The sequence below is a fragment of the Roseobacter sp. AzwK-3b genome (assembly GCF_000170875.1).
Lineage (GTDB): Bacteria > Pseudomonadota > Alphaproteobacteria > Rhodobacterales > Rhodobacteraceae > Roseovarius > Roseovarius litoreus.
In genome coordinates this window covers 564,094-793,109 of record NZ_ABCR01000001.1, presented here as the reverse complement: position 1 = coordinate 793,109, position 229,016 = coordinate 564,094, and the positions used below count along the sequence as shown (strand labels likewise).

At 62.4% G+C, this 229,016-nt stretch carries 207 protein-coding genes, 2 tRNA genes and 4 pseudogenes (2 of these 213 only partly in view); 80 read left to right on the top strand and 133 right to left on the bottom strand.

What is annotated here, in order from left to right:
* The 4 genes from RAZWK3B_RS03620 to RAZWK3B_RS03610 form a co-directional block, all read right to left on the bottom strand.
* Positions 1-295 carry the 5' end (the start) of a helix-turn-helix transcriptional regulator gene (locus RAZWK3B_RS03620; protein ID WP_007812290.1) on the bottom strand. Its footprint begins 434 nt before the window's first position, so the window shows 295 of its 729 coding nt (coding positions 1-295); the start codon lies at positions 293-295; the stop codon falls past the left edge of the window.
* Positions 234-443 carry a hypothetical protein gene (locus tag RAZWK3B_RS21005; protein WP_157132119.1) on the bottom strand — a complete coding sequence of 70 codons (210 nt, stop codon included), beginning with the start codon at positions 441-443 and terminating at the stop codon, positions 234-236. Before RAZWK3B_RS21005 ends, RAZWK3B_RS03620 begins: the two co-directional genes overlap by 62 nt.
* A 226-nt stretch (positions 444-669) precedes the next feature.
* The gene (ccrA, locus tag RAZWK3B_RS03615; protein WP_007812288.1) at positions 670-1,956 is read right to left on the bottom strand and encodes a crotonyl-CoA carboxylase/reductase; all 1,287 of its coding nucleotides are present in this window, start codon (positions 1,954-1,956) and stop codon (positions 670-672) included.
* 143 nt (positions 1,957-2,099) lie between these two features.
* Positions 2,100-3,467, bottom strand: coding sequence for a 1-acyl-sn-glycerol-3-phosphate acyltransferase (locus RAZWK3B_RS03610; protein WP_007812287.1), 1,368 nt, complete (start codon positions 3,465-3,467; stop codon positions 2,100-2,102).
* Between the two features lie 137 nt (positions 3,468-3,604).
* Here RAZWK3B_RS03610 and RAZWK3B_RS03605 point away from each other — a divergent pair, with 137 nt between their 5' ends.
* Positions 3,605-5,578, top strand: a complete 1,974-nt coding sequence (locus tag RAZWK3B_RS03605; protein WP_007812286.1) for an ethylmalonyl-CoA mutase — start codon at positions 3,605-3,607, stop codon at positions 5,576-5,578.
* A 98-nt stretch (positions 5,579-5,676) separates the two neighbouring features.
* On the opposite strand, the gene RAZWK3B_RS03600 is transcribed toward RAZWK3B_RS03605, so the two are convergent.
* The gene (locus RAZWK3B_RS03600; RefSeq protein WP_157132118.1) at positions 5,677-6,054 is read right to left on the bottom strand and encodes a DUF4168 domain-containing protein; all 378 of its coding nucleotides are present in this window, start codon (positions 6,052-6,054) and stop codon (positions 5,677-5,679) included.
* Between the two features lie 184 nt (positions 6,055-6,238).
* On the opposite strand from RAZWK3B_RS03600, the gene RAZWK3B_RS03595 reads away from it, so the two are divergent.
* On the top strand, positions 6,239-6,679 hold the full coding sequence (locus RAZWK3B_RS03595; RefSeq protein ID WP_007812282.1) for a GNAT family N-acetyltransferase: 441 nt from the start codon (positions 6,239-6,241) through the stop codon (positions 6,677-6,679).
* A 5-nt stretch (positions 6,680-6,684) separates the two neighbouring features.
* Positions 6,685-7,392, top strand: coding sequence for a purine-nucleoside phosphorylase (deoD, locus tag RAZWK3B_RS03590; protein WP_007812280.1), 708 nt, complete (start codon positions 6,685-6,687; stop codon positions 7,390-7,392).
* A gap of 100 nt (positions 7,393-7,492) precedes the next feature.
* Here deoD and RAZWK3B_RS03585 read toward each other — a convergent pair whose 3' ends face one another.
* The 8 genes from RAZWK3B_RS03585 to RAZWK3B_RS03550 form a co-directional block, all read right to left on the bottom strand.
* The gene (locus tag RAZWK3B_RS03585) at positions 7,493-8,713 is read right to left on the bottom strand and encodes a phenylacetate--CoA ligase family protein (protein WP_007812278.1); all 1,221 of its coding nucleotides are present in this window, start codon (positions 8,711-8,713) and stop codon (positions 7,493-7,495) included.
* A 59-nt stretch (positions 8,714-8,772) separates the two neighbouring features.
* A complete protein-coding gene (locus RAZWK3B_RS03580; RefSeq protein WP_007812276.1) occupies positions 8,773-9,597 on the bottom strand; it encodes an ABC transporter ATP-binding protein in 825 nt (274 codons plus the stop codon).
* 94 nt (positions 9,598-9,691) lie between these two features.
* Complete coding sequence (locus RAZWK3B_RS03575) at positions 9,692-10,975, bottom strand: ABC transporter substrate-binding protein (RefSeq protein WP_037295014.1); 1,284 nt, start codon at positions 10,973-10,975, stop codon at positions 9,692-9,694.
* A gap of 84 nt (positions 10,976-11,059) precedes the next feature.
* Entirely contained in the window at positions 11,060-12,136 is a 1,077-nt protein-coding gene (locus RAZWK3B_RS03570) for a branched-chain amino acid ABC transporter permease (RefSeq protein ID WP_007812273.1), read from the bottom strand.
* Positions 12,136-12,390: a hypothetical protein gene (locus RAZWK3B_RS03565; protein ID WP_007812271.1), complete on the bottom strand. Its 255-nt coding sequence runs from the start codon at positions 12,388-12,390 to the stop codon at positions 12,136-12,138. The genes RAZWK3B_RS03570 and RAZWK3B_RS03565 overlap by 1 nt, the downstream gene beginning before the upstream one ends.
* Positions 12,391-12,392: 2 nt before the next feature.
* Positions 12,393-13,379 carry a branched-chain amino acid ABC transporter permease gene (locus RAZWK3B_RS03560; RefSeq protein WP_007812269.1) on the bottom strand — a complete coding sequence of 329 codons (987 nt, stop codon included), beginning with the start codon at positions 13,377-13,379 and terminating at the stop codon, positions 12,393-12,395.
* Positions 13,380-13,423: 44 nt separating this feature from the next.
* Positions 13,424-14,245 (bottom strand): ABC transporter ATP-binding protein, encoded by an 822-nt coding sequence (locus RAZWK3B_RS03555; protein WP_007812267.1) that lies wholly within the window; start codon positions 14,243-14,245, stop codon positions 13,424-13,426.
* On the bottom strand, positions 14,242-16,218 hold the full coding sequence (locus RAZWK3B_RS03550) for an AMP-binding protein (RefSeq protein ID WP_007812266.1): 1,977 nt from the start codon (positions 16,216-16,218) through the stop codon (positions 14,242-14,244). Before RAZWK3B_RS03550 ends, RAZWK3B_RS03555 begins: the two co-directional genes overlap by 4 nt.
* Before the next feature lie 198 nt (positions 16,219-16,416).
* On the opposite strand from RAZWK3B_RS03550, the gene RAZWK3B_RS03545 reads away from it, so the two are divergent.
* Together RAZWK3B_RS03545 and RAZWK3B_RS03540 are read left to right on the top strand one after the other, a co-directional pair.
* Complete coding sequence (locus tag RAZWK3B_RS03545) at positions 16,417-18,324, top strand: hybrid sensor histidine kinase/response regulator (RefSeq protein ID WP_007812264.1); 1,908 nt, start codon at positions 16,417-16,419, stop codon at positions 18,322-18,324.
* Positions 18,321-19,022: a response regulator transcription factor gene (locus tag RAZWK3B_RS03540; RefSeq protein WP_007812263.1), complete on the top strand. Its 702-nt coding sequence runs from the start codon at positions 18,321-18,323 to the stop codon at positions 19,020-19,022. The genes RAZWK3B_RS03545 and RAZWK3B_RS03540 overlap by 4 nt, the downstream gene beginning before the upstream one ends.
* Positions 19,023-19,166: 144 nt before the next feature.
* Here the strand turns inward: RAZWK3B_RS03540 and fdhF are convergent, their stop codons facing one another.
* Positions 19,167-21,950, bottom strand: a complete 2,784-nt coding sequence (fdhF, locus tag RAZWK3B_RS03535; protein WP_007812261.1) for a formate dehydrogenase subunit alpha — start codon at positions 21,948-21,950, stop codon at positions 19,167-19,169.
* A 215-nt stretch (positions 21,951-22,165) separates the two neighbouring features.
* Between fdhF and RAZWK3B_RS03530 the strand changes: the two genes are divergently transcribed.
* The 4 genes from RAZWK3B_RS03530 to RAZWK3B_RS03515 are packed head-to-tail and all read left to right on the top strand — an operon-like array spanning position 22,166 to position 25,666.
* Positions 22,166-22,816 carry a histidine phosphatase family protein gene (locus tag RAZWK3B_RS03530; RefSeq protein WP_007812260.1) on the top strand — a complete coding sequence of 217 codons (651 nt, stop codon included), beginning with the start codon at positions 22,166-22,168 and terminating at the stop codon, positions 22,814-22,816.
* Positions 22,817-22,833: 17 nt separating this feature from the next.
* Positions 22,834-23,451 carry a glutathione S-transferase family protein gene (locus RAZWK3B_RS03525; RefSeq protein WP_007812258.1) on the top strand — a complete coding sequence of 206 codons (618 nt, stop codon included), beginning with the start codon at positions 22,834-22,836 and terminating at the stop codon, positions 23,449-23,451.
* A gap of 14 nt (positions 23,452-23,465) precedes the next feature.
* Complete coding sequence (locus RAZWK3B_RS03520; RefSeq protein ID WP_007812257.1) at positions 23,466-24,527, top strand: saccharopine dehydrogenase; 1,062 nt, start codon at positions 23,466-23,468, stop codon at positions 24,525-24,527.
* A complete protein-coding gene (locus tag RAZWK3B_RS03515; protein ID WP_007812255.1) occupies positions 24,524-25,666 on the top strand; it encodes a saccharopine dehydrogenase family protein in 1,143 nt (380 codons plus the stop codon). The genes RAZWK3B_RS03520 and RAZWK3B_RS03515 overlap by 4 nt, the downstream gene beginning before the upstream one ends.
* Before the next feature lie 134 nt (positions 25,667-25,800).
* Here RAZWK3B_RS03515 and RAZWK3B_RS03510 read toward each other — a convergent pair whose 3' ends face one another.
* The 7 genes from RAZWK3B_RS03510 to RAZWK3B_RS03480 all read right to left on the bottom strand — a co-directional run bounded on the left by RAZWK3B_RS03510 (position 25,801) and on the right by RAZWK3B_RS03480 (position 32,358).
* The gene (locus RAZWK3B_RS03510; RefSeq protein ID WP_037294843.1) at positions 25,801-27,120 is read right to left on the bottom strand and encodes a glycine cleavage T C-terminal barrel domain-containing protein; all 1,320 of its coding nucleotides are present in this window, start codon (positions 27,118-27,120) and stop codon (positions 25,801-25,803) included.
* 256 nt (positions 27,121-27,376) lie between these two features.
* Positions 27,377-27,703 carry a DUF3775 domain-containing protein gene (locus tag RAZWK3B_RS03505; RefSeq protein WP_007812252.1) on the bottom strand — a complete coding sequence of 109 codons (327 nt, stop codon included), beginning with the start codon at positions 27,701-27,703 and terminating at the stop codon, positions 27,377-27,379.
* Between the two features lie 64 nt (positions 27,704-27,767).
* Positions 27,768-28,502 (bottom strand): SDR family NAD(P)-dependent oxidoreductase, encoded by a 735-nt coding sequence (locus RAZWK3B_RS03500; protein ID WP_037294840.1) that lies wholly within the window; start codon positions 28,500-28,502, stop codon positions 27,768-27,770.
* Positions 28,499-29,062 carry a DUF3833 domain-containing protein gene (locus tag RAZWK3B_RS03495; RefSeq protein WP_007812248.1) on the bottom strand — a complete coding sequence of 188 codons (564 nt, stop codon included), beginning with the start codon at positions 29,060-29,062 and terminating at the stop codon, positions 28,499-28,501. The genes RAZWK3B_RS03500 and RAZWK3B_RS03495 overlap by 4 nt, the downstream gene beginning before the upstream one ends.
* 4 nt (positions 29,063-29,066) lie before the next feature.
* The gene (locus tag RAZWK3B_RS03490; protein ID WP_007812245.1) at positions 29,067-30,302 is read right to left on the bottom strand and encodes an MFS transporter; all 1,236 of its coding nucleotides are present in this window, start codon (positions 30,300-30,302) and stop codon (positions 29,067-29,069) included.
* The gene (locus RAZWK3B_RS03485) at positions 30,302-31,057 is read right to left on the bottom strand and encodes a DUF1365 domain-containing protein (protein ID WP_007812243.1); all 756 of its coding nucleotides are present in this window, start codon (positions 31,055-31,057) and stop codon (positions 30,302-30,304) included. The genes RAZWK3B_RS03490 and RAZWK3B_RS03485 overlap by 1 nt, the downstream gene beginning before the upstream one ends.
* Positions 31,054-32,358 carry an NAD(P)/FAD-dependent oxidoreductase gene (locus RAZWK3B_RS03480; RefSeq protein WP_037295012.1) on the bottom strand — a complete coding sequence of 435 codons (1,305 nt, stop codon included), beginning with the start codon at positions 32,356-32,358 and terminating at the stop codon, positions 31,054-31,056. Before RAZWK3B_RS03480 ends, RAZWK3B_RS03485 begins: the two co-directional genes overlap by 4 nt.
* Before the next feature lie 233 nt (positions 32,359-32,591).
* Between RAZWK3B_RS03480 and RAZWK3B_RS03475 the strand changes: the two genes are divergently transcribed.
* Positions 32,592-33,143, top strand: coding sequence for a sigma-70 family RNA polymerase sigma factor (locus RAZWK3B_RS03475; RefSeq protein ID WP_007812239.1), 552 nt, complete (start codon positions 32,592-32,594; stop codon positions 33,141-33,143).
* Between the two features lie 7 nt (positions 33,144-33,150).
* A complete protein-coding gene (locus RAZWK3B_RS03470; protein ID WP_007812237.1) occupies positions 33,151-33,804 on the top strand; it encodes a ChrR family anti-sigma-E factor in 654 nt (217 codons plus the stop codon).
* 6 nt (positions 33,805-33,810) lie between these two features.
* Here RAZWK3B_RS03470 and RAZWK3B_RS03465 read toward each other — a convergent pair whose 3' ends face one another.
* The 14 genes from RAZWK3B_RS03465 to RAZWK3B_RS03395 form a co-directional block, all read right to left on the bottom strand.
* Entirely contained in the window at positions 33,811-34,656 is an 846-nt protein-coding gene (locus RAZWK3B_RS03465) for an urea carboxylase-associated family protein (RefSeq protein ID WP_007812235.1), read from the bottom strand.
* 229 nt (positions 34,657-34,885) lie between these two features.
* Complete coding sequence (locus RAZWK3B_RS03455; RefSeq protein ID WP_007812232.1) at positions 34,886-35,080, bottom strand: hypothetical protein; 195 nt, start codon at positions 35,078-35,080, stop codon at positions 34,886-34,888.
* 126 nt (positions 35,081-35,206) lie between these two features.
* The gene (locus tag RAZWK3B_RS03450; protein ID WP_037294837.1) at positions 35,207-35,989 is read right to left on the bottom strand and encodes a succinate dehydrogenase iron-sulfur subunit; all 783 of its coding nucleotides are present in this window, start codon (positions 35,987-35,989) and stop codon (positions 35,207-35,209) included.
* Positions 35,990-36,001: 12 nt separating this feature from the next.
* Complete coding sequence (locus RAZWK3B_RS03445) at positions 36,002-36,322, bottom strand: hypothetical protein (RefSeq protein WP_007812227.1); 321 nt, start codon at positions 36,320-36,322, stop codon at positions 36,002-36,004.
* Entirely contained in the window at positions 36,322-38,127 is a 1,806-nt protein-coding gene (gene sdhA / locus RAZWK3B_RS03440; RefSeq protein ID WP_007812224.1) for a succinate dehydrogenase flavoprotein subunit, read from the bottom strand. Before sdhA ends, RAZWK3B_RS03445 begins: the two co-directional genes overlap by 1 nt.
* Positions 38,128-38,145: 18 nt before the next feature.
* Positions 38,146-38,517, bottom strand: coding sequence for a succinate dehydrogenase, hydrophobic membrane anchor protein (gene sdhD, locus RAZWK3B_RS03435; RefSeq protein WP_007812222.1), 372 nt, complete (start codon positions 38,515-38,517; stop codon positions 38,146-38,148).
* Between the two features lie 13 nt (positions 38,518-38,530).
* Positions 38,531-38,914 (bottom strand): succinate dehydrogenase, cytochrome b556 subunit, encoded by a 384-nt coding sequence (sdhC, locus tag RAZWK3B_RS03430; RefSeq protein WP_007812221.1) that lies wholly within the window; start codon positions 38,912-38,914, stop codon positions 38,531-38,533.
* A gap of 295 nt (positions 38,915-39,209) precedes the next feature.
* Complete coding sequence (locus RAZWK3B_RS03425) at positions 39,210-42,410, bottom strand: efflux RND transporter permease subunit (RefSeq protein WP_007812219.1); 3,201 nt, start codon at positions 42,408-42,410, stop codon at positions 39,210-39,212.
* Positions 42,403-43,332 (bottom strand): efflux RND transporter periplasmic adaptor subunit, encoded by a 930-nt coding sequence (locus tag RAZWK3B_RS03420; protein ID WP_198133241.1) that lies wholly within the window; start codon positions 43,330-43,332, stop codon positions 42,403-42,405. Before RAZWK3B_RS03420 ends, RAZWK3B_RS03425 begins: the two co-directional genes overlap by 8 nt.
* Before the next feature lie 172 nt (positions 43,333-43,504).
* Positions 43,505-44,536, bottom strand: a complete 1,032-nt coding sequence (locus RAZWK3B_RS03415; protein WP_007812215.1) for a MaoC family dehydratase — start codon at positions 44,534-44,536, stop codon at positions 43,505-43,507.
* Positions 44,537-44,538: 2 nt separating this feature from the next.
* A complete protein-coding gene (locus RAZWK3B_RS03410; RefSeq protein ID WP_007812213.1) occupies positions 44,539-44,742 on the bottom strand; it encodes a DUF1737 domain-containing protein in 204 nt (67 codons plus the stop codon).
* A 6-nt stretch (positions 44,743-44,748) separates the two neighbouring features.
* The gene (locus tag RAZWK3B_RS03405; protein WP_007812211.1) at positions 44,749-45,294 is read right to left on the bottom strand and encodes an NnrU family protein; all 546 of its coding nucleotides are present in this window, start codon (positions 45,292-45,294) and stop codon (positions 44,749-44,751) included.
* Between the two features lie 6 nt (positions 45,295-45,300).
* Positions 45,301-46,164, bottom strand: coding sequence for an HpcH/HpaI aldolase/citrate lyase family protein (locus tag RAZWK3B_RS03400; RefSeq protein ID WP_007812209.1), 864 nt, complete (start codon positions 46,162-46,164; stop codon positions 45,301-45,303).
* Positions 46,165-46,272: 108 nt separating this feature from the next.
* Complete coding sequence (locus RAZWK3B_RS03395; RefSeq protein WP_007812208.1) at positions 46,273-47,028, bottom strand: sulfite exporter TauE/SafE family protein; 756 nt, start codon at positions 47,026-47,028, stop codon at positions 46,273-46,275.
* 160 nt (positions 47,029-47,188) lie between these two features.
* Between RAZWK3B_RS03395 and mdh the strand changes: the two genes are divergently transcribed.
* The 7 genes from mdh to lpdA all read left to right on the top strand — a co-directional run bounded on the left by mdh (position 47,189) and on the right by lpdA (position 57,190).
* On the top strand, positions 47,189-48,151 hold the full coding sequence (mdh, locus tag RAZWK3B_RS03390) for a malate dehydrogenase (protein ID WP_007812205.1): 963 nt from the start codon (positions 47,189-47,191) through the stop codon (positions 48,149-48,151).
* Between the two features lie 307 nt (positions 48,152-48,458).
* Positions 48,459-49,652, top strand: coding sequence for an ADP-forming succinate--CoA ligase subunit beta (sucC, locus tag RAZWK3B_RS03385; RefSeq protein WP_007812203.1), 1,194 nt, complete (start codon positions 48,459-48,461; stop codon positions 49,650-49,652).
* 61 nt (positions 49,653-49,713) lie between these two features.
* Positions 49,714-50,598, top strand: a complete 885-nt coding sequence (gene sucD / locus RAZWK3B_RS03380; RefSeq protein ID WP_007812200.1) for a succinate--CoA ligase subunit alpha — start codon at positions 49,714-49,716, stop codon at positions 50,596-50,598.
* A gap of 136 nt (positions 50,599-50,734) precedes the next feature.
* Entirely contained in the window at positions 50,735-53,695 is a 2,961-nt protein-coding gene (locus RAZWK3B_RS03375) for a 2-oxoglutarate dehydrogenase E1 component (RefSeq protein ID WP_007812199.1), read from the top strand.
* Between the two features lie 3 nt (positions 53,696-53,698).
* Positions 53,699-55,252, top strand: a complete 1,554-nt coding sequence (gene odhB, locus RAZWK3B_RS03370; RefSeq protein WP_007812197.1) for a 2-oxoglutarate dehydrogenase complex dihydrolipoyllysine-residue succinyltransferase — start codon at positions 53,699-53,701, stop codon at positions 55,250-55,252.
* Between the two features lie 60 nt (positions 55,253-55,312).
* Complete coding sequence (locus RAZWK3B_RS03365) at positions 55,313-55,708, top strand: MAPEG family protein (RefSeq protein WP_007812196.1); 396 nt, start codon at positions 55,313-55,315, stop codon at positions 55,706-55,708.
* A 93-nt stretch (positions 55,709-55,801) separates the two neighbouring features.
* Positions 55,802-57,190, top strand: coding sequence for a dihydrolipoyl dehydrogenase (gene lpdA, locus RAZWK3B_RS03360; protein WP_007812194.1), 1,389 nt, complete (start codon positions 55,802-55,804; stop codon positions 57,188-57,190).
* Between the two features lie 97 nt (positions 57,191-57,287).
* Here the strand turns inward: lpdA and RAZWK3B_RS03355 are convergent, their stop codons facing one another.
* The 3 genes from RAZWK3B_RS03355 to RAZWK3B_RS03345 are packed head-to-tail and all read right to left on the bottom strand — an operon-like array spanning position 57,288 to position 59,613.
* Positions 57,288-58,037 carry a lysophospholipid acyltransferase family protein gene (locus RAZWK3B_RS03355; protein WP_007812193.1) on the bottom strand — a complete coding sequence of 250 codons (750 nt, stop codon included), beginning with the start codon at positions 58,035-58,037 and terminating at the stop codon, positions 57,288-57,290.
* Entirely contained in the window at positions 58,034-58,909 is an 876-nt protein-coding gene (locus RAZWK3B_RS03350) for a cell division protein FtsX (protein WP_037294832.1), read from the bottom strand. The genes RAZWK3B_RS03355 and RAZWK3B_RS03350 overlap by 4 nt, the downstream gene beginning before the upstream one ends.
* Before the next feature lie 26 nt (positions 58,910-58,935).
* A complete protein-coding gene (locus RAZWK3B_RS03345; RefSeq protein ID WP_007812189.1) occupies positions 58,936-59,613 on the bottom strand; it encodes a cell division ATP-binding protein FtsE in 678 nt (225 codons plus the stop codon).
* A 162-nt stretch (positions 59,614-59,775) separates the two neighbouring features.
* Between RAZWK3B_RS03345 and RAZWK3B_RS03340 the strand changes: the two genes are divergently transcribed.
* Positions 59,776-60,615 (top strand): zinc-ribbon domain-containing protein, encoded by an 840-nt coding sequence (locus RAZWK3B_RS03340; RefSeq protein WP_007812188.1) that lies wholly within the window; start codon positions 59,776-59,778, stop codon positions 60,613-60,615.
* 54 nt (positions 60,616-60,669) lie between these two features.
* Here RAZWK3B_RS03340 and RAZWK3B_RS03335 read toward each other — a convergent pair whose 3' ends face one another.
* The 6 genes from RAZWK3B_RS03335 to argH all read right to left on the bottom strand — a co-directional run bounded on the left by RAZWK3B_RS03335 (position 60,670) and on the right by argH (position 67,942).
* Positions 60,670-63,294 (bottom strand): TIGR02302 family protein, encoded by a 2,625-nt coding sequence (locus tag RAZWK3B_RS03335; protein ID WP_007812186.1) that lies wholly within the window; start codon positions 63,292-63,294, stop codon positions 60,670-60,672.
* 37 nt (positions 63,295-63,331) lie between these two features.
* On the bottom strand, positions 63,332-64,597 hold the full coding sequence (gene lysA / locus RAZWK3B_RS03330; RefSeq protein ID WP_007812184.1) for a diaminopimelate decarboxylase: 1,266 nt from the start codon (positions 64,595-64,597) through the stop codon (positions 63,332-63,334).
* 88 nt (positions 64,598-64,685) lie between these two features.
* On the bottom strand, positions 64,686-65,876 hold the full coding sequence (locus tag RAZWK3B_RS03325) for a sugar-transfer associated ATP-grasp domain-containing protein (RefSeq protein WP_007812183.1): 1,191 nt from the start codon (positions 65,874-65,876) through the stop codon (positions 64,686-64,688).
* Between the two features lie 187 nt (positions 65,877-66,063).
* Positions 66,064-66,369: a DUF2834 domain-containing protein gene (locus RAZWK3B_RS03320; RefSeq protein WP_007812182.1), complete on the bottom strand. Its 306-nt coding sequence runs from the start codon at positions 66,367-66,369 to the stop codon at positions 66,064-66,066.
* On the bottom strand, positions 66,366-66,554 hold the full coding sequence (locus RAZWK3B_RS03315) for a hypothetical protein (protein WP_007812180.1): 189 nt from the start codon (positions 66,552-66,554) through the stop codon (positions 66,366-66,368). The genes RAZWK3B_RS03320 and RAZWK3B_RS03315 overlap by 4 nt, the downstream gene beginning before the upstream one ends.
* The gene (gene argH / locus RAZWK3B_RS03310; protein WP_007812177.1) at positions 66,551-67,942 is read right to left on the bottom strand and encodes an argininosuccinate lyase; all 1,392 of its coding nucleotides are present in this window, start codon (positions 67,940-67,942) and stop codon (positions 66,551-66,553) included. The genes RAZWK3B_RS03315 and argH overlap by 4 nt, the downstream gene beginning before the upstream one ends.
* A 22-nt stretch (positions 67,943-67,964) precedes the next feature.
* Between argH and RAZWK3B_RS03305 the strand changes: the two genes are divergently transcribed.
* The 10 genes from RAZWK3B_RS03305 to RAZWK3B_RS03260 all read left to right on the top strand — a co-directional run bounded on the left by RAZWK3B_RS03305 (position 67,965) and on the right by RAZWK3B_RS03260 (position 77,486).
* On the top strand, positions 67,965-68,543 hold the full coding sequence (locus tag RAZWK3B_RS03305; protein ID WP_037294830.1) for a TlpA family protein disulfide reductase: 579 nt from the start codon (positions 67,965-67,967) through the stop codon (positions 68,541-68,543).
* Between the two features lie 128 nt (positions 68,544-68,671).
* Positions 68,672-70,054 (top strand): cytochrome ubiquinol oxidase subunit I, encoded by a 1,383-nt coding sequence (locus RAZWK3B_RS03300; RefSeq protein ID WP_007812174.1) that lies wholly within the window; start codon positions 68,672-68,674, stop codon positions 70,052-70,054.
* 4 nt (positions 70,055-70,058) lie between these two features.
* Positions 70,059-71,060: a cytochrome d ubiquinol oxidase subunit II gene (locus RAZWK3B_RS03295; RefSeq protein WP_007812172.1), complete on the top strand. Its 1,002-nt coding sequence runs from the start codon at positions 70,059-70,061 to the stop codon at positions 71,058-71,060.
* Positions 71,061-71,219: 159 nt separating this feature from the next.
* Positions 71,220-72,089 (top strand): tRNA 2-thiocytidine(32) synthetase TtcA, encoded by an 870-nt coding sequence (gene ttcA / locus RAZWK3B_RS03290; protein ID WP_007812170.1) that lies wholly within the window; start codon positions 71,220-71,222, stop codon positions 72,087-72,089.
* Positions 72,090-72,209: 120 nt separating this feature from the next.
* Complete coding sequence (gene yidC / locus RAZWK3B_RS03285) at positions 72,210-74,024, top strand: membrane protein insertase YidC (protein WP_007812168.1); 1,815 nt, start codon at positions 72,210-72,212, stop codon at positions 74,022-74,024.
* Complete coding sequence (locus tag RAZWK3B_RS03280) at positions 74,021-74,767, top strand: MOSC domain-containing protein (protein WP_007812165.1); 747 nt, start codon at positions 74,021-74,023, stop codon at positions 74,765-74,767. The genes yidC and RAZWK3B_RS03280 overlap by 4 nt, the downstream gene beginning before the upstream one ends.
* Complete coding sequence (gene yihA / locus RAZWK3B_RS03275) at positions 74,767-75,417, top strand: ribosome biogenesis GTP-binding protein YihA/YsxC (protein ID WP_007812162.1); 651 nt, start codon at positions 74,767-74,769, stop codon at positions 75,415-75,417. The genes RAZWK3B_RS03280 and yihA overlap by 1 nt, the downstream gene beginning before the upstream one ends.
* 72 nt (positions 75,418-75,489) lie before the next feature.
* Complete coding sequence (gene argB, locus RAZWK3B_RS03270) at positions 75,490-76,353, top strand: acetylglutamate kinase (protein ID WP_037295010.1); 864 nt, start codon at positions 75,490-75,492, stop codon at positions 76,351-76,353.
* Positions 76,354-76,365: 12 nt separating this feature from the next.
* Positions 76,366-76,995 (top strand): hypothetical protein, encoded by a 630-nt coding sequence (locus tag RAZWK3B_RS03265; RefSeq protein WP_007812159.1) that lies wholly within the window; start codon positions 76,366-76,368, stop codon positions 76,993-76,995.
* Positions 76,992-77,486, top strand: a complete 495-nt coding sequence (locus RAZWK3B_RS03260; RefSeq protein WP_007812157.1) for a SixA phosphatase family protein — start codon at positions 76,992-76,994, stop codon at positions 77,484-77,486. The genes RAZWK3B_RS03265 and RAZWK3B_RS03260 overlap by 4 nt, the downstream gene beginning before the upstream one ends.
* Positions 77,487-77,636: 150 nt before the next feature.
* Here RAZWK3B_RS03260 and RAZWK3B_RS03255 read toward each other — a convergent pair whose 3' ends face one another.
* The 8 genes from RAZWK3B_RS03255 to crcB form a co-directional block, all read right to left on the bottom strand.
* Positions 77,637-78,407, bottom strand: coding sequence for an amino acid ABC transporter ATP-binding protein (locus RAZWK3B_RS03255; RefSeq protein WP_007812155.1), 771 nt, complete (start codon positions 78,405-78,407; stop codon positions 77,637-77,639).
* Positions 78,408-78,422: 15 nt separating this feature from the next.
* Positions 78,423-79,709, bottom strand: coding sequence for an amino acid ABC transporter permease (locus RAZWK3B_RS03250; RefSeq protein ID WP_007812153.1), 1,287 nt, complete (start codon positions 79,707-79,709; stop codon positions 78,423-78,425).
* A 1-nt stretch (position 79,710) separates the two neighbouring features.
* The gene (locus tag RAZWK3B_RS03245; protein WP_007812151.1) at positions 79,711-80,925 is read right to left on the bottom strand and encodes an amino acid ABC transporter permease; all 1,215 of its coding nucleotides are present in this window, start codon (positions 80,923-80,925) and stop codon (positions 79,711-79,713) included.
* Positions 80,926-81,081: 156 nt separating this feature from the next.
* Complete coding sequence (locus tag RAZWK3B_RS03240) at positions 81,082-82,098, bottom strand: amino acid ABC transporter substrate-binding protein (protein ID WP_007812149.1); 1,017 nt, start codon at positions 82,096-82,098, stop codon at positions 81,082-81,084.
* A 183-nt stretch (positions 82,099-82,281) separates the two neighbouring features.
* The gene (locus RAZWK3B_RS03235) at positions 82,282-83,013 is read right to left on the bottom strand and encodes an ATP12 family chaperone protein (protein ID WP_007812148.1); all 732 of its coding nucleotides are present in this window, start codon (positions 83,011-83,013) and stop codon (positions 82,282-82,284) included.
* Entirely contained in the window at positions 83,010-83,696 is a 687-nt protein-coding gene (locus RAZWK3B_RS03230; RefSeq protein ID WP_007812144.1) for an HAD-IA family hydrolase, read from the bottom strand. Before RAZWK3B_RS03230 ends, RAZWK3B_RS03235 begins: the two co-directional genes overlap by 4 nt.
* Entirely contained in the window at positions 83,693-84,739 is a 1,047-nt protein-coding gene (locus RAZWK3B_RS03225) for an RluA family pseudouridine synthase (protein WP_007812142.1), read from the bottom strand. The genes RAZWK3B_RS03230 and RAZWK3B_RS03225 overlap by 4 nt, the downstream gene beginning before the upstream one ends.
* On the bottom strand, positions 84,736-85,113 hold the full coding sequence (gene crcB / locus RAZWK3B_RS03220) for a fluoride efflux transporter CrcB (protein WP_007812140.1): 378 nt from the start codon (positions 85,111-85,113) through the stop codon (positions 84,736-84,738). The genes RAZWK3B_RS03225 and crcB overlap by 4 nt, the downstream gene beginning before the upstream one ends.
* Before the next feature lie 179 nt (positions 85,114-85,292).
* Between crcB and RAZWK3B_RS03215 the strand changes: the two genes are divergently transcribed.
* Positions 85,293-86,555, top strand: coding sequence for a glycerate kinase type-2 family protein (locus tag RAZWK3B_RS03215; protein WP_007812138.1), 1,263 nt, complete (start codon positions 85,293-85,295; stop codon positions 86,553-86,555).
* 4 nt (positions 86,556-86,559) lie between these two features.
* A complete protein-coding gene (locus RAZWK3B_RS03210; protein WP_007812136.1) occupies positions 86,560-87,723 on the top strand; it encodes an amidohydrolase in 1,164 nt (387 codons plus the stop codon).
* Here the strand turns inward: RAZWK3B_RS03210 and RAZWK3B_RS03205 are convergent, their stop codons facing one another.
* Complete coding sequence (locus tag RAZWK3B_RS03205) at positions 87,724-89,070, bottom strand: UDP-glucose dehydrogenase family protein (protein WP_007812134.1); 1,347 nt, start codon at positions 89,068-89,070, stop codon at positions 87,724-87,726.
* 221 nt (positions 89,071-89,291) lie between these two features.
* On the opposite strand from RAZWK3B_RS03205, the gene glmM reads away from it, so the two are divergent.
* Together glmM and RAZWK3B_RS03195 are read left to right on the top strand one after the other, a co-directional pair.
* The gene (glmM, locus tag RAZWK3B_RS03200; RefSeq protein WP_007812132.1) at positions 89,292-90,632 is read left to right on the top strand and encodes a phosphoglucosamine mutase; all 1,341 of its coding nucleotides are present in this window, start codon (positions 89,292-89,294) and stop codon (positions 90,630-90,632) included.
* 96 nt (positions 90,633-90,728) lie between these two features.
* Positions 90,729-92,174 carry a mannose-1-phosphate guanylyltransferase/mannose-6-phosphate isomerase gene (locus RAZWK3B_RS03195; RefSeq protein ID WP_037294828.1) on the top strand — a complete coding sequence of 482 codons (1,446 nt, stop codon included), beginning with the start codon at positions 90,729-90,731 and terminating at the stop codon, positions 92,172-92,174.
* A gap of 4 nt (positions 92,175-92,178) precedes the next feature.
* Here the strand turns inward: RAZWK3B_RS03195 and hutC are convergent, their stop codons facing one another.
* Positions 92,179-92,904 carry a histidine utilization transcriptional repressor HutC gene (gene hutC, locus RAZWK3B_RS03190; RefSeq protein WP_007812129.1) on the bottom strand — a complete coding sequence of 242 codons (726 nt, stop codon included), beginning with the start codon at positions 92,902-92,904 and terminating at the stop codon, positions 92,179-92,181.
* A complete protein-coding gene (locus RAZWK3B_RS03185) occupies positions 92,901-94,277 on the bottom strand; it encodes a formimidoylglutamate deiminase (RefSeq protein ID WP_007812127.1) in 1,377 nt (458 codons plus the stop codon). The genes hutC and RAZWK3B_RS03185 overlap by 4 nt, the downstream gene beginning before the upstream one ends.
* An 80-nt stretch (positions 94,278-94,357) precedes the next feature.
* On the opposite strand from RAZWK3B_RS03185, the gene hutI reads away from it, so the two are divergent.
* The 4 genes from hutI to hutU all read left to right on the top strand — a co-directional run bounded on the left by hutI (position 94,358) and on the right by hutU (position 99,633).
* A complete protein-coding gene (gene hutI / locus RAZWK3B_RS03180; protein ID WP_007812126.1) occupies positions 94,358-95,548 on the top strand; it encodes an imidazolonepropionase in 1,191 nt (396 codons plus the stop codon).
* On the top strand, positions 95,545-97,071 hold the full coding sequence (gene hutH / locus RAZWK3B_RS03175) for a histidine ammonia-lyase (protein WP_007812124.1): 1,527 nt from the start codon (positions 95,545-95,547) through the stop codon (positions 97,069-97,071). The genes hutI and hutH overlap by 4 nt, the downstream gene beginning before the upstream one ends.
* Before the next feature lie 103 nt (positions 97,072-97,174).
* A complete protein-coding gene (gene hutG / locus RAZWK3B_RS03170; protein ID WP_007812122.1) occupies positions 97,175-97,969 on the top strand; it encodes an N-formylglutamate deformylase in 795 nt (264 codons plus the stop codon).
* Positions 97,966-99,633, top strand: a complete 1,668-nt coding sequence (gene hutU, locus RAZWK3B_RS03165) for a urocanate hydratase (protein WP_007812120.1) — start codon at positions 97,966-97,968, stop codon at positions 99,631-99,633. The genes hutG and hutU overlap by 4 nt, the downstream gene beginning before the upstream one ends.
* 85 nt (positions 99,634-99,718) lie before the next feature.
* On the opposite strand, the gene RAZWK3B_RS03160 is transcribed toward hutU, so the two are convergent.
* The 3 genes from RAZWK3B_RS03160 to RAZWK3B_RS03150 all read right to left on the bottom strand — a co-directional run bounded on the left by RAZWK3B_RS03160 (position 99,719) and on the right by RAZWK3B_RS03150 (position 103,447).
* Positions 99,719-101,005 carry an ABC transporter substrate-binding protein gene (locus tag RAZWK3B_RS03160; protein ID WP_007812119.1) on the bottom strand — a complete coding sequence of 429 codons (1,287 nt, stop codon included), beginning with the start codon at positions 101,003-101,005 and terminating at the stop codon, positions 99,719-99,721.
* A gap of 95 nt (positions 101,006-101,100) precedes the next feature.
* Positions 101,101-102,486 carry a hypothetical protein gene (locus RAZWK3B_RS03155; RefSeq protein WP_007812117.1) on the bottom strand — a complete coding sequence of 462 codons (1,386 nt, stop codon included), beginning with the start codon at positions 102,484-102,486 and terminating at the stop codon, positions 101,101-101,103.
* 100 nt (positions 102,487-102,586) lie between these two features.
* The gene (locus RAZWK3B_RS03150; protein WP_007812115.1) at positions 102,587-103,447 is read right to left on the bottom strand and encodes an SDR family oxidoreductase; all 861 of its coding nucleotides are present in this window, start codon (positions 103,445-103,447) and stop codon (positions 102,587-102,589) included.
* A gap of 133 nt (positions 103,448-103,580) precedes the next feature.
* Between RAZWK3B_RS03150 and RAZWK3B_RS03145 the strand changes: the two genes are divergently transcribed.
* A complete protein-coding gene (locus tag RAZWK3B_RS03145; protein ID WP_037294826.1) occupies positions 103,581-104,066 on the top strand; it encodes a lytic transglycosylase domain-containing protein in 486 nt (161 codons plus the stop codon).
* Here RAZWK3B_RS03145 and RAZWK3B_RS03140 read toward each other — a convergent pair.
* On the bottom strand, positions 104,063-104,821 hold the full coding sequence (locus RAZWK3B_RS03140; RefSeq protein ID WP_007812112.1) for a class II aldolase and adducin N-terminal domain-containing protein: 759 nt from the start codon (positions 104,819-104,821) through the stop codon (positions 104,063-104,065). The two genes, RAZWK3B_RS03145 and RAZWK3B_RS03140, sit on opposite strands and share 4 nt — an antisense overlap.
* Complete coding sequence (locus RAZWK3B_RS03135; protein WP_007812110.1) at positions 104,818-105,264, bottom strand: VOC family protein; 447 nt, start codon at positions 105,262-105,264, stop codon at positions 104,818-104,820. Before RAZWK3B_RS03135 ends, RAZWK3B_RS03140 begins: the two co-directional genes overlap by 4 nt.
* A 97-nt stretch (positions 105,265-105,361) precedes the next feature.
* Here RAZWK3B_RS03135 and RAZWK3B_RS03130 point away from each other — a divergent pair.
* The 3 genes and pseudogenes from RAZWK3B_RS03130 to RAZWK3B_RS03120 all read left to right on the top strand — a co-directional run bounded on the left by RAZWK3B_RS03130 (position 105,362) and on the right by RAZWK3B_RS03120 (position 108,210).
* Positions 105,362-106,843, top strand: a pseudogene (locus RAZWK3B_RS03130) (AMP nucleosidase).
* A 130-nt stretch (positions 106,844-106,973) separates the two neighbouring features.
* A complete protein-coding gene (locus RAZWK3B_RS03125; RefSeq protein WP_007812104.1) occupies positions 106,974-107,261 on the top strand; it encodes an HU family DNA-binding protein in 288 nt (95 codons plus the stop codon).
* A 73-nt stretch (positions 107,262-107,334) separates the two neighbouring features.
* Entirely contained in the window at positions 107,335-108,210 is an 876-nt protein-coding gene (locus RAZWK3B_RS03120; protein ID WP_007812102.1) for a DMT family transporter, read from the top strand.
* A 79-nt stretch (positions 108,211-108,289) separates the two neighbouring features.
* On the opposite strand, the gene aroC is transcribed toward RAZWK3B_RS03120, so the two are convergent.
* The gene (gene aroC, locus RAZWK3B_RS03115) at positions 108,290-109,393 is read right to left on the bottom strand and encodes a chorismate synthase (protein ID WP_007812099.1); all 1,104 of its coding nucleotides are present in this window, start codon (positions 109,391-109,393) and stop codon (positions 108,290-108,292) included.
* A 117-nt stretch (positions 109,394-109,510) separates the two neighbouring features.
* Entirely contained in the window at positions 109,511-110,629 is a 1,119-nt protein-coding gene (ald, locus tag RAZWK3B_RS03110) for an alanine dehydrogenase (protein ID WP_007812097.1), read from the bottom strand.
* Positions 110,630-110,767: 138 nt separating this feature from the next.
* On the opposite strand from ald, the gene RAZWK3B_RS03105 reads away from it, so the two are divergent.
* Positions 110,768-111,226 carry an Lrp/AsnC family transcriptional regulator gene (locus RAZWK3B_RS03105; RefSeq protein ID WP_007812095.1) on the top strand — a complete coding sequence of 153 codons (459 nt, stop codon included), beginning with the start codon at positions 110,768-110,770 and terminating at the stop codon, positions 111,224-111,226.
* A gap of 57 nt (positions 111,227-111,283) precedes the next feature.
* Complete coding sequence (locus RAZWK3B_RS03100) at positions 111,284-112,870, top strand: GMC family oxidoreductase (RefSeq protein ID WP_007812094.1); 1,587 nt, start codon at positions 111,284-111,286, stop codon at positions 112,868-112,870.
* Between the two features lie 277 nt (positions 112,871-113,147).
* Here the strand turns inward: RAZWK3B_RS03100 and pnp are convergent, their stop codons facing one another.
* The 12 genes from pnp to RAZWK3B_RS03040 form a co-directional block, all read right to left on the bottom strand.
* Positions 113,148-115,283, bottom strand: coding sequence for a polyribonucleotide nucleotidyltransferase (pnp, locus tag RAZWK3B_RS03095; RefSeq protein ID WP_037295007.1), 2,136 nt, complete (start codon positions 115,281-115,283; stop codon positions 113,148-113,150).
* 309 nt (positions 115,284-115,592) lie between these two features.
* On the bottom strand, positions 115,593-116,591 hold the full coding sequence (locus RAZWK3B_RS03090) for an NAD(P)H-binding protein (protein WP_007812089.1): 999 nt from the start codon (positions 116,589-116,591) through the stop codon (positions 115,593-115,595).
* Between the two features lie 100 nt (positions 116,592-116,691).
* Positions 116,692-116,961 (bottom strand): 30S ribosomal protein S15, encoded by a 270-nt coding sequence (gene rpsO / locus RAZWK3B_RS03085; RefSeq protein WP_007812086.1) that lies wholly within the window; start codon positions 116,959-116,961, stop codon positions 116,692-116,694.
* A 164-nt stretch (positions 116,962-117,125) separates the two neighbouring features.
* Positions 117,126-118,175, bottom strand: a complete 1,050-nt coding sequence (locus RAZWK3B_RS03080) for a calcium-binding protein (protein WP_007812084.1) — start codon at positions 118,173-118,175, stop codon at positions 117,126-117,128.
* Between the two features lie 87 nt (positions 118,176-118,262).
* Complete coding sequence (locus tag RAZWK3B_RS03075) at positions 118,263-119,216, bottom strand: NAD(P)-dependent oxidoreductase (protein ID WP_007812082.1); 954 nt, start codon at positions 119,214-119,216, stop codon at positions 118,263-118,265.
* Between the two features lie 75 nt (positions 119,217-119,291).
* Positions 119,292-119,633 (bottom strand): RidA family protein, encoded by a 342-nt coding sequence (locus RAZWK3B_RS03070; RefSeq protein WP_083798981.1) that lies wholly within the window; start codon positions 119,631-119,633, stop codon positions 119,292-119,294.
* A 14-nt stretch (positions 119,634-119,647) separates the two neighbouring features.
* Complete coding sequence (locus tag RAZWK3B_RS03065; protein ID WP_007812078.1) at positions 119,648-121,045, bottom strand: FAD/NAD(P)-dependent oxidoreductase; 1,398 nt, start codon at positions 121,043-121,045, stop codon at positions 119,648-119,650.
* Entirely contained in the window at positions 121,042-121,344 is a 303-nt protein-coding gene (locus tag RAZWK3B_RS03060) for a 2Fe-2S iron-sulfur cluster-binding protein (RefSeq protein WP_007812076.1), read from the bottom strand. Before RAZWK3B_RS03060 ends, RAZWK3B_RS03065 begins: the two co-directional genes overlap by 4 nt.
* On the bottom strand, positions 121,319-122,419 hold the full coding sequence (locus tag RAZWK3B_RS03055) for an NAD(P)/FAD-dependent oxidoreductase (RefSeq protein WP_007812073.1): 1,101 nt from the start codon (positions 122,417-122,419) through the stop codon (positions 121,319-121,321). The genes RAZWK3B_RS03060 and RAZWK3B_RS03055 overlap by 26 nt, the downstream gene beginning before the upstream one ends.
* Positions 122,420-122,582: 163 nt before the next feature.
* On the bottom strand, positions 122,583-123,575 hold the full coding sequence (dctP, locus tag RAZWK3B_RS03050; RefSeq protein WP_007812070.1) for a TRAP transporter substrate-binding protein DctP: 993 nt from the start codon (positions 123,573-123,575) through the stop codon (positions 122,583-122,585).
* Between the two features lie 51 nt (positions 123,576-123,626).
* Positions 123,627-124,925 carry a TRAP transporter large permease gene (locus tag RAZWK3B_RS03045; RefSeq protein ID WP_007812067.1) on the bottom strand — a complete coding sequence of 433 codons (1,299 nt, stop codon included), beginning with the start codon at positions 124,923-124,925 and terminating at the stop codon, positions 123,627-123,629.
* Positions 124,922-125,395, bottom strand: coding sequence for a TRAP transporter small permease (locus RAZWK3B_RS03040; protein ID WP_007812065.1), 474 nt, complete (start codon positions 125,393-125,395; stop codon positions 124,922-124,924). The genes RAZWK3B_RS03045 and RAZWK3B_RS03040 overlap by 4 nt, the downstream gene beginning before the upstream one ends.
* A gap of 109 nt (positions 125,396-125,504) precedes the next feature.
* On the opposite strand from RAZWK3B_RS03040, the gene RAZWK3B_RS03035 reads away from it, so the two are divergent.
* The gene (locus RAZWK3B_RS03035) at positions 125,505-126,443 is read left to right on the top strand and encodes a LysR substrate-binding domain-containing protein (RefSeq protein WP_007812062.1); all 939 of its coding nucleotides are present in this window, start codon (positions 125,505-125,507) and stop codon (positions 126,441-126,443) included.
* A gap of 201 nt (positions 126,444-126,644) precedes the next feature.
* Here RAZWK3B_RS03035 and RAZWK3B_RS03030 read toward each other — a convergent pair whose 3' ends face one another.
* From RAZWK3B_RS03030 to RAZWK3B_RS03015, 4 genes are read right to left on the bottom strand one after another with little or no spacing between them, the layout of a single operon-like run.
* Positions 126,645-127,508, bottom strand: a complete 864-nt coding sequence (locus RAZWK3B_RS03030) for a DUF296 domain-containing protein (protein WP_157132117.1) — start codon at positions 127,506-127,508, stop codon at positions 126,645-126,647.
* Positions 127,509-127,513: 5 nt separating this feature from the next.
* A complete protein-coding gene (locus RAZWK3B_RS03025; RefSeq protein ID WP_007812060.1) occupies positions 127,514-129,097 on the bottom strand; it encodes an acyl-CoA synthetase in 1,584 nt (527 codons plus the stop codon).
* 2 nt (positions 129,098-129,099) lie between these two features.
* Entirely contained in the window at positions 129,100-130,269 is a 1,170-nt protein-coding gene (locus RAZWK3B_RS03020; protein WP_007812058.1) for an acetyl-CoA acetyltransferase, read from the bottom strand.
* Positions 130,266-131,102 carry an IclR family transcriptional regulator gene (locus RAZWK3B_RS03015; protein ID WP_037295003.1) on the bottom strand — a complete coding sequence of 279 codons (837 nt, stop codon included), beginning with the start codon at positions 131,100-131,102 and terminating at the stop codon, positions 130,266-130,268. Before RAZWK3B_RS03015 ends, RAZWK3B_RS03020 begins: the two co-directional genes overlap by 4 nt.
* Positions 131,103-131,288: 186 nt before the next feature.
* On the opposite strand from RAZWK3B_RS03015, the gene RAZWK3B_RS03010 reads away from it, so the two are divergent.
* The 4 genes from RAZWK3B_RS03010 to RAZWK3B_RS02995 all read left to right on the top strand — a co-directional run bounded on the left by RAZWK3B_RS03010 (position 131,289) and on the right by RAZWK3B_RS02995 (position 134,986).
* Positions 131,289-132,293 carry a DctP family TRAP transporter solute-binding subunit gene (locus tag RAZWK3B_RS03010; RefSeq protein ID WP_007812052.1) on the top strand — a complete coding sequence of 335 codons (1,005 nt, stop codon included), beginning with the start codon at positions 131,289-131,291 and terminating at the stop codon, positions 132,291-132,293.
* A gap of 66 nt (positions 132,294-132,359) precedes the next feature.
* Positions 132,360-132,860: a TRAP transporter small permease gene (locus tag RAZWK3B_RS03005; protein ID WP_007812050.1), complete on the top strand. Its 501-nt coding sequence runs from the start codon at positions 132,360-132,362 to the stop codon at positions 132,858-132,860.
* Positions 132,853-134,202 carry a TRAP transporter large permease gene (locus RAZWK3B_RS03000; RefSeq protein ID WP_007812048.1) on the top strand — a complete coding sequence of 450 codons (1,350 nt, stop codon included), beginning with the start codon at positions 132,853-132,855 and terminating at the stop codon, positions 134,200-134,202. The genes RAZWK3B_RS03005 and RAZWK3B_RS03000 overlap by 8 nt, the downstream gene beginning before the upstream one ends.
* Positions 134,203-134,227: 25 nt before the next feature.
* Positions 134,228-134,986, top strand: a complete 759-nt coding sequence (locus RAZWK3B_RS02995; protein ID WP_007812045.1) for an SDR family NAD(P)-dependent oxidoreductase — start codon at positions 134,228-134,230, stop codon at positions 134,984-134,986.
* A gap of 164 nt (positions 134,987-135,150) precedes the next feature.
* Here the strand turns inward: RAZWK3B_RS02995 and RAZWK3B_RS02990 are convergent.
* Positions 135,151-135,227: transfer RNA gene (locus tag RAZWK3B_RS02990), tRNA-Pro, on the bottom strand.
* A gap of 112 nt (positions 135,228-135,339) precedes the next feature.
* On the opposite strand from RAZWK3B_RS02990, the gene RAZWK3B_RS02985 reads away from it, so the two are divergent.
* Positions 135,340-136,932 (top strand): Na/Pi cotransporter family protein, encoded by a 1,593-nt coding sequence (locus tag RAZWK3B_RS02985; RefSeq protein ID WP_050774162.1) that lies wholly within the window; start codon positions 135,340-135,342, stop codon positions 136,930-136,932.
* Between the two features lie 18 nt (positions 136,933-136,950).
* Here RAZWK3B_RS02985 and leuB read toward each other — a convergent pair whose 3' ends face one another.
* The 7 genes from leuB to RAZWK3B_RS02950 form a co-directional block, all read right to left on the bottom strand.
* Positions 136,951-138,057 (bottom strand): 3-isopropylmalate dehydrogenase, encoded by a 1,107-nt coding sequence (gene leuB / locus RAZWK3B_RS02980; RefSeq protein WP_007812043.1) that lies wholly within the window; start codon positions 138,055-138,057, stop codon positions 136,951-136,953.
* A gap of 88 nt (positions 138,058-138,145) precedes the next feature.
* On the bottom strand, positions 138,146-139,171 hold the full coding sequence (locus RAZWK3B_RS02975; RefSeq protein WP_007812041.1) for an endonuclease/exonuclease/phosphatase family protein: 1,026 nt from the start codon (positions 139,169-139,171) through the stop codon (positions 138,146-138,148).
* 35 nt (positions 139,172-139,206) lie between these two features.
* On the bottom strand, positions 139,207-140,046 hold the full coding sequence (locus RAZWK3B_RS02970; RefSeq protein WP_007812038.1) for a hypothetical protein: 840 nt from the start codon (positions 140,044-140,046) through the stop codon (positions 139,207-139,209).
* Between the two features lie 373 nt (positions 140,047-140,419).
* Positions 140,420-141,025 carry a 3-isopropylmalate dehydratase small subunit gene (gene leuD / locus RAZWK3B_RS02965; protein ID WP_007812036.1) on the bottom strand — a complete coding sequence of 202 codons (606 nt, stop codon included), beginning with the start codon at positions 141,023-141,025 and terminating at the stop codon, positions 140,420-140,422.
* Positions 141,025-142,428, bottom strand: a complete 1,404-nt coding sequence (gene leuC, locus RAZWK3B_RS02960) for a 3-isopropylmalate dehydratase large subunit (RefSeq protein WP_007812034.1) — start codon at positions 142,426-142,428, stop codon at positions 141,025-141,027. Before leuC ends, leuD begins: the two co-directional genes overlap by 1 nt.
* A 301-nt stretch (positions 142,429-142,729) precedes the next feature.
* Positions 142,730-143,431 (bottom strand): response regulator, encoded by a 702-nt coding sequence (locus tag RAZWK3B_RS02955; RefSeq protein WP_007812033.1) that lies wholly within the window; start codon positions 143,429-143,431, stop codon positions 142,730-142,732.
* The gene (locus RAZWK3B_RS02950; protein ID WP_007812032.1) at positions 143,428-143,925 is read right to left on the bottom strand and encodes a MarR family winged helix-turn-helix transcriptional regulator; all 498 of its coding nucleotides are present in this window, start codon (positions 143,923-143,925) and stop codon (positions 143,428-143,430) included. The genes RAZWK3B_RS02955 and RAZWK3B_RS02950 overlap by 4 nt, the downstream gene beginning before the upstream one ends.
* A gap of 168 nt (positions 143,926-144,093) precedes the next feature.
* Between RAZWK3B_RS02950 and RAZWK3B_RS02945 the strand changes: the two genes are divergently transcribed.
* On the top strand, positions 144,094-144,960 hold the full coding sequence (locus RAZWK3B_RS02945) for a branched-chain amino acid aminotransferase (protein WP_007812031.1): 867 nt from the start codon (positions 144,094-144,096) through the stop codon (positions 144,958-144,960).
* Positions 144,961-145,045: 85 nt separating this feature from the next.
* On the opposite strand, the gene RAZWK3B_RS02940 is transcribed toward RAZWK3B_RS02945, so the two are convergent.
* From RAZWK3B_RS02940 to eutB, 9 genes are all read right to left on the bottom strand, one after another.
* Entirely contained in the window at positions 145,046-146,221 is a 1,176-nt protein-coding gene (locus RAZWK3B_RS02940) for an ABC transporter permease (RefSeq protein WP_007812030.1), read from the bottom strand.
* A 5-nt stretch (positions 146,222-146,226) separates the two neighbouring features.
* Complete coding sequence (locus RAZWK3B_RS02935; protein ID WP_007812029.1) at positions 146,227-147,894, bottom strand: ABC transporter permease; 1,668 nt, start codon at positions 147,892-147,894, stop codon at positions 146,227-146,229.
* A 76-nt stretch (positions 147,895-147,970) separates the two neighbouring features.
* Entirely contained in the window at positions 147,971-149,083 is a 1,113-nt protein-coding gene (locus RAZWK3B_RS02930; protein ID WP_007812028.1) for an ABC transporter substrate-binding protein, read from the bottom strand.
* Between the two features lie 113 nt (positions 149,084-149,196).
* Positions 149,197-150,300: an ABC transporter ATP-binding protein gene (locus tag RAZWK3B_RS02925; RefSeq protein ID WP_007812027.1), complete on the bottom strand. Its 1,104-nt coding sequence runs from the start codon at positions 150,298-150,300 to the stop codon at positions 149,197-149,199.
* A 230-nt stretch (positions 150,301-150,530) separates the two neighbouring features.
* Positions 150,531-151,901, bottom strand: a complete 1,371-nt coding sequence (locus tag RAZWK3B_RS02920) for an aspartate aminotransferase family protein (protein WP_007812026.1) — start codon at positions 151,899-151,901, stop codon at positions 150,531-150,533.
* 76 nt (positions 151,902-151,977) lie between these two features.
* Positions 151,978-153,453 carry an NAD-dependent succinate-semialdehyde dehydrogenase gene (locus RAZWK3B_RS02915; RefSeq protein WP_007812025.1) on the bottom strand — a complete coding sequence of 492 codons (1,476 nt, stop codon included), beginning with the start codon at positions 153,451-153,453 and terminating at the stop codon, positions 151,978-151,980.
* 170 nt (positions 153,454-153,623) lie between these two features.
* Positions 153,624-154,106, bottom strand: a complete 483-nt coding sequence (locus RAZWK3B_RS02910; RefSeq protein ID WP_007812024.1) for an Lrp/AsnC family transcriptional regulator — start codon at positions 154,104-154,106, stop codon at positions 153,624-153,626.
* Positions 154,103-155,095, bottom strand: coding sequence for a cyclodeaminase (locus RAZWK3B_RS02905; protein ID WP_007812023.1), 993 nt, complete (start codon positions 155,093-155,095; stop codon positions 154,103-154,105). The genes RAZWK3B_RS02910 and RAZWK3B_RS02905 overlap by 4 nt, the downstream gene beginning before the upstream one ends.
* Entirely contained in the window at positions 155,085-156,086 is a 1,002-nt protein-coding gene (gene eutB / locus RAZWK3B_RS02900; RefSeq protein ID WP_037294996.1) for a hydroxyectoine utilization dehydratase EutB, read from the bottom strand. Before eutB ends, RAZWK3B_RS02905 begins: the two co-directional genes overlap by 11 nt.
* Positions 156,087-156,264: 178 nt before the next feature.
* Between eutB and doeA the strand changes: the two genes are divergently transcribed.
* From doeA to rfbA, 5 genes are all read left to right on the top strand, one after another.
* The gene (gene doeA, locus RAZWK3B_RS02895) at positions 156,265-157,449 is read left to right on the top strand and encodes an ectoine hydrolase DoeA (RefSeq protein ID WP_007812021.1); all 1,185 of its coding nucleotides are present in this window, start codon (positions 156,265-156,267) and stop codon (positions 157,447-157,449) included.
* A gap of 194 nt (positions 157,450-157,643) precedes the next feature.
* Entirely contained in the window at positions 157,644-158,210 is a 567-nt protein-coding gene (rfbC, locus tag RAZWK3B_RS02890; protein WP_007812020.1) for a dTDP-4-dehydrorhamnose 3,5-epimerase, read from the top strand.
* Positions 158,207-159,247: a dTDP-glucose 4,6-dehydratase gene (rfbB, locus tag RAZWK3B_RS02885; RefSeq protein WP_007812018.1), complete on the top strand. Its 1,041-nt coding sequence runs from the start codon at positions 158,207-158,209 to the stop codon at positions 159,245-159,247. Before rfbC ends, rfbB begins: the two co-directional genes overlap by 4 nt.
* Positions 159,244-160,101: a dTDP-4-dehydrorhamnose reductase gene (rfbD, locus tag RAZWK3B_RS02880; RefSeq protein WP_007812016.1), complete on the top strand. Its 858-nt coding sequence runs from the start codon at positions 159,244-159,246 to the stop codon at positions 160,099-160,101. Before rfbB ends, rfbD begins: the two co-directional genes overlap by 4 nt.
* Positions 160,098-160,970 carry a glucose-1-phosphate thymidylyltransferase RfbA gene (gene rfbA / locus RAZWK3B_RS02875; RefSeq protein WP_007812014.1) on the top strand — a complete coding sequence of 291 codons (873 nt, stop codon included), beginning with the start codon at positions 160,098-160,100 and terminating at the stop codon, positions 160,968-160,970. The genes rfbD and rfbA overlap by 4 nt, the downstream gene beginning before the upstream one ends.
* Before the next feature lie 55 nt (positions 160,971-161,025).
* Here the strand turns inward: rfbA and RAZWK3B_RS02870 are convergent, their stop codons facing one another.
* Complete coding sequence (locus tag RAZWK3B_RS02870) at positions 161,026-162,423, bottom strand: aspartate aminotransferase family protein (protein WP_007812012.1); 1,398 nt, start codon at positions 162,421-162,423, stop codon at positions 161,026-161,028.
* Positions 162,424-162,516: 93 nt separating this feature from the next.
* Positions 162,517-163,212, bottom strand: a complete 696-nt coding sequence (locus tag RAZWK3B_RS02865; protein WP_007812011.1) for a GntR family transcriptional regulator — start codon at positions 163,210-163,212, stop codon at positions 162,517-162,519.
* Positions 163,213-163,359: 147 nt separating this feature from the next.
* Here RAZWK3B_RS02865 and RAZWK3B_RS02860 point away from each other — a divergent pair, with 147 nt between their 5' ends.
* Genes RAZWK3B_RS02860 through RAZWK3B_RS02840 form a run of 5 tightly spaced genes read left to right on the top strand, consistent with a single transcriptional unit; the run spans position 163,360 to position 168,658 of the window.
* Entirely contained in the window at positions 163,360-164,445 is a 1,086-nt protein-coding gene (locus RAZWK3B_RS02860) for a polyamine ABC transporter substrate-binding protein (RefSeq protein ID WP_007812010.1), read from the top strand.
* Positions 164,446-164,505: 60 nt separating this feature from the next.
* Positions 164,506-165,630: an ABC transporter ATP-binding protein gene (locus RAZWK3B_RS02855; protein ID WP_007812008.1), complete on the top strand. Its 1,125-nt coding sequence runs from the start codon at positions 164,506-164,508 to the stop codon at positions 165,628-165,630.
* 3 nt (positions 165,631-165,633) lie between these two features.
* Complete coding sequence (locus tag RAZWK3B_RS02850; RefSeq protein ID WP_007812006.1) at positions 165,634-166,524, top strand: ABC transporter permease subunit; 891 nt, start codon at positions 165,634-165,636, stop codon at positions 166,522-166,524.
* A complete protein-coding gene (locus RAZWK3B_RS02845) occupies positions 166,521-167,336 on the top strand; it encodes an ABC transporter permease (RefSeq protein ID WP_007812004.1) in 816 nt (271 codons plus the stop codon). The genes RAZWK3B_RS02850 and RAZWK3B_RS02845 overlap by 4 nt, the downstream gene beginning before the upstream one ends.
* Entirely contained in the window at positions 167,333-168,658 is a 1,326-nt protein-coding gene (locus RAZWK3B_RS02840; protein WP_007812001.1) for an NAD(P)/FAD-dependent oxidoreductase, read from the top strand. Before RAZWK3B_RS02845 ends, RAZWK3B_RS02840 begins: the two co-directional genes overlap by 4 nt.
* A gap of 7 nt (positions 168,659-168,665) precedes the next feature.
* Here RAZWK3B_RS02840 and RAZWK3B_RS02835 read toward each other — a convergent pair whose 3' ends face one another.
* From RAZWK3B_RS02835 to RAZWK3B_RS02790, 10 genes are all read right to left on the bottom strand, one after another.
* Positions 168,666-169,589 (bottom strand): DMT family transporter, encoded by a 924-nt coding sequence (locus tag RAZWK3B_RS02835; protein WP_007811999.1) that lies wholly within the window; start codon positions 169,587-169,589, stop codon positions 168,666-168,668.
* 136 nt (positions 169,590-169,725) lie between these two features.
* Positions 169,726-170,238, bottom strand: a complete 513-nt coding sequence (msrA, locus tag RAZWK3B_RS02830; RefSeq protein ID WP_007811997.1) for a peptide-methionine (S)-S-oxide reductase MsrA — start codon at positions 170,236-170,238, stop codon at positions 169,726-169,728.
* A complete protein-coding gene (msrB, locus tag RAZWK3B_RS02825; protein WP_007811995.1) occupies positions 170,235-170,684 on the bottom strand; it encodes a peptide-methionine (R)-S-oxide reductase MsrB in 450 nt (149 codons plus the stop codon). The genes msrA and msrB overlap by 4 nt, the downstream gene beginning before the upstream one ends.
* A gap of 157 nt (positions 170,685-170,841) precedes the next feature.
* On the bottom strand, positions 170,842-172,842 hold the full coding sequence (locus RAZWK3B_RS02820) for a hydantoinase/oxoprolinase N-terminal domain-containing protein (RefSeq protein ID WP_007811993.1): 2,001 nt from the start codon (positions 172,840-172,842) through the stop codon (positions 170,842-170,844).
* A gap of 48 nt (positions 172,843-172,890) precedes the next feature.
* Positions 172,891-173,940: a tRNA epoxyqueuosine(34) reductase QueG gene (queG, locus tag RAZWK3B_RS02815; protein WP_007811991.1), complete on the bottom strand. Its 1,050-nt coding sequence runs from the start codon at positions 173,938-173,940 to the stop codon at positions 172,891-172,893.
* Between the two features lie 63 nt (positions 173,941-174,003).
* Positions 174,004-174,669 carry an FtsZ-binding protein FzlA gene (gene fzlA, locus RAZWK3B_RS02810; protein WP_007811990.1) on the bottom strand — a complete coding sequence of 222 codons (666 nt, stop codon included), beginning with the start codon at positions 174,667-174,669 and terminating at the stop codon, positions 174,004-174,006.
* A 61-nt stretch (positions 174,670-174,730) separates the two neighbouring features.
* Positions 174,731-175,453, bottom strand: a complete 723-nt coding sequence (mtgA, locus tag RAZWK3B_RS02805; protein ID WP_007811988.1) for a monofunctional biosynthetic peptidoglycan transglycosylase — start codon at positions 175,451-175,453, stop codon at positions 174,731-174,733.
* Between the two features lie 70 nt (positions 175,454-175,523).
* The gene (locus tag RAZWK3B_RS02800; RefSeq protein ID WP_007811986.1) at positions 175,524-176,612 is read right to left on the bottom strand and encodes an AGE family epimerase/isomerase; all 1,089 of its coding nucleotides are present in this window, start codon (positions 176,610-176,612) and stop codon (positions 175,524-175,526) included.
* Complete coding sequence (locus RAZWK3B_RS02795) at positions 176,609-177,409, bottom strand: hypothetical protein (RefSeq protein WP_007811984.1); 801 nt, start codon at positions 177,407-177,409, stop codon at positions 176,609-176,611. Before RAZWK3B_RS02795 ends, RAZWK3B_RS02800 begins: the two co-directional genes overlap by 4 nt.
* Positions 177,406-178,599, bottom strand: coding sequence for an acylneuraminate cytidylyltransferase (locus RAZWK3B_RS02790; RefSeq protein ID WP_007811982.1), 1,194 nt, complete (start codon positions 178,597-178,599; stop codon positions 177,406-177,408). Before RAZWK3B_RS02790 ends, RAZWK3B_RS02795 begins: the two co-directional genes overlap by 4 nt.
* A 101-nt stretch (positions 178,600-178,700) precedes the next feature.
* Between RAZWK3B_RS02790 and RAZWK3B_RS21000 the strand changes: the two genes are divergently transcribed.
* The 5 genes from RAZWK3B_RS21000 (at position 178,701) to RAZWK3B_RS02770 (ending at position 183,410) form a co-directional block, all read left to right on the top strand.
* A complete protein-coding gene (locus RAZWK3B_RS21000; RefSeq protein ID WP_157132115.1) occupies positions 178,701-178,913 on the top strand; it encodes a hypothetical protein in 213 nt (70 codons plus the stop codon).
* A complete protein-coding gene (locus tag RAZWK3B_RS02785) occupies positions 178,910-180,016 on the top strand; it encodes a DUF6716 putative glycosyltransferase (protein ID WP_007811981.1) in 1,107 nt (368 codons plus the stop codon). Before RAZWK3B_RS21000 ends, RAZWK3B_RS02785 begins: the two co-directional genes overlap by 4 nt.
* Positions 180,017-180,157: 141 nt before the next feature.
* Positions 180,158-181,168, top strand: a complete 1,011-nt coding sequence (pseB, locus tag RAZWK3B_RS02780) for a UDP-N-acetylglucosamine 4,6-dehydratase (inverting) (protein ID WP_007811979.1) — start codon at positions 180,158-180,160, stop codon at positions 181,166-181,168.
* Positions 181,165-182,343 (top strand): UDP-4-amino-4,6-dideoxy-N-acetyl-beta-L-altrosamine transaminase, encoded by a 1,179-nt coding sequence (pseC, locus tag RAZWK3B_RS02775; RefSeq protein WP_007811978.1) that lies wholly within the window; start codon positions 181,165-181,167, stop codon positions 182,341-182,343. Before pseB ends, pseC begins: the two co-directional genes overlap by 4 nt.
* 98 nt (positions 182,344-182,441) lie before the next feature.
* Positions 182,442-183,410, top strand: coding sequence for a DUF2793 domain-containing protein (locus RAZWK3B_RS02770; protein ID WP_007811976.1), 969 nt, complete (start codon positions 182,442-182,444; stop codon positions 183,408-183,410).
* A 138-nt stretch (positions 183,411-183,548) separates the two neighbouring features.
* Here RAZWK3B_RS02770 and RAZWK3B_RS02765 read toward each other — a convergent pair whose 3' ends face one another.
* The 11 genes from RAZWK3B_RS02765 to RAZWK3B_RS02715 all read right to left on the bottom strand — a co-directional run bounded on the left by RAZWK3B_RS02765 (position 183,549) and on the right by RAZWK3B_RS02715 (position 197,799).
* Entirely contained in the window at positions 183,549-186,671 is a 3,123-nt protein-coding gene (locus tag RAZWK3B_RS02765) for a hypothetical protein (RefSeq protein ID WP_007811974.1), read from the bottom strand.
* Positions 186,672-186,714: 43 nt separating this feature from the next.
* Positions 186,715-187,782 carry a pseudaminic acid synthase gene (gene pseI, locus RAZWK3B_RS02760; RefSeq protein ID WP_007811972.1) on the bottom strand — a complete coding sequence of 356 codons (1,068 nt, stop codon included), beginning with the start codon at positions 187,780-187,782 and terminating at the stop codon, positions 186,715-186,717.
* Entirely contained in the window at positions 187,770-188,717 is a 948-nt protein-coding gene (locus RAZWK3B_RS02755; RefSeq protein WP_007811970.1) for an NAD-dependent epimerase/dehydratase family protein, read from the bottom strand. Before RAZWK3B_RS02755 ends, pseI begins: the two co-directional genes overlap by 13 nt.
* On the bottom strand, positions 188,714-189,859 hold the full coding sequence (locus tag RAZWK3B_RS02750) for an ATP-grasp domain-containing protein (RefSeq protein ID WP_007811968.1): 1,146 nt from the start codon (positions 189,857-189,859) through the stop codon (positions 188,714-188,716). Before RAZWK3B_RS02750 ends, RAZWK3B_RS02755 begins: the two co-directional genes overlap by 4 nt.
* Positions 189,856-190,905, bottom strand: coding sequence for a PseG/SpsG family protein (locus RAZWK3B_RS02745; RefSeq protein WP_007811966.1), 1,050 nt, complete (start codon positions 190,903-190,905; stop codon positions 189,856-189,858). The genes RAZWK3B_RS02750 and RAZWK3B_RS02745 overlap by 4 nt, the downstream gene beginning before the upstream one ends.
* Positions 190,902-191,624, bottom strand: a complete 723-nt coding sequence (gene pseF / locus RAZWK3B_RS02740; protein ID WP_007811965.1) for a pseudaminic acid cytidylyltransferase — start codon at positions 191,622-191,624, stop codon at positions 190,902-190,904. The genes RAZWK3B_RS02745 and pseF overlap by 4 nt, the downstream gene beginning before the upstream one ends.
* Before the next feature lie 106 nt (positions 191,625-191,730).
* On the bottom strand, positions 191,731-192,456 hold the full coding sequence (locus RAZWK3B_RS20100) for a sulfotransferase family protein (RefSeq protein WP_007811963.1): 726 nt from the start codon (positions 192,454-192,456) through the stop codon (positions 191,731-191,733).
* Entirely contained in the window at positions 192,453-193,262 is an 810-nt protein-coding gene (locus tag RAZWK3B_RS02730; protein ID WP_157132114.1) for a glycosyltransferase, read from the bottom strand. Before RAZWK3B_RS02730 ends, RAZWK3B_RS20100 begins: the two co-directional genes overlap by 4 nt.
* A 101-nt stretch (positions 193,263-193,363) precedes the next feature.
* Positions 193,364-195,805 carry a calcium-binding protein gene (locus RAZWK3B_RS21785; RefSeq protein ID WP_007811960.1) on the bottom strand — a complete coding sequence of 814 codons (2,442 nt, stop codon included), beginning with the start codon at positions 195,803-195,805 and terminating at the stop codon, positions 193,364-193,366.
* A gap of 125 nt (positions 195,806-195,930) precedes the next feature.
* Positions 195,931-196,593 (bottom strand): ABC transporter ATP-binding protein, encoded by a 663-nt coding sequence (locus RAZWK3B_RS02720; RefSeq protein ID WP_007811958.1) that lies wholly within the window; start codon positions 196,591-196,593, stop codon positions 195,931-195,933.
* A 12-nt stretch (positions 196,594-196,605) separates the two neighbouring features.
* Complete coding sequence (locus RAZWK3B_RS02715; RefSeq protein ID WP_007811956.1) at positions 196,606-197,799, bottom strand: KpsE/RkpR family capsule polysaccharide export protein; 1,194 nt, start codon at positions 197,797-197,799, stop codon at positions 196,606-196,608.
* A gap of 64 nt (positions 197,800-197,863) precedes the next feature.
* Between RAZWK3B_RS02715 and RAZWK3B_RS02710 the strand changes: the two genes are divergently transcribed.
* Positions 197,864-198,673 (top strand): ABC transporter permease, encoded by an 810-nt coding sequence (locus RAZWK3B_RS02710; protein WP_007811954.1) that lies wholly within the window; start codon positions 197,864-197,866, stop codon positions 198,671-198,673.
* A gap of 13 nt (positions 198,674-198,686) precedes the next feature.
* Here RAZWK3B_RS02710 and RAZWK3B_RS02705 read toward each other — a convergent pair whose 3' ends face one another.
* Positions 198,687-199,607 carry an N-acetylneuraminate synthase family protein gene (locus tag RAZWK3B_RS02705; RefSeq protein ID WP_037294815.1) on the bottom strand — a complete coding sequence of 307 codons (921 nt, stop codon included), beginning with the start codon at positions 199,605-199,607 and terminating at the stop codon, positions 198,687-198,689.
* A gap of 91 nt (positions 199,608-199,698) precedes the next feature.
* Here RAZWK3B_RS02705 and RAZWK3B_RS02700 point away from each other — a divergent pair, with 91 nt between their 5' ends.
* Positions 199,699-200,439, top strand: coding sequence for a glycosyltransferase family 2 protein (locus tag RAZWK3B_RS02700; protein WP_007811950.1), 741 nt, complete (start codon positions 199,699-199,701; stop codon positions 200,437-200,439).
* A 61-nt stretch (positions 200,440-200,500) separates the two neighbouring features.
* Positions 200,501-201,277: a class I SAM-dependent methyltransferase gene (locus RAZWK3B_RS02695; RefSeq protein WP_007811948.1), complete on the top strand. Its 777-nt coding sequence runs from the start codon at positions 200,501-200,503 to the stop codon at positions 201,275-201,277.
* A gap of 386 nt (positions 201,278-201,663) precedes the next feature.
* Here the strand turns inward: RAZWK3B_RS02695 and RAZWK3B_RS20995 are convergent, their stop codons facing one another.
* Complete coding sequence (locus RAZWK3B_RS20995; RefSeq protein WP_157132113.1) at positions 201,664-202,068, bottom strand: hypothetical protein; 405 nt, start codon at positions 202,066-202,068, stop codon at positions 201,664-201,666.
* A gap of 94 nt (positions 202,069-202,162) precedes the next feature.
* Between RAZWK3B_RS20995 and tnpA the strand changes: the two genes are divergently transcribed.
* Genes tnpA through tnpC form a run of 3 tightly spaced genes read left to right on the top strand, consistent with a single transcriptional unit; the run spans position 202,163 to position 204,558 of the window.
* A complete protein-coding gene (gene tnpA, locus RAZWK3B_RS02690) occupies positions 202,163-202,594 on the top strand; it encodes an IS66-like element accessory protein TnpA (RefSeq protein ID WP_007811945.1) in 432 nt (143 codons plus the stop codon).
* Complete coding sequence (gene tnpB / locus RAZWK3B_RS02685) at positions 202,591-202,944, top strand: IS66 family insertion sequence element accessory protein TnpB (protein WP_007811941.1); 354 nt, start codon at positions 202,591-202,593, stop codon at positions 202,942-202,944. The genes tnpA and tnpB overlap by 4 nt, the downstream gene beginning before the upstream one ends.
* A 54-nt stretch (positions 202,945-202,998) precedes the next feature.
* Complete coding sequence (gene tnpC / locus RAZWK3B_RS02680; RefSeq protein ID WP_007811937.1) at positions 202,999-204,558, top strand: IS66 family transposase; 1,560 nt, start codon at positions 202,999-203,001, stop codon at positions 204,556-204,558.
* 285 nt (positions 204,559-204,843) lie between these two features.
* On the opposite strand, the gene gltB is transcribed toward tnpC, so the two are convergent.
* Together gltB and RAZWK3B_RS02670 are read right to left on the bottom strand one after the other, a co-directional pair.
* Positions 204,844-209,376, bottom strand: a complete 4,533-nt coding sequence (gltB, locus tag RAZWK3B_RS02675) for a glutamate synthase large subunit (RefSeq protein WP_007811936.1) — start codon at positions 209,374-209,376, stop codon at positions 204,844-204,846.
* A 175-nt stretch (positions 209,377-209,551) separates the two neighbouring features.
* Positions 209,552-210,985: an NAD(P)-dependent oxidoreductase gene (locus tag RAZWK3B_RS02670; RefSeq protein WP_007811935.1), complete on the bottom strand. Its 1,434-nt coding sequence runs from the start codon at positions 210,983-210,985 to the stop codon at positions 209,552-209,554.
* Positions 210,986-211,203: 218 nt separating this feature from the next.
* Between RAZWK3B_RS02670 and RAZWK3B_RS02665 the strand changes: the two genes are divergently transcribed.
* Entirely contained in the window at positions 211,204-212,007 is an 804-nt protein-coding gene (locus RAZWK3B_RS02665) for an undecaprenyl-diphosphate phosphatase (RefSeq protein ID WP_007811934.1), read from the top strand.
* Between the two features lie 24 nt (positions 212,008-212,031).
* Here the strand turns inward: RAZWK3B_RS02665 and RAZWK3B_RS02660 are convergent, their stop codons facing one another.
* On the bottom strand, positions 212,032-213,015 hold the full coding sequence (locus RAZWK3B_RS02660; protein WP_007811933.1) for a complex I NDUFA9 subunit family protein: 984 nt from the start codon (positions 213,013-213,015) through the stop codon (positions 212,032-212,034).
* A 143-nt stretch (positions 213,016-213,158) separates the two neighbouring features.
* On the opposite strand from RAZWK3B_RS02660, the gene RAZWK3B_RS02655 reads away from it, so the two are divergent.
* Positions 213,159-213,244, top strand: a tRNA-Leu gene (locus tag RAZWK3B_RS02655).
* A gap of 376 nt (positions 213,245-213,620) precedes the next feature.
* The gene (locus tag RAZWK3B_RS20410; protein ID WP_353611280.1) at positions 213,621-214,364 is read left to right on the top strand and encodes a transposase; all 744 of its coding nucleotides are present in this window, start codon (positions 213,621-213,623) and stop codon (positions 214,362-214,364) included.
* A gap of 150 nt (positions 214,365-214,514) precedes the next feature.
* Here RAZWK3B_RS20410 and RAZWK3B_RS20085 read toward each other — a convergent pair whose 3' ends face one another.
* Complete coding sequence (locus tag RAZWK3B_RS20085) at positions 214,515-215,480, bottom strand: LysR family transcriptional regulator (protein WP_198133234.1); 966 nt, start codon at positions 215,478-215,480, stop codon at positions 214,515-214,517.
* Positions 215,481-215,694: 214 nt separating this feature from the next.
* Between RAZWK3B_RS20085 and RAZWK3B_RS02640 the strand changes: the two genes are divergently transcribed.
* The 6 genes and pseudogenes from RAZWK3B_RS02640 to RAZWK3B_RS21535 all read left to right on the top strand — a co-directional run.
* Positions 215,695-215,988 (top strand): hypothetical protein, encoded by a 294-nt coding sequence (locus tag RAZWK3B_RS02640; protein ID WP_007811930.1) that lies wholly within the window; start codon positions 215,695-215,697, stop codon positions 215,986-215,988.
* 109 nt (positions 215,989-216,097) lie between these two features.
* Positions 216,098-216,499 (top strand): annotated as a pseudogene (locus RAZWK3B_RS02635) (transposase); the annotation flags it as partial.
* Between the two features lie 137 nt (positions 216,500-216,636).
* Positions 216,637-218,655, top strand: coding sequence for a PAS domain-containing hybrid sensor histidine kinase/response regulator (locus RAZWK3B_RS02630; protein WP_198133233.1), 2,019 nt, complete (start codon positions 216,637-216,639; stop codon positions 218,653-218,655).
* A gap of 500 nt (positions 218,656-219,155) precedes the next feature.
* Complete coding sequence (locus tag RAZWK3B_RS21545; RefSeq protein ID WP_007811925.1) at positions 219,156-219,347, top strand: IS3 family transposase; 192 nt, start codon at positions 219,156-219,158, stop codon at positions 219,345-219,347.
* Between the two features lie 762 nt (positions 219,348-220,109).
* Positions 220,110-220,403 carry a phage portal protein gene (locus RAZWK3B_RS21910; protein ID WP_083798950.1) on the top strand — a complete coding sequence of 98 codons (294 nt, stop codon included), beginning with the start codon at positions 220,110-220,112 and terminating at the stop codon, positions 220,401-220,403.
* Positions 220,404-220,988: 585 nt separating this feature from the next.
* A pseudogene (locus tag RAZWK3B_RS21535) lies at positions 220,989-221,446 on the top strand (transposase); the annotation flags it as partial.
* A 586-nt stretch (positions 221,447-222,032) separates the two neighbouring features.
* Here RAZWK3B_RS21535 and RAZWK3B_RS02610 read toward each other — a convergent pair.
* From RAZWK3B_RS02610 to RAZWK3B_RS02585, 9 genes and pseudogenes are all read right to left on the bottom strand, one after another.
* Positions 222,033-222,314, bottom strand: a complete 282-nt coding sequence (locus RAZWK3B_RS02610; RefSeq protein WP_007811917.1) for a hypothetical protein — start codon at positions 222,312-222,314, stop codon at positions 222,033-222,035.
* A gap of 434 nt (positions 222,315-222,748) precedes the next feature.
* The gene (locus tag RAZWK3B_RS02605; RefSeq protein WP_007811916.1) at positions 222,749-224,152 is read right to left on the bottom strand and encodes a terminase large subunit domain-containing protein; all 1,404 of its coding nucleotides are present in this window, start codon (positions 224,150-224,152) and stop codon (positions 222,749-222,751) included.
* Positions 224,136-224,777: a terminase small subunit gene (locus RAZWK3B_RS02600; RefSeq protein ID WP_007811915.1), complete on the bottom strand. Its 642-nt coding sequence runs from the start codon at positions 224,775-224,777 to the stop codon at positions 224,136-224,138. Before RAZWK3B_RS02600 ends, RAZWK3B_RS02605 begins: the two co-directional genes overlap by 17 nt.
* A gap of 334 nt (positions 224,778-225,111) precedes the next feature.
* Positions 225,112-225,276 (bottom strand): hypothetical protein, encoded by a 165-nt coding sequence (locus tag RAZWK3B_RS20985; RefSeq protein WP_007811914.1) that lies wholly within the window; start codon positions 225,274-225,276, stop codon positions 225,112-225,114.
* Between the two features lie 232 nt (positions 225,277-225,508).
* Positions 225,509-226,240: a hypothetical protein gene (locus tag RAZWK3B_RS20980; protein ID WP_157132109.1), complete on the bottom strand. Its 732-nt coding sequence runs from the start codon at positions 226,238-226,240 to the stop codon at positions 225,509-225,511.
* Complete coding sequence (locus RAZWK3B_RS02595; protein WP_007811912.1) at positions 226,237-227,712, bottom strand: YfjI family protein; 1,476 nt, start codon at positions 227,710-227,712, stop codon at positions 226,237-226,239. The genes RAZWK3B_RS20980 and RAZWK3B_RS02595 overlap by 4 nt, the downstream gene beginning before the upstream one ends.
* A complete protein-coding gene (locus tag RAZWK3B_RS02590) occupies positions 227,709-228,533 on the bottom strand; it encodes a DUF7146 domain-containing protein (RefSeq protein ID WP_007811911.1) in 825 nt (274 codons plus the stop codon). The genes RAZWK3B_RS02595 and RAZWK3B_RS02590 overlap by 4 nt, the downstream gene beginning before the upstream one ends.
* 39 nt (positions 228,534-228,572) lie before the next feature.
* Positions 228,573-228,917, bottom strand: a pseudogene (locus RAZWK3B_RS21980) (winged helix domain-containing protein); the annotation flags it as partial.
* 3 nt (positions 228,918-228,920) lie between these two features.
* Positions 228,921-229,016, bottom strand: partial view of a helix-turn-helix transcriptional regulator gene (locus RAZWK3B_RS02585; RefSeq protein WP_232279468.1) — the final stretch only. It continues 120 nt past the right edge of the window; only the last 96 of its 216 coding nucleotides appear in the window; the start codon falls outside the window, past its right edge; its stop codon occupies positions 228,921-228,923.

Sequence of the window (229,016 nt, the reverse complement as noted above, 5' to 3'; positions counted from 1 at the left end):
CGCGGCTTGACCAGTCGAGGCGCTTCCAGTCGACAGGATGAAACGTCTGATAGCAGCCCTGAACCACCGGATCGATGCGCAGGTAATCCTTGGCCACGTAGAGCTGCACCCATGCCGCGGGATATGTGCCACAGCCATATTGCTCGCCGCCGGAACTGACCCAGTGGTAGACGACATGATCGACCCCAATCTCATCCCTGAGCCGCTCGATCAGCCTTTGAAGGTCATCGATGTCAGATGCGCCTTCCAACGCCTCCAGAAAGCTGTCCAGCCGGTACGCGGGGCCTGCGATCATCCGCTTGCGTTCCTTCGCTATCCCGTGCCAGCTCCAGCGCCGCCAGAAGGCGCGTGTCGTCCAGCTGGTCGGCCAAGGCGAAGAGACCGTTCTGCCGGGCAAACGCCTGAAGATCCACTAGCACGTCGAGTATCCATTCGTTTTGCATCTTCAGGCTCCGATCAGGACGTTAACGAAAGATTAATACAACCATAGCATGAGGGGAATTTATTAATAATTCGCTTATTTCACCCCCCCAGAAATGGTGAGGCGTGGCAAACCAAGCCTCTGAAACCATTGAAAAGGGCTCTCGGCCCCTGCCGAAAAAGAAATCGCCCGCGACCGGCATGACCGATTCGCGGGCGCCTCTCCTCCTCCGGAGAAACCTGAAGGCGTTACTTGCCGGCTTCCAGCACGTCCTCGAACGTGCGCAGGCCGGGCTTGGGCGCCTGAACCAGAACGGACATATTGCCGGGCTTGTGTTCGTTGCGCAGCATCTGCATATGCGCTGCGGGGATCTGATCCCACGGGAACACTTCGGACATGCACGGATCGAGACGCCGCTCGATCATCAGGCGGTTGGCCGATGCGGCCTGCTTGAGATGCGCGAAATGCGAGCCTTGCAGGCGCTTTTGGTGCATCCACATGTAGCGCACGTCGAACGTGCAGTTGAAGCCGCTGGTGCCGGCGCAGATCACAATCATGCCGCCCTTCTTGCAGACCAGCGTCGATACCGGGAACGTCGCCTCGCCGGGATGTTCGAACACCATGTCGACATTGACGCCCTTGCCGGTGATGTCCCAGATCGCCTTGCCGAATTTCCGGGCTTCCTTCAGCCAGTCATTGTATTCCGCTGTCCCCACCTTGGGCAGCTGGCCCCAGCAGTTGAATTCCTTGCGGTTGATGACGCCGCGCGCGCCCTGATCCATCACGAACTGACGCTTGGATTCGTCGCTGATGACGCCGATCGCGTTGGCGCCCACGGTATTGGCCAGCTGGATCGCATAAGACCCAAGCCCACCCGAGGCGCCCCAGACCAGCACATTCTGACCCGGCTTCAATTCATGCGGCGCATGTCCGAACAGCATCCGATAGGCGGTGGCCAGCGTCAGCGTGTAGCAGGCCGATTCCTCCCATGTCAGGTGCTTGGGCCGCGGCATGAGCTGTTGGGCCTGCACGCGGGTGAACTGGGAAAACGCTCCGTCCGGGGTCTCATAGCCCCAGATGCGCTGCGTGGGGGACATCATCGGGTCGCCGCCGTTGCAATCCTCGTCGTTGCCGTCGTCCTGATTGCAGTGGATCACCACTTCATCGCCGACTTTCCAGGTTTTCACGGCCGAGCCGACCTTCCACACGATGCCTGCGGCATCTGAACCGGCGATATGGTAAGGCTCTCCGTGGCCATCGAAGGGGCTGATCGGTTCACCAAGACCGGCCCAAACGCCATTATAGTTGACGCCCGCCGCCATCACGAGAACCAGCACCTCGTTGCTGTCGATCTCCCATGTGTCGACCACCTCGACCTTGAAAGACGTGTCGGGTTCGCCATGCCGGTCGCGGCGGATCGCCCATGCATACATCTGCTTGGGCACGTGGCCCAGCGGAGGCATTTCACCGATCTCGTAGAGATCTTTTTCGGGCGCGTCATAGGGAGCGATGCCTATATCGGTATCCAGAGCCATGTTCAGCCTCCTTGTGGTGTCCAGTCTTGCCGCAATGCAGAATCACAGCGTTCGAAGCTGGATATAACCCAACGCGCAATAATGCAATCCTGTGATGTCACTTTTTGTAATTTTATGACCCTGCAACTGCAGCAATATCTGGGCTACGTGCTGCACCCGCGAAAAAGATGCGCGATGGACTTCGCGTAAAAGGCAAGGATCGGCCTTTGGTCCTCGATGATGGAATACCGGCCAGCCCGGTCCGAGACGATGCCGCGCCCAACCAGCATGCGCAGACCCGCCTCGACGCAATAGGCCATGTCCATACAGGGCAGATGCATCTCTGCTTGTGGCACATGCGCGACCATGTCGCTCAACGTCTTCTCCAGCGCGGTCCGTGTCATCGCGCCATTCTCCAGCAAGGCATGCGCCACAAGTGGGACCGGCAGTATAGGAATCTCCTGGCCGATCCTTTCCATCAGCAATTCGCCCAGCTCTTCGACCTTTGCGCCCGGGCGCTCGGCCCGGAACTCGGTCAGCGACAGGGGCGCGCCGAAACTCACCGCCGCATAGCCGTGCCGATGATAGCGCCCGCGCACCCACAACCAGAGTTGATGAAGGATAAACCGCGCCACCACGCTGATCCGCGCCCGAAAGCGGCGCTGGCCCTTCTGATCGGCGGCAACAAGAATGCGGTCCTCAAAGACGCGATCGTAATTCAACGCAACCGGAACAAAGACCACATCCCGCGTCGTGGCGTCCCGGCCTTCGACGATATATTTGAGAATACCCAGCTTGGGCAGCGCCAGCCCGCCATCAAGGCTCAGCCCGCCTTCGGGGAATACCGCCTGCGTTACCCCGCCATCGGTGGCCATCTGCACATAGCGCGCCAGCACCCGCCGATACAGCTCGTTGCGCGATTTGCGCCGGATGAAATACGCCCCCATCGCCTTGATGAGCCGCGACAATGGCCAGACGCGCGCCCATTCCCCTACCGCATAGGACAATGCCGAGCGTTCGGCGGCCAGCCATGTGACCAGCATGTAATCCATGTTCGAGCGGTGGTTCATCACGAACACAACCGTCGCACCCCGGTCCACTTTGGCCAACGTGGCGTCGTCGAAATGGCACAGCCGCACCCGGTAGAGCGCCTTGGACAGCCATTTCGCCACCCGAATCGCCACACTGAAATACGCAACGGCGGAAAATCCCGGCACGATTTCGCGGGCGTATCGCTTGGCCTTCTCGAAGGCGACGTTTTCGGGGACCCCTTCGGACTTTGCATGATCGGCAATCGCCCGGCTGACATCCGGATCATAGATCAGCCGCTGGATCATGTCGTGCCGCCGCGCCAGCTTGAACGGCTCGATCGGACGCTCCAGACGCGCATTCAACCTTGCGACCGCGCGCTCCATCCTGCGCCTGAAAAACCAGCGAACCGATGGGAACAGGAAATGCGATGCAAAGGTCACCGCCGCGAAGGCGACCAGAAGCATCAGCACCCATAACGGCATTTCGATCATGTTGCCCATACGCCAAGCAATACAGGGTTTCATCGCGTGGTAAATGCCCCCATGCCGCATCGCAGCGAATTGACAGCGCCACATTATTCCAGATACATATTCCAGAACGTAAGAAAATTGCGCACTTTGACACACGAGGCCCGCTCATGTCCCAGACCGACACGACCCGCGATCGTCCTTGGCTGATCCGCACCTATGCCGGCCACTCCACGGCCAAGGCATCGAACGCGCTGTACCGCTCGAATCTTGCGCGCGGCCAGACGGGCCTCTCGGTCGCTTTCGACCTGCCCACCCAGACAGGCTATGACAGCGATCACGTTCTGGCGCGCGGCGAAGTGGGCAAGGTCGGCGTGCCGGTATGCCATCTGGGGGACATGCGCGCGCTGTTCGACCAGATCCCCCTCGATCAGATGAACACCTCGATGACGATCAACGCCACGGCCCCCTGGCTTCTGGCGCTTTACGTTGCCGTGGCCGAGGAACAAGGCGCCGATGTCACCCAATTGCAGGGCACCGTGCAGAATGACCTGATCAAGGAATATCTCAGCCGTGGCACCTATATCTGCCCACCAAAACCGTCGCTCAAGCTGATCGGGGACGTGGCCGAATACTGCTACACGAACATCCCCAAATGGAACCCGATGAACGTGTGTTCCTATCACCTGCAAGAGGCCGGCGCCACGCCAGAGCAGGAACTGGCCTTCGCGCTGGCCACCGCCACCGCCGTTCTGGACGAACTCAAGCCGCGCGTCCCCCCCGAAGATTTCCCGATGCTGGTGGGGCGGATCAGCTTTTTCGTGAACGCCGGCATCCGCTTTGTCACCGAGATGTGCAAGATGCGCGCCTTCGTCGATCTGTGGGACGAAATCTGCCGTGACCGCTATGGCGTCGAGGATGCCAAGTATCGCCGCTTCCGTTATGGCGTGCAGGTCAATTCGCTTGGCCTGACCGAACAGCAGCCGGAAAACAACGTCTACCGCATCCTGATCGAGATGCTGGCCGTGACCCTTTCGAAAAAGGCACGCGCCCGCGCCGTGCAGCTGCCCGCCTGGAACGAGGCGCTTGGCCTGCCGCGTCCCTGGGATCAGCAATGGTCGATGCGCATGCAGCAGATCCTTGCCTACGAGACAGATCTTCTGGAATTCGACGACCTGTTCGAAGGCAACCCGGCGGTCGATGCCAAGGTCGAGGTGCTCAAGGAAGGCGCGCGCCACGAGCTGGCCAATATCGATAGCATGGGCGGCGCCGTGTCGGCGATAGAATACATGAAATCCCGCCTCGTCGACAGCAACGCCGACCGCCTCAACCGGATCGAGCGCAACGAGACCGTCGTTGTCGGCGTCAACAAATGGACCGAGGGCGAGCCCAGCCCCCTGATGGGGGAGGATGGCGGCATCATGGTCGTCGACCCGGCGGTTGAGGCCGATCAGGTGGAGCGCCTCAATACATGGCGCGCCGAGCGCGACGCCGCCGCCGTCAAGGCAGCCTTGGCCAATCTGCGCGCCGCCGCTCAGGAAGGGCGCAACATCATGCCCGCCTCGATCGACGCGGCCCGTGCCGGGGTCACCACCGGGGAGTGGGCCGCGCAGATGCGCGCCGTGCACGGCGAATATCGCGGCCCCACCGGTGTCTCGGGCAGCCCCTCGAACAAAACCGAAGGTCTGGATGACATCCGGGATGCGGTCAACGCCGTCTCTGACAAGCTGGGCCGCCGACTGAAATTCCTTGTGGGCAAGCCCGGCCTTGACGGACATTCCAACGGCGCAGAACAGATCGTCTTCCGCGCCCGTGACTGCGGCATGGACATCAGCTATGACGGCATCCGCCTCACCCCCGAAGAAATCGTGCGCTCGGCACTCGAGGATGAGGCCCATGTTGTGGGCCTGTCGATCCTGTCGGGCTCGCATATCCCGCTGGTCGAGGATCTGATGGCCCGCATGCAGGATGCAGGCCTTGGCCATGTGCCCGTGATCGTCGGCGGCATCATCCCCGAAGAGGACGCAAGGCGGCTCAGGGCGATGGGTGTCGCGCGCGTCTATACCCCCAAGGATTTCGAGCTCAATGCGATCATGATGGATATCGTGGCACTGGCCGATCCACAGGCCGTCGCGGCCGAATAGGGATCGCACTCAACCGATCCAAGAAACGGGCCCGCGCGTCACCGCCGGGCCCGTTTTCATGTCATTCACATTCAAGACGCCATGACGTCGGGCTGTGGTTATTCGGTGCGCACGGCCTCGAGACGGGCCATGATGCGCGCATTCAGGTCTTCGTCCTGCCGCGCCGCCTGTCCGATGGCCACGTAATCCTCGGGCGACATGTTCTCGACATCGGCCACCGCCTCGATCGCGGCGGTATTGGCTTCCTCGATCAGCGCCTTCTGCCCGGCCTCATCGGCCTGTTCCTGGATCTTCGGCAGATAATCCGCCCGCACCGCCTCGATCGCGATCAGCGCTTCGACGAAGGCATCGAGCTTTGCGTCGTTCAACGTCTCTGCGGTGATGTCCGCTGCCTCATTGTCCTGCGCCGCCAGAGGGCTGGCCAGAGCCGTCGCAACAGCAAGCATGATGGGGGCGATCTTGTTTCTGAAGGTCAAATCCAAACTCCATTTGCGTCGATGATACCCGGCTCCAAAGTCCGGGGCTGTCGTGCACATGGGCCATCACACCGACCGGGGCAAACGCCTCAGCGGAAAAATGCCGGCGGGCCTCGGCAACTCGCCTCTGGCCCTTTGCATCGGTTTCGGGTCAGACTGGGGCAAAGTTCGAAGGATATATCGCATGACCATCACAATCCGCCCTCTTTGCCCCGACGATAGATCCGACTGGCAAAGACTTTGGACAGCCTATCTCGACTTCTACGAAACGACCCTGCCCGACGCAGTTTATGACACAACCTTCGCACGCCTGCTCGACCCCGACCGCCCGGCCCAGAACGCCCTGCCGGCGATTCACGATGAGCGCGCGGTCGGTCTCGTGCATTACATCTACCACCCGCATAACTGGCGGATCGAGGATGTGTGCTACCTACAGGACCTCTATACCGATCCCTCGATACGGGGCCAGGGCGCCGGGCGCGCCCTGATCGAAGCGGTCTATGCGGCGGCTGACGCCAACGGCACCCCCGTTGTCTACTGGCTGACGCAGGATTTCAACACCGAGGCCCGTCATCTCTATGACCGGATTGGCAAACTCACCCCCTTCATCAAGTACCAAAGGTAACCCCGATGACGATCCATATCGGCGCCGAACCGGGCGACATCGCCAAAACCGTCCTGATGCCCGGCGACCCCATGCGTGCGCAATGGGCCGCCCGGACCTTTCTCGACAGCCCCCGCCAGATCAACGCGGTGCGCGGAATGCTGGGCTATACCGGCACATGGCGCGGACAACCGGTCACGATCCACGGCAGCGGCATGGGCATGCCGAGCCTGTCGATCTATGCCAATGAGCTTTTGCGCGATTTCGGGGTCACAACGCTCATGCGCATCGGCTCCTGCGGGGGCATGCAACCCCATGTCGGACTGCGCGACGTGATCCTCGCGATGACCGCCAGTTCGATCAGCACCCCGTCCTCGTCCCTCATGCGCGAGCTGCGCTTCGCACCATGCGCCGATTGGGGCCTGCTGCGCGCCGCGGCCCACGCCGCCGAGACCCGGGGCATCACCCCTCATATCGGCGGCATCTATTCCTCCGATACCTTCTACGACGAACGTCCCGACCTGAACGACCAGATGACCCGCCACGGCACCCTCGCCGTCGAAATGGAAACCGCCGAGCTTTACACCCTCGCCTCCCGCTACGGCGCGCGTGCCTTGTCGGTGCTCACGGTCAGCGACCATCTCCTGACCGGCGACGCGGTATCCAGCGCAGACCGCGAAACCGGCTTTTCCGCCATGGTCGAGATCGCCCTCGCCGCCGCTTTCCCGAACTGACGCGCCCCCTTAGCGCATCCCGCCCCGAACACACCGCGCATCGCGACTTTCATCGTTCCCCAAATACTCCCGCCGGAGGCACCCTTGGCCCAAGGCAGCCTCAGTCGTAGCTGCGCTGATCCTCGATTACCTTGCCGTCATTGGGCAGACTGCCCCGGGCCACGATCTCCACCCGGCCATTCAGCTTGAGCGCCTCGGCAACCGATCCGGCATAGATCTCCGGATCGCCGCCATCGGCCTCGATCTGAACGGTCATCACATCCATCTCGCCCTCGCGGCTGGCGATGACCCGGGCGCGGGCGATCTCGTCATGGCGCGCGACCAAAGCCGCCACCTGTTCGGGACGCACGAACATGCCCTTGATCTTGGTGGTCTGGTCAGCCCGACCCATCCAGCCCTTGATGCGCATGTTGGTCCGTCCACAGGGGCTTTCACCTTCCATCACCGCACTCAGATCGCCAGTCGCAAAGCGGATCAGCGGATAATCGGGATTGAGCGTGGTCACCACCACCTCGCCCACATCGCCGGGCCGCACCGGATCACCAGTGCCGGGCGTCACGATCTCGACAAGCACGCCCTCATCCACGATCAACCCCTCCTGAGCGGGGGACTCGTAGGCGATATTGCCAAGATCGGCGGTGGCATAGCACTGCAGACAGGCAATGCCGCGATCCACATATTCCTGCCGCAGCGACGGAAACAGCGCGCCGCCGCCCACGGCGGCCTTGGCAATCTTCAGCTCCAGCCCCATCTCGGCTGCCTTGTCGAGTATCACCTTCAGATAATCCGGCGTGCCGGCATAGGCTGTGACGCCGATGTCATGCGCCGCGCGGGCCTGCAACTCGGTCTGTCCCGTCCCGGCGGGCAGCACGGCAGCGCCGACCGCGCGCGCCCCATTCTCAAAGATCATCCCGGCCGGGGTCAGGTGATAGCCGAAACAATTCTGCACGATATCGCCTTTGCCCACGCCGCAGGCATGAAGAAATCGCCCCATCCGCCACCAATCGTGGCTGTCGCCACCCGGCTCATAGATCGGGCCGGGGCTCTGGAAGATATGGGCAAACTGGTTGGCGTTGCGGGACGTCAATCCGCCGAACGGCGCCGCGGCGGCCTGTGCCCGTCCCAGATCGGACTTGCGCAGAACCGGCAGCCGCGCAAGGTCGGCGATACTGCGGATCGTCTGGGCCTCGACACCGCTCAATGCGCCATCATAGCCCGCCAGGGCCTGCGCGCGCGCGATCTGTTCGGGCAGGGCGCAGGCAACCGCCGCTTGCCGCGCATCCGCACTGCGCGTTTCCAGATCGTCGAAATACTCGGACATCCCATGTTCCCCTGATTGCCGCGCGGGCGCTGACGTGCCGTGCATGGTCGTGGTCTCCCTCAGCTCAGCCACCGCTTGCGGCGGCGATAGCTGCGCACATCGCGAAAGCTTTTGCGCCCTTCATCGGACATGCCCAGATAGAATTCCTTGACGTCCGGGTTCTCGCGCAGATCGGCGGCGGGGCCGTCCATGACCACGCGCCCGGATTCCAGAATATAGCCGTAATGCGCAAAGCGCAGCGCGACATTGGTGTTCTGCTCGGCCAGCAGGAAGGTATAGCCCTCTTCCTCGTTGAGCGTTTTGACGATGTTGAAAATCTGTTCCACGAGCTGCGGGGCAAGCCCCATGCTCGGCTCGTCCAGAAGGATCGTCTCGGGCCGGGACATCAGCGCACGGCCGATGGCGACCATCTGCTGCTCACCGCCCGACGTATAGCCTGCCTGGCTCTTGCGGCGCTCTTTGAGGCGGGGAAAATATTCGTAGACCATGTTCAGATCGGCATCGATCTCGCCCTTGGAGGCGCCGCGCGTATAGGCGCCGGTCAACAGGTTTTCCTCGACCGTCAGATGTTCGAAACAATGGCGGCCTTCCATCACCTGGATCACGCCCATCTTCACCAGATCGGAGGGCAGAAGATCCTGCACACGCTCTCCGCGATAGCGGATGCTGCCCTTGGTGACCTCGCCGCGTTCGGACTTGAGCAGATTGGAAATCGCCTTGAGCGTGGTGGTCTTGCCCGCGCCATTGCCACCCAGAAGCGCGGTGATCCCGCCCTTGGGCACCGACAGGCTGACGCCTTTCAGCACAAGGATCACATGGTTGTAGATCACCTCGATATTGTTGACCTCGAGAAGCGTCTCTTCGGTGCGTCCTGCGTCCAGCATCTGTGTCTCCGTCATGCCCTTTGGGCCAAGGATGAAGGTCCGGGGGAGGGCGCGGCAAACTGTCTGCCGCGCCCGGTGTCATGTCGCGCCCGCCTTACTGGCAGCGCATCTCGATGCTGTTCTCGGCGGCGAAGGCCTGCGAATCCTCGGCGACAAGCGCCTGGATGACCTCCTGATCGGACTGGTAGTAGTCGGTGATCAGCACGAATTCGCCGGCGTCCGCGTTCCACTGCGACACGGCACCAAAGCCATTACCGCCGTGGTTTTCGCAGCTCACGTCGAATTCCGGACCGAAGTTCGGCAGGCCAAGCGCGGCCATCTTCTCTTCGGTGATCGACAGGTTCTCCATGCCGTCGCGCATCATCGCGGGGGTGATCGCGGATGTGCCATGGATTTCCTGTGCGGTCTTGATCGCCTCGGCGGCCAGCATCGCGGCATACATGCCCCGGTTATAGAGCACCGTGCCGACCTGATCGCCCGCACCCGCGGCCTTGCCCGCATCCACCACGTATTTCTGGATGTCTGCGTAGATCGGATAGTCCGAGCCGAGGTTGTGGAAGGTCAACGCCTTGTAGCCATTGGCCCGATCGCCCGCCGCTTTCACGTCGTTTTCCGAACCGGACCACCAGATCCCGATGAAATTCTCCATCGGATAGCGGATGTTCACCGCTTCCTGGATCGCCACCTGGTTCATAACGCCCCAGCCCCACATGATCACGTTGTCAGGCTGTTCGCGGCGGATCTGCAGCCACTGGGATTTCTGCTCCTGACCGGGGTGGTCCACCGGCAGAAGGGTCAGGTTGAAGCCATGCTTCTTGCTCAGCTCCTCCAGCGTGCGGATCGGCTCCTTGCCATAGGCCGAGTTGTGATAGACCAACGCGATGGTCTTGCCGCTGATATCCCCGTTATTCTCGTTCAGGATATGGGTGACAGCGTGGCTGGCGCCGTCCCAGTAGTTCGCAGGATAGTTGAACACCCATTCGAACACCTTGCCGTTCTTGGCCGAGGTCCGACCATATCCCATCGTATGAAGCGGGATACCGTCAGCCGTGGCCTTGGGGATCAGCTGATAGGTGATACCTGTCGACAGCGGCTGATAAACCAGCGAGTCGTCCCCTTTGGTGGCCTCATAGCATTCGACCCCCTTCTCGGTGTTGTAGCCGGTTTCGCACTCGACGAGATTGACCATCTCGCCACCGATACCGCCATCGCGTTCGTTCAGCAGGGTGAAGTAATCCTGGTAGCCATCCGAGAACGGAATGCCGTTCGCGGCATAGGGGCCGGTCCGATAGCTGGTATCGACGACTTTCAAATCCGCCAGAGCCGGGCCAGCCGCTATCACGGCCGCCATGGCTGCGCCAAAAAGTTTCATCTTCATCGGTTCATGTCCTCCCTTGGTGTTGTTCCGATGCACATCAGGCCGCGGGTTGAAGCCCACGATCTTTCCTCCTCGAGCCCCGCCCTAATGCGGGAAGGGCCAAAGCCTCAGTTTTTCCTTGGCCACGCGCCAGAGCTGCGCAAGGCCATGCGGTTCGGCGATCAGGAAAAGCACGATCAGCCCGCCCACGATCATGAACTCCAGATGTGCCGCCAGATCGGTGGGCCAGCCCAGACCGCCCACCAGCGTGTTCTTCAGCAGAACCGGCAGCAGCACCAGAAACGCCGCCCCGGCAAAGCTTCCGAAGATCGAGCCAAGCCCCCCGATAATCACCATGAACAGCACCAGAAACGATTTCTGGATGCCAAAGGCTTCGCCCACCTCGACCGCGCCAAGATAGACCGCAAAGAACAGCGCCCCGGCGATGCCGACAAAAAACCCCGAGATGGCAAAGGCGCTCAACTTGGCTTTCAGCGGATTGACCCCGATAATCTCGGCGGCGATGTCCATGTCGCGGATCGCCATCCATTTGCGCCCCGCCATGCCCCGCGTCAGGTTCCGCGCCAGCAGCGCACAGGCCACGCAGAACACCAGGCAAAACAGGTAAGCCGCCCACGGCTCGGTCTGCGGACCCGTCACGGCCACGCCCAGAACCTGCGTTTCGGGCGCAGTGATCTGCCCCGAGGCCGAATAGTTGTAGAACCACGACACCCGGTTGAACATCCAGACCAGAAAGAACTGCGCCGCCAGTGTCGCCACCGCCAGGTAAAAGCCCTTGATCCGCAACGACGGCAGCCCGAACAGCAGGCATACACCCGCCGTGACGCCCCCTGAAAGAATGATGTGTATCAGGATGCTGACTTCGGGAAAGCCGGTCATCAGCTTGTAGCAGGCATAGGCGCCCACCGCCATGAAGCCACCCGTGCCCAGACTGACCTGACCGCAATATCCCACAAGGATGTTCAGCCCGATCGCCGCGATTGAATAGATCAGGAACGGCAGGAACACCGCGTTGACCCAATAATCGTTGATGACAAAAGGCACCACCGCGAAAGCCGCGATCAGCACCAGGTAATAGCGCATCCTGTCGAACTTGATCGGGAAGGTCTGGCTGTCGTCCTTGTAGGAGGTTTTGAAATCCCCCGCCTCACGATAGAACATTAGAGAACCTCCCCGTGAATTTCATCATCGTCGCGCTTTTCCGCGCGGTTGGCGGGCTTGGCATAGCCGGTGGCTTCGGCATGGCGTGCCAGCCACAGAAAGGCCAGCAGGCCCACGGCCCCGCCCAGTCCCGCAAGGATTGCCGCGGTGACCATCTGGCCCGGTTGGTTCGTGCCAGCGGTCAGCGCCAGATAGCCGAAGGCCCAGAAGCCCGACCACGCGATGACATTGGCAATGGCGATCGCTTTGTGCATGGCTACACCCTCTCGATGATCTTCTCGCCGAACAGGCCCTGCGGCCTGAAGACGAGGAACAGAAGCGCCAGAACATAGGCGAACCAGTTTTCGGTCGCACCGCCTATGGCCGATCCGATGGCAAACTCGAACAGCTTTTCGCCCATGCCGATCAGCAACCCGCCGACGATCGCGCCGGGGATTGAGGTGAACCCGCCCAGCATCAGCACCGGCAGCGCCTTGAGCGCAATCAGGCTCAGCGAGAACTGCACACCTGACTTGGTGCCCCACATGATCCCCGCCACCAGCGCCACGAACCCGGCCAGCGACCAGACCATCACCCAGATGAAATTGAGACTGATGCCGACACTCAGCGCCGCCTGGTGGTCATCGGCCACCGCACGCATGGCCCGGCCCTGCTTGGTGTATTGCGCGAACACGATCAGCGTGAAGACCAGCGCCGCGGCAATCGCCGTAGCGAACAGATCGAGATTGTCGATGAAGAACCCATAGCCGAAGACCTGATAGGTCGCCTCGTCGATGACGCCATTGATGCCCTGCGGCAGCCCCACATCAAGCTTCTTGATGTCGCTGCCCCACATGATGTCTCCGAACCCTTCGAGGAAATAGGCAAGGCCGATGGTCGCCATGAAAAGGATGATCGGCTCCTGGTTGACCAGATGTTTGAACACGATCTTGTTGACCGCCCAGGCCAGTGCCACCATCACCACCATCGTCAGCAGGATCGCGAGGAACGCCGGCACATGCCAGCCGAAATGGTGGATCTCCGTGCCGAAGATCGAGTTGATCAGATGCGCGAACGGCACCTGCCCTTCCATGATCCCAACCAGCGTGAGCGCCGCGAACAGCGCCATCACGCCTTGCGCAAAGTTGAAGATGCCGCTGGCCTTGTAGATCAACACGAACCCAAGCGCGACCAGCGCATAAAGAACCCCGGCCATCAGGCCGTTCAACAAGACCTCAAGTCCCCAGATGAACTGCTCAGGCATGGCGCGGACCTCCCTTTGCTCGAACGTCAGCGATTGTTGCGAACTCAGTCATGGGCCACCCCCAGATAGGCGTCGATCACCGCCTGATTGTTGCGCACCTCGTCAGGCGTGCCGTCACCGATCTTCTTGCCGTAATCCATCACGACCACCCGATCGCTCAGGTCCATCACAACGCCCATGTCATGCTCGATCAGAACGATCGTGGTGCCGAACTCGTCATTCACATCCAGAATGAACCGGCTCATGTCTTCCTTTTCCTCGACGTTCATGCCGGCCATCGGCTCGTCGAGCAGCAGGATCGACGGCTCCGCCGCCAGCGCACGGGCCAGCTCGACCCGCTTTTTCAGACCATAGGGCAGACGGCCAACAGGCGTTTTGCGAATGTGCTGGATTTCAAGGAAGTCGATGATCTTCTCTACCGCCTCGCGGTTCTCGGTCTCTTCGCGTTCGGCCTTGCCCTTCCAGATCGCCTGCGCCAGCAAGCCCGCATTCATCTGCCGAATGCGGCCTGTCATCACGTTGTCCAGAACGGTCATGCCCTCGAACAGCGCGATGTTCTGAAACGTCCGGGCGATGCCCTGACGGGCCACCTCATAGGGTTTCATCGGGGGGCGTTTCTGACCCTTGTAGATCACCTCGCCTTCCTGCGGGTTGTAGAAGCCCGAAATCACGTTGAGCATGCTGGACTTGCCCGCGCCATTGGGGCCGATGATCGCACGGATCTCGCCTTCATGGATGTCGAACGAGATATTGCTGATCGCCATCACGCCACCGAAGCGCAGCGTGATGTTCTTCATCTCCATCACCACGCCACCGATCTTGCGGCCATCCGCGGTGGTATAGCCCTGAGTGTCCATATCCTTCATTCCGCCGCCACCTTTCTGTGGTCGCCCACCGGCACCACCGCCGCGTCGCGGATCTGCAGCGTGGCGCTGATCGAGCCTTTGCGACCGTCCTCATAAGTCACTTCGGTCGTGGTGAAGATCTCGCTGGAGCCGTCATAGAGCGCGCCCAGAAGATCCTCGAACTTCTCGCCGATCACGCCCCGGCGCACCTTGCGCGTGCGGGTCATCTCGCCGTCATCGGCATCCAGTTCCTTGTGCAGCACAAGGAACCGATGCACCTGGCAATGCGCCAGCATCGGATCGTCGGCCAGACTGCGGTTGACCTCTTCGACATGGCTCTGGATCATCTCCAGCACCTTGGGATTGCCCGCCAGCTCCTGGTACGAGGCATAACCGATATTGTTGCGCTCGGCCCAGTTGCCCACCGCGTTGAGGTCGATATTGATGAAGGCCGCGCATTCCTTCCGACCATTTCCGAACACCACCGCCTCGAGGATGTTGGGGAAGAACTTCAGCTTGTTCTCGACATATTTGGGCGCGAACATCTTGCCATCGGCCATCTTGCCCACATCCTTGGCACGGTCGATGATACGCAGATGCCCCGAGCCTTCCTCGAAAAACCCGGCATCGCCCGTGGCGACCCAGCCCTCGGGATCCTTGGTGCTCCGGGTGCTTTCCTCGTTCTTGTAGTAATACTCGAACGTGCCCGGTCCCCGGTAATAGACCTCTCCATTCTCGGCGATGCGAATCTCGACACCCGGCGCCGCAACGCCCACCGTGTCCGAGCGCACCTCTCCATCGGGCTGCAGGGTGATGAACACGCTGGCTTCGGTCTGACCGTACAGCTGCTTCAGGTTGATCCCCAGACTGCGGTAGAAATCGAAGATTTCCGGCCCGATCGCCTCGCCCGCGGTATAGCCCACGCGCACCCGCCCAAAGCCAAGCGTATCCTTGAGCGGCCCATAAATCAGCACATTGCCCAAGCCATATGTCATGCGGTCCCATGCGCTGACCGGCTTGCCGTCAAGGATCGCCGGACCGACCCTGCGGGCATGCGCCATGAAGCGGTCGAACAGCCATTTCTTGATCCGCCCGGCATCTTCCATCCGGATCATCACATTGGTCAGCTGCGTCTCGAACACGCGCGGCGGCGCGAAATAATAGGTCGGCCCGATCTCGCGCAGGTCGGTCTGCATGGTCTCTGCCGATTCCGGACAGTTGACGCAGAACCCGCACCAATAGGCCTGACCGATCGAAAAGATGAAATCGCCCACCCAAGCCATCGGCAGATAGGCCAACACCTCTTCGTCGCGGCTCAGCTTGTCGAACTCCGCGGACGAACGCGACGCCTCGATGATATTGCGGTTGGACAGCACCACGCCCTTGGGCTTGCCGGTGGTGCCGCTGGTATAAAGCATCACGCAGATACTGTCGTAATCCAGCTTCTCGCGCCGGGCCTTCAGATCGGTGATGAATTCGTCATGCGCCGCGCGGCCCTGCGCCTGCACATGGCTGAACTGATGCAGCTTGTGATGATCGTATTTGCGCAACCCCCTCGGATCGACATAGATCATATGCTCGAACTGGGTCAGCCGATCCTGCACGTCGATCACCTTGTCGACCTGCTCCTGATCCTGAACGATGGCAAAGCGCGCGCCGCAATGGTCCATCACATAGGCCATCTCTTCGGCCGCCGCGTCCTGATAGAGTGGCACAGGGATCGCCCCCACCGATTGCGCCGCCACCATCGACCAATAGAAATGCGGCCGGTTGCGCCCGATGATCGCGACGAAATCACCCTCGTTCACACCAAGGTTCAAAAGGCCAAGCGCCAGCGCCTCGATCTCTTTCTCGGCCTCCGCCCAGGTCCAGCATTGCCAGATGCCGAACTCCTTTTCGCGATAGGCGGGCCTGTCCGCGAACTGTTTGGCGTTACGTTGAAGCAGCGCCGGAACGGACCCAAGCCCCTCCGCCGCCTGTGACGACTGTGCCAAATTTTTCTCCTCCCGAATGTCCGCTTTGCGAACCGATCGCCTTGTCCCGGCGATTCCTCCAATCCCAAAGGGTGCGAATTTCAAGCTCGCGGTCAACTTTTTCGTGAGCATTTCGCAATCCTTTCGAATTGTAACAACCGCACGAACAACCTTTGCCCCTGCCGGTTCCGGTGCTAGCCATTGGCAAAAGGGCGCCCGATGAGAGTGACACGCACCGATACCAACGCCATGACAATGGCAGGCCTGAACCTGATCCAGCAGGCGCTGTCGATCTATGACGCCGATTTGCGGCTGGTGGTGTGCAACCAACGCCTGCAGGAAATGTTCGACCTGCCCGACCGCCTCGTGACACCCGGCGCCGCCTTTGCCGACACGATCCGCTTTCTGGCCGAGCGGGGCGACTACGGCAATGTCGGAGATACCGCCGAATTCGTGCTCACCCGTGTCGAACAGGCCCGCACCTTCGAGCCGCATTACATGGAGCGCACCCGCGCCAACGGCACCACCATCAGCGTCGAGGGCACCCCGCTGCCGCAGGGTGGCTGGGTCACCGTCTATACCGACATCACCCGCATCAAGCATCAGGAACGCCTGCTGCGCACCCGATCCGAGGAACTCTCGGACCAGCTGCTCAGCTATTCCGAGGATCTCTCGGCCGCCAACCGCAAGCTTTCGGCCACCATCACCGCTCTGGAAGAGGCCAAACGCCAGTTGACCGCCTCCGAGGCCCGCACCCGGCTGACCACCGAAATGATGCCGGCCCATATCGCCCATGTCGGCCCGGACCGCCGCTATACCTACTCCAATCGCCGCCTCAGCGCGGTGATGCCCGGCAGCCGCTCCGAGATCATCGGCCTGCCGATCGACGAGGCGCTTGGCCCCAGCGCCTATGCCGCCATCCGCCCAAGGCTGGACGAGGCGTTTCTCGGGCGGGCCTCGGTCTTCGAATTCACCCACGATCCCAGCTCCCGCCGGATTCGCGTGGCGTTCACGCCGGATGACACCCAGGGCGGGGTCTATATCCTGTCGATGGACATCACCGAGGAATCCCAGACCCGCGCCGCCCTGCAACAGACCCGCCGCCGCGAAATGGCGGCCCAGCTCACCAGCGGCCTTGCCCATGATTTCTCCAACCTGCTGACGATCATCCTCGGGATGCAGTCCCGGCTTCAGCGCATGGAGCTCGGGCCAGAAGCGGATGAGTTGATCACCGCGACACTCTCGGCGGCGCGCCGGGGCGGTGGCCTGCTGAACCGGATCGCCGACATGACCGGTCCCCGCGAACATGCCCCCGTGCCGACCGATCTGAGCAGCTTCCTTCGCGATCTCGAAACACTGGCCCGCTCGACCCTGCCCGATGCAGTCGACCTCACCGTCAACAACCTCGCAGGCGCGGGCGCCTTCCTGCTCGATCCGGGAATGCTGCAGGATTCGCTGCTGAACCTCGTGCTCAATGCCCGTGACGCCTGCGGCAGCCGGGGCCGGATCGAGCTGCAGACCAATTGCCTGCAGAACACTTGGCTGGAATTCATCGTCCGCGACACGGGCCCCGGTTTCACCGAACAGGCCCTCGCCCATGCCCTTGATCCCTTCTTCACCACCAAGGGCGGCGAAGGCTCGGGACTGGGTCTCTCGATGGTCTATGACATGACCAAGCTGGCTGGCGGCCGCGTGACGCTGGCCAATACCGGCAGCGGCGGGCAGGTCACGTTGCGCCTGCCGCTGCGCGTGGCCGCCAGCACCAGCGCCCCCGGCCTGATTCTTCTGGTCGAGGACAGCCCGGACCTGCGCGGCGCCGTGCGCGACATGCTGCGCGACGCGGGCCATGCGGTGATCGAAGCGGCCTCTGCCGACGAAGCCCTGAAACTTCTGTCCGATGTGCCGCAGATCTCGGCGCTTTTGTCCGACATCTCGCTGGAAGGCGACAAGACCGGCCTCGATCTGCTGCGTGCCCTGCCCGATGCGCAGCGCCCCGCCTACCTGATGACATCGCTGCCGCCCGACGATCCTCTGCACCGGGCCGCCCTGGCCTGCGCGCCGGTGCTGCGCAAACCCTTCACCGCGGCGCAGCTCCACGGTTTTCTCAAACAGGACCCGACACCATGACCGCGCCCCTTGTCACCATCCTGGACGACGAACCGGCAATCCGCACGATGCTGTCCGACGCCCTTCAGGACGCGGGCTTTCGCACCATGACCTTCGCGCGCGCCACCGAATTCGAAGCCGCCCTGCGCACCGCGCGGCCCGATGTCTGCCTCGTGGACCTGTCGCTGCCCGATCGCGACGGGCTGACCCTGGTGCACAGGCTGGCGCTGGAACAGGGCGCCACGGTGATCATCATCTCGGGCCGGGCGCAGGTGCAGGACAAGGTCACGGGACTGGAACTGGGCGCTGACGACTACATCATCAAACCCTTCGATCCCGCCGAGGTGGTGGCCCGGATCCGTGCGCGGCTGCGCCGCGACACCGCCACGCCCCAGACCGGCGACACCGCCCGCTTCAATGGCTGGGTCGCGCATTTCGATCGCTACGTCCTCGAAGACGACGCGGGCCGCGAAACCCCCTTCTCCCATGCCGAGGGCGAGGTGCTGCGCCTGTTTCTCGAACGCCCCAAACGCCTGATTTCCCGGCAGGCGATGCAAGAGGCACTTGGCGGCGCCGCCGGCGACAGCTTCGACCGCGCGATGGATGTGCGCATCTCGCGGCTGCGCACCAAGCTGCGCGAAGATCCCCGCAACCCGCGACTGATCAAGACGATCTACGGCGCCGGCTATATTTTTCTGGACGATGTGACCTGGGGCTGAGGGCGGCGGGGGCCAGCCCCCGTCGCGTCTTCGCCGCGACTCCCCCGGGATATTTCCGGCCAGAAGAAGCCGCGGCGGACCCCCTGGTTTCTTCTGGCCTCAAATATCCCCGCCGGAGGCATCCGACAAACGCCCCACGCGCCGTCATTCGGCGGCGACAGCATCCTCGTTTACCGCTTCGACCCGCACCGCCGAGAATTTGAACTCGGGGATCTTGCCATAGGGATCGAGCGCCGGGTTGGTCAGGATGTTGGCCGCCGCCTCGACATAGGCGAAGGGCAGGAACACCATGTCGGGCGCCACGGCACGGTCGGCCCGCGCCATCACCTCGACCGAACCGCGCTTGGTGGTCAGCCGTACCATGCCGCCCGGCTCCACGCCGAGGCGGCGCAGGGTCGAGGGATGCAGCGAACAATTGGCCTCGGGCTCCACCGCATCCAGAACCGTGGCCCGGCGTGTCATCGAGCCGGTATGCCAATGCTCGAGCTGCCGCCCGGTGGTCAGGATCATCGGATACTCCGCATCCGGCAGATCGTCGGGGGGAATGACGCTGGCCGGGGTGAAGCGCGCCCGGCCTTCGGGGCGCGGGAAGCCGTCGCCGAACACCACCGCCTCACCCGGACCATCGGGATCGTGACAGGGATAGGTCACCGCGTTCTCCCGCTCGAGCCGCTCCCAGGTGATGTTGTTGAGCGAGCGCATGTTCTGCTTCATCTCGGCGAAGACATCGGCCGGGCTGTCATAGTGCCACGCAAGCCCCATCCGATTGGCCAGCGCCACCGTGATCGCCCAATCCTCGCGCGCCTCGCCCGGCGGTGTGACGGCGGGGCGGCCCATCTGGACCTGGCGGTTGGTATTGGTCACCGTGCCCGACTTTTCGTAGAAGGCCGAAGCCGGCAGGATCACGTCAGCGTAATTCGCCGTCTCGGTGATGAAGATATCCTGCACCACCAGATGATCGAGCTTGGCCAGCGCGTCACGCGCATGTTCCACATCCGGGTCCGACATCGCCGGGTTTTCACCCAGGATATACATGCCGCGGATCTTGCCGTCATGCACCGCATCCATGATCTCGGTCACCGTCAGGCCCTTCTCGTTCGAGAAATCCCCCGACTGCCAGACCTCGGTAAAGGCGCGCCGCACGCCATCGTCGGTCACGCTCTGGTAATCGGGCAGGAACATCGGCACCAGCCCCGCATCCGACGCGCCTTGCACGTTGTTCTGTCCCCGCAAGGGATGCAGCCCGGTGCCGGGCCGCCCCACATGACCGCACATCAGCGCCAGCGAGATCAGGCAGCGTGAATTGTCGGTGCCGTGGATATGCTGGCTGATCCCCATCCCCCAGAAGATCATCCCCGCCTTGGCCGTCGCGAAATCGCGGGCCACGGCGCGCAGCGTCTCGGCGGGAATGCCGCAGAGCACTTCCATCTTCTCGGGCGGGAATTGCGCCAGATGGGCTTTCTCGGCCTCCCAGTTTTCGGTGAAGGCCTCGATATATTGCTGGTCGTAGAGCCCTTCTTCCACGATCACATGCATGATCGCGTTCAGCATCGAGACATCCGCCCCCGGCTTGAACTGCAGCATATGCGTCGCAAACCGGCGCAGGCCCACGCCGCGCGGGTCCATCACGATCAGCTTGCCACCACGCTTGGTGAACTGCTTGAAATAGGTCGCCGCGACCGGATGGTTCTCGATCGGGTTGGCGCCGATCACGATCGCCACATCGGCGTTTTCGATCTCGTTGAAGGTGGCGGTGACCGCCCCCGATCCCACGTTTTCGATCAGCGCCGCCACCGACGAGGCATGGCACAGCCGCGTGCAGTGATCCACGTTGTTATGGCCAAAGCCCTGTCGGATGAATTTCTGGAACAGATAGGCCTCTTCGTTGGTGCATTTGGCGCTGCCGAACCCGGCCACCGCGGCACCGCCGTGCGCGTCCTTGAGCCGCTTCATGCCGCCCGCCGCGACATCCAGCGCCTCGTCCCACTCGGCCTCGCGAAAGAACGCGCGCCAATTGCCCGGATCCACGTTCAGCCCCTTGGGCGGCGCATCCTCGCGCCGGATCAGCGGCTTGGTCAGTCGGTGATCGTGATGGATATAGTCGAACCCGAACCGCCCCTTGACACACAGCCGCCCCTCATTGGCCGGGCCGTTGAGGCCCTCGACATATTTCACCTTGTTGTCCTTGACCTTCAGGCTGACCTGACAGCCGACGCCACAGAACGGGCAGATGCTTGCGACTTCACTGTCGTAATCGGCGCTATCGCCGGTCTCCGCGTCGTCCAGCACCGTGGCAGGCATCAGCGCGCCGGTGGGGCAGGCCTGCACGCATTCCCCGCAGGCCACACAGGTGCTTTCGCCCATCGGATCGGCGAAATCGAACACCGGATAGGCGTCATGCCCACGCCCGGCCATGCCGATCACGTCATTGACCTGCACATCGCGGCAGGCGCGCACACACAGGTTGCACTGGATGCAGGCGTCCAGATTGACGCGCATCGCCACATGGCTGTCATCCAGCAGCGGGATGCGCTCTTTTTCCAGCTTGGGAAAGCGGCTGGTCTCGACCCCGTTGAGCCGCGCCATATCCCACAGATGCGAGGACTTGTCGTGCGAGACATCCTGTTCGGGCTGATCAGCCAGCAGAAGCTCCATCACCATCTTGCGCGATGTCTCGGCGCGCGCGGTGTCGGTCTTGACCACCATGCCCTCGGCCACTTCGCGGATGCACGACGCGACAAGCGTGCGCTCGCCTTCGACCTCGACCATGCAGGCCCGGCAATTGCCGTCGGGCTTGTAGCCCGGCGCGGGCTTGTGACACAGATGCGGGATCTTAAGGCCACGGCCATGGGCCACGTCCCAGATGGTCTGGCCCTTTTCGGCTTCAACCTCACGGCCGTTCAGCGTGAACTTGATGGTATCGGACATGGCGCGCCTCCTTGGTTAGGAGATGGTAAACCATGCGCCGCGCGAACGGAGTCTCACAATCCCGACACCTCGCCGCAATTTTGCGGCCTTGGCGACGCCGGGGTTTCCGATAGGCAACAGGATGTCGCGTGAAATAAATCCGCGCGCCCACCTTCCACCCTGCCGCATGCGGCGCTAACGTGCCGCCGATACGCCAATAGCAGGACGACAGAACAGTGTCCGAGATCATCCTCGTGCGGCACGGCCAGGCCAACAGCCACGCCACCGACGAAGCCGGCTATGACCGGCTGTCCGATCTGGGCCGCGCGCAGGCGGGCTGGCTTGGCGCTCATCTGCGCGCGACCAATCCGCATTTCGACCGGGTGCTGACCGGCACGCTGATCCGGCAGGCCGACACCGCGCGCGCCATGGGCTATGACATCACCACGCAGGATCCGCGCCTGAACGAGCTGAGCTATTTCGCTCTGGCCCATGCGCTCGAGGCACAGCACGGCATCCCGGCCCCGCGTGACGCCACCGAATTCGCCACCCATCTGCCGCAGGTGATCGACCATTGGACGCGCGACCGGCTCGAAGATATCCCTGAACGCTTCACCGATTTCGCCGACCGCATCACCGCCGCCATCGACGAGATCTGCCACACGCCGGGCCGCACCCTCGTGGTCACTTCGGGCGGAGTCATCGGCATGGCGCTGCGCCATGCGCTCGGGCTGGAAAACGGCGGCATGGCCAAGATCATGCTGCAAATCATGAACAGCTCTGTGCATCGGCTGGAATTCGTCCATGACATGCTGATGGTGGGCGCGTTCAACGCCACACCGCATCTTGATCTGCCCGACCGGGCCCATGCCCGGACATTTGTCTGAAGAGGAGACCAGACATCATGAAGTTCTATTATGCCCCCGGCACCGTGTCCGTCGCTGCCGCCTATCTGCTTGAAGACACCGGGCTGTCCTATGATCCGCAGCTGGTCGATTTCAAATCCTCTGCGCAAACCAGCCCCGATTATCTGGCGATCAATCCCAAGGCCCGTGTGCCGGCTCTGGTGACCGATGCGGGCATCCTGACCGAAACCGGCGCCATCCTCGAATATGTGGCAAGCCGCGTGCCCGACCGCGCGCTGGTGCCTGCCGATGCCTGGCAGGCGGCGCAGATGCGCAGCGTGATGTATTACCTGGCCAGCACCGTTCATGTGAACCACGCCCACAAGCATCGTGGCCACCGGTGGGCGACGCAGCAATCCTCGTTCGACGACATGACCGCCAAGGTGCCCGAAACCATGGCCGCCGCCTGCCGCTTCATGGAGGACAACTGGCCGCTTTCGCCCTTCGTTCTGGGCAATGAGATGAGCCTGGCCGATCCCTATCTCTTCACGATCTGCACGTGGCTGGAAGGCGATGGGGTCGCCATTGCCGACTATCCCAAACTGGCGGCGCATTTCGCGATGATGAGCGCGCGCCCCGCCGCCGCCGCCCTGCGCGACAAGGGCATCACCCGCTGAGACAGGGAAGCGCAATGACCCATCTGTGGCTCCGCGCCGAGCAGCGCGCCAACGAAGACCGCACCGGCCTCACCCCCGAGGGGGCTGCCGCCCTGATCGCCCGCGGTCTCACCGTCACCGTCGAAGACAGCCGCACCCGCATCCTGCCGATCGAGGCTTACCGCGCGGCTGGCTGTGCGATCGCGCCTGAAAACGCGTGGCCCGACGCGCCCCGCGATGCAATCATCTTCGGTCTCAAGGAACTGCCCGATGACGGCACGCCGCTGCCGCATCGCCACATCATGTTCGGCCATGCCTTCAAGGGCCAACATGCGGGCCGCCGCCTGCTCGAACGGTTCAAGGCCGGGGGCGGCACGCTGTATGATCTGGAATATCTCGTGGATCCCGAGGGCCGCCGCGTCGCGGCCTTCGGCTATTGGGCAGGCTATGCCGGGGCGGCGATCAGCCTGATGGCCTGGGCCGCGCAACGACAGGGCGGCCTCTGCCCGCCCGTCTCGGCCTTTGCCGACAAGGACGCGCTGCTGGCAGATCTGGGCGCGCGGCTCGACGCCACCGGAACCAAGCGCCCAAGTGCCATCGTCATCGGCGCCCTTGGCCGGGTCGGCACCGGCGCGGCCGATCTGTGCACCGCGATGGGCATCACCCCGACACGGTGGGACATGGCCGAAACCGCCCATGGCGGCCCCTTCCCCGAAATCCTCGCCCATGACATCTTTCTTAACTGCATCTTCGCGCGCCCCGGCACACCTGTCTTCGTGCCGCGCGAGGCCCTGACCCAAGACCGCCACCTGACCGTGATCGGCGATGTCGCCTGCGACCCCGACAGCGATTACAACCCGGTTCCGGTCTATGCGTCGGCAACCACATGGGACGCGCCGGTTACGCGCGTGCATGACACCCCGCCGCTCGATGTCATGGCGATCGACAATCTGCCCTCGCTCCTGCCGCTCGAATCCTCGCTGGATTACGCGGCCCAGCTTCTGCCCTCGCTTCTGACGCTCGATGCGCTCGACGCTGGCGTCTGGGGCCGGGCCAAAGCCACATTCGACCAACACATGAAGGAGGTCCGAGCATGACAATTCACTGGTGCGGAACCGGCCTGTCGGCCATCCCCGGCCTGCGCCGCCTGATCGAGGCGGGCCATGAGATCACCGTCTGGAACCGCACGACCGACAAGGCCCGTGCCGCCGTCGGCGACCTGACCGACGACATTCACGCCTTCGACATCGACCGGCTCGCCGGGATGCTGCGCAAGGGCGATCTGGTGGTCTCGATGCTACCGGGCGACTGGCATGTGCCCCTCGCCAAACTCTGCATCTCGCATCAGGCGCATTTCGTCAGCTCGTCCTATATCGCCCCCGAAATGCGGGCGCTCGACGACGACGCCCGCGCCGCCGGTGTGGCCTGCGTCAACGAGATCGGCCTCGATCCCGGCATCGACCACCTGATGGCGCATCACCTCGTGGCCGATTACACCGCCTCTCCGGCTTTCGACGCGGGCAATGATCTCAGCTTCATCTCCTATTGCGGCGGCATCCCCAAACACCCCAACCCCTTCCGCTACAAGTTCAGCTGGTCACCGCTTGGCGTGCTCAAGGCGCTGCGCTCGCCGTCCCGGTCGATCCGCAACTACGCCGAGCTGAACGTCGCGCGCCCCTGGGACGCGATCAGCAGCTATACCGCCCCCTTGCCGCAGCCCGAAACATTCGAGGTCTATCCCAACCGCGATTCCCTGCCCTTCATCGCCGATTACCGCTTCGATCCCGACTGGCGGATCAAGGATTTCGTGCGGGGCACCTTGCGCCTCAATGGCTGGTCCGACGCATGGGCCGATGTCTTCGCCGAGATCGAAACTCTCGAAGGGGCCTCCGGCGACGCCCGCCTCAAGGAGATGTCGGATCAGTTCTGGGCCGAAAACGCCTATGACGAAGACGAACCTGACCGCGTGGTTCTGTGCGTCTCGCTCAAGGCCGAACGCGATGGCAAAACCGTCTGGCACAAGACCTATGTGATGGATGCCTGGGGCGATGCGCGCGGCACCGCCATGGCGCGTCTGGTGTCGATCCCGGTCTCGCTGGCGGTCGAGGCGGTTCTCAACCGTGAAATCCCCGCAGGCGTCAGCCCCGCACCGCATGACCCCAAACTGGTTTCGCGCTTTTTGGGCGAAGTCGGCAAGCTGGCACAGCACTTGCAAGTTGTGGATCATATGGCCTGATACTGTCCCTCCCTCCCCTGGCCAGGCCCCGGAGCACGGGCTACGAACAGGGGATCAGGCCATGTGTCAAGTGTGTCCCCACGCAGGCCCGGCACGATCGGATGATCCAACGCCGGGCCTGTTTTCCTGTCTCCTCACCCGGCCCAATCCCGGCCTGACGCCTGCGCCTGTTCCCGGGCACCGGCATGCGCCGACGGCCGGAACGGCACCTCGACCACCTCGGCGGCCACCGGCTGGCCCGACATCTCGGCCAGCGTTTCGGGCAATTGCACCCGAAGTTCGGTGCCGATGCCGGTCATCTCGGGCGGCACATGCGCGAGCCCGATATTGCAGCCCAGCTCGGGCGACCACCACGGCGAGGTGACATAGCCCACACGCGCGCCCTCGGGCGTAGTCACCAGCCAGAAATCCGGCGCATAATCCGTGATCGGCGCACCGCCCATACGCAAACCGGCCAGCTTCAGCTTGAACGGATACCGCCCTGCATCGATCTCGGCCCGCTGCGCCTCGAGCGCGGCGCGCCCGATGTAATCAGCGTCCTTGCGGCGCGGCACCTGATAGTCCAGATTGACCTGAAAGGGCGATGTCTCGGCGTCCATGTCCTGCCCCCATGACAGGATGCCCGCCGCAATCCGGCGGTGATGCGCCGGTGCGATGACCCGCAACCCGAAACGCGCCCCACGTCCCAGCACCGCATACCACAGCGCCTCTGCATGCAGCGTGGCATCGCGCAGGTAAATCTCATAGCCCTTCTCGCCGGAAAATCCGGTTTGGCTGATGACCACTGGACAGCCCGATATCTCGGCCTCCATCAACTCGTAATACTCCAGCTTGCGGACGTCCTCGCCGAACAGATCCTCCATCAGCTCTTCGGACAACGGCCCCTGTATCTGCACCGTGGCCACGTCCAGCTCGGCAATCTCCACGTCATGGCCAAGCCCGACATTCACGCCTTCCAGCCACAATTGCAGATCGCTATCCGAGATCGAGAACCAGAACTCGTCCCGATCCAGCCGCAACAGCACCGGATCATTGAGGATACCGCCCTTCTCGTTGCACAGGATCGTGTATTTGCCCCGCATCGGTGCGATCTTTGTGGCGTCGCGGGTGATGACCCGGTTCACGAAGGCTTCGGCATCCGGCCCCCGCACCCGGATCTGGCGCTCGACCGCGACGTTCCACATGGTCACGCGATTGACCAGCGCGTCATACTCGGCCATCGCGCCACCATGCTCGGGCTTCACATAGCCGCGCGGGTGATACATCCGGTTATAGACCGTCGCGCGCCAACAGCCCGCCTCGATAGAAAGGTGCCAGAACGGAGATTTGCGGACCCTCGTGGAAATCAGCATTTCCACCGGGGTCGATCCCGATTGCCTCAGATTGCACGGCACCATCCTGTCGGATTGGTCCACACTCGGAACATTTGGGGGAAACCTGTCGTTTGCCGTCATCACGGACCTCCCTTGGTCGGGGTGGAGTCGTGCTCAGTGTGCCAGACCGGCAGGCTGAGTCGAAATGACATACGACAAGACCCTCGATCACGGTCTGGTGAGTGGCGCGCGCTTGGGCCGCAACGCGCGCCCCGTTAAGGCGTGATCGTGTGGTGCCCCGCACCGAAACGATACCGACGCGATACCGACGTAATACCAACGCGATACCGAACGGGATTTTTCAATGAATTCTGTGGATTAACCTGAGTCTCGGCTCTCAGCCGCCGCGCAGCAGATCATCCTCGTCATCGACCAGCGAAATCCCCAGCTCGTCCATCCCGTTCTCCAGATGATCCGACAGATGCGGCGTGCCCAGCAGGTAATTCGCCGTCGGTGTCGTCGCCTCGGCCATCGCCGTGCGCTTGGCCTCTTCCAGCTCATCCGCGCCAAAGCTCTCTCGCCCGATCCACATCAGGGCGACAAGGCTGGCCTGTTCCTCTTCGGTCAGCCGGTCGATGAAGGCCCGCAACTCAGGTTCCGCACGACCCAATTCCCGTGCCATTAGAACGACTTGCGCGACCTTGTATGTGCTTATGTCCAACATTTTGCCTCTCCTGTTCGCCAGTGATGCAACAGGATGGCCCAGCGGTTCTCCGGCGTCTTTGATCCTACGCAAACAGCCGATAATAGAGCCAGTTCGGCAAGAACCGCGACAGCCGGAAAACAAGGCTGAACAGCCCCGGAAAGCTCCGGTCAAAAGCCGCCTTGTCGCACATCAGCTCGAACATCTCCTGCGCCGCCTGCTCGGGCGTCATCAGGAACGGCATGTTGAACGCGTTCTTGTCCGTCAACCGCGTCTTGATGAACCCGGGATTGGCCAATTGCACCCTCACCCCCGTCCGCCACAGATCGGCCCTCAGCGATTCGGTCAGCGACATCACCGCCGCCTTCGACGCCCCATACCCCACCGCACCGGGCAGCCCCCGGAAGCCCGCAAGCGACCCTGTCATCACGATATGTCCCGCATCGCGCGCCACCATCTGCGGCACCACATGGCCCAGAACCCTGACAGCTCCGGTGAAGTTTACATCGGCCATCGCAATCGCCTGCTCGGCGTTCCAATCGGTCGCGGCCATGGGCCAGTAGACCCCCGCAAGAAAGACCATGCCGTCGATTTCACCAATTTCTTCAGCGGCTTGCGCGACACTTGCCTCGTCGCCCACATCGACGGCCACCGCCCTTGCGCGCCCGGGAAGCCCGGCCACCACCTCGTCAAGACGGTTCTTGTTGCGCCCCGAGACAATGACCTCGGCACCCGCCGTATTCAACTTTTCGGCCAATGCCAGACCCAGACCTTCACTGGCGCCGACCATCCAGTATCGCTTGCCAACCCAATCCATCACGCCGGGGTCACCTGGCGCATGGTGGCCACCAGTTCGGCCACCTTGATGCCGAACTTGCGAAACTGACTGCGGTTCACCACGACACCGTTGGGCGCCAGATACATCCAGTCGGTCACACCCAGAACATGGCCTCCGGCCTCTTTCGGCATCCGGATACGGTAATCCAGCCGCACCGCCGGCCCGGCCTGCTGCCCGCTGCCCACACCGACAAGATCATCGGCCTCGGCGCGGATCGTTCCGTCATTGCTCAGGGTCAGCCGCCATTCGCGATCTTGGCTATTGCCGCTGTCATAGAGGAAACGCTCTTTCATCACCCCGTGATTGCCATCCCAATGCGCTTCGAAATCCGCCGTAAACCGCGATGCCACACGGCCCAGAGGGCCATAGATCACACCTTCGCATTTGATCGGACCATTCAGATACTGGCGCAGATCGAAATGCGGCTGCTGCCCGGCATAGTCTTCGGGCCGCTGCGCAGTGAAACCGGTGAACCGCTCCTTAAGAACGGCCAACACCAGAATCAGGGCCGCGCCCAGGGCGACATACATGAACGCACTCATTGGCTCAGGCTCCTTTTTCCAAGATTTTCATATCAAGAGTCGTCTCATCGATGGTCGTGCTCACCAGCAGGCCAATCGCCACCAGCTTGAGAACACATGGCAACGCGCCATACAGCAGGCTCAGCAGCATCAGGGCATCCTCGGTATTGTCCTGCCCAGCCTGAAACCCACCGGTCTGCAAAAGCGGCAACAAGGCCACAGCCGCCAGCGCCAGCGTGAATTTCGACACGAACGACCACAGACCAAACGCCTCGGTGGCACCGGGCGACACCTTTTCCATACGCGCGGCAAACAGGGCCGGAAGCAAGGTCATGTCCGCGCCAAGCGCCGCACCCGACGCCACGCAGATCACCGCGAAAGCCCAAAGATCACCGCTTCCAAGCGTGACCGCCGCCGCGAAGGCGACAATCGACAAACCCATACCCACAAGCAGCACGCGCTTGGGGCCGATCCCCTCGGCCAGCCGCCCCCAGACGGGCGCGGCAAGCGCCGCCGACAGGAAGAACATCAAAAGAAACGGCCCTTCCCATCCCGGCGCATCCAGCCGGCTTTCCACGAAGAACAAAAACAGCGTCGAGCTCACCGCGACAGGCGCCGCATTGACCAGTGCCACAGCCAGCAACTTGCGGGCGATCGGATCACGCAGCACGCCGCCGAACCCGGTGCTGTCCACCTGTGCGGCCTGCCATTGCCCCATCATCGCCAGCACGGCCGCTACGGCCAGTCCGACAAAGGCCAGCGCAAAACCCGCATATCCACCTAGCGCAATCGGCGCGACTGCAGCGGCACAAATACCAAGCAAAGCGCCGGTCTCGCGCCAGCGCGCCAGCCGCAAATGGCCCTGCTCAGGCAGGTATCCCGCCGCGGAAACGCCTTGGGCGTAAAAACAGATCGTCAGATAGCTGAACGCCGAGAACACCACCGTCAGCATCACCGCGAACCATGCCAAGGGCATGAACAGCGGCTCCATCGCGAACAGACCCAGCATGGCGCCCGCCATCAACACTACCGCAATGGCCACCGACAGCCCGCGTTGCGCCCGGACGCGGTCTGCAAGCCGCCCAAGCAACGGATCCTGCACCACATCGAGCAGCCGCAGCACGAACAACACGGTGCCAAGTGCCGCCAGCGACACACCGTATTCATCCACGTAGAACTTGGGCGCATGGATATAGAGCGGCAGTCCGGCAGACGCCAGAAGCGCCGCGAACAGGGCATATGATGGCAGGCGTGGGGCCATCAGCGGCTCACCTCCTGCGCAGGGGGCTCTGGACGGCTGCGGAACCTGGCGCCCTTCCACCACAGCTTGAGCGCCTGCCAATGGATCAATGTCAGCACCCGCCGTGAACCGAAGGGCCGACGCAGACAGGCGCGCAACAGCCCCGCATTGGTCAGCGGCTTTCGCGGCCCCACAAGCGTGGCGATCACGCCTCCGTTGCCACCGGTGAAATCGATCCAGATGCCAATCCTGTCAGGCCGCAGATCGAAGCGGAATTCATAGCTGCCCTCGACGCGCTGAAATGGCGAGACATAGAAAATCTTGGCTGCGGACATCGTGTCCTGAGCGGTGATCGGCTCAAGATCATCGCGGTGGCACAAATAGGAATGACGATCGCCATAGGTGTTGTTGACCTCGGCGATGATGACCCGCACGGCCTCCTGCGCATCCCGGCAAATCCAGAACGAGACCGGATTGAACACATGCCCCAGAATCCGCGGCTGCGCCAAAAGCTCGATCCGATGCGGCGCGGGCAGGTCATGCGAGGCCAGAACCTCGCGCACCCACGCAGCACCGCGCCCATCGCCCGGTGCGCCGCCGTGATCGCTGTCCCGCACCGAGGCGAGCGCCGCGCGATTGCGCCCGAACAGCCGCGGCCCGGCCGCCGGCGCTTCGGCATCCAGCAGCACATAGTCGATACCATAGCGAAAGGCGTTTTCCACAGCGCCTTTGCGCCCATGCCACGTGTGGCCCGCGATATGATATATGACGGTCATTCCGCGGCGACAGCCGGGACGGCGCCGCGCGACGCGATCGACTCGGCCACGTCGATCGCGCTCGACAAGCCATCCTCGTGAAAGCCATTGCGCATCCACGCCCCACAGAACCACGTGCCGTTCTGGCCGTTCATGGCGCGCATGTCTTCCTGCGCCTTGAGTGCGGCCAGATCATAGACCGGGTGATGCAGCGTCACCTGATCATAGATCAGCTCTTCTCGGATCGGACGGGTGGAGTTCAGCGTCACGAAATGCGGATCGTCCTGCGGGATCGGCTGCAGCCGGTTCATCCAATAGGTCATGTCGATCTGACCGTCGCGCTTGGCCGGTGTCTCGGAATAGTTCCACGACGACCAGACCGACCGCTTGCGCGGCATTACCGCGGGGTCGGCGTGCAGAACGATCTCGTTGGGCTGGTATCCGATGGCGCCAAGCGCCTTGGTCTCGGCCTCGGTCGCATCGCTCAAAAGGCGCAGCGACACGTCCGAATGGGTCGCCATGATGACCTCGTCAAAGACTTCCCATTCGCCGCCATGCGCCTTCACCTCGACCCCCGCGGGCAAACGCCGCACGGCATCGACAGGACAGCCGAGCCTGATATCGACACCCTTCTGCTCAAGCGCAGCCCCCATCCGCGTCACATATGAGATCGAGCCGCCCTGCACCGTGTACCATTGATGCTGGCCCGAATAATTCATCAGCGCGTGATTTTCGAAGAACCGGATCAGCGCATGGGCCGGAAAGTCCAATATGCGTTCTTTCGGCGTCGACCAGATCGCCCCCGAGAGCGGCATCAGGTAATAGTCGCGGAACCAGGCACCCGTCCCCAATTCGTCAAGAAAATCGCCGATTGTCAGGTCGAGGTGCGATTTCGCTTTCGACGATGCTTGCGCGTTGAACCGCATGATGTCCCGCAGCATCCCCAGGAATTTTGGATTCATCAGGTTGCGGCGCTGCGCGAATACCGCATCGAAACTGGCCAGCCCATATTCCAGACCACCACCGCGCACCGACGCCCCGAAGCTCATGTTGCTTTTGACGACAGGCACATCCAATTCGGCGAAGATGCGTGCCAGGTTCGGGTAATTGGCATAGTTGAAGACAATGAACCCGGTATCCACCGGCTGATCCCCGTTCTTGCCCGCCATGATCGTCCGCGCATGTCCGCCCAACCGAGGCTCTACCTCTAAAAGGGTGACATCATGCGACCCGCCCAATTCATACGCCGCGCCCATCCCGGAGATCCCGGCGCCGATCACGGCGATCTTCCTGCGCGTGCCTGCGCCTGCTTCGAATGGCATGAGAATAGTCAGTCCTTTGTCGTTGTTGATTGGCATTACGCTATGGATGCCTGCTTGGATGACTAACTGTTTGCATTATTTTTTTCCAAACTTGTGATCCACCCCGTCAAACATACCGTATCCACTGTATGCTGAATGACACAGAGATCGCAGCTCCGCTTGTCCACTCGCCCCCTTTCCGGGGCCGTGTTAAACGGTGTTCGACGCAACCTCGAAGTCTGGAATCAGCTAACGTGACAAACCTACGGGAAAGGGAAAATGACGACTGGGTCGCCTGTATCGCGCGCATTCGTGACGCTCAGGATCAGGCTGCTTTCGCTGAGCTGTTCAATCATTTCGCCCCGCGCGTGAAGGCGTTTCTCATGCGCTCCGGCGCTGACGCCACTCTTGCCGAGGAATGCACCCAAGAGGTGATGGCGACGCTCTGGCAGAAGGCTCATCTTTTCGACCCGTCCCGGGCCAGCGCGGCCACATGGATCTTCACGATCGCACGAAACCGCAAGATCGATGCGATCCGCAAATACAAGCGGCCTGAGCCTGAGGATCTTCCCTGGGGCCCCGAGGCCGAACCGGATCAGGCCGATGCGCTGGTCCTGCAACAGGAAAGTGAACAGTTGGGACAGGCCCTCGCGACCCTTCCCGCCAAACAGAGAACGCTGATCGAAAAAGCCTATTTCGGGGATCTCAGCCATAGCGAGATCGCGGAACAGACGGGCCTGCCATTGGGCACGATCAAATCAAGGATAAGACTGGCGCTTGACCGACTGCGCCACGCAATGAAGTGAATGTGACATGACCGACAAGATCAAACACCACCTGACCGACGCCCTGTTGATGGCGTATTCCGCCGGGACCCTTCCCGAGGCGTTCAGCCTGACGGTCGCAGCGCATATCTCCATGTGCGACGAATGCCGCGCCCGCCTTGGTGCTTTCGATACGGTCGGCGGCGCGCTGATCGAAAGCTGCGAAACGGCCGAGCTTTCCTCCGGCAGCCTCGAGGCCACTTTGAACCGGATCAAATCGGGTGACATGGGCAAGACCCCCGCAAAACCCATGCGCCGCGGCGGTATCCTGCCCGCTCCCGTGCAGGATTATGTCGGCGGTGATCTGGACGCCGTGAAATGGAAGCCCGTTGGCATGGGTGTAAAGCAGGCGATCCTGACCACGTCGCGCGATGCGACGGTTCGGCTCCTCTATATCCCCGCAGGCGCGGCCGTCCCGGATCACGGGCATGCCGGTACCGAACTTACCCTTGTGCTCAAGGGCGCGTTCCGTGACGAGATGGACCATTTCGGACCCGGCGACATCGAGATCGCCAATGAAGATTTGGATCACACACCCGTCGCGGATATCGGCGAGGATTGCATCTGTCTCGCCGCCACGGACGCACCGCTGAAGTTCCGCGGCCTGATCCCCCGGATTGCGCAGCCCTTCCTGAGGATCTGACTCGTCTCAGCCGCGCCCGTGACTGCGATCATAGCCATTCACGGGCGGTGACGCCCACCCGTTCAGGGCGCCGGGCTCAGGCTCGAACATTTCGACAAGCAGCGGGTGACAGCGCGCCGTGTCGCTGGAATGTTCGGTCGAACAATCCCCACCCGGACATGCGCTGAGCGCGCCAAGCAAGTCGATTTCAGCGAAAAATTCTAGGTGATCGCCGGGCCGCACCGGGCTTGCCTTCATGAAATATTGCCCCGTGTCGCGGGTGAACCCCGTACACATGAACACGTTGAGCACGTCATGGACATGCGCTTCGGCCTCGTGCAGCGACAGCCCCATCTCGTCCGCCAGCGCGCGCGTAAGGTTGGAGTGACAGCAATGATGATACTGCGTCCCACTCAGAAGATTGCCGGTATAGGGATCGCAGCGCGTGCCGATCACATCATGCACCGATCCGCCATAGGCGTCGATCCCGTACCAATCCAGAGTATCCTTTACGATCGTCGCCATCGGTCGCAGATACGGAAAGCTGGACCACATCCGCTCTGCCACTGTCAGATGCGTTCCATGCAGCGCGCGGGATTTGCCCGAATAAAACCGTTCCGACAGATCCTCGGCGTTCCACAAGTTCAGATCGCCCACCTGCGGCCCCTCGACCGATGATATCCGGAAGAATTGTCCGGCCTTCACCCTGAAACAGGCCGCATCGCGCGGCGGCACCAGCACCTCGCCCAGCTTGACAGCCCCTTTTCGGGCCTGCGCATAAAGCTCCAGATCAGGCGCCGGGAGCGTCTCGTTGGGATAGCAGATCACCGGCTTTACAGCGCGGCGGGTGGCGGCATCGGAAGGCTCGGTCATGTCATGCCTCTTGGTCAGCGTATCTGGTCAGCCAGACAATCCAGAGGCGGTTTTCCCGTCGTTGTAAAGGTCTCGGCGCCACAGGCCATGCAGCGAAATTTCTTCATCCCGTCCCGATCCCCGCGCCTGTCCTCGCGCCAGCGGCATCTCCGCGTGCGCCGGTTCGAGAAGATCACGATCAGCACAAAGGCCAGGATAAGACCGAGAACAATGACCAAACGGCACCCGCTCAGTAATAGGCGTACATCTGCTCCAGAGCACCCAAATTGGGCGCAACGACGATATTCGCCGGTGCTTCGGGAGTGTAATAGACCTCGAACCAATCAGCCATGCTCCGGATCGCGGACCGGATCTCGGGGGATTTTGTCTGCTGCGGTTGTGCCGGGAGGGCCATGATCTTTCTCCGTTCCAGAATTTTCGTCATGAACCTAATCCTCCGGGCTCTGATCTTGAATGGCCAGAGTTGCAGAGACGTTATGCAGACACCGCATGTCCCGAACGAAAAGACCCCGGCGATGCGCCGGGGTCCCTGTCCGTCAGTCCTGCCCGATCAAACCGCGCGTTCGACCATCATCTTCTTGATCTCGGCAATCGCCTTGGCCGGGTTCAGACCCTTGGGGCAGGTCTTGGTGCAGTTCATGATCGTGTGGCAGCGATACAGCTTGAACGGATCTTCCAGATCGTCAAGCCGCTCGCCCGTGGCCTCGTCACGGCTATCGATGATCCAGCGATAGGCATGCAACAAGGCCGCCGGTCCAAGATACTTGTCGCCGTTCCACCAATAGCTCGGGCACGAGGTCGAACAGCTTGCGCACATCACGCATTCATACAACCCGTCAAGCTTCTCGCGATCTTCGATCGATTGCTTCCACTCTTTCGCAGGGCGGTTCGTCTTGGTTTCCAGCCACGGCATGATGCTGGCATGCTGCGCATAGAAATGCGTGAGATCCGGGATCAGATCCTTGACCACAGGCATGTGCGGCAGAGGATAGATCTTCACGTCGCCCTTGATCTCATCCATGCCATAGATGCAGGCCAGCGTGTTGATCCCGTCGATATTCATCGCGCAGGACCCACAAATCCCTTCCCGGCACGAGCGACGGAACGTCAGCGTCGGGTCGATCTTGGTCTTGATGTAGATCAGTGCATCCAGAACCATCGGCCCGCAATCGTCGGTATCCACGAAATACGTGTCCACACGCGGATTCGCACCGTCATCGGGGTTCCAGCGATAGATCTGGAATTTGCGCACAGCCTTGCCGGCCCCCTCGGGCTTGGGCCATGTCTTGCCCGTCGTCATGCGGGAGTTCTTGGGCAATCTGAATTGTACCATGTTCTACTCCTTTCAGCCGCCCAGCAGGGTCAGGCTATTTTCGGCGATGCATTGCACGGCCTCCGGGCGCTGTGCGATGCCGACGATCTCTTGCGCGACCTCCGGGGTCACTCCGGTGACACTGGCCCCGGCGATACTGACGATCTCGCGCGCCGAAGCGGCGTCTATGATGCAATCGGTGACAGGTGCTGCATTCACACCGGGAAACCTGTCCGCAACCACGGTATTGACCACGCCCTTGGCCCGCTCTCGCGCGAAATCGTCCGCCAGCTGATTGGTGGCCTGACAGCCACTCAGCGTGACGAAAGCAAGACAGGCCGCACCCAATCGCATCAGAATGTCCGCTCTTTCGGGGCGATCTTCTTGAGGCTGATGCCCCCCTGCTCTTCGGTCGTGAGCGGCGCCTCGATGATCGGGCGATAGCTCAGCGCCGTCTTGGCGCCGTCGACCCGTGCGATCGTGTGGACGCGCCACTTGGTGTCATTACGCTCGGGGAAGTCCTCATGGGCATGCGCCCCACGGCTTTCCTTGCGCGCCTCGGCTCCTGCGATGGTGGCCAGCGCATTCGGCATCAGGTTGGTCAGCTCGAGCGTTTCCATCAGGTCCGAGTTCCACACAAGGCTACGGTCCGTCACCTTCAGATCGCTCATCTTGGCGGCGATGGCCGTCATCTTTTCCACACCTTCCGCCAGCGTCTTGGATGTGCGGAACACCGCGGCATCGTCCTGCATGGTGCGCTGCATCTCAAGCCGCAAGTCTGCCGTCGGAACGGCGCCGTCCGCATGACGCAGCCCGTCGAACCGATCCAGCGCCTTGTCCACCTGCGCCGCGTTGGTCGACGGCACCGCGGTCTCCCGGTCCACCACATCGCCCGCGCGGATCGCCGCCGCGCGACCGAACACCACCAGATCGATGAGCGAGTTCGATCCAAGCCGGTTCGCGCCATGCACGCTGGCACAGCCCGCCTCGCCCACGGCCATCAGGCCCGGAACGACGGCGTTGGGGTCTTTCTCGGTCGGGTTCAGCACCTCGCCCCAGTAATTCGTCGGAATGCCGCCCATGTTGTAATGCACCGTCGGTAGAACCGGGATCGGCTCTTTGGTGACGTCCACACCGGCAAAGATGCGCGCGCTTTCCGAGATACCCGGCAGGCGCAGTTGCAGTGCCTCTTTCGGCAGATGGCTGAGGTTCAGGTGGATATGGTCGCCATGCGGCCCCACTCCGCGACCTTCGCGGATTTCCATGGTCATCGAGCGGCTCACGTAGTCACGCGGCGCCAGATCCTTGTAGTTGGGCGCATAGCGTTCCATGAAACGCTCGCCCTCCGAGTTGGTCAGATACCCGCCCTCGCCGCGTGCGCCCTCGGTAATCAGACAGCCTGAGCCATAGATGCCCGTCGGGTGGAACTGCACGAACTCCATGTCCTGCAAGGGCAGACCCGCGCGCGCCACCATGCCGCCACCGTCACCGGTGCAGGTATGCGCGCTCGTCGCGCTGAAATAGGCCCGTCCGTAGCCGCCAGTGGCCAGAACCACCATCTTGGCATTGAAGACATGCATGGTGCCGTCATCCAGCTTCCAACAGACCACACCGGTGCAGACACCATCATCGCTCATGATGAGGTCGATGGCGAAATACTCGATGTAGAATTCCGCCTTCTGCTTCAGGCTCCGGCCATAAAGCGTGTGCAGGATGGCATGCCCGGTGCGGTCGGCAGCCGCGCAGGTGCGCTGCACCGGGGGGCCTTCGCCGAATTCGGTCGTATGCCCGCCAAAGGGCCGCTGATAGATCTTGCCCTCTTCGGTGCGCGAGAACGGCACACCATAATGCTCGAGCTCATAAACCGCCTTGGGGGCTTCGCGCGCCAGATATTCCATCGCGTCCGTGTCGCCCAGCCAGTCGCTGCCCTTCACGGTGTCGTACATATGCCACTGCCAGTGATCCGGCCCCATATTCGACAGCGACGCGGCGATCCCGCCCTGTGCCGCCACCGTGTGCGAGCGTGTCGGGAACACCTTGGTGACACACGCGGTGCGCAGGCCCTGTTCGGCCATGCCGAGCGTGGCGCGCAGACCCGCGCCACCGGCCCCGACAACAACCACGTCATAATCGTGTGTTTCGTATTCGTAAGCGGCCATTATCTGCAACTCCGGGTCTTAAAGGGCGATCTTGAGCACGGCAAAAACGCCGGTGGCGATCAAACCGTAACTTAGAACGGTAACGGCAATGATCAGCACCTTGCGCGTCATTCCGCGGGCATAATCCTCGATCATGGTCTGCGCACCTTTGCGGAAGTGCTGCAATCCCACGAAAATGACCAGCAAGGTCAGGATCGCCATGGCCGGATGCGAGAATGTCGCCATCACCTCGTCGTGGGTGCCGCCAAGCGCGCGGCCGAAAAAGAACAGGAACAGCGGCACGATCAGCGCAAGGCCAACGGCGCTCACGGTCATGTACCAGTGATGCTCGGTGCCGGAATGGGCCGCGCCCAGTCCTTCGGCTCGCTTGCGTGCAGTCAGATAACGCATGGCTGGCCCTTCCTCAGATAATAAGCAGCGTGATGACGGTCAGGATGACCGAACCGCCTATGCAGGCCCAACCGAGCTTCTCGGAGGTTTCGATCTCAAGACCTTTGCCCGCGTCGTAGTAAAGGTGACGCAGCCCGGCCAGGTAGTGATACCAGATAGCCCATAGCGACAGCGTCAGCACCAGATCGCCGAACCATGAGGTCACAACCGCATCGGCAATCGCGAAATAGTCCGGTCCTGTCGCCGCCGCCAGCAACCACCACACGATCAGCAGCACGCCGACGATCAGGGCATTGCCCGTGATCCGCGTCAGGATCGAGGAGATCGAGGTCATCTGCGGGCGATAGACTTGAAGATGCGGCGAAAGGGGGCGCTCGCCCCTGTTCACGTCGGCCATGGTCAGTCCCTTCGTTGTCGTCTTCGGCGCGTCCGTACCTTCCGGCAGTCCGCATCCGTTTCGGTGAATCTTTTAGCGCCCCAGACGGTTTTGCACAGCCCCAATTCCCGGATTCTCCCCTCAATTCATGACAGAATCTTGTATTTGTGATCACGTAAATTACCGCGTGATCACAAAATTGCGGGTTCTAAACACCTTTTGCGCTTGAAACATCTCGAAGGATGACGCGCTGAGTCTCTTCCGTCAGCCGCATCGCAGAGCACAAGCACCATCTTTCGTGATCACAAATTCGGCGTCATGTCTTGAACACCCGGTAGATCGCCGGAATCACCAGCACCGTCAGCAAGGTGGACGAGATCAGCCCAAAAAACAACGACAGCGCCAGCCCTTGGAATATCGGATCGGCAAGGATCACCGCCGCCCCGATCATCGCGGCCAGCGCCGTCAGCAGGATTGGCCTGAACCGGATCGCGCCGGCGTCGATCAGGATCTCCAGATCGCTCTTGCCCGCAGGATCGGTATGCCGGATGAAATCCACCAGCAGGATCGAATTGCGCACGATGATCCCCGCCAGCGCGATGAACCCGATCATCGACGGCGCCGAAAACGGCGCCTCCCACAACCAATGGCCCAGCATGATCCCGATAAAGGTCAACGGCACGGGCGTCAGGATCACCAGCGGCACCCGAAACGATCCGAACTGCGCCACCACAAGGATATATATCCCCAGCAACGCCACCCCGAACGCAGCACCCATATCGCGGAACGTCACCCAGGTGACCTCCCATTCCCCATCCCACAGCAGCGTGACTTGGCTTTCATCGCTCGGCTGGCCATTCAGCGCGATCTGCGGCTTGTACCCTTCGGGCCAGTCCATCGCGTCGATCTTCTCGGCCACCGCCAGCATCCCGTAAAGCGGCGCCTCGAAATCCCCGGCCAGCTCCGCCGTGACCATTTCCAGATCGCGCCCGTTGCGCCGGAAGATCGGAAACGATGCCAACTCTTCGCGCAGCTGCACGACATCGCCCAACTCCACCACACCCCGCGCACCCGGCAGCACATTGGCCGGGATCGGCGTCGACAGGAACCGCTGATCCAACACGCGGTCGGCCTTGGCCTGCGCCACGGTGATCGGGATCGGATCGCGCCCCTCGCCGCGATGCGAATAGCCGACGACCGTCTGCCCGTTCAGGATGCTCAGCGTGTCGAACACATCGGGTTCCTGCACGCCGAAAAACTCAAGGTCATCCGCCGAAATCGTCGCCCGCAACCGGCGCGCCTGTTCCCCGAAACTGTCATCCACATCAACGATGAACGGCACCTCCTCAAAGGCCTGGCGCAACTTGCGCGCCACCTCGCGCCGGGTCTCTGCATCCGGGCCATAGACCTCGGCCAAGAGCGTGGCCAGAACCGGCGGGCCGGGCGGCGGCTCCACCGTCTTGAGCACGGCACCCTCGGGCAGATCGAGTGCCCCAAGCCTGTCGCGCAGGTCCAGCGCGATCTCATGGCTGGTTCGATCGCGCACGTCCTTGGACGCCAGCTTGATCTGCACATCACCCTGTTCGGGCATCTCGCGCAGGTAATAATGCCGGACAAGCCCGTTGAAATTGAATGGCGACGCGGTGCCGGCATGGGTCTGCGCCTCGATCACCTCGGGCAGCTCCATCGCCACCCGCGCCACCTCCTGCACCACGGCATCCGTCGCCTCGACAGATGATCCCTCGGGCAGGTCCACCACTACCGACAATTCCGATTTGTTGTCGAACGGCAGCAGCTTCACGGTCACATCCTGTGTGTAAAGCAGGCCGAGCGACCCGAAAGACACCACCACCGTCGTCAACAGGAACAGCCAGCTGCGCGCCTTGGTCGCAAGGATCGGCTCCGCCACACGACGGTAAAGACGCCCCAAGGCGCCCTCGCCCTCCTGATGATGCGCACCGCCATCCTTGCCCGCGACCTTCACCATGAGCCACGGCGTCACCATCACGGCCACGAAGAACGAAAAGATCATCGCCGCCGACGCATTGGCCGGGATCGGGCTCATATAAGGCCCCATCAATCCCGATACGAACAGCATCGGCAAGAGCGCCGCCACCACCGTCAGCGTCGCCACCACCGTGGGATTACCCACCTCGGCCACCGCCTCGATCGCGGCGCTTACCTTGGACTTGGCCCGGTCCAACTGCCAGTGCCGCGCGATATTCTCGATCACGACAATCGCATCATCCACAAGGATACCGATGGAAAAGATCAGCGCGAAAAGCGACACGCGGTTGAGCGTATAGCCCATGATCCACGCCGCGAACAATGTCAGCAGGATGGTCATCGGGATCACAACCGCCACCACGACCCCCTCGCGCCAGCCGATCGACAGCCAGACCAGCGCGATGATCGACACGGTCGCCAGACCCAGATGGAACAGCAGCTCGTTGGCCTTCTCATTGGCGGTTTCGCCGTAATCGCGGGTCACCGACAGCGCGACCGTTTCGGGGATCAACTCACCCTCAAGCGCGTGAACGCGGTGCAGGATCTCTTCGGCCACCACCACCGCATTCGCCCCGGCCCGCTTGGCCAGCGCCAGCGTGACCGCCGGCGCGCGGTGCAGATCACCGCCATCGGTGCGGCTCACCTGCGCCACGGTATGCTCGGACATATCCGGCACAAAGGCGATATCGGCCACGTCCCCGACATAGACAGGCCGCCCGTCGCGGGTGGTCAGCAACAGTTTTGCGATCACCGCAGGGTCACTCAGAGTCTCGCCCGCAATCAGGTCGATCTGCTGGCCGCCATCGCGCACCAGCCCGGTGCTGAAGGCCCGGTTCGCCGCCCCGACCTTGCCCGCCAGCTGTTGCAACGTGACCCCGTAAAGCGCCAGCTTCTCGGGGTCAGGCGCCACCCGGATCGCCTCCTGCGCCTCACCGGTCAGATAGGTCAGGCCGACATTCTCGATCTTGGTCAACTCGCCGCGCAGCGCCCGTGCGATCCGGCTCAGATCATACGAACTCACCTCCTGCCCCGGCTTGCCCGACAGGGTCAGAGTGACAATCGCCACATCGTTGATCCCGCGCCCCACGATCAGCGGCTCGGGGATGCCGACGGGGATACGGTCCATGTTGGCGCGCACCTTTTCGTGCACCCTCAGAATCGCCGCATCCGCCGAGGTGCCGACCTCGAACCGCGCCGTCACCATCGCGCCATCGTCGCGCGTCTGCGAATAGACATGCTCCACATCGTCGATCGCCTTGACGATGTTTTCCATCGGCTCGGTCACAAGCTGCACGGCGTCTTCGGCCTTCAGCCCTGAGGCGCGGATATGGATATCCACCAGCGGCACAGAAATCTGCGGCTCTTCCTCGCGCGGCAGACTGACCAGCGCGATCAGCCCCATCGCCAGCGCCGCAAGGATAATCAGCGGCGTCAACGGCGAGGTGATGAACCCGCGCGTCAGCCACCCGGCCAGACCAAGGGGCCGGTCAAAACCTTCCTGATCACTCATGATCGGTCACCACGACATCCCCCGGCACAAGCCCGGTCAGGATCTCTACCATCGCCGCAGTCTCTTGCTCATGACGCGGACCGATCACGACACTGCGCAGCACCGGACCAGCCTCCGTCGCAATCCGCACGAAATCCAGCCCCGACCGGGTGATGACAGCAGCTTCCGGCACAAGCAGTGCTTCGCGCTGCGCCAGGGGCAGGCGCACCAGCACCCGCGCATCGACATAGCGTTCGCTCAGTCCCGGCACCTCGACATCCGCGATCACCCGGCCATTCTCGATCTGCGGATAGATCTTGGCCAGCCGCCCGGTGCGCGGTCCGTCCGGACCTTCGGTGAAAATCTCGTCGCCCTCGACCAGATTGCCGGCATGGCGCTCCGGCACCGCCAGACGCAGGAACACCCCGCCCCCGCCGATCGTCGCCACGGTTTCGCCCGGCGTGACAACCGCGCCGACGGTCACCGGCACATCCAGAACCACACCGCCGACCGGCGCAAAGACCGAGCCTTCCGCCACCTGCTGCTCGACCACGCGGCGCTCGGCCCCGGCGGCGGCGATCTCGTTGCTGATGACGCTGACCTGAGTGCGCAGACTGTCCAGCCGCTGCACGGTGGTCACGCCGCGCTCCAGCAATTCCTCGCCGCGCGTCAGTTCGGTCTGCGCATTCTCCAGCCGCGATTGCGCCGCCTGCATCTGCGCATCTATGGCGCGCAGACGGAACTCCAGCTTTTCATCGACGATCCGGCCAAGCCGGTCTCCGCCAGTGATCCGGTCGCCCTCGGCCACGTCCAATTCCGTCAGAGTCCCGCCAAGCCTCGCGCGTGCAGGCACCCGGTCACGGGTTTCGATCCGGCCATAGACGGCCTTCCAGTCGGTGACTTCTACTGGGGAAAGCGTGATCTCATCAGCTGCCGAAGGCATCGCCGCCGCAAGGCATGCGACGAGTATCGGCACGAAAGGCCAAGTCTTGAACATGGGATGGCTCCGGCAAAGGAATGCGTTGTGGCAACATAGGCAATCATATTCTAAAAACAATATATGAATGGCGCGCGCAATGACCTGCATCAACTGCGTCGGATCGGACAGCCCCGGCTTACATCGGGATCAGCGCCCAGTAATCCAGATCCAACAGCACATGCGGCAGGTACTTGCCATCCTCGCCTCTAAGCGTGAACGGCTCCCCGCCCTTGGTGGCCACCAGCCGCAACCGCAACGCCCCGACCCCCGGCGCCGGGGTTTCAGCACGCTCCAGCACTTCGGTCCAGGCCCTGATCGTATCGCCACTATAGCACGGGTTGGCATGGGCGCCCGCATTCAGACCGACGATCATCTGCGCATTCGCCAGACCATTGAAACTCAGCGCACGCGCCATCGAGATCACGTGCCCCCCATAGATCAGCCGCCGACCATCCTCGCGCAGCGTCGCATCGAAATGCACCTTGGCGGTGTTCTGCCACAGGCGGGTGGCCATCATGTGCTCGGCCTCCTCGACGGTGACACCGTCCACATGGTCGATCATCTCGCCGGGCTGATAGTCGCCCCAGCGATGCGCCTCTCCAGCCAGTGCGAAATCGTAGCCGCTGAAATCCAGCCCCTCGGGCACCACCAGATCGGTCGCCGCAAGCGCCGGTTTCAGATCGGGGATCACCGGCTCAGGCGCCGCCGCCGCGGCATCGCGCTTGCGCACCATGACCCAACGCACATATTCCATCACGGTCTCGCCATGCTGGTTCTCGCCGCGTGTGCGCACCCAGACGACACCGGATTTCCCGTTCGAATTCTGCTTGAGACCGATCACCTCGCTGGTCGAACACAGCGTATCCCCCGGCCAGACCGGCCTGAGCCAGCGCCCCTCGGCATAGCCCAGATTGGCCAGCGCATTCAGCGACACATCCGGCACCGTCTTGCCGAACACCACGTGAAACGCCGCCAGATCGTCGATCGGGCTGGCCTTCAGACCGCACGCCCGAGCAAATTCATCCGAGGAATACAGCGCGTGACGTGCCGGATAAAGCGCATGATAGAGCGCCCTTTCCCCACCCGACACGGTGCGCGGGACGGCGTGCGCGATCACGTCTCCGACGCTGTAATCTTCGAAAAACCGGCCCGGATTGGTCTTGGCCATGCTTACTGCTCTCCCAGTTTCAGGTCGGGGGAATAGCTGCCCTCGACCTCCTTCACCACGGCCTGACCGCAGCGCATAACGCCATTGGCATGATCGAACGCATAGGTCGGATCGCCATAAAGCGCCCAGCCTTGGTCCAAGGCAGCACTCACCTTGTGGCAAAACGCCGACGTGTCGTCAGCCGACAGAAAACGATAGAGTTTCATGTTCCCTCACCCCGGAAACGGCCAGACGCCCAACCAGCTGTGAATGCCCGTCATGACCCCAAACAGAACCAGCGTGATAACAACCAGCAGGATATCCTTGCTGGCCTTGCCAGGCTCGGGCCGGACCCATTCCTCTGTGCGGTTGATGACGATCACCTGCACCACTGCCCAGACCAGCATCCCGCCAAACAGGATGACCGAGGCCAGATCGCCGTTGACCAGCAAATGCGCCACCGCCCAGATCTTGACCGCAACCAGCTGCGGATGCCGCATCTTGCCTCTCAGCCGCCCGCGCGTGGCACTCATCCCATAGACGAAAACCGCGATCAGCATCAGAAGGTTGTTCAGATGCACGGTCCATGTCGGCGGATACCACAGGTTGATGAACTCCGCGCCGCGATAGCCGATGATCATCAGCACCAGACCCGCAAGAATGATCACCGCCGCAACGCCCTTGCCGGCATTTCCCATACCGGCGCGCATGTCCGGCGCCAGACGCTTGAAGAAATGGCCCGCCGTCCAAAGGACCAGACCCAGTATCAGATAAGCCATGCCGTGTTACTCCGCCGCCATTTCCATGATCGCTTGTGCTCGTGCCAGCATGCGTTGCGCCGCGACGACATGCAGATTTTCCACGATCTGCCCATCCACCACGGCCACACCCTGACCCGAAGCCTTGCTTTCTTCATAGGCCTTGATCTGGCGTTCGGCCATCTCGATTTCCGATTGCGTCGGCGCAAAGGCGGTATTGGCGATCTCGACCTGCGCGGGATGGATCAGCGTCTTGCCATCAAAGCCCAGATCGCGCCCTTGCTCGCATTCCGCCTTCAGCCCTTCGCCATCGCGGAACCGGTTATAGACCCCGTCGATCGCCACGACACCGCGCGCCGCCCGCGCCGCCATGATGATCCGCTGCAGCGCCGTCATCAGCGGCAGACGGTCCGCGCGATACCGACATCCCAGATCCTTGGTCAAATCGTTGGTGCCCGCCACCAGCCCCGTGACCTGACGGTGCATTGCGATTTCCGGCGCGTTGAACACGCTGATCGGCGTCTCCATCATCACCCAGATCGGCATCGCAGGTGACAGCATATCAGCCAGATTGTCCACATCCGAAGGCGTGTTGACCTTGGGCAACAGGATCGCATCCGCCCCGGCATCGGCCAGCACCCGCACATCCTCCAGCCCCCATTCTGTGGTCAGCGCATTGATCCTCACGATCTTGGTGCGCTTGCCATAGCCATCTTCCTTCAGGGCTTTCGCCAATGTCTGACGGGCCTCGGGCTTGGCCTCGGGGGCGACGGCATCTTCCAGATCGAAGATGATCGCGTCACAGGGCAGCTCTCGCGCCTTTTCCAGCGCCCGTTCCTTGGAACCGGGAATATAAAGAACCGAGCGGTAGGGGCGCGTCGCCGTATCCATCTGGGCTGCCTTCCGAGTCATTGCAGAAATAATCTTGCGCCGGAATGACATTTTTCGTCGTAAAAGTTCAAGACCTTTGTCGCCGCACTGCAGAAAAATCCGCCATCCTCAGGTCAGCGCATCCCAGATCAGCTTGCTGCCCGTCACCGCCAGCAGAACATATGTGATGCCGAAAAACAGCCCCTCGGGCACCACCCTGTGCGCCCTCACCCCCAACCACGCCCCAAACAGCGCGACCGGCGCAAGGATCAGGTCGAACACCAGCGTCTCGACGGTGAAAATACCCAGAAACGCATAGGGTACGAATTTCACGACATTGTAAGCCCAGAAAACCAGCACCGTGGTCGCCTGAAACTGCGTCTTGTCCAAGCGGCGCGACAACAGGTAAACCGCCGCGGGCGGCCCTCCGGCGTGGCTCACGAAACTGGTGAATCCGGCCACCACCCCGGCCACGATCCCCGCCCATCCCGGCATCGGCCTTTGTGACGGGCGCAAAAGCCCCGCGCGCAACGACATCTGCCAGCCGATGAAGGCAAGGCAGATCCCCCCGATCAGCAGCCGGAAAAGATCGGCATCCGCCACCGAATAAAGCGCCGCACCAATCGCCACACCCGGCACACCACCCCAAAGCAGCCGATTTGCATCGACCCAGCTCCAGCGCTTCCAATAGGGCCTGAGCGTCGACACATCGATCAGCATCAACAGCGGCAGCATGATGCCAAGCGCCTGTCCCGGAGGCACCACCAGCGCCAGAATCGACGCCCCCGCAAAGGCCGCCCCCGATCCGAACCCGCCTTTGGATATGCCCGCCAACAGGACCGCAGGCACCGCAACCGCGAAAACTTCCCAATCCGGCAAGGTCATGTCCGGCGCCCTGAATCCCCTGTTTCCACACCCTGTTAGCGCGCCTCACCCCTCGGGGCCAGTTTATCTGTCGAAAGACCGACACAGCAGCAGCCTTGCGCAGCCGACGATTTGGGACTACCCCAAGCGCGAAAATTCCAACCGACCGGAGATACTTCCAATGGCCAGACCCAAGATTGCCCTCATCGGCGCAGGACAGATCGGCGGCACCCTCGCTCACCTCGCCGCGCTGAAGGAACTGGGCGATGTCGTCCTGTTCGATATCGCCGAAGGCACCCCCGAAGGCAAGGCGCTCGACATCGCGGAATCCGGCCCCTCCGAAGGGTTCGACGCGCGCATGAAGGGCACCCAAAGCTATGCCGACATCGCAGGCGCCGATGTCTGCATCGTGACCGCAGGCGTGCCGCGCAAGCCCGGCATGAGCCGTGACGACCTTCTGGGCATCAACCTCAAGGTCATGAAATCCGTCGGCGAAGGCATCCGCGACAACGCCCCCGACGCCTTCGTGATCTGCATCACCAACCCGCTCGATGCGATGGTCTGGGCGCTGCGCGAATTCTCGGGCCTGCCCCACGAGAAAGTCTGCGGCATGGCCGGCGTGCTGGACAGCGCGCGGTTCCGCCACTTCCTCAGCCTCGAATTCGACGTCTCGATGAAGGATGTCACCGCCTTCGTTCTGGGCGGTCATGGCGACACGATGGTGCCGCTGACGCGCTATTCCACCGTCGCCGGCGTGCCTCTGCCCGACCTGATCGAAATGGGCTGGACCACGCAGGACAAGCTTGACGCGATCGTTCAGCGCACCCGCGACGGCGGCGCCGAGATCGTCGGCCTGCTCAAGACCGGCTCCGCCTTCTATGCGCCCGCCACCTCGGCGATCGAAATGGCCGAAGCCTATCTCAAGGACCAGAAACGCGTTCTGCCCTGTGCCGCCCATGTCGATGGCGCCTATGGCCTGAACGGCTTCTATGTGGGCGTGCCCACGGTGATCGGCGCCGGTGGTATCGAGCGCATCGTCGAAATCAAACTCAACAAGGAAGAGCAGGCGATGTTCGACAGCTCGGTCAAGGCCGTCAAGGGCCTCGTCGAAGCGTGCAAGGGCATCGACCCGTCGCTCGCCTGATCGACTGATCCGATCATCGCCCAAGTATCGGGGCCGGGTGCCATCAGGTGCCCGGCCCTTTCCGTTTCGGAACCGGGAAAATCATCTGCCCTCGCAGACCGCGTGACAAGGTCGAAGCGGCTTGTCGCGTCCGTTAACCGAGTCGCGCGCAGCTTGCGCCCGAATTTTTGTGATCACACGATTTATTGCTGTGATCACAAAACGCGAAAAAACGCTCGAAAACCCTGCCTGCAAACAAAAAACGGTTTAATTCACTATCAAGGCTATGGGTATATCCGTTCCGATAACAGCAATACGGGACAGTTTCATGAATATCCATGAGTATCAGGCGAAGGCTCTGCTTCGCTCCTACGGCGCCCCGGTATCGGATGGCCGCGTCGTCCTGCGCGCCGAAGAGGCCAAGACCGCCGCGGGCGAAATGGACGGCCCCCTGTGGGTGGTCAAGGCGCAGATCCACGCCGGCGGCCGCGGCAAGGGCACCTTCAAGGAGCCGGGCGCAGGCGAAGCCGGCGGTGTCCGCCTCGCCCGATCCGTCGAAGAAGCCGCCGAGGAAGCCAAGCGCATGCTGGGCCGCACCCTCGTCACCAAGCAGACCGGCCCCGCCGGCAAGCAGGTCAACCGCATCTACATCGAAGACGGCTCGGACATCGAAAAGGAATTCTACCTGGCCCTGCTGGTGGACCGCGTCACCTCGCGGATTTCCTTCGCCGCCTCCACCGAAGGCGGCATGGATATCGAGGAAGTCGCCGAAAAGACCCCTGAAAAGATCCTCAGCTTCTCGGTCGATCCCGCCACCGGCTACCAGCCGTTCCATGGCCGCCGGATCGCCTTCATGCTGGGCCTCGAAGGCGCGCAGGTCAAACAATGCGTCAAGCTGATGGGCATCCTCTACCAACTGTTCCTCGACAAGGACATGGAGATGCTCGAGATCAACCCCCTCATCATCACCGACAAGGGCGATCTCAAATGTCTCGACGCCAAGATGGGGTTCGATTCCAACGCGGTCTACCGCCACGCCGATATCGCCGAACTGCGTGACACCACCGAAGAAGACCCCAAGGAACTCGAAGCCTCCAAATACGATCTGAACTACATCGCCCTCGATGGCGAGATCGGCTGCATGGTCAACGGCGCGGGCCTCGCGATGGCCACCATGGACATCATCAAGCTCTATGGCGCCGAGCCTGCCAACTTCCTCGATGTGGGCGGCGGTGCGACCAAGGAAAAGGTGACCGAGGCGTTCAAGATCATCACCTCGGACCCGCAGGTCAAAGGCATTCTGGTCAACATCTTCGGCGGGATCATGCGTTGCGACGTGATCGCCGAAGGCGTGATCGCCGCGGTCAAGGAAGTGGGCCTCAAGGTGCCGCTGGTCGTCCGTCTGGAAGGCACCAACGTCGAAAAGGGGAAAGAGATCATCTCGAACTCCGGCCTCGACGTGATCGCCGCCGACAACCTCAAGGACGGCGCCGAAAAGATCGTCAAAGCGGTCAAGGGCTGACCTGCCCGGCCCGCAGCCCGCTGCGTGCCGCCACAGCGAACATTTTAAGGAGAATGCCAAGATGGCAGTCCTCATCGACGAAAATACCAAGGTGATCTGTCAGGGCCTCACCGGCTCGCAGGGCACATTCCACACCGAACAGGCCATCGCCTATGGCACCAAGATGGTCGGCGGCGTCACCCCCGGCAAGGGCGGTCAGACCCATCTCGACCTGCCCGTGTTCAACTCGGTCCACGAGGCGAAACACGCCACCGACGCCAACGCCTCGGTGATCTACGTCCCGCCCCCCTTCGCCGCCGATTCCATCCTCGAGGCGATCGACGCCGAAATGGAGGTGATCGTCTGCATCACCGAAGGCATCCCCGTGCTCGACATGATGCGCGTCAAGCGCGCGCTCGAGACCTCGAAATCGCGGCTGATCGGCCCGAACTGCCCCGGCGTCATCACGCCTGACGCCTGCAAGATCGGCATCATGCCCGGCCATATCCACAAGCGTGGCAAGGTCGGCGTCGTGTCTCGCTCGGGCACCCTCACCTACGAGGCGGTCAAGCAGACCACCGATGTGGGTCTGGGTCAGTCCACCTGCGTCGGCATCGGCGGTGACCCCATCAAGGGAACCGAACATATCGACGTGCTGGAATGGTTCCTCGCCGATGACGAGACCGAGGCGATCATCATGATCGGTGAAATCGGCGGCTCCGCCGAAGAAGACGCCGCCGCCTTCCTCGCCTCCGAGCGCAAGAAAGGCCGCTGGAAGCCCACCGCCGGCTTCATCGCGGGCCGCACCGCCCCTCCGGGCCGTCGCATGGGCCATGCCGGCGCCATCGTGGCGGGCGGCAAGGGCGGCGCCGACGACAAGATCGAGGCGATGAAATCCGCCGGGATCACCGTCGCCGAAAGCCCCGCCAGCCTGGGCGAGGCCGTTCTGACCGCGATCAAGGGCTGACCAGTCACCGGGATGCGCGGCCCCCGCGCATCCCACCCCGCCACCGAAGCACCGCGACAGGCACCTGACCACCAACCACCATCCCCCCAGGTTCCTCTCCTGTTGCTTCACCAGATCGGTCTGAAAAGGACGCGCCATGACGGATCAAAGCTCGAACGACCAATTCCACGCCTCCAGCTTCATGCAGGGGCACAACGCCGCATATCTCGAACAGCTCTATGCGCGCTATGCCAGCGATCCCAACGCCGTGGACGCTGCCTGGCAGGAATTTTTCCGCCAGCTTGGCGATGGCGATGCCGATGTCCGCCAGCAGGCCACCGGCCCGTCATGGGCGCGCAGCGACTGGCCGCCGACGCCGAATGACGATCTGACCAGCGCGCTGACCGGCGAATGGCCCGCCGAAATCGAAACCGCCACAGCCGCCGACAAGATCAAGAAGAAAGCCTCCGAAAAGGGCGTCAAGGTATCGGATGACGCGGTCAAGCGCGCCGTTCTCGATTCCGTTCGCGCGCTCATGCTGATCCGCGCCTACCGCATCCGTGGCCACCTGATCGCCCAGCTCGATCCGCTTGGCCTGCGCGATCACGGCTACCGCCCCGAGCTTGACCCGAAATCCTACGGCTTCACCGACGCCGACATGGACCGCCCGATCTTCATCGACAACGTTCTGGGCCTGCAGGTGGCCTCGATCCGCGAGATCCTCGATATCGTCAAGCGCACCTATTGCGGCACCTTCGCGCTGCAATACATGCATATCTCCGATCCCGAACAATCCGCATGGCTCAAGGAACGGATCGAAGGTTACGACAAGGAAATCACCTTCACCCGCGAAGGCCGCAAGGCGATCCTCAACAAGCTGGTCGAAGCCGAGGGATTCGAGAAATACCTCCACGTCAAATACATGGGCACCAAGCGCTTCGGCCTTGATGGCGGCGAAAGCCTGATCCCCGCTATGGAGCAGATCATCAAGCGCGGCGGCAGCCTCGGCGTGAAGGACATCGTCATCGGCATGCCCCATCGCGGGCGCCTGTCGGTGCTGGCCAACGTCATGGGCAAGCCCTATCGCGCCATCTTCAACGAGTTTCAGGGCGGCAGCTTCAAACCCGAGGAGGTGGACGGATCGGGCGACGTGAAATACCATCTCGGCGCCTCCTCGGACCGCGAATTCGACGGCAACACGGTCCACCTGTCGCTCACGGCGAACCCCTCGCATCTCGAGGCGGTGAACCCCGTGGTGCTCGGCAAGGTCCGCGCCAAGCAGGATCAACTCAACGACAGCGAACGCACCAGCGTCCTGCCCGTTCTCCTGCATGGCGATGCGGCCTTCGCGGGGCAAGGCGTCGTGGCCGAATGTTTCGGCCTCTCGGGCCTCAAAGGCCACAAGACCGGCGGCACCATGCATATCGTGGTGAACAACCAGATCGGCTTTACCACCGCACCGCACTTCTCGCGCTCTTCGCCCTATCCCACCGATATCGCCCTGATGGTCGAGGCGCCCATTTTCCACGTCAACGGCGACGATCCCGAAGCCGTGGTGCATGCCGCCAAGGTCGCCACCGAATTCCGCCAGAAGTTCCAGAAGGACGTGGTGATCGACATCATCTGCTACCGCCGGTTCGGCCATAACGAGGGCGATGAGCCCATGTTCACGAACCCGGTGATGTACAACAAGATCAAGAAGCAAAAGACCACGCTCAGCCTGTATACCGAACGGCTCGTGGCCGATGGCCTGATCCCCGAAGGCGAGATCGAGGACATGAAAGCCGCGTTCCAGTCCTTCCTCGCCGACGAATTCGAAGCCGGCAAGGAATACCGCCCCAACAAGGCCGACTGGCTGGATGGCAAATGGTCCCATCTCGACCGCAAGGACGACGATTACCAACGCGGCGAAACCTCCATCGCACCGGAAACCCTGGACGAGATCGGCCGCGCCCTGACCACCGCACCCGATGGCTTCCCGCTCCACAAGACGGTCAGCCGCCTGCTGGAGACCAAGAAGCAGATGTTCGAAACCGGCCAAGGCTATGACTGGGCCACCGCCGAAGCTCTGGCCTTCGGCTCGCTACAGCTCGAAGGCTACCCGGTGCGCCTGTCCGGTCAGGACAGCACGCGCGGCACCTTCAGCCAGCGTCATTCGGCCTTCATCGATCAGAACACCGAAGAACGCTACTACCCGCTGAACCACATCCGCGAGGGGCAGGCCCGCTACGAGGTGATCGACTCGATGCTCTCGGAATATGCGGTTCTGGGCTTCGAATACGGCTATTCGCTGGCCGAACCCAACGCCCTCACCCTGTGGGAGGCCCAGTTCGGCGATTTCGCCAACGGCGCGCAGATCATGTTCGACCAGTTCATCAGCTCGGGTGAATCCAAGTGGCTGCGGATGTCGGGCCTCGTCTGCCTGCTGCCGCATGGCTACGAAGGGCAGGGGCCGGAACATTCCTCCGCGCGTCTCGAGCGTTTCCTCACCATGTGCGGCGGCGACAACTGGATCGTGGCCAACTGCACCACACCGGCCAACTATTTCCACATCCTGCGTCGGCAGCTGCACCGCACCTATCGCAAGCCGCTGATCCTGATGACGCCCAAATCCCTGCTGCGTCACAAGATGGCGGTCTCCCGGACCGAGGAATTCACCACCGGCTCCAGCTTCCACCGCGTTTTGTGGGACGATGCGCAATACGGCAATTCCGACACGCAGCTGAAACCCGACAATCAGATCAAGCGCGTGGTGATGTGCTCGGGCAAGGTCTATTACGACTTGCTCGAAGAACGCGACCGCCGTGGGATTGACGATGTCTACCTGCTGCGCATCGAACAGTTCTATCCGTTCCCGGCCATGTCCATGGTCAAGGAGCTGGAACGCTTCAAACAGGCCGAAATGGTCTGGTGTCAGGAAGAACCCAAGAACCAGGGCGCGTGGTTCTTCATCGAACCCAATATCGAATGGGTGCTTGGCCGGATCAATGCCAAGCATGCCCGCCCCACCTATGCAGGCCGCGCCGCCGCCGCCTCGCCCGCCACGGGCCTGGCATCCCAGCACAAGGCACAAAAAGAGGCGCTGGTCGATGCCGCGCTGACCATCGAAGGAAAATAACGCATGTCGACAGAAGTTCGCGTCCCCACGCTCGGAGAATCCGTCACCGAAGCCACGGTCGCCACCTGGTTCAAGAAACCCGGTGATCCGGTCGCCGCCGACGAAATGCTGTGTGAGCTGGAAACCGACAAGGTCACCGTCGAAGTGCCCGCGCCCGCCGCCGGCACCCTGGGCGAGATCGTCGCCGGCGAAGGCGAAACCGTGGGCGTCGATGCGCTCCTCGCCACCATCTCCGAAGGCCAGGCCGCAGGCTCCGGCGACAGCGCGCCCGCCAAAACCCACGACAGCGCCGCCGCCAAGAGCGACGCGCCCGAAGGCAACGGATCAAAGGGCAATACCGATGTCATGGTCCCCACCTTGGGCGAATCCGTGACCGAAGCGACCGTGTCCACATGGTTCAAGAAGGTCGGCGACAGCGTGGCGCAGGACGAAACCCTGTGCGAGCTCGAGACCGACAAGGTCTCGGTCGAAGTCCCCGCGCCCGCGGCAGGCACCCTGTGCGAAATCCTCGCCGGCGAAGGCGACACCGTGCAGGCCGGCGGCAAGCTGGCGGTCCTCTCGGGATCGGCCGATGGCACCATCGAACCGGGCCTGCGTCCCGAACCCGGCGGCGCGCAGACCGAACCGGCGCACGCCTCCTCCGGTGGCGGCGATGTCGAAGACGCGCCGTCAGCCAAGAAAGCCATGGCCGAAGCCGGCCTTTCCCGCGATCAGGTTCAGGGCACAGGCAAGGATGGCCGTATCATGAAAGAAGACGTCTCCAAGGCCGTTGCGGCCGCGTCCGCCGCACCCGCAGCCTCCAGCGCGCCCGCGGCCCCCGTGCAGCCGCCGCGCGGCCCGGTCAGTGCCGATGATGCCGCCCGCGAGGAACGGGTCCGCATGACTCGCCTGCGCCAGACCATCGCGCGCCGCCTCAAGGACGCCCAGAACAACGCCGCGATCCTGACCACCTATAACGAGGTGGACATGACCGAGGTGATGGCCCTGCGCAACGCCTACAAGGACGACTTCTACAAGAAGCATGGCGTCAAACTGGGCTTCATGTCCTTCTTCACCAAGGCCTGCTGCCACGCCCTTCGCGAAGTCCCCGAGGTGAACGCCGAAATCGACGGCACCGACATCGTCTACAAGAACTTCGTTCATATGGGCATCGCCGCCGGCACGCCTCAGGGTCTCGTGGTCCCGGTGATCCGCGACGCCGATTCCATGTCCTTCGCCGAGATCGAGAAAGCCATCGCCGAAAAAGGCGCCCGCGCCCGCGACGGCAAGCTCAGCATGGCTGAAATGCAAGGCGGCACCTTTACCATCTCCAATGGCGGCGTCTACGGCTCCCTGATGTCCTCGCCGATCCTCAATCCGCCGCAATCGGGCATCCTCGGCATGCACAAGATCCAGGACCGTCCAATGGTCGTCAACGGTCAGATCGTGGCCCGCCCGATGATGTATCTGGCCCTCAGCTACGATCACCGCATCGTCGACGGCAAGGGCGCGGTCACCTTCCTCGTCCGCGTCAAGGACGCGCTCGAAGACCCGCGCCGCCTGCTGATGGACCTGTAACGCCGCCGCCGGGCCAACGGCCCGGCAGCCCCCCTCCTGACACACGCGGGACCGCCATTGATGACCCCCGAGTTGACCGCCCTCACCCTCGCAGCCCTGCTACAGGTCGTCCAATACGGCCTCTTCGCCGTGCCCGCGAACCTGCAACTGGGCACCGGCTACACCATGTCCGCGCGCGACCGCGCCCCCTCGAAACAACTCTCCGAGCGCGCCGCGCGCCTGCAACGGGCTCTCGACAACCATTTCGAAGGGCTGATCCTCTTCGGCATCGCCTGCACGGTCATCACCCTCTCGGGCCAATCCAGCCCCTTCACCGCCGCCTGCGCCTTCACCTATCTCGGCGCGCGCGGTCTCTACATCCCGGCCTATGCCTTCGGCTGGCGCCCCGGCCGGTCGCTGATCTGGGCTGTGGGGTTCGTGGCCACCGTGCTGATGCTGCTGGCCGCCCTCGCCTGATGTTTCTTCTGGCTTCAAATATCCCGGGGGAGTCGCCCGCAGGGCGGCGGGGGCAGAGCCCCCTTTCCCCCTTCAATGAAAGGACACCGACCCATGGCAAACTATGACGTGATCGTCATTGGCTCCGGCCCCGGCGGCTATGTCGCCGCCATCCGCTGCGCCCAGCTTGGCCTGAAAACCGCCTGCGTCGAAGGACGCGCCACGCTTGGCGGCACCTGTCTCAATGTGGGCTGCATCCCGTCCAAGGCGCTGCTGCACGCCTCCCATCAGCTGCATGAGGCCGAGCATAATTTCGCCAAGATGGGCCTCAAGGGCGCCAGCCCCTCGGTCGACTGGAAACAGATGCTCGCCTACAAGGACGACGTGATCGGCCAGAACACCAAGGGGATCGAATTCCTGTTCAAGAAGAACAAGATCGACTGGCTCAAGGGCTGGGGCTCGATCCCGGAAAAAGGCAAGGTGCAGGTCGGCGACGAGGTGCATGAGGCCCGCAACATCATCATCGCCACCGGGTCGCAATCCGCCTCCCTGCCCGGCGTCGACGTGGATGAAAAGATCGTCGTCACCTCCACCGGCGCGCTGGACTTGCCGAAGATCCCCAAGAAAATGGTCGTGATCGGCGCCGGGGTGATCGGGCTTGAACTGGGCTCGGTCTACGCCCGGCTCGGGTCCGAAATCACCGTGGTGGAATATCTCGATCAGATCACCCCCGGCATGGATGGCGAGGTGCAGAAACAGTTTCAGCGCCTGCTCAAGAAACAGGGGCTCGATTTCATCATGGGCGCTGCCGTGCAATCGGTTGAAACCCTCAAGACCAAGGCCAAGGTCGCCTACAAGCTGCGCAAGGACGACAGCGACCATACGATCGACGCCGATGTGGTTCTGGTCGCCACCGGGCGCAAACCCTTCACCGACGGTCTCGGCCTCGAGGCGCTCGGCGTGAAGATGTCCGCGCGTGGTCAGATCGAAACCGACGATCACTGGCGCACCAATGTCGAGGGGATCTATGCCATCGGCGATGCCATCGCCGGCCCGATGCTCGCCCACAAGGCCGAGGATGAGGGCATGGCCGCCGCCGAGGTGATCGCCGGCAAGCATGGCCATGTGAATTACGGCGTCATTCCCGGCGTGATCTATACGCACCCCGAAGTGGCGTCCGTCGGCCAGACCGAGGAACAGCTCAAAGAGGCGGGTCGCGCCTACAAGGTGGGCAAGTTCTCGTTCATGGGCAACGGGCGCGCCAAGGCGAATTTCGCCGGTGACGGCTTCGTCAAGATCCTCGCCGACAAGGAAACAGATCGGATCCTGGGCGCCCATATCATCGGCCCCATGGCCGGCGATCTGATCCACGAGATTTGCGTCGCGATGGAATTCGGCGCCTCCGCCGAGGATCTGGCGCTGACCTGTCACGCGCATCCCACCTATTCCGAAGCGGTGCGCGAAGCCGCGCTTGCCTGCGGCGACGGGGCCATTCACGCCTGACACGGCCATTATCGGACACACGGAAAAAGGCGGCCCCCGATCCCGGGATGCCGCCTTTTTCATGTCTGTCGCGTGAGCGATACGCCCCACCCGGCGCTTACCGGTCGCCCTGAACCTTGTCGGGATCGAAGCCCGCTTCCCGCATCAGCCGGTCCGACGCGGTCTCGACCTCCTGTTCGAGTTGCGCCATGAAATCCGTGCGCGCCATCCCGGCCTCGATGCGTGGCAGGAATTCCACCACCGCAAGCCCCGGCTTGCGCAGGATCCCCTTGCGCGGCCAGAAGACGCCCACATTGGTCGCCACCGGCACGCAATCCTGTCCCAGCTCTTCATAAAGCACGCCGGTCCCGACCTTGTAAGGCGCCTTCACGCCCGGCGCGATGCGTGTGCCCTGCGGATAGATGATCAGCTGCCCGGGATCCTGCCGGCCGCGCGCCACATCCGCGACCATCTGCTTGATCGCCTGACTGCGCTTGCCCCTGTCAACCGGAACGCAGCCGATCTTCAGCCCGTATTGCCCGATCACCGGCGCCCACATCAATTCGCGTTTCATGATGAACTTGCCGGCAGGCACCGCCCCGAAAATCAGGATGATGTCCAGAAAGGACTGATGTTTGGCGGCGATCACCACGTCGTCGGTGGGCGGCGTGCCGCGCACTTCGGTGCGCAACCCCACCATCCAGCGCGCCGTCCAGCGCACCCACCGGCACCACATGTGACAGGCCGCAAGCGCGCCGTGTCTGCTGACCAGCGCCCAAGGCAGGAACACGATCCCCATGACCGCCATCATCAGATAAATCTGCCCCACGAAGACCAGCGACCGGAGCCATTGTACAGCTGCGCTCATGGCAGGCTCCTCAGGGTCTTGCGGGCCGCCGTTTTCGTCGCCCAGAACGCAACCGCCGCCGCCAGAACCGGCACGGCCAGCGGCCAGACCCAATGCCACCCGCGAAAGCCAAGCCCGGTCAGAAACCCGCCCTCATCCTGTGCTGCGGGCAGCGCCAGGATCGCCAGACATCCCAAAGCCATCCCGCCAGCGGCACCGATCAGCGCCCGCAAGGTGAACCGCCGCACGAAGGCCCGGACGATATAGCCATCCTGCGCTCCCACCAGCCGCAGAACCCCGATCACCTGCGCATTGGCCGCCAGCGCCGCATTGGCCGCCAGCGTGATCATCGCCGCCATCGTCGCCCCGATCAGCAGCAACGACACCACACCCAGCATCCGCAGCCGGTTGGCCGCATTGACCAAGGGCTCGCGCCAGCGGGTGTGATCGTCCAGCACCGCGCCCGGCACCTCGGCTGACAGCCGCAGGCGCAAACCCTGCGCATCGAAGCCTTCGGCATCCTCGATCACCTCGATCAGTTGCGGAATGGGCAGCGCATCCACCGGCAGATTCGGGCCGAACCACGGCTCGAGCAGCGCGCTCTGCTCCTCGGGCGTCAAGGCCCGGGCGCTCGCCACCCCGGTCGTCGTCTCCAACACCCTCAGGGCCGCCTGCGTCTGGCTGGCAAGCTGGCCCTCGGGCGCAGAGATGCGGATGGTCGAGCTACGCGCCAATTCGTCCCCCCAGCGATCCGCCAGACGCGCCGTCGCCAGCGACAACGCCAGCGCGAACACCGCCAGAAACGCCATCGCCCCCGCCGCGAAAAGCGTCAGCGACGCGGTGAACCCGGTCGGCGGCACCACGCGATCGGCCTGCGCATCCCCCGCCAGCATCTCCGTCAGACGTCCAGGATCAAGCTTCACAGATCCGCCCCCGCCAGTTGCAGCCGCCGGTTGGCGATCCTCAGCACGCGCGCCTGCACATGCGCCTTGGCCGCGCGGATCAGCGCCAGATCATGGGTCGCGATCATGATCGTCTTGCCCATCCGGTTCAACTCGATCAGCAAACGCAACAACCGCTGCGACATCTCCCAGTCGACATTCCCCGTCGGCTCATCGGCCAGCACCACATCGGGTGACATGATGACCGCCCGCGCCAGCGCCGCACGCTGCCGCTCACCGCCCGACAATTCCGGCGGCAGCGCATTGGCCCTCTCCTTCAGACCGACCCAGCCGGTCAACTCCTTGAGATTGGCCGCCTCTCCCAAAAGATCCCGACCCGACACCATCAGCGGCAGCGCGATATTCTCGGCCACGCTCATATGATCCAGAAACTGGCAATCCTGATGCACCACGCCGATGCGCCGCCGCGCCATGGCGATATCGTCGCGCTCCATCCCGCGCCGGTCAGCCCCGAACAGGCGCACGGTGCCGGATGTGGGCGTCAAGGCGCCATAGCACAACTTGAGAAACGTCGTCTTGCCCGCACCGGAGGGTCCGGTCAGGAAATGGAACGATCCCGGTTGCAGCTCAAGCGAGATATCACTCAGCAATTCGCCGCCGCCATAGCTATAGGCCACGTTCTCCAGCTCGATCAAGGAAGCCCCCTCTATGCCGCGCGCTTCTAAATGCCTTACAGGCCACACTTGTGCAATGTTTACGCGCACGAAATGCTTAGGTCTTTCGTATGCGCCATTTACCGCTTATGCTTTTGAAAAAGCAAACAGGCTTGAAACTTCTGGCAGGCGACAGGTGTCGACATGAGGCTGACTTGCCCGAATTGCGGGGCACAATACGAAGTCCCCGACGAGGTGATCCCGGAAACGGGCCGTGACGTCCAGTGCTCGAACTGCGGCGACACTTGGTTTCAATTCCATCCCGACCATATGCCGCAGGATGACGCGCAGCCCGAAACAGCGGCCGAGCCTCAGTCTGCCGATGACGACGACGGCTATGCCGACTATGACGTTGAGCCTGAGCCCCAGCCAGAACCTCAGCCCGACCCAACCCCTGAAGATCAATACGAAGATCCTGACGAGCACGCGGAAGAAGACGAAACCTCCCCCCCGCGCCGCGAGCTTGATCCCTCGATCCGCGATCTTCTGCGCGAGGAAGCCACCCGCGAGGAACAGGCCCGCGCCGCCGAAGCCGGCCCCGGCCTTGAAACCCAGCCCGATCTCGGTCTGGACGAAGCACCCGACGCCCTCGCCCAGAACGCCCGCGCACGCATCGCGCGCCTGCGCGGCCTTCCGGTCGACAGCGACGAACCTGCGACAAACCAAGACATCGACCCCGAGTCGCGCCGCAATCTTCTGCCCGATATCGAAGAAATCAATTCCTCGCTCGACGCAGCCCCGCGGCGTGACGTCTCCGCCAGCCGCGACGACGATGCCATGGCCGCGCCTCCGGCGGGCGGTGGTTTCCGGCGTGGTTTTGTCTGGTCAATCGTGCTTTTCGCCATTCTGACGCTGCTCTATGTCTTCGCGCCACAGGTGGCGGGCCTGTCTTCCGCACTCGAAGGGCCGATGGCCGCCTATGTTGAGATGGTCAACAGCCTGCGCGCCCTGCTGCAGTCAACCGTCGCATCGCTTCTGGGATAGAGGGCGGCACATCGCTGCACCGGCATGGGTCGCGCACAGCGCCGACCTTGCGCGTCAGAACCGATCCAGCAGCCGCTTGAGATAATCAAGCTCGACATCCGGGCGTTCGCCCTCGCCTGACCGGCGGCGGATTTCATCAAGCAATTCCCGCGCGCGCCGATACACGTCCTCGCCCTGCAGTAGCGAATCCTGCGTGCCCACCTGACCGCCCTGGCCTGCCTGACGGCCAAGCGGGTCCGACTCCTGCGCACCGGCCTCGCCTCGGGCCTGACCCTGTCCGCCCTGTTGGTGCTGGCTGTTCTCGGCCATCGCCTCGCCCAGATTGCGCATCCCTTCACGCAATGCTTCCATCGCCTCCGATTGCCGGTCCAGCGCCTCGGGCAGGTCATTGCCGCGCAACGCCTGCTCGGCACCCTCCATGGCCCGGTCGGCCCGTTCGAGCGACTCGCGGGCGGCGTCACCGCCTTCGGTTCCCGCACCGGGCAGGTTGCCGCGCTGCCGCTCAAGCTCTCGGCGCAACGCTTCCTGCCGCCCAGCCAGATTACCCGGCCCGCCAGTCTCGGCCTGCTGGTTGCCCGGCTCCTGTCCGCCCTCTCCGGGCTGTCCCGGCTGACCGCCCTGGCCCTGACCCTGCTGGCCCTGCTGATCGTGGCTCTGGCCCTGGCCCTGACCACCATTGCGGCCCTCGTTGCCCTGGCTCTGGCCGCTTTGCGCACCGGGGTTGAACTGTTCCTGCAAATCGCGGAACGCGTCATCCGACAGGCCCTGCTGATTGCGCAGCGTCTCGGCCAGACCTTCCATCGCCTGCTGGCCCGGGCTCTGGCCCTGCTGGCCGCCCTGACCTTGGGTGACCTGCATGTTCTCCATCATCTCCTGGAATTGTCTCAGCGCCTCCTGCGCCTCGGCCATGCGGCCCTGTTCCATCAATTCCTGGATGCGATCCATCATGTCCTGCAGATCCTGTTGGGTCATCTGCATCGCATCATCCGACATCGGAGGAGTGTCGCCGTTCTGCTGCTGGTTCTCGCGCTGCGCCTGCTGCATCTTCTGGCGCAGGTAATCATTCGTCGCCTCGCGCAATTCCTGCATCAATCGCGCAATCTCTTCTTCGGTCGCGCCGTTGCGCATCGCCTCGCTTAGGCGTTCCTGTGCCGCGCGCATCCGCTCCAGCGCGTCGCCGATATCGCCCTCTTCCAGCAGGATCGCCAGATCCCACAGCGCCTGCGCGATCTCGTCCTGTGCCGCCTTGTCCAGACTGTCATGCCGCACCAGCGTCTCCAGCCGGCGCAGGATCACCCGCAGCTTCAGATAGGCGGTTTCCGACCGGAACAGCCCATCCTCGGGCCGGTGCGACACGGCGCGCAGCACCTGCGTCACCCGCTTGCCATTCTCCATCGACCAGAGCAGATCCCGGCGCTGCTCGATCACCGCAGCCGCCATCGGATCGAAAAACCGCCGCGCCGGAAGCCGCATCTGCTCGGGTGCGCTCAGCCCCGCCTGACCATCGGCATCGCGCACCTCAAGCTCGAGCGTCACCGGCAGATGCGCCCAAGGGTGCTGCGACAGGTTCTCGATCAGCGTCTCGGTGAAATCGATCCTGTCACCAGTAATCGGCATCGGCAGGTCCAGCTCGATCGGATCGCGCGGATCGGGATCGGCCTGCAACCCGTGGCGGCGATCAAGCTCGGCCATGTCCAGCCGGAACACGGCCCGTCCCTCGACCACGCCGTAATCGTCCTTCGCGCGGAACGGCTGGCTCATCTGCCCGTCAAAGGTGGTCTCGGCGCCGGTCTGCATGATCTGCACGCTCGGCCCCTGATCCGGCAGCGCCATGACGGTCCAGCTTTTGCCGCCAGGACCGTCGATCATCAGCGTGCCATCCTGCGTGATGTCGAACCCCTGCTCGGGGTCCGTCGCCGCGCCCACATCCTCTGTCCGCCCCGACACGGTCTCGGCCACGCTCAACGCGCCCACCTCGCCATAAAGCCGCACGGTCACGCGGCTCCCCTCGGGCACTTCGATCTCTCCGGTCTGGTCATTGAGATACAGGCTCGGCAGCCCGGTATGGGCCGGTGGCTCGATCCAGCCTTCCCAAGCCGGTCCATTGGCCAGTGCAGCACCTCCGCCCGGCCCCATGCCCGCAACGCTGCCCACGCGCCAGACCGACCCGAACAGCAGCGCCACAACCAGCCCCAGCAAGGCGATATAGCGCAACCCGAAAGGATCGCGCTCCGACAGCCTCAGATCCGGCTCGACCGCGCGTGCCTCGGCGGCCCGTTCGGCCATGCGCGCCTGATGCGCGCGCCACAGCGCTTCGGATCCCGCATCACCGCTGCCCACCGCCTGCGCATCCGCCAGCGCCGCCAGAGGATGACCCGGCATGCTCGCATCGATCCGCGCCAACGCATCCTCGCGGCTTGGCCAGCGAAACGCCCTCAGCCCCCGAACCGCAAAGATCACGAACGCCAGCAATGCGGCGACCATGATCCCCCAGACCACTTCCAGCGCCATCAGGTCATGCAGCCCCAGCAGCAGCATCGCCGCCACCGCCGCCACCAACGACCACAAGGGCCAGAAGGCCCTGACCAGCCGCTCCGCGATCAACCCCGCCCATGTCAGGGTCAGGGGCCGGCGCAACCGGGTCAACACAGGTGTCAGGGGGGTGGTTTGCCGCTGCATGCTCCGTTCCCTTCAGGGGCCGGACACGCCCATCGCGTCACAGCCACTCAGGGATGGTATCTCGATTTATGATCTCGTCAAAGGTCGGCCTTGCCCTGATGACAGCGAATTGATGCTCATGCACCAGAACTTCGGGCACCAAAGGCCGTGTATTGTACTCGCTGGCCATCACCGCGCCATAGGCGCCGGCACTGCGAAACGCCACCAGATCCCCCTGCGCCAGCGCCGGCATCATCCGCGCCTTGGCAAAAGTATCCCCCGATTCGCACACCGGCCCGACGATGTCATAGGCCGCCTGCTCGGCACCGGGCTGCGGCTCGCGGACCGGGACGATGTCGTGATAGGCGTCATACATCGCGGGCCGGATCAGATCGTTCATCGCCGCGTCGAGGATCAGGAAATCGCGCCCCTCCCCGGCCTTGAGGTAAATCACCTCGCTGACGAGGATCCCCGCATTGCCCACCACCAGACGGCCCGGCTCGATCTCGATCTCGCAACCCAGATGACCCACCGTATCCTTGATGAGCTGGCCATAGTCCACCGGCAGCGGCGGCGCCTCGTTCGACCGGGTGTAAGGAATGCCCAGACCGCCGCCCAGATCCAGCCGCCGGATATCATGCCCATCCGCGCGCAGCGCCTCGGTCAGATCCGCCACCTTTTCATAGGCCAGCCGGAATGGCTCCAGCTCGGTCAGCTGGCTGCCGATATGCACATCGATCCCGACCACCTCGAGACCGGGCATCGCCGCCGCCTCGGCATAGATCTCTCGGGCGCGGGCAATCGGAATGCCGAACTTGTTCTCGCTCTTGCCGGTGGCGATCTTGGCGTGAGTCTTGGCATCCACATCCGGGTTGACGCGCACGGTGATCGGCGCGCGCAGACCCAAGGACAACGCCACCTCGTTGAGCGCCGCCATCTCGGGCTCAGATTCGACGTTGAACTGCCGGATACCGCCTTCCAGCGCCATCCGCATCTCATCACGCGTCTTGCCGACGCCCGAAAAGACGATCCGCTCGCCCGGCACGCCTGCGGCTTTGGCGCGCGCATATTCCCCGCCCGAGACCACGTCCATGCCGGCACCCAACTCCGCCAGCGTCTTCAGGATCGCAAGATTGCTCGCGGCTTTCATCGCATAGCAGATCAGATGCTCGGTACCCGCCAACGCCTCGTCGAACAGCCGGAAATGCCGCGTGAGCGTGGCTGTCGAATAGCAATAGAACGGCGTGCCCACTTGGGCCGCGATCTCGGCCACGGGCACATCTTCGGCGTAGAGCTCGCCATTGCGATAGAGAAAATGATCCATGTCGCGCCCTTAAGGCGATTTATCGCGCGGATCAATCCAAATCGCGGGCTCGCCCGCCGGGAAAGCTCGCCCCCGGCAGGCCTGTCGATCAGCTGCGTTTGCGCTCGGCCTTCATCTTGCGCTTGCACTCTTGCCAATAGCCATCCGCACGTGCCGCCACCCGGTCGAACACCTCGGCGAAATCGGGATTGTGAATACCCTTTCCCGTCGCCAGTTGATAAAGCATGTGATGCGGGTTGGCGTTGCACTCGATGATTAGCGGCCCCTCAGGCGTGATCGCGATATCCCAGCCGATCACCCCGAATTTCGGCAAGACCCGATGCGCTTCGGCGGTCATCCGCAGCACCTCGTCCCAATGCGGAATACGCAATTCGGTGAAAACCGCTTCACTGACCGGGTGACGCTCGATGATCTCCTGATCCGGGCCACTGCCCCGGCGACACTGCAGAACTTGCCCGCTCATCTTGTCCAACTCGGCCAGCATGCTTCCCGGCTGCCAGTAATTGTCCGACATGGCCGATGGCGACGGCACTTTCCAAAGCGCATAAAGACAGCTGGGCGTGTCACCGTCGAACACGGTCACGACACGGATGCTGCCCACCGCCTGTCCGGCGACATCGCTCATCATGCTGTGCTGCTGCACAGCATCCTGAAACAGGAACCCTTCCTCATAGCGCGTCTCGACCTCGATTGCGAAAGCGCGCAGGTCGATGCTCTTTCCATTCGCCAGCACCAGCGCGCGCTGCTCGCGATCGAGCGCCACGATCAGCGCCGACCCAACACTCCCCGAGCCTTCTTCCGGCTTGACGAACAACGGATATCGCGCGTCGTTCAGCAAGAATGCCTCGATCTCCTCGACGTCATGCAGCGACCGCAGTTTGCCATAGCTGCGATCCTTCGAGAACACGGCCTGCACCGTCGGCACAGGAAAGCCCAAGGTCGCCATCAGCGTGCCATACATCACCTTGTCCCGCACAAAAGCGCGCAGCCCCGTGATCTGATAGGGCGACAACCGGCGATTCAGCCGCGCGCTGCCCTTCTCGCCCACATAGGTCATCTTCTCGGCAAGGTTCAGCTCGGGACGATACACCTGATTGGTGTAATATTCGTGGAAATCCATGGCCCGCCAACCGGCGCACAAGCGCATCATCTCGCGGAACTGCCGCAACGGGCTGATCCCGAACTTGCGCGCGACATCTTCGATCAGCTTCGCGGTCGGGGGCTTCGGCTTGGACGGCGCTTCCAGAAGCGCCATGGTGGGGGTTACAGCTTCGGTCATAGTCTCGGTATCCTCATCAACAAAACTGCCTTCGAGACCGAGTATTGCCGCCGATCATGTCCAAATTTTGGCAACAATGATGTTTTTGCGGGCCGCATTATGCATCTCGCGGACACACAATCAGTGCCGGTCACGGATGGCGGCTTGTGGACTCCGTCAGGCGCAACGCGCCCGGCCAGCTATCCGATCAGCGTGACCCCGACCGCAGGAACAGATACAGCGGCAACCCACAGCTGACCCCGATCCCGAAGGTCGCCGGAATGGCGATCAGCCCAAGCCACGCGCGCCGCGTCACGCATTCCCAGATCACCCAGACCGTCAGAGTGACCGCCGCGATCGTCAGATCCCAGACCAGCCCACTGGTGGCGGCATTGGCATGCCAGGCATCCACCATCCCCATCAGATCGACGCCGTTTTCCCTGAACCACGCGACAAACCAGCTCATTGGATGCACCGCACCCCAGACCGCCAGCGCCAGCCAGACCCACCTCAAAACGTGGCCCCCACATCCACACTGACGGTTCCGCTGATCCACTTGGTCCCGACCGCCCCGTTCACGCCGCGTTCACCGACACCCACATTGGCCTTCGCCGTGGGGCGGATCGGCTCTCCATCCGCGCCACAGCCCGCAAGGGCCGCCATCGCGGTCAGCGCCAGAACTGCACCGATGCGTGTCATTCCAAAATCTCCTTCCAGCGTGCGATCTGCGCGCGCACCTGCTCGGGGGCGGTTCCGCCATAGCTGATCCGCGACGCCACCGAATTATGCACGCCCAGAACATCATAGACCGATGCATCGATTTCTCCATGCACCGATTGCATCTCCTCAAGGCTCAACTCCGGCAGGTCGCAGCCCTTGCGCTCGGCCATCGCCACCAGACTGCCCGTCACGTGATGCGCCTCGCGGAAGGGCGTCCCCAGCACCCGCACCAGCCAATCCGCCAGATCGGTCGCCGTGCTGAACCCGGCACCCGCCGCCGCCTCCAGTGCCGCGCGCTGCGGAACCATGTCGCGCACCATGCCATCCATCGCCGCCAGCGCCAGCATCAGGTTGTCCGCCGCGTCAAAGACCTGCTCCTTGTCCTCCTGCATGTCCTTGGAATAGGCCAGCGGCAGCCCCTTCATCACCATCATCAACGCCACATTCGCCCCGAAAATACGCCCCACCTTGGCGCGAATCAGCTCGGCGGCGTCGGGGTTCTTCTTCTGCGGCATGATGCTCGACCCGGTCGAAAACCGGTCACTCAGCGCCACGAAGCGGAACTGAGCCGACGACCAGATCACCAGCTCCTCGGCAAAACGGCTCAGATGCATCGCACAGATGCTGGCCGCCCCCAGAAACTCCAGCGCGAAATCCCGGTCGCTCACCGCATCCAGCGAATTCGCCGCAGGCCGGTCAAAGCCAAGCGCCTTCGCGGTCATCTCGCGGTCGATGGGAAACGACGTCCCCGCCAGCGCCGCGGCTCCCAACGGGCATTCGTTCATCCTTTTGCGCGCATCCCGCACCCGGCCCAGATCGCGGCCGAACATCTCGACATAGGCCATCATGTGATGCCCCCATGTCACCGGCTGCGCGGTCTGCAGATGGGTGAAGCCCGGCATCACCCAATCCGCCCCCGCCTCGGCCTGCGCCAAAAGCGCCCGGATCAGCGACAGCAACCCGGCTTCCGCCGCATCCAGCTGATCGCGCACCCACAGCTTGAAATCCGTCGCCACCTGATCGTTGCGCGACCGCCCCGTATGCAGCCGCCCCGCAGGCTCGCCCACCACCTGCCTGAGCCGCGCCTCCACGTTCATGTGGATGTCCTCCAGCGCGGTGGAAAATTCGAACCGCCCCTCCTCGATCTCTGACAAGACCGTGAGCAGCCCTTCCCTCATCGCCTCGGCATCACTATCACTAATGATACCCGTCGCCGCCAGCATCGCGGCATGGGCGCGCGAGCCGGCAATATCCTGGGCCGCCAACCGCTTGTCGAACCCGATCGAGGCGTTGATCGCCTCCATGATCGCGTCCGGCCCTGCGGCAAAGCGGCCGCCCCACATCTGGTTCGAGGTCGTGTCTGTCATGTCTCAGCCCTTCGGAGGGAAAATGAAGATAATTCGTTGCTGCATCCTTTATATTGCGCTCGCACTCGGTGCAAACGGCGCAATGGCCGATATGACCGCCGATCTGTCCGAAGTCGCCGCCCTGCGCGACGGCGACATGAAGAAACTCAACTTCCATTCCGAACCGCAGCCCGTCTCGCAAATCCCCTTCACCCGCGATGACGGCACCACAGGCACGCTGGCCGACTATCAGGGCAAGCATGTCGTGCTGAACTTCTGGGCCACATGGTGCGCGCCCTGCCGCAAGGAAATGCCCATGCTCTCCGAGCTGCAGACCGAGCTTGGCGGCGACACGTTCGAGGTGGTCACGCTGGCCACAGGCCGCAACGCGCCTCCCGCCATGAAGAAATTCTTCGACGAGATCGGCGTCGACAACCTGCCGCTGCACCGCGACCCGCAAAGCGCCATCGCCCGCGAAATGGGCGTGTTCGGCCTGCCGATCACCGTGATCCTGACTCCCGAAGGTCAGGAAATCGCCCGCCTGCAGGGCGATGCCCACTGGAACTCCGACAGCGCCAAGGCGATCCTTCGGGCGCTCATCGACGGTGCGTCTGGCGGCTGACGCCAGCCCTGCACCTGACGCCGCTTCCGCCGCCATATCCCCAGTGCGGCGGCTGAGCGCACCCCCTTACCGCGGATGGCTCACCCGCTAAATGAAGGTCCAAGAGTAACCTTTACCCGGAGAGCCCCATGGAAGCCCTGCTTCTGTCGCGCGTTCAATTTGCGGCGAACATCTCGTTTCACATCCTGTTTCCGACGATCACCATCGCGCTCGGCTGGGTGCTCTTGTTCTTCCGCTATCGCTTTGCCCGCACGGGCGAACGCAAATGGTGGGACGCCTACATGTTCTGGGTCAAGGTCTTCGCCCTGTCCTTTGCACTTGGCGTCGTGTCGGGCATCACCATGTCGTTCCAGTTCGGCACAAACTGGCCGGGCTTCATGGAAACCGTGGGCAATGTCGCCGGGCCGCTTCTGGCCTATGAGGTGCTGACCGCCTTCTTCCTCGAAGCGGTGTTCCTCGGGATCATGCTTTTTGGCGCCTCCCGTGTTCCGGGCTGGCTGCATATCACCGCCACCTTCCTCGTCGCCTTCGGCACCACCATGAGCGCGTTCTGGATTCTCGTGCTCAACAGCTGGATGCACACGCCCGCAGGGTTCGAGCTGCGTGACGGGATCGTTCATGCGACCGACTGGATGGCGATCATCTTCAACCCCTCGATGCCCTATCGCCTCGCCCATATGCTGCTGGCCTCGGGCCTGACCGTGGCATTCCTTATCGTCGGGATCGTGGCCTTCCGCCGCCTCTTGGGCGACCGGAGCGAGACATCGGCAACCCAGCTTCGCTTCGGTCTGGTGCTTGGCGCCGTGCTGATCCCGCTGCAGATCCTCATGGGCGATCTGCATGGCCTCAACACGCTGGAACACCAGCCGCAAAAGGTCGCCGCGATGGAAGGCAACTGGGAAACCGGGCCGAACGTGCCGCTGGTGCTGTTCGCCCTCCCCGACGAGGTCGCCCGCGAAAACCGGTTCGAGATCGCCATTCCCAACGGCGCCAGCCTGATTCTCAAGCATTCCGCCGATGGGGTCGTGCCGGGCCTGAACGATTTCGTGGCCGAGGATGGCACCGTGCTGCACCCGCCCGTGGCGCCTGTATTCTGGTCCTTCCGGGTGATGGTCGCCACCGGCATGGCCATGCTGGCGCTCAGCTGGGCGGGTCTGGTGCTGCTGCGCCGCCGTGGCGCGCATAACCTGCCCAAACCCTTCCTCTACGCCGGCGTCGCGATGACCTTCTCGGGCTGGGTCGCCACCCTTGCGGGCTGGTATACCACCGAAATCGGCCGTCAGCCGTGGCTGGTTCAGGGCGTGCTCAGCACCGAAGCCGCCGTGGGTGATGTCGCGGCACCGATGGTTCTTGGATCGCTGATCACCTATCTTATCGTCTACGCCGTCCTGCTGCTGGCCTATATCGGGGTTCTGTTGCACCTCGCCCGCCGGGCCGCGCGTGGGGATACGCCGGTGCGCGAAGAACCCCGCCGCCCGTCCGAAGCTCAGGCCGCAATGCCTGCGGAGTAGAGATATGATCCTCGACGCAACCACCCTGCCGCTGATCTTCGTGACCCTGATGGGCCTGTCGATCCTGCTTTACGTCATTCTCGACGGGTTCGATCTGGGCGTGGGGCTGTTGATGCCCTTCGCCACCCCCGAGGAACGCGACCGCATGATCGCCTCGATCGGTCCGTTCTGGGACGCGAACGAAACATGGCTTGTGCTTGCGATCGGGCTTTTGCTGGTGGCCTTTCCCGCCGCCCATGGCACGATCCTCACGGCGCTCTACCTGCCCGTGACCGTCATGCTGATCGGCCTGATCCTGCGTGGCGTCGCGTTCGAGTTCCGTGCCAAAGCGCCCCGCACCCAGAAACCCTGGTGGGATCGCGCCTTTTTCGCCGGAAGCCTGATGACCGCTCTTTCGCAGGGCTTCATGCTCGGCATCTACATTCTCGGTCTGCGTTGGACATTGGCCAGCGTGGCCTTCGCCCTGCTGACCGCAGGCGCCCTGACCGTCGCCTACAGCTTCATCGGGGCTGCCTGGACCATCCTCAAGACCGACGGTGCGCTCCAGACCAAAGCGGTCCGTTGGGCGCGCGGTGGGATTTGGGGTGTGGTGCTTGGCATGGGATCGGTCTCTCTGGCCACGCCGCTCACCTCGGACCGGATCATGGACAAATGGTTCGGCTTCCCCGAAATCGTGCTGCTGGCCCCCCTGCCGCTCTGTTCGCTGGCGCTGATCGTCATGCTCTGGGTGTCGCTGCGCAACCTGCCCTCGGCCGATGACCGGTTCGCGTGGCTGCCCTTCGTGGGCGCGATCGGGCTGATGGCGCTTGGCTTTGCCGGAATGGCCTACAGCTTCTATCCCTACATCGTGCCCGAACAGATGGTGCTTTATGACGCTGCCGCCGCACCCGAAAGCCTGCGCATCATCTTCTACGGCGCGTTGGTCGTGATCCCGGTAATCCTCGCCTACACGGTGCTGGCCTATGTGATCTTCCGGGGCAAGGCGACGCAGCTCAGCTACGACTGATCCGGCCCCGGGCGCGACTTGTCCGGGGTCATTTGTGTACGGAAGGGACACAAATCGCGGGAAGCAGGCCAAGTTTCGTCCTGAACGCGTGTAGGTTTCGTACAATTCGTACACAACGCGGGCCTTGCCGGATGGCCCTGAATTGCCTAAAGCGGCAGCATGTTGGACGACGCAAAAGACATCCACCCGCTCTTTGCCGGTGCCCCCTCGGGAACCGAGTTCAAAAAGCTGCGCAAACGCATCGTCCGCCAGGCCCGCGAAGCGATCGAGCAGTTCGGCATGATCGAAAAAGGCGCCCGCTGGCTGGTCTGCCTCTCGGGCGGCAAGGACAGCTACACGCTCCTTGCGGTGCTGCACGAATTGAAGTGGCGCGGCCTTTTGCCCGTTGATTTATTGGCCTGCAACCTCGATCAGGGCCAACCCGGCTTCCCCGCGACCGTGCTGCCCGAGTTCCTCGAAAAGATGGGCGTGCCCCACCGGATCGAGTATCAGGACACCTATTCCGTCGTCGTCGACAAGGTTCCGCAGGGCCGGACCTATTGCGCGCTGTGTTCTCGCCTCCGGCGTGGCCACCTCTATCGCATCGCCCGCGAAGAAGGCTGCTCTGCGGTCGTTCTGGGCCACCACCGCGACGACATTCTCGAAACCTTTTTCATGAACCTCTTCCACGGCGGCCGCCTCGCCACCATGCCCCCCAAGCTCCTGAACGAGGAAGGCGATGTTTTCGTCTATCGCCCGCTGTCTTTCGTCGCCGAGGCGGATTGCGAGAAGTTTGCGAATTCAATGGGTTACCCCATAATTCCCTGTGATCTCTGTGGCTCTCAGGACGGGCTCCAACGCCAGCAGGTCAAGCGGATTCTTGATGGTTGGGAGGCCAATTCACCCGGTCGCAGGCAGGTAATGTTCCGCGCGCTCATGAACGCGCGGCCCTCGCATCTTCTGGACCCCGGCCTGTTCGACTTCGCCGGCCTGACGCGCGGCGCCCCACCCGAAGATGGCAATCCCGACGCCCTTCCACGCCTCCGCTAAACGTCCATACTTCCCTCTGCGCCCAGACAACGCAGCCGGTTTTCCCTGAATCCCCTTGACGTTTGGCCCCGCACTCTGTTGAACCGCCATGACTGAAAACAGGATGGGTGGCCCCCTGCGATGGACGATCAGAACAAGAACCTCATTCTTGCGACCGCACTGAGCTTTGTCGTCATTCTGGTGTGGTTCGTGCTTTTCCCACCGCCCGAACCGCCCCAGCAGGATGCCACGACGCCTGAAGCGGCCTCGCAGGTCGATGGCAGCGCCACCGCGCCCCTGACCGCCACGGCACCCGCGACAGGCGCCACCGCAGGCACGCCCGCACCCGAGGCCGAAGAACCCGAGGCGCCTCGCGTGGCGATCTCTACGCCCAGCCTTGACGGGTCGATCTCACTCAAAGGCGGTCGCATCGATCAGCTGTCGTTGAAAAACTACCGCGAGACGCTTGAGCCGGGATCGGACACCGTCACACTGTTGTCGCCGATCGGCACGGACAGCGCATATTACGCCTTGTTCGGCTGGGCTCCGGGTCAGGGCCTGACAGCCGAGACCGTACCGGGCGCCAACACTGTCTGGAAAGTGGAATCGGGCGATCAGCTGTCGCCGGAAACGCCTGTTACGTTGGTGTGGGACAACCAGCAGGGCCTGACATTCCGCCGCGAAATCAGCGTCGATGACAAGTTCATGTTCACCGTCACCCAAAGCGTCGAGAATACCGGCGCCGACACCCCGTCACTGGCGCCTTACGGCATTCTGGCGCGGCATGGCGAGCCGGTAGACCTCAAGAACTTCTTCATCCTCCACGAAGGCGGCATCCGCATGGTCGATGGCCAGTTGTCCGAGATCGACTACGACGATTTCGAACCGGCCTCGAACCACGAAACGCTCACCGTGAACGAAAGCGGCTGGACCGGATTCACCGACCACTACTGGATGACCACACTGATCCCGAGTATGGCTGGCGCGCAGGTCACAACCTTTCAGGACACGCGCCGCAACATCTATCAGACCACTGTCCGCAAGAACACCGAAACGGTGGCACCGGGCCAGAGCGCAACTGTGACGACGCGGCTTTTTGCCGGGGCCAAGGAATGGGAAACCATCCGTAACTATCAAAACGAGGATGGCATTGATCGCTTTCTGGATTCGATTGACTGGGGCTGGTTCTTCTTCCTGACCAAACCGATTTTCGCTGTCCTGCACTGGCTGAACGTGACGCTGGCGGGCATGGGTATCGCCGGTTCCATGGGGTGGGCGATCATCGGTCTGACCCTGCTCATCAAGGCACTTCTTCTGCCCCTGGCCTACAAGTCCTACGTCTCGATGGCGAAGATGAAGGAACTTCAGCCGCAGATGGAGAAGATCAAGGAATCTGCCGGCAACGACCGTCAGAAGCTTCAGAAAGAGATGATTGAACTTTACAAGAAGGAAAAGGTGAACCCGGCTTCGGGCTGTTTGCCGATCCTCTTGCAGATCCCGATTTTCTTCTCGCTCTACAAGGTGATCTTCGTCACGCTGGAACTGCGGCATGCCCCGTGGATTGGCTGGATCGACGATCTGTCGGCGCCTGACCCCTCGTCGCTCTATAACCTCTGGGGCATCCTGCCATGGGCCGCGCCCGAGCCGGGCTCGATCATTGCTTTGATCTTCATCGGTATTCTGCCGCTGCTTTTGGGCATTTCGATGTGGCTGCAGCAAAAGCTGAATCCGGCGCCCACCGATCCGACACAGCAGATGATCTTCGCCTGGATGCCTTGGGTGTTCATGTTCATGCTGGGCAGCTTTGCCAGCGGTCTTGTGGTCTACTGGATCGCGAACAACATGATCACCTTTGCTCAGCAATACCTGATCATGCGCTCTCAGGGCTACAAACCCGACGTCTTGGGGAACATCCTGTCCAGCATGAAACGCAAGCCCAAGACAGAGAAGAAATGACAGGGCATGTGACGGCCCTCTGGCGTCACCCAATCAAGGGGCATGGACGCGAAGCGATTGATCGCATCGCGCTGACCGTCGGTCAGACCATTCCGTGGGACCGCCGGTGGGCCGTAGCGCATGAACTGGCCGAGGCGGACGACACCGCTTGGGCGCCCTGCACCAACTTCTCGCGCGGCTCCAAAGTGGCGGCCCTGATGGGTATCAACGCGACATGCGACGAGGCCGCAGGAACCGTCACTCTCAGCCATCCGGAGAGGCCGGAGCTGACCTTTGATCCTGACAAGGATGAGCAGAGGTTTCTGGACTGGGTGCGCCCCTTGATGCCTGATAACCGCGCGCAATCCACCCGCCTCGTCAGGGTCGAGGGGCGCGGCATGACCGACACCGACTACCCCTCGGTCAGCCTTTTGAACCTTGCTTCCAACGCCGCCATGAGCGACGCGATGGATCAGGATATCTCGGCCTTGCGCTGGCGCTGCAACATCCATTTCTCGGGTGTCCCGGCATGGGAAGAATTTGACTGGATTGGCCATACCGTGCGCGTGGGTGATGCGGAACTCTTGGTGCGCGAACGCATTGTGCGCTGTCTTGCGACCACCGCAAATCCGGGCACGGGGCGTCGCGATGCCGACACGTTGGACATCTTGAATTCCCGCTTCGGACATCAGGATTTCGGGATCTATGCCGAAGTGACCAAAAGCGGCGGGATCGCGATTGGTGACCAAGTGGACGTGCTATAATGAAACTGCCTTTTCCCCTCATGGATGATCCGGATTCGTTCGCTGCCGAACGCGGACGGTTGCTCTTTGCCGGGCCTGTCGACTTTCTCAAGGGTGTCGTGGCAATGTCGGGCCTGCCCCCCGCCGACCGGATCGAGGTGTGCTTTGCAGGCCGTTCGAACGTGGGAAAATCCAGCCTTATCAATGCCCTGACCGGTCGCAAGGCGATAGCGCGGGCGTCCAACACACCGGGACGCACACAGGAAATCAATTTCTTTGCGCTTGGCGAGTCGCACTATCTGGTCGATCTTCCGGGCTACGGCTATGCCAACGCGCCGCTCGACAAGGTCGCGGCATGGCAGGCGCTCTTGAAGAAATATCTTTCGGGGCGGCAGAGCCTGCGGCGGGCCTTTGTGCTGGTTGATACGCGCCACGGGATCAAATCCGTGGACGAAGAGATCATGAGCCTTTTGGACAGTTCCGCCGTGACCTTTCAATGTGTGCTGACCAAGGCGGACAAGGTAAAGGACAAGGATCGCGAGGCTGTTCTGGAACAGGTGCGGGCCAAGCTCGCCAAGCATCCGGCGGCCTATCCTGAGATCATCATGACATCGTCCGAAAAGGGCGACGGCATCGCCACGCTGCGCGCAGTGATTGCCACGCTCGAATAGGCGTGCGCGCAAAATACCTTGAATGGACGCCCGCCTCCGGGGATAACCCGCAGGACCTAAGGATCACAGATGATGAAGCAACGTGAAATGAACCGCGACTGGATCGCCACTGCCCGCACCTTGTCCGAAGCACTGCCTTATCTGCAGCGCTATGATGGCTCGATCGTTGTAATCAAGCTGGGTGGCCACGCCATGGGCAGCGATGAGGCGATGGAGACTTTCGCCCGCGATGTGGTGCTCATGCAGCAGGTGGGCGTCAACCCTGTGATCGTCCATGGCGGCGGGCCAATGATCAACCAAATGCTTGAAAAGCTTGATATAAAATCCGAATTCGTGAACGGAAAGCGCGTGACCGACGAAGCGACAATGGAAGTCGTTGAAATGGTCTTGTCCGGCCGCGTGAACAAGCGGATCGTTCAGGCGATCAACCGTCAGGGTGGCAAGGCCGTTGGCCTGTCAGGCAAGGATGCCGGGCTGATCACATGCGATCCCGCCGATCCGGCTTTGGGGCTGGTCGGTAACCCGACGGAGATTAATCCGTCGATCCTTCACACGCTGTTCCGAGACGATGCGATCCCGGTGATCGCGCCGCTTGGGGCGGGCCGGAATGGCGAGACCTACAACATAAATGGCGATACCGCGGCCGGTGCAATTGCTGCGGCATTGAAGGCCGATCGCCTTCTTTTATTGACCGATATTGACGGTGTGCGTGATGCGACGGGCGAGGTCGTGACCGAACTCACCGCAGATCAGATCCGCGAGATGACCCGCGAGGGCGTGATTGCGGGCGGGATGATTCCCAAGACCGAGACGGCGCTGGCGGCGATCGATGGTGGGGTGCGCGCGGTGGTCATTCTGGACGGGCGGGCGCCGAATGCGGTGTTGCTGGAGCTTTACACCGAACATGGCGCCGGGTCGCTGATCCGGGCGCGCTAGGGGCAAGCCGAAATGCTGCAAGACATTGAAAACGAAGTCGAAAAGCAGCATTTGAGCATCCTTGGAGGCGTGACCGAAGCGGTTCCGGAAGGGATCGGGACGTTGCTGTTGCTGGGACCGAGGGAGCCGGGGTTCTGGGAGGTGTTCAAGGCGTCGGAGGAGTATCGCGACGGGCAGGCAGACCCATTGGACAGATGGTCATCGCGGGTGATTGGCGGTCTGGCCAATACCCTGAATGCAAAGCCTTTTTTCCCGTTTGGCGGCCCGCCTTGGGAGCCGTTTCTGCAATGGGCGCTGGACAGCGGGCGGGCGCATGTGTCGCCTGTGGGGTTGCTGGTTCATGACACGGCGGGGTTGATGGTGTCGTTTCGCGGGGCCTTGGGCTTTGTCGAGCGGTTGGATTTGCCCGAAGCACCGCCAAGCCCTTGTGATAGCTGCGAAAAACAGCCCTGTCTGGCGGCCTGTCCGGTGGATGCCCTGAGTCCCGCCGGATATGATGTGGCGGCCTGCAAAACCGATCTGGACCGCCAGGAAAATGATTGTATGTCAAAGGGTTGCGCGGTGCGCCGGGTCTGCCCTGTCAGCGTTGGATATGGTCGTCTTGAAGAGCAATCGGCATTCCACATGAGGGCGTTCAAATGAAACGGTTGATCCTGATGCGGCACGCGAAATCGAGCTGGGATCATCCCGGCATGAGCGACCATGAGAGGCCTTTGAACGCGCGGGGAATACGCTCTGCAAAGGCGCTTGGGGCGTGGTTGAAAGAGCGTAATTTCATTCCAGATCAGACACTTAGCTCAAGCTCCACCCGGACGCGCGAGACGTTTGCGACATTGGGGTTGAGGGGGGATGTGCGGTGGTTGGACAGGCTCTATCATGCCGCTCCCGAGGATATGCTGCGCGCCTTGATGCAGGCCACGGGGCACACTGTTCTGATGCTGGGGCATAATCCCGGAATTGCGGAATTCGCACAAGATGTAGTGGAAACGGCGCCAGATCACCCAAGATTTGACGATTATCCGACCGGCGCCACGCTTGTGGCGGAGTTCGATATTGACGATTGGAGCCTACTGGAAATGGGCACGGGCCGGACCCTTGCCTTTGTCGTCCCGCGCGAGCTGATCGACGAGTGAGTTGTGTAGGGCTTGTACGAAACCTACACGCGTTTAGGACGAAACTGGGGGTGAACCGGGGAATTTGTGTCCATCCTGTACACAAATGGCCATCCGGGACGAAAAACGCGGCCCCCGAAGGGACCGCGCAAGATCTCGAAACCCGGCGATTCAGTGACCGAGGATCTGGCTGAGAAACAGCTTGGTCCGGTCCGATTGCGGGTTGTTGAAAAACTCTTCGGGTTCGTTCTGTTCGACGATCTGCCCCTGATCCATGAAGATCACCCGGTTGGCGACCTGACGGGCAAATCCCATCTCGTGGGTGACGCAGAGCATGGTCATGCCTTCTTCGGCAAGGGCGACCATCGTGTCGAGCACCTCTTTGATCATCTCGGGGTCGAGCGCCGATGTCGGTTCGTCGAACAGCATGATCCGAGGACGCATGCAGAGTGAGCGGGCGATGGCGACACGCTGCTGCTGACCGCCCGAAAGCTGACCGGGGTATTTGTCGGCCTGTTCGGGGATCTTCACCTTTTCGAGGAAATGCATCGCGATGTCTTCGGCCTCGCGCTTGGGGATCTTGCGCACCCAGATCGGGGCGAGGGTGCAATTCTCGAGGATGGTGAGATGCGGAAAGAGGTTGAAGTGCTGAAACACCATCCCGACTTCGGAGCGGATCCGGTCGATGTTCTTGAGATCGCTGGACAGAACCGTGCCATCCACGGTGATCTTGCCCTGCTGGTGTTCTTCCAGAGCGTTGATGCAGCGGATCAATGTGGACTTGCCCGACCCAGAGGGACCGGCGATCACGATACGTTCGCCGCGATACACGGTCAGGTCGATGTCGCGCAGCACATGGAAGGCGCCATACCACTTGTTCATGTTCTCGATCGAGATGGCGACCTCGTCGGAGATTTGCAAAGCTGCCGGTTGTTCCGTCATGACACTGACCTTTCCTTAACGATGGTCGCGCTGCAGCTGACGCTCCAGCCATTGCGAATATTGCGAGATGCCGTAGCAGACGACGAAGAACAGCACGACGGCGAAGCCCCACAGCTCCCAGTAGACGCCGTTCCATTCGGTCGCGGCCAGGATCGGACCCCGGATCATGCCGACAAGATCGAACATCGAGATCACCGATACCAGTGTGGTGTCCTTGAACAGCCCCACCGAGACGTTGACGATACCGGGGATCGAGATCTTGAGAGCCTGCGGCAGGATGATGAGGCGCATGGACTGCGCGTAATCCAGACCGAGGCTGTCGGCGGCTTCATACTGACCACGCGGCAGGGCGGCGAGACCGCCCCGGATCACCTCGGCGATATAGGCCGAGGCGAACATGGTGATCATGATGATGACGCGCAGGATCAGGTCGAAATTGCTGCCCGGCGGCAGGAAATAGGCCAGCACCACATTGGCGACGAACAAGAGCGTGATGAGCGGCACGCCGCGAATGAATTCGATGAAGATCACGCAGATCCATTTGATGATCGGCATGTCGGATTGCCGGCCAAGCGCCAGAAGGATGCCGAAGGGCAAGCTGAGCGAGACACAGACCGTGCCGAGAATCATGTTCAGCATGAAGCCGCCCATGTTGCGCGACTGCACAGGTTCGAGCGCAAGGGTCTCGGAGGCGGCGGTGGACACATAGCCACCCAGCCACCAGACCAGAACAACCGCAACCAGACCTGTCAGCGCGGCGGTGGCGAACCCCTTGGTTTCGACCCGCAAGAACACGACATAGCCCGCGACAAGGCCAATCAGGGCGACCAGCGGCACAAGCAGGGTTCCGCCCCAGATCAGCCAGAAGGCGATGAACGGGTAAAGGCCGGTGAAGATCAGCAGTTTGCGCGGCAAGGCCACGAAGAGCACCGGCGCCACGGCCACGAAGAGCAGAACAAAGGCCAGAGTGGGCCGCCAGTATTGTTCGGACGGGTATTGGAAGCCGAAGAGCAGCTGATTCCAGCGTTCCGTCAGCACCGAGAAACAGCCACCCGTAGCGCCCTGAAGCACCTCGCGGCACTCCGCGAGGCTGGAGGTGGTCCAGACGCCGTTCAGGAACCAGGGCATCGCGCCCGAGACGATCTGATAGATGAAATAGATCGCCAGCAGGGTCATGATCGTGTTGATCGGCCCCGGAAAGAGGTTGTCACGCACCCATTTGATCGGGCCTGCCGCGGTTGCGGGCGGGGCTTTTTCGGGCAGCATCTCGCGCCGGACGAAGGCGATATCGGACTTGGACATCTCAGCGCTCCTTCAGTTTCACGGCGTTGTTGTAGAGGTTCATCACCGCCGAGATGGCAAGGCTGATGGCGAGGTAGAAGAGCATCAGCAGAAGCACGGTTTCGATCGCGCGGCCCGTCTGGTTGAGGGTGATGCCCCCGAGGGTGCCGGTGATGTCCATGTAGCCCACGGCGATGGCAAGAGAGCTGTTCTTGGTCAGGTTGAGGTATTGCGAGATGAGCGGCGGAATGATGATCCGCAGCGCCTGAGGCAGGATCACGAGGTTCATGATCCGGTTTGGGCGCAGGCCAAGGCTGGCGGCGGCTTCGGTCTGTCCCTTGCTGACGGCAAGGATACCGGCGCGGACGTTTTCGGCGATGAAGGCGGCGGTGTAGATCGACAGGGCGAACCACAGTGAGATGAACGAGTTGCGCGCGTAGATGCCGCCCTGGAAGTTGAAGCCCTGAAGCGAGGGGTATTCCATCGAGATGGGGCGGCCCGCGATGAAGAACATCAGCACGGCGGGCACGAAGAACAGCCCCACCGACGGCCAGAACACCGGCAGCAGGCGACCCTTCTGGAACAGTTGTTTGCGCGCATAGGAGCGGTAGACGAAGATGCCGATGATCGAGGCGAGGAATGTCAGGACGACGATGGTGGAGCCGGTTTCGAACACAGGTTTGGGGAAATAGAAACCGCGGCCGGTAAAGGCGAAAGCATCCCAGAGCATCGAGGCTTCGGCATCATCGCCCCGGAAATCGCGCGGCTGGGGCAGGACGGCGGTGAACACCGCCATGATGATGAGGATCCAGATCAGCACCGGCACGTTGCGGAAGATTTCAACGTAGACGGACATGAGCTTGCGGATCAGCCAGTTCTGAGACAGGCGCAGCACGCCGACGACCACACCGATGATGGTGGCGAGGATACAGCCCAGGAAAGCCACCAGCAGCGTATTGAGCACCCCGACGATCGAGGCCCGAAGATGGGTGGACTGGCTGTCGTATTCGATGAGGCGCTGGTTGATGTCGTAGCCCGCAGGCTCGGACAGGAAGCCGTAGGAAATATTGAGGCCCGCATCACGGAGGTTCTGCGCCAGGTTGCTGCCGAGATAGGCGAACAAGGCGATCAGCAGAACCAATGCAATGAATTGAAACGTATAAGAGCGGTAACGGGTATCGTTGATAAGCTTGGACAGCGTGAACGATTCCCCTCGCGGAGGAGAGATGCTGGTCATGAATTCTTCCCTGGCTGCCGGCGTTTTTTTATGGATCGATCACAGCGCAGGCTGTCCCGAAGGTCCGGCTTTGTTGTCTTGGCGCCTTGGCGTTTCGCGAATTGCCTTGGACACAGGGGAAGGGCGCGGAAGTTCCGCGCCCTTCAACAGATTTGTTTAGCGGAAGGGCGGTGAGTAGAGCAGGCCGCCTTCGGTCCACTGGGCATTCAGACCACGGCTGAGACCGATCGGCGTGTTCTCACCGATGTTCTTCTCGAACAGCTCGCCATAGTTGCCGCCCGCCATGATGGCGCGCTTGGCCCATTCGGCGTCCAGACCCAGCATTTCGCCCAAGGTGCCTTCGGTGCCGAGCAGACGGTTGATTTCCGGGTTGTCGGTGCCGTTGGCCAGCTCGGCGACATTGGCCGAGGTCACGCCGTATTCTTCGGCAGCGATCAGCGCGTTCAGCGTCCAGCGTGCGATATCACCCCATTCGCTGTCGCCGTGGCGCACCAGCGGTCCAAGCGGCTCTTTCGAGATGATCTCGGGCAGAATCACATGCTCGGAGGGAGTTTCGAACGCGGCGCGGGTTGCGGCCAGACCGGAAGCGTCGGTGGTGTAGACGTCACAGGCACCTTCCAGATAGAGCGGCTGCGCTTCGGCGTTGGTTTCGATCGGAACCGGCTCGTAGCTGATGTTGTTCACGCGGAAGAAATCCGCGAGGTTCAGCTCGGTGGTGGTGCCGGTCTGGATGCAGACGGTCGCGCCATCGAGTTCCTTGGCCGAGGTCACGCCCAAAGATTTTGGGACCATGAAGCCTTGACCGTCGTAGTAGTTGATGCCGACGAATTCGAACTTCAGGTCGACATCGCGCGAGAAGGTCCATGTGGTGTTACGTGCCAGAAGGTCGATTTCGCCCGACGCCAGCGCGGTGAAGCGCGTCTTGCCGGTCGTGGGAACGAATTCGACAGCGGTAGGATCGCCGAGAACAGCAGCGGCAACAGCACGGCACACGCCAACATCGAACCCCTGCCATTCGCCGTTCGCGTCAGGCGCAGCGAAGCCGACAAGGCCCGTCGTCACGCCACAGTTCAGCTTGCCACGGGCTTTGACGTCGTCAAGCGTGGCTGCTGCAGCGGCGCCAGCGGAAAGCCCGGCGATGGTCAACGCGCCCAGAATCACGGTTTTTTTCATGTTTACCTCTTCCTGATTGTCCGCTCTTACACGAACGGTTTGTGCGGCCCGGAAGACCCGAGCTAACTGTGAACCGGGCCAAAGCCCAGTCAGTGGCATCGAGTTTGGTTGGATTCATCACAAAAGGTCAAGACCTGGATCACCAAAAACAATGATCCTTGGCATAGGGTATCGTAACGTAAATCAGTCCCTAAGCCAGGCGCGCGGCGCGCCCGAAAGATCATGAAACCTCTTGGCGGCCAGAAAGTCAGATTCTTTTAGCGCTGCCTGTTCCGCGGCTTGTTCGTCAACGCCCCACAGCTCTGCCTGCCATTGCTCGTCCACGCGGGAGAGCTGCCAGAGAGCCTCGGGGGGGCGGTGGCCAGTGAGGGCGGCGAATCCAATAACCAGAGAGCCGGACAGGCTGACGAGATCGTGAAAGGCTGTCAGGGTGAATGCATCCATTTTGTGCACGGGGCCTGTCAAAGCGGCAAGTGCGGCCTCGTCCTGCGGCGCATGCATGACCCCGGTCACGGTGCGAAGACGCACACCGAATGTCGCTTCGGCCCAGTCAAGCAGGGGATCCCAGGCCTCGGATTGACGGCGGATCAGTTCAACGGGGCTTGCGGCGCGATAGCACAGCAGATCCGCGTCACCGTAATCGGCCAGCATCTGCGCCACTTCGGAATGCTGGTGGCGGACCTTGTCGATGGCGGCATTGGCGGCGCGGGTGACCGGCATGCTGTGCGGGTTGATCACATCCTCCTGCGCGTCCCATTCGGCGGCGATGGCGCGGGCCATGTCCTGGGTCGGGACGACGAGCGGCGCCTTGGCGGGGGTCTTGACCGGGCGGCCATCGAGACGCACGGCAAACCCGTCGTCGCGGGCGTCAACCTCGGCGGTTTTCCAGAAGCGTTTTGCCTTCCATTCGCTCATGACGCTTTCTCCCACAGAAGATCGAGACAGGCGGGCAACTGGCTGAAATCGTCGATCACGCGGGCCGCGTGATGCAGATGCTCGCGCGGATGATAGCCCCAGCTGACGCCGATTCCCGTGATGCCGGCGGCATGGGCCATCTCCATGTCGAAACTGGTGTCGCCGATCATCACTGCGCAATCGGCCGCCACGCCGGTTTCGGACAGCGCCGCCTGCAGCATCGAGGGATGCGGTTTGGAGGGGTGATGATCGCTGACTTGCTGGGTGACGAAATAGCGGCGCAGATCATGGGCATCGAGCAGCTTGTCCAGCCCGCGACGGGATTTGCCGGTGGCCACGCCCAGAAGCACATCGGGGATCGCGTGCAAGGCCTCGATCGCCTCGAGCGCGCCGGGATAGAGCGGCGAGGATTGCGCGGCGCCGGATTGCGCGCGCAGCTCCATATAGGCGTCCTTGTACCAACCGACCATCTGCCCGTGGCGACCCGTATCAAGCGCGGGCGCAAGCCGCGCCACGGCCACATCCAGCGACAGGCCGACGATGCCAAGCACCGTGTCGCGCGGCGGTACGGGATGACCGGCCCGATCGAAGGCATGGGCCATCGCGGCGAGGATATCGGCCTGACTGTCGACCAGCGTGCCGTCCACGTCGAAGACGACAAGACGCAAGGGGCGCGATGTCATTGCAGATCCTCGAACGGATCATCCGGCGCCTCGGAGGTCTGCCACTGGAACATGTCCCAGGTGCGTTTCATGTGATCGGGCAAGGGTGCGGTCAGATGCAGGCGGGCGCGCGAAACGGGGTGCTCGAGCGTCAGGGACCGGGCATGGAGATGCAGTTTGCGGCTGATTTCGCCACCCAGTTGGGCGCCCCAGCCGTCGCCCATGTTTTCCTGACCGGAGCCGCCATATTTGCCGTCGCCCACGATGGGATGACCGATCTCGGCCATATGGGCGCGCAGCTGATGGGTGCGGCCCGTCACCGGCACCAGAGCCACCCAGGCGCAGCGCGCACCGGCGGATTCGATCACGGCGAAATCCGTGGTGGCGCGCTTGGCGCCGGGGGTGCTGTCGACGGCCTCGGGATGCAGGCAGAGCATCTTTTCGCCTTCGCCCTGCGCACCATGCCCGGGCGCCTTGACCAACCCGAAGCGGATCGTGCCCATGCGCGGGCTTGGCACACCGGCGACGGCGGCCCAATAGATCTTGCGGGTGTCGCGGTGGCGGAACCCGGCGGTCAGGGTCTTGGCCACGGCCCGGCTGCGGGCGAGGATCAGAACGCCCGAGGTGTCCTTGTCGAGCCGGTGCACCAGGCGGGGCTTTTCCTCGGCGCCGAAGCGCAGCGCGTCGGCAAGGCCATCGACATGGCGGGTCTGCTTGCTGCCGCCCTGCACCGGCAGGCCCGGAGGCTTGTTCAGAGCGATGATGTGGTCGTCGCGGTAGATCACGGCGGATTGGATCATGCGCGCGTCGGCATCGCTGATGCGGCTGTGTGGCGACGCGCTGTCGATCTGACCGGGATCGGGCAGCGGCGGGATGCGGACCTGCTGGCCCACCTCGAGCCGGGTGCTGGCCTTGACACGACCGCCATCGACCCGAAGCTCGCCCTTGCGGCACAGTTTTTCGATGCGCCCCTGAGAGACATGCGGGAAGTGCCGGCGTAGCCACCGGTCAAGCCGCTGGTCGGCATCGCCTTCGGTAACCGTCAATGTCTGAACACCGCTCATGCCCATATCCCCCGTGCGATCCAGACGCCAAGCGCCAATGCGGCCAGTGACCCGATGACCGACAACACAACGTAAAGTCCCGCCGAGCCGAGCTGGCCGCGCTCATAGAGGGTGAATGCCTCGAGCGAGAAAGCCGAGAAGGTGGTGAACCCGCCCAGAAGCCCGGCCATGACCAGCGGATTGAGATGCGTCAGGCCCTTCTGGGTCGAGACCACGGCAAAGATCCCGATCAGGAAAGAGCCCAGCACATTGACGCTGAGCACACCGACGGGAAAGCCGGGGCCGCTGAGCCGCAGCAGGGCAAGCCCGGTGCCGAAGCGCAGCATCGCACCGATCGCACCACCAAGGGCCACGTGAAGAAAGGTCATGAACATGGCCGCGTCTGTCGCGCGCCACCCGTGGATTGTCAAGCTGTGCTGATGTTTGAAGGCGCGCGCGCGGCACCGCGCGTACCGATTGAAGAGCACCCTGCATTTCGCGCAATTCTGTGATTCAGGTTTTTCGCGAAACGCTTTAGGGTGCCGCGTGTCACATGCGAAAGGCCCGTATCCCGATGTCCGATCCGATCCCCTTCCTGCGCCGCCTGTTCAACCGGGCGGTCGAGGTGGCCGACCCCATGCAAAGCCTAGCACAGGCCCTGCCCGAGCGTCCGGAGGGGCGGCTGGTGGTGATCGGCGCGGGCAAGGCGAGCGCGCGGATGGCCGAGGCCGTCGAGGCGGCTTACGGCCCCTGCGAGGGGCTTGTCATCACGCGCTATGGCTATGCCCGGCCCTGCAAGGGGATCGAGATCGTGGAAGCGGCGCATCCGGTGCCGGATACCGCCGGGCTGCAGGCCACCGCGCGGATGCTGGAACTGATGCGGGGGCTTGGCGAGGGGGACATGGTGCTGGCGCTGATCTCGGGCGGGGCGTCGGCGCTTTTGGTGCAGCCTGCGGGGGCGATCACGCTGGAGGAAAAACAGGCGGTCAACTCGGCGCTTTTGTCTTCGGGGGCGCCGATCGGTCAGATGAACGTTTTGCGCAAGCATCTGAGCCGGGTGAAAGGCGGGCAACTGGCCGCCGCCGCGCATCCCGCGCGAATGCTGGCGCTGTTGATTTCGGACGTGCCGGGCGATGATCCGGCGATGATCGGCTCAGGCCCGACGGTGGGGGATGCCAGCACCCCCGCCGATGCGCGCGCCATTCTGGAGCGGCACGGGATCGAGGTGCCGCAATCGGTGCGCGATGTGCTGGAGGGGCCAAGCGGCGTCGTGCCGCCCGGCGACCCGAGACTGTCCGGGGTGGAGAACGTGATCTATGCCGCCCCGTCGCAATCCTTGGAGGCCGCAGCCGAGATCGGACGGGCCGAGGGGCTGACTGTGCGGGTTCTGGGCGATGCGCTGGAGGGGGAGGCGCGCGAGTTGGCGCGCGATCACGCGGCGCTGGCCCTGGAAATTCAGGGCGCCCTTGGGCCGGGGGATGCGCCGGTGCTGCTGTTGTCAGGGGGAGAGTTGACGGTCACGCGCAAGGGCGATGGCGTGGGCGGGCCGAATGCGGAATATGCGCTGGCCATGGCGATTGCACTGGACGGGGCCGAGGGCATTCATGCGATGGCCTGCGATACCGACGGGGTGGACGGCGCCGCCGAGGTGGCGGGTGCCGCCCTTGGGCCGGACACGTTGACCAAGGCGCGCGCGGCAGGGGTGGACGCCGCCGAGGCGCTGGCCCGCAACGATGCGCATTCCTTTTTCGCAGCGATCGGCGATCAGGTGGTGACCGGGCCGACGCTGACCAATGTCAACGATTTCCGCGCGATCCTGATCGCGCCGAAGGGGTAGTCGCATGGAGCGGATCGCCCACCTTGACCCAACGATGCGCGCGTGGCGTCACGAGTTTCACCGGCATCCGGAACTGGGCTTCGATCTGCCATGGACCAGTGAGCGCGTGGCCGGTTTGCTGGAGAGCTTCGGGCTCGAGGTGCATCGCGGCATCGGGGGATGCGGCGTCGTGGGTGTCTTGCAGAGGGGCAATGGCACGCGCAGCATCGGCATCCGGGCCGATATGGACGCGCTGCCGATCACCGAAGACACCGGGCTGGTTCATGCCTCGGAGATCGCGGGGCAGATGCATGCCTGCGGTCATGACGGGCATATGACCATGGCGCTTGGAGCAGCGAGTCTGCTGGCGGAAGGCGGCGATTTCAGCGGGCGCGCGGTGTTCGTCTTTCAGCCCAATGAAGAGCATGGCGAAGGGGCCGCAGCGATGATCGCAGATGGGCTGTTCGAGCGGTTCGGCATCGACGAGATTTATGGCGCGCACAACATCCCCGGCCTGCCAGTCAGCCAGTTCGCCACCCGCGCCGGGCCGATCACCGCCAGCGAAGCGCTGTTCGAGATCGAGGTTTCGGCGCGCGGTGGTCACGCGGCGCTTCCGCATATGGGCGTCGATGCGATCACCGTGGGGGCGCAGATCGTCGGCGCGCTGCAAACGATCGTGTCGCGCAAGCTGGACCCTGCACAGAACGGTGTCGTGTCGGTCACGGAATTCAGCACCGACGGGCGGCGCAACGTGCTGCCGGGGCATGCCACGCTGAGCGGTGACGCGCGCGCCCTGACGCCCGAGACCAACGCTGGGATCGAGGCCGCCATGCGACAGCTTGTGGAGGGCATTTGCGCCGCGCATGGGATCAGCGCGACGGTCAGCTACGAGACGATCTTTCCACCGACGATCAATGCGCCCGGCCCGGTGGCCGAGGCGGTGGCGACGGCGGATGATCTGGGGATTTCAATCGACGGGGCCTGCGCTCCCAAGCTGTTTTCCGAGGATTTCGCCCATATGGCGTCGCGCGTGCCGGGCTGTTTCGTGCTGATGGGCAATGGCACCGAAAGCAGGCACGCCCGCCCGCTGCATTCCAGCGATTACGAGTTCAACGATGCCGCATTGGCGCCGGGAGCGGTCTTCTGGGCAAGGCTTGTGGAGCGGCGCCTCGCCCAAGACAGCCGGTGATCAGGCGGTTTTGCGATCTTCGCCCGCGGCAGCGATGAAGCCCGAGCGACCAATGCTTTCATACGCCTCGAAGCCGGCGCGCTTGGCGTCCTTGACCGAGTAGATGTTGCGCAGATCGGCAAGGCGCGGTGTTGCCATCTTGCGCGCGATGCGCTTGAGATCGAGGGCGCGGAACTCGTTCCATTCGGTCAGGATCACAAGAAGATCGGCGTTGTTGGCGCATTTATAGGCGTCGTCATGCCATTGCACGCCGGGTAGAAGATGCTCGCCCTCGCGCCGGCCTTGCGGATCGCAGACACGGACCTTGGCACCGCTGCCGACAAGGGAGGGCACGATGGTCAGGGCGGGCGCCTCGCGCATGTCGTCGGTGTTGGGCTTGAAGGTGACGCCGAGGATGCCGATTGTCTTGCCGTTGAACGTGCCGTCGCACATGTCCAGCAGCTTGTCGATCATGCGGCGTTTGACATCCTCGTTCACGGCGATCACCGCCTCGGTGATCTGCAGCGGCACGCCATGTTCCTGACCGGTGCGGGCCAGAGCGCGGGTATCCTTGGGAAAACAGCTACCGCCATAGCCGGGACCGGCATGCAGGAACTTGTTGCCGATACGACCGTCAAGGCCCATGCCCTGAGCGACCTGCTTCACATCGGCGCCGGTGCGTTCGCAGAGTGCCGCGATTTCGTTGATGAAGGTGATCTTGGTCGCGAGAAAGGCATTGGCGGCGTATTTTATCATCTCGGCGGATTCGAGATCAGTGGTCAGGATCGGGAATTCGCGCAGGTAAAGCGGACGGTAGATCTCGGCCATGACATCGGCGGCGCGTTCCGTCTGAACGCCGACGACGACGCGGTCGGGCTTCATGAAATCCTCGATCGCCGCACCTTCGCGCAGGAATTCGGGGTTGGAGGCCACGTCGAAATCGAGAGCGGGATTGGCCTTTTTCATCACCTGCTTGACCTGCCGGTTGGTGCCGACGGGAACGGTCGACTTGGTGACGACGACGACATATTGGCTGGCGGCGCGGGCGATTTCCTCGGCTGCGGCCATGACATAGGTGAGATCGGCGTGACCGTCGCCGCGCCGGGTGGGCGTGCCGACGGCGATGAACACGGCTTCGGCCCCGTCGATGGCCTGCGCCAGATCGCCGGTAAAGGACAGACGGCCCGCTTCGACATTCTTTTCCAGCAGCGCATCGAGACCCGGCTCGAAGATCGGCACCTCGCCGCGTTCGAGCATTTCGATCTTGCGGGGGTCCTTGTCGACACAGACGACATCATGCCCGAAATCCGAGAAGCACACACCGGAGACAAGGCCCACATAGCCGGTTCCGATCATCGCGATTTTCATGGTTGATTACCTTTCAGACCCCTGCACACACATCCTTAATGCCGCCCGGTGGCAAACGCGTCAATCACAGATCACCGGGCGGATCGGCAACCGTGGCGAGAAAACCAGAGCACGGCAACGGATGGCCGACCGGAACCATGGCCATTGGACAGGGGCGCATGGCACAGCTATTGAGAAACCCGAAGTTGCGAGTGGCAGGACAGAGACGAAGGACGCAAAGCATGTCCCAGAAACTATTCGGCACCGACGGTGTGCGCGGACGGGCCAACAGCTGGCCGATGACGGCAGAAATCGCGCTGAAGCTGGGGGCTGCGGCAGGGCGTTATTTCCGGCGCGACACGCAGGAGCACCGGGTGGTCATCGGCAAGGACACGCGGCTGTCGGGCTACATGATCGAGAACGCGCTGACGGCGGGCTTTACCTCGACGGGGATGAACGTGTTCCTGCTGGGGCCGATGCCGACACCGGCGATCGGATACCTGACGCACGGTTTGCGCGCCGATGTGGGGGTGATGATCTCGGCCAGTCACAACCCGGCGTCGGATAACGGGATCAAGTTCTTCGGACCGGATGGCTTCAAGCTGAGCGACGAGGCGGAGGCCGGGATCGAGGCGCTGATGATGGAAGGCGTACAGGCCGCCGCCCCGGAAAATATCGGGCGAGCCAAGCGCTTTGACGATGCCATGGGCCGGTATGTGGAATATGCCAAGACCACCTTTCCGTCCCGGCGCCGTCTGGACGGGCTGCGGATCGTGGTGGATTGCGCCAATGGCGCCGCCTACAAGACCGCGCCCGCCGTTCTGTGGGAGCTTGGCGCCGAGGTGATCTCGATGGGCGTGGAGCCGGACGGGTCCAATATCAACCGCAACTGCGGCTCGACCCATCCCGAGGCCGCCGCCAAGAAAGTGATCGAGACCCGCGCCGATATCGGCATCTGCCTTGATGGCGACGCGGATCGCGTGGTGCTGATCGACGAGAAGGGCCAAATCGCCGACGGGGATCAGATCATGGGTCTGATCGCGGGGCGTTGGCATCAGGAAGGCCGGTTGGCGGGCGATGCGCTGGTGGCTACGGTGATGTCAAACCTTGGGTTGGAGCGATATCTGAACGACCGGGGCATCGGCATGAAGCGGACGGCGGTTGGCGATCGCTATGTCGTGGAGGCGATGCGCGCGGGCGGTCATTCGCTTGGCGGCGAGCAGTCGGGCCATATCGTGATGACGGATTACGCCACCACCGGAGACGGGCTGATCGGAGCGCTGCAATTCCTGGCCTGCATGGTCGAGACCGGCCAGAAGGCCAGCACGCTGGCGCATGTCTTCGATCCGGTGCCGCAAAAGCTTATCAATCTGCGCTATGAATCCGGCAAGACACCTTTGGAGGCCGAGGCCGTGAAAGAGGCCATCGCCATGGGCGAGAAGGCGCTTGGCCGCGACGGGCGGCTGCTGATCCGCAAATCGGGGACGGAGCCCTTGATCCGGGTCATGGCCGAGGCGGTGGACCCCGCCATGCTGGACAAGGTTCTGAATGATGTGGTGGCCGCGGTGCAGAAGGAATGCTGACGAGCGGCCCTCAGATTGCCCGCGATACGCCCTTGGCTTGCCCAAAAGACCGGGCAAGACTGGGGCGAGATGGACATTCGGCAAGGTAAAAGACAGATGCACGCGATTACACCGGTTATTCTTTGTGGCGGATCAGGCACGCGGCTTTGGCCATTGTCGCGCAAGAGCTATCCCAAGCAGTTTGCGCGGATCATGGGCGACGAAAGCCTGTTGCAGGGCTGTGCCCGGCGTCTGAGCGGGCAAGGCGAGGGGCTGGAGTTCACGCCGCCCATGGTGCTGACCAATGCCGATTTCCGCTTCATGGTGACCGAGCAGATGCTGGAGGCGGGGATCGATCCCGGCCCGGTGCTGATCGAACCGGAGGCACGCAACACCGCCCCCGCCGTTCTGGCCGCGGCGCTGCATCTGGCCAAGGACAGCCCCGATGCGCTGATGCTGGTGGCGCCGTCGGATCACGTGATCCCCGACACGAGCGCGTTCCATGCCGCGATCGCCAAGGGCGCAGAGGCGGCGCGCGCCGGGCGTCTGGTGACCTTCGGGATCGCGCCCACGCATGCCGAGACCGGCTATGGCTATCTGGATCTGGGCGATGCGCCGGACGGAACCGGAGCGGCGATGCCGCTGCGGCGCTTCGTGGAAAAGCCCGACCTTGAGACAGCAAAAACGATGCTGGAGGCCGGGACCTATCTGTGGAACGCAGGGATTTTCCTGTTCGCGGCGCGCGATATCATCGCGGCCTTCGAGGCGCATGCGCCGGACCTTGTGGCGCCGGTGCGCGCAGCGGTGGACAAGGCCCGCGCCGATCTGGGCTTTTTGCGGCTCGACCCTGAAGCCTGGGCCGGGGCGGACAGTATTTCGGTCGATTTCGCGGTGATGGAGCGGGCGGACAACCTGTCGGTGGTGCCCTATGCGCATCACTGGTCGGACCTTGGAAGCTGGGCCGCCGTCCAGCAGGAGGCCGGGGCGGATGAGAATGGCGTGACCCTGTCGGGTCCGGCCACGGCGATCGATTGCGAAGGCAGTCTGATCCGGTCGGAAAGCGAGGGGCTCGAGGTTGTGGGGCTTGGCCTGAAGAACACGCTGGTGGTGGCGATGCCCGACGCGGTGCTGGTGGCCGATATGGCGCGCACGCAGGATGTGGGTGCTGTGGTCAAGGCGCTGCGGGCCAAGGGCGTGGCGCAGGCGGACAGCTTTGCCCGCGATCACCGGCCCTGGGGCTATTTCGAGACGCTGGCCCTGTCGGGCCGGTTCCAGGTGAAACGCATCGTGGTCAAGCCGGGTGCGGCGCTGAGCCTGCAAAGCCATGTGCATCGGGCCGAACATTGGATCGTGGTGTCGGGGACAGCCAAGGTGACGATCGATGACACGGTCAAGCTGGTGAGCGAGAACGAGTCGGTCTATGTCCCGCTTGGCGCGGTGCACCGGATGGAGAACCCCGGCAAGGTGCCGATGACCCTGATCGAGGTGCAGACCGGCAGTTACCTCGGCGAGGATGACATCATCCGCTACGAAGATGTCTATGCCCGCGAGAGTGACGATTGAGGCATCAGGACGCGGCGCGCGGATCGGCGGACATGCCGCCAATCACACTGTGGATGCTGTAGCCCGGCGCATATATCAGGCGCACAACGGTGATTGCCCGCGTGTGATCCCAAGTGACACGCGTGATGGCGAATACCGGCGTTCCGGGCGCGGTGCTCAGCAACTCCGCCTGACTGTCGCTTGCGGCCTCGGCGGAAAAGGCGATGTCGCCATGCGTGAAGGGCGCATGCGCGAGCAGCCATTCATTGGCGCTGATCCTGTCGAACGGCGCGTCATGGGCGGCGGGCACGGTGGACAGGCTGATCCAGCGTTCCTCGAGCACGTAAGGCAAGCCATCGGCGCTGTGCAGTGCGATGAGATGCAGGGCCGGGCCCGGCCCAAGCGTGGCGCGCGGCCCGGCGGGAGGGGGGGCAAGGCTGCGTTCGAGCAGGCTGTAGCCATAGGCGTGGCCCCGATCCTCGATCTCACGGCGTATGACGGGGATCTCGACGGTGGCGCGGCTGACCGGGTGCAGGGCGACACGGGTGCCGGCCTTGCGGCGGCGTTCCAGCAGACCGGCCTCGGCCAGAGCGCGTAGCGCGCGATTGACGGTGGCACGCGCGCAGCCGAATTCCCGGGCCAGATCCACCTCGCCGGGAATGACATGGCCGGGGGGCCAGTCGCGGGCGTGGATGCGGCGCAGAACCTCGTCCTGGATCGCCTGCCAGCCTTTGGGGGGAGGTCCGCTCATAGCACGCCGCGCAAGGGTTTCATGGCCTGCACATAGGCGGCGGTGATCCGGTCGCGCGCCTGGTGGCGGCCATCCTGCACCACGTGGCGGCCTGCGGCCCAGACATCGCGCACCAGCGCGTCGGAGCCTGCGAATATCCAGCAATCCAGAAGCGTATCGCCGGTCTGATCGCGCAGGTCGATATGGGTGGCGTCCAGCGCCGTCAGATCGGCCAGCATGCCGGGCGCGATCTGTCCGCTATCGCGGCCAGCGGCCTGTGCCCCACCGGCGCAGATCGCATCGAAGAGCCGCCGGCCGGTGCTGTGCGCGGGCGTGGCAAGGGCGGCGCGGGAGTGATCCCGCAGGCGTTGCGAATAGTCCAGCGTGCGCAGTTCTTCGGACAGGGCGATGCGGATGTTGGAATCCGAGCCGATGGAAATGCGCCCGCCCGCCCCCATCCAGCGCACGGCGTCGAATATCCCGTCACCGAGGCTGGATTCGGTGATCGGGCAAAGGCCCGCGACCGCGCCGGTTTCGGCCAGAGCCACGGTTTCATGCGGCTGCATCTGGGTGCAGTGGATCAGGCACCATTGCCCATCCACCGGCGCATGATCGAGCAGCCATTCGACGGGGCGCGCGCCAAGGGTGGCCTTGACCTCGTCGACCTCGGCCAGCTGTTCGGCAAGATGCATATGCACCGGCCCGCCCTGCGCCAGATCGGAGGCACGGGCGATATCACCGGGGCTGACGGCGCGAAGGCTGTGCGGCGCCACACCAAGCCGCGCATCGGTCGGCAGGACCCTGAGGGCCGCGCGGCTGTCTTCCAGCAGGCGCGCGAAACGGTCGGGATCGTTGCCGAAACGGATCTGACCAGCAGTCAGGGCACGACGGTCGCAGCCGCCGAACCGGTAGTGCACCGGCAAGAGCGTCAGGCCGATCCCGGTGTCCTGAGCCGCGGCGATGATGCGTTGCGCCATTCCGGACAGATCCTCATAGGGCACGCCGCCCGGCGCGTGATGCAGGTAGTGAAACTCGACATTGGTGGCATAGCCCGCTTCGAGCATCTCCATCTGCACCAGCGCCGCGATGGCCTGCACCTGATCGGGGTCGAGCCGGTCAAGGAAGCGATACATCAGCCTGCGCCATGTCCAGAAACTGTCGCGAGGATCGGCGCCGCGCGTTTCCGTGAGCCCCGCCATGGCGCGTTGGAAGGCATGGGAATGCGCATTGGCGGGCGCAGGCAGAAGGATGCCGGTGCGGGTTCCCTGATCGGCGGCGGTAGGCGGCTGGCCCGGAGTGACATCCGCGATGCGCCCCGCGCCATCGATGCGGATCGCCACGTCACGCGCCCATCCGATAGGCAGCAAGGCCTGCTCTGCCCAGATCATCGTCATCGTCACGTCCTGTCTTGACCCGATTATTATGTCTATACATAATTCCATGAAACGACTCGCAAATCAACAAGGTTCCCGGGATGCTTCTGACGAATGCGACTGTGGCCACCATGCAGGGCGGCACGGCCTATGGTCTGATCGACCGGGCCGCGATCGCACTGAAAAAGGACGTGATCCAATGGGTCGGGCCGATGGATCAGGTGCCCGCCGCGTTTGCGGGGCCGGGCGATGATCTGGAGGGACGGCTGGTGACACCGGCGCCGATCGATTGTCACACCCATATCGTGCATGGCGGCAATCGCGCGGGCGAGTTCGAGATGCGCCTTGGCGGTGCCACCTATGAAGAGATCGCGAAGGCGGGCGGCGGCATCGTATCGACCGTGCGGGCCACACGCGCGGAGGACGAAGACGGGCTTCTGAAAGGCGCGCTGCGCTTTGCCGATGCGCTGATCGCCGAGGGCGTGTCGGTGATCGAGGTCAAGTCGGGCTATGGTCTGGATATCGAGACCGAGTTGAAGATGCTGCACGTGGCGCGGCGGATCGCGGATCTGCGCGCGGTGCGGATCAGAACCTCGTTTCTGGGGGCGCATGCGATCCCCGAGGACATGACGGACCGGCCAGACACCTATCTGACCGAGATCTGCCTGCCTGCGCTCAAGCAGGCGGCGGCCCAACGGCTGGTGGATGCGGTGGACGGGTTCTGCGAGCGCATCGCCTTTGACACCGCCCAGATCGAGCGGCTGTTCAAGCAGGCGCGCGCGCTTGGCCTGCCGGTCAAGCTTCATGCCGAACAGCTGAGCCATTCAGGGGGCACGCGTCTGGCGGCGCGCCATGGCGCGCTGTCGGCGGATCATGTGGACTATGCCACCGATGAGGATGCAGCGGCACTGGCCGAGGCTGGCAGCGTCGCGGTGCTGCTGCCTGGTGCCTTCTACACGCTGCACGAAACACAAGCGCCGCCCGTGGCGGCGTTTCGCAAGCATGGCGTGCCGATGGCGCTGGCCACGGATTGCAACCCCGGCTCGTCGCCGATGGCGTCGATCCTGCTGGCGATGAACATGGGCTGCACCCTGTTCGGCCTGACCGCCGAAGAGGCGCTGGCGGGTGTGACGCGCCATGCAGCACAGGCGCTCGGGCTGGAGGATTGCGGCGTGATCGCCCCCGGCAAGCGCGCCGATCTGGCGGTCTGGGATGCCGAACGACCCGCGGAGCTTCCCTATCGCATCGGGTTCAACCCGCTTCACCGGCGGATCTTCGGGGGTGTGGGATGACCGAAACGCTGGTGCCGGGTGCCGTGACGCTGGCGCAGCTCGACAGGATCTGGCGCAAGGGTCTACCGGCAAGGTTGGATCGTGGCTGCCGGGGGCAGGTCGAGGCGGCGGCAGAGCTGGTGCGCAAGGCCGCCGAAGGCGATGCGGCGGTTTACGGTGTGAACACCGGTTTCGGGAAGCTTGCCAGAGTGCGCATTCCCGCCGATCAGACCGCGACGCTGCAGCGCAACCTGATCCTGTCGCATTGCTGCGGCGTGGGCGAGGCGCTGGACCATGCGACCACCCGGCTGATGATGGTGCTCAAGCTGATTTCGCTTGGTCGCGGTGCATCGGGTGTCGACTGGCGCATGATCGAGATGATCGAGGCGATGCTGGACAGGGATGTGACGCCGGTCGTGCCGGATCAGGGATCGGTCGGCGCGTCGGGCGATCTGGCGCCGCTGGCGCATATGGCGGCGGTGATGATCGGCGAAGGCGAGGCGTGGATCGATGACACCCGCCTGCCCGGGGCCGAGGCGCTGAGGCAGGCGGGGCTCGCGCCCATCGTGCTTGGCCCCAAGGAGGGGCTGGCGCTGATCAACGGCACGCAGTTTTCCACCGCCTGCGCGCTGACCGGGCTGTGGGGCGCGTGGCGCAACCTGGAGAACTGCATTGTCACGGCGGCGCTGTCGACCGATGCGATCATGGGATCGACCGCGCCTCTGGTGGCAGAGATCCACGCCCTGCGCGGTCATCGCGGGCAGATCATGGTGGCCCGCGCGCAACGCGACCTGATGGAGGGCAGCGCGATCCGCGAAAGCCACCGCGACAGCGATACCCGCGTGCAGGACCCCTATTGCATCCGCTGTCAGGCGCAGGTCAGCGGCGCGGCGCTCGACCTGGTGATCCGGGCGGGCGAGACGCTGGAGATCGAAGCGAATGCGGTGACCGACAACCCGCTGGTTCTGGTTGCGGAGGAGCGGATCGTCTCGGGCGGGAATTTCCACGCCGAGCCGGTGGGTTTTGCCGCCGATCAGATCGCGCTGGCCATCGCCGAGATCGGCGCCATCGCGCAGCGCCGGGTGGCGCTGATGGTAGATCCCAACCTGAGTTGTGACCTGCCGCCCTTCCTGACGCCGGAGCCGGGGCTGAATTCGGGGCTGATGATCGCCGAGGTCACCACGGCGGCGCTGATGAGCGAGAACAAGCATCTGGCCAATCCCTGCAGCACCGACAGCACGCCCACGAGCGCCAACCAGGAGGACCATGTGAGCATGGCCGCCCATGCCGCGCGGCGGCTGGCACGGATGAACGGCAATCTGGACACGATCCTTGGCGTAGAGGCGATCTGTGGCGCGCAGGGCATCGGCTTTCGCGCGCCGCTGACCACCAGCCCGCCGCTGCAGCGCGTCATCGCAAGGCTGCGCGAGGCGGTGCCGGCGCTGGAGGCGGACCGCTATCTTGCGCCCGACCTGGCCTCGGCGGCCGCATTGATCCGGGACGGCGATCTGATCGCGGCGGCGGGGCTGGAGCTTGTGCCATGAGCGGGCCGGGCACAGTCTTGCATGCGAAGAGAGGGGCCCTGCCCCTCTTGGCCTGCGGCCAATTCACCCCGGGGTATTTGACCCAAGAAGAAGGAGCAACGGGATGCAGCCTGTCGACGTGAGGCGCGGTGATGGTCCAGTGGTTCTGGGCCTGCCGCATACGGGCACATATGTGCCACAGGATATCCGGACACGGATGAACGAAAGAGGCCGCGCTCTGGCCGATACGGATTGGAACATTCACAAGCTCTATGACGGGCTGCTGGAGGGTGCGACCACGGTGCGCGCGACCTTCCACCGCTATGTGATCGACGCCAATCGCGATCCGTCGGGGCAGAGCCTTTATCCCGGGCAGAACACCACCGGGCTTGTGCCGCTGACGGATTTCGACGGGGCGTCGATCTGGAACGAGGCACCATCGGGCGGTGAGGTGGAGCATCGGCGCGAGACATGGCACGCCCCCTATCACGCGGCGCTATGGGAGGAGTTGGACCGCGTGCGGCGAAGGCACGGCGTTGCGGTGCTATATGATTGCCATTCGATCCGGTCACGCATTCCGTTCCTGTTCGAGGGCACGCTGCCGGATTTCAACATCGGCACCAATGGCGGCACGACCTGCGCGCCCACGATCACGGCGGCGGTCGAAGAGGTCTGCCGCGCGGCGCAAGGATATACGAGCGTGGTCGATGGCCGCTTCAAGGGGGGCTGGACCACGCGCCATTACGGTCGGCCCGAAGAGGGGCTGCACGCGATCCAGATGGAGCTCGCGCAATCCGCCTATATGAGCGAGGCACCGCCATGGCCCTATCTGCATGAGCGCGCCGACGCGCTGCGTCCGCATCTTGCCAACATCCTGCAGCGTATCGAGCAGCTTGCCCTGGGAGGCGCGTTGACATGAGCGATCCCCGTCACAACATCCGCGACATTTATCCTGACACCGGGTCCAAGATCACCGCCAAGCACTGGGTCACCGAAGCGCCGATGCGGATGCTGATGAACAACCTGCATCCCGATGTCGCCGAGACCCCGCATGAGCTGGTGGTTTATGGCGGGATCGGGCGCGCGGCGCGGACATGGGAGGATTTCGACCGGATCGTCGCCACGCTGAAAACGCTGGAAGAGGACGAAACCCTGCTGGTGCAATCGGGCAAACCGGTGGGGGTGTTCCGCACCCACAAGGACGCGCCGCGCGTGCTGATCGCCAACTCGAACCTCGTGCCGCATTGGGCCACCTGGGAGCATTTCAGCGAGCTCGATCGCAAGGGGCTGATGATGTATGGCCAGATGACCGCCGGGTCATGGATCTATATCGGCAGCCAGGGCATCGTTCAGGGCACCTATGAGACCTTCGTCGAGGCGGGGCGCCAGCATTACGGCGGCGATCTGCAGGGGCGGTGGATCCTGACGGCAGGGCTTGGCGGCATGGGCGGCGCGCAGCCGCTGGCGGCGGTCATGGCCGGAGCCTGCTGTCTGGCGGTGGAATGTGACGAGAGCCGCGCCGCGTTTCGCAAGCGGACGCGCTATGTCGATGAGATCACCCATGATCTGGACGAGGCGCTGGCGATGATCGACCGCTGGACCAAGGCGGGAGAAGCGAAATCCGTGGGGCTGATCGGCAATGCGGCGGATGTCTTTCCCGAACTCGTGCGGCGCGGCGTGCGCCCCGATATCGTCACCGACCAGACCAGCGCCCATGATCCGGTGCATGGCTATCTGCCGCAAGGCTGGAGCGTGGCCGAGTGGCGCGCGAAGCAGGAGAGCGACCCCGGGGCGGTGGAGCGCGCCGCCCGCGCCAGCATGTGCACCCATGTGCGGGCGATGGTGGATTTCTGGCGCGCCGGGGTGCCGACACTGGATTACGGCAACAACATCCGGCAGGTGGCCAAGGAGGAAGGGCTGGAGGATGCCTTTGCCTTTCCGGGTTTCGTGCCTGCCTATATCCGGCCGCTGTTCTGCCGCGGGATCGGGCCGTTTCGCTGGTGCGCGCTGTCGGGCGACCCGGAGGACATCTATCGCACCGATGCCAAGGTGAAGGAGCTGATCGCGGACCCGCATCTGCATAACTGGCTGGACATGGCGCGCGAGCGGATCGCCTTTCAGGGGTTGCCGGCGCGGATTTGCTGGGTGGGTCTGGGGCTGCGGCACAAGCTGGGGCTGGCCTTCAACGAGATGGTGCGCAATGGCGAGGTGTCGGCGCCGTTGGTGATCGGGCGCGATCACCTGGATTCCGGGTCGGTCGCGTCGCCCAACCGCGAGACCGAGGCGATGCTGGACGGCTCGGACGCGGTGAGCGACAGGCCGCTGCTGAACGCCTTGCTGAACACTGCGAGCGGCGCGACATGGGTCAGCCTGCATCATGGCGGCGGCGTGGGCATGGGCTTCAGCCAGCATTCCGGCATGGTGATCTGTTGCGATGGCACCGAGGACGCCGACCGGCGCATCGAACGCGTGCTTTGGAACGATCCGGCAACCGGCGTCATGCACCATGCCGATGCAGGCTATGAGATCGCGATCGACTGCGCGCGGGAACATGGGCTTACCCTGCCGGGTATCCTGACATGACCATCGCCCTGCATCCCGAGGTGGGCAGCCGGCTATGCGACCCGCAATACGGTGGCGCAAAGGCAGCCGGATCGCCGCTCTGCGATCAGAGCGCCTGCGTGGTGTAATCCACCTCGTCGGGATAGAGCGTATCCTCGATCGAAGTGGTGTGCACCTTGACCAGTTTGCCGCCTTCGACGCGCGAGATGTATTGATGGCCGAACACCTGATGGGTCTTGCCGTTGAAGATCTTGGCGCCCTGCGGATGTTCGCGCGAGTGGGGAATCTCGGTCATCGCCTCGACCGCTTCGATCAGCGCCGGGCGATCGCCGGGGCCGCGATAGCCTGCGGCTTCCATGCCTGCCTTGACGGTGTAGAGCGTCTCCCAGCATCCGAACATATGGGCATAGGTCGAGATGTCCGACGGATCGGTGACCGAGGCCCCACGGGCATCCACGCCGACCTGTTCGCGATAGAACTTGTCATGCTCGGATTGATCGGGCTGTGCGTGGCGCGGCATGCCTTCCCAGAAATAGGTGCCTTCCAGAAATTCGAGACCGGGACTGTCGATTGCCACCGCTTCGAGACTGTCGATGAAGCCGAACATCTCGGGACGGGAGGGGCCGAAAAATTCGCCCAGTTCCTTGACGAAGGTCAGAACGGCGGGACCGACCATGACGTGATAAACCACCTCGGTCTCGCGGGGGATCTTGGGGAAATACTTGGTGAACGAGGTTTCGGCGGGTGGGATCGCGATATGTTCGAGCACCTGCCCGCCCTGTTCCTCGATCGCGGCGGTAAAGAAATCCCGGTGGTCATGGCCGAAGGCGAAATCGGGAAACACCATGGTGACCTTCTTGCCCAGGTTGGAGGCCACGAAGGGCGCCATCGCCTTGACCTGACTTTTCACGTCGGTGATGCCGGGCTGGAGCGTGTAGCGGTTGAGCATGCCCGAGGCCACGTGATGCCCTTCGGAGACCACGAAATAGGGCAGTTTCAACTCGCCCGCGCGGGGGGCGGAGCCGATGACGACATGCGAGAACAGCGTGCCGAAGCCGATGTCGCATTTGTGCTGCGTGGCGAATTTCTCGACCACTTCGGCACCGCGCTTGGGGTCGGTGCCGTCATCCTCGGCCACGATCTCGATCGCGCGGCCATTGATGCCGCCAGACTCGTTGATGAGTTTCACGGCGGCTTGCGTGGTGCGGTCATACCAGCGGCCATAGGCGGCGCCGATGCCGGTGCGATGGACCTGAAAGCCGATGCGGATCGGCTCGGCGGTCTGCGCATGGGTGTAACGCGCCCAGAGAGGCAGGCTTGCCGCGCCGATGGCGCCACCGGCAAGCGTGCTGAGCGCGGCGCGGCGCGTCGGTCCTTTTGGGGGTGTCGGCATGGTCGGATCCTCCCGGTCTGGGCCTATGGGCGCGGATGGCCCCATGCGCCCGAGTGTGCGAAGCGAAGGCGGGCTTGTCCAGCCCATTCACCGGGTCACATCCCGCGCGGTGACGCCAGAAGCCAAAGCCCGAAGACCGTATAGCCGATCATGAACAGCGCCAGCGGCGCCTGCCCCAGCACCGCACGCCATGTGCTGCCATGTCTACGCACCGCCAGCGCATGAGCCAGCAAGATTGCGATGACATGGCCGATCACCACGGCCCCGGCCTGTGCCAGCCAGATCGCCTTGACAGTGCCCGGGGTATTGAAAAAGCCGGTGGTCACGAAAAACGGCCCCAGCCCCAGAAGATCCGCGCCACGCCCAAGGGGATCGGTCAGCGCCATCAACACATATTGCCCGTCGACCATCGCAGCGGTGAGGTAATGGGCCACATGATAGCCAAGCGCGATCGGCAGGATCGTGGGCGCGAAAAGGCAGAAGGCCTGTCGCAAGGGGCGGCTCGTGCCGGCGATACGCTCGCCCAGCCACAGGCAAAGGGAAAAGACCGCGATCAGGGCCGCATTGGCGATGAGCAATCCTGCGAGTGTCTGGAAGATGACAGCGGAGCGGCCGGGAAATTCCAGCGGATTGAGGCCCAGAAGGCCCATCCACCAGAATGTCTCGTTCAGGCCATCGAAGCTGCCGGTACCAAGAAGCGTGACGATGAACAGCGCCAGCCCCAAGGATACCGGCGGAGCGGTCAGCACCTGCCAGCCCCACAGCCCGACGGCGATGCGCCCGCGCACCCGACCGACAAGGCCCATGCGCGCATAGATGCGCATCAGGATCGTCAGCGCCTCGCCACGCAACAGCCAGCGTGGACCAAAGAGCGTGACCCCCATCAGCGTCAGATACCAGTAGCCCCCGGCAAAGATCGCCAGCCTGTGCGGATCGGCAGGCGCGGGATCAGCCAGAAGAAACCCCGCGAAGGCCAGAAAGATCACGATCCCCGGCAAATGCCCAAGCCGCGACGGATAGCGCAGCAAGGACCGCGATCCGGTCAGGCGCGCGAGGATCGCGGTGGGGCCGGTCCAGGGGTTCGTCCAGCGCCAGTGATTGCCGATCAAACCTTGCAACGACACCAGCCCGATCCACCACACCGTCCAGACAAAGAGCGGCAGCGGATTGACCAGAGGATCGCGCGGTCCGACAAAGCCGCGCCACACCAGAAACGCGAGAAACAGCGCCGAGAGGCAGCTTGTCAGGTGGTGGAGCGGAAGATTGGGGCGCGGGATCAGCGGCAAGGGCCGAAACAGCCGTGCCGCCACCCAAGCCGGAAGGGCCGCGAGCAGAGCGACCGTCAGCGCCACGCTGGCCGCACCCGACGAGATGTAGATATCGGTGGGCAGCAACAGCACGAAGCCCTGCTCGGATGCATGGGCCAAGACAAGGCCGGGCAGCAGGACAAGGGACAGGGTTATGACGATCAGGTTGCGCATGACGGGTCCGGTGGCGAGATCCTCAGCCTAGAGGCAAATCCGTGGCGTGCCATGAGATAAATCATCTCAGCCGGTCCGAGGGCGGACCTGCACACCCGTCTCAGGCGCCGCCATCCTGCTCCAGCAAGGCGCGCAGGCCAGTGCGGTAATCGGGATGGATCAGGGTCACACCAAGCTCGTTTTTCATGCGGCTGTTGTCGACGCGCTTGGACTCGGCATAGAAGCTACGCGCCATCGGGGTCATGTCGGCCTCGTCAAAGGGCACTTCGGGAGGCAGGGGCAGGCCCAGCAACTCGGCCGCGTGGCCAATCACGTCCTGCGGCGGGGCCGGATCGTCGTCGCAGACATTATAGGCCGCGCCGGGATTTGGCCGGTCGATCGAGGCCAGCAGGACCTGCGCGATGTCATCGACATGGATGCGGCTGAACACCTGATCGGGTTTCACGATGCGCTGCGCGGTGCCTTGCCGAACCTTTTCGAACGGGCCGCGACCGGGGCCATAGATGCCCGCCAGCCGGAAGATATGCAACGGCAAGCCGGGAATGGCCTGCCATGCGGCTTCGGCATCCACGCGCATCTTGCCGCGCCGGGTCGAGGGGGTCAGGGGCGTGTCCTCGGTCACCCAACCGCCCTGATGGTCGCCATAGACGCCGGTGGTCGAAAGATATCCCACCCACTCCAGCCGCGAGGCGATGGCGGCGATCCGGTCGCCACACTGGTTCAGCACCGGGTCGCCATCGGCATCGGGACCCGCGGAAATCAGGATATGGGTGGCGCTGTCGAGCGCCTCGGAGAGGTCCCCATCGGGCCACAGGATCGGGGTCACACCCTCGGACCTGAGCGCCTCGGTCTTGTCGGGGGAGCGGGTGGTGCCATGGATCGTCCAGCCCCGCGCCAGCAGCAGGGGCGACAAGGCGCGGGCCGAAAAGCCATGGCCGAAGGAAAGGAGTGTCTTGGTCATGCCTCATGAATTGGCGATCCGGGCGGCAAAGGCAAGGGGCGGATGGGCGATCTTTCGCGGATCGCGAAACCGGGGCTGGTGCAGAGACGGCGCCCGGTGGCACTATGCGGCGCAGGGTCAATCTGGAGTTCCCATGCAGATGTTCAGCCGCCGTTCCGCCCTCGCCATTCTCTGCGCCGCTGCGCTTTCGGGATGCGCCGCGCGCGATGTTCCGGTCACCGCCACGCAAGGCCCGACCGAGCCACCGCTTTATCCAAACGAAACGCCCGAGCTGCGCGCGCTCATCAACAAATATGCCGATCTGAACGGCGTGCCACGATCGCTCGTGCACCGTCTGGCGATCCGCGAAAGCACCCATCGGCCCTGGGCGCGCAACGGGCCGTATTACGGCCTGCTGCAGATCCTGCCCCAAACCGCACGCACCATGGGGTTTCGCGGCCAGCCCGACGATCTGCTGGATGCGGAAACCAACCTGAAATATGCCGTCAGATACCTGCGCGGCGCCTATCTGGTAGCCGATGGCGATCCGGATGCCGCAATCGGCTGGTATGCGCGCGGCTACTATTACGAAGCCAAGCGCAAGGGGCTGTTGGTGGAAACCGGACTGCGCTCGGCCTAAGCCGCGTAGTCCAAGCCTTCGGCATCCAGAATGGCCTTGAGCTCGGAAAGGTGCTTTTCGGCCTGTCCGGGATAATCCTCAAGCTCGCGCGCGGTCTTTTCGGCCACCTCGTCGGAGAGGACGCGCAGCTTCTGGCCCGTCTGCAGCGCGCGGATATAGGTCTCGGCGGCGCGTTCGAAATAATAGAGCCGGTTGAACGTGTCGGCCACGCTGTCCCCGATGATCATCACACCGTGATTGCCCATGATCATCACCTTCTGCTTGGGATCCGAGAACAGCGCGGCGCACCGCTCGCCCTCATCCTCGAAGGCCAGCCCGCCATAACCGTCATCGATCACGTAGCGGTTGAAGAAGGTGGCGCAGTTCTGGTCGATCGGCGGCAATCGGCTGTCGGCCAGGCTGGCCAGCACGGTGGCATGGATCGAATGCACATGCATGGCGCAGCGTGCGTGCGGGCAATGCCGGTGGAGGCCGCCATGCAGCCCCCAGGCGGTGGGATCGGGCGCGCCGGGTCGCGAGAGGGTGTCGGGATCGTTGGCATCCACCTCGATCAGATCGCTGGCCTTGATCCGGGCGAAATGCATCTGGTTGGGGTTCATCAGGAACCGCGTTCCATCCTCGTTGATCGACAGGCTGAAATGATTGGCCACCGCTTCGTGCATGTTCAGTCGCGCGGTCCAGCGGAAAGCGGCGGCAAGATCGACGCGCTCCTGCCAATGGTCGAGATTCGGGGCAAGCTGCGTGATGGCGGTCATGTCATGTCTCCTTCAGGATTGTCGGCAAGGGGGCGGGACGGCACCCAGGCATAGCCGTCCGCGCACAGGATATAGGCCTCTCGCAGACCATGCGGTTTGTCGGAAGGTGGCTGCAGCACGGTGCCTCCCGCTTTCTCGGCCCGGTCTGCGGCTGTGTCGGGATCGCAGTCATAAAGCCGGATTTCGATACCCGCGCCACGCGGCGGATTTTCCGGCAAAAGGCCTGTGAGCGGATTGGAATGATAGGTGCCATCGGCATGAAGCTGCATCACGTTGCCGCCCTGCGCCACGATGGCGAAATCGGGACTGAGCCGGTGAATGGACAGCCCGAACACTTCGGACAGGAAACGGGCGCTGCGCGGCACATCCCGGACAAGGATATTGAAGCCGAACCCGCGCAACGAGGCGCCGAACGCCTCAGGCGTGACAGTTTCGTAATCCATGGCCTCCTCGTTGCGCGCACGGGGCCAGCTTGAATGCGGCCTTGGGGCGTGTCAACGTGCAAGCGACGGTGCAGCAGGCAACATGAGGACAGCAGGAATGACGATCGACGCCACCGCCCGGTTCAAGACGCCCGAGGCGGTAACGCCCGAAGCCTTCACCGATCCGCGCGCCGCCGTCACCCGCCTTGTGGCGCTTTACGATGCGGCGGTCGGCTTCTTGTCATGCGAGTTTCGCGCGGCCCTGTAAAGCGGCAAGCCGGACCATCGCGTGCGGGCCTTCTATCCCGAGATCCGGATCACCACCACCAGCCATGCGCAGATCGACAGCCGGTTGAGCTTTGGCCATGTCGCAGCCCCCGGGACCTATGCCACCACGATCACCCGGCCCGATCTGTTTCGGCATTACCTCGAGCAGCAGATCGGCCTTTTGGTCGAAAACCACGACGTGCCGGTGACCATCGGCCTGTCAGACACGCCGATGCCCATTCATTTCGCCGTGTCCAATGACACGTCCTTGACCGTCCCACAGGAAGGCGCGGCGGAGTTTACCTTGCGTGACGTGTTCGACGTGCCGGATCTTGGCACCACGAATGACGACATCGTCAACGGCACCAGCCGGCCCGCGCCTGACGGCACCGAGCCTCTGGCGCCCTTCACCGCGCAGCGCGTCGATTACTCGCTCGCACGGCTGTCGCATTACACCGCCACCGACCCCGAGCATTTCCAGAACCACGTGCTGTTCACCAATTACCAGTTCTATGTCTCGGAATTCGAAGCTTACGCGCGGCGGATGCTGGCCGATCCCGAGAGCGGCTATACCGCCTTTGTCAGCACTGGCAACGCACAGATCACCGGCCCGGATCAGGTGATCGAGGCATCGGAAAAACAGCCCCAGATGCCGGCCTTCCACCTCAAGCGCGAGAACGGATCGGGGATCACGCTGGTCAATATCGGCGTCGGCCCGTCGAATGCCAAGACCGCGACCGATCATATCGCGGTCCTACGGCCGCATGCCTGGATCATGGTCGGCCATTGCGCAGGCCTGCGCAACACGCAGCAACTGGGCGATTTCGTTCTGGCCCATGCCTATCTGCGCGAAGACCGCGTGCTGGATGCGGATCTGCCGTCATGGGTGCCCATTCCGGCGCTGGCGGAAATCCAGATCGCGTTGGAAAACGCGGTCGAGCAGGAAACACAACTGACCGGATATGATCTCAAGCGGGTGATGCGCACCGGCACGGTGGCAAGCCTCGACAACCGCAATTGGGAGCTGCGCGATCAATCCGGCCCGGTGCAACGTCTCAGCCAGTCGCGGGCCATTGCACTGGATATGGAAAGCGCCACGATCGCGGCCAACGGGTTTCGCTTCCGGGTGCCCTATGGCACGCTTCTGTGCGTGTCCGACAAACCGCTGCATGGCGAATTGAAACTTCCGGGGATGGCCTCGGACTTTTACAAGACGCAGGTGTCGCGGCATCTCATGATCGGGATTCGCGCAATCGAGAGCTTGCGGAAGATGCCGCTCGAACGCATCCACAGCCGGAAATTGCGCAGCTTCAGTGAAACAGCTTTCCTATAGGCCAAGAAAATCACCCCAAAATACGTGAAAAACACTTGCTTTTCCCTACTATTCATTGTGTTTGGTCACAACATACAGTTAAATTCTGAGCATGAGGCCCAAGGACCGGGCAGTTGAAGGAGACCATAAAATGGCAAAACCGATGACCAAAACTCAACTCGTTGCCGCACTGGCCGACGAAATGGGAACTGACAAGAAAACCGCCGGAACAGCGCTCGACGCCGTGACCGCGATCATCACACGCGAAGTGTCCGGCGGCGGTGCCGTCACCCTGCCCGGCGTCGGCAAGATCTATTGCCGCGAGCGCCCCGAGCGCATGGTGCGCAACCCCGCCACCGGTGAGCAGATCAAGAAAGAGGCCGACAAGGTCGTCAAGATGACCATCGCAAAGGCCCTCAAGGACAGCGTGAACGGCTGAGCTTGCAAACACCCGATGTTTAGGAAAGGGTCGCCCCGCAAGGGCGGCCCTTTTCGGTTTCAGGAGACAGCGTATGGACATTCGGGCGATCATCATGGGGCTTGCCTTTGCGGTGATGTGGTCCAGTGCCTTCACCTCGGCCCGGATCATCGTGGCCTCGGCGCCGCCACTGACCGCGCTCAGCCTGCGGTTCCTCGTCTCCGGCCTCATCGGGGTGCTGATCGCTCTGGCCCTCGGGCAAAGCTGGCGGCTGACGCGGGCGCAATGGCGCGCCACGATCATCTTCGGGATCTGCCAGAACGCGCTCTATCTGGGGCTGAACTTCGTCGCGATGCAAACCATCGAAGCGTCACTGGCGGCGATCATCGCCTCCACCATGCCGCTGCTTGTCGGGCTGGCAAGCTGGGGCTTGCTGGGGGAACGGATCGGTTTTCTGGGCGGTCTTGGCCTTGTCGCAGGTGTCATCGGGGTGGCGATCATCATGGGATCACGGCTGCAGGGCGGCGCCGATCTTTATGGTCTGGCCCTCTGCGTGGGTGGGGTGATGGCGCTGACGCTCGCGACACTCGCGGTGCGCGGCGCCACATCGGGGGGCAACTTCCTGATGATCGTAGGACTTCAGATGCTGGTGGGAAGCCTCGTTCTGGGCGTGGCGGGCCTCAGCATCGAAACGATCGAGATCGACTGGAGCTGGCAGCTGATCGCGGCCTTCGTCTATACCACGCTGATCCCCGGACTGGCGGCAACGCTGGTCTGGTTCAAGCTGGTCAACCGCATCGGCGCGATCAAGGCGGCCACCTTCCACTTCCTCAACCCGTTTTTCGGCGTGGTGATCGCGGCCCTCGTGCTCAGCGAAAGCCTCGGCATCTGGGACATGGTCGGCGTCGTGGTGGTGATGCTCGGCATTCTTGCCGTGCAGCTCTCGCGCCAGAAACAAGTCTCGGGCTGACCGCGCGCTTCTTCTGGCCAAAAATATCCCGGGGAGCGCGAGGGGCTGGCCCCTCGCCCGCTCCGCAGGCCACCCGCGCTCAGCCGATGCTGCCGCGCGGACCCTCGCCCACCTGCCCGCGATGCAACAGCAGGTGATCAAGCAGAACACAGGCCATCATCGCCTCGGCTACGGGAACGGCGCGGATGCCGACGCAGGGATCATGCCGGCCCTTGGTGACGACCTCGGTGGGCGTGCCATCCATGCGGATGGACCGGCGCGGCGTGAGGATCGACGAGGTCGGTTTGACCGCGAAGCGCACCACGACATCCTGGCCGGTGGATATCCCGCCCAAAATACCGCCTGCATGGTTCGAGGAATATTCCGGGCCGGTCTCGCCCATGAAGATCTCATCGGCATTTGCCGTCCCGGTCAGGCGCGCAGCGGCCATGCCCTCGCCAATCTCGACGCCCTTGACGGCGTTGATCGACATCATCGCCGCCGCCAGATCGGTGTCGAGCTTGCCATAGATCGGCGCGCCAAGCCCGGGCGGAACGCCACGAGCCACGACCTCGATCTCGGCCCCGACCGAGTTCTTGCCCTTGCGCAGCTTTTGCAGATAAGCCTCCCAATCCGCCGCCGCCGTGGCATCGGGAATCCAGAAATCATTGCCGTCGATCGCGTCCCAGTCGAACCGGCTGCGATCGATCTCGATCTCGCCCATGCGGGTCATGTAGCCCTTGATGAATATCCCGGGCGCGAGAGAGGCAAGGGCCGCACGGGCGATGCCACCGGCGGCGACACGCGCCGCGGTCTCACGCGCCGAACTGCGCCCGCCACCGCGATAATCACGGATGCCGTATTTCTGATGATAGGTGATGTCGGCATGGCCCGGCCGGAAGGTCTGGGCGATCTCGCCATAATCGCGGCTGCGCTGATCCGTGTTCTCGATCATCAGCTGGATCGGCGTGCCGGTGCTCTGACCGTCGAACACGCCCGACAGGATCTGCACCGCGTCAGGTTCGTCGCGCTGCGTGGTGTTCTTGTTCTGGCCGGGGCGGCGCTTGTCCAGCCATTGCTGGAGAAACGCCTCATCGACGGGGATGCCCGGCGGGCAGCCATCGACGGTCGCGCCAAGGGCTGGCCCGTGGCTTTCGCCCCATGTGGTGACGCGAAACAGATGTCCGAAGGTGTTGAGGCTCATGATCCTGCGCTCCTTTGGCACGTGATCTAGCCGCGTGGGCGCACGGCCTCAAGCGATTTCACCGCCGAACCGCAGGCCACCCCGGATCGAGGCGGCCCGCGAGGGGCGACAAGAGGCTCAGCCCTTGATGACCATCTGCGGCGAAATCACGTCAATCCCAAGCGCCTTGCCGACAGCGTAATAGGTCAGCTGGCCGGCATGCACGTTCAGACCATTCAGAAGATGCGGATCCTCGGCGCAGGCGCGTTTCCAGCCCTTGTCGGCCAGCGCAAGCATGAACGGCATGGTCGCATTGCCAAGCGCGATGGTCGAGGTGCGCGCCACCGCCCCCGGCATGTTGGCCACGCAATAGTGCATGATCCCGTCCACCTCGTAGATCGGATCGGCATGGGTGGTGGCTTTCGATGTCTCGAAACACCCGCCTTGGTCGATGGCCACATCGACCAGCACCGCGCCCGGCTTCATATCGGCGAATTGCGCGCGCTTGACCAGCTTGGGCGCTTCGGCGCCCGGAATCAGGACCGCGCCGATCACCATGTCCGCCTCGGCCAGATGTTCGGCCAGAAGCCCTGTCGAGGAATAGCCGGTGTTGAACTGCTGGCTGAACACATCGTCCAGATACCGCAAACGCGGCAGCGACCGGTCGAGCACGGTCACATCCGCGCCCATCCCCGCCGCGATGCGTGCGGCATGGGTGCCCACCACGCCGCCACCGATCACCAGCACCTTGGCCGGGCCGACACCGGGCACGCCGCCCATCAGCACACCACGCCCGCCATTCGCCTTTTGCAGGGTCCATGCGCCCACCTGGGGCGCCAGACGGCCCGCAACCTCGGACATCGGCGCCAGAAGCGGCAGACCGCCGCGATCATCGGTCACGGTTTCGTAGGCGATCGCCGTACAGCCCGATGCCAACAGATCACGGGTCTGTTCGGGATCGGGCGCCAGATGCAGATAGGTGAACAGAAGCTGTCCTTCGCGCAGCATCTTGCGTTCGACGGCTTGCGGCTCCTTGACCTTGACGATCATGTCGGCGGTGGCAAAGATTTCGGCGGCGGTGTCGATGATCACCGCGCCGGCGGCGATGTAATCGGCATCGTCGAACCCGGCACCCTGTCCGGCGCCTGCCTGAATGATGACCTCATGGCCATGGGCCACGGCTTCGCGTGCGGCGTTCGGGGTCATGCCGACGCGGAATTCCTGTGGTTTGATCTCGGTCGGACATCCGATTTTCATGAGCTGATCCTCCTCGTGCTCTTTGGTGACAGGATGTCGCATCAGACGCGCAATTCGGTTGAAAAATCCCTCGCCAAAGCAGTAAATTTCCGAATAACCTGCGCATATCGACACTCTAATTCGAAGGGTATTGCTTGAATGGCTCTGGATGCGATGGATCGTCGGTTGCTGCAGGTTCTCCAGCGGCGGGGGCGCATATCGAACGCCGATCTGGCCGACGCGGTCAACCTGTCGGCAAGCGCGTGTCACCGCAGGGTGCAGCGCCTTGAAACCGAGGGCTATATCCGCGATTACGTCGCCCTTCTGGACCCAAGGAAACTGGGTGTCAGCGCCACGATCTTTGTCGAGATCACGCTGGCCACCCAGGCCGATGAGGTGCTGGAAGCGTTTGAGAAGGCCGTGACCCGGATACCGGACGTGCTGGAATGCCATCTTACGGCCGGAGCTGCGGATTACATTCTCAAGGTCGTCGCCGAAAGCACCGAGGATTTCGCGCGCATTCACCGGCAATACCTGACGCGACTGCCGAGTGTCGCCAAGATGCAATCGTCCTTTGCGCTGCGCACCGTGTTCAGCACAACGGCCCTGCCGCTCTGAGCCGCTTGCGGGCGGCGGCTGATCGGGTAAGTCTTCCCACCGAACCAAGGAGCCGCCATGGATTGGGATTACATCATCGTCGGCGCAGGCAGCGCCGGATGCGTTCTGGCCAACCGGCTGAGCGCGAAGGGCCACAAGGTGCTTCTGCTCGAAGCCGGGGGGCGCGACACCTATCACTGGATCCATATTCCGATGGGATATCTCCATTGCATCGGAAACCCGCGCACGGACTGGTGTTTTCGCACCGCACCCGAACCCGGGCTGAACGGGCGGTCGCTGCTTTATCCGCGCGGCAAGGTTCTGGGCGGGTGCAGTTCGATCAACGGGATGCTGTATCTGCGCGGGCAGGCTGCCGATTATGACGGCTGGCGGCAGATGGGCAATACCGGCTGGGGTTGGGACGATGTGCTGCCCTATTTCAAACGCTCGGAGGATTACGTCGATGGCGCGTCCGAGATGCACGGCGCGGGCGGCGAATGGCGCGTCGACAATCAGCGCCTGCATTGGCAGGTGCTGGATGATTGGAAGGCCGCGGCGGTTGCCACCGGGCTGCCCGAGACCAATGATTTCAACACCGGCGACAATGAAGGCGTGGGCTATTTCAAGGTCAACCAGCGCAAAGGCTGGCGGCTGAACACCGCGCGCGCCTTTCTGGGGGCGCGCAGCGGGACGAACCTCAGGGTCGAGACACAGGCGCAGACACGGAAGCTGATCCTCGAGGCGGGGCGCGCAGTTGGCGTGGAGTATCTTCAGGGCGGCGAGGTACGGACCGCAAAGGCGTGCGGCGAGGTGATCCTGTGTGCGGGCGCCATCGGCAGCCCGCATATCCTGCAGTTGTCGGGGATCGGGCCGGGCGATCTGTTGCACGAACATGGGATCGAGGTGCAGCTCGAAGCGCCGATGGTGGGCCGCAACCTGCAGGACCACCTACAATTGCGCTGCGCATGGCGGCTGACCGGGGCAAGAACGCTGAACACGCTGGCCAATTCGCTTTGGGGCAAGGCCGCGATCGGGCTGGAATACCTGCTCAAGCGCAGCGGGCCAATGGCAATGGCGCCAAGCCAGCTGGGGGCGTTCGCACGCTCACGGCCCGAACTGGCCACCGCTGATCTGGAATATCATGTCCAGCCGCTATCGCTGGACGCGTTCGGCGAACCCCTGCACGATTTCCCCGGTCTGACCGCCAGCGTGTGCAACCTGCGCCCCGAAAGCCGGGGAGAGGTGCGCATCGCCTCGTCCGATCCGATGGAGGCTCCGGTGATCGCGCCGAATTACCTGTCGACGGAAGGCGACCGGCAGGTTGCCGCGGCCTCGATCCGGCTGACCCGACGGATTATGGAGCAGGACGCGATGCAACGCTACGATCCACAGGAAATCCGGCCCGGCACCGCGATGCAAACGGAAGAGGAGCTGGCCCGCGCGGCAGGCGATATCGGCACGACGATCTTTCATCCGGTGGGAACGGTGCATATGGGTCCCGAGGGCCATGCACCTCTGGATGACAGGTTGCGGCTGCGCGGGATCGGCGGGCTGAGGGTTGTGGATGCGAGCGTGATGCCCACGATCACCAGCGGCAACACCAATTCGCCCACCATCATGATCGCCGAGAAGGCCGCCGACATGATCCTTGAAGATGCGCGGTGACGTCAGGCTCACGGCCCTGACCGACCGGGTCGGCCAGGGCCTGCCGGTTGCGTGTCGTCCGTGAGTGGCAACGCAGCCGGAACTTGAACTCAAACACTCGTTAAAGGCTGCTTGCCCTGCTGGCCCACAACCAGCTAGGGTAAGACTTACCGGAAAACGTATATCCTTAAAACCCCTTTTGATACATTGACACGCATAACGTCACGTCATTGAAAATAAAAGAAAAAGGCCCCGACATTTCTGCCGGGGCCGATCTTTGCGAGGATGGGCCGGGCGTTTAGCCTTCGGCTTCTTCCTCTTTCTTCATCTCTTCGCCGGTTTCCTGATCGACGAGTTTCATCGACAGGCGCACCTTGCCGCGATCATCGAAGCCCAGAAGCTTGACCCAGACTTCCTGACCTTCCTTGAGCACATCCGACGGATGGTTCAGGCGGCGGTTCTCGATCTGGCTGACATGCACGAGGCCGTCGCGCTTGCCGAAGAAGTTCACGAAGGCGCCGAAATCGACGATCTTGACGACCGTGCCCTTGTAGATCCCGCCTTCTTCCGGCTCGGCGACGATCGAATGGATCATCTCGTAAGCCTTCTGAATGGCTTCGCTGTTGGGCGAGGCGATCTTGATGATACCTTCATCGTTGATATCGACCTTGGCGCCCGACACTTCGACGATCTCACGGATCACCTTGCCGCCCGAACCGATCACTTCACGGATCTTGTCGGTGGGGATTTGCATCGTTTCGATACGCGGTGCATGGATCGAGAAATCGCCGGCTTCGGTCAGAGCGTTGGACATCTCATTGAGGATGTGCAGCCGGCCGTCCTTGGCCTGTGCCAGAGCCTTCTTCATGATCTCGGGCGTGATGCCCGCGACCTTGATGTCCATCTGCAGCGAGGTGATGCCCTTTTCGGTGCCTGCAACCTTGAAGTCCATGTCACCGAGGTGATCCTCGTCACCGAGAATGTCGGTCAGGACCGCATATTCTCCGTCATCTTCAAGGATCAGACCCATCGCCACACCGGCCACAGGCGCCTTGAGAGGCACACCGGCATCCATCATCGACAGCGAGCCGCCGCAGACCGATGCCATCGAGGACGAGCCGTTGGATTCCGTGATCTCGGACACGACGCGGATGGTGTAGGGGAAGTCGGTCGGGGCGGGCAGAACAGCCTGAAGGGCGCGCCATGCCAGCTTGCCGTGACCCACTTCGCGACGGCCCGGAGGGCCAACGCGGCCCGCTTCACCGACCGAATAGGGCGGGAAGTTGTAGTGCAGCAGGAAGTTGGAGCGGAAGTTGCCATGCAGAGCGTCGATGATCTGCTCGTCGTCGCCGGTGCCAAGCGTCGTGACCACAAGCGCCTGTGTCTCGCCACGCGTGAACAGAGCCGATCCATGGGTCCGTGGCAACAGGCCGGTTTCGGACACGATCTGACGCACGGTGTCGAGGCTGCGCCCGTCGATCCGCTTGCCGGTCTTGACCACATCGCCGCGCAGGACGCTGGCTTCGAGCTTTTTCAGGGCCGAGCCGAGGTTGGGATCTTCAAGCTGTTCCTCGGAAAGAGACGCCTTGATCGCTTCCTTGGCGGCTGAGACCGCAGCGGTGCGTTCCTGCTTGTCGGTGATCGCGTAAGCCGCGCGCACCTTGTCTTCGCCAGCGGCTTTGACGGCATCATAAAGCGCCGAGTAATCCGGGGGCGAGAAGTCGAACGGTTCTTTCGCGGTGTCTTCGGCCAGATCGATAATCAGGTCGATCACCGGCTGGATCTGCTCATGCGCGAAGGTCACGGCGCCCAGCATCTCGTCTTCGGACAGCTCATAGGCTTCGGATTCGACCATCATGACGGCGTCTTTGGTGCCGGCGACAACCAGATCGAGACGCTGATCGGGGTTGTTGCGAAGGTCGTGCATATCCTCGACATCGGGGTTCAGGATGTATTCGCCATCCGAATACCCAACGCGGCACCCGGCGATCGGACCCATGAAGGGCGCACCCGAAATGGTCAGCGCGGCCGAGGCGGCGATCATCGCCACGATATCGGGATCGTTGACCAGATCATGGCTAAGTACCGTGCACATAACGAGAACTTCGTGCTTGAAGCCGCTGACGAAGAGCGGGCGGATCGGACGGTCGATCAGGCGCGCGGTCAGGGTCTCTTTCTCGGTGGGACGGGCTTCGCGCTTGAAGAAGCCGCCGGGCACCTTGCCCGCGGCGTAGTATTTTTCCTGGTAGTGGACGGTCAGCGGAAAGAAATCCTGACCGGGCTTGGGTTCCTTGGCGAAGGTCACGTTGGCCATCACCGAGGTTTCACCCAAGGTGGCGATGACCGAGCCATCTGCCTGACGGGCAACCTTGCCCGTTTCCAGTGTGAGCGTTTCCTCGCCCCACTGCATCGATTTTTTCACTTCTTTGAACATCATGTCTTCCTAGTTGGAGGCACTCCCGGGCGTATCCCGGGTCCTCCGTTTCAATGGCGGCCCCATTGCCGCCGACCCCAATCCATTCCCATGCGCCCGGGGTCAAAGGCATCACGTCACAGATGGGGGCGCCATAGCGCAGTTTGAAGCATTTTGAAAGCAATGATGACGTGAGCGCTACGAATCAGCGTTAACAGCCATCAAAACAGGGCTTTTGGCAGATCGGTATCGCGTCGGCATCACGTCGGTATTACGTCGGTATCGGGATCGGTGCGCGGCGGGATTAACGCGGCGGGCGTTGCACGCAGCTCAGAACACGGCGTGATCGCCCAGATCGACCGACACCTCGCCCCGGATCAGACGGGTATAGAACGCCTCGAGTGTGTCGGTGCCGAACTCGAGCGTGGCGTCGGCGTCATATCGGCCCGTGACCGGATCGAGCAGCAGCATCGACTCGGTCGCGTAGTAGCGGCCGATGCGCGCCAGTTCGGCCTTGTCGCGCCATTTCGGAGACAGCCGCCCGAGCGCGCCGAGACCGGCGATGATGGCATCCATCATACCCACCGGCACATGGCGAAAGCGGGGGTCCTGCCCCAGAAGGCGGAAGAGCAGCTCGCCCTGCTGACGGGGGGTGATCGCGGGGCCGGGTCCACCGATGGGCAGGATGCGGTTCTGCCGGTCGGGATCGTCGAGACAGGTGGCGATGTAGCGGCCCAGATCGGCATCGCTGATCGGTTTGCAGGCGGTCAGCGCGCCATCGCCGAAGAGCAGGAAGGGTTTGCCCGCGCGCAGGCGCGCGACCTGCCCCGACAGGGATTTGAAAAACGCGGTCGGGCGCACGATGGAATAGGTCAGGCCCGAGGCGATCAACGCCTGTTCCGCCGCCAGCTTGGCCTGCTGGAAGGCAAGACGCGGCTTTTGCACACAGATCGCGGACAAGAGCACGACATGGGCGATACCGGCATCGCGGGCCGGGCCAAGAGCCGCGACATGCGCCTTGTGATCGATGGCCCAGGCATCACGCGGCGTGCCGCTGCGCGATGCCATGCAGGAGACCAGCGCATCAAAGCGGTCACCCCGAAACCCGTCACGGATCAGGGAGGCGGGATCGGTGACATCGCCAAAGCGCAAGCTGGCGGCATCGGGCAACGGCACGCGCATGTCGTCCGAGGCGCGCGGGCGCAGGAAACACGTGACGTGATGGCCTTGGGCCAGAAGGGCGGCAACCGTCGCCTGCCCGATCGTGCCGGTGCCGCCAAGCACGAAAACACGCTTGGGGTCTGGGGATGGGGGGGCGGCGACTGACATCAGGCGGGTCCGGCAGGTTGCGGCGGTTGCGGACCTTTGTGACGAAAAACGCCCGCTCTGGAAAGAGCGGGCGTCGGGTGATCCGAAAAGGATCGAAACCTTAGCGGCGAATGCCGAGGCGCTTGATGAGGTCCTGATAGCGGGCCTCTTCCTTGGCCTTGAGGTAGTCCAGCAGTTTCCGGCGCTGTGCGACCATCTTGAGAAGGCCACGGCGGCCGTGGTTGTCCTTCTTGTGGGTCTTGAAGTGCTCGGTCAGCGTGGCGATACGCGAGGTGAGGATGGCAACCTGAACTTCGGGCGAACCGGTGTCGCCTTCTTTGGTTGCGAATTCCTTCATCACGCGGTCTTTTTCTTCAGCGGTGATCGACATCGGGGTCTCCTTTTTGATCAAGGGTGAAGGGCGCAAGCCGGGATGTCGTCCAGCATGGTCCTATGGAGATACCCCCCGCAACACGAGGGATGGGCGCGTATAGGAGGAATCGCGCCGAAAGAAAAGAGGAGAATCGCAGCGCTGCGTCAGGGCCGCGCGCGGGCTTAGCTGGCCGAAGGCGGCAGCGCGCTTTCGGGGATCAGGGCAATGGCGTCAAGCGTCAAGCCCGCAGCGCCGGAAATCGCCGCGATCCGCACACCGTTCAGCGCAAGGTGCTGTAGATCGGACTCGGCGTCATCGGGTTCCAGCGTCACCTCGGGATCGGGGTCCGTGCTGTCATCATAGATCACCATCAAGGCATCCTCGGTCAGCGAGAAGTCAAGGATCTCGGCCTGATGGTCTTGGGTGATCCAATGGCCGAGCATGAAGCTGTCGGCGCCGGTACCCCCGGTCACGGTGTCGTCCTGACCGATGACGATCACATCGTCGCCACCGCCCCCATTGAGGAAATCCCCCGCGTCGATATCATCGGTTTGCGGGGTGTTCGGATCATCGACAACACCGGTCAGCGCGTCGTTGCCCCAACTGCCGAACAGCGTATCAGCCCCCAGCCCGCCATCGAGCGTGTCATCGCCCAGACCGCCATGCACGGCATCGTTGCCATCATCGCCCATGACGCTGTCATTGCCTTCGCCACCCTGCAGGCTGTCATCGCCCGCGCCGCCCGACAACGTATCCTGCCCCGCGTGACCATAAAGATCGTCATCGCCATCCTGACCCGAGAGGCTGTCATCGCCTTCGTCACCATGCAGCGTGTCATTCCCGGCCTCGCCCAGAAGCGTATCCTGCCCCCGATCACCGAAAAGCTGATCGTCACCGGGACCACCAGCCACGAGATCATCCCCGGCATAGCCATTGATCTGATCCGAGGCGTCGGTGCCAGTGATGCTGTTGTCGGTGGCATCGCCCGAGATGATCTCCCCCGGTGTGAAGGCTGTGTCGGGCGCGCTTTGATCGGGTGCGGAGCCTTCGGGCGCGGTCTCGTCCGGAGACGGGTCTTGCTGATGGAGAGAGGACAGCAGATCAGGCTGACCGGAGTCAGGCTCAGGCGGGAGGGGGGAGTCGGCGTTTTCGTCGGAGGTTCCGAAATCGAACCCGAAAAAGGCCGTTGCACCCACAGCCATCATACCCAGAATACCGGCAAGCAAAAGCATCGCACCAACCCGAAAACACGCGCGCCGATAGAGCCACACAGCCCCGAACCGGTCAAATCCTTCTAGACAGGTTGGTAAACGATCCGGTTAACGCCGGGGGCCATTGGGCGTGACCTCGTAGCCCGGCTCTTCGGGTTCGTCATCGGTCATTTCGGGCGGGAACCCGGGGGCCCGGATATCGAGCCCGGTGGCCTCTTCCAGACGGCGGATGATGTTGGGCGACAGTTCGCGCGCACCATAGCGGGAAATGCCATCCTCGAAGATCGAGATCATCAGCGGGTTCAGCTCAAGTGGAATGCCGGCGCGGTCGGCGACCTGTTGAAACAGGCCAATATCCTTGCGCACAAGGTCCATGGTGAAGGAAATGTCGCGCGAGCCGTTGAGGATCACCTGACTTTCGGTCTCGTGCACGAAGGAGGTGCCGGAGCTGATGCGGATCGCCTCGTAGGCGGTGGCAAGGTCCATGCCCGCGCCCTTGGCGGTGACAAGCGCCTCGCAGCAGCTGAGCAGATTGGCGGTGGCGAGGTAATTGGTGATGACCTTGAGAATGGAGGCCGATCCCAGATCACCGGTATGCAGGATGCGGCGGCCCATCTTCGTCAACAGCGGCAGGATGATCTCGAAGGTCGCCCGGTCACAGCCCGCGAAGATCGAGATGTTGCCGGTATCGGCCCGGTGACATCCACCCGACACGGGACAGTCCACGGCGGCGCCGCCCTGAGCGATCACCTCGGCGCCAAGGCGCTTGATCTCGGCCTCGTCGGTGGTGGACATCTCGAGCCAGATCTTGCCGGGGGCGACATGGGGCAGCATCTGCCCCACGACACCGGCGCTGGCGGCAGGCGAGGGCAGGCAGGTGATGACCGCATCGCAGGCCTGCATCATCGCCGCCGGATCGCTGGCGGCGGTGGCGCCACGGGCCACGACCCCCGCCACCAGATCGGGATCGAGGTCATGGACCATCAGATCGATCCCGTTGCGCAACAGGCTGCCCGACAGCTTGCCGCCGACATTGCCCAGACCTATGAAACCGACCTTCATGTGACCCCTCCCGTCATGTGTTTCGCCCACCATGGGGGATTCGCGGGATTTGCCAACAAAAACCGTATGCTCAGGTCAGTCGCAGGCCGCGGTGACGATGATCTCGACCTTGAGCACGTCGCGCGCAAGCCGCGCTTCGCCGCAGGCCCGGGCGGGGGCGTGGCCCTCGGGCACCCATGCGTCCCAGACAGCGTTCATCTCGGCGAAATCGGCCATGTCGGCCAGCCAGATCACCGCCTGCAGCATCCGGTCGGGCGAGGAGCCTGCCTTGGCCAGAAGCGCCTCGATGCGCGAGATGCAATCGCGGGTCTGTTCGGTCACGGTGTCGCCATCGCCAACCTGCCCACAGAGATACGCCACCCCGTTATGCTTGACGATCTTGCTCATGCGGGCGCCGGTGTCGATACGTTCGATCATGGATCGGTCCTTTGTCATTCGGCCGCGTCGGCCATGTCTTCCATTGCCGCCAACTCGCCCAAGGTGATGGGTTTGAGGGGCGGACGAATGCGGTAATAGCCGGTGTCATCGAGACTTGCACCATTTTCGCGGGCCAGAAGCGCGCTTACGGTGAGGCCGCAATAGCGCCCCTGACAGGGTCCCATGCCGGCACGGCCAAAGGCCTTGGCCTGATTTGGCCCCTTGCAGCCCATCCGGGCAAAGCGGCGGATGTCGCCTGCGGTCACTTCCTCGCACCGGCAGACGATGGTGCTGTCGGCAGGCAAAAGCGCATCGCCGCAAGGCGGATAGGCGGTATCCAGAAACGGGCGCGCGGCCAGCTCTTGCGCGCGGCGGCGGTGCAGGGGTGCGGCTTGCGCATCGCGCTGCGCATGCGTGATCCGGCTCAGATCACAGGCGGCATGAAGCGCGGCCAGCCGGCCCGATATCTCGGCCACGGCGGCGCCGCCGATACCGGCCCCGTCCCCGGCGATGAGGATATGCTCTTGCGATGTGCCGCCCCAGTCATCGACTTGCGGCGTAAAACACTGCTGACGCGCATCCCAGTGATGCGCGATGCCGAGCGAGCGGGCGGCTTGGGTGTTGGGAACGACGCCGTGATGCAACAGCACCGTGTCACAGGCGATGCGATGGGTCTTGCCGCCTGCGGTAAAGCACAGGGCGGTGGCGTGGCTGTCACCCTCGATGCGCAGATCCGTGGCGGCGGAGTGGCGCGGCACGCCCGCGCGGCGGATCTCGGTCAGCATGCGCGCACCTTTGAGCAGGTAGCGCCAGCCGCGCAAGGCGCCGGGCAGATGCCGGAGGGAGGCCAGAAAATCGGCGCGGCTTTGGGTTTCGACAAGTGCGAGCGGCGGGGTGCCGGCGCGCACCATCTGGGAGGCGATCAGGTAAAGCAGCGGGCCGGATCCTGCGAGAACCGCCCGGCGGGGCAGGACACCCGATTGCTTGAGCAGGATCTGCGCGGCACCCGCCGTCATGACCCCCGGCAGGGTCCAGCCGGGAATGGGCATGGGACGTTCCAGCGCACCGGTCGCCAGAAGGACGCGCGCGCCTTGCGCCACGGCGCCCCGACCATTCACCGAATAGGCGACCTGCCCATCGGGGTCGATCTTCCAGACGGTTGCGCCGGAAACATGAGAAATCCGTTCGCTTTCAATGCCTTGCACCAAGGGCAGGCCATCGGCGAAATCAGCCCCGAGGATATGTCCGCGCGCAGGCGCAGCGCGGGTCACATCGCGGTAAATCTGACCACCGGGCCGGGGCTGTTCATCAAGGATCAGCACATCCAGCCCAAGGGAGGCGGCGGTGGCGGCGGCGGCCATACCGGCGGGGCCTGCACCGATCACGATGAGATCCGAGTTGTGCATGGTCATGCCCCCTTGTCCGCAGGGGCGCGGGTGACGATCAGGCCATCCGAGACCTCGACCATGCAGGCCTGACGGGTGATGCCGTCGATCTGCACCAGACAATCATAGCAGGCCCCCATCATGCAGAACGGACCGCGCGGGGCGCCGGAGACAGGGGTGTCACGCAGGCTGCGCAGACCGGCGGCCAAGAGGGCCGCGGCAAGGTTCGCCCCCTCGGGCAGACGGTAGTCCTGACCATCGAAGCGCACGATGACGCGCGGGGTGCTGTCGGGGGACAGCTCAAGAAACGGCGAAGCGTCGTTCACTGAACACCTCCAGATCGGGGGCGGCATCATTGCCTTCGAGCCAGTCGGTCAGATACCGGGCATGGGCCGCCGCAAGGGTGATACCGCTATGGCAGGTGACAAGGTAAGCCCCTGACATTTCGCGACTTTCCTGATAGATCGGCAGGCCATCAGGCGACAGGATCCGAAGCGCGCCCCAGGCGCGGACGATCTGCGCGCGGGCGAGATCGGGAAAGACGGTGGCGGCGCGGGCGGCGATATGGGCGGTGGTGTCGATGGTGACGCTGTCATCATACCCCACCTCTTCCTTGCTGTCGCCGATCTGCACGCCGCCTTCGTCCACCTGCCGGATGATCCCCGAGGGGCGGTTCATCAGTTTCGGCAGTTTCTCGGTCACGAGAACCTGACCGCGTTGGGGGCGCATCGGGGCTTGAAAGCCGAGTTTCGGGCCAAGCGCAATCCCGCCAAGCCCCACAGAAAGCACGACTTTTCCAGCCTCATGGGTGGCGCCATCGGCGCAGGTGATCCGAAAGGAGGACGGCTTGTCGACATCCGTGACGGTCACGCCTGTGCAGACCGTGCCGCCCATGCGGCGGACATCGTCGGACAGGGCCTTGAGCAGGCGCAACGGGTTCACGTGACCGTCCTGATGATGCAGGATCGCGCCCACGACCTTGGGGCCGATATTGGGTTCTTCGCCCTTGAGAGCGTTGTGGCCAAGCACCTCGAACGGGTAATTTCCGTCCAGTTCGTCACGCAGTTTTTCGTAGGATTTCACCTTTTTATCAAAGGCTTCCTCGTCAATGTGGTAATCGAGACCGCCCTGCTGAACCAGCGACAGATCGCGGCCTGTCGAAGAGGCCAGATCAGCGGCGAAATCGGCCCAGGCGGCAGCGGATTGCTGGGACCAGCGGGCATAGGCGGGTTGCGAGAGGCCCTTGGATTGCACCCAGACAAGGCCGAAATTTCCACGGCTGGCACGGTAAGAGCCATCATCGCCATCGAGCACCAGAACGGAGCGGCCTTTTTTCAAAAGGCCCCAGGCGATGGAGAGGCCCACGACGCCGCCGCCGATGATCGCGTAATCCGCCTGCATGTGGTTCTTCCGGGTCGGTGTTTCAGGGGCCGGGGCGGCGGGTTGGGGCCGCCCCGGTTTGTGTGCGATTGGTACGAATCCTACGCGGGATTGGTACGGATGACAGAAGCCGGACCGGGATTTGTGTCCATTCCGTACACAAACCCCGATACGGAGCGCGGGATTACTGGCCGATCTTGTCGAGGATCGCCTGACCCCAATCGGCGCCGACATCCTCGAGCACCTGCGGCCAGACCTCGGCGCGGACCTTGGTGGCCATCACGGCAAGCTGCTCGTCGGTCAGATCGACGACGGTGGCGCCCAGCTCATCGGCAAGACGCTGTTCCCACTTGCCCTGATCCTCTTCGGCGACGGTCCAGCGGGTGGCCTCGAACGCTTCGGCGGCGGTTTTGAGGGCGGCCTGATCCTCGGCGTCCAGAGCGGCGAGCGACTCGTTCGAGATAATCATGTACCAGACCTCGAAATGGGTGTTGGCGGGGATATAGGCCTTGGTCACGTCACGGAAAGACGCGTAGTAGCCTTCGGCACCCGAACCGATCACACCATCGACCACGCCGGTCTGAATGGCGGTGAACGCCTCGGAGAAGGGGATGGGCGACGGGATGTAGCCAAGCGCCTCGCCGGTCAGCTGGAACGACTTGATGCCGGGAACGCGGACCTTGATGCCGTTGGACTGCGACGGATCGCCGGGATTGACCGGATCGGTGTTGAGCGCGATGCCGCCGAAATAGACCGGGTAGGCCGCGAGCATGGTGATGTCCTGCTCGGCGTAAAGCTCGGCCATCACGTCACGGACGACACCGCCGGGGCCATAGATGGCGCGGGCCTGATCCCAGGTCGACGCAAGGAAGGGAAACGAGCTGATCTGCATGCGGCGGTCGGCGCCGGTGGCGGCGGGCTGTGTCGCCATGTCGACCGCGCCGACGCTGACGCGTTCCTGCACGGTGGTATAGTCGCCAAGGGCCGAGGCCGGGAAAATGGTGATCGTGACATCACCGCCGGTGGCTTCGGCCACGGTGGTCGAGAAGGCGCGAAGTTCCTTGTCGATGGTGGCGTCCTGCGGGCGCACATGGCTCATCTTCAGGTCGGCGGCGGATGCGAAGCTGCCGATGGCCACGAGGGCGGCGACAGCGGTGCTGGTCAGGATGTGTTTCATGGGTGTGGTCCTCCGAGTTGGTTTTGGTTTGGTTGGGGTGGCTGATGCGGGTCAGTAGCCGAACAGCCGCGGCAGAAAGAGCGAGAGATCGGGCCAGAGCGAGGTCAGGAAGACGACCGGCACATAGCCCAGCGCAATCAGGATCATGGCGGGCGGGATCACCTTGGTGACCTTCACGTTGCCGATCCGCGCGCCGAGATAGAGGATCGAGGCATAGGGCGGTGTCACGCCCCCCATCGCGGTGTTGACGCCCATGATCGCGGCGAACTGCACCGGGCTGACGCCAATCGCCTGCATCAGCGGCAAGAGCAGCGGCGCGATAAGGATGATGGCGGTCACGTCGTTGACGACCATGCCGACGAGAAACAGCAGGATGTTGATGAAGATCAGCAGGAGCACCTTGTTTTCGGTGATCTCGAAGATCGCGCTGACCATTTTCTGGGGGATCGCCTCGTAGACGAACATCTGGCTGAGGATCATCGAGAAAAGGATCATCAGCATGATCGCGCCCACGGCGGTCGCGGCCTCTTTGCCGGCTGCGAGGAAGCTGCCCCATGTCAACCCGCGATAGATGAAGAAGCCCACCGGCAGCGCGTAGATGACCGAGATCGCGGCGGCCTCGGTCGGGGTCATGATGCCGCCATAGATGCCGCCGAGGATGATGATCGGCATGAGCAGCGCCGGTGTGGCGTTGAAGCCCTTGTGCGCCACGTCGGTGGCCAGCTGCGTGAAGCTGGGCTTGTCATCGAGGATCAGATCGAACTTGCGGCTCATCCAGAGGTTCACGACCGAGAAGTTGAACATGATGAGCAGGCCCGGCCCGAGCGTGGCGAGAAAACACGCAAGGATCGACGTGTCGGTGACCCAGCCATAGACGATCATCGTGACCGAGGGCGGAATGAGCAGGCCAAGGATCGACGAATTGGCGATGAGGGCCGTGGCATAGGCGCGCGGATAGCCGCGCTTTTCCATTTCCGGGATCAGCAAGGGGCCGATGGCGGCGATGCCCGTGAGGCCCGAGCCGGAGATCGCGCCGATGATGGCGCAGGACACCGCCGCGACCACCCCAAGCCCGCCCCGGATATGGCCGATGAAGGCGTTGACGAAATTCAGCAGACTGGCGGCTATGCCGCTGGCGGACATGATCGTGCCGGCCAGAACGAAGAGCGGAATGGCCAGAAGCACCGGGTTGCCGAGTTGCTGGAAGCCCCAGAGGATCATGCCCTTCATGGTCACGCCGCCGAGGAAATACATCACCATCAGCGCCGAGCCGAAGCAGTAGGGCAGCGGCACGCCAAGCGTGAGGGTCAGCACCAGAAGCGCAATGGCGAGGAGAGCAATCTCGATCATCGGGCTGCCCCCTGTCCGCGCAGGACATTGATGTGCCGGACCAGATGCATCGCGGTGTAGAGCATCATCAGACCCAAGCCTACAACCAGCGCCACGTCGGAATAGAAGGTGGGGATGTAGAGCGTCGGGCTTTCCTTCCAGACGCGCCAGGCATAGCGGGTGAAGTCCCAGGCCCAGGACAGAAGCCAAAGGCCGACGATCAAGCTGATGATCTCGCCGATGATGGCGAGGATCGTATGGCCGCGTTCGGACTTGATGGCGATTTCCAGCACGTTGGCGCGGATATGGGTGTCTTCGCGAGAGGCGTTGACGGCGCCGAAGATATAGAGCCACAGGGTCGGGTAAAGCATGGTTTCCTCAAGCCCCATGACCGGGATCTGAAGCACGTAGCGGGTGATGACCTGCACGAACTGGCCAAGGGCGACCACGCAGATCAGGCCCGTGAGCAGGTATTTCGCGAACGTGTCCATATGCCCCCCGCATGTGACGGAATGTTCAACAACAGATTGACGGCGGGCATGGCATAAATGCAAATTGGAAAAATCACTCAATCCATAGAGTGACTTTATGGGGGTGCCGATGAACCTGTCCTTTCGTCAGTTGATGACCTTCCGCGAGGTGATGCGCACCGGGTCGATCAGCCAGGCGGCGCGCGCGCTTGGCCGCACACAGCCAGCGGTCAGCGCGATGATCGCGGGGCTGGAGGATGAGCTGGGCTTCAAGCTGTTCGAGCGGCAACAGGGCAAGCTGACGCCGCAGCCCGAGGCGCGGTTCTTTCTGGAGGAATGCGACGATATCCTGTCCCGGCTGGAGCAGACCAAGCGCACGCTGAGCGGCATTTCCAAGCTGGAGGCGGGGCATCTGCGGATCGCCTGCCATCCGGCGGCGTCGGGGTTTTTCCTGCCCAAGGTGCTGACGGAATTCCTATCGGACAAGCCGGGTATCCGGGTGTCGCTGATGATGCGGTCCTCGTCATTGATCGAGGAGTTGATCGCCTCGCAGCAATTCGACGTAGGCTTTGCCGAGACGCCCGAGCCGCGCCCCTCGATCCGGCAGAGCGATTTCGATCTGGAATGCGTCTGCGCGATCCCGGCGGGCGATGAACTGGGGGCACGGCCGGTCATCACGCCCGCCGATCTGGATGAGCGGCGGCTTGCGGTGCTGTTTGCGGAACACCCGACCTATCGGCAGACGGTGAAGGCGTTCGATATGGCCGGGTGCCGGTTCGAGCCGATGTTCGAATTGCAGACCTTCCTTCCGGGGATGCGGTTCGTGGGGGCGGGGCTGTGCTATATGATCTGCGACATGATCACGGCCCATAGCCATCTTGCGGGTCTGGCGGCGGGCAGCGGTGTGGTGGTCCGCCCGTTCCGTCCGAGAATAGGCAGCCGGGTGTCCGTGCTGACCCCGGCGCATCGGCCCGGCTCGCAACTGTCGGAAGCGTTCTGCGACATGCTGCGCGCAAGGGTCGAGGACATGCAGACGGAGATGAAAGAGATCCTCGGGCAACCGGTATAGGGGTGGGAAAGGGGGATGTCGGTCGTGAGCATGTCGGTCATGCGGAGGACCCTGTTACCAGCACCTTACCCGGACGACGGGAACGAAGCCGATGGGCGGCACATGCGGAAAGCCGATCTGCCGGGTGGGATGCAGGCGTGGGGCATCCGATCCTTGCCTTTGGGATATGACCCTGCGCGATCGTGACGGTCGCCGCAGAATTCAGTGCGGTGCGCCGATCCCGGTATGAGTGGCTTCCGTCATCACAAGGATTTCAGTCGTGACGCAGACGGCATTCACATCATGTTCCAAAAGACCAGTATGCCCGCGCCCTTCGAACCCGACCGAGGCAATCCGGAGATCGAGTTTGCCGCCATGCACCTGCCCTTCGAGGATCAGGATCTCGGTGGCATGGCTTTGCACCGTCTGGCCATCGCGAAAGGCGGTTCCGACAAGGCTTCCGATGCCTTCGATCCGGGCCGTGGCAATCGCGTGATGCTGCGCCAAGTCCAGCAGGGCTGCCGTGATGTCCTGATTGGGCAGCAACCTGACGAGGAGGGCATTGGGCCGGGCTGCATGTGTCATGGCCTGCGGCTGGAACAGGACGAAATTTGTCTCGGGGTCGTGGGAGGACACAAGGCCCGCCCCCTTGAGACCCCATCCCGACACCGTGACATCGTGGGACAGGATACTGTCGTCGCACAGCATGTGCCCGGCGTCAGGCAGATCTGCAGCCGCCTCCCAAAGCCCATGGCAATGCAGGAAGGCCGCCCCCTCACGCTGGCCCAGATGCACGCCCGCATGTCTGACGTGCACGGGGGCGGTTCTTTCATATGTCGCGCTATACCACGCGGCATGGTCATCATCCGGCGAGGGGGCGGGCGTCACAAAGCGCAAAACCTCGAAGCTGACCCCGTCAAGCCGAAGATAGCCGAAGTCGAACCCCAACTGGGCAAAGGCGGATTGCACCGCCTGCGCCACGCTTTGTCCCGCGCGCAGCGTGACGCGCACCGGCACGGCCTCGCACGGGAGGGCGCTGACGCGCTCTTCGCCGGCCTTGCCGGGATGCTGGATCCGCCGCATCATGACCGTCACGCCGCCGGGTCCGGCAACTGACCACGGGCCAGAAGTTCGTCGCGGATCATTTTCTTGGTGATCTTGCCATAGGCCGATTTGGGCAATTCATCCCATATCACGACGTAGCGGGGCAGCTTGTAGCGGGCGACCTGCGGGGAAAGCCATGGCAATATGTCGTCTGGCCCTATTGTCGATTGCGGGTTCGGCACGCAAACGGCCATGCCCACCTCGCCCCAGACGGGATCGGGCACGCCCAGCACCGCGACTTCGGACAGGTCGGGGTGCAAAAGCAGTTTCTCTTCGATCTCGCGGGGATAGATGTTCGAGCCACCGGAGATATACATGTCCGAGGCCCGTCCGGTGAGATAGACAAACCCCTGCGCGTCCATGTGTCCGAGATCGCCGGTCAGGAACCAGCCGTCGCGGAAATTTTTCTCGTTGGCTGTCGGATTGTCGAAATATCCCGCGAACACGGCAGGACCGATCACCGCGATCTCGCCGGTTTCGCCAAAGGCGACCTCTTCGCCCTGCTGGTTCTGGATCTGCACCTGCATCCCGGTGCGCGCAAAGCCACAGGTGCCGATGCGCATCTTTTCATCATCGGCGTGATGATGCGCGGGCGGCAGGACAGTGATGTTCCCCGTGACCTCACCAAGGCCGAAATATTGCACCAGCACCGGCCCCAGCTTGTCCAGCGCACGGCGCTGATCGGCGCGATACATGGGTGCCCCCGCATAGATGACATAGCGCAGGCTTGAATGGTCGTGCTGATCGACACTCGGGTCCTCGACCAACAGTTTCACGATCGTGGGCACGGTGAACATGTTGGTGACACGCCAGCGCGCAACCAGTGACCATATCTGGTCAGGATCGAATTTCTCGCCTGCGGGCAGGATGGTTTTCACCCCATGCGCCACTTGCGCCAGTTGGTGAATGCCTGCGCCATGCGACAGGGGCGCCACAACGAGAGAGGCATCTTCGGGCCCTGTCGCCGGCATCAGATCGCACAGATGGTTGGTGATAACAAAGGCCAGTTGGCCATGGGTGAGCACGGCGGCCTTGGGTTTGCCCGTTGTGCCGGAGGTGAAGAAGAACCACGCCGGGTCATCGCGCTGCACCGCCACGGCGGCTGGCGCCGCGCCGCTATGACGGGCAATCAGCGCCTCATAATCCGGGCCGATGGAAATCGTCGCATCGACATGCGGCGCACAGGCGGCGGCGTGGTTGGGAAACTGCGCCCCGCAGAGCAAGAGCCTTGCACCGGACGAGCCGGCCAACCAAGCCAGATCTTCGGGCGACAGGCGGAAATTGGCGGGCACCCAGACGGCACCCACACGCCAGCAGGCGAACATCGCTTCGAACATCTGGTTGCAATTGGACGACTGCACCAGCACCCTGTCGCCCTTGGCGATGCCGTAATCCTGAACCAGGGCATGTGCGAAGGCAGCGGCGCGGGCCTCGATCTCGGCCCAGCTCCAGGTTTGATCGCCCCAGACAAAGCCGGTATCATCCCCCAGCCGGCGCGCGCTTTCGGTCAGCAGGTGCGACAGGTTCATCACCCGCGTGGAAAAGGGTGTGACCCCCTTCGACAGATCCATTCTCATTTTACGCTTTCCAGAATTGACACATAATTGGTCACGGCAGCACCGCCCATGTTGAACACCCCCGCGAGCGTAGCACCGGGGACCTGCATCGCGTCGGCCTGACCGGCCAGTTGCATGGCCGCCATGACATGCATCGACACGCCCGTGGCCCCGATGGGATGGCCCTTGGATTTCAGTCCGCCAGAGACATTGACCGGCAAGCGCCCGTCTTTTTGCGTGATCCCTTCGCGGATGACGCGGTGCCCCTGTCCGGGTTCGGCCAGTCCCATCGCCTCGTATTCGAGCATCTCGGCAATGGTGAAGCAATCGTGGGTTTCCACAAGGCTGAGGTCGTCCAGCGACGTGCCGGACTCGGTCAATGCATTGGACCACGCCATGCGCGCGCCGCGAAACTCGAGCACGTCGCGGCGCGACAAGGCCATGATGTCATTGGCCTGCGCCCGCGCCCGAAAGCCAATGGCGCGCGGCATGGTGGCGGCTGTCTCGGCATCGGCCAGCACGAGGACTGCGGCACCATCCGAGACAAGTGAGCAATCGGTGCGCCGCAACGGACCCGCCACGCGGGGATTCTTGTCGGAGACGGTATTGCAGAACGCCTGCCCGAAATCCTTGCGCATATGGGCGTAAGGGTTGGCCATGCCATTTGCGTGATTTTTGGCGGCGATCATCGCGAGCTCTTCCGAGCGGTCGCCGTAACGCTGAAAATAGCTGTGTGCGATTTGTCCGAACAGGCCGGCAAAGCCGCCGTCAACATCCGCTTCTTCGGCGCGGTAACTTGCCGACAACAGGATATCGCCCACCTCGGCGGTGGGGGTGGCGGTCATCTTCTCTGCGCCGACCACCAAGGCGATGCGGCCGCGTCCTGCCTCGATGAAATCCATCGCGCCGAACAGTGCCGCCGATCCGGTGGCGCAGGCATTCTCGTAGCGGGTCGCCGGTGTGTGATCGAGGCCATCGGTCCCCATGGCAACCAGGGCCGCCTGGAAATCCTGCTTGGAAAAGCCGTTGTTGAAGACGCCCACGAAAATGCCGTCCACATCCTGCGCGCCGATCTGCGCGTGCTCGAGGGCCTGCGACACGGCCTCGGCCATCAGGCTTTCGGTGTCGGGATGTTCGGATTTGCCAAAGGCCGTATGGCCCCAGCCGACGATCTGCGCGCGTGTCATGGGTCGTTTCCTTTCTGTGGCTTGTCATTGTCCCGACCTTGGGTCGGGGCCGTGGCAAGACGTGTTTCAATCAGGCGGGCCTCGGCTTGCAGCTTTTGGGCAAGCTCGGTGCGACGGGGTTCCTTCATCCGGCTTTCGATGGCGGCCAGGGAGACAGCGCCGATCAACTGGCCTTTCTGTCCCAGCAAGGCGACACCAAGGCCCCACGAATCCTCGAAGATCAAACCGGGATTCAAGGCCACGCCAGTCGCCCGTGTCTGCACAAGATGGGTGCGCAGCGTTTCCACGGGGAGGTGGGGGTAGTTGCTGATAAGCTCTGCATGGTTGGAGGCCATCACCTCTTCGACCTCGGCATCGGGCAGCGCGGCCAGCATGGCCAGCGATCCCGCTCCGACGCCCAGGGGATGATGCCCGCCGGGCATCAGGGCATAGGTGCGGATGGGATGGGTGCCTTCCTCGCGGTGCAGGCAGACCGAGTATCGCCCACGCCGCACCGACAGAAAGGCAGTATCGCCTGTGGTGCGCGCAAGGCGTTGCAGACTGTCGATGGTCTGAGACAGGAGCCCGTGGCGATCCTGTGCCAGAAGACCGAGGAGGTAGGCTTCTTCCCCAAGATGATAGGAGCGGCTGGTCTTGGACTGTTCGACCAGCCGCGCCCGCATGAGGGCCAGCACCAGCCGCCTGACCGTGGCCTTGTTCAGACCGGTCTCCGCGACAAGACCCGACAACGTGATGCCCATGGCCGAGTGCTGTCCGATCAGGGACAGCAGCGCCAGTGCCCGGTCTACGCTTTGAGCGCCACCAAGCGAAGAATCAAGTTTGTCATTTTTCACAATATGAACCAATAATGAGGAGGCTTTCTTGTTATAGTCCGCATGTTTCCTGTTATTCTGATTTTATCCTGCGAGATTTGCAAGTTTTTGTTGCAATTCGGAAAGACGAAGGTCCACTATTTGGTCAGCTCGGCGGCGGCGTGAGGACGGCATCGCTGAGCGAAGGATAGTCCCAGGGAGGAACGAATGAAGTTTTTCAACATCACAAGCGCGGCGCTGGCGGCAAGCCTTGCGGTCGCACTGAATATCGGTGCGGCAGGCGCGCAGGAACTGCGGCTGTCGCACAACACGGGCGACGCGACGACTTGGCACAAGGGCGCGGAGCGTTTTGCCGAGCTTCTGGCCGAACGCTCGGGCGGCGATGTGACGGTGCGCGTGTTCCCCAACGCGCAGCTTTCGGGCGGCGATCAGATGCGTCAGGCCGAAATGGTCGGGCGCGGCGCGCTGGATCTGGTGGTGACATCGGCCATCAACGTGACCCCGCTGGTGCCCGAGATGGCGGTATTCTCGCTGCCCTATCTCTATTCCAGCTACGAGCAGGTCGATGCGACCACGCAAGGCGCGCCCGGACAGATATTGTCCGATATCCTGCTGGAAAAAGGCATTGTCGTTCTGGCGTGGGGCGAGAACGGTTTCCGCGAAGTGACCAACAACATTCGCCCGATCCGCTCTCCTCAGGATATGCGCGGTCTGAACATGCGCGTGGCTGGCCCGATGTATATCGACGTCATGAACGCGCTGGGCGCCAACCCTCAGCAGATGCAGTGGGGCGAGACGATGTCGGCGCTTCAGCAAGGCGTTGTGGACGGACAGGAAAACCCCATTGGTGCCGTGATCATTCCGCAGCAAGTCTATGAGGTGCAGAAATACCTGACCGCGTGGCACTATTCCTATGACCCGATTTTCCTTGGCGTGTCCAAGGAGGTCTGGGACGCATTCGACGCTGACAAGCAAACGATGCTCCGCGAAGCGGCACAGGAGGCGATGGAGTACCAGCGCCAGATCACCCGTGAGGACACGGCAAAGGGAATCGACTTCCTGCGCGAGAAGGGCATGGAGGTCTATGAGCCGAGCGCCGATGAGCTGGCAGCCTTCCGCACGGCCACACAGCCCGCCTTTGACCAGTGGGCCGCGAAAGTGGGTCCCGAGATCGTGGGTGCGTTCCAGGACGCCATCGCGGCCACCAACTGAGGCGTGACCTAGCCGCCCGTGGCCACCGGACAGGGCCACGGGCTTTTGCCGTCAGGGTTCGGATTTATGATACGCCTTCTGTTGCGCGACTTTGAAAAGATCGTCTGCGCCATCCTGTTTCTTGCGATGACGAGCATCGGCTTTGTGAATGTCGTGGTTCGCTATGGCACCAACTTCTCTTTTGCCGCGAACGAGGAACTGCTGGTCAATGGCTTTCTGCTGCTGACGGTGTTCGGTGCCGCCATCGCCGCCCGGCGCGGAGAGCATCTGGCCGTGACCATGGTGCATGACTTGTTGCCGCGTTGGCTATGGTCGCCGGTTTTCCTGCTGTCTGTTGCCTTGTCCGTGGCTTTGCTGGCCTTTTCGGCCTGGTTTTCCTGGGAAGCGATGATGAATATCAAGCGGGTCGGCATGCGCTCTTATGGTCTGGGTCTGCCTGCGTGGTATTATCAGGCCGCCCTGCCCTTCGGGTTCGCGCTGATCATCCTGCGCTATGTGCAACATGCCTGGACAGTCCTGCGCGCGGGGCCGGATGCCAAAGCGGTGACCGGGGGCGATCATGTTTGAACTGATCGGCATCTCATCCGCCGGAACGCAGATGATTATCGTCTTCTTCCTGCTGCTGGCGCTGCGGGTGCCGGTGGCCTTTGCGCTTGGCCTGTCGGCGCTTTATGCGATGTGGATGATTGGCTTCGGCCTCGAGCTGGCCGGGGATCTGATCGCGACGGGCATCACCAAATTCTCGCTTCTGGCCATTCCGTTCTTCATTCTGGCGGGCACCTTGATGGGCAGTCTTGGCATTGCCGAACGGATGATCCGTTTTTTCCGGGTCGCCGTGGGCGATCTTCCGGGGGGCATGGGCACGGTGGGCACCATCGTCTGCCTGTTCTGGGGCGCGGTCAGCGGATCCGGCCCCGCATCCGTCGCGGCCATCGGGCCGATGATCGTCAAGGGCATGGAGGAGGACGGCTATGACCGCGCCTTCGCGGCCGGACTGGTGGTGACAGGCGCGGCCTTTTCGATCGTGATCCCGCCGTCCATCGGGCTGGTGATTTATGGCGTCATCGCCGAAACCTCGATCTCGCAACTGTTCATTGCAGCCATCGTGCCGGGTATTTTCATGGCCCTGATGATGATCCTCGTGCTGCCGTTCACGCAGCGCCGCACCGCGGGGGATCGAGCGCCCGGCGGTGGCACCAATGCCTTGCACACCCTCAGCCCGCACCCCTTTGCCGATGTGCCACGCAGAGTGGCCCTGTGGCAGTCCTTCCGGGAGAGCTTTTGGGGGTTGATGACACCGGTGGTCATTCTGGGCGGTATCTATTCCGGTATTTTCACCCCGACCGAGGCCGCCATTGTCGCCACTGTCTATGCCCTCGCCGTAGGGGCATTTGCCTATCGCACCCTGAATGTGAAGACACTTTTCGATGCGTTAGGGGATGCGGCGGCTTCTTCTGCGGTGGTGATGCTGATCGTGGCCTATGCGAGCCTGTTTGGCTGGGTGGTCACGGTCGATGATCTGGTGGGCAGCTATTCCACGGCGCTTTTGGGCGTGAGCGAGAGCGGCTGGGTGATCCTTCTTGTGGTCATGGTGATCCTGCTGCTGGCCGGGATGTTCATGGACCCTGTGACCGTCATGTTCATCGCCCTGCCGATTTTCCTGCCGGTGGCGCGTGAAATGGGATGGGATCCGGTCTGGTTCGGGGTGCTCGTCATGGTCAATCTGGCCATCGGCCTGATCACCCCGCCCGTCGGGATAAATCTCTATGTGGCGGCCAATGTGACCAAGCTCAGCATCGAGCGAGTGGCACGAGGCACAATGCCGTTCCTTCTGGCAAGTCTGGTGGGCCTGATCGTGATTGCGGCGGTGCCGGAGATGTCGCTGATGCTGGTGGAATGGTTGCGATAACAAAACGGAAAGAAAGGGTTTGAGTATGCAGGCAGCAATCGTAACGGGGGCCGCGCGCGGCATAGGACTGGCGACGACGAAGCTGATGGTGGCCGAGGGCTGGCAGGTCGCCATGATTGACCGCGATGAGGCCGCGCTGATGGCCGCGGCGGAAGAGCTGGAGAATGTTCTTCCCGTGGTTTGCGATGTCTCGGACCCGGACCAGGTCAGCGCCATGACAGCCAAGGTGATGGACCGCTTCGGGCGCATAGATGCCTTGGTCAACAACGCAGGTGTGGCAGACTTCCGGCCCCTTGCAGATACCGATCTCGCGATCTGGCGGGAGGTGATGGCCACCAATCTCGATGGGGTCTTCCTGACCAGCCAAGCGGTTCTGCCCCATCTGAAGGAGACGCAGGGCGCGATCGTCAATATCGCCTCGATCTCGGGTCTCAGGGCCAGCACTCTACGGGTTGCGTATGGCACCTCGAAAGCCGCCGTGATCCATCTGACGCGGCAGCAGGCGGCCGAGCTGGGGGAATGGGGGGTGCGGGCCAATTGCGTGGCGCCCGGTCCGGTGGATACCAAGCTGGCACTGGCCGTTCATTCACCGGCCATTCGCGCCGCCTATCACGATTCCATTCCCTTGAACCGCTATGGCAGCGAACTTGAGATTGCCGAGGCGATCGTCTTTCTGTGTTCCAGACGCGCCAGCTATGTCACCGGGCAGGTGATCGCCGTGGATGGAGGGTTCGACGCGGTGGGCGTCGGGTTGCCGGCGCTGCGGGATCAGCAGCCGAGCTGACCGTCACTCCGCGAAGCTGGGGTATCCGGGACCATTGACGCCCTGCAAAGCGCCGCGCGAGGACGCTTTGATGAAGGGCATCGGGGTCAACCCGGATGTGCCCCAGCCGTGCTTACCGTATGAGCAAGCAGATTGGTCGAGGCAATCTCAGGTATCGAAAATATTGGTCGGAGTGAGAGGATTCGAACCTCCGGCCCCTGCCTCCCGAAGACAGTGCTCTACCAGGCTGAGCTACACTCCGACCGTGGAACAGGCGATTACAGATCGTTGCTGCGCTTTGCAAGGGGGATTCGGGCGGGCGCTTGTATTCACGCGCGATCACCCACATTCTGCGATCATGGGATGATGCCGACATGATGCAGATGGTGACGGCCCTTGGCGGAATAGGCTTGTTCCTGCTGGGCATGAAGATCATGACAGAGGCGCTGCGCGAGGCGGCGGGGGCCGATCTGCGGCGGTTGCTGGCGCGGTTCACGACAACGCCGCTGCGCGGTGTCGCCAGCGGTGCGGCGACCACGGCGGTGATCCAGTCCTCATCGGCGACGACGGTCATGACGGTTGGCTTTGTCGGAGCGGGGCTTCTGACGTTTCCTCATGCGCTCGGGGTGATCTATGGCGCCAATATCGGCACCACGGTGACCAGCTGGATCGTGTCGCTGGTGGGGTTCAAGCTGAAGCTGGGCGCGGTGGCGATGGTCCTGCTATTCGCGGCGAGCCTGAGCCTGCTGGTGTCGCAAGCGCGCGTAGCAAGGATCGGGCGGATCGTGGCGGGGTTCAGCCTGCTGTTCATCGGGCTGGACATGATGCAGGAGGGGCTGGCGGGTGCTGCCGACTGGCTGACGCCCGAACGCTTGCCGGGCAGCGGACTTGGCGGGATGCTGGCGATGGCGGCATTGGGTCTGGTGCTGACGGTGGTGATGCAATCCTCGTCGGCGGCGGTTGCGGTGGTGCTGGTTCTGCTGACCACGGGCGCGCTGCCGCTGGTGCAGGCGGCCGCAGCCGTGATCGGGATGAACCTTGGCACCACCTTTACGGCCCTTCTGGCGGCGCTTGGCGGATCGCGGGCAATGCAACAGACATCGCTTGCCAACCTTCTGTTCAACGTCGGCACCATGCTGATCGCGTTTCCGGCGCTGTGGGTGATCGCGGCTCCGCTCGAAGAGCTTGCGGCGCGGACCGGGCCGGATACCGCCCTGGTGCTGTTTCACACCGGGTTCAACCTGTTGGGGACGGCGGTGTTTCTGCCGATGACCGGGCAATTCGCGGCACTGGTGGAGCGGCTGCGCCCGGCGGAGGGCGGAGGCGGCGCGCCGGAAATGGACCCGCGACTGCTCAGCGATGAGGGCGCCGCGCTACAGGCGGCCCATGGCGTCGTGACATGGGCCGCACGCGAAGTCTTGGCGGCCTATGCGGCGGCCCTTGGACCGCAAGGGGATCTGCGGCGGCTGTCGGCGCTGGAGCCGCGGGTGGGCATGGCGCTCGACGATCTGAAGGACTTCATGGCGCGCATATCGGTGCCGCGGGACAAGGCCGACGAGGCCGCTGCCTTTGCCGGGCTGATGCATCAGGCGGATCATCTGGTGCGGCTGCTGGAGCAGAGCCGGCGGCGCGGCTTCATCGCCATACTTGGCCGGGAGCCGGTGACAAAGCGCCCGGCACATTGGTTCGCGGGATGCCTGTCACCAGAGCGGGGGCTGGAGCTGTCCGATATCGGTGCAAGGATGGCGCGGATGGCAGGGCCGGTGGCGCATCGCTTTGCACGGCATCGGCGCGGTCTGCTTCTGGGAGAGCATGCGGGGATCTATTCGGTGCAGGACACGTTCGAGACCACCGATGCGATGCGGTGGCTCACGCGGATCATGCACAATGTCCAGCGCATCGGAGAGTATGACCACGCGTTGGGCAAGCATTTGGGGCGGCCCGACAGGACCGCCCCGGATGTCTGAGCCAGACGGCGCCTGCGTTTAGAGGCTGGCGTCGAGGGCTGCGATCACGGCATCGCCAATTTCCGAGGTCGAGACGGGCTGCACGCCCTCGTCGCCCAGCAGATCGGCGGTGCGCAGACCATCGGCCAGCACCTTTTCGACGGCCTTTTCAAGGCGTGTCGCCTCGTCCCCGGCATCGAAGCTGTAGCGCAGCGCCATGGCGAAGCTGAGGATACAGGCGATCGGGTTGGCCTTGCCCTGCCCTGCGATATCGGGGGCCGAGCCATGCACCGGCTCGTAGAGCGCCTTGGGACGGCCATTTGCCATCGGGGCGCCAAGGCTGGCCGAGGGCAGCATGCCAAGGCTGCCGGTCAGCATCGCGGCCAGATCCGACAGGATGTCGCCAAAGAGGTTGTCGGTCACGATGACGTCGAATTGCTTGGGCCAGCGGGTGAGCTGCATGGCGCCGGCATCGGCATACATATGCGTCAGCTCGACATCCGCGTAATCGGCGTCATGCACCTTTTGCACCACTTCGCGCCACAGGATGCCGGATTCCATCACGTTGGCCTTTTCCATCGAGCAGACCCGGTTGCCACGGCGGCGGGCCAGTTCGAAGGCGGCGCGCGCAACGCGGTCGATCTCGGACTCGGTGTAGCGTTGGGTGTTGATGCCCACACGCTCGTTGCCTTCTTCGAAGATGCCACGCGGCTCGCCGAAATAGACGCCCGAGGTCAGCTCGCGGACGATCATGATATCGAGCCCGGCGACCACGTCGCGCTTGAGGCTGGAGAAATCGGCCAGCGCGTCAAAGCACTGTGCCGGGCGCAGGTTGGCGAAGAGGTCCATTTCCTTGCGCAGACGCAGCAGGCCGCGTTCGGGCTTCAATGAGAAATCGAGGCTGTCATAGGCCGGGCCACCCACGGCGCCCAAGAGAACCGCGTCCGCCGCTTGGGCGCGGGCCATGGTGTCATCATGCAGCGGTGTGCCATGCGCGTCATAGGCGGCGCCACCGACGAGATCCTCGCTGACGTCGAAGGGCATGTCGCGCTTGGCACCATACCAGTCGATGATCTTGACGACCTCGGCCATGACTTCGGGGCCGATGCCATCGCCGGGCAGGATCAGAAGCGAGGGGTTGCTCATTGGGCGTGTCCTTTAGAGTTGAGAGTTCCGCAAATCGCTATCCCGTCGCCGGGGAATGGTCAAGAAAGCCGATGGGGACGCGCAAGGCTCAGGGAAGGTCGATATCCACCCAGACAAGACGGTGGCGGCTGGCGGCTTCGACCTCGGCCAGAGCGGCGCCGGAGGCTGGCCAGTGCACGCCCGCGTCCCGCAGGATCAGATCCGCAGAGGGCAGGATGTAATCCACGCGACGCGGGCCGGGGCCGGGCGGCGGCCAATCCACGGTATCGAGCGAAGGATCGGCACGGCGCGAGGGATCGGGACGCAGGCTTACGGGACGGCGGGGGCGCGCATCCCGAAGCCGGGGGTCAGACAAGAGTTCCAGAAGCGGCGCCTTGCGCCCCTCGCCCTCGGACGGCGACAGGTTGATCGCCCCAAGAAGCGCGAAGCGGCTGACGGGGGCGGGGGCAAAAGCGCCATCGAGATACAGGCGCCAGAACCGGGTTTCATCATGGTTTCGGCGGCCATTGCGATCCTCTAGGCCGTCGAAGACCGGCGCGGTGGCATGGTATGTCAGGACATGGAACGGCCCAGAGGGCAGGATCACCGGAACCACCCAATGCCCCACGGACGAAAGGCGCTGCACCGCCTGCGCCTGTGCGGAGGGGAAGGGCACCCCGTCGCGAGAGGGCAGCAGCGCACCGGGAAGATCGGACCAGAGCAGTCCCGAGAAGTCCTGCGCCTTGGCAGCGTCGATCGGATAACGCGACAGGATCGCCATGCCCCCCTGCCCCGAGAAGGCCCCGTACCCCTGACGGTCCGAGGCGTCGCCGGCGCGCCCGTCGCCATCCATGTCGAGCCCGGTGGGCATCCCGGTATTGGGTCTCAGCGCAAAAAGATGGGGATACTGGACCCCCCGCCGGGAGATGCTGTCGCGCAAGGCCGAGAGGGCCAGCAGATCCATGTCGTAATCGACGCCCTGCAGCACGATGATATCGGCCCGCGCGCGGGCGATCACGGCGGCCACGGCGAGAACCTGAGGATCGTCGCCACGCCGGATGTCGCGCAAAAGAAGGCCGGGGCCTTCGCGCTCAAGCTCGGTGTGGAAGGTGGCGAGGCGCAGGCTGTCGGCCACCGCGAGTGAGGCCCAACAAACCGTCAGAAGTGCTGTCAGGCCTGCTGCAGCGCCTCGGATTCGGCGCGGGCATAGGCGCGTCTGCGCTTTTCCTCGATCATTTCGGCAATGCGGGACATCGCGATACCGCGCATCAACATGCTTGCGGGAAGGAAAGCCCATGCCGTCATCGTCCAGATCAGAGTCTGCGAATTGGCGATCGAGATCGGGTCGATGAGATCGGATGCCGCCTTGATCGCCGCCGGGATCAAGAATGGCAGCAAACTTCCTAACACAATGTTAAGACCGGCATCACGCTTGAGCCGATGGAGCACATCCCCGCCGCCGGTAGGATCAAACAGCGGCAGATTCACCCAGACATTGAAGGCGCCATTGCGGATCGGCCAGCCCTGAAAACGGACGCAGGTGATGAAGACGAACATCATCACGATCGAGATCGTATAAGACAGCCCCGCCGCGGTGCGCACCGACGTGACAAGCTCGGGGCTGGCATCTGCGGGCAACATCAGCACCACGAGCCGCACCGGTGAATAAGGGAAGTCGATCGCCTGCCCCAGCCCGTTGCCGAGCGTCGTCAGGAAGATTGTCAGCTCGGAGGGATAGGCCTCGCCGCGCAGGATCAAGGTGAGCAACAGAACCGTCAGAAAAAGGCCCACGAATTTGAGCCGATTGAAGGGCGGCGCGAAGCGGAACTCAACGATGCTGGGATAGCGCCCGTAATATTCGATGAAGGTCATCAGCGATGCGAGGATCGCCAGCACCATCACCAACTGCGCCGTATCGGAGGACACGGACGGCAGCAGAAGCGACGGTGTCGCTATCAACAACGCCACCAGAACGGCGCGCGCAAGCGCATTTACCACCTGTGAAACCACTACCCGATTCCCTTCAAACTGGTCCGGCCCGGTTCAATGCCACGCCGTTGTTCCAACTTGATCCCGCCAAATGTGACGGCTTGCCCCAATTTGGTCCAACTTTTGCCCACTTTCGGCCCCCGGCTCAACCTGTTGGTTAACAGGACCCGTTTTTTGGGGCCGATTGATGGAAAGGGTGGTGCGGGAATGCATCATTTCCGGTGCAGAAATTGGGCAGGCTTGTGGTTGGCCACAACATGTTGGGGAGAAAGGAAAATCCGCCACAATTCGGGCAGGCTGTCGGGCATGCAGACAGGTTCTAAGGAAAAACCGCCGCCGGGGCGACCCGGGCGGCGGCATGTCAGATACGCAAGAAAGCCGGTTGCGGCGACGCTCAGACCCAGGGACGGGACGTGGCGGCGCTGGCTTCGAACGTGTCGATGGCCGAAGCCTTTTCAAGCGTCAGGCCGATATCGTCGAGCCCTTCCAGAAGGCAGTGCTTCTTGAACTGATCGACCTCGAACGCGATCGTTTCCCCATCCGAGGTGGTCAGGGTCTGGTTTTCCAGATCGACGATCATCCGCGCGTTCGAGCCTTTCTCGGCATCCTTCATCAGGATATCGACCTTGTCCTGCGGCAAGGCGATCGGCAGGATGCCGTTCTTGAAGCAGTTGTTGAAGAAGATATCCGCAAAGCTGGGCGCGATCACACAGCGGATGCCGAAATCCTTGATCGCCCAGGGCGCATGCTCGCGCGAGGAGCCGCAGCCGAAATTCTCGCCCGCGACAAGGATCTCGGCGTCGCGATATTGCGGCTTGTTCAACACGAAATCGGGCCGTTCGTTGCCGTCATCATCGTAGCGCATCTCGTCGAACAGGTTCTTGCCAAGCCCCGAGCGCTTGATGGTCTTGAGGAACTGCTTGGGGATAATCATGTCGGTATCGACATTGATCAGCGGCATGGGCGCAGCGACGCCGGTGAGTGTCTTGAATTTTTCCATCACATCATCTCCCGGACATCGGTCAGTCGGCCCGTCACGGCGGCGGCGGCGGCCATGGCGGGGCTCATCAGATGGGTGCGCCCACCGCGGCCCTGGCGGCCTTCGAAATTGCGGTTCGAGGTGGCAGCACAGCGCTCACCGGGGCTGAGCTGATCGGGGTTCATGGCAAGGCACATCGAACACCCGGCAAGACGCCATTCGAACCCGGCCTCCTTGAAGATATCGGCCAGCCCCTCTTCCTCGGCCTGGGCGCGGACAAGGCCCGATCCGGGCACGACCATGGCGCGCAGACCGTCCTTGATCTTCTTGCCCTTGACGATCGCGGCGGCGGCGCGCAGGTCTTCGATCCGACCATTGGTGCACGAGCCGATGAAGACGGTATCGATCTCGATCTCGCTCAGCTTCTGACCGGGCTTGAGGCCCATGTATTCCAGCGCGCGACGGGCGGCATCCACCTTGCCCCCGGTGAAATCCTCGGGCGCGGGAACGACATCGGTGATGGCCAACACGTCCTCGGGGCTGGTGCCCCATGTGACCACGGGCGCGATATCCTCGCCCTTGAGCGTCACGACCTTGTCCCAATGTGCGTCGTCATCGGAATAGAGCGTCTGCCACCAGGCCATCGCCGCTTCCCACTGGGCGCCCTTGGGTGCATGGGGGCGGCCCTTGATGTACTCGAAGGTCTTTTCGTCCGGCGCGATCAGGCCCGCACGCGCGCCGCCTTCGATCGCCATGTTGCAGACGGTCATGCGGCCTTCCATCGACAGGCCACGGATCGCCTCACCGCAATATTCGATGACATAGCCCGTGCCGCCGGCGGTGCCGGTGCGGCCGATCACCGAAAGGGTGATATCCTTGGCGGTGACACCGGGGCGCAGCTGGCCGGTGATCTCGACCTTCATGTTCTTCGACTTGGTCTGGATCAGGGTCTGGGTGGCCAGAACATGCTCCACCTCCGAGGTGCCGATGCCATGCGCCAGGGCGCCGAACGCGCCATGGGTGGCGGTATGGCTGTCACCACACACAACGGTCATGCCCGGCAGCGTCCAGCCCTGTTCAGGCCCGACGATATGCACGATCCCCTGACGGATATCGTTGACCGGGTAGTAATGAATGCCGAAATCGCGCGCGTTCTTGTCCAGCGCCTCGACCTGAATGCGGCTTTCCTCGTTCTTGATACCTTCCAGCCGATCCGGCGTGGTGGGCACGTTGTGATCCGGCACGGCGATGGTGTTTTCCGGCTTGCGCACCTTGCGCCCCGCCATGCGCAGGCCCTCGAAAGCCTGCGGGCTGGTCACCTCGTGGACGAGGTGGCGGTCGATATACAGAAGGGATGTGCCATCCTCGGCCTCGTGCACCAGATGCGCATCCCAGATCTTGTCATAGAGTGTCTTGGGGGACATGGGTCCTCTCCCGTTTGGCGATGTGTGAAAGTGGCTCAACAGGTCTGCTCCCGCCTCATAGGCGGGCCAGCACCGTCAGGGAAGCGCCGAAAAACCGCCAAGGCAGTCGCGCACGATCATCCATGTCGAAAATCCGTTTCATGCGAGTCAGATACAGTCGATCCCCCCTTCTATCAAGAGGATTGGCGACATGGCCCCGCGCCGCGCGCTTCTTCTGGCCGGAAATATCCCGGGGGAGTCGGTGAAATCCCTCTTGGGGGATTTCAACGGCGGGGGCAGGGCCCCCATGACGACGGGTCCGTCAGTCCGGCGCCAGCATATAGCCTTCGCCGCGCACCGTCTGCAGGTAGCGGGGCTGTTTGGGATCGGATTCGATCTTGCGGCGCAGGCGGGTGATCTGCACGTCCACGGCCCGTTCCTGCGCCTGCCCGCGGTCACGGCCCAGATCCTCGACCAGCTTGGCGCGGGTGACCGGCTGGCGCAGATGCTCGGAGAAGATGCGCATCAATTGCACCTCTGTCGCGGTCAGGCGGATCGGGTCGGTGCCGCGCAGCAGTTCGGAGCGTTCGATATCGAACCGCACCGGCCCCATCTGCAGCACCTTGGGCATCACCGTTTCCGGCTCGGGATCGGGCATGCGGCGCAGGATCGCGTTGATCCGCAGCAGAAGTTCCTTTGGCTCGAAGGGCTTGGGCAGGTAATCATCGGCCCCGGCCTCCAATCCGGCGATGCGATCCTCGGTCTCGCCACGGGCGGTCAGCAGCAGGATCGGCGTTTGCAAGCTGGTCCGCAGTGACCGCGTCAGCGCCACGCCATCTTCGCCGGGCATCATCACGTCCATCACGATCAGATCAAACTCCAGCCCCGCCAGAACGCGCCTTGCATGGGCGGCATCCCGCGCCACCGACACCAGAAAACCATGCCGCGCCAGAAACTTGCGCAGCAAGCCCCGGATGCGTTCATCGTCATCGACGATCAGAAGATGCGGATGTGGATCGCTCATGTGTCCTTGTCCCTGATCGCATGGTAACGCCGACGCATGTCCGGGTCCATCATCGCTTCGAGCACCTGTCGGAAGCCCGCCACGGCCTCGGGGCCGGCAGCGCGGTAGGCGGCGCGCATCCGCGCGCGTTGGGCATCCGACAGCCGACGCTCGAGCGCCTGCCCGGTTTCGGTCAGGTGCAGGTGCCGTTCGCGCTTGTCGGCGGTGCCTACGCGGCTTTCCACAAGCCCGTCCTCGATCAGCGTTCGCAGCACCCGGTTGAGCGATTGCTTGGTCACGCCGAGAATGGCCAGCAGGTTGTTCACGGTCGTGCCGGGAATGCGGGAGATGAAGTGGATCGCCCGATGATGCGCCCGGCCATAGGCCAGAGTGGCGAGGATGCGGTCGGGATCGGCGGTGAACCCGCGATAGGCGAAGAACATCGCTTCGATGCCCTGGCGCAACTGCTCATCTGTCAGGAAAAGAAGGGTTTCACCGCCTGGGCGTTCGGGCATGGTCATCCTCCGGTCACGACGATGGCGTGAGGGCATATATTATGTCAGCTTTATTGACATTCCAAGGGTGAAATGATAGCGAATCGCAGTTTCGTTGTAATTTTATGTCCGTCTCGGACATTTTGAGCGCAACATATGGAAATATCTAGCCCAAAGAGGAGATGGACTATGGCTGGCTATGATGACCGTGACGGCAAGATCTGGATGGATGGCACTCTGGTCGACTGGCGCGATGCCAATGTCCATATCCTGTCCCATGCGCTGCATTACGCCAGCTCCGTTTTCGAGGGCGAGCGCTGCTATGACGGCAAGATTTTCCTGTCGCGCAAACATTCCGAGCGGCTGCACAAATCAGGCGATCTGATGGATATGAAGATCCCCTATACCGTCGACGAGATCGAAGCGGCCAAGCAGGCGGTTGTGGACGCCAACAACCTGTCGAACGCCTATGTGCGGGTCGTGGCGTTTCGCGGCGCGGGCGAGGATATGGGTGTCGCCTCGTCGCGCAACCCGGTGCGCATGGCGGTCGCGGCCTGGGAATGGGGCAATTACTATGGCGATGCCAAGATGAAGGGCGCCAAGCTGGATATCGCCAAATGGAAGCGACCCAGCCCCGAGACGATCCCGACGGCGGCCAAGGCGGCGGGGCTTTACATGATCTGCACCATGTCCAAGCACGCCGCCGAGGCCAAGGGTTGTTCGGACGCGCTGTTCATGGATTATCGCGGCTACGTGGCCGAGGCGACTGGGGCGAATGTGTTCTTCGTCAAGGACGGCGAGGTGCACACGCCTGATCCCGATGCAATCCTCAACGGGCTGACGCGCCAGACGGTGATCGGCATGCTCGAAGAGCGCGGCGTCAAGGTGCATGTGCGTCACATCATGCCCGAAGAGCTGGAAGGGTTCGAGCAGTGCTGGTTGACCGGATCGGCCGCCGAGGTGACACCCGTGGGCCAGATCGGCGATTACAATTTCGAGGTCGGCGCGCTGACCCGTGAAATCGCGCAGGGCTACGAGGCGCTTGTTCGGGCCTGATCCGAGACCGGTCTACGGAACAGAAAAAAGCGCCAGGGCTGTTGGGTCAGCCTTGGCGCTTTTCTTTTGCGGATCGTGTCGGGATTTAGCCCGGGGACAGGCCGCGCAGACGTTCGGACCGGCGGCGCAGAAGCTCGACCGTGGTCAATAGCAGGATCGACAGGGTTACGAGGATCGTGGCCACCGCAAGGATGGTCGGCGAAATCTGTTCGCGCAGGCCGATGAACATCTGCCACGGAAGTGTCTTCTGCCCCGCAGAGCCGACGAAGAGCACCACCACAACCTCGTCGAAAGAGGTAATGAAGGCAAAAAGACCGCCCGAGATAACGCCCGGCAGGATGAGCGGCATCTGCACACGGAAGAAGGTGGTCACCGGGTTCGCCCCCATATTGGCCGCCGCGCGTGTCAACGATCGATCAAAGCCCACAAGCGTCGCGGTCACGGTGATGATGACGAAGGGAATGCCGAGGGCGGCATGCGCCAGGACAACACCCCAGTAAGTGCCCTGAAGCCCCAGGCGGGAGTAGAAGAAATACATGCCTGCCGCAGAGATAATCAGAGGAACGATCATAGGAGAAATCAAGATCGCCATGATCGCACGGCGGAACGGCACGTGCTCTGCGCTCAGGCCAATGGCCGCAAGCGTGCCAAAACTGACAGACAAGAGTGTCGCCACGGGCGCGATCGAGATCGAGTTCCACATCGCCTGTTGCCAGTCGGGGCTGGTGAAGAAATCACGGTAATGCTTGAGCGAGAAGCCCTCGGGATCGAGACGCAACATTTCTGGCGTGAATGTGAAGAAATCCTGAGAGTTGAAGCTGAGCGGCATCACGACGACAATCGGCGTGATCAGGAAGAAGAAGATCATCCCACACAGCACCCGGAAGCAGAAGTGGTAGAACACCTGCAACGGCGTGGTGTAAGGCGGCAGCTTGGCGCGGTAACGTCCCTCGCCCAGCCAGAAGATGAACCATCCGAACAGCCAGCCGAAAATCAGGCCGATCACGCCACCCATCGGACCGGTCAGCAGGTAACCCGCGCCAGCAGCGCCGAGCGTGGTGATCCAGCGGGCGATACTCTCTCGCCGAAAAACCGTGAGCCACAAATAGGCCAAGGCCGCCGAAACAATGAAGCCGCCGACCATACCGGCAAGGGGCGATCCCTGAGACGTGCCGACAATGAGCCCGGCAAAGGCCCCGGCAATCCCCACGACGGGCGCGACGAAGGAGACGGGTTTTGGTTGGATCATCGTGATTGTCATGTCCGTCACCCCAGTTTCACGTTGTCGATGCCGACGATCTTGTCATAGGCCCAGTACAGCACCAGCACAGCCACCAGAAGGATCGACCCGAGCGCCGCCGCAAGACCCCAGTTCAGGGAGCTGGAGATATGATAGGCGATCCGGTTCGAGATGAACGTGCCGGTGGTGCCGCCGACGATCTCGGGCGTGATGTAGTAGCCGATGGCAAGGATGAACACGAGGATCGATCCCGCCCCGATGCCGGGCACGGATTGCGGGAAATACACCCGCCAGAACGCTGTCCAATTGGTCGCGCCAAGGGATTTCGCGGCACGCACATAGGTCTGCGGGATGGTCGACATGACCGAATACATCGGCAGGATCATGAAGGGCAGCAGAATATGCGTCATCGCGACAATCGTGCCAAACTGGTTGTTGATCATCACCAATCGGCTGGCGTCATCGACAAGGCCCAGCCAGACAAGCGTATCGTTGATGACCCCCTGTTGCTGCAGCATCACCTTCCACGCCGAAGTCCGCACCAGCAGCGATGTCCAGAACGGCAACAACACCAGGATCATAAGGATATTCGCGGTGCGCATCGGCAGGTTCGACAGAAGATAGGCGATCGGATAGGCCAGCAGGATGCAGCTTCCGGTGATCATAAGCGACATGAACAACGTGCGCTGAAACAACATTCCGTAAATCTGTTGATTTTCCGGGCGCGCTTCGGGGCCATCGGGGCTTTTCTGCATGTCGACGGCATTCAGGAAATAACCGCTGGTAAAGGGCGGGCTGTAGGTCTTGATCGTGGACCAATTCGCGACCTTGCCCCAGTCCTTGTCCAAAGCGAGGAAGGCATCGCGGAACGAAATCTCGGGCTGGTCAGCAAGCATCGCCTGCGCCTCGGCCAGTTCTGCGGCGCCCGGACCTGCGTAGGACGCGACATCTGCCCCGGCCTTGAGGTCTTGAACAAGAGCGATTTTCACGGCTTCCCACGGCTCTTCCTCGGCCACGACATCTTCGTCGGCGACAACGGTGAACAGAGCGAAAGCGGTGTAGGCGCGGGTGGTTTCGGGCAGCAGGTCCGAGACGGCCTGACCCGGCACGAAACCGATATCTCCGGCAAAACTGTCGCTGGTCAATTCTGCAAGCCGGAGACGCTGCTCTTCAAGAAGTGCGGTATTGGCAGCGGCGCCGTCGCCACCTGTCATCAGCGCATACCAGAACGCTTCGTCTTCCCAGACAGGGTTCAGATCTTCCAAGGCGTCGATGTAATCTTCGCCAATGTCATCAAGACTGCGGCCCGTGGAGCGGAACAGCGAGGAAATCCCTGTTTCCTCATAGTTCAGACGCGTGCCAAGCCGCGTGTGTTCCTTGGCCTCGGAGGCCAGAAACAGATCGAAATAGAGCGATTGATACACCGACTCATCAGGGGCTTCGCCACTCGCGGCATCCCAATCCTGCAGCTGCTGGACCGTGTTGGGGAGCGTATTCGAAACGATCTGGTTTTCGACCGAGCGGAACAACATGTCCCCGATCGGTGCAATGAAGGTCACGAGAACGAAAATCAGCAGAGGCGCGATCAAGGCGAGCGCCCTGAGTTTCTGCGCGCGAAGCGCCTTGTTGAGACTGCGCTTGAGCGGTTTCCCGTCAGCGGACAGCACCGGGCCGTTTTCGGTTGTAACGCTCATTTTGTCCCCGTTGGTCTGCTTTTTTTGTCGAAGGGGCCGGCGCGCGGCCCCTTCCGGATCTTATCCGAAAGCCGGATTACTGAGCCAGCCACGCCTGGAATTTGGCGTCGATGTCATCACGGTAATCAGCCCAGAACTCGTAGTTGTACAGGAACGTGTTCTGTGCGTTGTTCGGATCGGTCGGCATGTGCGGCGCCATGTCGATGCCCAGATCGGCGTGCTGACCCACCAGCGGAGCCGACGAGGCGCGAGCCGGGCCGTAGGAAATCCACTTGGCCTGATCCGCAAGGCGCTGCGTGTCGGTGGCGAAGTAGATGAAGTCCAGGGCACGGGCCAGACGATCTTCAGGCAGGTTGGCGGGGATGATCCAGCCGTCAAGGTCGAACACCTGAGCGTCCCACATCATCGCGACGGGCTGGTTCTGCTCTTCGATCACGCTGAACAGACGGCCATTATAGGTCGAGCCCATGAAGACTTCGCCATCGGCCAGAAGCTGCGGCGTGTCGGCACCGGCGGACCACCAGATCACGTCGTCCTTGATGGTCGCCAGCTTGTCGAGTGCCTGCTGCTGGCCTTCTGCAGTGGCCAGAACGTCATAGACGTCGTCCTTGGCAACACCGTCACAGAGCAGCGCCCATTCCATGTTGTTGATCGGGCGCTTTTCCAGCGAACGCTTGCCCGGATAGGTTTCCAGGTCGAACACGTCGCAGATGTCGTTCGGCGCTTCGACACCCGCGGGAACCATGTCTGTACGGTAGCCGAATGTGGTCGAGTACACGATCTGAGGGATGAAGCAGTCACCAACCAGCAGGTCGCCGAAATCGTCTTCGGCCGAGGTGCCATCGGGTGCCGGCGCGAGGTGCACGTCGGGATCGATTTCCATTGCGAGGCCTTCGTCGCACAGACGCAGAGCATCTGCGGCCACAACGTCAACCACATCCCATGTCACGTTGCCGGCTTCGTCCATGGCGCGCATCTTGGCGACAGCTTCGGCCGAGCTTTCGTCCCAGATAATTTCAAGACCCGGATGCATGGCCTGATACGGCGTCGCATATGCGTTGATCTGGCTTGTCTGGTACGCACCGCCCCAGGACACCATCGTCATCGAGTCGGCCATGTCCTGCGCATGAGCAGCAGCACCGGCGACCGTGAGTGCGGTCGTGGCCAAAAGGGTTTTCGTGAGTTTCATTTCATACTCCCAGTTTACATCCCGTGTTTGATTCTTCGGCACCGGGTCACGGGAAAGACCGTCGGAACCTCAAGATCATCACACCTCTCGCAAGAGATACGATTATCTAAGACCTATACCGCGTCGAGTGCGCGGCAATCCCGCGGCAGCCAGCCGATCTCGATCTGCTCGCCCGGTTGCAGGCGGCGCTGATCTGCCGAATTGCGAGTCTTGATGATGAAATTGTCCTTGCCGGCCACCTTGAGGCGGGTGCGGAACACATCGCCCATATAGATGAATTCCATCACCTCGGCTTTGAGGGTGTGCGCCTTGTCGCCCAGCTTGGCGGTGTCCACCTCGACCCTCTCGGGGCGGATGGAAATCGTGGTCCGGTCGCCCACCTTGGACACGTTCACGGGCTTGGCGTCGATCAGTTCACCATCGTCCAGCTGGACCAGACAGATGTCCTCGCCAATCTCTTTGATGGTACCTTCGAGCGTGTTGTTCTCACCGATGAATTGCGCCACGAAGCTGTTGTCGGGGCTTTCATACAGTTCATCCGGCGGCGCAAGCTGCTGAATGCGGCCATCGTCGAAAACCGCAACGCGGTCGGACATGGTCAGGGCTTCTGTCTGGTCGTGGGTCACGTAGACCACGGTGATCCCCAGCTGATGCGCCAGATTGGTGATCTCAAACTGCATATGCTCGCGCAGCTGCTTGTCGAGCGCGCCGAGAGGTTCGTCCATCAGGACCAGCTCGGGTTCGAACACCAGAGCGCGCGCCAGCGCGATACGCTGCTGCTGACCGCCAGAAAGCTGCGCCGGACGGCGACCGCCGAAAGACCCCATCTGGACCATGTCCAGCGCCCGCTTGACCTTGGCCTCGCGGTCGGACTTGCCGATCTTGCGCACTTCCAGAGGGAAGGACAGGTTCTCGGCAACCGTCATGTGCGGGAACAGGGCGTAATTCTGGAACACCATGCCGATGCCACGCTTGTGCGGCGGAATGTTGTTGATCGGCCGGCCATCCAGCTTGATCTCGCCATGGGTGGCTGTCTCGAACCCGGCCAGCATCATGAGGCAGGTCGTCTTGCCAGAGCCCGACGGTCCAAGCATCGTGAGAAACTCACCCTTGGGCATGGACAGGTTGAGGTCTTTGACTACGAGGGTTTCGCCGTCATAACTCTTTTGTACGCGTTCGAATTTGACGAACGCATCACTGTTCGCAGTGTCGGCCAATGGTGGCTCCCTGTCTTTGTTAGTCGTGGTTTCTCCACGTTCGGTCACAAACTAAACCGACAATGAATGTGGGTTGCAAGCCTATTTCGTGAAGTTTAGGCCAATTTGACCCGCACCGGGAAGTTTGCGCAGTCAAAATTGGCATTTCAGGAAAATCGACCAGTCCTGAACCGGGGAGATTCGGACCATGGCCGGTCAATTTGCCATGGTCCGGATCAAGTGACCAAACGTCAACCGAGGATTTTGCCCACCGCGGCGGCGGTTTTGGAGACGACCTCGTCGGCTTCGGCCCGCGTGAGGCAGAAGGGCGGCGCAAAGCCCAGAATGTCGCCCTGAGGCATGGCGCGCGCGATCACGCCGTCGGCGGCCAGCGCACCCAAGATCTGCGGGCCGATCTTGTCGGCGGGGTCGAAGAAGGTGCGGCTGTCGCGGTCCTTCACGAATTCCACGGCGCAGAGCATGCCTTCGCCACGAACCTCGCCGACATGGGGATGGTCAGCCAATGCCTCGGCCATGGTCTTGTTCAGATAGCCGCCGACGTCGCGGTTGTTGGCGATCAGGTCCAACTCGTCCAGCAGCTTGAGATTGGCGACACCGGCGGCGGCGCCGATCGGGTGGGCCGAATAGGTCCAGCCGTGGCCGATCGGGCCGTTTTCATCGGTGCCCTGTTCGAGCACTTGCCACATCTTTTCACCGACAATCGAGCCGGACAGCGGTGCATAGGCCGAGGTCAGACCCTTGGCGATGGTGATGAGATCGGGCTTGAGGCCATAGTGATCCGAGCCGAACATGGTGCCCAGGCGGCCAAAGCCGGTAACGACCTCGTCAACGACCAGCAGGATGTCGTGCTTCTGGAGCACCTTCTGGATCGCATCCCAATAGCCGGCGGGCGGCGGCACGATCCCACCGGTGCCCAGAACCGGCTCACCAATGAAAGCGGCGATGGTATCCGCCCCTTCGCGCTCGATCAGCGCCTCGAGCGAGTCCACGCAGTGCTGCACGAATTGCTCTTCGGTCTGGTCGAGGTTTTCGCGGCGATAGTAATAGGGCGCCTCGGTATGGAGCACCTGCGCAAGCGGCAGATCGAATTTCTTGTGAAACAGCTCAAGCCCGGTCAGCGAGCCGGTCACCAGACCAGAGCCGTGATAGCCGCGCCAGCGAGAGATGATCTTTTTCTTCTCGGGACGGCCAAGGATGTTGTTGTAGTACCAGATCAGCTTGACGTTGGTTTCGTTGGCATCCGATCCCGACATCCCGAAATAGACCTTGGACATGCCCTTGGGCGCGCGGTCCATGATCATTTTGGACAGGGTGATGCTGGCCTCGGTGCCGTGGCCGACATAGGCGTGATAATAGGCCAGTTCGCGCGCCTGCGCGGCGATGGCCTCGGCGATGTCCTGACGGCCATAGCCAACGTTCACGCAATAGAGCCCGGCAAACGCATCGAGCAGGCGATTGCCGTCACGATCCTCGATATGACAGTTGGTGCCGCCGGTGATCACGCGATTGGGCGCCTCGCCGCGGGCAAATTGCGCAAGATGGGTCGAGGGGTGAAAGAAATTCTCGCGGTCCCATTGATCGAGTTGGTCATTCTTCAGCATGGTTCAATCCTTCCATATGCTTGCCGCGGCGGGGTGCAAAAAACCCGGGGCGGCATGAGATCGAGACGCCGGCGGGTCAGGCCCAGTCGCGGCAGACGTATTTCACTTCCATGAATTCCTCCATGCCCTTGCGGGCGCCTTCGCGGCCAAGGCCGGATTGCTTGACCCCGCCGAACGGGATCGGCGCGCCGGTCACCTTGGTGCGGTTGACCGCGACCATGCCGAATTGCAGCGCGCGCGTCACCCGGTAGATGCGGCGGGGATCATGGCTGTGCAGATAGGCGACAAGGCCGAATTCGGTCGCATTGGCGCGGGCGATCACCTCGTCCTCGGTGTCGAAAGGCGTGATCGCGGCGACGGGTCCAAAGGTTTCGTCGCGCATGATCGCAGCCTCGTCGGACACGTCGGTCAGCACCGTGGGCTGATAGAACAGCGGCCCCTGATCGTCGCGCTTGCCGCCACAGGCCAGTTTCGCCCCTTTCGACAGCGCATCGGACACATGCTCTTCCTGCTTCTGGACGGCCTTTTCGTTCATCAGCGGGCCGATATCCGGGTCGTCCATGCCAGACCCAAGGCTGAGCGCCTGTGTCGCTTCGGTGAAGCGGCGGCAGAATTCGTCATAGACGGGGCGCTCCACGTAGATGCGGTTCGCGGCCAGACAATCCTGACCTGAGGTGGCGAATTTGGCCTTGATGCTTTCGTCGATGGCGGTGTCCAGATCGGCATTGCGAAACACGATCACCGGCGCATGGCCGCCCAGCTCCATCACGAGGCGCTTGACCGTATCGGCGGATTGGCGGCACAGCAGACGTCCGATTTCGGTGGACCCGGTGAAGGACAGAGCCCGCACACGGGAATCGGCTGTCCAAGGCTCGACGATGGTCGATGCCTTTCCGGTCAGCACGTTGAACACCCCCGCCGGGATGCCCGCACGTTCGGCCAGTTCGGCGAGGGCCAAGGCGGAATAAGGCGTCTCGCCCGAGGGATGGGCCACCACGGTGCAGCCTGCTGCCATCGCGGCGGCGGCCTTGCGGGTCAGCATGGCGGCGGGAAAGTTCCACGGCGTGATAAGCGCCGCGACACCCACGGGTTCAAGCCAAAGCTCGACCTCGGCGTCGGGCAGGTGGCTGGTGACGCCCTCGATATTGGGGCGCTTGGCCTCTTCGGCGTAGTATTCGACGAAGCTTGCGGCATAGTCGATCTCGCCACGCGCCTCGGACAGGGGTTTGCCCTGTTCCAGCACCATGATACGGGCCAGATCCTCGCGGTTTTCGATCATCAGGTCGAACCAGCACCGCAACAGCGCCGAGCGATCCTGCGGCAAGGTCATCGACCAATCGGAAAAGGCGGCTTGTGCCGCATCCACGGCGGCACGGGCCTGATCGGCGGAGAGGCTGGCCACCTCGCCCAGTCGCAGCCCGTCGGCGGGATTGGTCACGGCGATGGTCTGGCTGTCATCGCCAGCAGTCCATTTGCCGTTCACGTAGGAAAAATTGCGCACAAGGCGCGTGTCGGTGATCCCGTTCCGGGTCCAGGTCGCTGAATCGGACATCAAGGCCCTCCTTTCGCCGGAAGAATGCACCGAAGGGATCAGAAAGCGGGGCTGAACTTGGCGCTCGGGCCAGAGGTTTCATCGGCCAGTTCGGATATCCGCAGACGATCCTTCTGCAAGAGCGCCCAGAGCAGGGAACGGCCCATGATCCGGCAGGGACATTCTGTGGGTCAGGAGCTGTTGTCCAAAAAGATCTGGAAGGGGGGCGCGCCGGGCGCCTTGACCGGTTTGGTCACGATATAGGTGAAATACCGCGCCAGCCCGATCCGGGAATCGAGCATGTCGTCGATCAGCCGCTGATAGGCGTCGATATCGGTGGTCACGATCTGCAGAAGATAATCGAACCCCCCGCCAAGCGCCCAACAGGCGGTGATTTCGGGATAGCGCTGCACGCTGTCCTCGAACGCGCGAAAACTGGCGGGCGTGTGATCGGCCAGCTCGGCCGCCACGAAAACCGTCACGTACGGCCCCAGCTTCTTGAGGTTGATCCGGGCGTTGTAGCCTTCGATGATGCCGGCCTGTTCCAGCTTTTTAAGGCGCTCCCAGCAGGGGCTGGCGGAAAGACCCACACGCTCGGCCAGATCGGCCTTGGTGATGCGGCCCTCGGCGGACAAGACGCGCAGAATGTCCAGATCGCGCGCGTCCAGCTTCATGCGGAAATCACCGTGCCTGAGGGGCTGTCCTGCAGCATCTGGAAGACGTGGCTGGCGATGGCCGTGTCCTGCGCCCCGGTGCCGGTCAGATCGGCGATCGTGATATCGTCATCGCTGCGCCGTCCGGGCGCGTCGCCGGTGATGACCTGACCCAGTTCGGCGGGGATGCCCCCCTGCCAGACGCCTGCCTCGTGTGCGCTGCGCAGCTCGCCCATGATCTCGGTCTGGCTGACACGGTCGGCCACGTAAAGATCGGCGGCGGCGAGCGCCTTGGGGTCGATCTCGTTCTTGCCGTGCTGGTCCGATCCCATCGCGGTGATATGCAGGCCGGGATGGAGCCATTCGGCACGCAGCACGGGTGTGCGCGCCGGGGTCGTGGTGACGACAAGCTGGCTTTGGGCGACCAGATGAGCCGGGTCCGAGACGGGCAGCACCTCGATCCCCATAAGCGCGGCAAGGTCTTCGGCGCAGGTCTGCGCCTTGGCACCGTCGCGGCCCCAGATCAGAAGCCGCTCAAAAGGCCGGACAAGATGCGCCGCCTGCATTTGCAACCGGGCCTGAACGCCGGTGCCAATCACCCCCGCCGTCTGCACCTTGGAGGGGGCAAGATGGCGCGCGGCAACGGCACCTGCGGCAGCGGTGCGGATATCGGTCAGGTAGCCATTGTCGAGAAACAGCGCCTGCACCAGCCCGGTGGTGGCTGAAAACAGGATCATCAACCCGTTGAGCGAGGGTAGGCCCAGCTTGGGATTGTCGAAAAATCCGGGGCTGACCTTGATCGCGAACCCGTCGAAACCGGGGATATAGGCGGTTTTGACATCCACCTCGCCATTGGCGGCGGGCAGGTCCATCGACAGGACGGGCGGCATCACCACCTCGCCCCCGGCCAGCGCGGCAAAGGCGCGTTCGACCACATCGACCGTGGACAGATCGAGGCCCACAGCCGCGCGAAGTTCGGCCTCGGTAAGAATGCGGATGTCATGCGGCATAGGGTTTTCCTTTTACTGTGACATCACCAAGCTGCACGTCCTGCCCCGTGATGATCCGGGTGAACACCTCCATGTCCAGATTGCGCCCGGTGACGATGGTCGCGGTTGGACCCTCGAGGGTGACCTTGCCGGACAGAACAGCGGCCAGCCCCACGACACAGGCGCCTTCGGCAACGATCCTGTCTTGGTAGTAAAGCACCTGCATCGCATGGTAAATCTCGTCCTCGGTCACCAGAACGATCTGATCCAGAAGATCGCGGCACATCGGAAAGCTGAGCCGGTTCTGCATGCCGATCCCACCCCCGAGGGAATCCGCAAGGCTTGGGAGCTCTTCGACCTCGACGGGATGACCGGCCAGGATGCTTTCATGCATGGCAGCACCCCGATCCATGCTGATGCCGATCACCCGGATCGCCGGGTTGATCGACTTGGCCGCCAGCGCCACCCCGGCGGCGAGCCCCCCGCCCGACAAAGGCACCAGAAGCGTGGTCACATCGGGACGGGCCTGCAGGATTTCCAGCCCGATGGTCCCCTGCCCCGCGATCACAAGCGGATCGTCGAAAGGCGAGATTTCGACCAGACCTTCTTCGGCGACAAGGCGGTGAGATTCGGCCAGTGCATCGTCTTGACTGCGGCCCTTGATATGCACGTCGGCGCCGAGCGCGCGGATGCCGTCCACCTTGGCCTGCGGCACCAGTTCGGACATGCAGATCACCGCGCGCATCCCCCGGCGCGCAGCGGCAAAGGCCACCCCTCGCCCGTGGTTGCCAGTGGAACAACAAGTCACGCCGGAGGCGTCGCGCACGGCAGCTACGGCGTTATAGGCGCCACGCAGCTTGAAGGCGCCAATGGGCTGCATGTTCTCGAGTTTCAACAGAAACTCTGCCCCTGCGCGATCTGTCATGTAGGCAGAAGGGACCAGGGGCGTGCCGTCGGCAACCCCGCGGATCACCTTGGCGGCGGCGTAGATATCGGCAAGGGTCGGTTGCATGTGATGCTCCGGATCGGTGGTCTGAGGCCCGCCGCGCAGCTTTGCGCCGGGACAGGGTATCGTCAACTGCAGGACCGGGAATTTCCTGAAAACGACATTTAGTGACGTTTTCCTTGGGGCAGGGCGCAGGCCTGAGGCGGTATCGCGGGGATAGACCCCAAACATCAGGCCCATTGCTATGATCCACAAATCCTTGCCGTTTTCCGATGCCGAGTTTCAACGGCGCCTTACCAAGACCCGTAATGCGATGGAAGCCGCCGGTGTCGATGCGCTGTTCATCACCGATCCGTCGAACCAGCACTGGCTGACCGGCTATGACGGTTGGTCTTTCTACGTGCATCAGGGGGTTATCGTGCTGCCGGATGCCGATCCGATCTGGTGGGGCCGCAATCAGGATGCCAATGGCGGCGTGCGGACCGTATGGATGACCGATGACCGGGTGATCGGCTATGCGGACAATTACGTGCAATCCACCGAGCGTCACCCGATGCAGGACCTTGCCGAACGGATGAAAGGCATGGGGCTGGACACCGCGCGGATCGGCGTGGAGATGGACAATTACTATTTTTCTGCAAAGGCTTATGCCGTCCTGCAGGCCGAGTTGCCGGATGCGAGCTTTCAGGATGTCACGGCGCTTGTGAACTGGCAGCGGGCGGTCAAATCCGACGAGGAGCTGGCCTTTATCCGCAAGGCGGCGGCGATCAGCGAGAAGATCGTCGATGGCCTGCTGGAGCGGGTCGAGCCGGGGATTCCCAAGAACGAGATCGTGGCCGAAATCTTCCGCGATGGGATCCGGGGTGTGGATGGCGCATGGGGCGATTATCCGGCGATCGTGCCGCTGCTGCCATCGGGCAGCGATGCGGCGGCGCCGCACCTGACGTGGGATGGCCGCGACTTTACGGAAGGCGAGGCAACTTTCTTCGAGATTTCAGGATGTTACCGGCGCTATCACGCGCCGTTCTGTCGGACGCTTTTCCTTGGCAAGCCGCCGCAATTCCTGCTGGATGCGGAAAAGGCGCTGGTCGAAGGGCTGGAAAACGGGCTTGAGGCGGCGAAGGCGGGCAACCGGGCCTGCGACATCGCAAATGCGCTGGCCGCACCGCTGGAGCGGGCGGGGATTCAGCGGGGGGCGCGCTGTGGTTATCCCATCGGTCTGAGCTATCCGCCGGATTGGGGCGAGCGCACCATCAGCCTGCGCGCCGAGGACGAGACCGTGCTGGAGCCGGGCATGACGTTCCACTTCATGCCGGGTCTGTGGATGTCCGATTGGGGGCTGGAAATCACCGAGTCCATCCTCATCAAGGAGGACGGCCCGGCCGAGACGTTCTGCAACCGGCCGCGGAAGATGTTCGTTAAGGATTGACCGCGAATCATCCAAAGACCCTGATTAACAAGGCAAAACCCGCTTCGGTATCGCGTCGGCATAACGTCGGTATCGCGTCGGTATGACGATGGCAGGAGCCATGCGTTAACAGAGCGTTCGCGCGAATGCCGGTGACATCAAGGGCGCCGCTTGGTAAAGGAGCCAAGCGGCGTTTTTACAGGGGAGCCAGCATCTTGAAGGTCACGGAAACCAAACTGCCCGGCGTGCTGCTGTTGGAGCCGCGCCGGTTCGGTGATGAACGGGGATTCTTTGCCGAAAGCTGGAACCGGAAAACATTTCTGGATCTTGGAATTGATATTGATTTCGTACAGGACAACCACTCGGTTTCGGCTGCGGTGGGCACGGTGCGCGGGCTGCATTTTCAGTCACCGCCCCATGCGCAGGACAAGCTGGTGCGCTGCGGGCGCGGGCGGTTTCTGGATGTGGCGGTGGATGCGCGCAAGGGAAGCCCCACCTATGGCCAGTGGGTCGGGTGCGAGCTGAGCTTCGAGAACGGGTTGCAACTGCTGGTGCCCAAGGGGTTCCTGCACGGCTTTGTCACCCGCGAGCCGGATACCGAGATCATCTATAAATGCTCGGATTACTATGCGCCGGATTGTGATGGCGCGGTGCGGTTCGACGATCCCGATCTTGGCATCGACTGGGGTCTTGATGGCGCGCCGGTGCTGTCCGAGAAGGACGCCAAGGCGCAATCCTTTGCCGCGTTCGACAGCCCATTCATCTACGGAGAGACCGCATGAAGATACTGGTGACAGGCGGTGCCGGGTTCATCGGCTCGGCGGTGGTGCGGCTGGCGATTGCGCGCGGCCATGAGGTGGTGAACCTCGATGCGCTGACCTATGCGGGGCGGCTGGAGAATGTCGCGAGCGTCGCAGATGATCCGCGCTACCGGTTCGAACAGGTCGATATCCGTGACCGCGCCGAACTGGGCCGGGTGTTCGCACAGCACAAGCCCGACGCGGTGATGCATCTGGCGGCGGAATCGCATGTCGACCGGTCGATCGACGGGCCGGGCGATTTCATCGAAACGAACATCATCGGCACCTACAACATGCTGGAGGCCGCGCGGACCCATTGGATCGGTGAGGGCCGACCCGAGGAGTTCCGGTTTCACCATATCTCGACCGATGAGGTCTTTGGCTCGCTTGGCGAGACGGGGCTGTTCACCGAAGAGACGCCCTATGATCCGCGCAGTCCCTATTCCGCCTCGAAAGCGTCGTCGGACCATCTTGTGCGGGCGTGGTTCCATACCTATGGGCTGCCCGTGGTGCTGACCAATTGCTCGAACAATTACGGCGCGTTCCATTTCCCTGAAAAGCTGATTCCCAAGGTGATCCTGAACGCGCTGCACGAGCGCGCGATCCCGGTCTATGGTCAGGGGCTGAATGTGCGCGACTGGCTTTATGTGGACGATCACGCCGATGCGCTGCTGCTGGCGGTGGAAAAGGGTGAGCCCGGACGCAGCTATAACGTGGGCGGGCATAACGAGCGGCGCAACATCGATCTGGTGCATGCGATCTGCGATATCCTTGACGACAAGCGCCCGCGCGGCACCGGCAGCTACCGCGATCTTATCGCCTTTGTCGAAGATCGCCCCGGCCATGATGCGCGCTATGCGATCGATCCCGACAGGATCATGGAAGAATTGGGGTGGAGACCGTCGGTGACGGTGGAACAGGGTCTGGAAAAGACCGTGCAATGGTATCTGGACAACCCCGATTGGTGGCAACCGCTGCTGGAGATTGACGGCGTCGGCACACGGGTGGGCACGGGATGAGCCTTCTGGTTTTCGGCAAGACGGGACAGGTGGCGACGGAACTGGCCGCACGCGCACCAGATGCCGTGTTTCTGGGGCGGACCGAGGCGGATCTGAGCCAGCCGGAGGCGTGTGCTGCGGCCATCACGGCGCATCGGCCCTGGGCAGTTATCAACGCCGCCGCCTATACCGCCGTGGACCGCGCGGAAGAGGAAGAGGCGCTGGCGCATGTCGTCAATGCGGACGCGCCGGAGGCCATGGCGCGGGCCTGTGCGGCGAATGGTATCCCGCTGATCCATATCTCGACCGATTATGTCTTTGACGGCGCAGGCACGGCGCCGCGCGCCACGACAGACCCTGTTGCACCGCAAAACGCCTATGGGCGCAGCAAGTTGGCGGGCGAAGAGGCGATTGCGCAGGCCGGGGGCGCATTCGCAGTGCTGCGCACGTCATGGGTGTTCTCGGCGCATGGGGCGAATTTCCTCAAGACGATGTTGCGCCTGTCGGAAAGCCGCGATGCGCTGAACATCGTGGACGATCAGATCGGGGGGCCGACGCCGGCGGCGGATATCGCTGCCGCCTGCCTGACGATCGCCGAGCAGATGCGCGCCGATCCGGGCAAGACCGGGATCTATCATTTCTCGGGCGCGCCTGATGTGAGCTGGAAAGAGTTTGCCGAAACCATCTTTGCCATGGCGGGACGCCGCGTTGCGGTGGGTGGCATTCCGACCGCAGACTATCCGACACCTGCGGCGCGTCCATTGAATTCGAGGCTGGATTGCGCTTTGACAGAGACTGTTTTCGGCATTTCGCGGCCAGACTGGCGGATGGGTGTGGGTTCGGTTTTGAAAGACTTGGGAGTTACAGGCGCATGACGCAGCGAAAAGGCATTATTCTGGCCGGGGGGTCCGGCACACGGCTTTATCCGATCACCATGGGTGTCTCGAAACAGCTTTTGCCGATCTATGACAAGCCGATGATCTATTACCCGCTGTCGGTGCTGATGCTGGCGGGGATCCGCGAGATCGCGATGATCACCACGCCGCACGATCAGGAGCAGTTCCAGCGCGTTCTGGGCGATGGCAGCCAGTGGGGGCTGTCGCTGACCTATATCGTGCAACCCTCACCCGACGGGCTGGCGCAGGCCTATATCCTGGCGGATGCGTTCCTGAACGGGGCGCCGTCGGCGATGGTGCTGGGGGACAACATCTTTTTCGGGCATGGGCTGCCGCAGCTTCTGACCGAAGCGGACAGGCAGACCGTGGGCGGCACGGTGTTCGGCTATCACGTGGCCGATCCAGAGCGCTATGGCGTGGTCAGTTTTGACGCCGAGGGGCGCGCGCAGCAGATCATCGAGAAGCCCGAGGTGCCACCGTCGAATTATGCGGTGACGGGCCTGTATTTCCTGGATGGCGACGCGCCGAAGCTGGCGCGGGAGGTGCAGCCGTCGGAGCGCGGAGAGCTTGAGATCACCACGCTTCTCGAGATGTATCTGCATGCCGGAAAGCTCGAGGTGAAGCGGATGGGGCGCGGCTATGCGTGGCTGGACACGGGCACCCATGCAAGCCTGCTAGACGCGGGCAATTTCGTGCGCACGCTGACCATGCGGCAGGGGCTTCAGACCGGCTGTCTGGACGAGATCGCCTATGACATGGGCTGGATCAGCCGGGAGGATCTGGAGAAGCGGGCCGAGATGTTCGCCAAGAACGATTACGGCCGATACTTGAAAGGCCGCCTGAAATAAGGCGGCCTTTCGGTGGGGTTGCCAGGGGTCTTGGCAGGGGTCGTGTCAGGAGTGGTCAACTGGCGGCGACCAGAAGTCCTTCGTCCTTGATCCGCTTGTAGGCCTTGTCCAGGGCGCTGCTGGCGCGATCGATCAGGGTGTCGATCTCGGGCTTGGAGATGATGAGCGGCGGCGAGATCACCATGCGGTCGCCCACATGGCGCATCACCAGATTGTTGGCGAAACATTCCTCGCGGCAGATGAACCCGGCGGTGCCGGCCTCGGCGGCGAATTTGGCACGGCTTGCCTTGTGGGGCGTCAAGGCGATGGAGCCCATGAGCCCCGCGATCTTCGCCTCGCCCACCAGCGGGTGATCGGCCAGCGTTTCCCATTTTTCCTTGAGATAGGGGGCAGTGTCGCGACCGGCGCGCTCGACGATGCCCTCTTCTTGCAGGATGCGGAGGTTTTCCAGCGCCACGGCACAAGAGACCGGGTGACCGGAATAGGTGTAGCCATGGGCGAAATCGCACTCGTTCATCACCTCGGCCACCTCGTCGCAGACAAGTGAGCCGCCGATCGGCGCGTAGCCGGAGCTCAGCCCCTTGGCGATGGTCATGATATGCGGGCGGATGCCATAGCTTTCGGAGGCGAACCACTGGCCGGTCCGGCCAAAGCCGCAGATCACCTCGTCGGCGATGAGCAGGATTTCATACTTGTCGCAGATGCGCTGAATTTCGGGCCAATAGGTCGAGGGCGGCACGATGACGCCGCCAGCGCCCTGCACCGGTTCGCCGATGAAGGCGGCGACGCGGTCCTCGCCGATCTGATGGATCGCCTCTTCGAGTTCGCGGGCACGGGCAAGGCCGAATTCCTCGGGCGTCATGTCCCCGCCTTCGGCATACCAGTGCGGCTGGTTGATGTGGTGCACATCGGGGATGGGCAGGCCGCCCTGCGCATGCATCGCGGACATGCCGCCAAGGCTGGCGCTGCCGACGGACGAGCCGTGATAGGCGTTCTTGCGGCTGATGATGACCTTCTTGGAGGGCTTGCCCTTCTGTTCCCAATAGGTGCGCACCAGACGGATATTGGTGTCGTTCGCTTCAGAGCCTGATCCGGCGTAAAACACGTGATTGAGGTCATACGGCGTCAGTTCCGCCAGCTTGTCGGCCAGAGCGATGGCGGGGACATGGGTGGTCTGGAAGAAGGTGTTGTAATAGGGCAGTTCGCGCATCTGACGGGCCGCAGCCTCGGCCAGTTCGGGGCGGCCATAACCGATATTGACGCACCAGAGCCCGGCCATGGCATCAAGGATCTCATTGCCTTCGCTGTCGGTCAGGGTGACGCCGCTGGCACGGGTGATGACGCGCGCCCCCTTGCGTTCGAGATCATGACCATGGGTGAAAGGGTGCATGTGATGGGCCGCATCGAGCGCCTGCAATTCCGCCGTGGGCATGTGATTTGTAATCAGCGTCATGACAAGACCTTTCGCGAAGTGGCACGGCAGCCCGGACCCGGACCACCGCCTTTTGGCGCCAGAATATGATCAAATTATCCGGTGTCAATCGAATCAGCGGATCGGGGTCGGTGTCTCGAAGGATTGGCGGACCTGTTCCATGCCCTGAATCACATCCTCGCGGATCGCACGCGCCGCGGATTCGGCGTCGCGCGCCCGCATCGCGGCCAGCAAATCCTTGTGTTTATCCGGCAGATTCTGGGTGCCGAGACGCCCGCAAACCACCCTGAGAGACGGCCCGAACCGCAGCCAGAGACCATCGGCCATGTTGGCCAGAATCGGGGCGTCGGCCAATTCGTAGAGCCGTTTGTGAAAGCGGTAATTCAGTTCCAGATAGCCGCGCAGATCGCCCCGGCGAATCGCCTCGTCGAGATCGGCATCCATGGCGGCAAGCTGATCGAGGTCACAGGGCGTTGCCCGTTCGGTCGCCCGGAGGCTGAGATGTGGGTCAAGCCATTGGCGCGCAATGATAAGTTCGCTGATATTATCCGCCGACAGAAGCGGAACGCAGACCCGTCTGTTGCCCTGAAATTCCAGCGCCCCCTCGCTGATGAGACGGCGAATCGCCTCGCGCACCGGGGTCATTCCGGCGCCGAGCCTGTCGGTCAGGCCCTGGATCGTGACGGGCTGTCCCGGCGCGAGGTCGCCGAACAGAACCAGGTCGCGCAACTGGCGGTAAATCACCTCATGCGCAGGCAGCCGTCCCTTTTCAGGGACGGAGGTGTCCAATTTTCGGGCAGCCTTGGTCATCTTTCGCCTTTCCGCACCGCGCTTATCAGCAAGCACCTTGCGAGTTTAGCGACTGCGTGAAAACATTGCCATATTGCCATGTGCGGAAATTTTTGATCAAATCCGCAGCCACGGCAGAGCAACATGCCGAACCAACGGGAGATCGCAATGCGAAAGCTGTTTCTGACCACCACCGCCGCGCTGGCCCTTGGAGCCATGAGCGCCACGGCGCAGGAGGTGCGGGTCTACAACTGGTCCGACTATATCGACGAAGACTTGCTGGCGCAGTTCGAGGAAGAGACCGGGCTGGATCTGATCTACGACGTTTTCGACAGCAACGAGGTGCTGGAAACCAAGATGCTGGCCGGCGGGTCCGGCTATGACGTGGTGGTTCCGTCGGGCACCTTCCTGCAGCGGCAGATCCAGGCGGGCGCATTTCAGAAGCTGGACAAGTCCAAGCTGCCCAATCTGGAGAACATGTGGAGCGTCGTTCTGGAGCGCACGGCCAAGTACGACCCCGGCCATGAGTATGCGATCAACTACATGTGGGGCACCACGGGACTTGGCGTGAATGTCGGCAAGGTCACCGAATTGCTGGGCGAAGATGCCCCGATGAACAGCTGGGCGCTGGTGTTCGAGCCGGAGAACATGGAAAAGCTGGCGGAATGCGGCGTGCATTTCCTTGATGCGCCGGCCGAGATGATCCCCGCCGCGCTGAATTACATCGGCGAAGACCCCGACAGCCACGATCCCGATGTGATCGCCAAGGTCGAAGAGGTTTATATGGGCATCCGCCCGCATATCCAGAAGTTCCACAGCTCGGAATACATCAACGCGCTGGCCAATGGCGATATCTGTGTCGCGGTGGGCTGGTCCGGGGATATCCTGCAGGCGCGCGACCGCGCCGCCGAGGCCGATAACGGCGTCGAGATCATCTATAACGCCCCCAAGGAGGGCGCGCAGATGTGGTTCGACCAGATGGCCATTCCGGTGGATGCCCCCAACCCCGAGGGCGCGCATGTGTTCCTGAACTTCATCATGGATGCGCAGAACATGGCGAAGGCGTCGAACTATGTCTATTACGCCAACGGCAACAAGGCATCGCAGGAGTTTCTGATCGAGGATGTGATCGGCGATCCGGCGATCTATCCGGATGAGGAAACGCTGAACAACCTGTTCACGACCACGCCTTATCCGGCCAATGTTCAGCGGACGGTCACGCGCCTTTGGACCAAGATCAAGTCTGGCACCTGACCTGTGACATGACGGCCCGCGCGGGATGTCGCGCGGGCCATTCTCAGCCGAGGGACAGGTATGCCGGAAAAGATATTCGAGCCCTGGAACGATCCTGACGCCAAGCCGCTGATCCAGTTCAAGGGCGTGACCAAGCGGTTCGGCGATTTTACCGCCATCGACAACCAGACCTTCGATATCTACGAATGCGAGTTCTTTGCCCTGCTCGGCCCTTCGGGCTGTGGCAAGACGACGATGATGCGGATGCTGGCCGGGTTCGAGAAACCGACCGAAGGCACGATCCTTCTGGCGGGTCAGGACATGGCCCCGATCCCGCCCAACAAGCGGGCGGTGAACATGATGTTCCAGTCCTATGCGCTGTTCCCGCATCTGTCGGTCTGGGAGAATATCGCCTTTGGCCTGAGGCGCGACGGGCGCCCAAAAGACGAGATCGCGGCGCGGGTGGGCGACATGCTCAAGCTCACCCGGCTGGAGAAATTCGCCAAGCGCAAGCCACACCAGATTTCCGGTGGGCAAAGGCAGCGCGTGGCGCTGGCCCGGAGCCTTGCCAAGGCGCCCAAACTGCTGCTGCTGGACGAACCGCTTGGCGCGCTGGATGCCAAGCTGCGGCAGGCGACACAGTTCGAGTTGATGGATATTCAGGAAAAGACCGGCACCACATTCGTCATCGTCACTCACGATCAGGAAGAGGCGATGACCGTGGCCAGCCGCGTGGCGGTGATGGATGACGGCAAGATCGTGCAGGCCGATACACCGGCGCGGATCTATGAATCGCCGAATTCGGTCTATGTGGCGGATTTCATCGGGGATGTGACGATCATCGAAGGCACCGCCCGGAGATCCGGCGACGGCTATGAGATCAGCCATACCGAGGGGCTGCCCGCGCTTTACGCCGTGTCAGATGCGCAACTGAGCGACGGGCAACGCGTCTTTCTGGCGATCCGGCCCGAAAAGGTCGAGATCACCGCCGAAAAGCCCGAAAGCAAGCGTAATGCGCTGCGCGGCAAGATCATCGACATCGCCTATCTGGGCAATATCTCGACCTATCACGTGGCGCTGCCGAGCGGGCAGATCGTCAAGGCGCAGACGGCCAATACGCGGCGCCTGTCGCGCCGGTCCTTCACATGGGAGGACGAGGTCTGGCTCAGTTGGACCGATACCGCCGCCGTCCTTCTGGAGCATTAGGAGATGCGGCGCGCCGTTCTGATCCTTGTCCCGTATCTGTGGCTTCTGGCGCTGTTTCTTGTACCGTTCATCATCGTGCTCAAGATCAGTCTGAGCGATATCGCGCTGGCCATTCCGCCCTATACGCCGACGCTCGACCTGTCCGAGGGCTGGGCCGGGATCAAGGCGTTCTTCGGCGCGCTGGATTTCGAGAACTTCTGGTTCCTGACCACGGATGATCTCTATTGGAAAGCCTATCTGTCCTCGGTGCAGATCGCGGCCATCGCCACGCTGCTGACGCTTCTGGTGGGCTATCCCATCGCCTATGGCATGGCCAATGCGCCGGATCACTGGCGCCCGACGCTGATGCTTCTGGTGATCCTGCCGTTCTGGACCAGCTTTCTGATCCGGGTCTATTCCTGGATGGGGATTCTGTCGAATGAGGGATATCTCAACCAGTTTCTGCTGTGGACCGGGCTGATATCCGAGCCGCTGACCATCCTGAACACGCTGATCGCGGTCTATATCGGGATCGTCTATACCTATCTGCCGTTCATGATCCTGCCGATCTATGCAGCACTTGAGCGCATGGACGGCTCGTTGCTGGAGGCGGCCGAGGATCTGGGTTGTTCGCGGCTTTCGGCCTTTTGGCTGGTAACCATTCCGCTAAGCCGGAACGGGATCATCGCCGGGTGTTTCCTGGTGTTCATCCCCACCATCGGCGAGTTCGTGATCCCGTCGCTTCTGGGCGGATCGCAAACGCTGATGATCGGCAAGGTCTTGTGGGAGGAATTCTTCAACAACCGGGACTGGCCGGTGGCCAGCGCCGTCGCGGTGATCCTGCTGTTGATCCTGATCATTCCGATCATCCTGTTCCAGCGCAACGAACAGAAAAACCGCGAGGCTGACGGATGAGACGCCTGACATGGTTCAACGCCACCTCGCTGACCTTTGGCTTTGCGTTCCTCTATCTGCCGATGGTCCTTTTGGTGATCTACAGCTTCAACGACTCCAAGCTGGTGACCGTCTGGGCCGGGTTCTCGACCAAGTGGTATGGCGAATTGCTGCGCAACGAGGCGTTTCTGGATGCGGCTTGGGTGACGATACAGGTGGCCTTTGTCAGTTCCACCATCGCCACGATCCTGGGCACGATGGGAGCCTATGTGATCGTCCGGGCGGGGCGGTTTACCGGGCGCACCCTGTTTTCGGGGATGATCTATGCGCCGCTGGTGATGCCCGAGGTAATCACCGGCCTGTCGCTCTTGCTGCTGTTCATCGGGATCGGGCTGGATCGGGGGATGTTCACGATCATCCTCGCGCATACGACGTTTTCGATGTGCTATGTTTCGGTCGTGGTGTCGTCGCGGCTGGTGACGTTCGATCGGTCGCTGGAGGAAGCCGCGCTTGATCTGGGATGTTCGCCCATGCAGGCGTTCCGGCTGGTGACCCTGCCGATCATCGCGCCTGCGGTGGTGGCGGGCTGGCTTCTGGCCTTTACCCTGTCGCTGGATGATCTGGTCATCGCGTCGTTCACCGCTGGCCCATCGGCCACCACCCTGCCGATCAAGATCTGGTCGTCGATCCGGCTTGGCGTCTCGCCCGAGATCAACGCCCTGTCCACGCTGCTGATCGCGGTGGTGTCGGTGGGCGTCATCGCGGCGTCGATCGTGACGAAACGGTCGGCCCTGCGGCAAGAGGCCGAAGAGCGCGCCGCCGAACGCACATGATGCGGATATTCCCCAAACATACCTATGGCGACGGACCCCGTGCGCGGTGTTATTGGGGTGAAACAGTCTCTGATCCGGGGTATCCGCAGGCATCCGGCCAAATGCGCTGCGATGTGGCCGTGATCGGCGCGGGGTTCACCGGATTGTCAGCAGCCTTGCACCTGGCGCAGGCGGGCGCAGATGTGGTGCTGCTCGAGGCGCAGACCCCCGGTTGGGGGGCATCGGGGCGCAATGGCGGGTTTTGCTGCCTTGGCGGGTTTGGCGCCCCGGATGGGGTGATGGCCAGCCTGCATGGCGAAAGCGCACGGCAAGAGGCGCGGCGCGCGGAACTGGCAGCCGTCGAGACGGTCGCGGGGCTGATCGACCGGCTGTCTCTGGAGGTCGAGCGCCATTCGCGGGGCGAGACAGTGATGGGCTTCACGCCGAAATCCCTGATTGGGTTCGAGGCCAAGGCAGAGCGCGTCGAACGCGATCTTGGCATCACCCCCGAGCTTATCCCCAATGAGCAGTTGGCCCAGCTTGGCATGTCAGGGCCGTTTCACTGTGGCATGACGATCCCTGTGGGCTTTGGTCTCAACCCGGCGAAATATGCGACAGGGCTGACCCGTACCGCGCATCAGGCCGGGGCACGGATCTTTGCCCGCTCGGCCGTGCGGCGGATCGATCAGGCAGATGGCTTCACCCTGCAGACCGATGGCGCACAGATCAGCGCCAAGCGGCTCATTGTGGCGACCAACGGCTATTCATCCGACGATGTGCCGGGGTGGATGCGGGCAAGGTATCTGCCTGCGCAGTCCAATGTGCTGGTGACCCGCCCCCTGACCGAGGACGAGATCGCAGCGCAAGGCTGGTTCACCGATCAGATGGCCTATGACGAGCGGTTCTTTTTGCATTACTTCCGGCTGATGCCCAATCGGCGCTTTCTGTTCGGGATGCGCGGCGGGCTGTTCAGTTCGCCGCGGGCGGATGCCGCCATGCATCGTCGGATTCGCAGCCATTTCGAGCGGATGTTTCCCGCGTGGGCGCATGTCGAGACGCCCCATAGCTGGAACGGATTGCTGAGCCTGTCACGCGACATGACACCTTATGCCGGCCCCATCCCCGAGATGCCGGGCGCGTTCACCGCGCTGAGCTATCAGGGCAATGGCGTGGCGATGGCCAGCCATGCGGGGGCGATCCTTGCCGATCTGGTTCAGGGACGCGCGACTGGCCATGCCTATCCCGCGATCATGCGCAAACCGCCACGGCGCTTTCCGATGGGACGGTTGCGGCGCGGCTGGCTATGGCCCGCCTATGCGGTGGCGACGGTCAGGGGCGACTGAGGCCGGGTCAGAGCTGTGGTGTGCGCGCGGCGCGCGCCTTGCCGCGCTGAATGCCAAGGTGCCTTTCACGCAGGATGATGATGATCCCGGCAAGGATCACCAGCGCCGCGCCAAGCAGCATCGGGCCGGTGGGCGCTTCGGCAAAGACGAAATAGCCGATCAGCAGCGCGAACAGCATCGAGGCATAGTCGAACGGCGCCACGACGCTGGCATCGGCAAACCGGTACGAGGATGTCAGGAAGATCTGTGCCGTGCCGCCCAGAAGCCCGGCGAGGATCAGGAAAACAGTCTCTGTTGCGCCGGGAATGACCCATCCGAAGGGGATTGTCAGCAGCGATAACAGCGTCGACGTGAGCGAGAAGTAGAACACGATCGCGCTGGTTTGTTCGGTGGCCACCATCTTGCGCACATAGATCTGCGCCAGCGCAGCACAGACCGCGCCCAACAGCACCACGACCGCGCCAATGGCCTCGAGCGTCTGGACCGTCTCGCCGGTCAGGGTGTTCAGGCGCGGCGAGAGCACGATCAGCACCCCGACCAGCCCAAGCGCCACCGCGCTGATGCGGAACAGGCCGACCCTTTCATCGAGGAACATTGCGGCGAATACCACCGTCAGCAGCGGCGCGGTATAGCCAAGGGCGGTGACTTCGGGCAGGGGCAACAGGCCCAGCCCCGCGAACATGAGGCCCATGGCGGTTGTGCCCACCACACCGCGCCAGAAATGGCCCATGCGCGACTGCACGCGCAGCCCTGTGCGCAGATCACCGCGCAGCGCCAGCCACAGGAGGATCACGGGTATCGCGAAAAACGACCGGAAGAACACGGCCTGCCCGGGCGGCACGTGATCCGATGCCGCCTTGATCAGGGCCGACATCACCACGAACAGCATCACGGAACACAGTTTCAGGGCGATGCCCTTGAACGGACTCATTGCCGCGCCTCCCTCTCCCCCTTATCCATGGGCGGCGGCGCAGCCAAGGTCAATTCCCGGGGATCGCACAAAGGCGAAAGGCCGGGTTTCGCTCGTTGCATATCAGGCTCTGATCAAGCCCGAAACGGCCCCGGGATCAGGCGGATTTCCGGGGCTTGGTGCGGGAAATGATCCAGTCGGGGCGCGGGAAATGGCAGGTATAGCCATTCGGGAACCGCTGAAGATAATCCTGATGTTCCGGCTCGGCCTCCCAGAAATCGCCGACCGGCTCCACTTCGGTGACCACCTTGCCGGGCCAGTTGCGCGACGCCTCGACATCGGCGATGGTGCGCAGCGCCTCGTCTTTCTGGGCGTCGTTCACATAGTAGATCGCCGAGCGATAGCTCATCCCCAGATCGTTGCCCTGCCGGTTCGGCGTGGTCGGATCGTGGATCTGGAAGAAGAACTCCAGCAGGTGGCGATAGGTGATGCGGGCCGGGTCGAAGATGATCTCGATCCCTTCGGCATGGGTGCCATGGTTGCGATAGGTCGCATTGGGCACATCCCCACCAGTATAGCCGACACGGGTGCTGATCACCCCATCCAGTTTGCGGATGAGATCCTGCATTCCCCAAAAGCAGCCCCCCGCCAGTACAGCGCGTTCCGTCATGTCACGTCCTCCACTTGATCCAGATAATCGCCATAGCCCTCAGCCTCCATGTCATCGCGGTGGATGAACCTGAGGCTCGCCGAATTGATGCAATACCGCAAGCCACCGCGGTCGCGCGGCCCATCCGGAAAGACATGGCCCAGATGACTGTCGCCATGCGTGCTGCGCACTTCGGTACGCACCATACCGTGGCTCACATCACGCAGTTCGGTCACATGCGCAGGCGCGATCGGCTTGGTAAAGCTGGGCCATCCGCAGCCCGACTCGTATTTGTCAGCCGAGGCGAACAGCGGTTCGCCCGACACGATATCGACATAGAGCCCCGGCTCCTTGTTGGAGAGATACTTGCCGGTGCCGGGACGTTCGGTGCCATTTTCCTGCGTGACCCAGAATTGCTCGGGGTCAAGGGAAGCGATGGCGTCGGGATCCTTTCGGTATCGGCTCATGCGTCGGTCTCCGGTTGTTTGGCGCTCGGGTATTACATGGGTGCGGCTGGCGGGTTTTCAAAATCAAATCTTTGCAAGCAACCCGATCCGGCGGCAAGACCGCGCACGATCCCGCTCAAGTGACCAAGATTTGAGCAGCGGTGCACCCGCGACATCCTCACGCAGCGACCCTGGGCCGCCCTGTCGCCTCGACGGTGATCTCGGCCTCCAGAAACACCTCGCGCCCTTCGGCTTGCGCCGTGCGAAGCGCGCGGCTGGCCTGCACATGAATATCCTCGGCACCCGCCGCATCCGCCTGCTTGCGCGCCTCTTGTTCAAGTGCCGTCTGCAAGGCGGTCATCGCGGCCTCGGCCTCGGTGTGATCCTGCGGTCCGGTGTCAAGATGAACCCGGAACTTGCCCTCGGCGGGCGAGGTGACGGTCCCGCTGCGCCGGATCGTGACCCGGCCCACGACAGCGCCGATGGCATTGGCCACATCAGCATGATCCGGCAGGATCATCGGACAGCCAAGACGCTTGCCCACATCGGGATAATAGCTGGGCGCCGAGGCCCCCAAGCCCACAACCGGCACGTTCAGCCCGGTCTCCAGCCGCACCAAGCCCTTATGACCGGCCAGACCGCGCTGCATCAGCACATGCCGGGCCAAAAGATCGGGGGCTAGGTCAAATGGCGTCTCTTCCTCGGCAAAAGCGGTCTCCAACAAGGCCAGACTGGTCTGATGGGTCAGCTGATCCACGATCAATTGCGCGAAGGCAACCGGATCGGGACAAAGCATGGTGCCGCTGCCGGTCCGCTTGCGGCCCAAAAGCTGCAACGCCTTGGTCGCGGCATTTGCGTCCCATTCGGTCAGGCGACCGAGCACATGGCTGGCGTCCGATGGCGTGACCCCGGCCACCTGCACCAACCCCCGCGCCACCAGACGGCGCAGCGCCTGCCCTTCCAGCCGGGTTCTGAGCACTGCGCCGAGCGGGTGCACTGTGTCACCGATCCGGCTCAGAAGCGTTTCTTCGCGCTCGGACAGGCCGCTGGCATCAATGCCGGTGACAGCACGGACGAACCGCGCGTCATGCTCACCCGGCACCGCGCGGCGCAGCTGTTCGTCCAGCGCGTCATGCACCGGACCGGGCGCTTCGAACGCCATCAAGCTGACCGGAATCAGCCGCTGCGGTCCAAGCCGGATGCCGCCTTGCAAGCCTTCATCTTCCACATGCACTTCGCTGTCACCGCCCAAGCCGGTTGTGCGCATCGCCACGGCCTCGACCATGGTGCGCCACGGGCCCACCTGCGCGCCCGCCGGATCGATCATCGGCTTGCCCCCGCGCAGCACGGCCACATCGGTGGTCGTGCCCCCGATATCGGACACCAGCGCATGATCGGCCCCGGTCAGCCAGCGCGCCCCCACGATACTGGCGGCAGGCCCGCTCAGGATCGTCTCGATCGGACGCTCTCGGGCCTGATCGGCCGAAATCAGCGCGCCATCGCCACGCACCACCATCAAGGGCGCCGCAATGCCCAGATCGCGCAACGTGCCTTCGGCCCGGTCGATCAAGCCCGCGATCATCCCGATCAGTCGCGCATTCAACAGCGCGGTCAGCGCCCGTTTCGGCCCGTTCAACTTGGCCGACAGATGATGCGAACACGACACCGGCTTGCCCGTGACGCGGCGCACGATCTCGGCGGCGCGCAGCTCATGGGCCGGGTTCCGGGTGGCGAACTGGGCCGCCACGGCAAAGGCAGACACATCGCGCACAGTCTCCAACCACGCGTAAAGCGCCGCTTCATCCAGAGGCATCGCCTCGGATCCGGCATGGCTGTGCCCCCCGGCCAGCACCAGCGCCGGATCGCCTGCCAATGCTTTGTCCAATCCGTGCCCTTCCAGATCGGTCGCGCGGAACCCGATATAGATCAGCCCGGCGCGCCCGCCCTGACCTTCGACCAGGGCATTGGTGGCCAGCGTCGTCGACAAGGAGGCAAGCCCGATCCCCGCAGCCGCCTCGCCGCTCTGCTGCAGCACATCGCGGATCGCCCGGCCGATGCCGATCGCCAGATCCTGCCGCGTCGTCAAGGCCTTGGCCTTGGCCACAACATCCCGTTCGTCGCGGATCAGCACCGCATCGGTATAGGTTCCCCCGGTATCGACACCCAACAGCAACGCCATGCATCCGTTCCCTCGCCTGCCTGCCGCCGGTTTAGCGGGTTTTCGGGGTCATGCCATCCCGTTTGCGTCACCATCCAGTCGCAGCACCGCCCATCGCGCCGCATCGGCAACCGTCGGGTCGGCATCCTCGCACAGGCTTTGCGCCACAGGCCTGAGCCCGGGCATCCCGGAATTGCCGATCGCATAAAGCACATTGCGCACGAACCTGTCGCGCCCGATGCGCTTGATCGGACTGCCGGAAAACCTTGCGCAAAACGCCGCATCATCCAAAACGGCCAGCTCCGCCAGCTTAGGCGCCTTCAGATCGTCGCGCGCATGATACCTGACCTCACGCGCCTCTCGCGCGAACTTGTTCCATGGACAAACCGCCAGACAATCGTCGCAGCCATAGATGCGGTTGCCCATCAACCCCCGCAACCCAAGGTCCACCGGCCCTTTATGTTCGATCGTCAGATAGGAAATACAGCGCCTCGCGTCCAATTGGTAAGGTGCGGGAAACGCATCCGTCGGACAGATGTCCAGACAGGCGCGGCACGAGCCGCAATGGTCGATTTCGGCTGGATCAGGCTCGAGATCCAAGGTGGTAAAGATCGATCCGATGAAAAACCAACTGCCCAGATCCCGGCTGACAAGGTTGGTATGCTTGCCCTGCCAGCCAAGCCCCGCCGCCTGGCCAAGCGCCTTTTCCGGCACGGGTGCTGTGTCCACGAACACCTTCACCTCACCGCCCGCCTCGGCGATCAGCCAGCGCGCCAGCCGCTTGAGCCTCTTCTTGACCAGATCGTGATAATCGCGGTTTCTTGCATAGACCGAGACGGTTGCCACATCCCCTTGGCCCAGACACGCCAGCGGATCGTCCTCGGGCGTATAGCTTTCGCCCAGCATCACGATCGTGCGGGCGTCCGGCCACAAGGCCGACGGATCGCCGCGCCACGCCGCGCGCTCGGCCAGCCAGCCCATCTGGCCATGATACCCCTTGTCCAGAAACGCCTTCAGCCGCTCCGGCACATGCCCCACATCCCAAGGCCGACAGAGCCGCGCCAGATCGAACCCTTCCTCCAGGGCGCGCGCCACCAGCCTGTCTTTCAAACCCGGCATGGTTTCTTCTGGCCGGAAATATCCTGGGGGGAGGCCGCAGGCCGGGGGGCAAAGCCCCCCTCTTCAGAAATCAAGATCAGCATAATGCGCAGGCGGCGGGAAGCCGGGCACCTGATCCGCCAGGATCCCGCGAAATGCCGGGCGCGACTTGATCTTGGCGTACCAGTCCTTGACCGTCTCGCTCCGGGTCCAATCCACATCGCTGATATAATCCAGCGCGCTGAAATGCGCCGCGGCCGCGAAATCCGCCAGCGTCATCGCATCCCCCGCCAGCCAGCGCCGCCGGTCCAGCAGCCATGTCATGTAATCCAGATGATACTTGATCGCCTTGGCGCCCGCTTTCACGTTGCTGCTATCGGGAAAGCCTAGCCCCATCACCTTCTTGTTCACCCGTTCATAGACCAGTTTCGACGTGACCTCGGAATGGAACTTGTCGTCGAACCAGCTGATAAGCCGACGCACCTCGTATCGGGCCTCGGGGCTTTTCGGCATCAGGACGGGATCGGGGTATCGTTCTTCAAGATATTCACAGATCGCCGCGCTTTCGGCCATGGTCATGCCGTCGATCTTCAGAACCGGCACCTTTCCGGCGGGGTTGCGGCGCAGGAAATCAGGGTCCTTCTCCCAATAGCGCTCTTCGATCAATTCGCACTCGATCTTCTTTTCCGCAAGGCTCAGACGGACCTTGCGACAAAAAGGGGAAAGCGGAACGTGATAAAGTTTGGCCATGTCGAAATAGAACCTTGTCAGGCAGCAACTCACCCCTCCATGCCGCGAATGGCCCGGATTTTCAATCCTCGAAACAATCCGCGCGCCCATCCCGGTCGATCGTTGCCGCCCCGTCCAGGATCGCGGCGGACCGTTTGCGCAGCCACTCGCCTGGGTTCGACGCCGAACGCCCTTTGGGATCGGGCAGAACCGCAGCGAGCCGCGCCGCCTGAACCGGAGTCAGATCAGAAGGCGGCACGCCGAAATAATGCCGGGCCGCTGCCGCAACCCCGAACACCCCCTCATCGAACTCGGCCACGTTGAGATAGACCTCGACGATCCGGCGCTTGGGCCACAGCATTTCGACAACCGGCGTGATCGCCGCTTCCAACGCCTTGCGTGGCCAGCTTCGCCCGTGCCACAGATAGACGTTCTTGACGACCTGCTGGCTGAGGGTGGATGCCCCGCGCGCGCCGCCATCCTCGATCGCGGTGCGGATCGCCATCATGTCAAAGCCCCAATGCAGGCAGTAATTGGCGTCTTCTGCGGCCACGACCGAGCGCGCCATAACGGGCGCCACCGCCTCGAGCGGCACCCAAAGGTGGTCGATCCCGCCAAGACGCCGGGCTTCCTGACCCATGTAGAAGGTGCGCGGCGGATCGATCACGCGATGGGCGGCCACTGTGCCCAGCACGATCAGCACGGCCAAAACGCCCAGTCTGATGGTCCAACGCCGCAACCATCGCACCGGGCGCGTGCCGGGCGCGGATTTGCGCGTTGTCCTGGTCGAGCTGCTTTTTGCCATCCTTCAAGCTATAGACAGGACCGACCCCCGGGGTAAAGCCAAAGGCCGGTGACATGGATCGCGCGTCCTGTCATTCGCCGTCGCAATAGGCGCGGATCGCAAGTTGCACATGATAAAGGCTCGAGGCCGGCATCAGGCGCGAGCGCAGCGCGCCCTGCGTGTCGCGCTGATCGAACCAGCCGCCCGGAACATCCGTTGTCAGATAGTCGAGCCAGATGCGCTCCATGATCGCCGAGGGGCTGTCACCGGGGGAAAGGTCATGGCCACGCCAATACATCACCATGGCCGCGCGCAGATACTCCAGTTGCGGCCACAATCGGCGGCTGCGGGCAAGCGGTTGGCTGGTATCGGGCAGAAATCCCGACGGGAGTTTTCGGGCCCGGACCGCCCTGAACAGGCGCACGAGGCTGATCCCGGCGCACCGCCCCGTCACCCGCTCGTAGCGGTGCAGAAGATACACCCATTCGGCCATATGCCCCGGCTCGACCGATTGCCGGGACCGTGGCATCGGGGAAAAATCACCCTCATGATATTCCAGAAGCCGGCCATCAGGCTGCAAAAAGACATCGCGCAACAGGCCAAGGCATTCATCGGCAATCGCAAGATGCCGGGGCGCGCGCGTGACCCGGTAAAGCTCGGTCGCAGCCTCAAAGAGATGCATATGCGGGTTCTGACGGCGCGGCAGGGACTGTGCCGCGTTTTCATGCCAGCCACGCGGCGCCTTCAGCCGGGCCAGTCCCGCCTCGAGCCTCGGCAGGTCATCGCTGCGCAAACGCCCATGCTGCAGCAGCGCAGATGCCGCCAGCAGCATGAACGCCAGATCGTAGAGATCATGCGGCGCGGACAGGATCCCAAGCCGACGGTCGAAAAGCGCCACCAGATTGCCGCTGCCGGGATCAAAGCCGTGATCCATCGCGAAACGGAACTGGCGTTCACCCAGATCCAGCAGATCCGCGCGCCCGGCCGAGGCAAAGCAATAGGCCTGCCGCGCCTGAACCCGCAAGCGGCGGTCAATATCGCGCAGCGGGCGTCCCGCGTGATCCAACGCCTCCCAACTGACCCCGGTTGCCGGGTCGATCGCCGCGCCCGACCACAGGGGATAGACTTGGGTTTCCAGCCAAAGCCGCGGATCATGGACCGTCTTGCGCAGCGCGATCATGCCGGTTTTCCCCACCGCATACTGCGTTGCCAGCGTCGCATCCGGCGCATCATCCTGAGCATGTCGATATGGTAAAGGCCGCTGCGCGCGACCCAATCGGTGGGAGGCTGGCGCGGCGTGGCGATCACCGCCTGCCCCTCACGGATCGGAGCCAAAGGCAGAAGATCGTCAAGCCCGGTATCATCGCTCGCCCGCATCAGATCGACATCGCCCCGCTCCATCAACATTTCGAGGATCCTGCGATCCAGCAGCGGATCATGCAGCCGCCCGTCAAGACCCCGATGCCCCAGATCCTGCCCCAGAAGCGCCCTGCAGCGCGGTCCCGGCTGATAGGGATAGCGCCGGGTGCCGCCATACATGTCGAAACCCGCCAGAATGATCCGCTCGAACCCCAGAGCATGCGCCATCAGAACCGCATAGGTGCCGGTCATCGGCTTACGATCATGCTGCGCGATCAGCACCCCGAGCCGCCGCGCAATATCGTGACTGCGAAAGCCGACCCTGCGATACAGGGACGAAAATCGGCGTTGTCCCGCCCGGGTGACCAAAGGGTTATGGCTTGTCCAACCCTGCAGATCGTAATCCACCCGGCATTGCCAAAGGGTCGCGAATACGAAAGGTGCGACCCGCGGATCGCCCGCCATGACCGCCAGATCCACCCGCCGGCCAAGATAGTGCATCGGCTCGAAAAAGAAGTTGTTGGTGCGCAGGATCGTATCACTGGTCAGAACGCGCCCCATATCGATGCGAGCGACGGACGGCCCGTTTCCGGCGACCACGGCGGTCCGCCCTGTCATTGCCGACCCATATGCGCCAAAAGCGCGTCGGCCATCGCGCGCAAGGCGCCCGCACCACCCGGGAAGGGCAGGATCCAGTCCGAAATCGCCATGATCTCAGGGTGGCTGTCGCAGGGGCAAGCCGAGAGGCCCACCGCCTGCATCACCGCCTTGTCGTTCACGTCATTGCCGACATAGAGCACCTCTTGCCGGGTCAGCCCTTCGACGCTCAACCAGGCATCCAGCGCAACGAGCTTGTCGTCGATGCCATGCAACGCGGGAATGGTCAGCTTTTCGGCCCGTCGGGCGACGACCGGATTACGTTCTTTCGACAGGATCAACATGCGCCAATGCCCCGCATCGCGCATCATCGACAGGCCCAACCCGTCATAGCGCGAGCTGCGCACCGTTTCCTGGCCGGTCTCATCCACCTGAACCCGGTTGTCGGTATGAACCCCGTCGAAATCCATCACCACGGCGCGCAGGCCACGCAGCCTTGCGGGATCGACCCCGACACGCCCCATCTGCTGCAGCATAAGCGCGCATACCTGCAGATCGCGTTCACTGTCGATCTCGATCGGGGGATGATCCACGGGGCACAGCGCAACCTTGCCGCAAAACCGTTGACCCGCCGCCTCGAACGCATCGGCCTTCACGCAATAGATCGCTCCGCTTTCGCGAAACGCCGGCGGCAGATCCTGCCGGCGCCGGCGCGGATCGGCGGGGGCATGGTTCACCCCTTGCCCCCATCCATCCGCGTCCTGCGACCACAAGAAGGAATGATCCGCGATCACCGACAGGGCGCAATCGGCACCCTTGTCCTCCATGGATTTGAGACAGTCGTCGATATCGGCGCCAGTGGTGAAGGGCGATGTGCATTGCAAGAACACCAGCCGGGACAGATCGGGCATGTCCCGCCGCAGGTGCGGCAGCGCGTGCAGCCAGCCGGATTCGGAACTGGCGGTGTCACTGGCCAACGCGGCGGGCCGGTCGATGATCCGCGCCCCGTAAAGCCGCGCCTCGGTCGCGATGGCGGCATCGTCGGTCGATACATAGACGCGGCCAACCTGCCTTGCCATGCACGCCGCCCGCACCGCGCGCGCCACCAGGGACACCCCGCCCACATGCCGCAGGTTCTTGCCCGGAACACCCTTTGAGCCGCCCCTGGCAAGGATCACGCAGGCCGTGGTCTGACATTCCGAATGAGACATGGCTGATTTCATCACCGACTACCCCGGCGCGGCCTTGCCGATTTACAAACACGGACCACCACGCTAAACAACCTTAGGGTAAGTGCGATTTAGTCTATAATATGTTAACGAGACTCAAAAAGACGGGGCCAGGACGATTTCTGCAACGGCTGTCGCGCAGTCGGCGCATCGGCGCACCCTTGCGCTTCGTGGCATGGGCCTTGCGGCAGGACTGGTCGACACCGGCCTATTGGGCAGCGGCCAATCGTCGGCACAATCGCGAACAGGCCGCCATCCTTGCCCGTTTCGAAGCCGAAACGGATCGGCGCGGATGATCCGCCGCGCACCGCGCCTTCTGCTGCTCTTTTGTGACGATTCCACCCTGATCTTCTGCTCAAGGCTGGCGGGCCTTCTGATCGAGGCGGACCGCAGCGCACAGATCACCTTTGCCGCCTATGCGCCCGAATCGGCCCTGTCGGATCGGCAGCTCCGGCAGTATATGCCCAAGGGCGATTACGAGATCCTTGACACCGCAGGTCTGAAATCGGCGCTGATGGACGGGCAGTATGACGCGATCCTGACAAGCCGCGTCTTTCGCTCTCTCGACCGGATGTTGAGCGATCCGCTCTATCGCCAGAAAGCCGGGCGCGCGCGGGTGGTCTCGTTTCTGGGTGGGCTGGACTTCTCCCCGGGGCGGGGAATGCGCAACCGCCGTCATTGCGACGTGGTCTATCTGTTCCCGCGCGCCATCTGTAAAAGTTTCCGCAAATCCTATGTTCAGCCCGCCACCGAAGGAATGGCCGAATGGCCCGCCGTCGGCTTCGGACATCCCGCCTTTCTCATGCCCAAGTCCCCACCCGCCGCGACGCTGAACCCGGCAGGCGACATCTATTTCTTCGCACAGGCGCTCAGCCCGTCCACGGCACGGGCAAGGATGCACATGCTGGCCGTCATGGCCGCCATTGCGCGGCGCAACCCGGATCGCAACGTCTGGATCAAACTGCGCCACCTGCCCGATGAAAACACGCGGCACCTGCACCGCGAGCAGCATGATTATCCCGGCCTCGCCGCGGCGCGGACCGATCTGCCGCCCAATCTGCGGCTGACCGCCCGGACGATGACACAGGCCCTTTCCAATGCCAGCCTCGGGATCACCTGCACCTCCACCGCCGCGATTGATCTGGTCCGCGAGGGCGTGCCCGCGATGGTCCATCTGGACTATCCCGACACCACACTCGACCCACTGGTGGGACCGATGCGGCGCCTGTTCACGGGAAGCAACCTGATCAAGCCTCTGGAGGATATCCTCAATCTGCGCTTCGATGCCCCGGACCCAGACTGGCTTGCGGACATTTTCTGCGCACGGGAACTGGGCAGCGATGTGCTGGCGATGATCGCGGGCGGCCCGGCGAAAAAGGCCGACAGGATCGGCGCGTGACAGGCGCATCCGGGCAAGACCGGCAAATCATCAAGACCGACAAATCATCAAGAAAAGATTAATCGGAAGTTATCAACTTATTAAGATTTGGCTCCGATAGTTTCAACAAATGCGTGTAAACTTGGAACTATCGGGTGCCATATGTTTAACAACAAAAGACTTCTCATAACCGGTGGAACCGGGTCTTTCGGACAGCAGTTCATATGCAATGTCCTCGAAAACTACGCCCCCTCCGCCGTCGTGGTCTATAGCCGCGATGGGTTGAAGCAATTCGAGATGCAGCAGCGTTTTCCCGGCGAAAGCCGGCTGCGCTATTTCATCGGCGATGTGCGCGATGGCCAGCGCCTGACCGATGCGATGGAGAATGTGGATCTCGTGGTTCATGCCGCCGCGCTCAAGCAGGTTCCAGCGGCCGAATACAACCCCATGGAATGCGTGCGCACCAATATCACCGGCGCCGAAAACGTGATCCGGGCCGCCATTGCGCAAAAGGTCGACAAGGTGGTTGCCCTGTCCACCGACAAGGCCGCGAAGCCCATCAGCCTCTATGGCGCGACCAAGCTGGTTTCGGACAAGCTGTTCGTCTCGGCCAACAATACCGTCGGCACCAACCGCACCCGTTTTTCCGTGGTGCGCTATGGCAATGTGGTGGGCTCGCGCGGGTCGGTCATCCCCTTTTTCCACAACATGATCGGCAAAGGGACCAATTTCCTGCCGATCACCGACAACCGGATGACCCGCTTCTGGATCACGCTGGATCAGGGTGTGGATTTCGTCACCAAGGCTTTCGAACGCATGTGGGGCGGCGAGATTTTCGTGCCGCGTATTCCCAGCACCCGGATCATCGATCTGGCACAGGCCATGGCCCCCGATCTGGAACAGAGAATCGTGGGCATTCGACCGGGAGAGAAACTGCACGAAGTCATGTGCCCTGAGGAAGACGCCCACCAGACGCTCCGCTTCGACAATTTCTTTTCGATCACCCCCGCGATCACGTTCAACAACACGGATGTCGATTTCGCCCGAACCCGGCTGGGTGAAACCGGCAAGCGCGTGGACCCAGAGTTCGAATACAATTCCGGCAACAATCCGGTTTTCTTGAATCAAGCCGAAATAGAGACGCTTTTGGCCGCAACCGGTTTCGGACGATGATCCCCTATGGGCGCCAATGGATCAGCCCCGAGGATGTCGCAAGCGTGGTCGATGTCCTCATTTCGGATCACCTGACCCAGGGGCCCGCGATCCCGCACTTCGAACAGGCGCTGCGCAGCGCTTGCGTGGCACCCCATGCCGTCGCGGTCAACAGTGCCACCTCCGGGTTGCATATCGCCTGTCTCGCCCTTGGGCTTGAGACGGGCAAACGGCTCTGGACCTCGCCCAACAGTTTCGTGGCCTCGGCCAATGTCGCCCGGCTTTGTGGCGCCGAGGTCGATTTCGTGGATATCGACCCTGACACATTGACCATGTGCCCCGATCGGCTTTGCGACAAACTGCATATCGCCCGACGCAAGGGCCACCTTCCGCATATCGTGATGCCGGTGCATTTCGGAGGACAATCCTGCGACATGCCGGCGATCCACACTCTCGCGGCCGAGTTCGGTGTTCACGTGATCGAAGATGCGTCCCACGCCATCGGCGCGCGGCATGACGGCGCGCCCGTGGGCGATTGCCGCTATTCGGACGCCTGCGTGTTTTCATTCCACCCGGTCAAGATCGTCACCACGGGCGAGGGCGGCGTCGTGACCACCCGCGACGACCGGCTTGCCGCGAAACTGGACAGGCTGCGCAGCCACGGGATCACCCGCAACCCCGCCCTGATGACCCATGACGCCGATGAACCATGGTATTACCAGCAGCTCGATCTTGGCCTGAATTACCGCATGACCGACATGCAAGCCGCCCTTGGCACCAGTCAGATGACGCGGCTCGAGCCGTTCATCGCTCTGCGCCACGGTCTTGCCCGGCGCTATGACTGGGCGCTGGCCGATCTGCCGCTGCGCCGCCAACAGCGCCCTGTCGCGGATCGCTCGGCGCTGCATCTTTACCCGGTTCAGCTTGACCGGTCCCTGCCGGACCGCGCCCGCCTGCGCCGGCGCCTTTTCGACCATTTGCGCAGCGACGGAATCGGCGTGAACGTGCATTACATCCCGATCCATACACAGCCCTATTACCGCGCGCTCGGCTTCACGCCCGGCCAATTTCCCGTGGCCGAGGCTTATTACGAAGGCGCCCTGTCGCTACCGCTGCACCCGCAAATGTCCGATGCCGATCAATCCACCGTGATCGAGAGCCTTGGATCCGGCCTGACATCTCTGGGCCTGATCTGAGATCACGCCGCGCAACACCTGCGCACGGTGCACTCACCATTTGTCAGGGAATTGGACTCAGGGTCTGACGCAGCAGCAACCGGATCCGAGAGACCAGCATGTCCGACATTTCACCGCGCCTTTCCCTTCCCTTCCTGATGCCCTCGCAGGCCCAGAAACACGTCACCCATAACGAAGCGCTGGAGCGGCTTGACGCTCTGGTCCAGCTCAGCGTTCAGGCCTTCGACACCCTCCAGCCCCCCGCCTCGCCCGGCTTGGGCGAAATTCATGCGATCGGGACCGGTGCAAGTGACGCATGGGCTGGCCACGACGGGCAACTGGGCCTTTTCACAGAGACCGGCTGGAGCTTCATCCCCCCGCAGCAAGGCTGGCGCGCATGGGGTGTAACCGAGGGCGAATTGCGGGTCTATTCTGGCGGAACATGGCTTTCTGTGATGCCACCGCTGCAAAATCTGGACGGTGTTGGGATCGGCACGTCATGGGACAACACGAACCGCCTGTCGGTCGCCTCGGGCGCCTCACTGCTCAGCCATGCGGGCGGCGGTCATCAGCTCAAGGTCAACAAGGCCGGCACCGGCGATACCGCCAGCCTCCTGTTCCAATCCAACTGGTCGGGTCGTGCCGAAATGGGCCTGACCGGCGACGATGATTTCCGCATCAAGGTCAGCCCCGATGGCGCCACCTTCCATGACGCGATGCAGGTGCGCAGCGCGGATGGCGTGACCCTCATCCCCTGCCTGATGAGCGGCAAGGTCAGCATCACGATCGACAGCGTGGTGAGCATCCCGACACCGGGCGCGGGCGGGCTGATCGCGGTCTCGATGGTGGACACCGCGTATCCCCAGACACCCCATGCGGGCCTGTTTTCGTATGATACAGGCCCGTCGCTGTCTCTGCTGACGCTGGCCAAGGGCGCCAGCCTCGAGGATCACGGCACCACAGCCCTGACCGGCACGACCGGCACCAACGGGCGCAGTTCGATTGCCGTCACAAATGGTGCAATCCTTCTGGAAAACCGCCACGGCCCCGAACGCTTCTATGCCTATACGTTCCTGAACACGTTCTGACCTGCCGCCTTGCGGCTCCGGCCCAAACCCTGAGGGCCGGAGCAACGGCGCGCCCTTGTCGACACGGCGCAAGCGGAACCAATCCCATTTCCCTAACAGCCTTGGAAAACGCCCGCAGCATGGGCAGCAGATCGGCAGTCATGACGCTTGGCTTTCCGACAGGCGTGCCCGCAATCTCAGGGTATCCTGCGCCATGCGTCGGCTGACCTGCTCTGTGCGCAAGCGCGAGGTGATCTGCCCGTCCACCTCTTCCCGCTCCCGCCTGTGCCTCAGCGCCGCGTCACCGCCGGGTTCCAGACGCTCTCCAAGGGCGCGTCCCACAAGCTCCTCGACCTCCGGGATCGGCGCTGCCGCCGCCCGCTCCAGATCTTCGGCGAACCAATAGGGCGGGTAGAGCACCTTGTTGGTCACCGGGCGCGCGTGGAAGCGATAGCTCTGCGTGAAATCCTCATTGGCCATGTAATCCAGCCAGACAGCCGCGCGCTCGCGGATATCCAATGCCACCACCGCCGGTTTCTCGAACCGCAGATACGCCTCGTAATCGGCGCGGTCCTTGGGCACCACATGCCCGATGGGATAATCGACGGGCGCGAAATCCCCGCACAACACCGCGGGAATTCCCATCAGTCCCAGTTCGATTGCCGTCGTTCCATTATAAACCAGCCCCAGATCCATCCGCTCTCGCATATCGTGCATGTCGAACCAGCGATGCCCCAGAAACAGGGCGTTCTCGGACATGGGCGCATCGATCAGATCTCGGAAACACTCCGTCAGAAAGGTCGCAATCTCGTTGTTCAACTCATGTGGATGCGGCTTGATCAGCAACAGCGTATCAGACCCCTCGACCGCACGAACCGAATGGTTGATCCAATCCTTCATGCTGCGATGCGCCGGCCCGCCATCATGCGGCACCCCGCTGTCGCACACCACCTTGCCAAAGGCGCAAGCCAGTTTGCCGCCCCTTGCGCGCCATGCCGCGATCCTTGCATCCGCCTCTGCCGCCTCGGGCGCCCGGGTCTTGAGGCCCACGGTCGAGCGTGTGACCTTCGTGATCCCCGCGAACCTCTCCATGATCTGCGGAATGCGCGCCGTGTTCTCGGCGTAATAGGCCTCGAAATACTCGGGGATCGGAAAACTGGCCGACCGCAGCTTGGGCACCTTCGTCATGTTCCGCAGCGCAAAGCGATGCGAGATATTGGTCGAGAAATTGCTGAAGTAATTCTGATACCCATTCGCGGCATGAAGGAAAAAGAACGTCTCGGGATCGCCGCGCGCGGCACAATAGAACCGAAACAGCGCATCGGGCATCCGGCTGTTGAACAGCGACATGCAGGCCGTCTTGCCCCCCATGAGATCATGCTGACCCCTGGCATGCTCCAGAACCCGGCCAATCGCCGCGCTCCAGCTCATCAGCCGACCGATATAATGCTGCAATTCCGGGCAAGCCCAGTCGATGCTGTATCGCCGCCGGTTGATCGCCGCATCCTCCCAAACAGCATGCGACAGGTCCATCTCGCCCCATCTCAGGGTGCCGGTGGACGGATCGGCAACGAAATCTGTCAGCTCCGGCATCGCCCGTTCCGCCGCCTCCGACAGCTTGCAGGTCGCGCTGATCGCGCCATTCATCACGTCGATGGCCGGATCGCCCGTCATCTCGCGCGGCAGCAACCCTTCGATCAAGGGCACAACAGCAGTGCCCTGCCGCTTGAACTCCATGAGCACCATCAAGGGGTAGCGACGCAACTGGTCGATGTTGCGCGGCGCGATCAGCACCACCGCCTTGGGATTTTCCGGCTGTTTCACGCTGGAATAGAGCCGTTCTGTTTCGATCAGGAACCGCAACTCGCCCGTACGCTTGATAAGGCTATGATTGGTGACCGGGTTCAATAGGCTGGGATTGGCCAGCGACTGCCCATGCACCTCGGTCAGGATCTTCAGCGCCTCACGGAATCGACCCTGACGCTGCAGGATATTCACGTGATACAAAAGGCCGTGCCGCCGATGCAGGGCTTTGGGCAGCTTTGCATAAAACGCATCCGCCTTGTCATACCGGTTCGCCTCGGCCGCCCAGCTGAAGTAATCCCGCGCGTCGCGATTGGTCCTGGGCGGCTGGCATTCGACACGCGCCATGATCCGCTCCGCCACATCCAGACAGGCGCTGTCCCCGGCAATCATCCCCGGCGCGGGCCATAGCGCATTGACCACCTCGCCCCTCAGCGACAACGCCTCCAGATGCGTGACGATCCGCGCTGCCGCAGTCCAAAGGCTCAATCGCCGCGCAATCCACAGATAAAGGCACAGATCATCCACCGTTCTCGCGGCATCCTTCGGCGACAGCACCGCCTCGGGGGCAAACAGGCATTCCAGATCATCCGCGATACCCATCAGACGTTGTGTCGCCAGCGCGTAACTCCCGGTGTAGTCGGGGCTATGTCGTATCCCCACGTGCAGCATGTCCCTGATCGCGCGCAGCTTCTTGCCCGGCTCGCCCGCTGCCCGAAATTCCGCATCGCACAGCTCCAGATACGCGTCGCGCCGCCGCTCCTGTAGCGCTTTTTCCTTGAAGTCTCCCGCAAGTGGCGGCGCAGCCTCGCGATCCTGCGGGCATCCATGGGTGGGATCCTCGCTCCAATCCATCGACTCCCGCGCAATCAGGTCAACGACACGCCAGGACTGCTCCAATATCCGGCGCCGCTTTTCCATCAAAGCGGGCGCAGCGGCATTTGGCGTATCGATCTCTTGCAAAAGACGCTGAGCCGCCTCGCGATAGTCCCCCTGCATCGCCTCGCAGAGCGAAATCAGATGGCTGAGATAGGCGCTCTCCCGGAACCGTTTCCGGGCCTGTCGCGCGCTTTCAAGAAGCCTTTTTCGACCCTCTTCCGTCACAAGCTGCCGTGCGATCATCTGCCCGGCCTTGAACTGGATCGTCAGATGCGTGCGCTCCATCTCGGCCATCACGATCAGAAGACCGGTGTAATCCCGCCTCTCGATCAACGGCACCACCAGTCGCCGCAAGCGTGTCGCCCGCAACTGCGCCGCCATCTGCTCGCGCCCGCGATGTTCCGCGGCAATGGCGCGCAGATGCATCACCCGCAAGTCATCCGGATAAAGCCGCGCCACAGCGCCCAGCATATACGCCGCCACACCATGATGCCCGGCGTTCAGACATCGCTGACCCAGCTGCAATGGCGCGGCCAACAACAGCTTTCGGACAAGACGACGGTCCCTGAGCGGCTTCACGTGGTTTTGCGGATCACTCATCACATTTCCAGATATGGACGCGCCAGCCTCGCCTGATCGCGGGTCACTGACTGTCAAGCAAGTCCCATGTCACAGGCGTCCCGCGCGTGACATCGCGGCCCACCTTGCGCCCCAGCAGCGCCTCGAAATGGCGAGGTGCAAGGCCCAGACCGGGCCTGATGCGCCGCAAGGTCCGGGGCGACAGCACATCGCCCGCCTTCATGTCCTCACCGATATAAAGCGAGCGCCGCTTGCGCCGGCCCGGCTGTTCGGCCTCGGTCCCACCGAACCGAACCTCCCCCATGGCCTGTGCTGCGCGGGTGGTTTCCTCCACCAATGCGCGCAAGGCGTCCGGCTCCAGCGAAAAGGCACTGTCCACGCCGCCCTCGGCCCGATCCAGGGTGAAATGCTTTTCGATCACGCTGGCACCCAACGCCGTGGCCGCCACCGCAACGCCAATACCAACGGTATGATCGGACAAGCCGTAATTCACCCCAAAGCTCTGCCCGATCACCGGCATCGTCACCAGATTGCTGGCCTCCGGGCTGGCAGGATAGCTCGAGGTGCATTTCAGCAAGGTCAGATTGGGGCACCCCGCTCCCAGCGCAACCTCCACCGCCTCACCGATCTCCGACAGGCTGGCCATGCCGGTGGAAATAATCATCGGCTTGCCTGTTTCCGCCACGCAGCGGATCAGCGGCAGGTCCACAAGCTCGAAGGACGCGATCTTGTAGACCGGCGCATCTAGCCTTTCCAAGGTTTCGACCGCCTCCTCGGAAAACGGGGTCGAAAACGCTAGGATACCCCGCTCTCTGGCCCTTTCGAAGATCGGCCCATGCCATGCCTCGGGGGTCATCGCCTCGGCATAAAGATCGTACAGGCGCCGCCCATGCCACAGCGATTTGGGGTCGGTGATGGTGAACTCGCCCTCTTGCAGATCCAGTGTCATGCTGTCGGGTGTGAAGCTCTGTATCTTCAGGGCATCCGCTCCGCTCGCCGCCGCCGCATCGACGATCTCCAGCGCACGGTCAAGCGACTGATTGTGATTGCCCGACATCTCGGCAACCACGAACGGTGCGCCCGTATCGGCGACACCGTGGGTTCCGGCCAGATACTGTCTCAGCGTCGGCATGCTATGTCCTCTTCGATGATGGCGCCACAGGCCAGTATCACCTTGCGCATGTCCTGCAAGCCGGTCTCCAGATCATAGGCCGGTCTCCAGCCCAGATCGCGCGCCGCACGGTCCAGCGCCATGATGCAGCGATCAGGGCGCCCTGTGCTGTCGGTCTTGTCGATCAGATTGCCCATGTTGCCATGGATGACATTCACCGTCTCGGCGATCCGCCGCACCGGCAAGGCCTCGCCACCCCCGATATTGCAGATACCCGTCACCTCCGGATGGCGCAGCGCCGCGATGATCGCGGCGGTGGCGTCGCGCACATAGATCTGGTCGATCGCGGTGTCGGAATGGCCCGTCACCATGATCGTCTCGCCCGCCAGGGCCTGATCCACAAAGCGCATCATCACGGGCGTGTCCTTTTCGCCATGCCCGTAAACCGACGCCAACCTCAGCGCCACGGAAGACGGACCCCCGGCGCGGGTCAGCATGCCCAGATGCGCTTCGGCCATCAGCTTGGAGGTGGCATAGGCGTTGATCGGCTGCACGCGCGTGCCTTCATGACAGGGGTTCGGCTGGTCGCGGCCATAAACCGCGATGGTCGATGCCAGCACGATCCGCCGCACACGCGCCTGCCGGGCCGCGGCGACCAGATCGCCGATCACCGCCACATTCGGCTTCTGAAAAGGCGTGATATCATCGGGATCGTCTTGCCGTGTCATCCGGCGCCCCGCCAGATGCACCACGGCCTCGGTCCCTTCCAGCGCCCTTGCCAGACTGTCGCACGAATAATCTGTCTGCCGTTCCACGGCCCCTTGTGGCGCCCCCCGACCCAAGCGCAGCGGCCGGTATCCCGCCGCCTCCAGATCCTCACAAAGATAGCGCCCGATAAACCCCGACGCTCCGGTAACGGCAACCTTGCCGCCCGCAACACACCCATCCACACTCATGACCACGGCCTCACATAATACCCAACAACGTCGAGCGATCCGTTCACCGCACGGATTCGCTCGCCGTCACCATAGCGAAACTCGTGGTATATGGCATCGTCGGGAGGTGGAAAATTACCGCTGTCAAAGATGGTGCCCGGCGGCGCCCGCTGGAACATCAACTCCATGACGGGACAGCCTTGCCGGTCTGCTTCTGGTTCTTCCCCTATCTCGTTCGGCACGCCCGATGCGGGCGCCTCGCCAGTCAGGCATGTCACCATCATGTCCAACAGGTCCACGCCCTGTGCCAGCGCGATCAGCCGCCACATATGGCAGCCGTCGAGCCTTGGGGCGATCTCAACGATGCGCGGCCCGTCGGATGTCACGATCATCTGGACATAAAGCGCCCCGTCCGGATGACCCATGACCCTCAGGATACGCCCCACCAGATCATGCGCCGCCTCCTGCTCCGCTTGTGACACGCCAACCGGCGGCACCAGATGGCCGCGCGGTACCCCCATCGCGGGCGCTTGATGCACCAGCCGCTCGGACAACAGCTGCAACCGGACCTCACCACCCGCAATCAGCAGATTGCACGACAGTTCCACACCGTCCAGAAAAGCCTCGATGATCGCACATCCACTGCGCGACACCGCCATCGCGCGGACCAGCGCCGCCGCCAAGGCGCCCGGCTCATCGACCCGCTCGACGCCTCTCTGGCCCTGCGCATCCACCGGCTTCACGACACAGGGAAACTGCCTCCAGCCCTCGGCCTCCTCAAGCCTGCGCACGCGCCGGAACGGCACAGCACCCAGCTCATGCTCGGCCAGAAACGCGCGCATCGCCGCCTTGTCATCCAGCAAGGCGACAAAGGCGCTGTCGTGGAAATGCGGCAAGCCCAGCCTCTCGGACAGGGCCACGACCGACCGCATCGCCACATCCGAGGCCACCGACAGGATCAGATCCACCGCGTGCCGCCGCGCCACGGCTTCCAGCGCCTCCAGATCGGCGATATCCACCGCCTCCACCACATCGCAAAAGCGCTGGCCCACCTCATCGGGCACCGGCGAACAACCGATCACGCGCCAGTGCCGCGCGCGCAGATGGCGGATGAGATCGGCCTGCCCCGCATTCGTCCCCAGAACAAGGATCGACCGGCTCATGCCACCGCCCTTTCCAGCAGCGCCGAAATCAGCCGCTCCACCCCTCGCCCATCCACCGCTTGCCGGCCTTTCACTGCCATCGAATCGCGCTGCCTGTCAGCCCGGATCAGAGACGAAACTGCCTGAAAAAGTGCTTCAGGCCCAACATCCGCAACCCGCCCCAGATAAGGCGCACCGGTCAGCGCCTGCCACCCAAGGCAGGGCCGCTCCTGATTGGCGGCAAGCGCCAGCGTCACCATCGGCAGCCCACAGATCGCCGCCTCATAGCTCATCGTGCCGCCGCCGATCACCGCCAGATCACAGCCCGCCATCAGCCCCGGCATATCCTTTGGACCCACATGCAGCTCCACCTGCCCGGATCCCATCTCGGCCACCGCCCGCTCCAAGGCGGCAAGCCCCGGATTACCCGCACCCGAGACGATGACCAACGTCACCTCCCGTTCCAGCCGCCCCGCCAGCGCCTTGAGCACCAGCGCGATCGCACCCCGGTCATCGCCACCGCCAAACGCCACCAGCACCCGGCGCACGGCCCGCCCGTCGCAGCGCCTTACCACCTGACGAAACCCGCGCCGCAGCACCGCATGGGCCGGGCCGAACAGGGTCAGCACCCGCTCGGGCTTCTCCAGCCTCGACAGATACGCGGCCCGCCGCTCAAGCGGGCCGGCATTGACCAGCACATCACAACAAAACCGCCAGTCGCAGCTCGCGTCGAACTGTTGCAGCCACCTTAGACCACCCGCCTTGAGCACCTCCTGAAAGGCGGGATCGGCCCGATAATCGTCAATCACCACATGGCGCGTGCCAAGCCGGTCGCACAGCGCCACCACCCTTGCCGCATCGCGCGCCGATCCCTGCCGGTCCTCGACCGCCTGCCAGTGTTGGAACAGATCGCCATCCTCTGCCAGCCGCAGCCCCTCTGCCGGTCCGATCATCGCCGAGCCGATGCCCTGATCCCGCAAATGCCGCGCCATTTCGCGGCAGCGCATCACATGGCCCAGCCCCACGCCCTTGCCGCTCTGGCAGCGAAAGACGACCCACCGGCTCATGGCATGGTCCCGGCGGGGTGCAGACGGTCGAAAAGCGTCTCTGCAACAGCCCAATCTTCGGGTGTGTCGATATCCTGCGCCCTGTCGCGCGGGATCATGCAGGGCAGCGACCGGGGCGAAAACATCGGCGCATCCTCCATGAACGCATCGCGCCGACCCCAATAGAACATCCCGGCATCGTGAAATGCCTCCGGCAAATCCTGTGTCCGGGACCGCGCATGCTCGGGCAAGATCATCCGCACACCGCCGGTGTCCCTGAGCTGCAAGGCCCGTTGCACCGGATGCGCATACCCCACGGCGGCAAACACGAAATCCAGCGCGGGCCGATCCCCCAGCATCTCGAACCCACGCCTCAGATCCTCAGCGCGCAGCATCGCGGCGGTGGCATAGATACAGCAGGCCATGGTCACTGGCCTGTCATGCCGCGCCTCGGCATCGGCAATCGCATGGGTGATGACACCGCGCGTCGGTGTCAGATCACCGGACAGATAGGCCGGCCTGCGAAACGGCACCAACGCACCGGCTTTTTCGGCGACAGCGGCAATCTCATCATCATCAGTCGAGACGATCACCTCGTCGAACAGCCCCACCTCCAGCGCCGCGGCAATCGGCCAGTGGATCATCGGGCGCCCGCCGAAGGGCTTGATGTTCTTGCGCGGAATACGCTTGCTGCCGCCACGCGCCGGAACGATCGCGATCTGCAAAAAAGCCCCTGTCACACTCGGGTTCCTCTCGACACGCTTGCCGGTCACAGGCCCACAGGACCTGTCAGCTTCATTCATCATGAACGAAGGTTAACAAACCGTTACGCCCTGCCGAAAAGGGTCAACCGGACTGGTCAGGATAGAACAGGTCGAAATCCCGCTTGTACCTCTCGAAGATCAGCGCCCGCAGCTTATCGGGCATAGTCAGACCCTGATTTTCCCCTCCAACGACCCGCCTGTTCCTTTCGCCCAGCTTGCCCATGGCCACGCCGCTGCGCGCCTCGATCCGGGCCGCCACATGGGCCCAATCCGAGTCGATGGTTTCCACGCGCCCCACGAAATCCGGCACAAGTCGTCCCTGATGCTCGAGGATCCCGCTTTGCGAATGCACATGGATGTCCGCCCGGTCATCCGGCGTCTCGGCCACCGCCTGCACAAAGGCGTCAAAGGGCATTCCCGGCCTGACCCCCATGGCCAGGAATCGCGGCGACAGGGCGTCATTTTCGATCACCTTGTTGTTCCAGCACGACTGCAGCCGCGCTGCGGGATGTCTTACAAAGCTGAAGGTCCAGCATTTGGCCGCATGACCCTCGCTCACAAATCGCTCGGGCGTCATCCGTTTGGCCAACCCCTCTTCGGTGTCGTCCCAGAACCCATCCTGCGCCACGGTTCGATCGCTTCTCGCGCGAATGCCGAACCTCATCGCCAAAGCCGACTTGATCGACGAATTCGCCGCCTTCGGCACCCGGATATAGGCAATCCCCGGCCCCGGCAGACAGATCACATGCGCCTCGTGATAGCCCTGTGCCGGGCCATGCAGCAGCCGATGGGCCAATCGCCGGATCATGGCGCCTGCCCCGCATCAGCACCCAGCCTCCGGCCCAGCGCAAACCGCAGTATCAGCCCGATGCGTCCGAACCGGCGCGCGTGCCGCATCGCGTAAAGCGGATGCACCAGCCATGCCCAGCGCCCGAAAACCCGGCGCTGCACCGCAAGCCGTGCATCGTAAAGCGCCGGACTGTCCCACTGATCGCCGCTGCTCGGGCCACGATGCGCGCCGGCGATCACCGGCAACGCCTCACCCCGCATTCCGGCGCGCAGCATGTCGGCGACAAAGACATACTCCTCGCCCAGTCCGTACCGCGCGCCCTTGCCAAAGGCCTCGTCGAACCGCACACCGCATCCCAGAACCCGGTTGCGCCGCACGATCAATTCCGGCGCACAGATCCGCCCACTGTTGCGCAGACCAAGCATGTGCCGCCCCGCCCTGCGCCCATGTGTCGGCAAGCGGTCCTCGCGCCATCCCGCGACAAAACTCAAATCAGGCCGCGATTGCAGATGCGCCGCCAGCTCCAAAAGCCCTTCGGGCCGCAACACCATGTCATCATCGGCAAAGACCACCAGATCGGTTGCCGCAGTCTCCAACGCGATATTGCGGCTTTCCGACAGTCCCAGTCCCTCGACCTCCAGAACGTGCAGATCGCCGCGCCCGCAAAGCTGCCGCGAAAGCGTGTGCCCGTCCGGTGCCTGAACCACGATGAGATACCGCAGTCGCTCCACAGGGTCCGGCAGCGCGATCCCGCGCAGCCTTGATCCCATCGTCGCGATGGCGACCGTCAATTCGTTCCTGTCATCCGGCAAACGATTGCGCACTCATAACCCGATCATCACTGGCACGTTCAACCCTGAATTGTCTTTTTCGCAGGTGGCGCAGATTCGGTCAATCTTCGGCCATGCTCCGGCACAGCACCGGGTCACAGGAACTGGATGTTGTCCGCAAGATCGCCCAGACCCAGATAGAGCGTCACCTCGATGATATCGCCACTCCCGAAATCCAGCGTCACCGTGCCATCGCCAAAGCTGGCATGACGATCCAGCACCGTCTGCGCATTGGCCGGGCCATCCACCAGCGCCGCATCCAGCATCAGGATGTCATGCGCCGCCTCGAAATCCAGAATGGCGTCCCGGTCATCTCCGCGCCGAAAGATGAACTCATCCGCAAGGCTTCCACCCCGCATCGTGTCGTTTCCGGGCCCTCCCTCGATCACGTCCAGCCCTTGTGACCCCTGGATCACATCATGGCCCGGCCCACCCCGAAGCGTATCGTTCCCCGTCGCCCCAAAGAGACTGTCATTGCCCGATCCGCCCTCAAGCAGATCCGATCCAAGATTTTCGAACAGCTGGTCATGCCCGTCACCTCCGTATAGGAAATCAAATCCGAACCCTCCCGACAGCGTGTCATCCCCTGCCTCGCCGTACAGGTCGTCCTGCCCTTCGCTGCCCAGCAGACTGTCATCGCCATCCCCCCCGAACAGCGTGTCCCAACCGGTGCGCCCGATCACCGTGTCGTTGCCCGCATCTCCATAGACCACATCCACGCCGTTACCCGGACTGATCCAGTCATCCCCGTCACCCCCATAAATCAAATCGACCCCGGTATTGCCCAACAGCCGGTCATTCCCCGACCCGCCATAAAGCGTATCCGCCCCGATCCCCCCGGCCAGCGTGTCATGACCCGCCTCCCCGAACAGCAGATCGATCGAACTCAGCCCCTCCAGACTGTCATTGCCATCGCCGCCATAAAGGCTGTCGGCCCCGGTGCCGCCGATCAACGTGTCGTGGCCCGGCCCACCGCGCAGGATATCCGCCCCAGCCTCGCCCAGAAGCCGGTCATTGCCGCCCATGCCGGTAATCACATCGCCACCACCCGCGCCATTGATGGTGTCATTGCCCTCTCCCCCCAGCAGGACATCAGGCGCGTCCGTCTGCGTCGTCAGAAATTCGGGCGGCGCAATCCGGACAATGCCAAGCATGTCCGTCTCGAGGATCTCGCGCCAGCCAATCGCCGCTCCGCTTGCGGTGCGCAGGGTCAGCACATCGGCGCCATAAGTGATCCGCGCGCCATCGCTCAACGTCTCAAGCCCGATCTGCAGCGTCGAATACAACCCCTCCCAATCCGACAGATCCACCCGGTCCTGTCCCGGCGCAAACCCCCGGATCTCGTCCGGCGCGCCATCCTGCACCAGCACGAACAGATCGGCACCCGCTCCACCAATCAGCGTATCACCCCCACCCCCATCCCAGATCAGCCCGCCATCAGCTCCGATGCCCAGCGCATCGGCGCCCTCGGTCCCGATGACCACCTCCCGCCCGGGCAGCAGCGGCGCGGAAAGCAAGGTCAGCCCCGCCTCCCGCTCCGAGGTCGCCACCACATGCAGCGCACCCCCGAACACCGTCAGCGCCACCGCATTTGGATTGTTCAGCCCCAGCGCCCGGTTGTCCGACACTGTATCAAGATGCACCATCTGCCCATTGGGCAAAAGCTGCAGCAGGCTCAACCCGTCATCGGCCCCCCCGGCCAGCACATAAACCTGCCCCTCATGACTCAGTGTCTGCAACACGCTGATCCCGCCGAACCGGGTCTGGCGATCATCCAGCGTGCTCTCCACAAGTGTCAGCGCACCACCTCCCGTGACCTCCAGCACGCTGATCGCACCCGCCTCGAAACTGCCCGCCAGCAAGAAATCCCGCCCCTCCAATGTGACCGTCTCCAGAAGGTTGGGCCGGAAAGAAACGCCCTCCTCCTCGATCCCCAGCGATGCGCGCCGGGTCAGAGCGCCCGCGGCCGTGACCTCAAAGGCGCTGATACCGGCCTCCTGCTGCGAGGCGGCAAAAACCATATTGCGCCCCGACACGGTCTGCACCGCAGCCAAGGCAATCGGCGCCGCAAGGTAGGCCTCATCGCTGTCCGCCATATGCGACACCTGCATGAGCCCCCCCGAAGGCTCTCGCCGCAAAACCGACAGCCCGCTGCCATCCGGCACGGCGGCAACGATATAGGCCGTGCCATTCACAGGCGTCGCCACCAGATGCACCAGATCCCCGTAATGCCCGCTTTGGCTTGAATAGAGACTGATCTTGTCGCCAAACTCCTGCAACCGGTCCAGCTCTTCGGTCAGCAGCCGGAATTGCCGGCCGGCGATCACCGACGCGACATAAGCCTCGGCGCGCATCTGTGCCCCGACGAAAGAAAACTGCCCTGTCTCGGTCAGCCGCCAGATGCCTTGGGACAGCCCCATGCCCCCCAGAACCGAAATCCCAAGGTCCGCCCCAAGCGGCGAAAACACTAGGTTCGGCATGATGCCCGAATGCAGACCATCAGCACCCGGATCATGCGTCTGTCGCGTAAACTCCATCGCAGGTCTCCCACCACCAACGATGGAATCCTGTCAAAGGGCTGGGTCACCGGCCTGAAACGCTCGCGGCAAAACCGTGGCGTTCGCTTGCGATTTTCGTCAACTTGTCGCGGATCGCCGCCGCGTCACATGGGCTGTTCCATGTTCTTCACATGCCGGGCAATCGCCTCTTCGACCGTGTCGTAAAAGCTCAGCTTGCCATCCTCAAGGATCGCACCCGCGGTGCACAGGTTGCGCACTTCGGCCAGCGAATGGGTCACCACGATCGCACTGCTTTGCTGCAACCGGGCCTTGAACACCTCGGCGCTTCTGGCGCGAAATGCCCGGTCGCCCACCGATGTCACCTCATCCACAAGATAGGTGTCGAAATGAATGCCCATCGAAATGCCAAAGGCCAGCCGTGACCGCATACCCGACGAATAACTGCGCACCGGCATTCGGAAATGCCCGCCCAACCCCGAAAACTCCGCGACGAAAGCGATCAACTCGTCGGTATCCACGCCATAGACACGTGCGATGAACCGGCAATTCTGCGCGCCCGTTAGATCCCGGTGGAACGTGCCGGTGAACCCCACCGGAAACGAGACACTGCCCCGTCTGACGATCCGCCCCTCATCATGGCGCATATTGCCGGAAATCATGCGTAACAGGGTCGATTTTCCCGCCCCGTTGCGCCCCATCAACGCCACCGCCTGCCCGGCGGGAAACAGCGCGTTGATCCCTCGCGCCACGTATTTACGGCCCCTCGATGTTGGAAAGCTCTTGGTCAGGTTGCGCAGCTCGATCATCGCGCCACCGGCTCACCTGCGATCCCGCAAAGAATAATAGATCAGCACCAGAATGCTCCATCCCACGCTCAGAAACAGCACCGTCAGTCCAAGGATCAACCATCGCCTTGGATATTCCGCGCTTTCGGGCAAGGTGGGCTGCTCGAACGCCGCCAGATACCGGGTTTGCCGCCGCGCCTCGGCCTGGGCCGTGTCGAAATTCGACAGCGCCGTGGTGTATTTCTTCTCGGCAAATTCCCGGTCCACCGTCAGCTTTTCGAACTCGGTCACGATCGACGCGTAATCCTCGCCGTCACCCTGCATGTCCGCGCCACCGCCCAGCTTGCGCCGCTCTTCGGAGATGCGTTTGCGAATGGCCTCGATCCTCAGCTTGGATTGCACCGCGCGCGGGTCGCTTTCATTGGCCTGTTCACTCAACAGGTCCAGCTTGATCAACTCTTCGCCCAATTGTTGCTGCAGCGTGTTGATCAGACCCATCTGCACCTGAATATCCGCCTCCGGGCTGATGACCTGATTGGCCGAGCGAAACACCGTCAGCGCCTGCCTTGCGGCCTGCAATTGCGCTTCCGCCGATGCCAGCTCGGTACTTGCAAAGCGAATCGAATCCGCCCTTGCGATCGCGGTCATATCGTTGATGCGCCGCAAACTCTGGTCAAAGATCGCCTGCGTGATGTCTTGTGCATCCTGCGGCGCAAAGGCATTCACCCGCACCTCGATCAGCCCCGATCCCGAGGTATAGGACACCTGCACCATCCGCCGCCAGTAATCGCGCAAATCCTCCCTCGTGCCATCGGGGCGCAGCGCAAAAACCGGGTCCCGCTCGTGATAGCGGCTGAACATCGCGCGCAGGTCATGCTCTGCACCGACCCGGCCGATCATGTCCTGCGAGTGGATATATTCGAACAGCACATCGCTGTCCGACGAACTGCCCGCAGACAGGCTGCCAAGACTGCCCAGAACATCCGTCGGCGTCGGCGCCTCTTCCCGCCGAATCGTGAACCCCGTGTAGGAGGCATATTGATCCGCCGCGCGCTCCCACAGATACCAGCCCGCCACCAGCGCCGGCAGCAGGATCAACAGCTGCGCCGAGATCATCAGGAAAAGATGCCGTTTGCGTGGCCTCACGCGCCGCATGGCCCTGCCCGCGACCGGCGACTTTTGCGGGTCTTTGCGGGTCTCTTCACCTTTCGATTGTTCATCGGTCACAGGTATGATCCAATCGACACAACTTTAACGAGTTTAGAGTTTCACGATTCTCGCAGGAATACCAGTGTCGATCAGCCGGCCCAATCTTCGCACACCGCAGCAGCCCGCCCGCCGGTTTCGCATGGCCCGCGTGATCCTCGCTCTCGTGCTGCGCGATATGTCGACCACCTATGGCCGCTCTCCCGGTGGGTATGTCTGGGCCATTCTGCAACCTGTCGGGCTCATCCTGATCCTCGCGCTCGGGTTTTCGCTGCTGCTGCGGGCGCCCTCGCTCGGTACGTCGTTCCTCTTGTTCTACGCCTCCGCCCTTCTGCCACTGCGCATGTTTCAGGACATGTCCGTCAATGTCGGCGCCGCCATCAGCTTCAACCGCGCTCTGATGGAATATCCCCGCGTCACCGTGATGGATGCGGTTCTGGCCCGTGCCCTGCTCGTTGTGCTCACCCAAGCCGTGGTCTCCGCCTTGATCTTCACCGGCATCTTTCTCGCCGAGGACATCCGCGAAACCATCGATCCCGCTCCCATCGTGACGGCCTTCGCGCTGGCCGCGTTTCTCGGCTTCGGGTTCGGGATGTTCAACTGCTACGCGATGATGGCCTTTCCCGTCTGGAAAACCCTCTGGACCGTGCTGACCCGTCCCCTGATCCTGATCTCCGGCGTGTTTTTCCTGTACGAGGATCTCCCCCGCAGTCTTCAGGACATGCTGTGGTTCAACCCGCTTCTGCATATCGCCGGCATCGCGCGGGAAGGGGTCTATGCGATTTACCAACCCGGCTACATTTCCATCCCCCTGATTGCGGGCATGGCCATGGCCCCGATGGTCCTCGGCGCGCTTCTGCTGTTCCGCTTCGGGCGCAGCCTGATCTATAAATGAGCCCACCCGCGGATCATGACGCCTTGGCATGCCGCGCGCGCAGCCATTTCAGCTTGTCGCGCTGCACCTGTTCCACCGGCAGGATCTCTTCGGGCTTCATGGCCAGTGTCTGATCCACCTCGCGAATGTCCCGGCACAATTGCCTCAGCCCATCCGGCTCGAGGCTCGCGGCGTGATCTGTGCCCTTCCAGCTCCGGTCAAGGGTGAAATGCCGCTCGATATGGCTGAACCTGCCCCAGCCTTCGGCCTCCATCATCCGACCCACCGCCAAGGCCGCGACATCCGTGCCGATCCCCAGGTGATGCCCGGAAAACCCGATGCTTTTCACCCGTGTTCCATAGCGTTCCATGAGGTTGCGGATCTCGAACAGGCACACATCCCCGAACGCCACCGGATACCCCGAGGTGCAGCTGTAGATCACCAGATCCTTCGCCCGTCCCCGATCTTCGTAAAAGGCCACGAGATCGGCGATCTCGCGCCCCGTCGACATGCCGGTCGACACATGGATCTCACCCTCGAAATGCCGACACAGATAGTCCTGCAAATCGAAATGCTGATTGGTCGCCGACGGGATTTTCAGCATCATCGGCCCAAGCGCCGCCATCTCCCGCGCCGAGGTCAGATCCCACACGCTGGTCGAATAGGCGATGCCATGCGCCTTGCACGTCTCGATCAACTCGCGATGCTGATCGACATCGAATTCCAGAAACTCCCGATGCGCGCCATAGGTCGGCCCATAGGCATTCTGGGGCACCGGATGCGGCGTCGTATATTCCAGCCGCGTCAGCAATTCACGATTGCAGCGTTTCTGAAACTTGGCGACATCGGCCCCGCACTCCTCGGCGGCGACGCGAATCAACTCTTTGGCGAGGTCCAGATCACCTTTGTGATTGCATCCGATTTCGGCGATCACCTGAACTGGCTGTCTTTTCATAGCGATATACCCCTGAGACTTAACAGTTTCACAATCTTTGCATGCAAGTCTTAAGGAAGCCCTAGCGTGTCCAAGGTTTTCGAAATTCATCATGCACCAGCCTTCGGTCTCGATCCTCATGCCAGCCCATAACGTCGCCCCCTGGGTGGGCGCCGCCATCGCTTCGGTGCGTGCGCAGCAGTTTCGCGATTGGGAACTGATCCTAGTCAACGACGCCTCGAGCGACGATACCGCCGCCTGCGCCCGGGCCGCGGCCCATGGCGATCCGCGTCTGCACCTGATCGACACCGCGCTGCACATCGGCGCCGCCGGGGCGCGCAACCTTGCGCTCGATGCCGCGCGTGGGCGCTATATCGCCTTTCTCGATGCCGATGACACATGGCATCCCGACAAGCTGCACCGCCAGATCCCCTTCATGCAGGCCGAAGACGCCGCCCTGTCCTATACCGGCTTCTGGCGTCAGACAGCACTCCGGCGCCACCATGTCCGCGTCCCCCGCACCGTCACCCGTGACGCCTTGCTGCGGGGCAATGTCATCGGCTGCCTGACAGCGATCTACGACACCGCGCATCTTGGCAAGGTGCCGATGCCCGATCTGCCCATGCGGCACGACTTCGCCCTCTGGCTCGATCTTCTGGGCCGTGCCGGTCTGGCGCATGGGCTTGATCTGCCGCTGGCCACCCATCTCCGCCGGGCCGGGTCGCTGTCCTCCAACAGGCTTCGGGCGATGGCGGCGACATGGCGGGTCTACCGCGATCATGCCGGTTTGCGGCGCAGCGCGGCGATGCTGTGCTTGTGCTCGCATCTGGCCAAACGGCTCCAACGCGGATGAGCGGGCATGACACCCTTCATCCCATGCTGACATGGCGCGGTCTGCGCGCGGAAAGGGTATCATGAGGTTCAAAGACAGGCTTGATGCCGCCTTCAAGGCGTTCAGCGATCCCAAATGCGTCGTCTCATACGACTCGCTTGGCGATCTGATCGACGCCCGCATCACAACAGCCCTCCAAAACCAGCGGCTCGAAGCGGAACAAAGCCTTGTTCTGGCCCAGACCGAAGGCGCGCAGCTTGCCGCCGATATCGCCCGCGACGGCACGGCCTGGAAATCCGCGCCGCCCCGGTGGGACCGTGTCCGCGACATGACCCGCGCCGCCCTCACCCAAGCCGGGCTCACCGGGGGGCAGATGCTGGAAATCGGCGGTCGTCACAATCCGCGCAACGCCGATTTCCCCGAATTCGACTATCAGGCGCTCGACCTCCAAGGGGCGCCCGGCGCCCCGATCGCGGTGATGGCGGGCGACATCACGCAATGCCCCCATATCCCCGACGCAAGCTATGACTTCATCTTCAGCTTCGATGTGTTCGAGCATATCGACAAGCCGTGGCTGGCCGCGTCCGAGATCACGCGCCTCCTGCGTCCCGGCGGTGTCACGGTCCATTCCACGCTGTTCTCGTGGCGCTACCATCCCTGCCCGATCGATTACTGGCGCTATACCGCCGAAGGGCTGAAATCATTGTTCGGCGAGCTGAACTGCCTGTGTTCCGAGTTCGACGCGACCGAGCGCCGCCGTGACATTCGCGGACAGGGCGGAAATGCCGTGACCCCCGACGCCTTCGGCGGCTGGCGCGAAAACATCCGCGTCAATTACGCGGGCCAGAAACCCTCCTGATCCGGCCCTTGCCGTGAATGCCGAACCCAAGCGCAACGCCCCCGCGCGGCACCAAGGCCGCAGGCCGCCGCGCATCGCCAGGCCGCCCCCCGGCACGGCGATTTGGCAAAGCCGGGCGCGCCGCTCATCGGGTGTCCGGGTTTGGCCGGGATAAAGTGCCCTCGAGCACCCCTAGGATCGCCGCCCCCCGGCACGGCGACACGCACGCTCTTTGCCACAGAACAAAGCCGCCCCAACAAAAAGGCCCCCTGTAATCGGGGGCCTTTGGCCTAAACGGTGTAAATGATCGCTACTGGCTCAGAGTGCAATGACCGCTTGGAGCCCGAAGTGGACGTTCTGTCACAGGCTAGCGATTGTTTTTCAAGTCTTTGAAGGTGTTCAGGCCATCAAAACTGAGCTTCGTGATGCGGTGTGCAAACACCATGCCAAACATCGTCAATCAGCATGTCGCTATAGTGTCCTGAGAAATCGTTGCGGTGATACCGCCCGGTGAAACGGTGTATCTCCACATAAATCGACTTGGCTGGCGTTTGGTCGTCGTTCAAAGCGGTAACGCACCGCCATCCAGCATAGTTTTCATTCAAAAGGTACTGCGGTTCATCCACGCAATGATTGCGCCTGCCAATCGCAATAAGTTCATCACGTTCATAGTACAAAGGTATTGTTTGGACTTTCCACCTTTGACCATCACCCATACCGTCATACTCGCAAAGCAAAAACGAAACACTCTCAGCACTGGCAGGCATGGCTACGATAAGCGCCGCAATCGCATAATTAATTATTCGAAACATCTGTTATTCGTAAGCGGTCGCTGGCCCTCACCTTTTACCCGCTTGTCTGACCTGCGATGCCATGTCCGATGGAGATCGGTGCAGGAGTTTCGCGATGGCGACTACGTTGGAGTTTCTCCGGGATTACGGGGTGGACATAAGGACCAACGGACAGCGACGCTGGCCGGATGAGATAAAGGCTCGGATCGTTGCTGAGAGTTTGCAGCCAGGTGTGAGCGTGAATGCAGTTGCGGCGCGGTATGGTCTTCGGGCGAACCATTTATCGGAATGGCGTAGTCGGGCACGTGATGGCCGGTTGGTTTTGCCTGTGGTTGAAGATGACAGCTTCTGTTTTGCACCGATCGTCGTGTCGGATGGTGGCGGCGGTGCGGATGTGCCGGCTGTCGCCGGGCAGCCCACAAAGCCTGACGGGTTGTCCTGTAAACCCATCGAGATTGCGATAGGTCGTGTGACAATCCGGGTCGATGGCACCACCAGTTCTGACCGGATTGCCGAGATCGTGCGGGCAATCGGGGCGCGGCCATGATGTTCCCGTCAAACCGCGTGCGGGTTCTGGTCTCGACGCAGCCAGTGGACTTCAAGAAAGGTCATGATGGTCTGGCGGCAATCGTGTCATCTGTGCTGCGCAAGGATCCGTTCACCGGCACGGTGTTTGTGTTCCGATCGCGCCGTGCCGATCGGCTGAAGCTTCTTTACTGGGACGGCACCGGTCTGGTGATGGCTTACAAGCGACTGGAGGAGGCAACCTTCACCTGGCCTGCGATCAAGGACGGGGTGATGGCGTTGAACCATGCCCAGTTCGAGGCGCTGTTTGCCGGGCTGGACTGGCGTAAGGTTAAAGCCTTAGAGGCGCGCCCCCCTGCTGCGGCAGAGTGAATCAACCATATGTTTTTGCGTGATTTTACTGGGGCATCTGGGTAGCTATGGCCTATGCAAACTGCCCCGCAACTTGATCTTTCCGCTATCCCGGCTGCGCAACGCGCGGCGGTTCTGGCGTTGATGGAAAAGGTAGCGGCGCTCACAGAAATAACCCAACGGCAAGAGCACCTGATCGCCGAGTTGAACCATGCCCTGCATGGGAAGCGGTCGGAAAAGCTGACCGAGGATGAGCGACAGCTGGCGTTCGAGGATCTGTCCATCGCACTGGCAGAGGTCGAGGTGCAGAAGGAACATCTGGCTGACAGGTCAGGTGACAAGACGACAACCAAGCCTGCGCCGAAGCGCACCATCGGCAATCTGCCGACAGCATTGCCCCGCATCGAAGAGGTCATCGAACCCGAGAGCCTGATTTGCCCTTGTGGCTGTGGCGTCATGCACAAGATCGGTGAAGACCGCAGCGAGCGGCTGGATATCGTGCCAGCGCAGTTGCGCGTCATCGTCACCGTGCGCCCGAAATACGCCTGCCGGACCTGCACCGACGGCGTGACCCAAGCCCCCGCACCATCGCATCTGATCATGGGCGGCCTGCCGACCGAGGCGACCATCGCCCATGTGCTGGTCAGCAAATATGCCGACCACCTGCCACTATACCGCCAAAGCCAGATTCTGGCGCGGGCGGGTCTTGATCTGCACCGCGCTGTGCTGGCCGATTGGGTGGGTAAGGCGGCGTTCCATCTCAAGCCCGTCGTCGACCGGCTGACCGACCATCTGAAGCGATCCAGCAAGCTGTTCATGGATGAAACCACGGCCCCGGTGCTGGACCCAGGGCGCGGCAAAACCAAAACCGGGTATCTCTGGGCACTGGCCCGCGATGACCGACCATGGGGCGGTGAGGACCCGCCAGGCGTGGTCTACTTCTATGCCCCCGGGCGCGCGGGCCAGAATGCCGAAACATTCCTGACAGGCTTTGATGGCATCCTTCAGATCGACGGATACCAGGGCTACAACCGGCTGACCAAGCCTACCCGCAAGGGCGGCAATCCCATTCGCGTGGCCCATTGCTGGGCCCATGCCCGGCGCAAACTGAACGAAGTCTTTGACCGCGATAGATCAGAGATCGCCGCCGAAGGCCTGCGCCGCATCGCCGGGATCTATGCCGTAGAAGCTGACATTCGTGGCATCTCCCCCGGCCAGCGATTGTCTGCCCGCCAGACCCACAGCGCTCCACTGGTCGCGGCCTTCGGTGATTGGCTGCAGGCTGAGCGACGCAAGGTCTCTGCCAAATCCCGCTTGGGCGAAAAGCTGACTTACATCCACAATCACTGGGACGGGCTGCAGACCTTCTTGGCTGATGGTCGCGTCGAGATCGACAACAACCGCGTCGAAAACATGATCCGACCGATCGCTTTGAACCGCAAGAACTCACTCTTCGCGGGTCACGACGAGGGCGGCATCGCTTGGGGCCGCATTGCCTCGCTCATCGAAACCTGCAAAATCAACGGCGTCGAGCCCTTCGCCTATCTCAAGGCAACCCTCACAGCGATCGCCAATGGCCACCCGCAAAACCATATCGAATACTTGCTACCGTGGAACTTCAAGCCGTCAAGCTAAGCCGTCAGTGTTGTCCAGCGAACGCTTACTGTTATTCCTCAGCATCTGCTCAACGAAGTTCGCATTTACAGCCGGATACTTCAATATTGGTTCCTCCGCGCATGTACGGCAAATCTGCCGTCTGAGGGATTTAAGCGCGTTGCTTTGCAGCGAATTCACCCTTCGTCCCCCAAACCGCTCCTCCAAAACGCAAGTCAGTCCGCCAAAGACCTTAGCCACACCTTGCCCCGCCCCAACAAAAAGACCCCCGATCAAGGGGGCCTTTTCACAATTCACGAACCCGGATCACTCTGCCGGAACGGCCGTGTCCTCGATCCCCAGCGGATGCTCCAGCTTGTTGAGCATCTCGGTCGGGCAGACCTGCAGGAACTTGGCCTTTTCCACATCCCAATATTGCAGGATGTCCTTGGCCTTGCGGCTGCCCGTCTCCTCGGCATGGCGGCGCACCAGCGCTTCCAGTTCCGCCATCCAGTGATCCGTGCTCACCCGGCAGGTGACGACCGTTTCCATGTTGATGAGCGTATCGGCCAGACCCTCGGGATCATAGAGATACGCCATCCCCCCGGTCATCCCGGCGCCGAAGTTGGCCCCGACCGGCCCAAGGATCACCGCGACACCGCCGGTCATGTATTCACACCCGTTGCTGCCACAGCCCTCGACCACCACTTTCGCGCCCGAGTTGCGCACCGCGAACCGCTCTCCGGCGCGACCGGCGGCGAAAAGATAGCCGTTTGTCGCCCCATAAAGCACGGTGTTGCCGATGATCGTATTATCGGCGGCAACCAGCGGGCTGGCCATCGGCGGGCGCACCACGATCGTGCCGCCCGACAGGCCCTTGCCCACATAGTCATTGGCATCGCCCGACACTTCCAGCTTCAGCCCCGGCGCGGCAAACGCCCCAAGGCTCTGCCCCGCGCTGCCGGTCAGCTTGACGGTCAGGTGATCGGGCTGCAGGCTGTTGCGCATCCCGAAATTCCGCACGATATGGCTCGACACCCGCGTGCCCACCGTCCGATGCGTGTTCTGCACCGCGTAATGCAGCTGCATCTTCTCGCCGTCGTTCAGGAACCGCGCCGCATCCCGCACGATCTCGGCATCCAGCGTATCGGGCACCGGGTTGCGCGGCTTGTTGCGGTCATAGGTGATGTCCTTGGCGCCATCCACGGTGATCAGCATCGGGTTCAGATCCAGATCATCCAGATGCGCCGACCCCCGGCTGACCTGCGTCAAGAGATCCGCCCGGCCAATCACCTCATCCAGCGATCTCGCACCGATGCTCGCCAGCAATTCCCGCACTTCCTGCGCATAGAAGGTAATCAGGTTCACCACCTTGTCGGCATTGCCGGTGAACTTGGCGCGCAGGCTCTCGTCCTGCGTACAAACACCGACCGGGCAGGTGTTCGACTGGCACTGACGCACCATGATACAGCCCATCGCGATCAGCGCGGCGGTGCCGATGCCGTATTCCTCGGCCCCCATCATCGCCGCCATCACGATATCCCGGCCCGTGCGCAGCCCGCCATCGGTCCGCAGCGTGATCCGGTCGCGCAGCTTGTTCATGCTCAGAACCTGATGCGCCTCGGTGATGCCCATCTCCCACGGCAGACCGGCATATTTGATCGACGTCGCGGGGCTGGCCCCCGTGCCGCCGTTATGCCCCGAGATCAGGATCACGTCGGCCTTCGCCTTGGCGACACCCGCCGCGATCGTGCCCACACCCGACTGCGCCACCAGCTTCACACAGACCTTCACCTGAGGGTTGATCTGCTTGAGGTCATAGATCAGCTGCGCCAGATCCTCGATCGAATAGATGTCGTGATGCGGCGGCGGCGAAATCAGCGTCACCCCCGGCGTCGAATGCCGCAGCCTTGCGATCAGCGCGGTGACCTTCATCCCCGGCAACTGGCCGCCCTCACCGGGCTTGGCACCCTGGGCCACCTTGATTTCCAGCTCTTCGCACTGGTTGAGGTACTCCGCCGTCACCCCGAACCGGCCCGACGCCACCTGCTTGATCTTGGCGCTCGGGTTGTCGCCATTCGGCTCCGGCACGAAATGCGCGGGATCTTCCCCGCCCTCGCCACTGTCGCTGCGCGCCCCGATCCGGTTCATCGCCACGTTCAGCGTCTTGTGCGCCTCGGGGCTCAGCGCGCCAAGGCTCATCCCCGGCGTGACAAACCGCTTGCGGATCGCGGTGACGCTTTCCACCTGCTCCAGCGGCACAGGCTCGCCCAGCGGCTTGATCGCCATCAGATCGCGCAGATGGATCGGCGGATTCGCCTGCATCGCCTTGGAATACTGCTGCCACAGCGCATAGGACGCCTTGTTGCAGGCCATCTGCATCATGTGCATCGTCTGCGCGCCCCAGGCATGGGTCTCGCCCGATTTGCGCATCTTGTAGAAGCCACCGATCGGCAGCACATCCTTGCCGCCGCGGAACGCCTCGGCGTGGATCGCCTCCAGCTTGGCCTGAATCCCGCTCACACCGATCCCGCTGATCCGGCTGGTCAGCCCGGGGAAATACTCGTTGCACATCGCCCGGCTCAGACCAACCGCCTCGAAGTTCAGACCCCCGCGATAGGACGAGATCACCGAGATCCCCATCTTCGACATGATCTTGAGAATACCCAGATCGATCGCCTCGCGATACCGCGCCACCGCCTCGGTGAGCGTGCCATCCAGAAGCCCCCGCTCGATCCGGTCCGCCAGCGTGTCCTCGGCAAGGTAAGCGTTGACCACGGTGGCGCCCGCCCCGATCAGCACGGCAAAATAATGCGGGTCGATACATTCCGCCGACCGCACATTGAGCGAACAGAAGGTCCGCAAGCCCTTGCGCGTCAGATGCGAATGCACCGCACTGGTCGCAAGGATCATCGGCATCCCGACGCGGCTTTCGTTTAGATGCTGATCGGTCAGCAGGATATGCCCCGATCCGCTGCGCACGGCATCCTCGGCCTCGGCCCGGATCCGCTCCAGACCGGCTTGCAGCGCACCCTTGCCCGGCTCGAACGAGCAATCGATCTCAGTCACGTCGCCGTCGAACTCGCGCATCAGCTCGGACCATTGCGCATTGCCGATGAACGGGCTTTCCAGAACCAGAATCTCGGTCTGCGCGCTGGATTCGTCCAACACGTTCTTCAGGTTCCCGAACCGCGTCTTGAGGCTCATGACCCGGTATTCGCGCAAACTGTCAATCGGCGGGTTGGTCACCTGGCTGAAGTTCTGCCGGAAATAATGGCTCAGCGGGCGATACTTGGTCGACAGCACGGCACTGGGCGTATCGTCGCCCATGCTGGCCACGGCCTCTTTCGCGTCCTCGGCCATCGGCGCAAGGATCGTCTCGATCTCTTCCACCGAATAACCGGCCGCATATTGCCGCTTGCGCAGCTCGCCCCCGCCGAACAGCGGCTTTTCCGTCACGCTGCCCAGCACATCATCCAGATCCTTGATCTTGCCGACCCATTCGCCGAACGGCTGTGCATGGGCCAGTTTGTCCTTGATCGCGGTGTCGTGATAGAGCTTGCCCTCGACCATATCGACAGCCAGCAACTGCCCCGGCCCAAGCGCGCCCTTTTCCTTCACCGTGGCCTCGTCGATCGGCACCATCCCGGTCTCCGAGCCGGCGATCACCAGACCATCGCCCGTCACCACATACCGCATCGGGCGCAGCCCGTTGCGGTCCAGCCCGGCACAGACCCAGCGCCCATCGGTCATCGCCAGTGCTGCGGGGCCATCCCACGGCTCCATCACCGAGTTGCAGTAGGAATACATGTCGCGCCACGCCTGCGGCAGCTCCTCGGCTTGCTTCGACCAGCTTTCCGGCACCAGCATCGTCTTGGCCATCGGCGCGTTGCGCCCGGCGCGCACCAGCACCTCGAACACCGAATCAAGCGCCGCCGAATCCGAAGACCCGCCCGGAATGATCGGCTTGATATCCTCGGCCATGTCGCCAAAGGCGCTGCTGGCCATGCGGATCTCATGGCTTTTCATCCAGTTGACGTTGCCCTTGAGCGTGTTGATCTCACCGTTATGGGCCAGCATCCGGAACGGCTGCGCCAGCCACCATTGCGGGAAGGTGTTCGTCGAATAGCGCTGGTGATAGATCGCGAAGGCCGATTTGAAGCGCTCATCCTGCAGGTCGGGATAGAACTCCGCCACCTGTTCCGCCAGCATCATCCCCTTGTAGATGATGCTCCGGCACGACAGCGAGGCGATATACATCTCGCCGATGCCCTCGGCAGTCGCGGCCTTCTCGATCCGGCGGCGAATCACATAAAGCTCGCGCTCGAACTCTTCTTCCTCGATGCCCTTGGCGTTCGAGATCAGGATCTGTTCGATTTCGGGCCGCGTCGCATTGGCCTTTTCGCCAAGGCAGTTCACATCGACCGGCACATGCCGCCAGCCATAGATATGATGGCCCATGCGCAGCACTTCGGTTTCCACGATGGTCCGGCAGGTTTCCTGCGCGTTGAAATCGGTGCGCGGCAGGAACACCTGACCAACCGCCATCAGCTTGTCTTCGTGCGGCTCATGCCCGGTGCGCCGAATCTGGTCATAGAAGAACGGCACCGGGATCTGCACATGGATACCCGCGCCATCGCCGGTCTTGCCATCCGCATCCACCGCACCGCGATGCCAGATCGCCTTGAGCGCATCGATCCCGGCCTGCACGACCTTGCGGCTCGGCTTGCCGTCAATCGACACCACCAGACCGACCCCGCACGAGGAATGCTCCTCGTCGTGGCTGTACATGCCGTTCTCGGCCAGCCAGTTGCGCTTGGCCTCTTCTTCGGCCTTCCAGTTTTGATCCAGCTTCGTCATTTCCGTTAACCCTTCCTTCATCCGGTGGGTCAGGGCTGCTGCCCTGTATCCTGTCTTGTGGTGCTCCGGCGTACCGTCACATCCACCGTCAAATCCGTTGTGTACACAAATCGGCGAAACGGGCCGTTCTTTGGTACGAAACCGGCGTAGGATTCGTACGAACCCTACGCATCTCTCACTCGGCTGCGACCGATTGCGCGGCGTTCAGATGATCCAGAATCGCCGCTGCGGAATCGCGCCCATCGCGGATCGCCCAGACAACCAGCGACGCACCGCGCACGATGTCGCCCACCGCGAAAACACCCGGCATCGAGGTCTGACCCGTAGTGAAATCCGCCTTGATGGTGCCCCAGCGCGTGACCGCCAATTCCTCTTGATTCCAAAGGGTTGGCAGCTCTTCCGGCTCAAAGCCCAGCGCCTTGATGACCAGATCGGCAGGCTCTTCATGCTCCGCACCCTCGATCGGCTCAGGGCTCTGGCGTCCCGTGGCATCCGGCTGACCCAGCCGCATCTGCTGCACCTTCACCGCTGTAACGGGGTCGCCCGCAAAGCCCTTGGGCGCGCTAAGCCACAGAAATTCCACACCTTCTTCCTCGGCATTCTGCACTTCGCGCTGACTGCCCGGCATGTTTTCGCGGTCCCGCCGATACAGGCACTTGACCGATGTGGCCCCTTGCCGGATCGCCGTGCGCACACAATCCATAGCGGTATCACCGCCACCAATCACAACAACTCGTTTGCCTTCGGCATTCAACTCGCCGCTTTCGATCTCCGGCACCTTGTCGCCAAAGCACAGCCGGTTGCTCGCCGTCAGATAATCCAGCGCCTTCACGATGCCCTTGGCACCTGACCCCGGCCCCTGAAGATCGCGGCTCTTGTAGACCCCCGTGGCGATCACTACCGCGTTGTGTTTGTTACGAATTTCCTCAAACTGGATGTCCTTGCCCACGTCGCAGTTGAGCACAAACTCGACCCCGCCCTGCTCCAGCTGCTCCATCCGGCGCATGACCACATCCTTCTCCAGCTTGAAGCCGGGGATCCCATAGGTCAGCAACCCGCCACCGCGGTCGTAACGATCATAGACCGTCACCTGCACCCCGGCCCTGCGCAGCACATCCGCCGCCGCCAGACCACCGGGGCCAGCGCCGATTATCCCAACGGAATCAGCACGTTCCTGTGCCGGCGCAATCGGCTCGACCCAGCCTTCTTCCCAAGCTGTATCGGTAATGTATTTCTCCACGGCGCCAATCGTCACCGTCCCATGCCCCGATTGTTCGATCACGCAATTGCCTTCGCACAACCGATCCTGCGGACAGATGCGTCCACAAATCTCAGGAAACGTGTTGGTCGCCTGACTGACCTGATACGCCTCCTGCAACCGCCCCTCCGCCGTAAGACGCAGCCAGTCGGGGATGTTGTTGTGCAGCGGACAATGGGTCTGACAATAGGGCACACCGCACTGACTGCACCGGCTGGCTTGCTCCTTGGCCTTCGCATCGGCGTATTCCGCGTAGATTTCATGAAAATCCTCACGACGCGCCTCGGCACCCCGCTTTTCGGGCATGTCACGTTCGACGGTCACGAATTTCAGCATCGGTTGCTTGGCCACGTCAGAAACTCCGGTTTTTCTCGGTCGCGCATGTCTAATCCAAGCCGAGACAAAATAAAAGTCATAACGCGTTACCTATTATCAAATAATTCTCAGCCCAGAGTGCTGCGCCGCGGCAATTTATCGGAATTTTATTTCCGATTCGGACCTAAATGCTCGCTTTTCTCCGAATCTCAATGGTTTATAGGTTGTACCAATTGACTCACGGGAATTGGCCTATGCCATTACTCCACCTGTTTCTTGTCGCCGTGATCCAGGGCCTGACCGAGTTTCTGCCGGTTTCGTCCTCTGCTCATCTGATTCTGTTACCGAACCTCGCCGGGCTCGAAGATCAGGGACAAACCATCGATGTGGCCGTTCATGTGGGCACGCTGGTCGCCGTGATGATGTATTTCTGGGCCGATATCCGCGGTGCCATCCTTGGCGTGCCTCGGTTGATAACCGGCAAAACCGATACCGAGGGCGCGCGGCTTGCGCTGCTTCTGGTGGTTGCCTCTGTCCCGGTCGTCGCCTTCGGGTTGGTGCTTCACATGACAGGACTAGACGCCGAGATGCGCTCGATCACGGTGATCGGCTGGGCGATGTTGCTGTTCGGCCTGCTGCTTTACTGGGCCGATCAGGCCGGTGCGACACACAAGACTGATCGCGACTGGTCCCTTCAGGATGCAATGGTGATGGGCGTCTGGCAGGCGGTCGCCCTGATACCCGGCACATCGCGCGCGGGCATCACCATCACCGGCGCGCGCTTCATGGGATATAACCGCCGCGACTCGGCCAAGCTGGCGATGCTGATGTCGATCCCGACGATCGCGGCCAGCGGGGCTCTTCTTGGCTTCGAATCGCTGCTGAAGGCCGATACCGCGATCCTGAGAGATGCCCTCATCGCAGCAGTACTTGCCTGTGTTGCGGCCCTTCTAGCGCTCAGCCTGATGATGCGGCTTTTGCGCAGCGTCAGCTACACGCCTTATGTGATCTATCGCATCGTTCTGGGCGTTGTCCTGCTGGTCATCGCCTATACGTGACCAGCGGAACGCAGGCGGTCTCGCTCAATGCGGGCGCAGGTTCTTTGCGGATTCCTTGATCGCGTCATACTGCCCGGCGGGCCGGAACCGCCACAGGTAATCGGGCAGAACAGCTTCGGTCGCAGTGGGCTTGATCCCCAGATCGGCAAAGCCGCGCGCCCCCTCGGACACCACGTTATCGACCCGAAGACTGCGCACTTGGTCGCGGGTGATCTGCGGCGGCACAAGACCAAGGCTCAGCGTTTCGCCGATCTCCATCGCGCCAGCCATGATCGTGGCCATGCGGAACGGAATGTTCACGATCAAGCGCCGGCGGCGGATCACCCCGAGCATTTCTTCCATCAACGCGCGGAACGTGCTCACATCCGGACCGCCAAGCTCGTAAATTCCGGGGCTGGCCTTGCCCTCGACGGCCATCGCTGCCGCATGGGCCACATCATCCACATAGACGGGCTGAAACCTTGTTTCGGCCCCGACAACCGGAAGAACCGGGCTGAACCGGGTCATGCCCGCGAACCGGTTGAAGAATGCGTCTTCCGGCCCGAAAATCACCGAAGGTCTCAGAATCACGGCATCGGGCATCGCCTGCAGGATCGCCCGCTCGCCCTTGGCCTTGGTCTGGGCATAAACACTGGCAGACTCGGGATCGGCGCCAATGGCCGAAATATGCACCATCCGCGCAACACCCTCATCTGCGGCGATCCGCGCGATGCGGGCCGCGCCCTGATGCTGGACCGCATCAAAGTTGTTGCGCCCCTTGCGATCGAAGGTGCCAACGCAATTGACCACGGCATCTGCGCCATTCATCACGGCGCGCACGCTGGCATCGTCGCGGATATTGCAGAAAACCGGCTCCACCTGCCCGACCACGCCATAAGGTTTGACATGCATGGCCTCGTTCGGACGCCGCACCGCAACGCGAACCCGCCAGCCCGCCTTGGCCAGACGCCGCGCGATATAGCGGCCAACGAATCCCGATCCGCCATAGATCGTCACGAGTTTCGACATCTGAGGAACTCCCGCTTGAATTTCCCATCTTCCTAAAGGTCTGCAGTGTTTTGAACAAGGGCATATGGGGATTGCCAGCGTTCCATGAAAATCGCCGTTGACACGCGATGGTCACGGGTCTAAACGGCGGCCTCACGACACCTGCCCAGGTGGCGGAATGGTAGACGCGCTAGCTTCAGGTGCTAGTGTCCGTATGGACGTGGAGGTTCGAGTCCTCTCCTGGGCACCACATAAACCACCCAAGTATATGACTTATATAAGAAAAAAGATTGTGGGCGTTTAGAGCATCCGCCTAATTATCCCCCTTTTGGTTGTTGATGAGTGCCTTGAATTGAAGATTTGTAAATACACCCAGCATCAAGCCGCCACGTCGCCACAGTTCCACGAAGGTCAAGAACTGGAAACCCCGGCAAGCAGGCAGAACTGGTCAAAGCTCTGTCCAACCACCTCCCAAGCACCGACTACGGCGCCGCGCAGATCATTCTGGGTGGCCAGAGCCACCTGCGATGTCGTAGTCTTCTTCGTGGTGTTGCTTTCCTTTCGGTTTGAATACCCCGAGCCTAAGGCTCAGAGAAAGCAACGCCACCCTTCATTCATAGCTCAACATCAACCGGGACATCCCCGCCGAAAGCGCGGTCCACGTAACTCGGTTGATCCGGCAGATTGCAAGGCATTGGCTCGAGACGGAAATCTTGCTGCGGGCGGATAGCCATTACTGCACCCCGGAGGTTCTGGACCTGTGTGAAAGGCTCGGGCTGCGCTATGTGTTCGGTCTGTCGAAGAACGGCCGTCTGGCGCAGAATATCTCGGCGCTCGAGGTGTCGCCAGCGGCGCGCTACATCCGGACGTTAGGTCAGAAACTGCGCCGGTTCAAATCCTTCTCTTATGCGGCCCGGTCCTGGTCCACAGACCGTCGTGTCATCGCCCGGGTCGAAGTCGGCCCCATGGGACGCGACACCCGCTTCATCGTGACCAATCTGATGGGCCCACGCGGCAAGCACCTTTACGAGAAACTCTACTCCGCCCGTGGGCAGGCCGAGAACCACATCAAGGGCTGGAAGAGCCATCTCGCCTCGGACCGGACATCGTGCTCGAAGGCCAGTGCTAATCAGATGCGGCTCATGGCACGGGTGCGCCTACTGTCTGTGGTGGAGAGCGCTCGCGGCCTGTCCAAAGCGCTCCCCATGGCGGCACGCCAGTCCGACACGTTGAGGCTGCACCTGATAAAACTGGCCGCCACCATCGTCGAGAAGAAAACCCGGATCATCATCACGCTGCCGGCATCATGCCCCCGCCAAAGCCTTGTCCGACTGCTGTTCGACGCGCTGGCCCCGCCACACCCAACGTGACGCAGACATCGCGCCCCGTTCGGACTGAAACAGAAGCCCAAAAGCCCAAGATGACAACGTGTCCACCGTGAAAACCCGGACGCCGATTGTGCTCGCGCTCGTTATCGCATGCTCGCGCAAAACAGCGGCTTACCTCCAATGAAACCTGCGTCATGAATTATCCGGGTTAGTGATCGGCTCCAGCTCACTGGAAAGGTTATGGTCGCACACATCATGGATTATATCTCTCATAAATTGCAGGGCTGGATTTGCATACAGCCTTTCGTGGTGAAGAATATAGTATGGATAAGGTTCCACATGAATTGGTAAGTGGAACGTGATAAAAGCCTTTTTGTTAACTAAATGTACCAAGCGTTCAGGCAAGCAGAGCAGCATGGTTGTTCCACTAAGAAGTTTAAGGTTCATCTGATGACTGGGGGATGTGAGACCAATTGTTCGTTTAAGGCCAAGCTTTAACAGTGCTTGATTTATGCTGCTGACACCAGGCGTGGCGCTGGTAAATCCGATGTGATTATATTGAAGCCAGTCATCAAGGCTAATAGCATCTGACCGGGTTGTTTTGGCTAGCGGATGTGAGCGGCACATAACTCCAACATATTTGTCCTTGAACAATTCGACTGCCACGATCGGTGGGGAAATGCGGGGGTCGACGATGTCCCCATAAAAAGCAAAATCGGTCTTTAATGCGAGCAGATCGTCGAGGGTGTGCGGCCCTAACGGAGTAAACTCGATACGAGCCGCCTGATTTATCGCGCTGAGACGATCGAGGATTTGAGCTCCAAGCGCCAGAAGCGAATAATCGGACACCCCAATTTTCCAGGTGGGCGAATTGGCCGTCGGATCGAACGCCCTTGGTCGCAGCAAGGCATTGGCACCTTCCACGACAAGTCGAGCCTCATCTATCATCTGAGTGGCTACAGCTGTCGGAACCATCTGTCGGCCGATAAGTTCGAATAATTGGTCGCCAGTAATATCGCGCAAGCGCCGCAGAGCATGGCTGACAGTCGGTTGCGACAACGACATCCTTTCTGCCGCAGCGGAAACGGACCCAGTGTCAGCAATCGCTACCAGAACTACCAGTAAGCCAAGTTCAGATCGTCGGTAGGTATTCATCATGTGCATACGTATATCTGAAAATCTACAATTTCTAGAATACCCAAAAACTTGCTATCTGCAAACAGCACACCAGCGCCGATGATAGTTTGATGTCGAGTTACATTCGGAGGGAGCCTGAATTTGCTTGGAATACGACTGTTAAGTTTGATCATGGAATGTGACCTGCAATATGAGTAAAAATCTTCTAATGTTGGCGTGCCGATTCAGAATAGCAATGCGCAGTCTTGAAGCGGAGCTTGGATTGGCCGACATGTCTGCCGTTGAATTGGACGCGTTGGCGGCTGCGGTTGATCTTTCCGCCTTGAAAACTTGGTTCAGGACCAAGGATGTTGTGCAACATCCAATTCTTTCGAATGTCTCGCGCGCCACACAATATCGGGCGGTGCAAGCTCTGGAAGACAAGGGATTCATCGCAGCCCATCCCGGCGCCAACGGTGAGTATATGCTGGTGGAGGACGATGATCTTATGGACACGTTTCAGAAGGCAAAACTGAGCGTGGTTTCTTAGCCCAGATAATTCACGAAGATGTGGTGAGGGTAGCGTAAGATTTTGAAGGCAGGTATTTTTTCGGTTTTCGAAGCCAGAAATTCCAGTTTCAAAGGCAGGGCCCCTAACCATGGCTCAGTCTACCTCCACCAAACCCGCTTTGTCACCTGTGAATAGCAAGCCCGTCCTGCTCAATTTTGACGGCGCGGATATGAGCTCCGATGCCGATCTGACGCTTTTGAGGGAGGTCGAACGCCGGGCCGATCTGGCGGGTTTGGTCGCAAAGTGCCTCCCGGATCCGCGTGAACCCGGCAAGGTGCGGCACAGCCTGGAAGACATCATCCGGTTCCGGATCATGATGATCGCGGCTGGGTATGAGGACGGCAACGACGCGGGTGATCTGCGCGACGATCCGGCGTTCAAGCTCGCTCTCGAGCGTGACCCTGAGACCGGGGCGGCGCTGTGCTCACAGCCCACGATCTCGCGGATGGAAAACATGGCTGACATGCGTCTTTCTCGTCAGGTGGTCCGGCCTAACAACTGGTCCAAATTGCCGCGACCACTTCTCACTATATATTGACAGCCAACGGTGTAAGAGCCCAAACCTCTTGCAAAGGGATTGAGATGCTCTGAAAACTCAAAGTCTGAGTGATGCGAAAGGGCCTTCAATTGGATACGAAAAAGCAGCTTGAACAAGCGCTGCAAGCGCTTGACGATACGCGTGAACAGCTGCGAGAGAGTGAGCAAAAGTTTCGGTCATTTCTCGATACAGCCAATGACGTCGTCTATATCTTGTCGCAAGATGGGACGTTCCAGTTTCTGTCGCCCCGTATACTCAATGTGCTTGGCTACCAGCAGGACGAGCTGGTAGGACAACACTTCTCCAGCGTCATTCATCCTGATGATCTGCCTGTTTGTCAGAGTTTTTTTGAACGAGTAGTGATCAACCAACAAGCAGAGGCAGGATTGGAATACCGAGTTCGTCATGCGAACGGCACATGGCGGTGGCATGACACAAACGCCGCGCCTCTGTTTGATGCCCAGCAAGACTTACAAGGCATGTTGGGGATTGGGCGCGACATCCAAGATCGCAAACTCGCAACGAACGCTCTGCAAAACGCGCTTGAAAAAGCAGAAGCAGCAACACTCGCGCGCAGTCGATTTATCTCAACGATGAACCATGAAATACGCACCCCTCTTGGCGGGATGTTGGGTATCCTTGATCTGATGGCGCTTGACGAAACCGACCCCGAAAAAAAAGAACTCCTGAATTACGCCAAAACGGCCGGCAAGAGCCTGAATCGGATCGTCGATGATGTGCTCGACTTTTCCAAAATGGAAGCCGGCGTTCTGATGTTTGAGCAGGAGCCTGTCAGTATCAGCGATGTCATTGATACTGTTAGGGTGCTTACAGAATCCGCGAGCAATGCACAGGGCCGTGAGATTGTCGTCGAAATCGGTAACAGTGTTCCGAATTTTTTCGCCGGCGACGCGAACCGTCTGCGACAATTGATTTCCAATCTCGTTAGCAACGCGGTTCGCTATTCGCAGGACGGTCCAATCATTATCCGCGCAAATGCGTGTGAACAGGGTGCGACATGGCGCTTGCGGGTTGAAGTAGAAGATTTCGGGGTAGGAATTTCGGATACGGACAGGCCAAACTTATTCAGGGATTTTTCACAGATCGACAACCCCTTGAGCGCCGCGGCCAAAGGAACTGGGCTTGGCTTGGCAATTTGCAAGCGCATCGTCGAAAAATTGCATGGCGATATCGGTGTCGACAGCCAGTTGGGGGAGGGTACAACCTTCTGGTTCGAGCTGGATGTCACCCCAACGGATGGTCCAGATGTGGACGCGCTCGCCACAGATGAGCCGGCGGTCTTGGGGCTAGAGGGGCGGCGCGTCCTCGTGGCAGAAGACAATATTATCAACCAAAAGTTATTCCTGACCTTTGCACAGCGCATGGGCCTGAGAACCGACCTTGCCGAAACCGGTCGAAGCGCCATTGAGCAATTTTCACCTGGCAAATATGACCTTGTGCTGATGGATGTCTCAATGCCCGAAATGGACGGCTTCGAGGCGATATCCTTCATCCAGTCAAAATTTGGTAAGGAAAAACTGCCACCCATTCTGGCACTTACAGCACACACAGAAGACTTCATTGAGAAACAAGCAGTTCTTCTGGGGGTCAAACGTATCCTTCCCAAGCCTATTGCATATGAAACGCTTAAACGGGAATTGGAAGCAGCGCTGAACCTAGAGCCGGTTCCGGCGTTACGAAGCATGGAGAGCAACGCAGAGGCCCTACCACTCTCGAATAACTCGGCCACGGCGCTGGAGACGCTGCAACAGGTGATAACATCGGATGTCTATGAGAAGCTTTTGCCTGATTTTGGCACACAGGGGTTATTAGACCTTGCGCGCAAGTTCGTGAAAGACGCCAACCGACGCCTTGGCAGTATCATAGAAGCGGAGGCCGACGGTGACTATGCCGAAGTCGCTTTACAGGTGCATACGTTGAAGGGCTCAGCGAGGACGGTTGGTTTTCAGCATGTGGAAAACTGGGTGAACGACGTTGAAGCAAATGGACTAGCATCAGCCGGTGGGGACATCGCGGAAACTGCTCGGGTATTGCAACTCAAGCTTATGGAGCTGGAAGCGGTCTTATCTGTAGAACCCGCGACTTGATCTAACGGACACCTCAGCTTGGGATTTGTCGTTGGACTTGCGCACTAGCGCCCAGCCGATTGCCTCGATTTTGGTGGCGATGACTTTGATGATGTGACCTCCTCCCGACGGCATCGATGTGCCAAGTATGGTGTGCTCAGTTCACATGGTTTGATGGCTGGCTCTCGGGGCGCATCGTAAAGGCTAAACCCTCCTGCTGGCCCCACAGCGCCCCGTTCAACGCGATGCCCATCCCCATGACGTCACCATCATCACCGAGACGGTCGACGAGGTCTGGGGAACCGAAATGACCCAGACAATCACCACGCAGGAAGGGGGCCTACGTCTTTGTCGTTGTCGATCATTGTTCTGGCGAGTTCATCGGCACCCATGCTTCGTCGAGCGCAAGTCGGTGGGAGGCATTGGAACCCGTTCGACAGGGCGTAACCCGCCACTTCGGAGGTGCCGGGCCCAATGTCGCCAAGGGGCTGACCTCTCGCCACGATCACGGTTCAAATTACATGTCGGAAGATTTCCATGACGATGTCAGATGCTTTGGCATGATGCCGCCGCCGGCATTCGTCAGGCAGCCGGAAGCAAATGGCGTGGCCGAGAGGGCGATACGGACCCTCAAAGAGCAGCTCCTCTGGGTGCACCACTTTAAAACCGTCGAGGAACTTCGCGCAGCACTCGCCGCCTTTGCAGCGGAGTAAAACGTGTCGTGGCTTCGCCAGCGACATGGATGCAAAATCCCCAATCAGATCAGGGCTGAGCAACAAGTCCTTGAAGCCGCAGCTGCAACGGTTGCGTGTTTCGCGTGAAAAAGCACAAGGGCGCGAAAGATATTTGTGAGGGAAAAGGCTTGGTGGCGATCTCATGGAAGCGATGTCGTAACAGAAAGCCGTTCCGCAAAATCATTCAGATCTGAATAAAGGCAGCACCCTCAACCGCAAACCACGGGACACATGAGCAAGGCTGAGGGCGCTGGTGCCGCCAACGCCATAGGATAATGGCATAACCCAGACATGTGGCGCTGGCGGCTGGGTAGGTCTCTGTCACGAATCCTACTCACTCGGAAATTTAGTGCACCCCGGTTTGTCCAAAAGTGCAAGCTGTAAGTTGGGCGGTGGGATCGCCGCCGCCGAGATCACATCCCCCAAGATGCTTCGGCAGCGGCGTGCTGCGGCTTGAGGGAGTATCTAAACACCTCCGCAGCGTGACCAGTATGGGATAGCGGCCCAAAACTGGCAAGAATGTTGTCACATTGAGCTATTTTGTCTCTGGTGGAGGGCCCAGGAGATGAACCAGGTCCCGGTCCCCAGAATAGCAGATCTGGGTTGGGTGGACCGCATCTGAACCTTTGAAAACGCCGCCGTCGGCATCGCAGGGCCCTCCCAAACCCTGCGGCGACGGCGGCGCTCTGCTGTGACGCTTGATGTTCGCGCGTTACGGCAGCCAGCGGAGACTAGGATCACATGTCCGTGATGTCAAAATTGAAAGAGCTCGTTGCCGAAGCGCTGCCGGCAACGCGCTCCGAGCTGGGACCTCTGCCTCCCTCGAGCAAATACATGCGCGGCGGCCGTGGCGTGACCTTTGCAGGCTGGAGACCTGCGCTGCGCGAGGCGCAGGATGATATCGGCGAAGCCTGGGATGATGCGGCGGCCAGGGTCCATGACCTGCTGCATAATAGCGGCTGGCTGGCTGGGGCCATGGAGCAATGCGTGGCCAATACCGTGGGCACGGGGCTGCAGCTGAAGGAGGTACGTTGATGAGGTTGGTCGGACCAGCACATCGGCACCGTCTATCGCATAGGAACCGGTGCCGTCCAGGTTGTCGGACTTGATGATCTTGTTGATCCTCTCCGGCAAGTTGCCGGTGCGGCTCGGATCATCGCCCGCGCCCTCACTGTCCAAAACCGCAGTGACGCCCTTCTCGCGGATGAAATACCCGCCGTCCTTGCGGAAGCTGTATTGGTCGACCGGCTTAGCTGGGTCGCGCGTCACGTCTTTGAGAACAACACCGGTCAGCGTTTTGCCCTTCTTGGTCACATGCTCGACGGGTCCCGCGTCTCGCGCGGCGCGCAGCTTGCTTTCCAGCTTAGAAGGCGGGGCATCTTTGGTGGCAAATTCTGGAATTAAGCCGTCAAAAAACGGAGTTGTTTTGTGCATGTCCTTGCGCAGCTTGGTCAAGCGCGCTCGATCCTCCGGGCTGGGACCGGGTAGCGTCCCAGGTGGTGGTATAAGAGGCCGCGCGCGGAGCCTTTGGCGTAGCACAGCATGCGGCCGTTTGGCGGCCACCGTGCTTCTTCGTAATCTGAGGTTGTTCAAAGACCGACGACAACGAAGGAGAACATGATGACCGAGACCATGATTGACCTTCCGAGCGTGATCGCCAAGAGCGATGACACGGATTTCCTGCGCGATTTGATCCAGGACGCGGCGCAACAGCTGATGGACATTGAGGTGGCTGCCGTGTGCGGTGCCGGGCATGGCGAGCGCAGCCCTGACCTGACCGCGCGAACCAGCGTAACGGCTACCGGGTGCGGCAATGGGATACCCGGGCGGGCACCATCAGCCTGAACATCCCGAAGCTGCGCAAGGGCAGCTACTTCCCGACGTTCCTGGAACCGCGCCGGACCGCCTAGACGGCGCTGATGGCCGTGATACAGTAAGCCTATATCCATGGCGTCTCCACGCGGGCTGTAGACGATCTGGTGCGCTCCATGGGCCTGACGGGTACCTCCAAGAGCCAGGTCTCACGGCTGTGCGAGGACATTGATGAGAGGGTGCAGGCGTTTCTGAACCGCCCCCTCGGCCGCCGTGTTGCCTTCTTTCGACGCATCACTTAATGATTTTCACCACTTTGGCCCTTGGGATTAAGGGGGCTTGCTGCGGCAAGTGGCGTTCTGGGCCCGGGTCGCTCCCAAAGCGGTTTTCTGTTTGGGTAGTCCACTTCGGCGGGTGCGCCGCCAACTTGATTTTCTGTCGCGTTTTGATTATCGTCCATGCGCGCGAGCGGTGATGGGGAAATCGAGCCATTCCAGATATCATTGAGCCGCGATTAAGACCGTTCAGTACGCTGGCGCCCTCTTTCAAATGAAGTTAAAAACCAGGTCCTGTTCTGACCATCAAACTGTAAGCGTATTCCAAATTTGTCTCGGTCGCTGCGAAGCTGGATGCGATTTTCAGTCCGGCTTACAACATCCGCACCTGATAAGCGCCCTTGAAGATCGTCCAATACCTCAGGGTGCCAAGCCAGCAGCTTAGCAAGTCCGAACCCATCACTGTTACCGGTTCCTTCCTTACCCCAAACCAGCGCAATGGGCCCCACGTCAGGATGGGACAGCGCGCTTGGCGCTTCACCGGTCTTTCTGCGTTCAAGATCAAGCGCAGCGCCCTTCAAGTCACCTTCGTATCCGATGATAATTGAGCCAAGGGGCCATCATTGGATTGCTCTGCCAGCACGGCCTCATCGGCCGCACCGGCCTCGGGGCTCAAGCTATCTTTGATCGCGCTGTGGCGCAGGCGCTGCGACTTCTCGCCAACCCTTTTCGTGCGGCCCACATACCGGTACGAACGCTCTATCAGCGTGATTTCAGCATCAGCATCGCCCAGATCGTCGATCAGCGCATCGGAATCGTCGATCGCATGAGCCCCTTGCAAAATCCAGGTTGAGTTCACCGCCTTTGTTTTCTACTTTTGCAGCCGCGGGGTCGCCTTCCAACGCCGAACTGAACCGGGTTTCGCCCCGGCTCTCAACGAAGCAGAAGCCTCTGGTTGTGAACCCTGCGGTTGCTTGGCCCCATCACGTCGATTGACAGTGTTTTCCGCAAAATCTAGGGTGATCTGGCCGAGGCTGTCGGCTGGGCCGCTCCGGGCTTCGCTTACTCGATCAGCCGCCACCGACAACAAAGCCTCGGCACCATCATCCATTGTCACGTCGTTATGATACTTGCCATAGGCGCTCTCGCGCCCAATTGCATTTAGATCATATGATGGTCCGTCAATCTCAACGGTTGCTTACACCCTGTGAAAGATCAGTTGCTCAGCGCCAGGCTTTTTATGCTCGTTACCTCCGCGCAGGATCAGCCCGCCAGGTGTTTTAGTGATGTTGCTCATATCCACATAGCCCCGGGAGGCTTGGGCTTGCGACGGAACCGTTTTCGTGGGCCTGTCAGGCCTTCTTCTAGGGCTTGGCCCCATTGGCGGAAAGCGTCGGCGAAGTTGGAATAACGGTCGTGCAACGGGCGCTCGGTGAACACGTCGTGGCGCTCGTTATAGGCCTTGCGATAGTTGTCGAGGGCCGCGATGCCATCGGCGCACTCGGTGGCGTCCATGAACACCTTGCCGCGCATGGCCAGGCGCGTCTGGTTGATGCCAGTCAAGACGTTCTGGATGCGAGGCACCACCTCGAAGTGCAGGTTCGGCAACATCTCCTGCAAAATCTCCAGCGCGCTCTTGCCGGTCTGCAAGCTCTTGTTTTGCGCGTCATGCGGCAGGTAGTGGCGGCCGCCCATTACGTTGAAGCCTGAGTTCTGGAGGTACGTGGCATAGTGGTCGAGGCTCTCGCCACTGTTCTCGTATGCACGAATGAAGCGATGCTCGCCGGCGATCTGTTGATGAAACCAGATTGCCGTGGTGTCGTTCCAGCCGAGATCCCAGAACGTGTTGACAGGCTCCGACGGATCATAGGGCACCGAGCGGATGCCGCCGCGGTTCCGCATCTCAGCCATTTCGTTGGCGTAGTAGGCCCCATGCACCCTGCCTTGGCGCCACAAGCCCATGAGAAGCGCGTCACGCTCGTCTGGGGGCAGCTGCAACAGGGCCTCGCGATAGCCGGTCTCACTCAGGTGCGGGTTCTCGGACAGGCGGGCCGGGATGAATGTGCGATAGGAGGTCGTGATACGGCGCATCTCAGCGTCAACAGTATCAATGGGCACGCGGGTGGCTTGACCGTCCTCATTGATCCCCCAACGCTCCATCACCCAGCCTTGGCCCGGTCCATCAGGGTTGGTGGTGGCGCGGATCAGACGGGGAAGCGTCGGATCGGTGGATCGGCAGCGTGAGAACAGGTAGAGGTAACACACATCCGTGGGCCAAAGCGTCAGCTCATCAAAGCCGATATAGTTCCAGGCGCGGCCGCGATATTTGAGGCGATCCGCATCGTTTTGCAGGTAGCCAAACTCGATCTTGGCGCCGGATGGGAATGTCCAGATTTTCTCGGTCTGATTGAAAGACGCGCCGTGAGCGATATCCGGGTATATTTCTTGCGATCTTGAGATCAGGTCGCGCAGCTCGGGGAAGCTACGGCGAAACAGTATTGCGCGATGGTTGCTGTTCTCATAGCCGCCCTCTTGCGCGCACAGAGCGTCGATCAAAAGAGCGTCCGACTTGCCGCCTCCTGCCGCGCCACCATACAAGACCTCGAAGTCTGAACACGACAAAAATTCCGACTGCTTTTCGGATGGGGCCCAGACTGGGTTGATAGGATGGGTCGAGCCATCAAGCATCAGATTCATCGCCCAGATAAGTGATGATTTCTTCCGGCGTCATATCGCGGGTGAAGACTTCTTTTGCCTTACGCTGAGGAACGATGAGCACATTCACATTGCCTTCGGTCTGGATCGGTCCACCGCCCTTACCAGTGTGCTCTTTGCGCTCGACGAAAGCCTGAACATCGACATGCTTGGCAATCAGTTCCAGCCGCTTGACCCGATCAGACAGCCTCAGCTTGACCGTCTCCCCAACCTTTTCACCCTCTATGGTGTTTTCGTAGACGTCATGCCCGGCAATCAGTCCTTGGCGCCAGATCAAAGGCCATTCATGGATGGGCTTGATTGCACCGGCCTCATCGTACAGATCAGCCAGGTCTGCGGTGACTTCATCCGCAAGGCGGCGCAGCACCCAATCAGAATTGATTTCAGTTCTTTTTGCGCGCTCTGCTTTGGCGGTTGCGATAGCATCTGCAATGTCAGGTTTTGACAGGTTTTCGGCACCGGCCTGTCGGGCAGTCTTCTTGCTGTACCCAGCCCGAATAGCGGCCTGCGTTGCGTTGAGATCGATCAGGTATTCTTCAACAAAGCGCTCCTGCTTCGCCGTCAGCTTAGTCTTGGCCTGATTGTTGGTCTTGTCCGGTGCGTCCATTGCTCAAAACACCACATGATGTGTCAAAATAGTATTAAATGCGGATTATATACTACATATTGTTTTTTGTTAAAAGATTTCACTTATGCGGTTCGATCGGCCCCCTACAGTTTCCCCATACGGTTCGGCTCTGGGCATTGCGACACTTGCGACTTTTGCAACAGAAGGTCGTTTGTCAGCCATCGGAGCTTACGGCATTCGCGACTTTTGCGAAACGGGGGTCGCTGCCGGGGCTTGTGTCTCTGTTGTCGCGGAATTCGCCGGACGTTGCCCCGCGATTTCGGCCAGCTTGGTGCGTGCATCAAAACAGATCGGCTGCCCCTTTTACGATTGCCTAGGCTTCGACCCGCGCAGCGCCCCGCACCACAGTTCCGGCTGCCAGCGGCACAAGCGATCCATGCTTTTTGAGGATGCCCAGCGCAGCCCGGGTCTTTGGGCTTTCCCGGAGCGCCTTTGGGCCGAGCCGCACCCCATCCCGCGCGGTGATTTCGCCATGCATTCAGCTTTCCAGCAGCCACCGTCGCAAAGCTTTGGCCCGGTCAATTTAAGCCGATATCGTCGCAACGCTTGCAATCCGTGAAGCTTACGATAGGTAGAATTGTCGGAGGTGGATTGCGTCCGCCATGTCGCGGCTTTCGACGTTCACGACTTCGAGATCACGTGTCGTAGAATTTGCGCTGCGGTTCGGTTTGCGTCGGTTCGGTTATGTCGTGGTCCTTTTTTGGTGGTGGTCATGCCCAGTTGTCGGGGTTGTGGGGATCGTCGGCTTGGCGTCGCCATTCATCCAACCAAGCCAGCCCCGCCGCGCCTCGGGCCTCGAAAGCATCGCGGGCGTTTTCACCGATCGTGATTTCAGGATCAGCGGCGCGCACCGTTCCTACTTTTCCTACAGTTCTTACTTTTCCGGCGCCGGTGGGGTGATCTGTAGGAAGTGTAGGAAGTGTAGGAGGCCCCTGGCATTTCTGCGCTTCATGTAGCGCAGCCTTGGCGTCAAAGGTAAAGCCAGTCATGTTTGCTCCTCGCGCACGATCCGCCGTGCATCGCGCCTCGAAAGCGTCGCGGGCATTTTCACCGGTCGTGATTTCAGGATCGACGGCGCGCACCGTTCCTACTTTTCCTACAGTTCCTACTTTTCCGGCGCCGGTGGGGTGATCTGTAGGAAGTGTAGGAAGTGTAGGAGGCCCCTGGCATTTCTGCGCTTCATGTAGCGCAGCCTTGGCGTCAAAGGTAAAGCCAGTCATGTTTGCTCCTCGCGCACGATCCGCCGTGCATCGCGCCTCGAAAGCGTCGCGGGCATTTTCGCCGGTCGTGATTTCAGGATCGACGGCGCGCACCGTTCCTACTTTTCCTACAGTTCCTACTTTTCCGGCGCCGGTGGGGTGATCTGTAGGAAGTGTAGGAGGCCCCTGGCATTTCTGCGCTTCATGTAGCGCAGCCTTGGCGTCAAAGGTAAAGCCAGTCATGTTTGCTCCTCGCGCACGATCCGCCACGCCTCGCCGCACGGCTTGCCTTTAACCTCAGCGCCGCTCGCCTTGATCAACGAGCCGTTGGTTTCCAGCTTGAGCAGCGCCTTGCGGGCTCGGTCCGTCAGCTTAAACGGGCCACGCTGCGCCGCCGCGCGTACCGAGATGAAAGGCTCCCCCCATGATCTCAGTAGCCAGTGGCGCATCCGTTCCGCGTCGGCCACCTCGGGCGGCACGATTGCAGCATCCGCGAGGCGCGCGGCCTCGTTCGCGTAGAAGGTGGCGACCTCGATTGCCCCCGCCATTGTCTCGCCTGTCACCTCGGGCGCGTCCGGGTCCGCGTAAATGGTCAGCACCGCCGCGAGGCGTGCTGCGTGTTCTGCGGTCTTGCTGGCGAAGGCGCGCACATCCTCAAAGGCTCCGCCCGGCGCCTGCGCCTTTTCCACCTCACAGTAAAAAGCGGTCAGCTCGTCGCGGGCCTCTCGGCTGATGGGCAGGACTGGCGGCGCGAGTTCGTTCCGCTTGCCATCTGCAAGGGGCAGGTCGCGCGATAGAAGCGACCGGATACGCGCCGCGAAGGTGGCAATCTCGGCCTCGGCGGCGGCGTCCTTTTCCACGCGCAACCGCGTACCTATGCGCGAGGCAGGACGGCACATCAGAAAGCGCGCAAGAAGTCCTTGCCCGTTCGCCATTGGATCAGATAGGAGCGCCTCTGCCGCGACCGGCTGCACAAGGATATGCGCTGAGAAACGCCGCCCGGTGTAGCTTTCCACGCCATCGCCTGCGCGCCACCTGTCAAGCGGTGATCCATCCCACATTGCGCTAAAACTGGCGCAAGTCGCCAACTTGTTCTCGGCCTTCATGGAATGCCCGCCAATCAGCGCGCCGCCTTCCTCGGTCATTATCCCGAGGCTCGCGCGCAATTCCGGTAAGTGCTTTGTGATCCCTTCGATGGTCGGCGAGCTTGCCACGATATGCGGTTTCAGCGGCGCGAGGGGCTCGTGCCCCAAGGCTTGCAGATCAGCCCGTTTTGCCACGCTGTCGGCTTTCTTATCCGCCAGTATCTTGGTGCGGGTTGCCTTCCATACGTCGTGCTCATCGCGCCAAAGGTCGCGCGCGATATCGTATTCAGTGCGCAGATCGGCTTCGAAGTCGCGCACGCCGCGCATGGCGAGGCGGTCGGCAGTGCTTTTGCGTTCGCCACTTTCGGCAACAGTCAGCAGAAACAGGCTTGCGGGTGCAGTGCCGTTCAATGTCTCCGCGTCCCGGTGCCCCTGCGCGGCCAATGCCGCCGATGCGAGGACCGATGCCGCGCACAGTGCAACGGGTGCCTCAGTAGCGCGGGCAATCGCCTCGGCAGGATTGCGCAGCGGCCCCAAGGCAGCGACCGGAAAGGGCGCGGCTTCCGGCATTTCGCGGATCAAGGGCATCGGGCCCTCGGGCGTGAACGGCGTTGATTGAATACGTGTCATGTCAGCACCGCCTTTCCAGTCAGGATATCGTTCCAATTGCGGCCCTTTGGTGCCGGTAACATAGAGACCGCGCAGCCGTTCGCATGGGCGCGCTCGGCAAGATCGCGGCCAGCATCGGCCCCGGCGGCGTTGCCATCGGTCGCGATGGTCAACCGCCCCGGCGATGGTGGCAGGCACAGCCCACTTGCGAGGCTCAGGGCGGTTTCGATGCCCTCTGCCACCACAAGCGGCACTTGCGCCTTTGTGACCCTGACAGGGCCGCCGGAGTTTTCCAGCATCATCTTGTTCGGGGCAATCTCCGCCTTGCCAGAGCCATCGTCGCGCAGATAGTTGCGATGCACCGCCGCCACGTCCGAGCCTTGCACCGCCGCCAGCATCGCCCGATAACTCTCTGCGGTCGGCCCGTGTAAGCAGTCAGGGTAAAAGCGCAGGGTCGGGGGCAAGTCGCAACTCATGCCCCGCCAGCGCAAATAGGCTTCGGCCACCTTGCCCGTGATGGGCTGGGCTTCACCCAGGTGCCGCTTGGCTTGCGCCGCCCGCTTTGCAGCTTCGGCCTTTGCTTCGCATTCGCACTGGGCAAGGGTTGCCGCGTCAGGGGAAGTGTAATCCACCGAGCGCACGCCTGCCGCCGCCAGTATGGCGAGAAAGGCGCAACCGCTCTTTTTGCAGTTCGGCAGAATCCGCCCGCTCGTGCCATCTGCCAGGGTCAGGGCGTTCTGTTCCTTGCCGCCTTCCGGCTGGCACACGGGGCAAGGCGCGGTGCCGAATTTTTGACACCAGATGCCGCTCAACCGTTCGTTGATGGTGCGCGTGTCGGTCATGTCGCACCCTCCCCAGCAACCATGACGTGCACGCAGGATATATCGGGTATATATGTCCTGATAGTCGCCCCCGTGCAATTCGCGCAGGGTCTCGATAGGTATGCCCAGGCAGCTTAAGTTGTGTTTGTAAGTGGACCAACGCGGCGCAGAGTTGTCGATGGTAGTGACGCCTTCGCTCCCGGCCTTGGGCATTTCTTTAAGCGTCCAGCGCACACGGCCCGTCACCGTCACAGTGAGCGGTTCGCTAAGGGCGGGCGTGACGCGATAAGGCGTGCCTTTCGTGGTTTGTTGTGCTATTTTTGGGGTGCCCGCCGCATTCGCATGGAAGGCATTTTCCGCCCCGGTCGCGCCCGCCAGTGCGCCGGGGTTTGCGTTTACGGCCATCGCTCAGACAGCCTCGCCGCGCAAGAAAGCGTCAAGTACGCTCTCTGCCCAGTAGATGCGCCCGCCCAGCTTCAAGGGCTGGGGCAGGCGCTTGGCCGC

Bases quoted from the DNA above. Each gene is read 5' to 3' on its own strand.
- RAZWK3B_RS21005 (WP_157132119.1), bottom strand. From the start codon at position 443: ATGCAAAACGAATGGATACTCGACGTGCTAGTGGATCTTCAGGCGTTT.
- ccrA (WP_007812288.1), bottom strand. From the start codon at position 1,956: ATGGCTCTGGATACCGATATAGGCATCGCTCCCTATGACGCGCCCGAA.
- RAZWK3B_RS03610 (WP_007812287.1), bottom strand. From the start codon at position 3,467: ATGGGCAACATGATCGAAATGCCGTTATGGGTGCTGATGCTTCTGGTC.
- RAZWK3B_RS03605 (WP_007812286.1), top strand. From the start codon at position 3,605: ATGTCCCAGACCGACACGACCCGCGATCGTCCTTGGCTGATCCGCACC.
- RAZWK3B_RS03595 (WP_007812282.1), top strand. From the start codon at position 6,239: ATGACCATCACAATCCGCCCTCTTTGCCCCGACGATAGATCCGACTGG.
- deoD (WP_007812280.1), top strand. From the start codon at position 6,685: ATGACGATCCATATCGGCGCCGAACCGGGCGACATCGCCAAAACCGTC.
- RAZWK3B_RS03585 (WP_007812278.1), bottom strand. From the start codon at position 8,713: ATGTCCGAGTATTTCGACGATCTGGAAACGCGCAGTGCGGATGCGCGG.
- RAZWK3B_RS03580 (WP_007812276.1), bottom strand. From the start codon at position 9,597: ATGCTGGACGCAGGACGCACCGAAGAGACGCTTCTCGAGGTCAACAAT.
- RAZWK3B_RS03575 (WP_037295014.1), bottom strand. From the start codon at position 10,975: ATGAAGATGAAACTTTTTGGCGCAGCCATGGCGGCCGTGATAGCGGCT.
- RAZWK3B_RS03570 (WP_007812273.1), bottom strand. From the start codon at position 12,136: ATGTTCTATCGTGAGGCGGGGGATTTCAAAACCTCCTACAAGGACGAC.
- RAZWK3B_RS03565 (WP_007812271.1), bottom strand. From the start codon at position 12,390: ATGCACAAAGCGATCGCCATTGCCAATGTCATCGCGTGGTCGGGCTTC.
- RAZWK3B_RS03560 (WP_007812269.1), bottom strand. From the start codon at position 13,379: ATGCCTGAGCAGTTCATCTGGGGACTTGAGGTCTTGTTGAACGGCCTG.
- RAZWK3B_RS03555 (WP_007812267.1), bottom strand. From the start codon at position 14,245: ATGAAGGATATGGACACTCAGGGCTATACCACCGCGGATGGCCGCAAG.
- RAZWK3B_RS03545 (WP_007812264.1), top strand. From the start codon at position 16,417: ATGAGAGTGACACGCACCGATACCAACGCCATGACAATGGCAGGCCTG.
- RAZWK3B_RS03540 (WP_007812263.1), top strand. From the start codon at position 18,321: ATGACCGCGCCCCTTGTCACCATCCTGGACGACGAACCGGCAATCCGC.
- fdhF (WP_007812261.1), bottom strand. From the start codon at position 21,950: ATGTCCGATACCATCAAGTTCACGCTGAACGGCCGTGAGGTTGAAGCC.
- RAZWK3B_RS03525 (WP_007812258.1), top strand. From the start codon at position 22,834: ATGAAGTTCTATTATGCCCCCGGCACCGTGTCCGTCGCTGCCGCCTAT.
- RAZWK3B_RS03520 (WP_007812257.1), top strand. From the start codon at position 23,466: ATGACCCATCTGTGGCTCCGCGCCGAGCAGCGCGCCAACGAAGACCGC.
- RAZWK3B_RS03515 (WP_007812255.1), top strand. From the start codon at position 24,524: ATGACAATTCACTGGTGCGGAACCGGCCTGTCGGCCATCCCCGGCCTG.
- RAZWK3B_RS03510 (WP_037294843.1), bottom strand. From the start codon at position 27,120: ATGACGGCAAACGACAGGTTTCCCCCAAATGTTCCGAGTGTGGACCAA.
- RAZWK3B_RS03505 (WP_007812252.1), bottom strand. From the start codon at position 27,703: ATGTTGGACATAAGCACATACAAGGTCGCGCAAGTCGTTCTAATGGCA.
- RAZWK3B_RS03495 (WP_007812248.1), bottom strand. From the start codon at position 29,062: ATGAGTGCGTTCATGTATGTCGCCCTGGGCGCGGCCCTGATTCTGGTG.
- RAZWK3B_RS03490 (WP_007812245.1), bottom strand. From the start codon at position 30,302: ATGGCCCCACGCCTGCCATCATATGCCCTGTTCGCGGCGCTTCTGGCG.
- RAZWK3B_RS03485 (WP_007812243.1), bottom strand. From the start codon at position 31,057: ATGACCGTCATATATCATATCGCGGGCCACACGTGGCATGGGCGCAAA.
- RAZWK3B_RS03480 (WP_037295012.1), bottom strand. From the start codon at position 32,358: ATGCCATTCGAAGCAGGCGCAGGCACGCGCAGGAAGATCGCCGTGATC.
- RAZWK3B_RS03470 (WP_007812237.1), top strand. From the start codon at position 33,151: ATGACCGACAAGATCAAACACCACCTGACCGACGCCCTGTTGATGGCG.
- RAZWK3B_RS03465 (WP_007812235.1), bottom strand. From the start codon at position 34,656: ATGACCGAGCCTTCCGATGCCGCCACCCGCCGCGCTGTAAAGCCGGTG.
- RAZWK3B_RS03455 (WP_007812232.1), bottom strand. From the start codon at position 35,080: ATGACGAAAATTCTGGAACGGAGAAAGATCATGGCCCTCCCGGCACAA.
- RAZWK3B_RS03450 (WP_037294837.1), bottom strand. From the start codon at position 35,989: ATGGTACAATTCAGATTGCCCAAGAACTCCCGCATGACGACGGGCAAG.
- RAZWK3B_RS03445 (WP_007812227.1), bottom strand. From the start codon at position 36,322: ATGCGATTGGGTGCGGCCTGTCTTGCTTTCGTCACGCTGAGTGGCTGT.
- sdhA (WP_007812224.1), bottom strand. From the start codon at position 38,127: ATGGCCGCTTACGAATACGAAACACACGATTATGACGTGGTTGTTGTC.
- sdhD (WP_007812222.1), bottom strand. From the start codon at position 38,517: ATGCGTTATCTGACTGCACGCAAGCGAGCCGAAGGACTGGGCGCGGCC.
- sdhC (WP_007812221.1), bottom strand. From the start codon at position 38,914: ATGGCCGACGTGAACAGGGGCGAGCGCCCCCTTTCGCCGCATCTTCAA.
- RAZWK3B_RS03425 (WP_007812219.1), bottom strand. From the start codon at position 42,410: ATGAGTGATCAGGAAGGTTTTGACCGGCCCCTTGGTCTGGCCGGGTGG.
- RAZWK3B_RS03420 (WP_198133241.1), bottom strand. From the start codon at position 43,332: ATGCCTTCGGCAGCTGATGAGATCACGCTTTCCCCAGTAGAAGTCACC.
- RAZWK3B_RS03415 (WP_007812215.1), bottom strand. From the start codon at position 44,536: ATGGCCAAGACCAATCCGGGCCGGTTTTTCGAAGATTACAGCGTCGGA.
- RAZWK3B_RS03410 (WP_007812213.1), bottom strand. From the start codon at position 44,742: ATGAAACTCTATCGTTTTCTGTCGGCTGACGACACGTCGGCGTTTTGC.
- RAZWK3B_RS03405 (WP_007812211.1), bottom strand. From the start codon at position 45,294: ATGGCTTATCTGATACTGGGTCTGGTCCTTTGGACGGCGGGCCATTTC.
- RAZWK3B_RS03400 (WP_007812209.1), bottom strand. From the start codon at position 46,164: ATGGATACGGCGACGCGCCCCTACCGCTCGGTTCTTTATATTCCCGGT.
- RAZWK3B_RS03395 (WP_007812208.1), bottom strand. From the start codon at position 47,028: ATGACCTTGCCGGATTGGGAAGTTTTCGCGGTTGCGGTGCCTGCGGTC.
- mdh (WP_007812205.1), top strand. From the start codon at position 47,189: ATGGCCAGACCCAAGATTGCCCTCATCGGCGCAGGACAGATCGGCGGC.
- sucC (WP_007812203.1), top strand. From the start codon at position 48,459: ATGAATATCCATGAGTATCAGGCGAAGGCTCTGCTTCGCTCCTACGGC.
- sucD (WP_007812200.1), top strand. From the start codon at position 49,714: ATGGCAGTCCTCATCGACGAAAATACCAAGGTGATCTGTCAGGGCCTC.
- RAZWK3B_RS03375 (WP_007812199.1), top strand. From the start codon at position 50,735: ATGACGGATCAAAGCTCGAACGACCAATTCCACGCCTCCAGCTTCATG.
- odhB (WP_007812197.1), top strand. From the start codon at position 53,699: ATGTCGACAGAAGTTCGCGTCCCCACGCTCGGAGAATCCGTCACCGAA.
- RAZWK3B_RS03365 (WP_007812196.1), top strand. From the start codon at position 55,313: ATGACCCCCGAGTTGACCGCCCTCACCCTCGCAGCCCTGCTACAGGTC.
- lpdA (WP_007812194.1), top strand. From the start codon at position 55,802: ATGGCAAACTATGACGTGATCGTCATTGGCTCCGGCCCCGGCGGCTAT.
- RAZWK3B_RS03355 (WP_007812193.1), bottom strand. From the start codon at position 58,037: ATGAGCGCAGCTGTACAATGGCTCCGGTCGCTGGTCTTCGTGGGGCAG.
- RAZWK3B_RS03350 (WP_037294832.1), bottom strand. From the start codon at position 58,909: ATGCTGGCGGGGGATGCGCAGGCCGATCGCGTGGTGCCGCCGACCGGG.
- RAZWK3B_RS03340 (WP_007812188.1), top strand. From the start codon at position 59,776: ATGAGGCTGACTTGCCCGAATTGCGGGGCACAATACGAAGTCCCCGAC.
- RAZWK3B_RS03335 (WP_007812186.1), bottom strand. From the start codon at position 63,294: ATGCAGCGGCAAACCACCCCCCTGACACCTGTGTTGACCCGGTTGCGC.
- lysA (WP_007812184.1), bottom strand. From the start codon at position 64,597: ATGGATCATTTTCTCTATCGCAATGGCGAGCTCTACGCCGAAGATGTG.
- RAZWK3B_RS03325 (WP_007812183.1), bottom strand. From the start codon at position 65,876: ATGACCGAAGCTGTAACCCCCACCATGGCGCTTCTGGAAGCGCCGTCC.
- RAZWK3B_RS03315 (WP_007812180.1), bottom strand. From the start codon at position 66,554: ATGACACGCATCGGTGCAGTTCTGGCGCTGACCGCGATGGCGGCCCTT.
- argH (WP_007812177.1), bottom strand. From the start codon at position 67,942: ATGACAGACACGACCTCGAACCAGATGTGGGGCGGCCGCTTTGCCGCA.
- RAZWK3B_RS03305 (WP_037294830.1), top strand. From the start codon at position 67,965: ATGAAGATAATTCGTTGCTGCATCCTTTATATTGCGCTCGCACTCGGT.
- RAZWK3B_RS03300 (WP_007812174.1), top strand. From the start codon at position 68,672: ATGGAAGCCCTGCTTCTGTCGCGCGTTCAATTTGCGGCGAACATCTCG.
- RAZWK3B_RS03295 (WP_007812172.1), top strand. From the start codon at position 70,059: ATGATCCTCGACGCAACCACCCTGCCGCTGATCTTCGTGACCCTGATG.
- ttcA (WP_007812170.1), top strand. From the start codon at position 71,220: ATGTTGGACGACGCAAAAGACATCCACCCGCTCTTTGCCGGTGCCCCC.
- yidC (WP_007812168.1), top strand. From the start codon at position 72,210: ATGGACGATCAGAACAAGAACCTCATTCTTGCGACCGCACTGAGCTTT.
- RAZWK3B_RS03280 (WP_007812165.1), top strand. From the start codon at position 74,021: ATGACAGGGCATGTGACGGCCCTCTGGCGTCACCCAATCAAGGGGCAT.
- yihA (WP_007812162.1), top strand. From the start codon at position 74,767: ATGAAACTGCCTTTTCCCCTCATGGATGATCCGGATTCGTTCGCTGCC.
- argB (WP_037295010.1), top strand. From the start codon at position 75,490: ATGAAGCAACGTGAAATGAACCGCGACTGGATCGCCACTGCCCGCACC.
- RAZWK3B_RS03265 (WP_007812159.1), top strand. From the start codon at position 76,366: ATGCTGCAAGACATTGAAAACGAAGTCGAAAAGCAGCATTTGAGCATC.
- RAZWK3B_RS03260 (WP_007812157.1), top strand. From the start codon at position 76,992: ATGAAACGGTTGATCCTGATGCGGCACGCGAAATCGAGCTGGGATCAT.
- RAZWK3B_RS03255 (WP_007812155.1), bottom strand. From the start codon at position 78,407: ATGACGGAACAACCGGCAGCTTTGCAAATCTCCGACGAGGTCGCCATC.
- RAZWK3B_RS03250 (WP_007812153.1), bottom strand. From the start codon at position 79,709: ATGTCCAAGTCCGATATCGCCTTCGTCCGGCGCGAGATGCTGCCCGAA.
- RAZWK3B_RS03245 (WP_007812151.1), bottom strand. From the start codon at position 80,925: ATGACCAGCATCTCTCCTCCGCGAGGGGAATCGTTCACGCTGTCCAAG.
- RAZWK3B_RS03240 (WP_007812149.1), bottom strand. From the start codon at position 82,098: ATGAAAAAAACCGTGATTCTGGGCGCGTTGACCATCGCCGGGCTTTCC.
- RAZWK3B_RS03235 (WP_007812148.1), bottom strand. From the start codon at position 83,013: ATGAGCGAATGGAAGGCAAAACGCTTCTGGAAAACCGCCGAGGTTGAC.
- RAZWK3B_RS03230 (WP_007812144.1), bottom strand. From the start codon at position 83,696: ATGACATCGCGCCCCTTGCGTCTTGTCGTCTTCGACGTGGACGGCACG.
- RAZWK3B_RS03225 (WP_007812142.1), bottom strand. From the start codon at position 84,739: ATGAGCGGTGTTCAGACATTGACGGTTACCGAAGGCGATGCCGACCAG.
- crcB (WP_007812140.1), bottom strand. From the start codon at position 85,113: ATGTTCATGACCTTTCTTCACGTGGCCCTTGGTGGTGCGATCGGTGCG.
- RAZWK3B_RS03215 (WP_007812138.1), top strand. From the start codon at position 85,293: ATGTCCGATCCGATCCCCTTCCTGCGCCGCCTGTTCAACCGGGCGGTC.
- RAZWK3B_RS03210 (WP_007812136.1), top strand. From the start codon at position 86,560: ATGGAGCGGATCGCCCACCTTGACCCAACGATGCGCGCGTGGCGTCAC.
- RAZWK3B_RS03205 (WP_007812134.1), bottom strand. From the start codon at position 89,070: ATGAAAATCGCGATGATCGGAACCGGCTATGTGGGCCTTGTCTCCGGT.
- glmM (WP_007812132.1), top strand. From the start codon at position 89,292: ATGTCCCAGAAACTATTCGGCACCGACGGTGTGCGCGGACGGGCCAAC.
- RAZWK3B_RS03195 (WP_037294828.1), top strand. From the start codon at position 90,729: ATGCACGCGATTACACCGGTTATTCTTTGTGGCGGATCAGGCACGCGG.
- hutC (WP_007812129.1), bottom strand. From the start codon at position 92,904: ATGAGCGGACCTCCCCCCAAAGGCTGGCAGGCGATCCAGGACGAGGTT.
- RAZWK3B_RS03185 (WP_007812127.1), bottom strand. From the start codon at position 94,277: ATGACGATGATCTGGGCAGAGCAGGCCTTGCTGCCTATCGGATGGGCG.
- hutI (WP_007812126.1), top strand. From the start codon at position 94,358: ATGCTTCTGACGAATGCGACTGTGGCCACCATGCAGGGCGGCACGGCC.
- hutH (WP_007812124.1), top strand. From the start codon at position 95,545: ATGACCGAAACGCTGGTGCCGGGTGCCGTGACGCTGGCGCAGCTCGAC.
- hutG (WP_007812122.1), top strand. From the start codon at position 97,175: ATGCAGCCTGTCGACGTGAGGCGCGGTGATGGTCCAGTGGTTCTGGGC.
- hutU (WP_007812120.1), top strand. From the start codon at position 97,966: ATGAGCGATCCCCGTCACAACATCCGCGACATTTATCCTGACACCGGG.
- RAZWK3B_RS03160 (WP_007812119.1), bottom strand. From the start codon at position 101,005: ATGCCGACACCCCCAAAAGGACCGACGCGCCGCGCCGCGCTCAGCACG.
- RAZWK3B_RS03155 (WP_007812117.1), bottom strand. From the start codon at position 102,486: ATGCGCAACCTGATCGTCATAACCCTGTCCCTTGTCCTGCTGCCCGGC.
- RAZWK3B_RS03150 (WP_007812115.1), bottom strand. From the start codon at position 103,447: ATGACCAAGACACTCCTTTCCTTCGGCCATGGCTTTTCGGCCCGCGCC.
- RAZWK3B_RS03145 (WP_037294826.1), top strand. From the start codon at position 103,581: ATGCAGATGTTCAGCCGCCGTTCCGCCCTCGCCATTCTCTGCGCCGCT.
- RAZWK3B_RS03140 (WP_007812112.1), bottom strand. From the start codon at position 104,821: ATGACCGCCATCACGCAGCTTGCCCCGAATCTCGACCATTGGCAGGAG.
- RAZWK3B_RS03135 (WP_007812110.1), bottom strand. From the start codon at position 105,264: ATGGATTACGAAACTGTCACGCCTGAGGCGTTCGGCGCCTCGTTGCGC.
- RAZWK3B_RS03125 (WP_007812104.1), top strand. From the start codon at position 106,974: ATGGCAAAACCGATGACCAAAACTCAACTCGTTGCCGCACTGGCCGAC.
- RAZWK3B_RS03120 (WP_007812102.1), top strand. From the start codon at position 107,335: ATGGACATTCGGGCGATCATCATGGGGCTTGCCTTTGCGGTGATGTGG.
- aroC (WP_007812099.1), bottom strand. From the start codon at position 109,393: ATGAGCCTCAACACCTTCGGACATCTGTTTCGCGTCACCACATGGGGC.
- ald (WP_007812097.1), bottom strand. From the start codon at position 110,629: ATGAAAATCGGATGTCCGACCGAGATCAAACCACAGGAATTCCGCGTC.
- RAZWK3B_RS03105 (WP_007812095.1), top strand. From the start codon at position 110,768: ATGGCTCTGGATGCGATGGATCGTCGGTTGCTGCAGGTTCTCCAGCGG.
- RAZWK3B_RS03100 (WP_007812094.1), top strand. From the start codon at position 111,284: ATGGATTGGGATTACATCATCGTCGGCGCAGGCAGCGCCGGATGCGTT.
- pnp (WP_037295007.1), bottom strand. From the start codon at position 115,283: ATGTTCAAAGAAGTGAAAAAATCGATGCAGTGGGGCGAGGAAACGCTC.
- RAZWK3B_RS03090 (WP_007812089.1), bottom strand. From the start codon at position 116,591: ATGTCAGTCGCCGCCCCCCCATCCCCAGACCCCAAGCGTGTTTTCGTG.
- rpsO (WP_007812086.1), bottom strand. From the start codon at position 116,961: ATGTCGATCACCGCTGAAGAAAAAGACCGCGTGATGAAGGAATTCGCA.
- RAZWK3B_RS03080 (WP_007812084.1), bottom strand. From the start codon at position 118,175: ATGCTTTTGCTTGCCGGTATTCTGGGTATGATGGCTGTGGGTGCAACG.
- RAZWK3B_RS03075 (WP_007812082.1), bottom strand. From the start codon at position 119,216: ATGAAGGTCGGTTTCATAGGTCTGGGCAATGTCGGCGGCAAGCTGTCG.
- RAZWK3B_RS03070 (WP_083798981.1), bottom strand. From the start codon at position 119,633: ATGATCGAACGTATCGACACCGGCGCCCGCATGAGCAAGATCGTCAAG.
- RAZWK3B_RS03065 (WP_007812078.1), bottom strand. From the start codon at position 121,045: ATGACCATGCACAACTCGGATCTCATCGTGATCGGTGCAGGCCCCGCC.
- RAZWK3B_RS03055 (WP_007812073.1), bottom strand. From the start codon at position 122,419: ATGCAGGCGGATTACGCGATCATCGGCGGCGGCGTCGTGGGCCTCTCC.
- dctP (WP_007812070.1), bottom strand. From the start codon at position 123,575: ATGAAACACATCCTGACCAGCACCGCTGTCGCCGCCCTCGTGGCCATC.
- RAZWK3B_RS03045 (WP_007812067.1), bottom strand. From the start codon at position 124,925: ATGATCGAGATTGCTCTCCTCGCCATTGCGCTTCTGGTGCTGACCCTC.
- RAZWK3B_RS03040 (WP_007812065.1), bottom strand. From the start codon at position 125,395: ATGGACACGTTCGCGAAATACCTGCTCACGGGCCTGATCTGCGTGGTC.
- RAZWK3B_RS03035 (WP_007812062.1), top strand. From the start codon at position 125,505: ATGAACCTGTCCTTTCGTCAGTTGATGACCTTCCGCGAGGTGATGCGC.
- RAZWK3B_RS03030 (WP_157132117.1), bottom strand. From the start codon at position 127,508: ATGATGCGGCGGATCCAGCATCCCGGCAAGGCCGGCGAAGAGCGCGTC.
- RAZWK3B_RS03025 (WP_007812060.1), bottom strand. From the start codon at position 129,097: ATGGATCTGTCGAAGGGGGTCACACCCTTTTCCACGCGGGTGATGAAC.
- RAZWK3B_RS03020 (WP_007812058.1), bottom strand. From the start codon at position 130,269: ATGACACGCGCGCAGATCGTCGGCTGGGGCCATACGGCCTTTGGCAAA.
- RAZWK3B_RS03010 (WP_007812052.1), top strand. From the start codon at position 131,289: ATGAAGTTTTTCAACATCACAAGCGCGGCGCTGGCGGCAAGCCTTGCG.
- RAZWK3B_RS03005 (WP_007812050.1), top strand. From the start codon at position 132,360: ATGATACGCCTTCTGTTGCGCGACTTTGAAAAGATCGTCTGCGCCATC.
- RAZWK3B_RS03000 (WP_007812048.1), top strand. From the start codon at position 132,853: ATGTTTGAACTGATCGGCATCTCATCCGCCGGAACGCAGATGATTATC.
- RAZWK3B_RS02995 (WP_007812045.1), top strand. From the start codon at position 134,228: ATGCAGGCAGCAATCGTAACGGGGGCCGCGCGCGGCATAGGACTGGCG.
- RAZWK3B_RS02985 (WP_050774162.1), top strand. From the start codon at position 135,340: ATGATGCAGATGGTGACGGCCCTTGGCGGAATAGGCTTGTTCCTGCTG.
- leuB (WP_007812043.1), bottom strand. From the start codon at position 138,057: ATGAGCAACCCCTCGCTTCTGATCCTGCCCGGCGATGGCATCGGCCCC.
- leuD (WP_007812036.1), bottom strand. From the start codon at position 141,025: ATGGAAAAATTCAAGACACTCACCGGCGTCGCTGCGCCCATGCCGCTG.
- leuC (WP_007812034.1), bottom strand. From the start codon at position 142,428: ATGTCCCCCAAGACACTCTATGACAAGATCTGGGATGCGCATCTGGTG.
- RAZWK3B_RS02955 (WP_007812033.1), bottom strand. From the start codon at position 143,431: ATGAGCGATCCACATCCGCATCTTCTGATCGTCGATGACGATGAACGC.
- RAZWK3B_RS02950 (WP_007812032.1), bottom strand. From the start codon at position 143,925: ATGCCCGAACGCCCAGGCGGTGAAACCCTTCTTTTCCTGACAGATGAG.
- RAZWK3B_RS02945 (WP_007812031.1), top strand. From the start codon at position 144,094: ATGGCTGGCTATGATGACCGTGACGGCAAGATCTGGATGGATGGCACT.
- RAZWK3B_RS02940 (WP_007812030.1), bottom strand. From the start codon at position 146,221: ATGACAATCACGATGATCCAACCAAAACCCGTCTCCTTCGTCGCGCCC.
- RAZWK3B_RS02935 (WP_007812029.1), bottom strand. From the start codon at position 147,894: ATGAGCGTTACAACCGAAAACGGCCCGGTGCTGTCCGCTGACGGGAAA.
- RAZWK3B_RS02930 (WP_007812028.1), bottom strand. From the start codon at position 149,083: ATGAAACTCACGAAAACCCTTTTGGCCACGACCGCACTCACGGTCGCC.
- RAZWK3B_RS02920 (WP_007812026.1), bottom strand. From the start codon at position 151,901: ATGCTGAAGAATGACCAACTCGATCAATGGGACCGCGAGAATTTCTTT.
- RAZWK3B_RS02915 (WP_007812025.1), bottom strand. From the start codon at position 153,453: ATGTCCGATTCAGCGACCTGGACCCGGAACGGGATCACCGACACGCGC.
- RAZWK3B_RS02910 (WP_007812024.1), bottom strand. From the start codon at position 154,106: ATGAAGCTGGACGCGCGCGATCTGGACATTCTGCGCGTCTTGTCCGCC.
- RAZWK3B_RS02905 (WP_007812023.1), bottom strand. From the start codon at position 155,095: ATGCCGCATGACATCCGCATTCTTACCGAGGCCGAACTTCGCGCGGCT.
- eutB (WP_037294996.1), bottom strand. From the start codon at position 156,086: ATGCAACCGACCCTTGCCGATATCTACGCCGCCGCCAAGGTGATCCGC.
- doeA (WP_007812021.1), top strand. From the start codon at position 156,265: ATGATCCACAAATCCTTGCCGTTTTCCGATGCCGAGTTTCAACGGCGC.
- rfbB (WP_007812018.1), top strand. From the start codon at position 158,207: ATGAAGATACTGGTGACAGGCGGTGCCGGGTTCATCGGCTCGGCGGTG.
- rfbD (WP_007812016.1), top strand. From the start codon at position 159,244: ATGAGCCTTCTGGTTTTCGGCAAGACGGGACAGGTGGCGACGGAACTG.
- rfbA (WP_007812014.1), top strand. From the start codon at position 160,098: ATGACGCAGCGAAAAGGCATTATTCTGGCCGGGGGGTCCGGCACACGG.
- RAZWK3B_RS02870 (WP_007812012.1), bottom strand. From the start codon at position 162,423: ATGACGCTGATTACAAATCACATGCCCACGGCGGAATTGCAGGCGCTC.
- RAZWK3B_RS02865 (WP_007812011.1), bottom strand. From the start codon at position 163,212: ATGACCAAGGCTGCCCGAAAATTGGACACCTCCGTCCCTGAAAAGGGA.
- RAZWK3B_RS02860 (WP_007812010.1), top strand. From the start codon at position 163,360: ATGCGAAAGCTGTTTCTGACCACCACCGCCGCGCTGGCCCTTGGAGCC.
- RAZWK3B_RS02855 (WP_007812008.1), top strand. From the start codon at position 164,506: ATGCCGGAAAAGATATTCGAGCCCTGGAACGATCCTGACGCCAAGCCG.
- RAZWK3B_RS02850 (WP_007812006.1), top strand. From the start codon at position 165,634: ATGCGGCGCGCCGTTCTGATCCTTGTCCCGTATCTGTGGCTTCTGGCG.
- RAZWK3B_RS02845 (WP_007812004.1), top strand. From the start codon at position 166,521: ATGAGACGCCTGACATGGTTCAACGCCACCTCGCTGACCTTTGGCTTT.
- RAZWK3B_RS02840 (WP_007812001.1), top strand. From the start codon at position 167,333: ATGATGCGGATATTCCCCAAACATACCTATGGCGACGGACCCCGTGCG.
- RAZWK3B_RS02835 (WP_007811999.1), bottom strand. From the start codon at position 169,589: ATGAGTCCGTTCAAGGGCATCGCCCTGAAACTGTGTTCCGTGATGCTG.
- msrA (WP_007811997.1), bottom strand. From the start codon at position 170,238: ATGACGGAACGCGCTGTACTGGCGGGGGGCTGCTTTTGGGGAATGCAG.
- msrB (WP_007811995.1), bottom strand. From the start codon at position 170,684: ATGAGCCGATACCGAAAGGATCCCGACGCCATCGCTTCCCTTGACCCC.
- RAZWK3B_RS02820 (WP_007811993.1), bottom strand. From the start codon at position 172,842: ATGGCGTTGCTGTTGGGTGTCGATACCGGGGGAACCTATACCGATGCG.
- queG (WP_007811991.1), bottom strand. From the start codon at position 173,940: ATGCCGGGTTTGAAAGACAGGCTGGTGGCGCGCGCCCTGGAGGAAGGG.
- fzlA (WP_007811990.1), bottom strand. From the start codon at position 174,669: ATGGCCAAACTTTATCACGTTCCGCTTTCCCCTTTTTGTCGCAAGGTC.
- mtgA (WP_007811988.1), bottom strand. From the start codon at position 175,453: ATGGCAAAAAGCAGCTCGACCAGGACAACGCGCAAATCCGCGCCCGGC.
- RAZWK3B_RS02800 (WP_007811986.1), bottom strand. From the start codon at position 176,612: ATGATCGCGCTGCGCAAGACGGTCCATGATCCGCGGCTTTGGCTGGAA.
- RAZWK3B_RS02795 (WP_007811984.1), bottom strand. From the start codon at position 177,409: ATGACAGGGCGGACCGCCGTGGTCGCCGGAAACGGGCCGTCCGTCGCT.
- RAZWK3B_RS02790 (WP_007811982.1), bottom strand. From the start codon at position 178,599: ATGTCTCATTCGGAATGTCAGACCACGGCCTGCGTGATCCTTGCCAGG.
- RAZWK3B_RS21000 (WP_157132115.1), top strand. From the start codon at position 178,701: ATGTTAACGAGACTCAAAAAGACGGGGCCAGGACGATTTCTGCAACGG.
- RAZWK3B_RS02785 (WP_007811981.1), top strand. From the start codon at position 178,910: ATGATCCGCCGCGCACCGCGCCTTCTGCTGCTCTTTTGTGACGATTCC.
- pseB (WP_007811979.1), top strand. From the start codon at position 180,158: ATGTTTAACAACAAAAGACTTCTCATAACCGGTGGAACCGGGTCTTTC.
- pseC (WP_007811978.1), top strand. From the start codon at position 181,165: ATGATCCCCTATGGGCGCCAATGGATCAGCCCCGAGGATGTCGCAAGC.
- RAZWK3B_RS02770 (WP_007811976.1), top strand. From the start codon at position 182,442: ATGTCCGACATTTCACCGCGCCTTTCCCTTCCCTTCCTGATGCCCTCG.
- RAZWK3B_RS02765 (WP_007811974.1), bottom strand. From the start codon at position 186,671: ATGAGTGATCCGCAAAACCACGTGAAGCCGCTCAGGGACCGTCGTCTT.
- pseI (WP_007811972.1), bottom strand. From the start codon at position 187,782: ATGCCGACGCTGAGACAGTATCTGGCCGGAACCCACGGTGTCGCCGAT.
- RAZWK3B_RS02755 (WP_007811970.1), bottom strand. From the start codon at position 188,717: ATGAGTGTGGATGGGTGTGTTGCGGGCGGCAAGGTTGCCGTTACCGGA.
- RAZWK3B_RS02750 (WP_007811968.1), bottom strand. From the start codon at position 189,859: ATGAGCCGGTCGATCCTTGTTCTGGGGACGAATGCGGGGCAGGCCGAT.
- RAZWK3B_RS02745 (WP_007811966.1), bottom strand. From the start codon at position 190,905: ATGAGCCGGTGGGTCGTCTTTCGCTGCCAGAGCGGCAAGGGCGTGGGG.
- RAZWK3B_RS20100 (WP_007811963.1), bottom strand. From the start codon at position 192,456: ATGATCCGGCGATTGGCCCATCGGCTGCTGCATGGCCCGGCACAGGGC.
- RAZWK3B_RS21785 (WP_007811960.1), bottom strand. From the start codon at position 195,805: ATGGAGTTTACGCGACAGACGCATGATCCGGGTGCTGATGGTCTGCAT.
- RAZWK3B_RS02720 (WP_007811958.1), bottom strand. From the start codon at position 196,593: ATGATCGAGCTGCGCAACCTGACCAAGAGCTTTCCAACATCGAGGGGC.
- RAZWK3B_RS02705 (WP_037294815.1), bottom strand. From the start codon at position 199,607: ATGAAAAGACAGCCAGTTCAGGTGATCGCCGAAATCGGATGCAATCAC.
- RAZWK3B_RS02700 (WP_007811950.1), top strand. From the start codon at position 199,699: ATGCACCAGCCTTCGGTCTCGATCCTCATGCCAGCCCATAACGTCGCC.
- RAZWK3B_RS02695 (WP_007811948.1), top strand. From the start codon at position 200,501: ATGAGGTTCAAAGACAGGCTTGATGCCGCCTTCAAGGCGTTCAGCGAT.
- RAZWK3B_RS20995 (WP_157132113.1), bottom strand. From the start codon at position 202,068: ATGTTTCGAATAATTAATTATGCGATTGCGGCGCTTATCGTAGCCATG.
- tnpA (WP_007811945.1), top strand. From the start codon at position 202,163: ATGGCGACTACGTTGGAGTTTCTCCGGGATTACGGGGTGGACATAAGG.
- tnpB (WP_007811941.1), top strand. From the start codon at position 202,591: ATGATGTTCCCGTCAAACCGCGTGCGGGTTCTGGTCTCGACGCAGCCA.
- tnpC (WP_007811937.1), top strand. From the start codon at position 202,999: ATGCAAACTGCCCCGCAACTTGATCTTTCCGCTATCCCGGCTGCGCAA.
- gltB (WP_007811936.1), bottom strand. From the start codon at position 209,376: ATGACGAAGCTGGATCAAAACTGGAAGGCCGAAGAAGAGGCCAAGCGC.
- RAZWK3B_RS02665 (WP_007811934.1), top strand. From the start codon at position 211,204: ATGCCATTACTCCACCTGTTTCTTGTCGCCGTGATCCAGGGCCTGACC.
- RAZWK3B_RS02660 (WP_007811933.1), bottom strand. From the start codon at position 213,015: ATGTCGAAACTCGTGACGATCTATGGCGGATCGGGATTCGTTGGCCGC.
- RAZWK3B_RS20085 (WP_198133234.1), bottom strand. From the start codon at position 215,480: ATGATGAATACCTACCGACGATCTGAACTTGGCTTACTGGTAGTTCTG.
- RAZWK3B_RS02640 (WP_007811930.1), top strand. From the start codon at position 215,695: ATGCGCAGTCTTGAAGCGGAGCTTGGATTGGCCGACATGTCTGCCGTT.
- RAZWK3B_RS21545 (WP_007811925.1), top strand. From the start codon at position 219,156: ATGTCGGAAGATTTCCATGACGATGTCAGATGCTTTGGCATGATGCCG.
- RAZWK3B_RS21910 (WP_083798950.1), top strand. From the start codon at position 220,110: ATGTCCGTGATGTCAAAATTGAAAGAGCTCGTTGCCGAAGCGCTGCCG.
- RAZWK3B_RS02605 (WP_007811916.1), bottom strand. From the start codon at position 224,152: ATGAATCTGATGCTTGATGGCTCGACCCATCCTATCAACCCAGTCTGG.
- RAZWK3B_RS02600 (WP_007811915.1), bottom strand. From the start codon at position 224,777: ATGGACGCACCGGACAAGACCAACAATCAGGCCAAGACTAAGCTGACG.
- RAZWK3B_RS20985 (WP_007811914.1), bottom strand. From the start codon at position 225,276: ATGCATGGCGAAATCACCGCGCGGGATGGGGTGCGGCTCGGCCCAAAG.
- RAZWK3B_RS20980 (WP_157132109.1), bottom strand. From the start codon at position 226,240: ATGACTGGCTTTACCTTTGACGCCAAGGCTGCGCTACATGAAGCGCAG.
- RAZWK3B_RS02595 (WP_007811912.1), bottom strand. From the start codon at position 227,712: ATGACACGTATTCAATCAACGCCGTTCACGCCCGAGGGCCCGATGCCC.
- RAZWK3B_RS02590 (WP_007811911.1), bottom strand. From the start codon at position 228,533: ATGACCGACACGCGCACCATCAACGAACGGTTGAGCGGCATCTGGTGT.